Here is a 224,789-nt window from a genome sequence, read left to right as displayed (position 1 = left end):
GGTCAGTTGGGGTATGAGATCAGACATGATTCTATTGCTCCAAATGGTTCCGGCCCCGGTAGAGAGACCCGGAGCCGGAAACCTGGGCGTATTTTATAAGGGCCTGTCGTCGCCGCCTTGCCGGCCGCACAGCGCTTTTGGCGCATCGCTACGCGGATTTCGGCAAGACGGAGACGGCAGGCCCTACACGCCGGCAACACGCCGGCGGGATCGCGAGTTTACAGCTGGGTCTTCTTTCCGTCCTTGTCCCATTTATAGACAGCGAACTCGAAGTCCTTCAGATCGCCCTTGGCATCGTATTCGACCTTGCCGATGCCGGTATTGAAGGTGGTCTTGTGCATGTAGTCGGCAACCTTGGCGGGATCTTCGCCAACGGCGTTGATGCTGTCGGCCAGGATCTGGACCGCGGCGTAGGCCGGCATCTGGAAGGCGCCGTCCGGATCGCGCTTGGCGTCCTTGAAGGCCTTGACGATGCTTTCGTTGCCCGGCAGCTTGGTGAAGTCGGCGGGCAGCGTCACGAGCAGGCCTTCGATGGCCGGGCCGGCGATTGCCACCAGGTCCTGGTTGGCCGTGCCTTCCGGACCCATGAACTGGACCTTCAGACCCTGTTCACGCGACTGGCGCAGCAGCAGGCCGAGCTCGGGGTGGTAGCCGCCGAAATACACCAGATCGACGCCAGCCGACTTGAGCTTGGTGATGATGGCCGAGTAGTCGCTGTCGCCGACGTTGATGCCTTCGAACATCGCGACGTTGACGTTCTGCTTGGCCAGCGCGTCCTTGACCTGGGTGGCCACGCCCGAACCATAGGTCTGCTTGTCGTGCAGCACGGCGACCTTCTGGGGCTTGAGCGTCTTGGCGATGTAGTTGGCGGCGTACGGGCCTTGCTGGTCGTCGCGGCCGATCGTGCGGAAGAAGAAATGCGGCTTGATGGTGTCGGTGACCAGGGGCGACGTGGCGCCCGGGGTGATGCCGACGATGCCCTCTTCCTCGTAGACCTTCACGGCGGCAACCGTGACGCCCGAGCACGCATGGGCCACGGCGAATTTGGCGCCGGAGTTGACCACGCGGTTGGCGGCAGGCACGGCCTGCTTGGGTTCGCAGCCGTCGTCGATCAGGATGGGTTCGAGCTTCTTGCCCTTGACGCCGCCCTTGGCATTGATGGTTTCGATGGCGGTCAGCGCGCCGGCCTGGATCTGGTCGCCGTATTGCGTGTTGGGACCGGTCATGGGCTGGGGAATGCCGATCTTGATCGTGTCGGCGGCGTGCGCGGCGCCAGCCAAGGCAAGTGCCCCAAGCGCCATGGCTACCGGGGTAAGGCGATTCAGAAACTTCATGCGGAGTTCTCCAGCGAGGTTTTGAGCGGCTCTGTCCAACACGGTTTATCGGGAGAGTACCCCTTTGTCCGCATTGCCCGTCGCCGGCTTCTTGGGCAAAAACACGGTGTGGGCGGTATTCTGAAAGCAAGCCGTCATACTGTCACTGCGTGTAATCCCCAATATTTCAAGCGCGGCATTTAATCGTGACGCATAGCCCGCGTAAAGGCGTGAAATCAATGGAGAAATCGCAATTCCGACCCCAAAGTTGGCTGGCGTTTCGCTGGGATTTATGCTTGCCGGGTTTTATGAAAAATCATTAATACGGCGTTTAATCGCATATTTAAATACAGTCCTTACGCAGGACTTACTACAACCGCATCAATTAATACTCGCGGCCATTAATAAAAAGCCGCGCGTCCTGCGCTGCAGGCAGCCAGGAAGGCGCGGCTTCAAGAACAAAAACGGGGGAATCAGGCGTTCGCGGGCCTTGCCAGATTCCACATCAATGCCCGGAACGGCGCCAGCATGCTGATATTGACGACCAGCTTGATGGCCAGGTCGCCCAACATCCACGTTACCCAGGGCGCGCCGGTGGCCGCGAACGCCACGCTGAAGAACACGGCCGTATCCAGGATGGCGCCCAGCACGCCCGACGCCAGCGGCGCGCGCCACCAACGCTGGTCGCGCAGGCGGTCGAACACCTGAATGTCGACGAGCTGCGCACATATATAGGCCAATCCCGACGCCAGCGCGATGCGGGGAGACGCCACCCACACCGACACCGCGAGCGCGGCGGCAAAGCCGAACCACACCACACGCCGGGCCGCGGCCGGACCAAAGCGGCGGTTCAGGACGTCGGTGACCAGGAAAGCTACCGGGTAGGACAGCCCGCCCCACGTGAGCCAATCGTTAAGCGGCACCTGCACCAGGATGTTGGAGCCGACCACCACGGCCAGCATGCACAGCACCGAGATGCCGAACTGCAGGCGGGTCATGGCGGGAAAGCGCGCGGCGACCGTGGTCATCGCGCGCACTCCGGCGCGCACCGCGGCTGACGGCGACCGCCCGCCGAACGGCCTTTCACGGCCCCTTCTTGACCACATTGACGTGTCCTGGCCACAACACCTGGCATGTTCCGAGTCGCGGCCGCGAACACGCCACGCGCGATGCGTGCGGACCCGCTGGCAAAGGCGCGCGCGATGCGCGTCCCGCATGGCCGCGGTGCCCGCGCATCCTGGTTAATGTCAATGACATGAACGCCCCTGGCGGCGCATACTCTGCGGGCCTGCCGCGAGGCCCGCGCGGCCGTCCCGCAGCTATCGCCAATGAACGCAATCGAAAGTTCGTTTTCCATAGGCGGCGATTGTAAACGGTCGGCTCCCTGCACAAGGAATCGCAAAATGTTCGTTCGCGCCTAAAACGCGCAATTTGACAGGCGTCTGTAGGGATGTGAAAGTCACGGTTTTGTCACAAACAATTCATAAGGTGTCGTGTTTCATGCGGCCGGACAACCCGTTCGCAACACGCCCAACTGGAGAACCCTTTATGCGATCCCATCGTATTGCACTGACTTTTGCCGCCATCATGACGGCTTTCGCCGGCGCTTCCGCGCAAGCAGCCACCGAGATCCAGTTCTGGCATTCGATGGAAGGCGCTCTGGGCGACCGCGTCAATGGCCTGGTCGACGAATTCAACAAGAAGAACCCCGACTACCAGGTCAAGGCCATCTACAAGGGCAACTACGGTGAATCCATGAACGCCGGCATCGCCGCGTTCCGCGCCGGCAACGCCCCGGACATCCTGCAGGTCTTTGAAGTGGGCACCGCCACCATGATGTACGCCAAGGGCGCCATCAAGCCGGTGCAGCAGATGTCCGAAGAAGCCGGCAACCCGATCGATCCGAAGGAATTCATCGGCGCCGTGGCTGGCTATTACTCGTCGGCCGACGGCAAGCTGGTGTCGATGCCGTTCAACAGCTCGACCGTCGTCTTCTACTACAACAAGGACGCCTTCAAGAAGGCTGGCCTGGACGCCGACAATCCCCCCAAGACCTGGGAAGAACTGGCCGCAGCCGGCCAGAAGCTGAAGGCCGCGGGCCAGGAATGCGGCTACACCACGTCGTGGCCGTCCTGGACCCAGCTCGAGACCTTCTCGGCCTGGCATAACGTGCCGTACGCCACCAAGGACAACGGCTTCGGCGGCCTGGATGCGCGCATCGCCATCAACACCCCGCTGCACGTGCGCCACCTCGAGAACCTCGCCAAGCTCGGCAAGGAAGGCATCTTCATGTACGGCGGCCGCGGCGACGAGCCCAACTCGCTGTTCATCAGCGGCAAGTGCGCCATGATCACCGGTTCGTCCGGCCTGCGCGCCAACATCGCCAAGAACGCCAAGTTCGAGTTCGGCACCTCCACGCTGCCCTACTACGCCGACGTGAAAGGCGCGCCGCAGAACACCATCATCGGCGGCGCCTCGCTGTGGGTCTTCGCCAACAAGAAGCCCGAAACCTACAAGGGCGTGACCGCGTTCTTCAAGTTCCTGGCCAGCCCCGAAATCGCCGCCCGCTGGCACCAGCAGACCGGCTACGTGCCCGTCACCAAGGCCGCGTACGAGCTGACCAAGAAGGAAGGCTTCTACGACAAGAACCCGGGCACCGAAGTGGGCGTCAAGCAATTGAACGTCGAAACCACCGCCCAATCGCGCGGTCTGCGTCTGGGCTTCCTGCCCCAGATCCGCGAGATCGAGGACGCTGAAATCGAACGCATCGTCTCGGGCAAGGTTGCCCCCAAGGACGGCGCCGAGAACATCGTCAAGCGCGGCAACGAGCTGCTGGAAAAGTTCGAGAAGAGTGTAAAGTAACGCCCTTTCGCGCGGCTTGACCGCCGCCTTGTCAATCGGCATTTTCCATGCCGTGACAAGGACCCTGTTGCGACAAGGACAAACGAGGCTTAAAGCCCTGGTTTTTAAGGGGCTTTAAGCCTATCGTGTTTTTATGAGTGCCGGTGCTTTCGGGCTCCGGGCGCCACGCGCGGCACGCGCGCTGGCGGTTTCAGGCGGCGGTTATTTCAACCGCCGCTTTTCTGTACCTTGGGTTCCCCCTATGGAAAAACGCGTTGTATTCGGGCACAAGACCTTGCCCTATCTGCTGCTCCTGCCGCAGCTGATCATTACCGTGGTGTTCTTCTTCCTGCCCGCCGGACAAGCCATGTGGCAGTCCATGCGCCTTGAAGATCCCTTCGGTCTGTCCTCGCAATTCGTCGGCCTGGACAACTTCATGGACCTGTTCTCGCAACAGGCCTACCTGGATTCGTTCCGCGTCACCGCCGTATTCTCGGTGCTGGTGGCCGGCGTGGGCCTTGGCGTGTCGCTGGTGCTGGCCGTGATGGCCGATCGCGTGATTCGCGGCGCCGGGCTCTACAAGACCCTGCTCATCTGGCCGTATGCCGTGGCGCCCGCCGTCGTCGGCGTGCTGTGGCTGTTCCTGTTTTCGCCTTCCGTCGGCATCCTGGCCGTGGCCCTGCGCAAGTCGGGCGTGGACTGGAACCCGCGCCTTGACGGCAACCAGGCCATGGTCCTGGTGATCGTCGCCGCGGTCTGGAAGCAGGTGTCGTACAACTTCCTGTTCTTCCTGGCCGGCCTGCAATCGATCCCGCGCTCGCTGATTGAAGCCGCCGCCATCGACGGCGCCAGCCCCGCGCGCCGCTTCTGGACCATCGTCTTCCCGCTGCTGTCGCCCACCACGTTCTTCCTGCTGGTGGTCAACATCATCTATGCATTCTTCGACACCTTCGCCGTGATCGACACGACGACGCAGGGCGGGCCCGGCACGTCGACCTCGATCCTGGTCTACAAGGTGTACAGCGACGGCTTCCGCGGCCTGGACCTCGGTTCGTCCGCCGCCCAGTCCGTCGTCCTGATGTTCATTGTGGTTGCCTTGACGGTCGTGCAGTTCCGCTACGTCGACCGCAAAGTGCAGTACTGATTTTGTTCGAGGCTGATAACAATGGTTGAACGCCGTCCCTGGCTGGATATTCTGGCCCACGTCATTCTGCTCTGCGGCGTGGCGATGGTGGCATTTCCGCTCTACGTCACTTTCGTCGCGTCCACCCAGACCGCGCAGGAAGTCGCTCAAGCGCCGATGTCCCTGATTCCCGGTCCGCACTTCGTGGACAACTACATGAAGGCCCTCTTCGGCGGCTCGTCGGGCGGTTCGTCCGGCGCGCCCGTCGGCCGCATGATGTACGTGAGCCTGATCATGGCGCTGGCAATCTCGATCGGCAAGATCGCGATCTCGCTGCTGTCTGCATTCGCGGTCGTGTACTTCCGCTTCCCCGGCCGCATGTTCTTTTTCTGGATGATCTTCGTCACGCTCATGCTGCCGGTCGAAGTCCGCATCGCGCCCACCTACAAGGTCGTGGCCGATCTGGGCTTGCTCAACAGCTATGCGGGCCTGACCTTGCCGCTCATCGCGTCGGCCACGGCCACGTTCCTGTTCCGCCAGTTCTTCCTGACGGTTCCGGACGAGCTCATCGAGGCTGCCCGCATCGACGGCGCGGGGCCCGTGCGGTTCTTCCGCGACGTGCTGCTGCCCCTGTCCAAGACGAGCATCGCCGCACTGTTCGTGATCCAGTTCATCTACGGCTGGAACCAATATCTGTGGCCGCTGCTGGTTACCACGCAGGAAGACATGTATCCCGTCGTCATCGGCATCAAGCGGATGATCAGCGGCGGCGACAGCGTGACCGAATGGAACATCACCATGGCCACCGCCATGCTCGCGATGATCCCGCCGGCGCTGGTCGTCATCCTGATGCAGAAATGGTTCGTCAAGGGTCTGGTCGACACTGAGAAGTAACGCCGCCCCACCCGCGCCCACCCGAACACGACTCTGAACACGAATAACTCATGGCTACTCTCAGCTTCCGCAACGTCAAGAAAACCTACGCCGGCAACGTGCCGGTCATCCATGGCATCGACATGGATGTCAAGGATGGCGAATTCATCGTCATCGTCGGCCCCTCGGGCTGCGGCAAGTCCACGCTGATGCGCATGGTCGCCGGCCTGGAAACCGTGACCAGCGGCGATATCGTCATTGACGACAAGGTCGTCAACACGCTGGAACCCGCCGAGCGCGACATCGCGATGGTGTTCCAGAACTACGCGCTCTACCCGCACATGACCGTGTTCGAGAACATGGCCTACGGTTTGAAGATCCGCAAGTTCTCCAAGGACGAAATCAAGAAGCGCGTCGACGCCGCCGCGCAGATCCTGGAACTGGGACACCTCTTGGACCGCCGTCCGCGCGCCCTCTCGGGCGGCCAGCGCCAGCGCGTGGCCATGGGCCGCGCCATCGTGCGCGAACCCAAGGTGTTCCTGTTCGACGAGCCGCTGTCCAACCTGGACGCCAAGCTGCGCGTGGCGATGCGCCTTGAAATCATGAAGCTGCACCGCCGCCTGGGCACCACCAGCCTGTACGTGACGCACGATCAGGTCGAGGCCATGACGCTGGCGCACCGCATGATCGTCATGTACCAGGGCGTGCCCGAGCAGATCGGCACCCCGATGGAAGTCTTCGAAAAGCCCGCGTCGACGTTCGTGGCCGGCTTCATCGGCTCGCCGCCCATGAACCTCATGGAAGTCCAGGTGTCCGGCGACGGCACCGTGCAGACCGCCGACGGCAACCAGCTCGAGATCTCGCCGTTGCAGGTGCCTTCGCAGGTTCGCGGCCGCAAGGTCATCATGGGCATGCGCCCCGAGCACATGCTGTTGAACACGCAGGGCATTCCCGCCGAAGTCGAAATGGTCGAGACGCTGGGTTCGGAACAGCTTGTTCACTGCCGCTGCGGCAAGAGCACGCTGGTCGTGCGCTGCACGACGCGCCAGCTGTCCGAGTCGTCCGCCAAGGTCGGCATGCAGGTCAACGTGGGCCCCGACGGCCGCCATCCGCTGCACTGGTTCGAGGCCGACACCGGCCGCCGCGTCCAGGGCCTGTAAGCGGCGGGGCCTCTGCCCCCTGCCCCTGAGGCGCAATAACAAACCGGGCCGCAAGCAGATCGCTTGCGGCCCGGTTTTTTTTGCGGCGTCTGATGCGTGTGACCTGATGCCCCACACGCGGTACGTACCGTTCGCGTGACAGCGGGCCGGTAGCGGCCCGCCGCACTGCGCTTTACTTGTAGACGGTCTTGGAGCCGTCCTTGTGCCACGTGAAGACGTCGAACTCGAAGTTCGTCAGGTCACCCTGCTTGTTCCACGACACCTTGCCGATCGGCGTATCGAAGGAATTGGCATGCAGGTACTTGGCGACCTTGGTCGGATCGTCGGAACCCGCGCCCTTGATGCCGTCCGCGATGACCTGCGTGGCGGCGTAGGCCGTCATCTGGAAAGCGCCGCTGGGATTGCGCTTTTTCGCCTGGAACGCCTTGACGATGTCGGCGTTGGCGGCGTTCTGCGTGAAGTCGGCCGGCAGCGTCAGCAGCATGCCTTCGACGGCGTCGCCCGCGATGGCGTTGATGTCCGGGTTGCCCGTGCCTTCCGGACCCATCCATTTGGCCTTCACGCCCTGCTCGGCCGCCTGGCGCAGCAGCAGGCCCATTTCGGGGTGGTAGCCGCCGTAATAGACGAAGTCCACGCCCTGGCTCTTGAGCTTGGTGATGACGGCCGAGTAGTCGCTGTCGCCGGCGTTGATGCCTTCAAACACGGCGACGGTCACGCCGCCCTTTTCCAGGTCGTTCTTGACCGCGGTGGCGATGCCCTGGCCATACGACTGCTTGTCGTGCAGCACGGCGACCTTCTTGGGCTTGATCTTGTCCAGGATGAACTTGGCGGCGGCGGGGCCCTGCTGGTCGTCGCGGCCGATGGTGCGGAAGATGAACTCGTAGTTCTTGCCGTCGGTCAGGGCCGGCGACGTGGCCGACGGGGTGACCATGACCACGCCTTCGTTGTTGTAGATGTCGGCAGCGGCGATGGTGGCGCCCGAGCACACGTGGCCCACGACGAAACCGATCTTGCTGTTGACGACGCGGTTGGCGGCGTTGGGACCCTGCTTGGGTTCGCAACCGTCGTCGATCACCACGGTTTCCAGCTTCTTGCCATTGACGCCGCCGGCGGCGTTGATGCGCTCGACCGCGGTATCGACCCCTTCACGGACCATATCGCCATACTGCGTGACCGCACCGGTGGTGGGGCCGACGACGCCGATCTTGATGGTCTGCGCGTGCGCGGCCGCGCCAAACGTCAAACCAGCGGCGACGCCCAGCGCTGCGATGACCGGGGTCAGACGGAATACTGGCTTCATGAGTGGACTCCTCGAATGACTTGTAATCGTTGATCCATCAACGGGCTGACGGCCGGATAACGTAGATGTCATGCCCGTTGGCGGGTGCATTTGCACGGCAAGCATACACTGAAATATCGCGGCTTTTGGCCGGGTTTGCGCAGGGTTTTCCGCGGTTTTGTGATGCACTGCGGCATGCTGCGGGGCACCTCGGCTTATTCCAAACGCCGTATATGCAAAAGACCATTAATTCGTTTGAGTTACTAACGCGCGGCGGCATCATGTGCCGCATGAGACTCCAACCGATAATCGTCCCGGGCTGGAAAAACTCCGGCCCCGATCACTGGCAATCCCGGTGGCAGGCCCTGTTGCCAAACGCCCGGCGGATCGAGCAGCACGACTGGGAAAACCCCTGCGCGGCCGATTGGATATCCCGTCTGACGGCCGAGGTGGACGAAGCCCGCAGTCCGGTCCTGCTCGTGGCCCACAGCCTGGGCTGCCTGATCAGCGCTTCGCTGCCGGTGCCGCTGCGCGCCAAGGTCGCCGGCGCGCTGCTGGTCGCGCCCGCCGACGTCGAACGCCCGGACACCCCGGCGTGCCTGCGCGGCTTCGCGCCCATCGCACGCCAGCCGCTCTCGTTTCAAAGCGTGGTCGTGGCCAGCGACAACGACCCCTATTGCACGCTGGAACGCGCGCATGCGTTCGCCGCGGACTGGGGCAGCCGCATCGTCGTGCTGGCTGGCGCGGGCCATATCAATGCCGAAAGCGGACTCGCCGACTGGCCGCAGGGCTTGAAGCTGCTCGGGGCGCTTCGACGCCGGGCATCCTGGCGGATTCCCCCGCCGCCCAAGCGCATTCCGCCCGTGCCGCTGTACGACTTCTGACGCAAACCGCGCAAGCAAAAAAATGGCCGCCCGATCAGGACGGCCAATATATTGGCGCGTATCGCGACGGCCGCCTCCCCGTGACGGGAAAACGGCCATCGGATTACTGCAGCAGGCTGCGCAGCATCCACGCATTCTTTTCGTGCACGTCCAGACGCTGCGTCAGCAGGTCGGCCGTGGGCTGGTCGTTGGCGGCGTCGGCCTTTTCAAAGGCGGCGCGCGCGGTCTTGGCGACCGATTCGTTGCCGTCGACCAGCAGGCGCACCATTTCCAGCGCGTCCGGCACCGAGTCCGGCTCGGCGATCGAGGAAAGCTTGGCGTATTCGCGGTACGTGCCCGGCGCGTAGTGGCCCAGCGCGCGGATGCGCTCGGCGATGCTGTCCAGCGCATTCCATTCTTCGGTGTACTGCGTCATGAACATCAGGTGCAGCGTGTTGAACATGGGCCCCGTGACGTTCCAGTGGAAGTTGTGCGTCATCAGGTACAGCGTGTACGAATCGGCCAGCAACTTGGACAGTTCACCGGCAACCGCGGCGCGGTCCTTGTCCGAAATACCGATGTTGATGCGCGGAACGCTCGAGGTCTTCTTGGTGGACTTGGCCATTGCTAGCTCCTATGGAAAAAGGCGGAAATAAGAATACCACTGCAAACACGACAGAACGGGTGTTGAGACAAAGCCGTTCTCAATATGGCCTGCGACCGATTGACGCGGCGCAAAGACGCGCCGCGCACCGGCGGCCGCGGCCGCTCAATCCTGCACCGCAGCCGCTTCGCCGGCCAGCATCTTCACGCCCGGCAGATCGCATTCATAGACGGCTTGCGCCAGCGCCTCGATCGCCGCCAGACGCGGGAAGCTGCGCCGCCAGGCGAGCACCACGCGGCGCTCGGGCACATGACCTTCGAACGGCAGGTAGCGCAACAGGCTGTTGGAGGGCGGGTTCTCGGGCACGGCGGTCACGGGCAGCACGGTGACGCCGATCCCGGCCGCGACCATGTGGCGAATGGTTTCGAGCGAAGAGCCTTCGAAGGTACGCTGGATGCCGTCGCTGGCCGCCGAGAAGCGCGACAGTTCGGGACAGACTTCAAGCACCTGATCGCGGAAGCAATGGCCGCTGCCCAAAAGCAGCATGGTCTGCTGCTTCAGATCCTGGGCATCGATGGCCTTGCGCTTGGCCAGTTCATGATCGTTGGGCACCGCCACGACGAAGGGCTCGTCGTAGAGCGGCTGCATGACCAGGCCGGCTTCGGGCAACGGCAAGGCCATGATGGCGCAATCGATTTCGCCCTGGCGCAGCAGTTCCACCAGCCGCACCGTGAAGTTTTCCTGCAGCAGCAGCGGCATCTGCGGCGTGCGGCCGATCTGCACGGGCACCAGCTTGGGCAGCAGGTACGGACCGATGGTGTGGATGACGCCAACGCGCAGCGGGCCGGCCAGCGGGTCGTGGCCTTGCCGGGCGATCTCCTTGATGCTGGCGCTTTCTTCCAGCACCTTCTGCGCCTGCGCGACGATGCGCTGGCCGATGGGCGTCACCCCGACCTCGGAGCCGCCGCGCTCGAACAGGGTCACGCCCAATTCGTCTTCCAGCTTGCGGATGGCCACGGACAGCGTCGGCTGGCTGACGAAACAGGCCTCGGCCGCGCGGCCAAAGTGCCGCTCGCGGGCGACGGCGACGATGTACTTCAGTTCGGTGAGAGTCATGGTGGACTACGCCCCCGGGGTTATGCGCCGGCTCCGAGGCCGGCGGTAGAGGATTCAAGGTGAATGTCGGGCCGCATGTCAGGTCCGCAGGAAGTCTTCGCGGCCGCGCATCCAGCGGGCCAGGTGGGCCTGGACGGCGTCTGGATGCTCGGCGCGCAGCCACACGGCGGCATCGCGCGCGTCTTCGGCAATCGCCGCGTCGGTTTCCAGATCCGCAAAGCGCAGGAGCGCCATGCCGGACTGGCGCGTTCCCAGAAATTCGCCGGGACCGCGCTGCTCAAGGTCGCGCCGCGCGATCTCAAAGCCGTCGGAGGTCTCGAACATGGCGCGCAGGCGTTCTCGCGCAACCTGGGACAGCGGCGTCTGGTAGAGCAATACGCAAACGGACTCGGCCGTGCCGCGCCCCACCCGCCCGCGCAGCTGATGCAGCTGGGCAAGGCCGAATCGCTCGGCGTGTTCGATCACCATCAACGACGCATTGGGCACGTCGACCCCGACTTCGATGACGGTTGTGGCGACCAGCAGATCGATCTCGCCGTCGCGGAAAGCCTGCATCACCGACGCCTTCTCGGCTTGCGGCAGGCGGCCGTGCACCAGTCCGATCCGCAGGTCCGGCAGATCGGCGCGCATGCCCTCGTAGGTGTCGACGGCGGTCTGCAGTTCAAGGGCCTCGCTTTCCTCGACCAGCGGACAGACCCAATAGGCCTGCTGGCCGCCGCGCGCCGCCTGCGCGATATGGGCAATGACCTCTTCCCGGCGCGCGTCGGAGACCAGCTTGGTTACCACGGGACTGCGTCCGGGCGGCAGCTCGTCGATCACGGACACGTCCAGATCCGCGAAGAACGTCATGGCAAGCGTGCGCGGAATGGGCGTGGCGCTCATGTTGAGCTGATGCGGCACGATGCGGCCGCGCACGGTCTCGCCCTTGCGCGTGAGGGCAAGGCGCTGGCCGACGCCGAAGCGATGCTGTTCGTCCACGATGGACAGGCCCAACCGGTGGAATTCGACATGGTCCTGGATCAGCGCCTGCGTGCCGACGACAAGCTGCACGCTGCCGTCAGCTGCCGCAGCGGCGGCTTCCCGGCGGGCCTTGGCCGAAAGGCTGCCGCTCAGCCACGCGACATTCACGCCCAGCGGCTGCAGCCAGGACACCAGTTTGCGAAAGTGCTGCTCGGCCAGGATTTCCGTGGGCGCCATCAGCGCCACCTGCGCGCCGCCTGCAATGGCCTGCGCGGCCGCGATGGCGGCCACGACGGTCTTGCCGCTACCCACGTCGCCCTGCAATAGGCGATGCATGGGATACGGCTTGGCAAGGTCCGCCGAGATCTCCTGCACGACACGCTGCTGCGCGCCAGTCAGCTTGAACGGCAGCGTTTCGTACAACCGGGCGACCAGACCCCCTGCCCCGTTCTGCGCCGGCAGTGACTCGGCTTCCTTGATGCGGCGCGCCGCACGGGCGGCGGCAAGCGACAGCTGCTGCGCCAGCAGTTCGTCGAACTTGATCCGCCGCCACGCCGGGTGCACGCGATCCAGCAAGGCCTGTTCGGATTCGCCCTGCGCAGGCGTGTGCAGCGCACGGATGGCGGGCTCGAAGGGCGGCAGGTCGTAGCGGGCGCGCGCCTCGTCCGGAAGGGTGTCGGACAGGTCCGCGGTATTGAGCGCCTGCGCGATGGCGCGCCGCAAGGCCGGCTGCGGCAATCCTTCAGTGGTGGGGTAGACGGGCGTCAGGGCGGTCGGAAGGGGCGAATCGGCGTTGGTCAGCCGCGGATGCACCATCTCGCGTCCGAACAACCCGCCGCGCACTTCGCCACGGGCGCGCAGCCGCTTGCCGACAGTGACTTGTTTCTGTTGGCTGGGATAGAAATTCAGCCAGCGCAATTGCAGTTCGCCGCTGTCGTCCGCCAAGGTGGCGGTCAGTTGGCGCCGCGGCCGGTACAGGACCTCGGATTTGGTGATCTCGCCTTCAACCTGGCCGGCAAAGCCCGGGCGAAGCGAACTGATCGGGATGACGCGCGTTTCGTCTTCGTAGCGCAGCGGCAGGTGCAGCACGAAATCCTCGGGCAGCACCAAGCCCAGGTTACGAAGCTTGCGCTCCGTATCCGTCATCGCCTTGCCGGCGCCGTTCTTGTCGGCGCCGGTACGTTTGGAGGCCACGGCTGCGGCCGGCATGTAGGAACGAACCCCTGGTATGAAACGTCCGGGCGCGCCTTACAGGACCATGATCGCTTCGACTTCGAACTGGGCGCCCTTGGGCAGGCTGGCCACGCCGATCGTCGAACGCGCCGGGAACGGCTGCGGGATGATCTCGGCCATGATGGCGTTGGCCGCCGTGAACTTGCCCAGGTCGGTCAGGAACAGCGTGAGCTTGACCACGTTGTCCAGCGTGCCGCCTGCAGCCTTGATGACTTCCTGCATGTTGGCAAATGCCTGACGCACCTGCGCGTCGAAGTTTTCAGAGACCAGGTCGCCGGTGCCGGGCTCCAGGCCAATCTGGCCCGATAGGTAGACAGTCTTGGTGCCGCTGACGGCAACCGCTTGCGAGTAAGGGCCAACGGCGGCAGGCGCGCTGTCGGTATGAATGATTTGCTTGCTCATGGGCGGAATCCTTCTGGTGACGGATAGAAGCTACAACTATCGAAGTTTAATCAGCAATAGACGTTTGCGAAAGTGGCGTATTGCCGTAAAGATGGCCTAGGTCTGATCCGGCGCACCCGCCGGATGACCGGCGCCGCCGATATCGCCCCGATGCGCGATCAGCAGATCGGCCAGCGCCTGCGCCGCCACCGACAGGCTGCGGCCCTTGCGGCGCACCAGGTAAAGCGGCCGCGTCAACGCGCGGCCCGCCAGCGGCACGATACGCAGATCGGCGCTGCGGAAATGAAAAAGCGTCATGGCGGGTACGACCGATACGCCAAGTCCTGCGCGCACCAGGCCCGTGACGGTCGCCAGGTGTTCAACCTCGAAAACCGGCAACGGCGCCTCGGCGCCCAATGCTTCGTCCAGATGTTTGCGCACACTGCTGCCGCGCGCAAGCTGGATGATGGGATGGCGCAGCACGTCGCGCAGCCGCACGCGCGACTGGCCAGCCAGGGGATGGTCCGCGCGGCACACCAGAAAGTAGCGGTCCGTGTGCAGGAATTCGCTGTCCAGATCCGTCATGTCCGGCCGCCGCGAGGCCACGGCAAAATCGGCCACGCCGCTTTGCACCATGTCCAGGCACGGATCGAGCAAGGCATCGCGCAGATCCAGCACGATGCCCGGGTGATCCTGCTGGAACCGCGCTAGCAGATCGGGCAGCCAACCCGCCGCCAGCGACGGCAGCGCGGCCAGCGTTACCCTGCCCCGGCGCCGGTCCGCCAGGTCGCGCAGGTCGCCCATTGCCAGGTCCATGTCCGCCAGCAGGCGGCGCGCGGTCGCATCCAGCACACGGCCTTCGGCAGTCAGCTCCACGTGCCGCGTGTTGCGATCAAAGAGCCGCACGCCGGCGGCGTCTTCCAGCGACCGGATCAGCGCACTGAACGCGGGCTGCGTCAGGTGGCAGCGCTGCGCGGCGCGCGTGAAGTGCCGTTCATCGGCCAGGGCCACGAAGGCGCGCAATTGGCGGGACGATAGATTCATGGGTTTCTTGTATTAATCGATCCGATTTTTCTATTTTACGGATGATCGTGCCTTGCCTATAGTCGTCCCAACCCTGAACGCGCCTGGACTGCTCATGTCTCAAACTCCCTTGCTCATCGGCTGCGCCTCCGGATTTTCCGGCGACCGCAGCGATGGCGCCGCGGCCGTGGTCCGCACCCTGGCCGCCCAAGGCGGCGGCACGTTGATCTTCGAGACGCTGGCCGAACGCACCTTGGCATTGGCGCAGCTGGCTCGCAACGACGACCCGAACCGCGGCTATGAACCGCTGCTGGACGAGCTGGTGGGGCCGATCCTGGCCGATTGCCTGCGCCACGGCATCAACATCGTCAGCAATTTCGGCGCGGCCAATCCGCCCGCCGCCGCGCGGCGTATCGCCGAACTGGCGTGCGAACAGGGCCTGCCCGTGCCGCGTATCGCCGTCGTGCACGGCGACGCGCTCAATGGCGCCGAACACCGCGATTTGTTGGCGCAGCGCCTGGGTGCGGCGCTGGACGGCCTGGACATCGTCAGCGCCACCGCATACCTGGGCGCCACCGAAATCGCCGAGGCGCTGGCCGCCGGCGCGCAGATCGTGGTCGCCGGCCGCGTGGCGGACCCTTCGCTGACGCTCGGCCCGGCGCTGGCGCATTTCGGCTGGGATCCGGCCGACTGGCCGCGTCTGGGCCGCGCCACCATGGCGGGCCACATGCTGGAATGCGGACTGCAGGTCACCGGCGGCTACTTCTGCGTCCCGGGGCTGAAAGAGGTTCCCGACGTACACGCGGCCGGTTTCCCGATCGCCGAGATCCAGGCCGACGGCGAGTTCGTGATCGGCAAGGCCGACGGCACGGGCGGCGCGGTCGATGCGCGCACGGTGAAGGAACAACTGCTTTATGAAGTGCACGATCCGGCGCGCTACCTGACGCCCGACGTGGTGGCTGACCTGAGCCAGGCGCGCGTGGTCGAGCTGGGCGGCAATCGGGTCGCGGTTCACGGCATCACCGGCCACGCGCGGCCGCCGGAACTGAAGGTGAACGTCTGCTATCGCGGCGGCTGGCTGGCCGAAGCGGAAATCTCGTATGCAGGCGTGCAGGCCGAGGCGCGCGCCCGCTTGGCAGCCGACATCGTCCAGAAGCGCCTGGGCGCGGATTTCAAGCTGCGGGCGGACCTGATTGGCGCCATCAGCATCCTGGGCGACGACGCCGGGGAAATGCGCCGCGCGCTTGCCGATAGCCATGCCCGCGACGTGCGGCTGCGGCTGGCCACTGAAAACGCCGACCGCGCACAAGCCGAACGCGTGCTACGCGAAGTGACCGCGCTTTATACCTGCGGACCGGCGGGCGGCGGCGGCGTGCGCACCGCCCTGCGCCCGCGCCTGAACATGATGTCCTGCACCATTCCCCGCGAAGCCGTAAAGAGCGGCTGGACCTTCCTGGAGGAGATCGCGCCATGAACCAGCCCCTGCTCGCCGTGCCGCTGTACCGGCTGGCTCACAGCCGCTCCGGGGACAAGGGCGATATCTCGAACCTGAGCCTCATCGCCTGGGACCCCGAATGCTTTGACGTGCTGACCGCGCAAGTGACCGAATCGCGCGTGGCGCAATGGTTCGCTTACCGCCACCCGAAACGCGTGACGCGGTATGCGCTGCCGATGCTCAATGCCATGAACTTCGTGCTGGAGGGTGTGCTGGATGGCGGCGTCAACGACGCGCTGAACCTGGACACCCATGGCAAGAGCCTGTCTTTCAGATTGCTGGACATGACGGTGGAGGTCAGCCCCGAGCTGGCGAGCCGGCTGCCAGACATACCCGGCGACCGTCCCGCGGCCGCCTGATTTCAGTTCCGATAAAAAAACACCACAGGAGACATACATGCGCATCACTACCAAGGGCCGGCTGGCCCTGCTGCTGGCCGCCGCCCTGCCCTTCTCGGCCATGGCGCAATTTCCCGCCAAGCCCATCACTTTCATCGTGCCGTTCGCGGCCGGCAGCGCGACCGACCAGATCGGCCGGGCCATCGGCCAGGGCGTCACCGAGCAGACCGGACAGGCGGTCGTGATCGAGAACAAGCCCGGCGCCAGCGCCATGATCGGCGCGGCCGCCGGCGCCCGCGCCACGCCCGATGGCTATACCGTGCTCATCACCACCAACACCACGCACGCGGCCAACGAGCACCTGTACAAGTCGCTGACCTACGATCCCGTCAAGGATTTCGCGCCCCTCACACTGCTGGGCAAGGGTGGGCAGATCATGGTGGTCAACCCCAGTTCGTCCGCCAAGACGGTGGGCGACTTCCTGGCGCAGGCCAAGCAGTCGCCGGGCAAGCTGAGCTTTGGCAGCGGCAGCTCCAGCAGCCGCATCGCCGGCGAGCTGTTGCAGCAGATGGCCAATGTGCAACTGCTGCACGTGCCGTACAAGAGCAATCCGCTCGCGGTTACCGACCTGCTGGGCGGCCAGATCGACATGATGATCACCGACACGGCCACGGGTCTGCCGCAGGTCAAGTCCGGCAAGCTTCGTGCGCTGGGCGTCACGGGCAAGGCCCGCTCGCCGCTGGCCCCCGACGTGCCCACCATCGCGGAAGCCGGCGTGCCCGGCTACGAAATGGGCTACTGGTTCGCCGCCTACGCGCCGGCCGGCACCCCGCCCGACGTGGTCAAGCGCCTGAACGAACTGCTGGTCAATGCCACCAAGGCCAAGGCCGCGCAACAGTTCTATGCGCAGACCGGCACGGACGCCGCCAGCTCGTCGCCCGAGGAACTGGCCACGTTCCAGCAAGCCGAGTCCAAGAAGTGGGGCGAGATCATCAAGAAGGCAGGCATTCAGCCCGAATGATTCACGCCAGGCGTGGCGTTGCCGCTTCACGCCAAAACAAACAACCCATCGCGATGTGCGATGGGTTGTTCGTTGAAGCCGTGAACGGAAGCCGTCTGGCTTATTTGTCCACGAAGGCGCGTTCGACGACGTAGTCGCCCGGCTGGCCCACGCCCGGCGACACAGTGAAGCCGCGGCTGTCGAGCATGGCGCTGATGTCGGCCAGCATGTGCGGGCTGCCGCAGATCATGGCGCGATCGGTTTCGGGGTTGATCTGCGGAATGCCGATGTCGGCGCAGAGCTTGCCGTTTTCAAGCAGTTCGGTGATGCGGCCTTGATTGCGGAAAGGCTCGCGCGTGACGGTGGGGTAGTACACCAGCTTGTCGCGCACGATATCGCCGAAGAATTCGTTGTTCGGCAGTTCGTTCTCGATGTAGTCGGCGTAGGCCAGCTCGCTGACCCAGCGCACGCCGTGCACCAGAATGACCTTGTCGAAGCGTTCGTAGACGTCCGGGTCTTTGATGATGCTCATGAAGGGCGCCAGGCCGGTGCCGGTGCCGAACAGGAACAGATGCTTGCCGGGCTTGAGGTCGTCGACGACCAGCGTGCCGACGGGCTTGCGGCTGACGAGGATGGTGTCGCCCTCTTTCAGGTGCTGCAGGCGCGAGGTGAGCGGGCCGTTCTGCACCTTGATGCTGAGGAATTCGAGGTTTTCTTCGTAGTTGGCGCTGGCGATGCTGTAGGCCCGCAGCAGCGGCTTGCCTTCGACTTCGAGGCCGATCATCACGAAGTGGCCATTGTGGAACCGCAAGGCCGCGTCACGCGTCGTGGTGAAGGAAAACAGGGTGTCGTTCCAGTGGTGCACGCTAAGTACGCGCTCTGTGTTGAAAGCAGCCATGTCGTATTCAGTAAGGGCGGACGGTGGTCGGACGGGGCCCGGCTGCGCCGCGGAGGTCATTCCGAGCCGCAAAAAAAAGCCGCGGTCGGCATTAGGGTTGTCCCTATTCTACAAGGTCTCGTTGATAACTGCTCTCATTATTCCGTAATACCCTTATTCCAAGTTGACGGGGATCAACGTCTTGCAGGGACGGCTTACGAGCAGTTGAACGGCGCAATGCTTCCTGTTATTGTCGCTCTCTCTTTTGATAATCATTTTCGTTAGCAGACTGCTTTGCGTGGCGGCGCCCCCTGAGCGCGGCAGGCGCGCGGCAACAAATTCGTTTCGGCCCTAGCTGGAGTTCCCCCTCATGATCAATCGTCCCCAATTGAATTCGCTGCTGCGCGCGCTCGCGCTGGCTGGCGCCGCCGCCTTCACCGTGTCGGCCAACGCCGCCGAGGAAGTCAGCCTGTACACCACCCGGGAACCCAAGCTGATCCAGCCGCTGCTGGATGCCTTCACCAAGGAAAGCGGCATCAAGGTGAACACCGTCTTCGTCAAGGACGGCCTGCTCGAGCGCGTGAAGGCTGAAGGCGCCAAGTCGCCCGCCGACGTGCTGATGACCGTGGACATCGGCAACCTGCTCGACCTGGTGGACGGCGGCGTGACGCAAGCCGTCAAGTCGGACACCCTCAATTCGGTCATTCCCGCCAACCTGCGCGGCGCCGATGGCAAATGGTATGCCCTGTCGTTGCGCGACCGCGTGCTGTACGTCGAAAAGGACCTGAAGCTCGAAGCCTTCCGCTACGAAGACCTGGCCGACCCCAAGTGGAAGGGCAAGGTCTGCATCCGCTCGGGCCAGCACCCCTACAACACCGCGCTGGTCGCCTCCATGATCGCGCATGACGGCGCCGAAGCCACCGAAAAGTGGCTGCGCGGCGTCAAGGCCAACCTGGCCCGCAAGGCCGCCGGCGGCGACCGCGACGTGGCGCGCGACATCCTGGGCGGCATTTGCGACATCGGCCTGGCCAACGCCTACTACGTCGGCCACATGAAGAACGCCGAGCCCGGCACCGACGCCCGCAAGTGGGGCGACGCCATCAAGGTCATCCGCCCGACGTTCGCCAACGCCAAAAGCGGCGGCACGCACGTGAACGTCAGCGGCGCGGCGGTCGCGGCGCACGCCCCCAACAAGGCCAACGCCGTCAAGCTGCTGGACTTCCTGGTGTCCGAACCCGCCCAGGCCATGTACGCCCAAGCCAATTACGAGTACCCCGTCCGCAAGGGCGTGAAGCTGGACCCGGTGATCGCAAGCTTCGGTGAACTGAAGGTCGATCCCCTGCCCCTGACCGAGATCGCCAAGCATCGCAAGCAAGCCAGCGAATTGGTGGACAAGGTCGGCTTCGATAACTGATAAGCTGCCGCACCGCGCTGCCGGCGTGCAGCGCGTGACCACGGCAACGACACGCGCGGGCCCCTGAAGCGGGGCCGCGCGTAGGGCCTGTTCCCGCTTTTTGGGGGGAACAGGCCTTGACTTTGATGCAACCGACTTTGAAGCATGTATACAGAATCCTTGCCCAGGCCGCTGCGGCTGCGCTGGTCTGAACGCGGAACCGGCTGGCTGGTCGGCGCCGGCCTGATCGCGTTGGCGGTGCTTGCGCCGGTCTTGACGCTGGGCTGGTGGGCGCTGGGCGGCAGCCTTGGACACTGGCAGCACCTGGCCAGCTATGTGCTGCCGCAGGCAATGGCGAACACGGTGATGCTGCTGGCCGGCGTGGGTATCGTCGTGACGTTGCTGGGCACCGGGGCCGCGTGGCTGGTGACCGCTTACGAATTTCCGACGCGCCGGATGCTGACCTGGGCGCTGTTGCTGCCCCTGGCCGTGCCGACCTACATCATCGCGTTCGCCTATCTGGACCTGCTGCATCCCATCGGCCCCATCCAGTCGGCGATCCGAGCCCTGCTGGGCTACGACAGCCCGCGCGAGTTCCGCCTGCCCGATTTGCGTTCCATCTACGGCGCCATCTTCGTGCTGGGCTTCGTGCTGTATCCCTACGTCTACCTGAGCACCCGCGTCATGTTCATGACGCAGGCGGCCGGCCTGCTTGAAGCGGCCCGGACGTTGGGCGCGGGCCGTGTGGCGGTGTTCTGCCGCGTCGCCCTGCCCCTTGCCCGTCCCGCGATCGTGGTGGGCGTGAGCCTGGCGCTGCTCGAAACGCTGAACGATATCGGGGCCTCCGAATTTCTCGGGGTGCAAACGCTGACCGTCTCCGTCTACACCACCTGGGTGACCCGCTCGGACCTGGCCGGCGCGGCGCAGATTGCGCTGACCATGCTGGCGATCGTCATCGGGCTGATCCTGCTGGAACGCCATGGCCGCAAGCGGCAGCGCTATGCCAACACGCAGCGCATGCGTCCGATGCAGCCGCGCCGGCTGCGCGGCCCCGCTGCCGCGGTGGCGGCCGTGCTGGGCTGGATTCCGGTGCTGGTGGGCTTCGCCGCGCCGGCGCTGTATCTGGTCGTGGAAACCTACAAGCGCCTGCATCTGGTGGGCGGCGTCTCGGACCAGTTGTTCGGCGGCCTGACCAACACCCTCATCGTCGCGTCCAGCGCCACGGTCGTCACCCTGCTGTGCGGCCTGATCGTTGCGTGGGCGGGCCGCAGCCTGCGCGAAAGCGCCGGGTTCAACCCGGGCCGCGCGTGCGCCCGCGTCGCCAGCCTGGGCTACGCGGTGCCCGGCACCGTGCTGGCCATTGGTCTTCTCACCCCGTTCGTGTGGATCGACACCGCCGTCGCGCGCGTCTTCGGCGGCACGGGCCTGTTCCTGATGGGCTCGATGGGCGCGCTGGTCTGCGCCTACGCCATCCGCTTCCTGGCGATTTCGACCGGGGCGGTGGAAGCCGGGCTGGCGCGCATCCCGCCGTCGCTCGAGCAGGCCTCGCGCCTCCTGGGCGAAACGTCGGCAGGCACCCTGCGCCGCGTCCACCTGCCCCTGCTGCGGCCGGCGCTGGCGGCCAGCGCGCTGCTGGTGTTCGTGGATGCCATGAAGGAACTGCCCGCCACGCTGCTGCTGCGCCCCATGAATTTCGACACCCTCGCCACGTGGCTGTACGCGGAAGCCGCGCGCGGCACGTACGAAGAAGGCGCCGTGGCCGCGCTGGCCATCGTCCTGGCCGGCCTGCTGCCGGTCATCCTGCTGGCGCGCACCAATCTGAAAATGGGACATTGATCATCGTGCCCGATCTGTTAGAAATCGACCATATCTCCCTCGCCTACGAGACGCCTGCGGGCGTCAAGCCGATCGTGCAGGACTTGTCGCTGGGCCTGCCCGCCGGCCACATCGGCTGCCTGCTGGGCGAATCCGGCTGCGGCAAGACCACCGTGCTGCGCGCCATTGCCGGCTTCGAGCCGGTGCGAGCCGGCCGCATCCTGCTGGACGGCACGGTCATCTCATCGCCCACTGAACAGGTTGCGCCCGAGCTGCGCCGCGTGGGCATGATGTTCCAGGACTACGCGCTGTTTCCCCATCTGACCGTCGGCCTGAACGTGGCGTTCGGACTGCGCAAGCTGTCGCGGCAGGATCGCGCCCGCCGCGTCGAAGAAATGCTGGAACTCGTCGGCCTGGCGCATGCTGCCAGCAGCTATCCCCACGAGATCTCCGGCGGCCAGCAGCAACGCGTGGCATTGGCGCGCGCGCTGGCGCCGTCGCCCGACCTGCTGCTGCTGGACGAACCGTTCTCGAACCTGGACGTGGACACGCGCGAGCGCCTGGCCTTCGAGGTGCGCGAGATCCTGAAGACCACGGGCCACACCGCGATCCTGGTCACGCACAACCAGGCCGAAGCCTTCGCCATCGCCGACCGCATCGGGGTGATGGCCAAGGGCCGTATCGCGCAGTGGGACACGCCCTACAACCTGCACCATCACCCGGCCGACGCCTTCGTGCGCGACTTCATCCGCCGCGAGGCGCTTGAAGAGCAGCGCGAACAGGCGCTGGCGCGCGGCCGCTAGCCGGGTCCCCGGCGCCCCCGGCGCCAGCCGTGCCGGGACCGCGCCTGGCGGTTCAGTCCGCCGACAGCTTCACCTTCTGCGACAAGGCCTTGAAGGCCTCATGCTGGCTTTGCGTCAGACGCTCGACTTCCTGCGGGGTCGAGCCATAGGGCATGAAGCCGGCCTTCTCAAGCTTGTCCTTGACGTCCGGCATGGCGAGCGCCGCCTGGAAGGCTTCGCTCAACGCGCGCGTCACCTCGGGCGACATGCCGGCCGGCCCATACACCGCAAACCACGGATCCACCACCGCCCCTGAATAGCCCAGTTCGGCCAGCGTCGGCACGTTTGGCAGCGCCGGCGCACGCTTGCTGCCCGTCACCGCCAGCGCGCGGATCTTGCCCGCATTGATGTGCGGCAGCGACGCGGGCAGATTGTCGAACATCACGGGCAGGTGCCCGCCCAGCAGATCGTTCAAGGCCTGGGCGCTGCCCTTGTACGGCACGTGCTGCATGCCTGCCCCGGTCACTTGGTCGAACATCACCCCCGCAAGGTGCATGGACGTACCCGTGCCGGGCGTGCCGTACGACGTGTTGGGATTTGCCTTGGCGTAGGCCACCAGATCCTTGACGCTGTCCACCTTCACGGACGGCCCCACCTCCAGCACCACGGACGACGCGCCCAGCATGCTGATTCCCGTGAAATCCTTGGTCGGATCGAACGGCATCTTCGGGTACACGAAGGGATTGAGCGCATTCGTCGAGATCGCGCCAAAGCCGATGACGTAGCCGTCCGGCGCCGCCTTGGCCACGGCATCCATCCCGATGTTGCCGCCCGCCCCGGGACGGTTCTCGACGATGACAGGCTGCCCGAGTTTCTCGGCCACCTTCTGTCCCGCCGTGCGCGCGACCAGATCGGTGGTCCCGCCGGCGGTATACGGCACGATGAAGGTGATGGGCTTGGCCGGATAGCCGGCGGCGTGCGCCGGCATGGCGCATTGGATCAACGCCAGCGCGGCCAATCCGCGCAGCGCATGATGGGTATTGCAACGCATGATGTCTCCCTCCCGTTTGTTGTTGATGCACGGGTAGCGCATCTTATCGCCGGACGGCGCCGCCGCCCAGCGGCGACGCCCGCGCTTGTTCCGCCACGTATCAATTCATGTTCCGCCACGGGCGTTTATTGCCCGGCCGCCGGCTCCTATAGTTCGTCTCACTGTCTGAGCGCGCAGGCATCCCAAAAGCCAAACCGGAGTATTGAAATGTCGAACAAGACTGTAGTGATCACGGGCGCGTCCAGCGGAATCGGATTTGCCCTGGCGCAGGCATACCTGCGCCGCGGCGACAACGTGGTGGGCAACGCCCGCAGCCAGCAGGGATTGGATGCGGCCGCGGAGCGCCTGGCGCACGAAGGACTGGGCCTGCCCGACCGCTTCCTGGCTGTCGCCGGCGACATCGCGCTGGCCAGCACCGCCCGCGCCATCGTGCGCCAGGCCACCGAGCGGTTTGGCCGCATCGACGTGCTGGTCAACAACGCCGGGATCTTCATTCCCAAGCCGCTGGGCGAGTACACCGACGAAGACCTGGACCGCATCATCGACACCAACCTGAAGGGCTTCTTTCACATCACCCAGCAGGCGGCGGGGCATATGTCCGAAAACCGCGAGGGCCACATCGTCAACATCACGGCCAGCATCGCCATGCAGCCCAGCAGCCGGGTCCCCGCTCTGCTGCCCGTGCTGATCAAGGGCGGCCTGAATCACGCCACACGGGCCTTGGCCATCGAATTGTCGGACAGGAACATCCGCGTCAACGCGGTGGCGCCCGGCATCATCGAGACGCCGATGCACGATCCGGCCACGTTCGGCTTCCTGAATTCGTTGCAGCCGGCCGGCCGCATGGGCAAGGTGGAGGACATTGTCGGGGCGGTGACCTACCTGACCGACTCGGCCTACACCACCGGCGCGATCCTTCCGGTCGATGGCGGCGCCGCCGCCGGCCACTGGTAGCAAACCCCAGCGGACGCCCGCCGCGCGGCGGGCGTCCCAATGCTAAGAGATCGCTATGACCATTGAAGCCAGACTGGCCGACCTAGGCCTGGCCCTTCCGCCCGCCCCTCAGCCACTGGGCCAGTACACCGCCGCCAGCCAGGCGGGCGACCTGCTGTTCATCTCGGGCCAATTGCCCCTGCGCGACGGGCGCGTGGTGTGGCAGGGCCGAGTGGGCGCGGAGCTTACCGTCGATCAGGGCCGGCAGGCCGCCGAACTTGCCGCGCTGAACGTGCTGGCGCAGATTCGCCAGCACACCGGCAGCTTCGACCGGCTGGACCACCTTGTCCGTGTCGAAGGCTATGTGGCCAGCGCGCCGGGCTTTCTGGATCAGCCCACCGTGCTGGATGGCGCATCCGGCCTGTTCGCGCGCGTGCTCGGCGATAAGGCCGGCCACGCGCGCACCGCCAATTCGGTTGCGCAGCAGCCGGGCAACGCGGCAGTGATCCTGGTGGTGATCGCGCAGTTGAAAGGCCGCTGACCTCGCTCAGTCCGCCAGCTTGTCGACCAGAAAATCGACAAACGCCCGCACCCGGCGCGATACGTGCCGGGCATGCGGGTACAGCAACACGAACGGCCGGGTGCTGCCGCCATGTTGCTGCAGCACTTCGATCAGCCTGCCCTCGCGCAGGTCGTCCTCGACCACGAAGCGATACGTCTGGAATAGCCCGGCGCCCGCCCGGGCCAACGTCACGCCGCCCAGCACATCCTCGCCCGTGCCATAGGCGCCGTCGGTCACGATGTCGACCGCTTCGCCGTCCACCTGAAACGTCCACGGAATGCGGCGGCCACTGCTGGGCCGGTCGAACTGGATGCAATCGTGCGCGGTCAGATCCTCCAGTGCTTGCGGCGTGCCGCGCCGGCGCAGGTACTCGGGCGCGCCGACCACCACCAGCTCCGCATCCTCCAGCTTGCGCGCGATCAGCGCCGAGTCGTCGGGCGCGCGCCCGCGCACCGACAGGTCATAGCCGTCATCGGCAAAATCGACATTGCGGTTGCTGATGTGGACGTGCACGTCCACGTTGGGATACTTGTCGCGAAACGCGGGCAGCAGCGGCAGGACGCGGTAATGCGCATAGGGCGTGGGCAAGCTGATGCGAAGGCGCCCCGCCGCGCCCTGCCCGCCCACCTGGCGTTCGGCGTCGACCAGTTGCGCAATGGCCGGGCGCACCTGCTCGAAGTAGGCGCGTCCTTCGTCGCTCAGGCGGATATGCCGGGTGCTGCGCACGAACAGCCGGATGCCCAGCCGCGCCTCCAGCCGCGAGACGCTGCGGCTGACGGCCGCCGGCGTCACACCCGCGGCGTTGGCGGCCGCGGTAAAACTGCTGAGTTCCGCCGCCAGGCAGAACATCTCGATGCTGCCCAGCTGCAGGTCGTCAAAGTGGCGCGTCATTCGGGCTCCTGCCGTGACATCCGGCCGGGGAAACCATCGAGCCGCCCTTGCCGGTCAGCGCCCCAACACATCGATGATGCGCTGGGCGATGTACTGGCCGTGAGTTTCCAGCGCGAAGTGGCCCGTGTCCAGCAGTTCAACCACGGCATCCGGATTGTCGCGCCGATAGGCCTCGGCGCCCGGCGGAATGAAGAACGGATCGTTGCGCCCCCAGATTGCCAGCGTTGGCACCTGGGCCTGACGGAAGAACGCCTGGAACGCGGGGTATTGCGTCAGGTTGTTCGCGTAGTCCAGAAACAGATCGAGCTGGATGTCCTTGTTGCCCGGCCGTTCAAGCAGGGCCGCGTCCAGCGTATACCCTTCGGGCGCGACGCTGTCCGGATCCGCCACGCCGTGCACGTACTGCCACTTGGTGCCTTCGAAGTTCAGGATGGCGTCGTGAATGGTCTGGCGGTTGGCGGGCGACGGGTCGTTCCAGTAGGCGCGGATGGGCGCCCACGCGTCGCCCAGGCCGTCGAGATACGCGTTCCCGTTCTGCGACACGAGGCCGGTCACGCGCTCGGGGTGCGCCACCGCAAGCCGCAATCCGGTCGGCGCGCCGTAGTCAAAGAAATACATCGCGTAGCGGGTCAGCCCCAGTTCGTCCACAAACGCTTCCAGCGATTTGGCCAGGTTGTCGAAGGTGTAGCGGTAGCCGCGCTCGGCCGGGACTTCGGTGAAGCCAAAGCCGGGCAGATCGGGCGCGATGACGCGAAAGTGCGCGGCCAGTTGCGGGATGACATTGCGGAACTGATGCGACGACGTGGGAAAGCCATGCAGCAGCAGGAGCACGGGCGCTTGCGGGTCGCCGGCTTCGCGATAGAAAAAGCGCAGGCCGTCGGCTTGCGCATGGCGGTAGTGGACGGTGTGGTCGGGCTGGGCGTTCATGAGGATCTCCGGTATTCGGGCAAGGAATGACGATGGGGTTTCGAAGCTTCACGGCACAGTCTACGCATTTTGCGTAACCTGTCAACATCGGCTTTAATGGTTACACAAGGATGATTTGGCGCGGCGATGAAAAAGCCCGGCATGAGCCGGGCTGGAAACCATCGATCGTTGTCATTTCGCCTTGGCGCTGGCGTCCGCCGCCTCGCGCTGCCGGAACGCCGCCACCTTGTGCCGGTTGCCGCACAACGCCATGCTGCACCAGCGCCGCTTGTGCGAGCGCGTTCGGTCGTAGAACCAGAGCGAGCACGCATCGCTTTCGCATTTGCGTACCAGGCCGAAGTCGCCATGCGCCAGCAGATCGGCGGCCGCCTCTGCCACCGGCAGCAGCCATTGCGCCGCCGTCTGCGAGGGATAACGGCGCGACACCACCAGGCTGCCATCGTCTGCCGGCGCAAGCTCGAGGCGACTGCCGCCCGCCGCCAGCGCGCGATTCAGCGCGGAAAGCGCCAGCGGTGCGTGCGCCTTGCGCTGGGCGACCAGCTCTCGCACGGTTTCGCGCAGGCCGCGCGCGCTTTCCAGCAAACCGGACGGCGCGGCGCCCTGCGCGGCGGCGACACCCGCTAGCGACAGCCAGCCCGCCACGTCCGCATCCGACTGCCATCGGTCGACGGGGCCGGCGCTGCTCTGCTCGACAGTGTTGATCATGTCCAGGGCGACGTGGTCGCCCAGTTGTCGGAATTCGGGTGCGTGGCTGGTGTTCATGGTGATCTCCGGCGACAGTGTAACCCTTAAAAATAAACGATAAAAGTTACACGATCATGGGGCGGCATTGCGCCGCCCTTCACGCATTGTCATCCCGCCCCGCTCAGTTGCGCGGTTCCGGCAGCGGAATGTATTCGGTCTCGTCGCCGGGCACGATCTGATCGAAGCGCGTGCGTTGCCAATCCTGCTTGGCCTGTTCGATCCGGTCCTTGCTGCTGGACACAAAGTTCCACCACACGAAGCGCGGACCGTCGAGCGGCTCGCCGCCAAGCAGCGCGAAGCGCGCGGCGGTCTTGGCCCGGATCTGCACCGGCTTGCCCGGGGCAAACACCACCAGGCGACCGCTCTCGTATTCCTGGCCGTCGATTTCCACCGTGCCACTGGCCAGATAGGCCGCGCGTTCTTCGTGCTCGGCCGGCAGCACCGTCGTGGCGCCCGGTTGCAGTTGCAGGTCGCCGTAGAAGAGAGGCGACAACGTCTTGACCGACGAGGTCTTGCCGAACATCGAACCGGCGACGACCTGGGCACGCACGCCCTCGCCTTCGACCACCGGCTGCGCATCCAGGCCGTAATGCACGAAACCCGGATCGGTTTCTTCGTGCGCCTTGGGCAGGCCAACCCAGATCTGCAGCCCCGAGAGCCGCTGCGGCGCTAGGCGGCTTTCCGGCGAGGAGCGTTCGGAGTGGACGATCCCGCGGCCGGCGGTCATCCAGTTCACTTCACCGGGCAGGATGGTTTGCGTGTTGCCTGCCCCGTCGCGGTGGACCATGGAGCCTTCGTACAGGTAGGTGACGGTGGACAGCCCGATATGCGGATGCGGCCGCACGTCGATGCCGGCGCCGATGTCGAAGTCCGCCGGACCCATCTGGTCCAGGAAGACGAACGGACCGACGCTGCGGCGCTGCATGGAAGGGATGGCGCGGCGGACGGAGAATCCGCCCAGGTCGCTGGTGCGCGGCACCACGACGGTTTCGATCTGGCTTTCGCCGGCTTGGGACAGGGTCGACATGGTGCAATGCTCCGCAATGGATTGGCCTGGGGCCATCTTAATGGCCTCGGTGCAGGTAATGGGGGTAATCGGGTAAGCCGGGCGGATTCCAGGATCCGCCCGCCGGATGGCGTCAGGCCAGGTCGAACACCAGCACTTCGGCGTCCTTGCCGCCCGACAGCTCGACGCTGCCGGTGTCGGTGATCGCCACGGCGTCACCGGCATTGAGCGCGGCGCCGTTGACGGTCACGCTGCCGCGGGCAACATGGACCCAGGCGCGGCGGCCGGCGGCCAGCGGCAGCGAGGCTGACTCGTCGCCATCGAACAGGCCAGCGTAAAGACGCGCGTCCTGATGGATCTTCATCGATCCATCGATGCCGTCGCCCGACACCAGGGCCTGGAGACGGCCACGCTTTTGCGCATCGCTGAAGGCGCGCTCTTCGTATTCCGGCGCAATGCCAGTCACGTTGGGCTCGATCCAGATCTGCAGCATGTGCGTTTCGGCATCGGGGCGGGGATTGAACTCCGAGTGCATCACGCCGCGGCCGGCGCTCATGCGCTGGACGTTGCCGGGCTGGATTTCCGAGCCGCTGCCCATGCTGTCCTTGTGAGCGATCGCGCCATCCAGCACATACGTGATGATCTCCATGTCCCGGTGACCGTGCGTGCCGAAGCCGCGGCCCGCGGCGATGCGGTCGTCATTGATCACGCGCAGCGCGCCAAAGCCCATGTGAGCCGGATCGTAGTAGTTGGCAAAGGAGAAGGTATGGAACGAATCGAGCCATCCGTGGTTGGCGTGACCCCGTTCAGCAGCGCGGCGGATCGTAAGCATGGTGAACTCCTGTTTCAATAATATGAATGGTTAGGGCTGCGTCTTGGCTGGGCTTTCTGCCTTGCCGTTTGTCTGCAATCCCGGCATGAGTGATATTCTGCGCGCCCCGACCGCCGGTTTTGGCGCTATATTTTGATGACTTCATTCAAATTTTTTGAATCCCCACTTTTCGCCCCCTTCCATGCAGCCCATCACGCCCGAACTCCTCGTCCTCGTTGACGCCATCGCGCGCCACGGCAGCTTCGCCAAGGCCGCGCGCGAACTAGGCAAGGTGCCCTCCGCCGTCACGTATTCCATCCGCAAGCTCGAAGACGGCCTGGACGTGCTGCTGTTTGACCGATCGGGGCATCGGGCGCTCTTGACGCCAGCGGGCGAGGCGCTGCTCAAGGACGGCCGGCATCTGCTGCAGTCGCTGGACGAACTGGCCAGCCGGGTCAAGCGCATCGCGACCGGGTGGGAGGTGCAGCTGCGCATTGCGGTCAGCGCGGTGCTGCCGTGGCGGCCCATCTATGACCTGATCGATGAATTCCATGCGGTGGGCAGCGCCACGACGCTGCGTTTCTCCACCGAAGTCCTGAGCGGCAACTGGGATGCGCTGACCTCAGGGCGCGCGGACCTGGTGATCGGTGCGGGCGCGGCGGGCGAGCCGACGGGCCCTTATCGCTCGCAGGCGATCGGCGTGATGCAATTCGGGTTCTGTGTGGCGGCGAACCATCCGCTGGCCGCCCTGCCCCAGCCGCTTAGCCGCGCCGAGATCACGCGCTACTGCGCGGTCGTTATTGCCGACACCTCACGCAACCTGCCCGTGCAGTCGCGCGGCATTCTGTCGGATCAGCCGACGCTGGTGATGCCGTCGATGCAGGCCAAGATCGAGGCGCAGGTGCGCGGCCTGGGCTGCGGCTATCTGCCGCTAACGCTGGCCGCGCCCTACCTGGCGCAGGGTCTGCTGGTGGTGTGTGAGACCGATGAGGGCATGTCCCTGACGGAACACGTAGCCTACGCCTGGCGGGCGGAGCCGCCGGGCGAGGCCATGAAGTGGTGGCTGCAGAAGCTGAAGTCCCCGCGTCTGTGCGAGAGCCTGCTCGGGCTATAGACCGGTCCACCGGACCGGCCCATTGCACGGCTATTCGTCTTCGATGCCCAGCTCGCGCAGCTTGCGCGTGATGGTATTGCGGCCGATCCCCAGACGGGAGGCGGCTTCCACCCGGCGCCCGCGGCTGGCGTCCAGCGCGCTTTGCAAGAGGATTTTCTCGAACTGGCGGGTCAGCGTCGCCATGACGGCCGGTTCGCCGCGCTCCAGCCGGTACTGCGCGTCGCGCAGCAGCGAATCCTGCCAATTGCGCGGCGCGGCGTCGCCTGCGGCTTGCTCGGCGTACGCGCCGGCTTGCACCACGGTGCCCACTCCCGCGACGGGCGGGGCGGCCCGCAAGGGCGCCGCCGCGCCCGGCTGCGGCTGGTGTTCCATGGCCCGGATCTCGGGCGGCAGGTCCACGCGGTCCACCGTCTGGCCGGGCGCCATCACCGTCAGCCAATGGCAGAAGTTTTCAAGCTGGCGCACGTTGCCGGGAAAGTCGAACTTGGTCAGCACGGCCAGCGCCTCGGGCGTCAGCCGCTTGACGGGCACGCCAAGCGTGCGCGCGCTGGCGGTCAGGAAGTGCTGGGCCAGCGCGGGAATGTCCTCGACACGCTCGCGCAGCGGCGGCAGCCGCAGCCGGATCACGTTCAAGCGGTGAAACAGGTCTTCGCGAAACAACCCCTGCTCGACCCGCTGCTCCAGCGGCTGGTGCGTGGCGGCCACGATGCGCACATCCACGCGCACGGGTTGCGCGCCGCCCACACGATAGAAGCTGCCCTCGGCCAGCACGCGCAACAGGCGCGTCTGCAGTTCGATCGGCATGTCGCCGATTTCGTCCAGGAACAAGGTGCCGCCGTGCGCCTCTTCGAAGCGTCCGCGGCGCAGATTGTTGGCGCCGGTGAAGGCGCCGCGCTCGTGGCCGAAGAGTTCGGCTTCCAGCAGGTCGCGCGGGATGGCCGCGGCGTTCAGCGCCACGAACGGTCCGCTGGCACGCACGCCGTGGCCGTGCAGCGCGCGGGCCACCAGCTCTTTGCCGGTGCCGGACTCGCCGGTGATCAGGACGGTGACCTTGGACTGGGCCAGCCGGCCGATCGCGCGAAAGACTTCCTGCATGGCGGTGGACGACGATTGCGTCATCATCCAGCGCTCGTTGTTCTGCGACGCCTCGCCCTGCCCCTCCGGGCTTTCGGGCTGCGCCGATTCCTGCATGGCGCGCTGGATCAGCGCGACCGCCTCGTTCACGTCGAACGGCTTGGCCAGGTAATCGAACGCGCCGCCCTGAAACGCGGACACGGTGCTGTCCAGGTCGGCGAACGCCGTCATCACGATGACCGGCAGGCCGGGATGGCGCTCTTTCAGTTGGCGCAACAGCTCCAGGCCGTTGCCGCCGGGCATCCGGATGTCGGACACCAGCGCCACGGGCGTTTCACGCGAAAGCGCCTCCAGCACGTCGGCCGATTGGGAAAAACTGCGGGTGGGGACGCCAGCGCGGGCCAGGGCCTTTTCGAGGACCCAGCGGATGGCCTGGTCGTCGTCGACGATCCATACGGGTTTCATCAGTTTGCGGGCTCCATCGGGAGGACCAGGCGAAACTCGGTGCGCCCCGGTCGGGATTCAAATTCGATGATGCCGCCGTGCTGTTGCACGAAGTCCTGCGCCAGGCTCAGGCCCAGGCCGGTGCCGCCCGCCCTGGCCGTGACCAGCGGGTGGAAGATGCGGTCGCGGATGTGTTCCGGCACGCCAGGACCGTTGTCGATGATTGACAGCACCAGCGCCAGGCGGTGCTGACGGTGCGCCAGCATGACCTGCCGCGCGACACGCGTGCGCAGCGTCACCACGCCGGGTTCGGTCTGCGGACCTTGCGGACGCGCCACCAGCTCCTGCGCGGCATTGCGTGCAACGTTGAGCACGGCCTGCATCAGGCGGGCGGCGTCGCCCTTCAGGTCCGGCACCGAGGCGTCGTAGTCGCGCTGGATCGTGACGTCGTTGCGGAACTCGGCCTGGATCAGCGCGCAGACGCGCTCGCAGATTTCATGGATATTCACCGGCCGCGCATTGAGCGGCACACGTTGCGGACCGCTCAGGCGGTCCACCAGCGCCTGCAGGCGGTCGGCTTCCGAAATGATGACCTGGGTGTACTCGGCCAGGGCCGCGCTGGGCAGCTCGGCCTCCAGCAACTGTGCGGCGCCGCGCAGTCCGCCCAGGGGATTCTTGACTTCATGCGCCAGATTGCGCAGCAGTTCGCGGTGGGCTTCGATCTCGTCCACCAGCCGGTGGTTGCGGTCGGCCAGCACGCGTTGCTCGATTTCGCGCGTTTCGATCAGTACCGGCCAGCGCTGGCCGGTCAGTCCCACGGTGGTCACCGAGACTTCCACGGATTCGGTGGCGCGGCGCAACGAGGCCAGTTGCCTCACGTCGGCGTACCTGCCGCCCGCGGCGCGGTCGATCGATGACTGGATATTCTCAGGGTTGTCGTACAGGGTGGCGGCTGAGTGCCCGCCTAGTTGCTTGCGCGAACGGCCGAAAAGGTCCTCGGCGGCTGCGTTGGCGTATTCGATGTGGCCGCGCTCGTTGACCAGGAAAACTGACGTGGCTAGCAGATCGAGAGCTTCAACATTCATTTTCAACGTACCCGAATGGACAGGGGAAAGCGGAACGCGTCCGCGACGGGCGAGCCGGCCCGACGCCCTGCCCGCCGGCGCGGCGCCGGGCGGGCAATTCATCGGGCGGCTACCTGGTGGTGCGCGTGGTGTGGGCCCTGGTTTCTGCCTACATCATCGCGCTCCCCCCAGCCACGGCCTCAAGACATCAGAGGCTGTAGTACATGTCGAATTCGACCGGGTGCGTCGTCATGCGCAGACGCGTCACATCGGCCATCTTCAGGTCGATGTAGGCGTTGAGCATGTCGTTGCTGAACACGCCGCCACGGGTCAGGAACTCGCGATCCTTGTCCAGGGCTTCCAGCGCTTCTTCCAGCGAGGCGCAGACGGTCGGGATCTTCGCGTCTTCTTCCGGCGGCAGGTCGTACAGGTTCTTGTCGGCCGGATCGCCGGGGTGAATCTTGTTCTGGACGCCGTCCAGGCCGGCCATCATCAGGGCCGAGAAAGCCAGGTACGGGTTGGCCAGGGGATCCGGGAAGCGCGTTTCGATGCGGCGGCCCTTCGGGTTGCCAACGTACGGAATGCGGATCGAAGCCGAGCGGTTGCGGGCCGAGTAAGCCAGCTTCACGGGCGCTTCGAAGTGCGGGACCAGACGCTTGTACGAGTTCGTGCCGGGGTTGGTGATGGCGTTCAGGGCACGGGCGTGCTTGATGATGCCGCCGATGTAGTACAGGGCGAATTCAGACAGGCCGGCGTAGCCGTTGCCCGCGAACAGGTTCTGGCCGTCCTTCCAGATGGACTGGTGGACGTGCATGCCGGAGCCGTTGTCGCCAACGATGGGCTTGGGCATGAACGTGGCGGTCTTGCCGTAGGCGTGGGCCACGTTGTGCACGATGTACTTGACGATCTGCGTCCAGTCGGCGCGCTGGACCAGCGTGCTGAACTTGGTGCCGATTTCGAGCTGGCCGGGGGCCGCCACTTCGTGGTGGTGCACTTCGACCGGCACGCCCATCTGTTCCATCAGCAGGCACATTTCCGAACGCATGTCCTGGAACGAATCGACCGGCGGAACGGGGAAGTAGCCGCCCTTCACGCCCGGACGGTGGCCGGTGTTGCCGCCTTCGAATTCCAGGCCCGTGGACCACGGCGCTTCTTCGGACTTGATCTTGACGAACGTGCCCGACATGTCGGTGTTCCAGGTCACGCCGTCGAACACGAAGAATTCGGGTTCCGGACCGAAGTAGGCGGTGTCGCCCAGACCGGAGGACTTCAGGTAGGCTTCGGCGCGCTTGGCCAGCGAGCGCGGGTCACGGTCATAGCCCTTCAGGTCCGACGGTTCGACCACGTCGCACGACAGGATCAGGGTCGGCTCTTCGCGGAACGGATCCAGGTTGGCGGTGGAGCAGTCGGGGATGAGGAGCATGTCGGAGGCTTCGATGCCCTTCCAGCCCGGAATCGACGAACCGTCGAAAGCCTGCCCGCTTTCCAGCTTGTCTTCATCGATAGCAGTGGTGGGCACGGAAACGTGGTGCTCACGGCCAACCGTATCGGTAAAGCGGAAATCCACGAATTTCACTTCGTTATCGGCGATCTGTTTCAGGACGTCTTTCGGGCTTGCCATGTCATCTCCATTAGATAAAAGGGTCGAGGGCTTTGCCCGTCGACTGGCATAAAAGAGGGAAGCAATAAGCGTGCCAGGTTTAACCCCGGTATTCCCGGGGGGAGGCAGGTCGGTCTTGGGGAAATGTAGCACCACTATGGTGCAAAAGGTGGGGCACGATCGCCCCATCTTGGTGCTTGCACCTTACAGGAACATTTCCTGCAGGTCATTGAGGAAGCGCCAGCCCAGCGGGGTTGCCCGCAGGCGGGTGGGATCGGCGTCCAGCAAGCCCCCTTTCGAGGCTGCCTCCAATTGGTGCGCAATGACGGCCAGCGACAAACCGGTGCGTTCGTTGAACGCCGTCGCCGCCACGCCGTCTTTCAGGCGCAACGCATTGAGCATGAACTCGAACGGCAGCTCGTCCGGACCGACGTGGCGGCTTTCGGCCAGGTGGCTGCCATCGCGCGCCATCGCGGCCTGCATCCAGGAATCGGGGTTTTTCAGGCGCGCCTCGCGCACGATGCGGTCATGGAACGACAGCTTGCCGTGCGCGCCCGGACCGATGCCCAGGTAGTCGCCGAATTCCCAGTAATTCATGTTGTGGCGGCTCCGGGCGCCGGGCTTGGCGTAGGCCGAGACCTCGTAGCGCGCCAGCCCCGCCGCGGCCAGCTCGGCCTCCACCGCGTCCTGCATGGCGGCGCTGGTGTCATCGTCGGGCAGGTCCTCGGGCGGAAACTTTGCGAAGACCGTGTTCGGTTCCATCGTCAGGTGGTACAGCGACAGATGCTCGGTGCCGAACGATATGGCCTCGCGCAGATCGGCCGTACAGGCCTCAAGCGTCTGGCCGGGCAAGGCAAACATCACGTCCAGGTTGACGCGGGGCGCCGCCCGCTGCGCCATGTCGATCGCCGCGCGGGCCTGCGCGGCATCGTGGATGCGGCCCAGCTTTTTCAACTGGGCGTCGTCAAAGCTCTGAATGCCCAACGAAAAGCGCGTGACCCCGCTGGCCGCGTAGTCCCTGAAACGGCCGGCCTCGGCCGTGCCCGGATTGGCCTCCATCGTGATCTCGGCGTCGGGCCACAGGTTCAGGTACGCCCGCAACATCGCCAGCAGCTCGTCCAGGCCGGCGGCCGACAGCAGACTGGGCGTGCCGCCGCCGATGAAGACGGATATCACCTGCCGGCCCCAGATGGACGGCAGCGACTGTTCCAGGTCGCTGCGCAGCGCGTCCAGATAGGCGCGCTCGGGAATTTCGCCTGGCGCGGCATGCGAGTTGAAATCGCAGTAAGGGCATTTGCGCACGCACCAGGGCACGTGGACGTAGACGGAAAGGGGCGGCAGGCTGGTCAGCGTGGCGCCAGCAGGCACGACGAGGCGCGACTTAGGCGCGCCCATGTCGTTGCGGATGGGAATGGTGATGGACATGCGGAAAATTCCTGGCGCCTTGCCGGCGCCGTGTTCAAGCGTTGCCCAGCTTGCTGAGCAGCTCGCGCAGCGCCCGGGCGCGGTGGCTGACCCGGTTCTTTTCGTCGGGATCCAGCGACGCGGCGGTCAGCGCCATGTCGGGCAGGTAGAAGTGCGGATCGTAGCCGAAACCGTTGGCGCCTTCGGGCACATCGATGATCTCGCCATGCCACAGGCCCTCGCCGATGAGCGGGCGGGGATCGTTCTCGGAACGCACCAGCGCCAGGACCGCCACATACCAGGCGCTGCGGTCCTCGACCGATGCCAGGTTGCGCACCAGCAACGCATTGTTGGCCGCATCGGACTTTTCGCCGCCGTGCATCTTGGCATAGCGGGCCGAATAGACACCGGGTGCGCCATCCAGCGAGGCCACGCACAGGCCCGAGTCGTCCGCCAGCGCGGGCAGCCCGGTCAAGCGGCTGGCGTGGCGCGCCTTGGCCAGCGCGTTTTCGACGAAGGTGACGTGCGGCTCTTCGGCTTCCGGCACGCCCAGTTCGCCCTGAGGCACCAGCTCAATGCCCAGCGGCGCGAACAAGGCGGAGAACTCGCGCAGCTTGCCGGCATTGTTGGACGCCAGGACGACGCGGCGCAGGGAGTCGGGAATCTTGGGGGATGTCATAGGGCGGATTGTATAGGGGCGCGCCTGCGGCGGGCGCGCATTCCACGATGATGGCGCGGGTACCACGCCCGGGTGAATTGCTTGTTGACACTTTTGTAACAGCGCCCGAAGATTGCACGTCAACGATTCGGCGCAACAACGCAGACATATTTTGTTGTCAATATGACCCATCTTGTCACTGATCGTTTCTCAATGCCCCAGCGATGAACTCCATTCACGCTTTGCCACGGCCTGCGGCGGCCCGTGCTCCCCATCACCATCCCGGCGGAGCGCCCGCCCAGGCCAGCCTGGCCGGCATCCTGCGCGAAAGATTGTTGCGTCCGCGCTTCCAGCCGGTGATCGACCTGTCCCACAGCCGGATCTATGGGCACGAAAGCCTGATCCGCGGTCCCGCCGACACGCCCCTGCACTATCCCGATGCCCTGTTCGCCGAGGCGCGCCGTCAAGGCTTGCACCCGCAGCTTGAACTGGCCAGTTTTCGCGCGGGCGCGCGGGGGTTCGAACAGAACGACGCCGCCGGCAAGCTGTTCCTGAACCTGTCCGGCTCTGCCCTGCTCCATTACTGGACCCTCTGGGGCTACGACATGCCCGCCCGGCTGCTCAAGGATTGCGCCCTGGAGCCCGCCAGCATCGTTGTCGAACTTACCGAACAGGATCCCCTGTCTGACCGCATGGCGGACCTGCACAACGCCTTTGCGTGCCTACGCGAAGCCGGCATGCGCATCGCGCTGGACGATTACGGGGTCGGCAATTCCAACCTGCAGCTCTGGGCGGAAACCCAGCCCGAGCTGGTCAAGATCGACCGTTACTTCTTTGACGGCATCGGCCACGACGAGCGCAAGCAGAACATGGTGCGGGCCATCCTGAAGGTGGCCCAGCATCTGGGCACGTCGGTCATCGCCGAAGGCATCGAAACCGCCGAAGACCTGGCCGTCGTCCGTGAGCTGGATATCCGCTACGCGCAGGGCTGGTTCCTGGGCATGCCCGAGGAAATCCTGCTGACCGAACTGACGCCGCCGCTACGGGACTCGCTGCGTTCCCGCACGTCGGCGCCCGTGTCGCAACGCGCCGCCGGCGGCACCGCCGTCAGCCTGCGCGTCGAAGCGCCGGCCGCGCTGCTGACCAAGCACACCAACGATGACGTGCATCGTCTTTTCATCGAGCACAAGAATCTGCACGCCGTGGCAGTGATCGACGCCGACAACCGGCCGGTCGGCATCATCAACCGGCGCGACTTCTCGGAACACTACGCCCAGCGCTACACGCGCGAGCTCTTCGGCCGCGACGCCTGCTCGACCTTCATGAACGCCGAGCCGGTGCTGGTGGATGTCAACGTGTCCATCGACCAGCTGAGCCACGTGCTGATTTCCGAAGACCAGCGCTACCTGATGGACGGGCTCATCATCACGCGCGACGGCCGCTACGACGGCCTGGCCACCGGCGAAACGCTGGTGCGCTCGGTGACCGAGATGCGGATCGAGGCGGCGCGCTACGCCAATCCGCTGACGTCCCTGCCCGGCAACATCCCCATCAGCCGGCACATCGCCACGCTGCTCGAAGACGCCGCCGACTTCACCATCTGCTACGGCGACCTGAACAACTTCAAGCCCTTCAACGACGTGTACGGCTATTGGCGCGGCGATGACATGATCATGCTGACCGCCGACGTCATCAAGCGGCACTGCGATCCGCAGCGCGATTTCGTGGGACACGTGGGCGGCGACGACTTCGTGGTGCTGCTGCGCAGCCCCGACTGGATGGCGCGCATCGAGCGCATCATTGCCGAATTCAACGAGGAAGCGGTGGCCCTGTATGACGAACAGGGCCGCCGCAACGGCGGCATCGAGGCCGAAGACCGTTACGGCGTGCCGCGCTTCTTTCCGTTCGTGACGCTGGGCGTGGGCGCCCTGACCGTCACGCCCTCGTTATGCGAGCGCATCCGCCCTGAGGACATCGCCTCGGCGGCCGCCCATGTCAAGCACAAGGTCAAACACGGGAATCTGTCGCTCGTGGCCGAGCGCTACACCGGCGCCGCCCTGCCGCAACTCACCGGCTGAGGCCTCGCGCGCCGCGGCCTGCGCACCCTGCGCGATCTGGAATTTGGCCACGGCCCGGCGCAGTCCTTGCGCCTGGGATTCCAGCGCCGCCGCGGCAGCCGCCGTCTGCTCGACCATTGCGGCGGTTTCCTGCGTGGCACGTTCGATATCGGCCACCGCATGGTTGACCGACGCAATGCCCTCGGCCTGCTCGGCGGTGGCATTGGAAATCTCGGTCACGATCTGCGTCACGCGATCGACCGAGGCCACCATGTCGCGCATGGTGTCGCCCGCCAGATTCACATGACGCACGCCGGCATCCACGCGCGCGGCCGAATCCTCGATCAGGCCCTTGATCTCGCGCGCGGCCTGGGCGCTGCGTTGCGCCAGCGACCGCACTTCGCCCGCCACCACGGCAAACCCCTTGCCCTGCTCGCCCGCGCGGGCCGCTTCCACGGCTGCGTTGAGCGCAAGGATGTTCGTCTGGAACGCAATGCTGTCGACCACGCCCACGATCTCGCCGATGCGCCGCGCGCTATCGGCGATGCCCTGCATGCTGCGCACCACTTCATCGACGGCCTGGCCTCCGCGCTGCGCCAGCTGCGTGGCGCTCGCCGCCTGGCGGCTTGCCAGGTCCGCGTTGCCGGCGGTCATCTGAACGGTATGGGCCAGCTGGGTCATGTTGGCCGCCGCTTCCTGCAGCGAGCCAGCCTGGCGCGCCGCGCGGTCCGACATATCGGCGCCGCCCGCCGCAATCTCGCCCGAGCCGGTGTGGATCTCTTCCACACCCAGACGGACCGAGGCCACGGCGGCCGACAGCCCGGTCTGCATGCGGCGCATCGCCGAATACAGGACGCCGATTTCGTTGTCGCCGCGTTGCGTGATCACGCCCGTCAAGTCGCCGTCCGCAATGCGGTCAAAGTGCGCCCCGGCCTCGTTCAGCGGCCGCACGATGCTGCGGCGGAATCCCAGCCGGATCAGCACTGCCAGCACCAGGACGAAACCCAGCACGGCCGCCGCCACCACGGTCACCCGTTCAAGCGTGCGGCTTGCGCCGGCCACCGCCTCCTGCCCCTGTTCGCGGGCGTAAGCCTGGTAAGCCTCGGCCTGCTTCACATACGCAGCCCCGCTGGCCGGCAGCGCCTTGTCCGTCAGGCGGTTGACCTCGATGCCGTTCCACCCCTGGATCGCGGTGCGCATCGGCGCGAGCGTCTGGTCGGCAAAGGCGGCATACGCCGTCAGGACCTGGGCAAACAGCGGCGCGCCCTGGGCGCTGTCGTCCGGGTTGGCGCGCAGGCGCGCCAGACTGGCAGCCGCCTGCTTGAGCAGTCCATCGGCCTGAGCCAGCGACGCGTTGCGCGCGTCTTCCAGCCCGCCTTCCATCGCCGTCTTGGCGTCGGTCAGCGCCGCGCGCGCCTGGAACAGACGGCTGGTCATGTCGGCCAGATCGCTCGCCCTTTCGATGCTGCCCCGCCCCAGGGCCTCGATATCCGCGCGGTTGTCGCGCAGGACCGTGATGCCCGCTGCCGCGGCAAGCGCGAACAGCACAACGAACAAGGCAAGAATGGCCGACAGCGCCGTCGTTACCCTCAGATTTTTTCGCATATCCATCCGTGTGTTGCGTGGCCGCCCGTGCGGCAGTGCAACGGATTATGGACACCCAGTTTGGCAATTTCTTGACACAACCTCGGATGGGACGTGTCGCACTGCCGTCATGAACCGGCGCTTTTGCGATCAGGAACCCTGTATTAATGATTTGTGAATTGGCACATGCTCGGCCTTGCGGCACATTCGATCCTGTCCCGAACCATTCCTTCAATCAGAAAAGCCAGTCACATGCTCCAAGCCTCCCACGCCTACCAGGACATCCGCGAAGCCGTCCGCGACCTCTGCGCGCAGTTTCCCTCCGAGTATTTCCGCAAGGTCGACGAAGAACGCGGCTACCCCGAGGACTTCGTGCGCGCCCTCACCGAAGCCGGCTGGCTGGCCGCCCTGATCCCCCAGGAATACGGCGGCTCGGGCCTGGGCCTGACCGAAGCCTCGGTCATCATGGAAGAGATCAACCGAAGCGGCGGCAACTCCGGCGCGTGCCACGGCCAGATGTACAACATGGGCACGCTTCTGCGCCACGGATCCGAGGCCCAGAAACGCGAATACCTGCCCCGCATCGCCGCCGGCGAACTGCGCCTCCAATCGATGGGCGTCACCGAGCCCACCACCGGCACCGACACCACCAAGATCAAGACCACCGCCGTCAAGCGCGGCGACCGCTATGTCATCAATGGCCAAAAGGTCTGGATCTCGCGCGTGCAGCACTCGGACCTGATGATCCTCCTGGCGCGCACCACGCCGCTCGATCAGGTCACGCGCAAGTCCGAAGGCATGTCGATCTTCCTCGTTGACCTGCACCATGCGGTCAAGCACGGCATGTCGATCCGCCCGATCCCCAACATGGTCAACCACGAGACGAACGAACTCTTCTTCGACAACCTGGAAATCCCGGAAGAAAACCTGATCGGCGAAGAAGGCAAGGGCTTCAAGTACATCCTGGACGGCCTGAACGCCGAACGCACCCTGATCGCCGCCGAATGCATCGGCGACGGCTACTGGTTCATCGACAAGGTCACCGCGTACGCCAAGGAACGCATGGTCTTCGGCCGCCCGATCGGCCAGAACCAGGGCGTGCAGTTCCCCATTGCGCGCGCGCACATCAACGTCGAGGCAGCCAGCCTGATGCGCTATGAAGCCTGCCGGCTGTTCGACGCCCACGAACCCTGCGGCGCCCAGGCCAACATGGCCAAGCTGCTGGCCGCCGACGCGTCCTGGGAAGCGGCCAACGCCTGCCTGCAGTTCCACGGCGGCTTCGGCTTTGCCACTGAATACGACGTCGAGCGCAAGTTCCGCGAGACGCGCCTCTATCAGGTGGCCCCCATTTCGACCAACCTGATCCTGTCGTACGTCGCCGAACACATCCTGGGCCTGCCCCGCTCCTTCTGACATGCCAACTTCCGACATGACCGCAGACAAAGACACCCCGCACCTGAGCGCCGAACTCGCCGCCTTTGCCGCCAACCTGCGCTACGAAGACATCCCTGCCCCGGTCCTGCGCCGCGCCGAAGACCTGCTCCTCGATTGCCTGGCGTCCATCCTTGCCGGCGCGTCGGCCCGCGCGGTACAGGCGATCGACCGCTATGCCGCCGCAATGGGTCCGGCCGATGGCCCCAGCGAAGTCCTGATCACCCGCCGCCGCACCACGCCGCTTTTTGCCGCCATGGTCAACGCGGCGGCCGCGCATGTGGTCGAACAGGACGACGTGCACAATGGCTCGGTCTTTCACCCAGCCGCCGTGGTGTTCCCTCCCGCCCTGGCCGTTGCGCAGGCGCTGGGGTCGTCGGGGCGCGATCTGCTTACCGCCGCCGTCGCCGGCTATGAGGTCGGCATTCGCGTGGGCGAGTTCCTCGGGCGCTCGCACTACAAGATCTTCCACACCACGGGCACGGCGGGCACCCTGGCTGCCGCCGTCACCACGGGGCGGCTGCTGGGCCTGTCCCCCGAACAGATGCTCCACGCATTGGGCTCGGCGGGCACGCAAGCCGCAGGCCTGTGGGAATTCCTGCGCGACGCCGCCGACTCCAAGCAGTTGCATACCGCCAAGGCCGCCGCCGACGGCATCACCGCGGCCTACCTGGCGCGCGAAGGCTTCACGGGCGCCCGCCACATCCTGGAAGGCCCGCAAGGCATGGCGGCCGGCATGTCCACGGACGCCGATCCCAGCCGCCTGTGCGACCGTCTGGGACAGCGCTGGGCGCTTGCCGAGACCTCATTCAAGTTCCATGCCTCGTGCCGGCACACGCATCCGGCGGCGGACGCGCTGCAACAGGCGCTGCGCGACAACGACCTCACCGAGGCCGACGTCGAGCGCGTCGTGGCGCATGTTCACCAGGGCGCCATCGACGTCCTTGGCCCCGTCGTCAATCCGCAGACGGTGCACCAATCCAAGTTCTCGATGGGCACGGTGCTGGCGCTGATCGCGCGCCAGGGCCGCGCGGGTCTCGCGGAGTTCGACGCAGGCCTCGACGACCCCGGCGTGGCCGCCTTCCGCGGCAAAGTCGAAATGGCCCTCGACCCGGAAGTCGACGACGCCTATCCGCAACGTTGGATCGGCAAAGTCACGGTCTACACCCGCGACGGCCGCGTGCTGCATGGCCGCGTGGACGAACCCAAGGGCGATCCCGGCAACACGCTAAGCCGCCCCGAAATCGAGGACAAGACGCTCAGCCTGGGCCGCTACGCCGACGCGGCGACAGAGCAGGAACTGCGCGGCCTGATCGCGACGATCTGGGGGCTGGAGAAGCTGGGCAAGGTTGAGACGCTGCTGCCGCGGTAATTCGGGCGTCTCTGCAAGGTGTCTGACACCCTGCGGGCACAACCGTCAATTGCCGGCTGTCTCACCAGTGTGTCAGACACCGTGTCGTGATTGTGGGCGACGCTGCAAGGTGTCTGACACCCTGCGGGCACAACCGTCAATTGCCGACTGTCTCACAAGGGTGTCAGACACCGTGTTCGCACGAAACACCGTGCTCGCACGGCGCCCACTTCGCGTGGCTTACGCTAGCGCGGCGCGTTGCGCCTTCACCAGATTGGCGATGCCGTTTTCCGCCAGCACCAGCATCGTGTCCAGCTCCCCGCGCGTGAACGTGGCGCCTTCGCCAGTGCCCTGCACTTCCACGAAGGCGCCGCTGCCCGTCATGATGACATTCACATCAGCGTCGCAAGCCGAGTCTTCCAGGTAGTCCAGGTCCAGCACCACCTGCCCGCGCACCAGGCCCACGGACACCGCGGCCACCGCGTCGCGGATCGGGCTGGCGGCCAGGTCGCCGCGCTTCATCAGCAGCGCCACCGCGTCGGCAGCCGCCACCCAGGCCCCGGTAATGCTGGCGCAGCGCGTGCCACCGTCGGCCTGCAGCACATCGCAGTCCAGATGCAGGGTACGTTCGCCCAGCGCCTTCATGTCGAACACGGCGCGCAGGCTGCGTCCGATAAGGCGCTGGATTTCCTGCGTGCGGCCGCTTTGCTTGCCGCGCGCGGCCTCGCGGTCGCCGCGCGTGTGCGTGGCCCGCGGCAACATGCCGTATTCAGCCGTTACCCAGCCTTCGCCCTTGCCCTTCAGAAAAGGCGGTACCTTGTCCAGGACGCTTGCCGTACACAGCACGTGGGTGTCGCCCGCCTTCACCAGCACGGAGCCTTCGGCGTAACGCGTGAACCCGCGCTCCAGGCTGAACGGACGCAGTTGGTCGGCGGCGCGGCCCGACGGCCGGGCGATGGTGGGGATGGTGGTCACAACGGGCTCCAGACTTGGCTTCGATTCGCGGCATTGTACGGGCAGGCGCGCCGGGACAATCGCGCTTGGAGTATCCTGCCGCGATGTATCCGGTTGAAAACACAGACCCGCAGCCCAGACCCTGGGCGCCGCGGGCCCCGGCGCAACCGGCTCCCACCTCAGGAATTACCAGGACTCGCACACCATGATCCGCAGCATGACCGCCTTCGGCAACGCCCGAGCAGACTTAGAACAAGGCACTCTCGCCATAGAACTGCGCAGCGTCAACAGCCGTTTTCTCGACCTGTATTTCCGCCTGCCCGACGAGCTGCGCCACGTGGAAACGCCGCTGCGCGAACTGCTGACGGCCAATCTGGCACGCGGCAAGGTCGAAATCCGCGTGTCCTTCACCCGTGCGGCCAATACCGATCTGTCCAAGCTGGATCCCGCCTGGCTCGACAGCCTGGCCGAACAGCTGCAGGCCGCGCGCCGCATCATCCCGGACATCGCCTCCCCGCGCCTCGCCGAACTCTTCAACTGGCCCGGCCAGCGCGGCAACGATGCGCTGGATCCGCAGATCTGGGGCGCCGCCTGCCTGCAGGCCGCCCAGCAAGCGCTGACCCAGCTCCAGGAAGGCCGCGAGCGCGAAGGGGAGCGCCTGGCCGGCATGATGCGCGAATGCGCCGACGGCGTCGCGCGCGTGGTGGACATCGTGCAGGCGCATCTGCCGCAACTGCTGGCCGACCACCGCGACCGGCAGGCCGCCAAGCTGCGTGAAAGCGTGGAATCCGCGTTCCCCGGCGGATTCACGCATATTTCCGGCGCCGAACTGTCCGAGCGCCTGTCCCAGGAGGCCAACCTCTTTGCCCTGCGCATCGACGTAGCCGAGGAACTGTCACGCCTGCGTTCTCACCTGGAAGAACTGCGTCATCTGCTCTCGGACGGCGGCGGCAAGGCGGCGGCCGGCAAGAAGAGCGCCGGCAGCGCGGGTAAGCGGCTGGACTTCCTGTTCCAGGAAATGAACCGCGAAGCCAACACGCTGGGCTCCAAGGCAGGCAGCATGGAAGTCACCCGCGCCGCCATGGACCTGAAGCTGCTGATCGAGCAGATGCGCGAGCAGGCGCAGAATATCGAGTAAGGGGCGCCACGCCCCCCGCTTTACCGGCTCTCGCCGATCGCCGGTTCGCCCCGCAGCGCCGAATCCAGGTATTGGCTGCGGGCGCGAGCGTCCGGAAAGCGCATGTCGCGGTAGCTGACGAACCGCGAACCGCGCGTCAGCCGGTAGCCCGCCCAGATCAGCAGGAAGAGCGGAATGCCGATGTAGGTGGCGACCACGCCGCCCCAATCGATCTTGTCCTGCAGGAATGCCTGGTAGTTCTGGCCCAGCGTGATGATCAGGCACAGCACGAACGCGAAAATCGGTCCGAAGGGAAAGAACGGGGACACATAAGGCAGATCCGCGAGGCTGTTGCCCTGCTTCACGTAGCCGCGGCGGAAACGGTAGTGGCTGATGGCGATGCCCAGCCACGCGATGAATCCCGTCATCCCCGAGGTATTGAGCAGCCAGATATAGACGGCGTTGGGGCTGAAGATGAACGTGAAAAAGCACAGCGCCGCCACGACGGTGGTGGCCAGCAGCGCCCACAGCGGCACGCCGCCGCGCGAGATGCGGCCAAAGATGCGCGGCGCCTTGCCTTCCCGGGCCAGGCTGTAGAGCATGCGCGTGGCCGCGTACATGCCGGAATTGCCCGCGGACAGCACCGACGTCAGCACCACGGCGTTCATGACGGACGCGGCGCCCAACAGGCCGGCGCGCTCGAAAATCAGCGCGAACGGGCTGACGCTGATGTCCTCGACGTCGTTGCGCAGCAGGTGCGGATCGGTATAGGGAATCAAGAGGCCGATGACCAGGATGGCCGCCACGTAGAACAGCAAAATGCGCCAGAACACCTGACGCACCGCGCGCGGCAGATTGCGCGCCGGATCCTTCGATTCGCCCGCGGCGATGCCGATCAGTTCGGTGCCCTGGAAGGAAAATCCCACCACCATGGCCACGCCGATCAGCGCGGCGAAGCCGCCGGCGAACGGCGCGTCGCCCACCGTCCAATTGGCCAAGCCGCCCGTCTCGCCGCCACGGATGATGCCCAGCAGCATCATCACGCCCATCGTGACAAAGGCCAGCACGGCAATCACCTTGATGAGCGCGAACCAGAATTCCGCTTCGCCAAAGCCGCGGGCGGACATGGCGTTCAGACCGAATGTGATCGCCAGGAACAACGCGCTCCAGTAAAAACCGGGCACGTCGGGAAACCAGTACGCCATGACGAGCTGCGCCGCCACCAGGTCGACCGCGACGGTCACCGCCCAGTTGTACCAATAGTTCCACCCCAGCGCGAAGCCGAAACCATCCTCGACATAGCGCGCGCCGTAGGTTGAAAACGAGCCCGACACGGGCATGGCGGCCGCCAGTTCGCCCAGGCTGGTCATCAGGAAATACACCATGATGCCGATCAGCACGTAGCCCAGCAGCGCGCCGCCCGGGCCGGCCTTGGCGATGGTCGCGCCGGATGCCACGAACAGGCCGGTGCCGATCGACCCGCCCACCGCGATCATGGTCAGGTGGCGCGCGGACAGCGTGCGCCGCAATTCGGACGGCCTGCCCGCGTGCGCTTTGCGCGTGCCGCCGGAGCGGCGGTCATCGTGTTCCGATGGAGCCAAAATGCGTTCCTTCACGTCTGGATGACGCTCGCGCAACGCCGCGCGAACGCCCTGGGATTACCGAGCAACGCGCGAGAATAGCGCAATCGGCCCCGACATGAAAAATCGCAGGCTGCGGGGGACGGATCAGCCGTTCAGCCTTCCGGCAGCGGCCCCTTTATTGAAACGCTGTTTCCATGAACGTGCGCAGCTTGCGCGAATGCAGCCGCTCGGGCGGCATGTCGCGCAGGCGCTCCAGCGCCCGGATGCCAATCTCCAGATGCTGGTTGACCTGACGCCGGTAGAAAGCGCTGGCCATGCCCGGCAATTTCAGTTCGCCGTGCAGCGGCTTGTCGGACACGCACAGCAAGGTGCCGTAAGGCACCCGAAAACGAAAGCCGTTGGCCGCGATGGTGGCCGATTCCATGTCCAGCGCAATCGCGCGCGACTGCGCAAAGCGTTCCACGAGATCGACGTGGTCGCGCAACTCCCAGTTGCGGTTGTCGATTGTGGCGACGGTGCCCGTGCGCATGATGCGCTTCAAGTCCCACCCGGACAGCCCGGCCACTTCTTCGACCGCCTGCTCCAGCGCCACCTGCACCTCCGCCAGCGCCGGGACCGGCACCCAGGTGGGCAGATCGTCGTCCAGGACATGGTCTTCCCGGACGTAGCCGTGCGCCAGGACATAGTCGCCCAGCCGCTGGGAATCCCGCAGGCCCGCGCAATGGCCCAGCATCAGCCAGGCGTGCGGGCGCAGCACGGCGATGTGGTCGGTGATTGTCTTGGCGTTGGACGGCCCCACGCCGATATTGACGAGCGTGATGCCGGAATGATCGCCGCGCACCAGGTGATAGGCGGGCATCTGCGGCAGGCGCACCGGCTGGACTTCATCGCCAGGACCGCTTTCGCCGCGCCGCGTGATGCGGTTGCCGGGCTCGACCAGCATTTCATAGTCTTCGTTGCCGCTGGCCATCAGGGCGCGGGCCCGGGCGCAGAACTCATCCACGTAGAACTGGTAATTGGTGAACAGCACGAAATTCTGGAAATGCGTCGGCGCGGTCGAGGTGTAGTGCTGCAGCCGGTGCAGCGAATAGTCCACGCGCTGCGCCGTGAAAGGCGCGAGCGGCTTGGGCTCGCCGTCCTTGCCGCGCCACGAGCCATTGACGATGGCATCATCCGTGACCGCCAGGTCCGGCACGTCGAACAGGTCGCGCAGCGGACGCTTGAGCGCCTCGAGGTGCTCGCCCTCCACGTAGGCGCCCTCGGGAAAGGCGAAATGCAGCGGAATCGGCGAATCGGACTCGCCCACTTCGACCGCGACCCGATGATTCTGCAGCAACTGGCCAACCTGCTCGATCAGGTAGTCGCGGAACAGCGCCGGCTGGGTGACAGTGGTTTGGTAGTAGCCCGGTTCGGCCACGTGGCCATACGAAAGCCGGGTGTCGATGGGGTCGTAGGTTTCCACCACGATGCGGATGGCCGGATAGTAGGCGCGGAATCGCGCGCTGCCGTTGCCAGTGCCTTTCAGGACCTCGCGGAACGCGGTACGCAGGAACGCGGTGTTGCGCGCATAGATTTCAACCAGCCGGTCGACGGCGGACACGGCGTCCTGGAAGGGTTCGAAGGGCAAGGCCTCGGGCCGGTTCATGGAGGACAAAGGGTGCACTGCGTTCATCATTGAGCTTTACTCCGCCTTCTTTTTTGTCTTGCCTGCAACCTCGGCCGCGCGCGGCAGCAACGCCGCCGGGCCGATGCGGTCGATTATGCCCGAGGCGATGGACATTGAAATGTCATGCGGCGTTATTGGCGGCCGTATGGTTGCCGCCCAGCCGCGCACGCGCCAGAACTGCCAATGCTGTTACGTCGCGCGGTGGGCGTGCGGTAACAGCGGGCGGTGGATTATGCTGCATTGCACTACAAATGTAATGAAACATTATTACACTATAATCATGAGGCGTTTCTTGCGTTCCGCCTGTAAACCGCTCCCCTTTCCGCCGGCTTGCCTATCAAGGCAAAGCCATGCCGCCCACTCCGATTTTTTGAAGTGACGTAATGACGCCGCCCACGCGAAAGTTTCGCTTTACCCAATTCCGCACGCCCGCATTTCTGTCAGCGCCCCTGTTGGCCCTGACGCTGTCCTGGATTCCCGGCGCCGCCCACGCCTCGCTGGCCGCCGAACAAGCCCGCCCCACCCTCAGCGGCCTGCGCCTGGCGCAAGAGCCCACGGTCCTGACGCTTCGCGAACGCGTTGTGCAGGCCGGCCTGGAGGCGATCGGCACGCCCTACAGCTGGGGCGGCGACGACGCCGACGGCTTCGATTGCAGCGGCCTCGTCCTGTATGTCTTCCGTGAAATCGCCGGCCTGGAACTGCCCCGCACCGCGCGCGCCCAGCGCAGCGAAGGCAAGACCGTCTCGGCCAAGAAGGAATTGCGCCCCGGCGACCTGGTGTTCTTTGCCACCCGCGGACGCGGCGTGACGTCCCACGTCGGCATCTATATTGGGCAGAACAAGTTCGTCCACGCGCCGCGCCGCGGCACGAAAGTCCGGGTGGACGACATGAAGACCGCCTACTGGTCCAAGCGCTACCTGGGCGCCCGCGCCTACCTGGATACCCCGCCCAAGCAATTGCTGGCCCAAGCGTCGCGCTAAGCGCGGGGCCGTTGGACGGCGTCTGACCGGCGCCGGGGGAGATCAAAAAAAACGCCGGCATGCGCATGCCGGCGTTCTCGTGGCTGGCCTTCCTGGCCAGGCGTGCCACCCAGCCGGTTCAGCCCCGGCCCACGAAGGGCATGTTGGTGGCCATGAGCGTCATGAACTGCACGTTGGCATCCAGCGGCAGACGGGCCATCGCGGCGACCGCCTGCGCCACGTGAGCGACGTCCATGCGCGGCTCCACCTTGGTGCTGCCGTCCGCCTGCAGGATGCCCGCGGCCATGCGCTCGGTCATTTCAGTGGCGGCGTTGCCGATGTCGATCTGGCCGCACGCGATGTTGTACGGGCGGCAATCCAGGGAAATCGACTTGGTCAGCCCCGTCACCGCATGCTTGGTGGCGGTATAGGCGATGGAGAACGGCCGGGGCGCATGCGAGGAAATCGAGCCGTTATTGATGATGCGGCCGCCGCGCGGATGCTGCGCCTTCATGATGCGGATGGCCGCCTGCGCGCACAGGAACATGCCGGTCAGGTTGGTGTCCACGACCTCGCGCCACACGGCAACCGGCAATTCCTCGATCGGCACGGCCGGAGCGCCCCGCCCCGCGTTATTGAACAGCACATCCAGACGGCCGTATTCGCGCTGGGCGGTGTCGAAGAGATCGCGGACCGCCTGCTCGTCGGACACGTCCGTGGGCACGACCAGCGCCCGCAACCCGTCCTCGCCCGCCGCCGTTCGGGTGGCTTCCAGCGGCTCGCGCCGGCGGCCAGCCAGCACGACCCGGTAACCCTGCGCCAGGAATTCCAGCGCGACTGCGCGGCCTATGCCGGTACCGGCGCCCGTGACCAGGGCGACGCGGGGCGGATCGATCTCGTTCGTGTTCATCGGATTCTCCGTCTTATGAATGCGCGAAATCCTACCCGAATCGCTTTACGGATGCTGCAAGCGAAGGTTCCAAGCGCAACACACTTTCAACATTCCGGCGCGCGCGGCCACCCGCGCGATTTGCTATTCTTCGAGTCTCAGCATCACACGCCGGTCACATTCATTCATGCACGCCACTCCCGGAAACGTCTTCATGGTCGTCGCGCCCAGCGGCGCCGGCAAGTCCAGCCTCGTGAAGGCCCTGCTTGCCCAAGACCCCTCCATCCTGCTTTCCATCTCCTGCACCACGCGCGCCCCCCGCCCCGGCGAGGAAGACGGCCGCGAATACCGGTTTGTGTCGCTGGACGATTTCAAGCGCATGCGTGAAGGCCAGAACCTGCTGGAATGGGCCGAGGTCCACGGCAATTTCTACGGCACCCCGCGCGACCGCATCGACGAGGCCACCGCCCAGGGACGCGACGTGCTCCTGGAAATCGACTGGCAAGGCGCGCGCCAGGTAAAGCAGCGTTTTCCCCGCGCGATCGGCATTTTCGTGCTGCCGCCGTCCATCGACGAGCTCGAAAGCCGCCTGAAGGCGCGCGGCCAGGATGAGCCGCACGTGATTGCCCGCCGGCTCATGGCGGCAGGCGGCGAAATCGCCCACGCGCCTGAATGCGAATATGTTATTATTAATCAAGAATTTAGCGTAGCCCTGTCGGAGCTGACCCAAATCGTCAGCGCCGCACGGCTGCGCTTTTCGTCTCAGGCCGCCCGCCACGCCGAGTTGTTTGCGCAACTTGGCATCCCGGCCGAACACTGAGCCGAACGCATTCTCTCCATCATCCATCAGCACCAGGTGTCCTAATGGCTCGCATCACTGTCGAAGACTGTCTGAATCAAATCCCCAATCGTTTCAAGCTCACGCTGGCCGCGACGTACCGCGCCCGTGAATTGGCGCAAGGCCACGCCCCGCGCCTGGACAGCAAAGACAAGCCCACGGTCACTGCCTTGCGCGAAATCGCTGGCGGCCTCACCGGCGTTGAAATGCTGCGTAAAGTTCCCACCTGATACGCGCCGGGGGGCTGCAAGCATGGCTTTTCCCGGGCTGAAGTACGCTTCATCTGGTCTGCTTGCCGCACTGCGTGCCGGCTCCCGTCTCGGGCGCCGCACGGGCAAGAAAGACAAGAATTCCCCTACACCACCGTCCGTCGCCGCGCAAGAAGCGGCGGACGCGACCGGATCTCCGGTCGCTTCGCTGGCGCCGCTGACCGAAATCATCGGCAGCTATCTCGACAAGAACGATGTTGAGCGCGTGCGCGAAGCCTATCGCTTCGCGGACCAGGCGCATCTTGGGCAATTCCGCGCCAGCGGTTCGCCCTACATCTCTCATCCCATCGCCGTCACCGAAATCTGCGCAGGCTGGAAGCTCGACGTCAACGCGCTGTCTGCCGCCCTGCTGCACGACGTGATGGAAGACCAGGGCATCGCCAAGCACGAACTGGCCGAGAAATTCGGGCCGGAAGTCGCAGAGCTGGTCGATGGCCTGTCCAAGCTTGATCGCCTGGATTTCGCCACCAAGGCCGAGCAACAGGCAGAGAGCTTCCGGAAAATGCTGTTGGCGATGGCGCGCGACGTGCGCGTCATCCTCATCAAGCTGGCCGACCGCCTGCACAACATGCGCACGCTGGACGCGGTCAATCCCGAAAAGCGCCGCCGCATCGCGCGCGAAACGCTGGACATCTATGCGCCCATCGCGCATCGGCTTGGCCTGAATCTGCTGTTCCGCGAGCTGCAGGACCTGTGCTTTGCCGCGATGTACCCGAATCGCTACCAGGTGCTGTACAAGGCGGTCCTGGCGGCGCGCGGCAACCGGCGCGAGGTCATCACCAAGATCGCCGATTCCGTGCGCGCCGCCCTGCCGGCCGCCGGGATCGAAGCCGAGGTCAGCGGCCGCGAGAAGACCCTGTTTGGCATCTACCGCAAGATGGTCGACCAGAAGAAGTCTTTCTCGGACGTGCTGGACATCTACGGGTTCCGCATCGTGGTCCATACGCTGCCCGAGTGCTATCTGGCGCTGGGCACCCTGCATCAGCTGTTCCGCCCGGTGCCCGGCAAGTTCAAGGACTACATCGCCATCCCCAAGGTGAACGGCTACCAGTCCCTGCACACGACGCTGGTCGGCCCCTACGGCACCCCGGTCGAATTCCAGTTCCGCACGCGCGACATGCACCATGTCGCCGAGGAAGGCGTGGCATCCCACTGGCTGTACAAGGGCGCGGACCTGACGCTCAATGACCTGCAAAAGCGCACGCACCAGTGGCTGCAGTCGCTGCTGGACATCCAGAGCCAGACCGGCGATTCCGGCGAATTCCTCGAGCACGTCAAGGTCGATCTGTTCCCGGACGCCGTGTACGTGTTCACGCCCCGCGGCAAGATCATTTCCCTGCCCCGGGGCGCCACGCCCGTCGACTTTGCCTACGCCATCCACACCGACATCGGCAACCAGGCGGTCGCGGCCAAGGTCAACGGCGAATTCGTGCCGCTGCGCACCGAACTGAGCAGCGGCGACACCGTCGAGATCGTCACGTCGCCAGCCTCGCGTCCCAATGCGCAATGGCTGAACTATGTGCGCACGGGCCGCGCGCGCTCGGAAATCCGCCACTACCTGCGCACGGTCAAGTACGAAGAGTCCGTGGCCTTCGGCGAACGGTTGCTGGCCCAGGCCATGCAGGAACTGCACATGCCGCTGCCCGCCACCGACGACCCCGGCTGGCAAAAGCTGGCGCGCAGCACCGGCGCCAGCTCGCGCGAGGAAATCCTGGCCGACATCGGCCTGGGCAAGCGGCTGGCCGCGGTGGTTGCCCGCCGCTTCGCGCCGGAACACCAGCTTGTCGCCACCACGGCGGCCGCGGTGGACGAACTGACCTCGGCACGCAGCGCTCCCATCCTGATCCAGGGCAACGAAGGCCAGGCGGTGCAACTTGCGCCTTGCTGCGGCCCGCTGCCGGGCGACCCGATCGTGGCCGGCATGCGCATGGGTCATGGGCTGGTGGTGCACACGGCCGATTGCCCCGTCGCGTTGCGCCAGCGCCTGCGCGAACCCGAGCGCTGGATCAACGTGGGTTGGGATGCGCAAACGGCCAAGCATCTGGCCACGCGCCTGGACATCGTCACCCGCAACGAACGCGGCGTGCTGGGCCGGCTGGCGGCGGAAGTCACCGCGGCCGATGCCAACATCGTGCATGTCACGATGCACGACGACGCCGTCGCCACCGTGTCGCTGCACTTGACCATCCAGGTCGACAGCCGCAAGCACCTGGCGCAGGTCATCCGAGCCATCCGGCACGTGCCGCAAGTGCAGAAGATCGTCCGCGTGAAGGGTTGACGCGTGACCCCAAGAAAAAAGGCGTCCGGCCACAAACCGGACGCCTTTTTCTTTTCAGGTCACGTGCTGCAGGAAGTCTTTCAGACGCTGGCTGGGCGGATTGCTCAGCAATTCTTCCGGCGGTCCGTCGTGCGCGATCTTGCCTGCGTCGATGAAGATCAGCCGGCTGCCGACCTTGCGCGCGAATTCCATCTCGTGCGTGACGACCACCATCGTCATGCCCTCCTCGGCCAGATCGCGCATGACCTTGAGCACCTCGTGGCGCAGCTCGGGGTCCAGCGCGGACGTGGGCTCATCGAACAGCATCAGCTTGGGCATGATGGCCAGCGCGCGGGCGATGGCCACGCGCTGCTGCTGCCCGCCTGAGAGTTCGGCCGGATAGTGCTTCATGCGTTCGGCCAGGCCCACCTTGGCCAACAGGCTCTCGGCCAGCTCGCGCGCCTCGGCGCGGCTCTGGCCGCGGGTATGGATGGGTCCGAACATGACGTTTTCCAGCGCCGTCATCTGCGGGAACAGATTGAACTGCTGGAATACCATGCCGGCTTCGCGCCGGATCTCGCGCACCGTCGCCGCATCGCCCTTCACACTGAGACCATCCACCAGCAGATCGCCGTCGTTGATCGTCTCCAGCACGTTGATGCAGCGCAGGAAAGTGGACTTGCCCGACCCGGAGGGCCCGACCACCACCACGACCTCTCCGGCATCGATGTTGAGCGAGATGTCGTTCAGCACCGTCGAGTCGCCAAAGCGCTTGGTGACGTTATGAAATTCAACCATGCTCATATGATGCGCATCCTCTTTTCGACCAGATGCAGGGTCAACGCCATCAAGCCCGTGAGGATCAGGTAGATGATCGCCACCGCGGACCAAATTTCGACCGCCCGGAAATTGCTGGCCATGATTTCCTGCCCTTGCCGGGTCAGCTCCGCCACGCCGATCACGATGAACAGCGAAGAATCCTTCAGGCTGATGATGCACTGGTTGCCCAGCGGCGGAATCATGCGCCGGAAGGCGACCGGCCCGATGATGTGCAGCAGGATCTTGTAAAAGGGCAGGCCCATTGCCTGCCCTGCTTCCTTCAGTCCCTTGTGGACCGACAGCAGCGATCCGCGCACGATTTCCGAGATGTACGCCCCCGAGTTGATGATGAGGGTGGCGATCGCCGCGAATTCGGCGTCCACCCGGATGTCCGCCAACAGCGGCAGCGCAAAGTAGATGAACATGACCTGCACCACGATCGGCGTGCCGCGGATGACCGCGACGTACACCTGCGTGATGCCCGAGAGCACCGCGTTTCCGTAGGCCCGCGTCACGCCCGAAAGCGCGCCGAGCAGGAAACCGCCCGCCAGGCCCCAGAAGGTGATCTTGATGGTCATGAGCGTACCCGTCAGCAGATTGGGTAACGCGTCCTCGATGACAGCCCAGTCAAACTCCACGATCTTCCCCCAATGGCGCGCGCGGGCGCGCCCACATCATGGCGGACGCGCCCGCGGCAAGGGTGGCGGCTGTCGCCGCGCCCTTGCCGCGGTTCAGGCGGCGCGTCCGTAGAAAATGCCGCTTGCCGCGCCGGTCAGGGCTTCTTGCCGAACCACTTGGTGTAGATCTTGTCGTACTCGCCGTTGGCCTTCAGCGTGGCGAGCGCCTTGTTGACCTCGGGCACCAGTTCGCTGCCCTTGGGGAACGCAATGCCGTAGAAGTCGCCGCTCTTGACCGAGCCGACCACCTTCACGCGGCCCTTGCCCGCGGTATTGGCGTAATACTGGACGTTGGGCGTATCGTGCACGGCGGCGTCCACGCGGCCGGTTGCCAGTTCGAGATAGGCGTTGTCGATGTTCGGGAACAGCTTGAGCTTGGCATCGGGCACCTGCGCCTTCAGGAAGTCCACCGTCGCCGTGCCGGTCTTGACCGCAACGGTCTTGCCGGACAGGGACTTGGCGTCGTTGATGTCGGTATTCTTTTCGCCGACCAGGATGGCCAGACCGCTTTCGTAGTAGGGATCCGAGAAGTCGATGACCTTCTTGCGATCGTCGCGTATCGTGATACCGGCCAGCGCGGCGTCGATGTTCTTCGTTTGCAGGCCGGGAATGATGCCGGCGAAGTCCATCGGCTGCAGCTTGTACTTGAGGTTGAGTTCCTTCGCGATGGCCGCCCACAGGTCCACGTCGAACCCGACGTAAGTGTTGCCCTGCTTGAATTCGAACGGCACGAAAGCGGTATCGGTGGCCACCACCAATTCCTTGCCCTGGGCCTGGACGGCGGAAGTGGCGCCGAACAGGGTCAGGGACAGGCCCACCATTGCGGCGGCGACTTTACGTTTGATCATGAAACTCTCCTCTTGGGGAGCGCAGGGCACCCCGGGCTTGTTGTAAGGGCATGATTCCTGGGTCGCGCCGGGATCGCCAGCGCAACTTACCGACGATCTTAACGCAACAATCCACGCCCCGGCGGGTGGCGGACCCCTTACAATCCGCGAGACATCCGGAGGTTTTCGATGGCCTACAAGTATGTGCGCATCGCTGGAAACCGCCGCCAGGTCGGCCTGGCGCTGGGCAAGCTGGCCCGCCCCATCATGGGGACCTATCTGGACCAGAGCGGCACCTGGAGCGCCCTGCGCCCGTGGCGCGGCCACCCGTTCGTCGATGACCTGGCCCAACAGGCGCAGGCCGCCATGCCGCAGATCTGGGAAGAACTTGAAGGCCTGGCCGAAGGCTTGCGCATGCCGGTCAGCGACGTGCTGCTATGGCATTGCCGGGGCGATCTGCTGCACAGCACCACGGATGGCTGCACGTCGGTCGCCATGCGGGCGGCAGACGGATCGCGCTGGATCGGCCACAACGAGGACGGCGATCCCTTTCTGTATGGCCGCTGCCACCTGGTGGATGTCGCGCTGGACGATGCGCCCGGCTATCTGAGCTTCTATTACCCGGGCTCTCTGCCCGGCCACACCTTTGCCGCCAACCGCGCGGGCCTGGTGCAAACCATCAACAACCTGCGTACCCGGCAGCGGCATGCGGGCGTGCCGCGCATGTTCCTGGCGCGAGCCGTCCTGGACTGCACGACGCTGGACGAGGCCGTGACGCTATTGCGCGAGCAGCCCCACGCGGGCGGATTTCATCATCTGTTGGGCGCGGCGGGAGATGCGCGCGTGCTCAGCGCCGAGGTGACGCCGGGATCGGTGTCCATCCAGGAAGTCGGCCGGCGCTACGGCCATGCCAATCACATGGTGCACGCCGCCACGCGTGGCCAGGCGCAGCTCGTGACCGACTCGTCGCGGGCGCGGCAGAACCGGATCGAAGGCCTGGTGGATGGGTGGTTGCCGGAATCGACCCACGCCGACATGCTTGCCGCCCTGCTCGATACCCAGGGCCATTTGCCGATCCTGCGCACGGCAAAGGACGACCCCGACGACGAGAACACGCTGGCCACTGCGATGTTCGAAATCACCGATGAGGCCGTCGTCCTGCGTGTTTACGACCGCAAGGCGCGCGCGGATATCGCGCTGGACGTGATGTCCGATCCCGAATGAACGGGACCGGACATCGCGGCGGGCATTACTGCGCGCCGTAGCCGCCACCCCCCGGCGTTTCCACGACGAACACATCGCCCGGCCGCAGCTGCGCGCTGTCCTGGGGACCGAGTTCTTCGATGGTGCCATCCGCGCGTTCAACCGTATTGCGTCCCATGGCGCCCGGCTGGCCGCCGGCCAGGCCGAACGGCGCATAACGCCGGTTGTTCGACAGGATGGCCGCGGTCATGTCTTCCAGGAAGCGAATGCGGCGCACGCCGCCGTCGCCGCCCGGATACCGGCCCGCGCCGCCCGAGCCCTTGCGGATCTCGTAGGACTCCAGACGCACCGGGAATCGGAACTCCAGCACTTCCGGATCGGTCAGGCGCGAGTTGGTCATGTGCGCCTGCACCACCGACGTGCCGGCAAAGCCCTCGTCGTGCGGACCGGCCGCGTCGATACGGACCGGACCGGCGCCAGTGCCGCCCGAAATGGTCTCGTAGTACTGATGACGCGCATTGCCAAACGTGAAGTTGTTCATCGTGCCCTGGCTGGCGGCCAGCACCCCCAACGCCCCGTACAGCGCGTTGACGATGCACATGGAGGTCTCCACGTTGCCCGCGACCACCGAAGCGGGCGGGTTCGGGCGCAGCATCGACCCTTCGGGCAGGATGATGGTCAGCGGCACGAGGCAGCCGTCGTTCAGCGGGATATCGTCATTGACCATCGTGCGGAACACATACAGCACCGCGGCCACGGCAATCGCACCGGGCGCGTTGAAGTTGTTGTCCAGCTGCGGCGACGTGCCCGTGAAATCCACCACGGCGCTGCGCGCCTCGGTATCCACACGCACCGCCACGCGGATGACCGCGCCGTTGTCCAGCGGGTACTCGTAGCTGCCGTCCTTGAGCACCGAGATCACGCGACGCACCGCCTCTTCGGCGTTGTCCTGCACGTGGCCCATGTAGGCGCGCACAACCTCCAGGCCGAAGTGATCACACATGCGCAACAGCTCTTGCACGCCCTTTTCGTTGGCGGCGATCTGCGCGTGCATGTCGGCGATGTTCTGGTCCGGATTGCGCGCCGGCCAGCGGCCCGACCCCAGGATCTCGCGCGCGGCTTCTTCGCGGAACTCGCCGTTCTTGACGAGCTGGAAGTTCGTGAACAGCACGCCTTCGTCTTCGACCGTCTTGGAGTCCGGCGGCATGGAGCCCGGCGTGGTCCCGCCGATATCGGCATGGTGGCCGCGCGATCCCACGTAGAACAGGATCTCGCGCCCCGCCTTGTCAAACACCGGCGTGATCACCGTGACATCAGGCAGGTGCGTGCCGCCGTGGTACGGGTCGTTCACCACGTAAGCGTCGCCCGGCTGCATCTTGCCGGCGTTGGCGTTCATGACCGTGCGCACCGATTCGCCCATGGAACCCAGATGCACGGGCATGTGCGGCGCGTTGGCGATCAAGCGCGCCTGCGCGTCGAAGATGGCGCAGGAGAAGTCCAGCCGCTCCTTGATGTTGACCGAGTACGCCGTGTTCTGCAGGCGGTAGCCCATCTGTTCGGCGATCGACATGAACAGGTTGTTGAACACTTCAAGCATGACGGGGTCGGCCTGCGTGCCGACCTTGCGCTGCTCGGGACGCGCCTCGACGCGGCGGATCACGAAGTGATCCTGCGACGTCAGCTCGGCCTGCCAGCCCGGTTCCACGATCGTGGTCTGGTTGGGCTCGGAAATGATGGCCGGTCCCGCGACCACGTCGCCGCCAGCCATGTCTTCACGCACGTATAGCGGCGTATCGCGCCAGGCGCCCGCGCTGTACATGCTGACCACGCGGCGGGCCGCCAGCGCGCCTTCGCGGGTACGCGACGTGGCCGCTTCGCCCACGCGCTCGCCGCCACCCGTGGCCTCGACCGAAATGGTCTCGACCACCAGCTCGCGGTTGGGCATCAGGAACGAATAGCGCTGGCGATAGGCCGCCTCGAAATCGCTGCGCGCCTGCGCCAGATCCGAGAAGGCCACTTCCAGCGCGGTGTCGGTGCCGCGATACTTCAGGTGCAGGCGGCGCTGCACGGAGATGTCCGCCTCGGCCACATGCTGGCGGCGCAGTTCGCCGACCGCCTGGTCTGCCAGTACATCCAGTTCCGCTTTCAGTTCGCCCATCAGGGACGCGTCCAGCACCTTTTCGACGGTCTTCTGGCGCATGTCCGTCTGATCCGCCAGGCCCATGCCATAGGCCGACAGCACGCCGCCCAGCGGGTGCGCAAAGACGGTCGTCATGCCCAGCGCATCCGCGACCAGGCAGGCATGCTGCCCGCCCGCGCCGCCAAACACGGTCAGCGCGTATTCGGTCACATCGTGGCCGCGCTGCACCGAGATGCGCTTGATGGCTTCGGCCATGTTGCCCACCGCGATCTGCAGAAAGCCCTCGGCCAGCTGCTCCGGCGACATCTCGCGGCCGGTGGCGGCAAGCACGTCGGCGGCCATGGCGGAAAAGCGTTCGACCACGGCGTCGCGGTCCAGGGGCTCGTTTGCCTCGGGGCCAAACACGTTCGGGAAGAATTCGGGTTGAATCTTGCCCAGCAGCACGTTGCAGTCCGTGACGGCCAGCGGGCCGCCGCGGCGATAGCACGCCGGGCCCGGATTGGCGCCCGCGGAATCGGGCCCGACGCGCAGTCGCGCGCCGTCAAAATGCAGGATGGAGCCGCCACCGGCCGCGACGGTGTGAATGCTCATCATGGGCGCGCGCATGCGCACGCCGGCCACCTGGGTTTCGAATTCGCGTTCGAACTCGCCCGCATAGTGCGACACATCGGTGGACGTGCCGCCCATGTCAAAGCCGATCACCTTCGGAAAGCCTGCGATTTCGCTGGTCCGAACCATGCCGACGATGCCGCCGGCCGGCCCGGACAGGATCGCGTCCTTGCCGCGGAAACGGTGGGCATCGGTCAGGCCGCCGCTGGACTGCATGAACATGAGACGGATGCCGGGCAGTTCGCCGGCCACCTGGTCCACGTAGCGCTTCAGGATGGGCGACAGATACGCGTCCACCACGGTCGTGTCGCCGCGCGAGACGAACTTGATCAACGGGCTGACCTCGTGCGACACGGACACCTGTGTGAATCCGATCTCGGCGGCGATGCGCGCGGCCTGCTGTTCGTGGCCGGTGGCGTGCCACGCGTGCATGAACACAATGGCCACCGCGCGGATCCCGCTGTCGAACGCAGCCTGCATGTCACGGCGAAGGCCGGCTTCGTCCAGCGGACGAATCACTTCGCCGTCGGCCGCCACGCGCTCGTCCGCCTCGACGACGGATTCGTACAGCATCTCGGGCAGCAGCACGTTGCGGTCAAAGAGCCGCGGGCGATTCTGGTAGGCGATGCGCAAGGCATCGCGGAATCCACGCGTGGTGACCAGCAAGGTGCGCTCGCCCTTGCGCTCGAGCAGCGCATTGGTGGCCACCGTGGTGCCCATCTTCACGCACTCGACCTGATCGGCGGGCACGGGCTGTCCGGGCGCGATGCCCAGGAGCTTGCGGATGCCGGCAACGGCCGCATCGCGGTATTGCTCGGGGTTTTCCGACAGCATCTTCGCCGTGGTGGTCGTGCCATCGGGGAGTCGCGCCACGATGTCGGTGAAGGTGCCCCCACGGTCAATCCAGAATTGCCACTTCATAGGTATCCTCGAAAACAAGAGACCGCCGCAGCGCGTTCGGCCGCGGTCGGGTTGCGGATGAATCGGGGCCCTGCCCCGGATGTTGGATTCAGAGAGAGGTCGCGGCCCTGGCCGCCTGGTCATACAGGCCGGACAGCGCGCGCAGCGTGTGCGCCAGTTGCCGGCTGAATTCAAGACCGCCCCCGCCCGGGCCGTCCAGGCCGGCGGTCAGGCATTGCTCGCGGATTTCGCCATAGCGCTTGAGGATCGCCGCGCCCTCGGGGGTGACGCTGTAGAAGACTTCCTTGCTGCTGCGCTCGCCGCGCACCACGCCAAGACGTTCCAGCTTCTTGAGCGCATAGCTGACGATATGGGTGTCTTCGACATTGAGCGTGAAGCAGATATCGGCCAGCTTCTTCGGCCGCTCACGATGATAGACATGGTGGAACACCATCACGTCGGTGGGCGTCAGGTCGGGCAGACCCGCCGCCGCCATGCATCGCACCGTCCAGCGGTCGAAGGCGTGGCTGGCGATCATGAGCCCGAATTCCACTTCGGAAAGATCGGGCGCGCTGCCGCCGGCAAGATGTGCCGACGACGCTATCAAGGTGGGGCTCATAAGGGCGCAAGCGAAGATTAAGTGGATGAAATACTAATAATTTATCTATATTTCATCAATAAAAAATGGCAGCGGACGGCAAAAAATCCCTCGTTTCGAGGGAATACCCCTAGCGATTAAGGTCGCGGTGAAGCCGTCAGGGCGCGTTCCACCCCATGGGCAGATTGGCCCGGATCATCCAGCCGGCAATCGAAATGCGCGCCGCGATCTCGGGCATGGCGTCGCCCGGCCCGAACCAGCGGGCGTCTGCAATTTCGTCTTCCTGGACCCGGATGTCGCCAGACACGTAGTCCGCAGTGAACGCGACCATCAGCGAATGCGGAAACGGCCAGGGCTGGCTGCCGAAGTACTGCAGGTTGCCGACTTTCAGCCCGACCTCTTCGAAGACCTCGCGATGGACAGTCTGCTCGATGCTTTCGCCGGGTTCGACGAAGCCGGCCAGCGCGGTGTAGCGGGCAGTCGGCGCGTTGGCGTGACGCGCCAGCAGGATGCTGTCGCCTTTGCGGATCAGCACCATCATCGCCGGCGAGATGCGCGGGTATGCGGACAGGCCGCACGCGGGGCATCGCAAACAGAATTCGTGCGCGACACGCTCGGCAGGCGTGCCGCAAGCGCCGCAGAACCGGTGGGTCCGCGCCCATTCGGCGATTTGATAGGCGCGGCCGGCCAGCGCCATGCCTTCGTCGTCGAACACGCCGAACAGCGAGCGCAGCTTCTTGAAGGCGTAACCCTCGGGCGCGTCAAGGCCGGGGTCGACACAGACCGTGCGATACGGCGATCCCGCCTGCATCCAGACCGGCTGCAAGGCCGAGGCGCCAAGCCCGATGCGTTCACACAATGCCGAATCCGGCAACACGCTGGACGACACCTCGACCAGCAATTCATCACGGCGGAAAACGAAATTCACACGACCCTCTTCGGCGCGTCATCGATCCCGCAATCTTAGAAGAAAAACGCGCTGACAGCCGGTCTGCACACCGCATCAGCCGCGGACTTGGCGGCGTCATTGAACCTTCAACCAATGAACAACATTCCCTTCCTAGGAATTACCCGTAAAACGCCGATTTCCCGCGCTTTGTTACCGCACAGCAACATAGAATGGCACGGCGCTCGGGCGGCGCGATGCCGCGCCGCGCATGCTTTTTTTCGCAATGCCTATCGGGTCAGACCCGACTTCACCATTCGCAAAGAAGGACCACCATGTACAAGAAAATCTCGCTGCTCACCGGCAGCATCGTCCTGGCATTCAGCGCGGGCGCACAGGCCCAGACCAAGTGGGACCTCCCCAGCGCCTACCCGGCGAGCAACTTCCACGTCGAGAACCTGACGACCTTCATCAAGGACGTCGACTCGCTGTCCCAAGGCAAGCTCAAGATCACGCTGCACAACAATGCCTCGCTGTACAAGGCGCCCGAAATCAAGCGCGCGGTGCAAGGCAACCAGGCGCAGATCGGCGAAATCCTGCTGACCAACTTCGCCAACGAAGACCCGATCTACGAACTGGACGGCCTGCCCTTCCTGGCCACCGGCTACGACGCATCGTTCAAGCTGTACCAAGCCCAGAAGCCGTTCCTGGAAAAGAAGCTGGCTTCGCAAGGCATGACCTTGTTGTACGCCGTGGCGTGGCCGCCCCAAGGCATCTTCGCCAACAAGGACATCAAGCAGATCAGCGACATGAAGGGCCTGAAGTGGCGCGCCTACAGCCCGGTCACGGCCAAGATCGCCGAACTCGTCGGCGCCCAGCCCGTCACCGTGCAGCAGGCCGAACTGGCGCAGGCCTTGGCCACCGGCGTGATCGATTCGTACATGTCGTCGGCGTCCACCGGCTACGACACCAAGACGTACGAGTACATCAAGAAGTTCTACGACACGCAGGCCTGGTTGCCCAAGAACGCCATCATCGTCAACAAGAAGGCGTTTGACGCGCTGGACCCCGCCACGCAGGAAGCGCTCAAGAAGGCTGCCGCGCAAGCCGAAGAGCGCGGCTGGAAGCTGTCGCAGGAAAAGAACAAGTGGTATCAGGCCGAACTGGCCAAGAACGGCATGGAAACCATCCAGCCCACGGTTGAGCTCAAGGAAGGCCTGAGCGTGATCGGCAAGCGCATGCTGGACGACTGGCTCAAGAAGGCTGGCGCCGACGGCCAGGCCATGATCGACGCCTACAAGAAGCAGTGATATCGCCATGCGCCGTTTTCTGGATAACCTGTACGGCGCGGCCGGCCTTCTGGCCGGCCTGTGCACGATAGGTGTACTCGTCTCGGTGCTGGCGGCGATCATCGCCCGCCAGCTCAGCTTCAACATTCCCGGCACTGACGCCTACGCCGGCTACTTCATGGCCGCCGCGGGCTTTCTTGCGCTGGCCAGCACGTTCAAGCACGGCGAGCACATCCGTGTGACGCTGCTGCTCAATTCGCTGAATCCCGCTGGCAGCCGGCGGCTGGACATCTTCGCCCTGGCCGTGGGTTGCCTGTTGGCCGCCGCCTTTGCCTTCTTCAGCGTCAAGCTCACCTACGACTCCTGGCTGTTCAACGATATTTCCACGTCGAACGACGCCACGCCGCTCTGGATCCCGCAAACGACCATGGCCGTGGGCACGATCCTGTTCTTCATCGCACTCGTCGACGAACTGGTCCGCCGTTCGCGCGGCGCCGCCGCCGCAACCTCGCAGCAAACCCATGAATGAACTTCTCGTCATCACCTTATTGGTCGTTTCGATCTTCGTCCTGCTTGGGTGCGGGGTCTGGGTCGGCCTGACCCTGGCGGGCACCGCCTGGATCGGCATGGAGATCTTCTCCAGCCGCCCGGCGGGCGACGCCATGGCCGTCACGATCTGGGGCGCCTCGTCCAGTTGGACGCTGACCGCCCTGCCGCTCTTTTTGTGGATGGGTGAAATCCTGTTCCGAACACGGCTGTCCGAAGACCTGTTCAAGGGGCTCGCCCCCTGGCTGAACCGGGTGCCGGGGCGCCTGTTGCACACGAACGTAATCGGCTGCGCGATCTTTGCCGCCGTGTCAGGCTCGTCGGCCGCCACGTGCGCAACGGTGGGCAAGATGACCATCCCCGAGCTGACGCGCCGCGGCTACCCCGAGGAAAAGATTCTCGGCACGCTGTCGGGCGCGGGCACGCTTGGCCTGCTCATCCCGCCTTCGATCATCATGATCGTGTACGGCGTGGCGGCGGACGTGTCCATCGCCAAGCTGTTCATCGCCGGCATCCTTCCGGGCATCCTGCTTGCGCTGCTGTTCAGCGGCTATATCGCCTGGTGGGCCATCCGCAATCCCGGCCAGGTGCCGGCGGCGGATCCCGGCCTGACGTTCATGGAGAAGCTGTCGCGCTCGCGCCATCTGATTCCGGTGCTGCTGCTGATCGGCGCGGTCCTGGGATCGATCTACACCGGTATCGCCACCGCCACGGAAGCGGCGGCGGTGGGTGTGGTGGGCGCGCTGATCCTGTCGGCGTTGCAGGGGTCATTGAACGGGTCCACCTTCAAGCAGTCGCTGCTTGGCGCCACGCGCCTGTACTGCATGATCGCGTTGATCCTGGCAGGCGCCCAGTTCCTCACGCTGGCGATGGGCTACATCGGCCTGCCGCGCGCGCTGGCGGAATGGATTGGCGGCCTGGGCCTGTCGCAGTTCGGCCTCGTCATGGCGTTGATGGTGTTCTTTGTCGTACTCGGCTGCTTCCTCGATGGCATTTCGATCGTCGTGCTGACCATGGGGGTGTTGCTGCCGACCGTGCAGGCCGCAAACATCGACCTGATCTGGTTCGGGATTTTCGTCGTGTTCGTCGTGGAAATGGCCCAGATCACGCCGCCGGTGGGGTTCAACCTGTTCGTGCTGTCCGGCATGAGCGGGCGTGAACTGCCCTACATCGCGCGCGCCTCGCTGCCGATGTTCTTCCTGATGATCCTGGCCGTGCTGCTGCTTTATGTGGCCCCCGGCATCGCCACCTGGTTGCCGCTGCACATGACGCTGTAACGTCGCGCCAACGCCACAGAAACCCCGTTCCGCGAACGGGGTTTTTCTTTTCCGTCCGTCCGTTATTCAGGCGGTGCGCGCTTGCCGGACTGTAAACCCGGGAAAACGCCGAATCTTTTCGATATTCCGCGCACGGCAACTTACTTAGAATCCCCAGGCGTTCCTGTGCGGCACCGGCAGGACGCACCACTGCAAAGCTGGCTGCTGCTCCGGACCCGCGCCCATTCACGGCGGCGGTGCAGTGGCCAGGCGTCCGGCAAATCGCCGGGCGCGGCAAGCCTCGCCACAAGCGCGGCGCAACCATAAATCAGCTACACCTGGAGGAGTCCAACATGAAACGCATCACCCTCTCGCTGGCGGCAGCCGGCCTGGGCCTGGCCGCCGGCGCGGCCAACGCTGAAACCAGCGTCACCCTGTACGGCATCGCCGACGTCAGCATCCGCTACCTGAGCACCAGTTCCGGCGCCGTTGGGCAAGACGGCAGCCGCATCAGCATGGAAAACGGCGCCATCTCCAACAGCCGTTGGGGCCTGCGCGGTTCGGAAGACCTGGGCAATGGCAACCGCGCCTTCTTCCGCCTGGAGAACGGCATCAATCTGCAGAACGGCAATGGTTCCGATCCGTCCAAGGCGTTCAGCCGCCTGGCGTACGTTGGCCTGGACGGCGGCAGCATCGGCACGCTGACGCTGGGCTTGCAGAACACGCCCATGTTCGACCTGCTGGCCGACTACTTCGACCCGCTGACCGTCGGCAACTACGAGCAAAACGCCTGGCTGCCCGCCGCCATGTCGCGCGTGCGCACCAACAACATGACCAAGTACGCCAACACGTTCGGCAACCTGTCCGTCGTGGCGTCGTGGGCCAACGGCGAAGACTGGGACGACCGCAAGGCCGGCCAGCAGTACGGCGCCAGCCTGCGCTACACGATCGGCCAGCTCGGCCTGGGCGCGGCCTGGCAGCAAACCTACGCCGCCACCGATTCCGACGAGCGCCAGCGCGCATGGAACCTGAACGCGTCCTACCAATTCGAATCGGCCAAGGTCTTCGCGGGCTACTTCAACGGCCGCGACGAAACCGGCTGGGTCAATGGCGTCATGGGCGGCACCACCACCGCCAGCCTGGACCGCAAGGACAACGGCTACTTCGCCGGCGTGACCTGGCAAGCCACCCCGCGCTGGGCCATCACGGGCGCGGCCTACTACGACCGCAGCGAGAACGTGGTCGTGGAAGGCGACAAGGGCAAACGCTACGCGCTGGTCGCCGTGGCCGAATACGCGCTGTCCAAGCGGTCCCAACTGTACGGCACCGTCGACTGGAACAAGGTCAGCGACGCCGCCAGCGGCGAAATCGCAGGCAAGAGCAACCAGCTTGGCGCAGCGGTGGGGTTCAGGCACATCTTTTAACCTCCGACGTGTCTGACACCCATGTAACGCCGTCTTCCAAGGGTGTCAGACACTCCCCTCCCCCTTGATTGCCGCCTGGACCACGGCGACAATCCCACGCGTGCCTTGCCGTTTTCCGTGGAATGTCCCCGGCCCCGCGCGTTCATCGCCATCCCCCCGCGGCGCCGCTTCCTCACCATGAACCGGGCCCGCCGTATGAGTCTTCTCGATGCCTGCGCGCTTGTCCCGCTTGACCGCCTGCGGCGGACGGCATGGACGGCCATGGCGGTGACGGTCAGCGTGCTGCTGGCGGCCTGTTCATCGCCGGTGCAGCTGATGCCCACGCCGGTCAAATTCACGACCGGCCAGGTCGATCCCTTCGCGCACAAGGCCGCGGCCGACACCACCGCCATTCCCCTGCTGTACGCCACCAACCGCGCCGTCTTTCTCGAATCGCGCCAACCCTTTTATTCGATCTTTCCGAGCGACACGCTGCGCCTGGGCGTGGCCAAGGTGCAGATCGGCGACGGCACATTGGACTGGGATCAGTTGCGCCAATTGTCCACCTCGGACAGCCAGCGCGGCCGGCCCGTGCTCAGCCTGGAGCGCATGGAAGAGCTGGTTGCGCTAGGCCCGCAAACTGACGCGGAAAGCTCGCCCGAAGCGCAGGCTTATTTCGCGCTCATCAACGACGCCCTGGCGGTCAGCCGGCACCGCGACCTGATCATCTACGTGCATGGCTTCAACAACGCCGTATGGCGCGGCACCGCGCAGGCCGCGCAGTTCCATCACTTCACGGGACGGCAGGCCGTGGTGCTGGTGTTTCTGTGGCCGTCGGCGGCCAGCCTGCTCGCCTATGCCACGGACGTGCGCGCGGCGCGCGAATCCGTGCCCGCATTCGCGCGTCTGATCGAGCTGCTTGCGCGCAACACGAACGCCGAGCACATCAACGTGCTTGCCTTCAGCGCCGGTGCGCGCATTGCCAGTGAAGGACTCGCGACGCTGGCCCAGCCGAAGCACGGCGAGACACGCGAGGCGCTGCGGGCACGCTTGCGGCTGGGGCAGATCTATTTCGCGGCCCCGGACGAAGACACGTACCGCTTCGTCACCGACCTGCGCCAATACATCGACCTGACCGAACGCGTCAGCCTGGGCGCCAACCTGGACGACCGCGCCCTGCGCTTTGCGGCGCGCCACCAGCGCGCGTCCCGCGCGGGCCGGCCCAGCGCCGACGACCTGACCAATGAGCAGGTCGCCTTCATCAACGCCGCCTCGCAGCAGTTGAACTTCGACATGATCTGGGTGGATCCCCGGGCCATTCCGGACCTGAACCGCCGCGCGCACAGTTTCTGGTTCGGCAACGCCTGGGTCAGCAGCGACGTGCTGATGCAGTTCCTGTGGCACAAGGCCCCGGCCGAACGCGGCCTGCAAGAGGGCTATACGCAGGAAGGAATGCGATTCTGGACGTTTCCGCCCGATTATGACCAGCGCGTCAAAGCCTTGATGCTCACGCGCTGAGGGGGGACGGCCGGTAGCGGAGGGCCGGTGGCGGACGACCGGAGGCGGAGGGCCGGTAGCGGAGGGCCGGTCGCAGACCCCCGCGACCGGCTCGGATCAGAACACCGCCATGCGGCTGTTGATCAGGTCGGTGACCAGCATGTGCCCGGGCGCATGCGTGATGCAGAACTCGGGGCGCACCGCCGCCACCACCGACTGCGGCGTCACGCCGCAGGCCCAGAAGACCGGCATCTCGCCCGGCCGGATCTCGACGGGATCGCCGTAATCGGGGCTGCCGATATCCGCGATGCCGATCAGCGCGGGGTCGCCGATGTGCACGGGCGCGCCATGCACCGACGGGAACCGCGACGTGACCTGAATGGCACGGATGGCGTCGGCGGCTTTCAAGGGCCGCATCGACACCACCAGCGGACCGCCGAATACGCCCGCGGGCTGCGTCGCGATGTTGGTGCGGTACATGGGCACATTGCTGCCCTGTTCGATGTGGCGCACGGGCAAGCCGTTGTCCAGCATCGCCTCCTCGAACGAAAACGAGCAGCCGATGAGGAACGACACGAGATCGTCGCGCCACAGGTCGCGCACGTCCGTCGGCTCGGCCACCAGCTCGCCGTCTTTCCAGACCCGGTATCGCGGAATATCGGTGCGGATGTCGATGTCCGCGCCCAGCTCCGGCAACGCCGGGTCGCCGGGCTCGGACATGGCCAGCAAGGGGCACGGCTTGGGGTTGCGCTGGCAAAAATGCAGGAAGTCCGCCGCCAGGGCGCGCGGCAGGATCGCCAGGTTGGCCTGCACGTGTCCCGGCGCCAGATTCGCCGTGGGGCCCGTCAGGCGTCCGCTGCGGGCGTCCAGCCGCGCCTGGCGGGCAAGCGCCAGGCTGGTTCTAACGTTATCTACGTCAGGCATGCATTCTCTCGTTGCGAAAAGATTGCCGGTCAGCGGCCGGCGAACAGGTCTTCCACGGACAAGCCGATGCCCAGCACACGGCGGTCCGCGCCATTGCTGGCCGCGATCATCAGGCCCACGGGCGCGGTGCCCGCTGCGTGGCAAGGCAGGGACAGCGCGCAGCCATCCAGGAAGTTGATGAGGGTGGGATTGCGCAGGATGAGGCCATTGGCGGCGTAGTAGGCCTCGTCCGATGCCTGCAGGTCCGCCACCGGCGGCGCCACGATGGGCGTGGTGGGCATGATGAGCGCGTCGTAGCCGGCGATGCGGTGGTCCACCGCCGCGACCCAGGCCTCGCGCGCATCGAGCAGCGCGATGTAATCGGCCGCCGACATGTCCTGCCCCCGCATGATGCGCGACACCACGCGCGGATCGTAACGCTTGCCCGCACGCGCGATCAGGTCCTGGTGCCAGGCCCAGGCCTCGGCAGCCGTGAAGCCGCCCTTGCTGTTGATGGAAGCCAGCGCGGCGAACTCCGGAATCTCGATCCGGTCGACCAAGGCCCCGGCCGCTTCCAGGCGTTGCACGGCCGCCGCAAAGGTGTCCGACACGTGCTTGTCCATGGCATCCAGCGCCAACGTCGTCGGGATGGCCAGGCGCAGGCCGCGCACCGGCAACGCCTGCGGCAACGGCCCCGCCTCGCCCGACAAAATGGCGTCCAGCTCAGCGCAGCAACGGACGCTGGCGGCGATGGGACCGATGGAGTCCAGGTTTGCCGACAACGGCAGCACGCCTTGCATGGACACGCGCCACGCGCTGGGCTTGAACCCGGTCAGGCCGCACAGCGCGGCGGGAATGCGCACGGAACCGCCCGTGTCCGATCCAATCCCGGCAACGGCCATGCCGTCGGCAACCGACACGGCCGCCCCGGACGACGAGCCGCCAGGAATGCGGCCGGTGGCGCGGTCATACGGATTGAGCGGCGTGCCGTAGTGCGGATTGATGCCCAGGCCCGAGTACGCGAACTCGGTCATGTTGGTGCGGCCGATGATGACGGCGCCGGCTGCGATCAGGCGCTGCACGACCTCGGCGCTCTCTTCGGCGGCGGGCTCGCCTTCGCGCGCCACGGAACCGGCCATCGTGGTTTCGCCCTGGACGTCGAACAGGTCCTTGATGCTGATGGGCAGCCCCTCGATTGCGGACCGCACGATGCCGGCCGCGCGCAGCGTGTCGGACGCGCGCGCCTGCGCCAGCGCGGACTCCGCATAAAGCTTGGTGAACGCGCGGGCGCCCTCGCCCGCCGGATCCTGCGCGCGCGCCAGTGCGGCTTCGGTCAACGCGACGGAGGTGCTGCGGCCCTCTCGCAGGGCCGTGGTCAGATCATTCAAGGTCGAAACCATCATTGTCCTAATGCCGCCTGGCGGCGTAAGTGTTCGGGCGGGCGCCTTCGCAGGGAATGCGCCCGGGTTCAATGCCCGGCAAGCTGGCGATCAGGCCACCACGGGCAGCGACTCGACATGATAGCGGTGGCGCAGCGTGCGGTTCAGGCGCGGATCGTGCAGCTCCATCGTGAAGTCGGCGGCCGGGCGGATGCCGCCAATGGCGGCCACGGTGCCGCAGGTCATCCCCGCGCCTGCCGGCAGGACGGCGCCGCCGCCCGTGTAGCCGGCAATCAGATCCTGGGGCGTGCGCAGCGTGGACAGCGGGCCTTCCTGGTACAGCACCTGCTCGCCGTTTTCCACGATGTAGGCACGGATGATGAGTTCGTCCCAGTGCCCTGCCACGTCCGCCAGCCGCCACGCTTGCGCGCCCACAGGCTTGACGCAGACCTGCTTGGACATCGCCACGCTGACGGTCTCCAGCTTGCGGTCGGTGTGGTCGGACGCGATGCTGACGTACATCTCGCCATCGACGGCGAACACGAAGGTCTCGACTTCGCCCGACGATTCCTCGCCAAGCGCCTGCACGTTCGATGCCTGCGTGAGCTGGTTTTCCGCGATGCGGTAGTACAGCGGGACGCTGCTGGGCCGCGGCACGCCGATGGCGGCCAGCTCTTCGATGTGATGCTCGATGGCGGCCATGTCGCGCCCGGCCCAACCGGCCACGATCACGCTGTTGAAGGTCACTTCCACCTGGCGGGGATTGGCGTCGTCGATCTGGAATACGGCTTTCATATCAGTCCTGCGAATAAGGGGATGGGGAATGGCGCGGCCGCGGGGCCGCGCCGGTATCAAGGGCGCATCAACCGAAGGCGCGCGGCAGCCACAGGGCGATGTCCGGCCAGAAGGCCAGCAGCGCCAGCATCACGAACATGGCGGCCACGAACGGCAAGCTGCCGACAATGACCGCGCTCATGGCGCCGCTCTTGCGCAGGCTTTGCACCACGAACAGGTTCAACCCGACGGGCGGCGTGATGAGCGCGGCCTCAACCAGGATGATGATCACGATGCCGAGCCAGATCGGGTCGTAACCCAGCGCGATCATGATGGGCGCCACGATGGGGATGGTCGTGATCATCATGGACAGCGTTTCCATGAAGCAGCCCAGCACCAGGTAGAAGATCACCACGATCAGCAGCATCCAGCCGGGCGACAGGCCCAGTCCGGTGATGGACTTGGTCAGCGCGTCGGTCAAACCGGTGGCGGACATGATGAAGTTCAGGAAGCTGGCGGCGATGACGATCAGCATGATCATCGCGGTGGACCGCATCGTGCCTTCCAGCACCTCGCGCAGCATCGACCACGTCAGGCGGCGGAACCACGCCGCCAGGATGAAGGCGCCCAGCACGCCCAGCGCGGCCGCCTCGGTTGGCGTCGCCAGGCCGGCGTAGATCGATCCGACCACCAGGAAGAAGATGCCGAGCGGCGGGGCCAGGTGCACCAGGCTGGCGATGCGTTCGCCCCAAGTCGCGCGGATTTTCTTGCCGCCCCACGAGGGCTTGGCCACGCAGGCGATCACGACCGTCAGCATGAAGAGCGCCGCCATGGCGAAGCCCGGAATGATGCCGGCCAGGTACAGCTTGGGCACCGACGAATTGGTCAGCACGCCATAGATCACCAGGTTGATCGACGGCGGGATCAGGATGCCCAGGGTGCCGCCCGCGGCAAGGCTGCCCAGGAACAGCGGCTCGTTGTAGCCATACTTTCGGATCTGCGGAATGGCGACGGTGCCCACGGTGGCGGCCGTTGCCACGCTGGAGCCGGAGGTCGCCGAGAACAGCGTCGAGGCGCCAATGTTGGCGTGCATCAAGCCGCCCGGCAGCCACGACAGCCACAGGCTCATCGCGCTGTACATGCGTTCGGCAAAGCCCGCGCGCAGCAGCACCTCGCCCAGCATGATGAAAAGCGGAATCGCGACCAGCAGGAACTCGTTGTTCGAACTCCACGAAATCTCGCCGATGGCCCGCGTCAGCGGCAGCATCGAAAACATCGGGTCCAGGATCAGGCCCAGCACCCCCAGGGCTGCGCCCACGGGGATCGACAGGCCGATCAGGACCAGCAGCAGTGTCAAGGCGGTGGCAATCATGCGGCTTCTCCCTTCACCATGCGCTCGCCAGCGGCGGCTTCTTCGTCAGCCTCTTCCTGCGCCGAACGCACGCCGCAGATCTGCTTGACCAGTTCGATGTCGCCCGTGACCAGCGCGGCCGACGCGCGCGCCAGCATCAGCGCGACCGTGATGCACATCCACCCCAGGCCCAGCAACCACAGGCCTTGCGGAATCCAAAGCGGCGTGGCGAGCGGCGTGTTGGCTGCCGACTTCTGGGTCCACGAGGTCACCACCACGTCGTAGGCGTAATACGTGAGGAACACCATGAAGACGGCCAGCGCCACCATGGAGATCCAGTCCAGCACCGCCGACAGGCGTACCGGCAAAAATTGGTAAAGCACGTCGACGCGCACGTTCGCGCGTTGCAGCGTGGCAAAGGCCAGCGCCCACGATGTGCTGATGGCAAAGGCGTAGCTGGACAACTCGTCCGCGCCCCCGGTCGTGAAGCCCAGGAATTTGCGGGCCAGCACGTCGAAGGAGATCAGCAGCACGCTAGCCACCGTCAGGGCGCCGCCGGCCCAGACGGCCGCGCGGGAAAAGGTCTCGGCGCGCCGCAACAGGCCGCCGAGCAGGCGGAAGTGTTCGGTTTGTGTCATGAAAGGAACCTCTGGTGGCTCGACCCGGTGTCGCGGGCGGCCACCGCCGACCCGAATGCCGGGTCACGGTTGCCGCGCGCCGCACAGGCCGGAATTGGCGCCGGCCCCAAAGGCCGGCGCCTTCTGGCGCTTACTTGCTGGCGGTCAGGTTCAGCGTCTTGCCGACGGTGGCGTTCCAGTCCTTGACGCACTGCGCCGAGCAGCGGGCGGCCCACTTGGGCAGGACGGCCTCTTGCGCCACCTTCTTGAGCAGCGCCTTGTCGGCCTCGGACGGCTGCACCAGGACCATCTTGCCCTTGACCGGGAACGGGCATGCAGCCGCGCCGGTGTTGCAGTCATAGCCTTCCTGCGTCTGGCGGGCGGCGGCATCCCAGATGTTGTCGACCAGCGTCGTGATCTGGGCTTGCAGGAACGTGCGCACCTTCGGATCCAGCTTGTCCCAGGCCTTCTGGTTGACGGCGTGGATCTGCTGATTCCAGTTGATCGGCAGCGCGACCAGGTGGGTGGACACTTCGTACCACTTGGCCGAATAACCCGACAGCGAACCCGTGATGGCGCAATCGACAACCTTGTTCTGCAGCGCGGGAACGACTTCGCCGAAAGCCATCGTCACGCTCGAGCCGCCCAGCGCCTCGACGAACTCGGCCGTGGTGCGGCTGCTGGTGCGAACCTTCTTGCCCTTGATGTCCGCCAGGCCCTTGATCTCGGCATTGCAGAACAGCACTTGCGCCGGATAGGTGGAGATGCCCAGCAGCTTGACGTTGTTGCCTTCGCCGTAAAGCTTGGCGTAAACGGGTTCGAAAGCCTGGGTGACGGCGCGAGCGGTCTTGACGTCGGGCGCCAGGCCAGCCAGGTCGATGGCCTCGTTGATCGGATTGTCGCTGGCAAAGTAAGACAGCGTGGCGGTGCCGAATTCGATCACGCCCTGCGACATCAGGCGCAGCAGCTCGGGCCCCTTCAAGCCCATTTCATTGAAGCCCTTGATCTCCGCCGTGACCTGCCCCTTGGACTGCTCGGGAATGGTCTTGGTCCAGAACGGCTTTTCGTAGTCGTTGTAGGCGGTGAGGTTCGACAGGCCACCCACGATCTTCAGATGGGTCTTGGGCAGGTCCTGGGCCTGGACGGCGCCGGCCAGCAAGCTGGCGGCGACGGCGGCAAAAACAAGAGACTTCTTCATGGAAAAACTCCTGGCTGGCGGGATCGTCTGTCGCGCGCGGGATCCCGTTGTCCTGGTCGCGCGCCGGTAGGAATCGGTGGTCAAGGATGGGTATATCCAGGCCCTACGTCGTTATGAGCGCCATTGCATCGCCAGGGGCGGCAAGCGTCCAATCGTATGTTCCGATGTGGGGGTATAAATTTTTCTTGGGTCTCGCGGCGCCAAGCAACGCCATTCGCCGCAAACGACGTATTGGCGCGGCCTTGCGGCCATCGACGGGGTGCGAAACAGGGCCTGGCGGGCACGCCCCAGAGCAGCCCGCAACGCCGCTGGCTCGGGAAAACACCTACGGCTGTTTTGCCCGCTCAGGCCTGCGCGGCGACCTTTTGCGCCATCTGCGCAATGACGCGCACGGCATGACTGTCGGGGCCCTGCACCCATGTGGCGGTAAAGCTCAGCTCAGGCAGCGGGTCGGCCTGCACCTGCAGAATCCGCAATTCGCCGCGGGCCAGCTCCTTGCCCAGGAACACGGGCGCGATGACGCTGGTGCCGATCGCGTCCTGCGTCATGCGGACCACCATGGACATTGAAGCGCTGCCGTACATGCGCGGCGAGGTCACGCCGGCCCGGGTCAGCATGTCGCGCACCACGCGGTAAGGCGAACTGTTGGAGGGATACGTGATGATCGGCAGCTTGCCGATCGTGGCCAGCGTCAAGGGCTCCGGCCCCAGATCCAGCAGCGGGCTGGCCACCCACGCCAGCGGGTACGTGCAGAGCGGCAGGTTCTCCACGCGCGCCTCCAGCACCGGCCCCATCAAGAAGGCCAGATCGATCTGGCGCGACATCAGGTGCGAACGCAGCACGTGCGTCGTGTCCACTTCGATCTCCAGCACCAGTGCCGGATAGGTCGCATGGATCAGTTCGATGAGCGCGGGCAGCCAGGTCTGCACAATGGTTTCGGCGACACCGATGCGCACGGTGCCGGACATGACGTTCTGCTCGCGCGCAGCCTCGAACATGTCGCGCCGCACCTGCAGCATGCGTTCGGCATGCGACAGGAGTTCGTGCCCCTTGGCGGTCAGCTTGACCCCGCGCGCGTCGCGCTCGAACAGCTTGACGCCCAGATCCGCCTCGAGCGAAGCAATGCGCTGCGAGACGGCGGGCTGCGTGGTGTTGAGCTTGTCCGATGCGGCCCGAAAGCTGCCCAGTGTGGCGACCCAAAAAAAAGTTTCGACGTTGCGTAGTTCTATCATTGGCCTTTTCCCCCGGCGGGATGAGCGTATCATGTCAGCCGCTCATCGCCCCAAAGGCGCCATGCCCTGTGTACGCTGAAAGGAGTACCCGCCATGTCCCCGGCCGATAACGGTCGCCCGCGCTCCGGCGCGTCCACCGCACGCGGCCCGATGATCGGCGTGCTGCTGCTCGTGCTGTCGATGTGGACCCTGTCGTGCCTGGACGCGAGCGGAAAATGGGTCATGAACGCGGGCGTGCCCTTGCTGGTGCTGTCGTGGGTCCGCTATGCCATCCACCTGGTGCTCGTCCTGGCGTTGGTGCTTCCCGCGCGCGGTATGCGGGTGTTGCGCAGCACCAAGCCGCGAGAACAGCTCATCCGCGGCGGCTCGATGTTCCTGGCCACGCTGATGTTTTTCACGACGCTCAGCTACATCCCCCAGGCCGAAGCCACCTCGATCAATTTCCTGGCGCCCCTGCTCGTGCTGTCGCTGGCGCCCTGGATCCTGAAGGAACCGGCGCGCATGTCGCGCTTCGTCGCCGCAGGCATCGCCTTCGTCGGCGTCCTGATCGTCATCCGCCCCGGCGGCGGCCTGCACCCGGTGGGCACGATCTTCGGCCTGCTGACCGCCTGTTGCTTTACCGCGCAATTCATCGCCACGCGCCGCGTGGCCGGCGACGATCCGTTCACCTCGCTGATCTGGAGCGGCGCCGTCGGCACGATCTGCCTGACGCTCGCCCTGCCCTTCATCCTTCCGCCCGCACTGCCCGTGCTCCAGGCCTTGTCGGCGTTCGACTGGATGGTGCTGATCTCGACCGGCATTACAGGCTGCGTGGGCCACCTGTTCCAGATTGCCGCTTACCGCCGCGCCCCGGCCTCCACGCTGGCGCCATTCATCTACCTGCAGATCATCAGCGCCACGTCGGTCGGCTGGCTGGTGTGGGGGCATTTTCCCGACCCGCTCACCTGGCTGGGCATTGCGATCATCTGCGCCAGCGGCGTGGGCATCGGCATGATCGAATGGCGGCGCAGCCGCGCGCTGGGCGCCGCGCTGGCCCAGGCGGCCGCCGGCACGACGGCCCGGCGCTGAGCGGCGGCGCTGTCCCCGTCACCGGCCGGCCGCCTCCCGTACAATGCGCTTCGCCTGATGCCCGATCCGGCATCTGCCCCTGGCGTATCCCCAACAAGAGGCTCCCATGATCATCAAGCCCCGCGTGCGCGGTTTCATCTGCGTCACCACCCATCCTGCCGGCTGCGAAGCCAACGTGAAGCAACAGATCGACTACGTGAAGGCGCAAGGACCGGTGCCCGGGGGACCGAAGCGCGTGCTGGTCCTGGGCGCGTCGACGGGATACGGCCTGGCCGCGCGCATCAGCGCGGCCTTCGCCTGTGGCGCGCAGACGCTGGGCGTATTCTTTGAGCGACCGGGCGACGCCGGCAAGGCGGGCACGCCGGGCTGGTACAACAGCGCCGCGTTCCACAAGTTCGCCCAAGCCGAGGGGCTGTACGCCAAGAGCATCAACGGTGACGCGTTTTCCGATGAGATCAAGCAGCGCACCATCGACGCCATCAAGGCGGACATGGGCCAGGTCGACCAGGTCATCTACAGCCTGGCCGCGCCGCGCCGCACGCACCCGAAGACGGGGCAGGTCCACACCTCCACCCTCAAGCCCATCGGCAAGTCCGTGACCTTGCGCGGCCTGGACACCGACAAGGAACTCATCAAGGACGGCGTGCTGGAGCCGGCCTCGCAAGACGAGATTGACGCCACCGTCGCCGTGATGGGCGGGGAAGACTGGCAGATGTGGATCGATGCGCTGCTGCAAGCCGGTGTGCTGGCCGAAGGCGCCACCACCACCGCCTTCACCTATCTGGGCGAAAAGATCACGCACGACGTCTATTGGAACGGGTCCATCGGCGCGGCCAAGAAAGACCTGGACCAGCGCGTGCTGGACATCCGCGCCAAGCTGGCCGCGCGCGGCGGCGATGCCCGCGTGTCGGTGCTCAAGGCCGTGGTGACGCAGGCCAGTTCGGCGATCCCGATGATGCCGCTGTACCTGTCGCTGCTCTTTAAGGTCATGAAGGAAGACGGCACGCACGAAGGCTGCATCGAACAGGTGTACGGACTGTATCGCGACAGCCTGTGCGGCCCTTCCCCCATCCTGGACGACGAGGGCCGGTTACGCGCCGACTACAAGGAACTGGATCCCAAGGTGCAGGCGCGGGTGCAGGCGCTATGGGATCAGGTCGACACGGCCAGCCTGTATACGCTGACCGATTTTGCCGGCTACAAGCGCGACTTCCTGCGTCTGTTCGGCTTTGAAATCGACGGCGTCGATTACGACGCAGACGTCGATCCGGTGGTGCCGATCCGCGAACTGGCCTAGCGCCTCAATCAGCCGGCACCATGCGGCCGGCCGCCAGCACCAGTTGCCGCCCGCAGCGCGCCGCCAGTTGCGGGTCATGCGTGACCAGCACGAGCGTCGTGCCTTGTTCGCGGTGCAGGTCGAACATCAGGTCGATGACCGTCACGCCAGTGGCGGCATCCAGGCTGCCGGTGGGTTCGTCGGCAAACAGCAGGTCTGGCTGCACCACGAAGGCCCGGGCCAGCGACACCCGTTGCTGCTCGCCGCCCGAGAGCGTGCGCGGATAGTGGTGCAGGCGCGCGCCCAGCCCGACGCGCTCCAGCATGGCCTGCGCGGCCTCCCGCGCCGATTGGCCCGCCAGTTCAAGCGGCAGCATCACGTTTTCCAGCGCGGTCAGATTGGGCAGCAGCTGGAACGACTGGAACACGAAGCCCACATGATTGGCCCGCAGGCGCGCGCGGCCGTCCTCGTCCAAGGCAAACAGATCCTGCCCCGCAAGGTGTACGCTGCCCGAAGTGGGAACATCCAGGCCGGCCAGCAGTCCCAGCAGAGTCGACTTGCCCGAACCGGAACTGCCGGTGATGGCCACGGCACTGCCCGCGGCGACCGTAAAATCGATTCCTTCCAGGATAGAAAGCGACCCGCCGGCATCGGCCACCCGCTTGCCCAGCCCTCTCACCACGATTGAGTTATTGCTATCCATGCGCCTATTTTCCCGTCTGCTTCTCGTGACTGCCTTTGCGACCGCCGCGGCGGCGCCCGCCCACGCTCAGACCGCCGCCGCGGCCCAGGGTTCCTCGCCGCGCACCGTACTGGTGGTGGGCGACAGCCTGTCGGCCGAGTATGGCATCAAGCGCGGCACCGGCTGGGTGCCCCTGCTGTCTGAAAGGGTTTCCGAACAATACCCGAAGTTCAAGGTCGTCAATGCCAGCATCAGCGGCGACACGACCAGCGGCGGCGTGGCCCGCCTGCCCGCGCTGCTGCGCCAGCACGCCCCCGCCGTCGTCGTGCTGGAGCTGGGCGCCAATGACGCGCTGCGCGGCCTGCCCCTGAACATGACCGAACAGAACCTGCGAACGATGGCGCAGGCGGCCCGCAAGGCCGATGCCGACGTGCTGATCGTCGGGATGCAGATCCCGCCGAACTATGGCCGGGATTACGCGCAACGCTTTGCCGCGGTGTTCAGCAAGGTCGCCAAAGACGAAAACGCCCGGCTCGTGCCCTTCCTGATGGAAGGTATCGCAACGAACCGGGCGATGTTCCAGGCTGACGGCATCCATCCGAACGAGGATGCCCAGCCTCAATTGCTCGACAACGTGTGGCCGACGCTGCGGCCCCTGTTGAACTGAGCGTTGCCTGCGGCGATCAGCCCGCGGCCTGGGCCTGATCGCCACGAATGACGTCGGCGGCGGCCGGCAGCACATTCACCTTGTACTGCTCGCGCAGCATGCGGATCATGGCTTCGTTTTCGGCCTGGCCCCAGGCGCCCGACAACTGCTGCGCCAGGCGCTCCTTGTCGGCGGCTTCGGTCTGACCCGCTTCCACCTTTTCCAGGCGCACCAGCGTGTAGTCCACGCCGGACTGCACGCCCGTGAAGGCCGGCAGCGCGGCCGACGGCAGGCGCATCACGGCGTCCAGCACCGGGCGCGACAGATCCTGCGGATTCTGGCGCGACACCGTGACGGCGGGACCAAAGCCTTCCGGCGCCGCGGCAGGATTTGCCTTGTTGGCGGCCAGCGCAGCCTCGCCTGCCTTCTTGGCGGCTTCGGCCGAGCGCTCGTCCAGCAGCTTGGCGCGGATGACGTCGCTGACCTTGTCCAGCGGCGGCACGTGTGCCGGCTCGACAGCGGCGACGCGCACGGCCAGCATCGTGTCGGGGGCAAGTTCGATCACGCCGGAGTTCTGCTTTTCACGCAGCACGTCGGGCGAGAACAACACCTGGCGCACGCGCGGGTTGTCCAGCAGCGCGGCGTCCGGGCTGTCGGCAGCGGAACCCGGACCGGCCTTCGCGGCGGGCAACAGGCCTTCGCGGGTCACGCCGGAGGCGGTGCGCAGCTTAAGGCCCACGGCGTCGGCAGCCGGTTGCAGGCTGTCGCGCTGGTCGTAGACCTGCTTGTTCAGCTGGCTGGCCATCTCCGAGAAGCGTTGCGCGGCGATCTGCTTGCGGACTTCGGCGGTGATCTGGTCCTTGACCTCGGCCAGCGGCTTGATGGCGGCCGGGCTGATTTCCGTGACCTTCAGGATGTGCAGGCCAAACGGGCTTTCGACCACACCGGACACCTGATTGGCGGCAAGGCCGAAGATGGCCTTGTCCAGCGGGCCCGCCTGCGAACCCGGCGCGATCCAGCCCAGGTCGCCGCCCTTGGCGGCCGAGCCCGAATCCTGCGAATTCTTGGCGGCCAGTTCAGCGAACTTGCTGGGGTCGGCAGCGGCTTGCTTGGCAATGTCCTCGGCCTTGGCACGTGCCGCCTTGCGGGCATCTTCGGAGCCGCCGGACGGCAGTTCGATGAAGATGTGGCTGGCGCGGCGGCGCTCGGGCTGGCCAAAGCGGTTCTTGTTCTGTTCGTAGTAAGCAGCCAGGTCTTCGTCCTTGACCTGCACGCCTTGCGTGGCGGCCGCTTCGTCCAGCACCAGGTATTGGACCTGCACCTGTTCCGGCACCTGCAGCTGCTGCTTGTTGGCGTCGTACCAGGCCTGGATGTCGGCCGGGGTGACGGTGACCTGCGAACGGAAGTCGGCTGCCGAGAAATTGCGCAACTGCACCGTGCGCGTCTGCGTCAGCGCCGATTCCAGCGCGGCCACCACTTCGGCCGGCGCGCGGGCCGATTGGCCCACGGGCTCGAGCACCCGGGCGATGGCCAGGTCACGGCGCAGGCCGGCTTCGAACGAGGTCGGCGACATGCCCTGCGCGGCCAGCACCTGGCGATAGCGCTCGGGCGAGAAACGGCCGTTGTCCTGGACTTCCGGGATGGCGGCGATCGTGTTGCGCAGCGTCTCGTCGGACACCGAGAAACGGTTGTCGGCGGCCACATTGGCAAGCAGGCGCTGGTTGATGAGCTGGTTCAGCAGGCCTTCACGCAACGCGGGCGTGTCGATCACGGCCGGGTCGAACTGCGTGCCCAGGCGCTGGCGGAACTGGTCGAGCTGGTTGCGGTGTGCCTGGTCGAACTCGGCGCGGGAAATCGGCTGGCCAGCCACCGTCGCGAGCTCGGGCTCCCGGTTCATGAAGCTGTCATAGCCTTGAATCCCGACCAGGAAGAAGGAAGGCACGATCAAGATCAGCAGGATGAACTGCATCCAGCGCCGATGGCTGCGAATAAATTCGAACATGGAATCCCTGTTGCCGCGCTCCGGGATGGATGCCCGGGGCCGCACGAAAACGCATAAAAAAAGGCGAAGTGGATTCGCCCCTATTCCCATACCGGTTATTACCGGGATCAGCGGGCAGATTTTACCATTTCTCATTCATTACGGAGGCCCGCGGTTCTCCCGCCCCGCGACGGCCGTGGCGGCGGCTGTTCCGTCCCCGCCCGTCTCGCCCCCGTCAACCCGGGAAACCCCCATTACCCGCCCCGCCCGGCGCTCGTATCGTGGGCTGGGGCTGTCCCGCCAGTCGGGCCCCAATTGCCAGGCCGGCGCAAGGCCGGTCTCCCACCCGCGCGCTAAAAGGTCACTCACGATGCCGTTCATGCCTTCCCGCCTGCCTTTTCTGAAATCCTGCGTCGCCCTGGCGTTCCTGGGCTGCGCCCATGCCGCGCAGGCCGCTCCGGTCGCCGAGGTGCTGGACGCGGCCAAGGGCCAGCAGCAGGCGGTCCTCGACACGATGCGCGATCTGGTGAACATCGAGTCGGGCAGCAAGGACGTCGAGGGCGTCGAACGCATCGCCGAACTGATCCGTGACCGGCTCCAGGCGCTGGGCGGCACCGTGGAGATCATCGCGCCGACGGATGTCTTCCGGCTGGACGACACGCCTGACAAGGTCGGTCCGATGGTCCACGCCCAGTTCAAGGGCAGCGGCAGCAAGAAGATCATGCTGATCGCCCATATGGATACCGTGTACCGCAACGGCATGCTGAAGGATCAGCCCTTCCGGATCGATGGCGACAAGGCCTACGGCCTGGGCATCGCCGACGACAAGCACGGCGTGGCGGCCATCCTCCACACCATCGCCCTGCTCAAGACATTGAAGTTTTCCGACTACGGCACCCTGACCGTGCTGATCAACGGGGACGAGGAGATCAGCTCGCCGGGGGCTCGCAGCACCATCACCCGTCTGGGCGCCGATCAGGACGCCGTCTTTTCGTTCGAGGGCGGCGGCATGGAGCCGCGCCTGACGCTCGCCACCAGCGGCATCGGGGCGGCGTACCTGACGGTGCAAGGCAAGACCTCGCATGCGGGCGCGCGGCCAGAGGGCGGCGTCAATGCGCTCTATGAGCTGTCCCATCAGCTGCTGCAGCTGGACGACCTGTCCAAGCCCGACGAGGGGCTGAAACTGAACTGGACGGTCGCCCAGGCTGGCACCAACCGCAACGTCATTCCCGGCCTGGCTACCGCGCAGGGCGACGCCCGCGCCCTGCGCGTGTCGGATTTCGACGCGCTGGCGCGCACGCTGGAGGAACGGGTGCAGAAAAAGCTGCTGCCCGAGTCCAAGGTCAGCGTCAAATTCGAGGTCCGCCGGCCGCCGCTGGAAGCGACGGCCGCGTCGCGCGCGCTTGCCCAGCACGGCGTGAAGATCTACCAGGAACTGGACCTGCCGCTCAAGGTGGTGGACCGGGCCAGCGGTGGCGGCACGGACGCCGCCTTTGCGGCGCTCAAGGCGCGCGGCCCCGTCATCGAGGGGATGGGGCTGAGCGGCTTCGGCGCGCATTCGAATGACGCCGAGTATGTCCTGATCGGCAGCATCGTGCCGCGCCTGTATCTGGCCACGCGCATGATCATGGACGTCTCCGAGGACAAGGCGCCGCTGAAGTAGGTGCGGGCCAAGACAAGGTATCCTTGCAACCTGTCCCAAAAGAACCCCGAAGCAGCACCGAAATGACCGCAACCCTTCCCTCCTGGCCCTACTCCCGTTACATCGCGCACCGCGGCGGCGGCCGCCTGGCCCCGGAGAACACGCTGGCCGCCATGCGCGTCGGCGCCGAAAACGGCTTCACCATGTTCGAATACGACGTGAAGCTCAGCCGCGACAACGTGCCGGTGCTGATGCACGACGACGACGTCGACCGCACCTCCAACGGCACCGGCCCCGCGGCCGCCAAGACGTTCGCCGAGCTGGCCCAGCTGGACTTCGGCAGCTGGCATTCGCCCGCCTACGCGGGCGAACCGCTGCCCACCTTTGCCGCCGTCGCGCGCTACACGCTGGCCAACGGCATTGCCAGCAACGTCGAGATCAAGCCCTGCCCGGGCCGCGAGGCCGAGACCGGCCGCGCCGTCGCCCTGGCGGCCCGCCAATGGTGGCAAGGCGCCGATACGGCGCCGCTGCTGTCCTCGTTTGCCGAGGAAGCCTTGCAAGCCGCCCTTGAGGCCGCGCCCGAACTGCCGCGCGCGCTGCTGGTGGAAAAGGTGCCGGCCGACTGGCGTGAACGGCTTGCCAAGTACCAGTGCGTCGCCCTGAACATCAACCAGAAGGACGCCACCCGCGAACTGATCGACGCCGTGCACGCCGCCGGCTACCGCATCGCGGCCTGGACCGTCAATGACCCCGAGCGCGCGCGCCTGCTGCTCGACTGGGGCATCGACGGCATTTTCACCGACGAGCTGGCCGCCATCCGGCCCGCCGCCTGAGGCAGACAGCCCCGTGTTCAGCTACCGCCACGCCTTTCACGCCGGCAACCACGCCGACGTGCTCAAGCACGCAATCCTGGTCCACACCCTGGACTACTTCAACAAGAAAGACGCTCCGTATCGGGTCGTCGACACCCACGCCGGCGCCGGCCTTTACAGTCTGGACAGCGACTGGGCCGCCAAGACGTCCGAGTTTGCGGACGGCATCGGCCGCCTGTGGGAAGCCAAGGACCTGCCGCCGCTGCTGGCCGATTACGTTGCGCGCATCCGCGACTACAACACCAACGGCCGGCTGCGCCGTTACCCGGGCTCGCCCTGGCTGGCGCTGGACGCGCTCCGTCCGTCCGACCGCCTGCGCCTGTTCGAGATGCACCCCACCGAAATCGACACGCTGGTCGGCAACCTGGAACACCAGGGCCGCGCCGCGCAGCGCCAGACCACCATCTATGGCGACGATGGCTTCGAAGGCGTCAAGGCGCTGCTGCCGCCGCCCACGCGGCGCGGCCTGGTGCTGATCGATCCCTCGTATGAAGACAAGCACGATTACCGCCGCACGCTCGTCACGGTCAAAGAGTGCATCAAGCGCTTTGCCACCGGCACGTATGCCATCTGGTATCCGCTGGTGCAACGGCGAGAAGCCAGCGAAATGGCGCGCCACTTCGAGAACCTGAAGGTCAAGAGCTGGCTGCACGCCACGCTGACGGTCAAGAAGGCAACCATCGACGGCTATGGACTGCACGGCAGCGGCATGTTCCTCATCAATCCGCCCTGGACGCTGCACGATGCGCTGAAACAGGCCATGCCGTACCTGGCCCGCGAACTGGCGCAGGACGAGCGGGCTGGCTTCACGTTGCAATACCGCGAGAACCCGTTCCCCGTTCCGAAGAAGCAATCGGACGACTGACGGGCCGCCCGCTTGCGGCGGTGCGATCGCGCAGACGGCAAAAGGGCCGCGCCTTCATGGCGCGGCCCTTTTTACTTGCGGGCTTGCGGCGGCTCAGACCGTTTCGACGTCGGCATCGCGCAAGGCTTCCTGCGCCAGCGCCAGCTTCGAGGCCGCATCGCGCAGCGCGGTGCGAAGGCCTTCCTCGATCACGGGATGGTAGAACGGCATTTCCAGCATGCGCGCCACCGTGAGCTCTTGCTGCACGGCCCACGCCAGCAGGTGACCGATGTGTTCCGCGCTGGGGCCGATCATTTCGGCGCCCAGGAAGCGGCCCGTTTCGATGTCGGCATACACGTGCAGCATGCCGCGGTTCTTGAGCATTACGCGCGAACGGCCCTGGTCGCTGAAATCGACCGCGCCGATGACGAACGTGCCCGGCACCAGCTTCGCATGGCCCGCGCCAACCAGCGCGATCTGCGGATCCGAGAACACCACGCCCAGCGGCGCACGCCGCAGGCCCTGGCGCACATCGGGAAAGCGCGCCGCGTTTTCGCCGGCGATGCGGCCCTCGTCGGCGGCCTCATGCAGCAACGGCGCGTCGGCGTTGGCGTCGCCCGCGATGAAGATCGGCGAGCTGCCAGCCTGCATCGTCAACCGGTCGAACTGCGGCACATCCTGCGCATTCAGCGCCAGCGACGTGTTCTCAAGTCCCAGGCCATCGACGTTGGGGCGGCGGCCCGTGGCGACCAGCGCGTAGTCGAAGCGCTCGGTGCGCTCACTGTTGTCCAGCGCGACATAACGCACTTCGACTTCGTCGCCGACGCGGGTCGTTTCCAGGACGCGGGCGTCCGTGTCCAGGTAGAACTCGCGCTGGAAGATCTTGCGCGCGGTCTGGCGCACCTGCGGATCGCTGATGCCGCCCAGGCTGCCGCTCATGCCGAAGACACGAACTTCCACCCCAAGACGGGCGAGCGCCTGCCCCAGTTCCAGCCCGATCACGCCGGGCCCGAAAACCGCGACGCGGTTCGGCAGATCGTCCCACGCAAACACGTCATCGTTGACCACGAGCCGGTCGCCCAGTGCGCGAAACGGCGGCGGCACCGACGGGCGCGAGCCGGTGGCGATCACCACGCGCGAGGCCTGGATTTCGGTATGGTCGTCCACATGCAGCACCGTGTCGGACACGAACTTCGCGTAGCCGCGTACCTTGTCCTCGGCGGGAATGTTCTCGACGCCATCGACCACGAAGCCCACGAAACGGTCACGTTCGCGCTTGACGCGGTCCATGACCTCGGCGCCGTGAACCGTGATCTCTCCGCCGACATGCACACCGAAACCTTCCGTGTGCGCCGCCGCATGCGCGGCCTCGGCGGCGGCGATCAAGAGCTTGGACGGCATGCAGCCCACGCGGGCGCAGGTCGTGCCGTATGGGCCGCCTTCGATGAGCAGCGCGCGCTTGCCCGCTGCCTTGGCCGCGCGATAGGCAGCCAGGCCTGCGGTGCCGGCGCCGATGACGGCAATGTCGGTGTGCAGCGTGTTCATGATTGGGAACCCCCTGTGATGCAAGTTTTTCAGTGTCGAGCAAAGCGCGGCGACGTGCGCCGCGCTTTGCGCCGGGAGGGGGGGACGCCCCCTGCCCGGCCCCATCGCCAGGTGATCAGGCGAAGTGCGCCTTCAGGTCTTCCAGGCCGCCGATGAGGGCGCCGTTGATGAACACCTGGGGCGCCGTGCCCTTGCCCGACACCGCGCCGATCACACGCCCGCGGACCTTGTTTTCGAGGGGGATCTCGATCGGGGCGTAGCCCTTGCTGTCCAGCAGCGCCTTGGCTTCCACGCAGAACGGGCAGCCCGGCTTGGAGAACACGACCACCTGGTCCGGCTTCTTGGCCGACGGCGCGACGTGAGCCAGCATGGTGTCGGCGTCCGAGACTTCAAACGGGTCGCCTTCCTTTTCCGGCTCGATGAACATCTTTTCGACGACACCGTCCTTGACCAGCATGGAATAGCGCCAGCTGCGCTTGCCAAAGCCCAGGTCGCTCTTGTCGACCAGCATGCCCATGCCTTCGGTGAAGGCGCCGTTGCCGTCGGGCAGCAGCGTGATGTTGGCCGATTCCTGATCCTTGGCCCATTCGTTCATGACGAAGGTGTCGTTGACCGACACGCAGACGATGCTGTCCACGCCCGAGGCAAAGAACGCGGGGGCCAGTTCGTTGTACCGCGGCAGGTGGGTGGACGAGCAGGTCGGCGTGAACGCGCCGGGAAGCGAGAAGACCACGACCGTCTTGTTCTTGAACAGGTCGTCGGTCGTGACCTTCTTCCACGTGTTGTCCTCACGAACGGGGAACGTCACATTGGGAACACGTTGGCCTTCGCGGTTTTGCAGCATTCGAATTTCTCCTTGGTGGCTAAATAAATTGGCGGTTTCGATCCGCCATGAGAAGAATCATAAATCTGAGCTATCAAACAATCCAATTTAATTAATTCAATTGATTGATAGTTATAGACAATGATTGAATCTCTAAAGAAATACGAAAGCTATCACAACGCCACGATGGGCCGCATCAGAGTCGGGCGGGCTCGTACCCGGCGTCGCGAATGGCCGCCTCGACCTTGTCGGCCTGGTCGGTTCCCGTGATCGTTACGCGATGCGCAGGCAGATCGACGGCGACAACGGCGCCGGGGACGGCTTGGTTGACGGCGCTGGTGATCGTCTTGACGCAATGGCCGCAGGTCATGTCAGGCACTTGGAAAGCGATGGTCATGGTTTTTCTCCGGAAGGTTCAAAGGTGGCGCACGGCCACCATGACGGGCAGGTTAAACGTTCCCATTATGGCAAGGTCAAGCGTAGAATGGCGCTTGACCTTCCCATGATGGGAAGGATGAAACTGAGTGCTCCCATTCAGACAGAGACAGCCATGCGCGCAGCAAACCTACCCCCCATTTCCGAATTGGAACTTGCCATTGAAGGCATGACCTGCGCATCTTGCGTCAAGCGCGTGGAAAAAGCCCTGACGAATGTCCCCGGGGTTGCGCAGGCGCAAGTCAACCTCGCAACCGAGCGCGCGCGGGTCTCATTCGACCCTGCTGCTGCCCAGCCGCAGGCGCTGGTCGCCGCCGTGGAGAAGATGGGATACGAGGCCCATCCCATCGCCGCCCAGGACGACCACGCCGAGCGGCAGTCGCAGGCCCGCGACGCCGAGGCGCACCGGCTGCAGCAGGCGTTCTTCGTGGCGCTCGCGCTGACGCTGCCGGTGTTCGCGCTGGAGATGGGATCGCACCTGATTCCCGCCATGCATCATTGGGTGCTCGGCACGATCGGCCAGCAGAACAGCTGGCTGCTTCAATTCGTGCTGACGACCGCCGTGCTGGTGTGGCCAGGCAGGCAGTTTTTCACCAAGGGGCTGGTCGCCCTGTGGCGCCGCGCGCCTGAAATGAATTCGCTGGTGGCGCTGGGCGCCGGCGCCGCGTGGAGCTATTCGGTCGTCGCCACGTTTGCGCCCGGCCTGCTGCCGCAGGCCTCCCGCAACGTGTACTTCGAGGCGGCCGCCGTCATTGTCACGCTCATCCTTCTGGGCCGCATGCTCGAAGCGCGCGCCAAGGGCAAGACCGGCGCGGCCATCAAGCGGCTGATCGGCCTGCAGCCGCGCACCGCGCGGGTGCTGCGCGACGGCCAGGCGCAGGATATTGCGATCGAACGCGTGCGCACCGGCGACATCGTGATGGTGCGGCCCGGCGAGAAGATTCCGCTGGACGGCGACATCGTCGAAGGCAATTCCTACGTCGACGAGTCCATGTTGACGGGCGAGCCGGTGCCGGTCGAAAAGCACCCCGGGATGCAGGCAACGGGCGGCACGCTGAACACCTCGGGCAGTTTCACCTTGCGCGTCACGCACACGGGTGCGGACACCATGCTGGCCCGGATCATCCGCATGGTCGAAGCAGCCCAGGGCGCGCGCCTGCCGATCCAGGCGATGGTGGACCAGGTGACCGCCTGGTTCGTCCCGGCGGTCATGGCGGCCGCCCTGCTCACCTTCCTGGTCTGGTTCTTCCTGGGACCGGAGCCCGCCCTCTCGCACGCGCTGGTCAATGCGGTCGCCGTGCTGATCATCGCCTGCCCGTGCGCCATGGGTCTGGCGACGCCCACTTCCATCATGGTGGGCACGGGACGCGCGGCCGAGATGGGCGTCCTGTTCCGCCAGGGCGACGCCTTGCAGACGTTGCGCGACGTCGATGTGGTGGCCTTCGACAAGACCGGCACCCTCACGCTGGGCAAGCCCACGCTGACCGAACTGGAACCCGCGCCGGGCCATGACGCCCAGCAGGTCTTGCAATGGGTGGCATCGGTGCAGGCGCGCTCCGAGCATCCGATCGCGCTGGCCATCGTGGCGGCCGCCGCCGAACGCAAGCTGGAACTGCTTCCCGCCGAAGGCTTTGCGGCGATCACTGGCGCGGGCGTGGAGGCGGCCGTGGCGGACCGCAAGGTGCTGGCGGGCGCGGCGCGCCTGATGGCCGAACGCGGCATCGATGTCAGCGCGTTCGGCGCACGTGCCACGGATTGGGGCAACGAAGGCAAGACGCCGATTTACGTCGCCATCGACGGTCAGGCCGCCGCCATGATGGCCGTGACGGATCCGGTCAAGCCATCGGCGGTGTCCGCGATTGCCGCGCTGCACGCGCAAGGCCTGAAGACCGCCATGATTACCGGCGACAACCGCCACACCGCACAGGCGGTTGCGCGCCAGCTTGGCATCGACGAAGTTCGCGCCGAGGTCCTGCCCGACGGCAAGGTGCAGGCGATTGCGGCGCTGCGCGAGGGCGGGCGCAAGGTGGCGTTCGTGGGCGATGGCATCAACGATGCGCCGGCGCTGGCCGCGGCCGATACCGGCATTGCGATCGGCACGGGCACCGATGTGGCGATCGAGGCGGCGTCCGTGGTGCTGATGGCCGATGACCTGCACGGCGTGCCGAACGCCATCGCGCTCAGCCGCGCGACGCTGGCCAACATCCGGCAGAACCTGTTCTGGGCATTTGCCTACAACGCGGCTCTGATCCCGCTGGCCGCGGGCGCCCTGTACCCGGCTTTCGGGCTGTCGCTCTCGCCCATCTTTGCGGCGGGCGCGATGGCGCTATCCAGCGTATTCGTCCTGGGCAATGCGCTGCGTCTGAAGGCCTTCCGCCCCCGCTGGAGGCAAGCATGAACATCGGACAAGCCGCCAAGCAGTCCGGCATTTCGGCCAAGATGATCCGGTACTACGAGAGCATCGGCCTTATCGGGCCCGCGGTGCGCACGGACTCGGGCTATCGCGTCTACACCGACCAGGACCTGCACACGCTGCGCTTCGTGCGCCGCGCGCGCGACCTGGGGTTTTCGGTGGAGCAGATGAACGAGTTGCTGGCGCTCTGGAAGGATCGCAGCCGGGCAAGCGCGGATGTGAAGCGCATTGCGCTGGAGCACGTCGATGAGCTGGAGCGCAAGGCCGAGTCCCTGCGGGAGATGGCGGCCACGCTCAAGCATCTGGCGCAACACTGCCACGGGGACGAGCGGCCCGATTGCCCCATCCTGGAGAACCTGGGCTGCTCGCACTGATGCCAGGCGGCGGGGCGTTGCCCGCCACCGCGCCTTATTCGCCCGGCTGCGCCTCGGCGGCGACGCGCGCCTCGTAGGCCTCGGTGGCGGCCTGTTTTGCCGCCGCCTTCTCGGCCGCCGCGGCTAGCCTGGCTTGCTCGGCGGCCGCCGCTTCGGCGGCCGCGGTGGCCACACGCTCACGGGCGCGCGCTTTCGCTTCCAGCACGCCCTGCGCGTCAAGCGTCTCGAACACGGCGATGGATTCCACATGGCCGGTGTGCGGGAACATGTTGATCACGCCCGCGCTCTTGAGCACGTAGCCGCCTTCGTGAACCAGGATGGCCGCGTCCCGCGCCAGCGTAGCCGGGTTACAGGACACGTAGACAATGCGGCGCGGACGTTCTTCGTACGACAGGTCGGACAGCGCCTGCGACACCGCGTGCGCGCCTTCGCGCGGCGGATCGATCAGCATGCGGTCGAAGTAGCCCAGACTCCGCAGCCAGGTGGCGTCGACTTCGAAGAGATTCAGGGTGGCAAAGCTGGTGCGATCGCCCAGGCCGTGGCGCGATGCCGCGTCGAACGCGCGATCGGTCAGCGCCTTGCTGCCTTCAACGCCGACGGCCTCGCGGCCTTGCGTGGCCAGCGGCAACGTGAAGTTGCCCAGGCCACAGAACAGGTCGGCCACGCGGTCGGTGGGCTGAACTTCCAGCAGCTTGAGCGCCCGCGACACCATCGCCCGGTTGATGGCGTGGTTCACCTGCGTGAAGTCGGTCGGACGGTAAGGCATGCGCAGGCCGAATTCCGGCATGGTGTAGGACAGCGTGTCGTTGTGCTCGCGCTCCAGCGGGTGCACCGTGTCCGGGCCCTTGGCCTGCAACCACCATTGCACGTCGTGCTTGGCCGCAAAGGCCCGCAGGATCGCGATGTCGCCGTCGGTGAGCGGCAGCAGATGCCGCAGCACCAGCGCCGTCACGCCCTCGCCGAGCGCCACTTCGATCTGCGGCATGCGGTCCGGCGCAGACATCGAGGCGATCATTTCGCGCAGCGGGATCAGCAGATCGCTGACGTGGCGGGGCAGCACATGGCATTCGCGCATGTCGGCCACGTAGCTGCTCTTGCGTTCGTGAAAGCCCACGAGCACCCCGCCCTTCTTGGGCACCACGCGCACGGACAGACGCGCGCGGTAGCGGTAACCCCAGGTCGGGCCCTGCAGCGGCGCCAGGATGAGCGCCGGACGAAGCTTGCCGACATGCCAGAAGGTGTCTTCCAGCGCGCGCTGCTTGATGGCCACCTGCGTGGTGGGTTCCAGATGCTGCATGGCACAGCCGCCACAGACGCCGAAATGCGGGCAGCGGGGCACCACGCGTTGCGACGAGGGATGCAGTACCTCGTCCACCCGAGCCGTCTCGTAGGAGGGCTTGCGGCGCAGCGTGACCGCGGTGACCCGTTCGCCCGGCAAGGCGCCTTCCACGAAAATGACCTTCCCGTCGCGGCGGGCGATCCCCCTGGCTTCCAGGTCCAGGGATTCGATATTCAAAACGTCAGACATCTCACGCAGTCCAGAATTGCACGCAACCCGTGATTGTAGAAGGACTTCGCGTATTCCCGGAAATCGGGTTTGACGGGGCCGGAGCGGCCGGGGCCAACCCGCCCTGCCCGGCGTCTCGCCGCACATCGCACGCGCAAAAAAAGGGGCTGTTCCGGAATGCCGCCTGGCCAGGCGGCGTTCCGGAGCAACCCCAAAAGGCCAGCGCTTTTGACGGCGCCGCCACGGATATCAGAATGCGCGCGCCACCGAGAAGACGGCGCCGATGCGGCCGGACGGATGGCCGTACTTGGTGGGCAGCCAGTTGTCCTTGGTGGCGCCGACGGCGGCCAGGCCGAGGATCCAGCCCTTCAGGTCCTTGGTCACGCCCAGCTTGTAGTCGACATAATGGCCGATCGAGTCGCCGTCCATGTTGGTCTGGTTCTTGAGCTTCTGGTAGCCCAGGTGGCCCAGCAGTCCCCAGCCGTCGCCCAGGTCGAACGTGGCCGTGCCGTCCAGGTACCAGGTTCCCTTGCTGTCCGGCGTGCTGAAAAAGTCGCTGGGCGTGTACGAATACTTGAGGCTGTAGTTGCCGTAGGACGCGCCCAGGTACAGGTCGGTGTTGTTGTAGTTGCCGCCCTTGGGCGAGGTGGAGCCGGGATAGTAGTAATGCAGCACGCCCGCATCCAAGGTGAACCCGCCGCCGACGTCGCCCTTCCAGCCGCCGTAGAAATCCATTTCCAGATTGCCGTCGGTGAACACGAAGTTGGAGACGTTGGAGTTCCAGTTGCCCAGGTAGAAGCCCGAGCTGTGGTTCAGGTCAAAGCCCAACTGCACGGCGGGACGGAAGTCGGTCTGCGAATAGCCGCGGAAGCGGTAATCGCTGACTATCGTGGCGTTACCGCTGAGCGAAAAGCCGCCACCCAGGTCGGTGGGTTCGGCTTGCGCCACACCTGCAAAACAAGCGGCAAGCGCGAGGGGCAAGGCTAGCAACGTCTTATTCATGGTGCGAAGGTCCTGATCGGATAGTCGGGAGAGCGGACGGCGCGCGGCGCATCCGGCTGGCCGGCCTGTGCAGGTAAAACCGGCTCAAATCCCTTCAAGCAATGTCCGTGCCAGGTTTCGGCTCCATTGCGCAACCCGCCGCAGCGTCCGTCGGGCGCTGGCAATGCACCATGCTGGTGCCCTGTTATGGGGCGCAGCCAGGGCCAATGCGTCAAAACGGGGAAATCCGGCCCGGCCTGGCCCGCCTGGAAAAAAACACCCCGGCACGCGCGAAGCGTGCCGGGGTTGCGTTCAAGTGGAGCGTTGCCCCACGTTGCGGCCAGTGTGATGGCCTGGGACTTTCCGCCTCAGTTGGCCTGGGGCGCGGCAGGCGGCGGGGGCGGCGGCATGCCGGGACGGCCGTCGGCGCCACGCATGCCGGGGCGGCCGTCCGCGCCGCGCATGCCGGGATGGCCCTTGCCGTCCGCGCGGCCTTCCATCTTGGCGTGGCGTTCGGCCATGCGCGCTTCGCGCTCCTTGACGATCTTGGTCACCTGGGCGCGCTGCGTGTCGTTCAGGCTATCCCAGACGGCCAGCCATTGGTCGCGAACCTGCTTGGCCTGGGGCTCGAACGCGTCGCGGCGCTTTTCCGACTGGTCGATGAGGGCGCGAGGATCGAGCTTGCCGCTGTCCAGCTGCGCCTTGAGCAAGTCGTGGCGCTTGCCGCCGGCGGCGCGCATGGCTTCGTGCAGGCTGCGCTGGCTGTCCTGGGCGGTCTTGAAAAGGGCCTCCTGCTTGGCGTCGAGTTTCAGCTCGGCAACCTGTGCCTTGGACACGGGGCCGAGTCCGGGGATGAGCAGGCCGTCGCGCATGCCCTTGTGGAAACCACCGCCGCGATGGCCTTCGTGCATGGCGGCCGGGCCGCCATCAGCGGGCGGAGGCGGCGCGGCCATGGCGGAGCCAGCCGCGAAACCGCTGGACGCGGCGACGATTGCAAGGACGGCCAGATTGGAGCGGATAGCGAATCGGGACATGTAGGTCTCCTGGAAGTGAAGAAAGCGAGGCCATTGTGCGATCCCGCTGGTTTCATCCAGGTTTCGTTTGCGGCCGTCTTGTTTCAGTCGATTGCTTGCCCCGCAGACGCGAGAACGAGGCCCCTCGAAGGCCCCGTCCGCATGCTGTCCCATCCACACGATGGGTCGGCATCAGTGAGCGGCTGGCGCGGGTCAGCCCGCGTCCCAGGCCGCCATGTATTCCTTCCAGTGCGGGGCGTCGCTGGCGCCAAGCGTGTCGCGCACTAGCGCGATTTCCGCCTCGTAGGCCGTGCGGTCCAGTTCGCCGCGCAGGAAACGGAAGCGGCAGTAGACCAGCCACGTATTGACGACGTCGGTTTCGCAATACGCCCGCACTTCGTCGGCGCGGCCCGTGCTCCAGGCCTCCCACACCTTGCTGCCATCCATGCCCAGCTTGCCGGGAAAGCCGCACAGCTTGGCCAGTTCGTCGAGCGGCGCGTTGGCGCGGCCGTTGTACTTGGCCAGCACGTCCATCAGGTCGACGTGCCGCGTGTGGTAGCGGGAGATGTAGTTGTTGAACTTGAAGTCGCGGTCTTCTTCGCCCATGTCCCAGTAGCGCGGCGCAGGCACGCCCTGGATCAGGCTGCGGTAGTGCAACACGGGCAGGTCGAAGCCCGAGCCGTTCCAGCTGACCAGGCGAGGCGTGTAGCGTTCGATGGTCTTGAAAAAACCCGCCAGCAGCGCCGCCTCGGGATCGTCCGGCTGGCCCAGCGTCTTGACGCGAAACCCCTGGTCGTCGCGGAACACGCAGCCCACCACCGCCACCTTGTGCAGGTGCAAGGGCAGGAAGTCATGACCCACGGCCTCACGCCGGGCCGTCAGCGCGCGCTCGACCACTTCCTGGTCGGGCACGTCGGCGCCCCAGCCGTTGAGCTTGCGCAGCCCGTCGGCATCGGGGATGGTTTCGAGGTCGAATACCAGGGTGGGCGTCATTTGGGCGGCAGGTATTGCATCGGGTCCACCGGCGTACCCTGGCGGCGGATCTCGAAGTGCAGGCGCGGCGAGGTGGTGTCGCTTTGGCCCAGCTCGGCGATCTTGGCGCCGCGCTTGACCGTCTGGCCGGTCTTCACGAGCAGCGAGCGGTTGTGCGCGTACGCCGTGATGAAGCCGTTCTGGTGTTCGACGATGATGAGGTTGCCCAGGCCGCGCACGCCGTTGCCGCTGTACTTGACCAGCCCATCGGCCGCGGCGGTGATCGGGTCGCCCAGCGCGCCGGCGATATCGATGCCCTTGCTGCTGCTGTTAAAGCCCTGCACGATCTGGCCGTTGGCCGGCCAGGCCCAGTTGATGACGCCCGCATCGGCCGCGCGCGGCGCCGGCTTGGTGTCCACGGGCGCCGGAGGCGCGGTGGGGGTGGCGTCGGGCGCGGGCGTGGTGGCCGCGGGGGTTTCGGGCTGGTCCAGCGGACGCGGCTGCGGGCGGGCGCCGGAGATCGGCGCGGTTTGCGCGCCACCGGTGGCGCCGCCGGACATGCGCAGCACCTGCCCCACCGAAATCTGGTTGGGATCGCTGATGTTGTTCCAGCGCTTGATGTTTTCGATGTCGACGTTGTTGGCGCGGGCGATCTTGTAGAGCGTGTCGCCCGGCTTGACCACATAGCTGCCGGACGTCGCCGTCGGCGCGGGTTGCCCGCCGGTCATGTCGACCACGGGGGCACGAGTACCTTTGGATGCGCAGCCGGCCAGGATGGCGAGGCTGAGGACCCCCACTGCAAAGAGCGGGCGGCGCAGGCGCGTCATGGACGCGCCCAAATTCATATCGGTCAGTTGCAACTGCCCGTTGAGCATACGTTTCTCCTGTTGCTCAAGATTGTATTCCGGACCGTAGCGGCACAAAGCGCACGGCCTCTAGTTCGGTTCGTTTCCAGCTTGCCGCGCCCGTGCGTTCGATCAGAACCAGGCGCTGGTTCGAGCCCCCTTCGGGAGCGATGAGACGGCCTCCCGGAGCAAGCTGCGTCAGCAGCGCTTGCGGGATGGCCAGACCTGCGGCAGCCACAACGATAGCATCGAACGGCGCCACGCCGGGCAGCCCCAAGGTGCCGTCGCCATAGATGAGGCGGATCCTTGTGGTGAGCCGCAAGGCGCGTAAATGCTCGCGCGCCAGCTCGTACAAACCGCGGATGCGTTCGATGGTGTGGACGTCGCGCACGAACTGCGCGAGCACTGCGGCCTGATACCCGCAACCGGCTCCGACCTCGAGCACACGGGTTGGCGCGCGGTCTTCGCAAGCAGCCGCGATCATACGCGCGACGACCCACGGCTGGGAAATGGTTTGCGAGTGGCCGATGGGCAAGGCCGCGTCTTCGTAGGCGCGGCTGGCAAGCGCCTCGTCAACGAACAGGTGGCGCGGCACGGCGGCCATGGCGTTCAGGACGCGCTCGTCCGTGATGCCTTGGGTGCGCAGACGCTGGACCATGGCCTGGCGCAACCGTTCGGAGTTCAGACCCAGATTGCTGCCCGCCTGCGGCAGCGGCGCCTGCGCTTGCCGGGGCAGCGTGGCGGCGGAAATTCGCGTGTTGCTGTTGGCCGGCGTGTAGCCCGGACCGAGCCGGCCGGCGTCATGGCGGGCCGGGCTGGCGCGGCTGGCCGCGCCGGGGGTGAGGTCCGGCTGGCTTATCCGTTTGCGCATAGCGGCTCCGCCCAGGTGCGGATCTCGTCAAGCTGGCTGTGCTGCGTCAGGTCCAGGCGCAAGGGCGTGACCGACACGATGCCCTGCTCGACGGCATGGAAGTCCGTGCCGGGCGTGGCGTCCGCGGCCAGGCCGACCGGCCCGATCCAATAGACCGTGTCGCCGTAGGGCGTGGTCGTGCGCACGACGGGCTGCGACGGATGCCGCTTGCCCAGCCGCGTGACCGCAAAGCCGTGCATGTCTTCGAAGCGGCGGTTGGGGATGTTGACGTTGAGCAGCACCGGCGCCGCGAGGGGCTGGGCCAGATGGCGCTCAACCACCAGGCGGGCTGCGCGCGCGGCCGATTCGATGTGCTCCCAGCCTTTTTCCGCCAGCGAGAACGCGATGGCGGGAATGCCGAACAGATAGCCTTCGCTGGCTGCGGCGACGGTGCCCGAATAGAGGGTGTCGTCGCCCATGTTGGCGCCGTTGTTGATGCCCGACACGACGAGGTCGGGACGCGCGTCCATGAGACCCGTCAGCGCGACGTGGACGCAGTCGGACGGCGTGCCGTTGACCGCGATGAAGCCGTTGGAGGCGGTGCGCACCGACAGCGGCCGGTTCAGGGTGAGCGAGTTGGAGGCGCCGCTGTGATTGGTCTCGGGGGCGACGACGGTCAAATCGCCCAGCCCTTCCAGCGCCGCCACCAGCGCCTCTAGGCCGGGGGCCGAATAGCCATCATCGTTCGAAACCAGAATTCGCATTGTGCATCCGAAAGAAAATAAAACGCGGGTGACGCTGCGGATTGTACCCGCGGTAGAATCCGCAGCCATTACTACAACAACGGACTCCCTTTCCATGGCGATAACCGAACCTTCCCTGCCGTTTACCATTGCGCTCGTCGTGCTGGCCTACCTGATCGGCTCGGTGCCGTTCGCCGTGGTCGTCAGCAAGCTGATGGGCCTTCAGGACCCGCGCAGCTACGGGTCCAAGAACCCCGGCGCCACCAATGTGCTGCGCACCGGCAACAAGACCGCCGCCGCGCTGACGCTGCTGGGGGACGCCGCCAAGGGATGGTTTGCGATCTGGCTGGCTGAAAAGCTGGCGCCGGGCATCGGTCCCGTCGCCCTGGCCTGCGTGGCGCTGGCGGCCTTCATCGGCCACCTGTACCCCGTGTTCCTGGGGTTCAAGGGCGGCAAGGGCGTGGCCACCGCGCTGGGCGTGCTGGTGGCGATCCAGCCCTGGCTGGCCGTGGCTACCGCCGCGACCTGGCTGATCGTCGCCATTTTCTTCCGGTATTCGTCGCTGGCGTCGCTGGTCGCCGCGTTTTTTGCCCCGGTGTACTACGTGTTCGGGTCGGGCCTGGCCTGGCAGGCGCAGCCCGCGCTGGGCGTGGCCCTGGCGGTCATCGGCATCCTGCTCTTCTACCGCCATCGCGCCAACATCGCCCGCCTGATCCAGGGGACCGAAAGCCGCATTGGCAGCAAGAAGAAATAATTCCCCGAACGGGTATTGATAGAACGGGCGGCCTTGGCCGCCCGTTTCATTTCAGGCGATATCGGCCAGATCCCAGCGGGGCTTGACCGTGAAGCTGTGCGCGCTGGCGTCCAGCGTCGCCAATCCCGCCTTGACCCGCTCGGCCGCCGCGAAGGCGATCATCGCGCCGTTGTCGGTGCACAGCTCCAGGGGCGGAAAGTACGCGCGCGCCTTGAGCGGCTTGAGCGCGGCATCCAGCTTGGCGCGCAGGAGCTGGTTGGCCCCCACGCCGCCGGCCACCACCAGCCGCCGCAGGCCGGTCTGCTTCAAGGCGCGGATGGACTTGGCCGCCAGCACTTCCACGATGGCCGCCTGCGTGGCGGCCGCCAGGTCCGCGCGGGTCTGATCGTCCAGGCCGCCGTTCTGTTCGGCCGCCTTGACCCGGGTCAGGACGGCCGTTTTCAGACCGCTGAAACTGAAATCCAGGTCGCCGCTGTGCAGCATGGGCCGCGGCAGGTCAAAGCGCGACGCATCGCCGCTGGCGGCCAGCCGGGACAGCGCCGGCCCGCCCGGATACCCCAGGCCCATCAGCTTGGCGGATTTGTCGAAGGCCTCGCCAGCAGCGTCGTCCAGCGTTTCGCCCAGGAGTTCGTAGCGGCCCACCCCGTCCACCCGCATGAGCTGGGTATGCCCGCCAGACACCAGCAAGGCGATGAAGGGAAACTCGGGCCGGGGATCGGCCAGCATCGGCGACAGCAGATGGCCTTCGAGGTGATGGATGCCGATGGCCGGCAGGCCGCGGGACCAGGCGAACGCCTGCGCCACGCTCGCGCCGACCAGCAAGGCGCCAGCCAGGCCGGGGCCGGCCGTATAGGCCACCGCCCCGACATCGGACATCTGGATGCCCGCCTCTTCCAGCACCTGGCGGGTCAGCGGAATGACGCGCCGGATGTGGTCGCGCGAGGCAAGTTCCGGCACCACGCCCCCGTATTCCTGGTGCATGGCGATCTGGGTGTGCAGCGCGTGCGCGAGCAGGCCGCGTTCCGTACAGACGGCTGCGACGCCGGTTTCGTCGCAGGAGCTTTCAAAGCCGAGAATGATCATGGCGGCAGAGTTTACAACTGATGCGAAAATACGCCTGTTCTTGAATGGGACGGGGCATGCGCCTCCGCCCGACACAACCTGAAAATCCTGCAAAAACCCTGGGGACTCGAATGCTGGAGAAGCTATTCAAGCTGCGTGAGCACGGCACGACCGCAAGAACGGAAGTCGTTGCCGGCCTGACGACATTCCTGACGATGTCGTACATCATCTTCGTCAATCCGGACATCCTGTCCTCGACCGGCATGGACCGCGACGCCGTGTTCGTGGCCACGTGCCTGGCCGCCGCGCTGGGGTCGCTGGTGATGGCATTCATTGCCAACTGGCCGATCGGCATGGCGCCCGGCATGGGCCTGAACGCGTTTTTCGCCTTCACCGTGGTCAAGACCATGGGATACACCTGGGAGCAGGCGCTGGGCGCCGTGTTCATCTCGGGTGTCATCTTCCTTTTCCTGACGATATCCGGCATCCGGGTCTGGCTGGTCAAGGGCATCCCGCATTCGCTACGCAGCGCCATTGCCGCCGGCATCGGGTTGTTCCTGGCCATTATCGCGCTATCGAGCGCCGGGATCGTGGTCGCGCATCCAGCCACCAAGGTCACGCTGGGCAACCTCACGACGCACGGTCCGCTCTTTGCCATCCTGGGCTTTTTCGTGATCGCATCCCTGGACGCGCTGCGCGTGCGCGGCGCCATCCTGATCGGCATCATCGTCGTCACCGTGCTGTCGATGCTGCTGGGCTACAACGAGTTCAAGGGCATTTTCTCGGCGCCGCCCAGCCTGTCGCCCACGCTTTTCAAGCTCGACATCATGGGCGCCCTGCACTCCGGGTTCGTGCACGTGATCCTGGTGTTCGTGCTGGTCGAGGTGTTCGATGCGACCGGCACGCTGGTGGGCGTGGCCAAGCGCGCGGGCCTGGTGCCCGAAGACCGGCCCAACCGCCTGGGCCGTGCGCTGTTCGCGGACAGCACGGCCATCGTTGCCGGCTCGATGCTGGGCACCAGCAGCACCACGGCCTATGTCGAGAGCGCGTCCGGCGTGCAGGCCGGCGGCCGCACCGGCATGACCGCGCTGATCGTGGGCCTGCTGTTCCTGGCCGCGCTGTTCATCTCGCCGCTGGCGGGCGCCGTGCCGGCCTACGCCACCGCCCCCGCCCTGCTCTACGTCGCCGGGCTGATGATGCGCGAGCTCATCGACATCGACTGGAACGACGTCTGCGAGGCCACGCCGGCCGCGCTGACCGCGCTGGTCATGCCGTTCACGTATTCCATCGCCAACGGCATCGCCTTCGGTTTCATCAGCTACGTGGTGCTCAAGACCGCCACGGGTAAGATGCGCGACGTGCACCCGGCCACGTGGCTCGTGGCCGTGCTGTTCGTGATCCGCTACGCGTTCTTCCCGGAATAAGCGCAGTGGCTTGGCAAGGTGTCAGACACCCTGGCGGCGCCTTGCCAACCTGGCGGTCACGTCTGGCAGGGTGTCAGACACCTTGGGCAGGTGTCTGACACCTCATTGAGCAGTCCACACCGCCAATTCGTAGCCGTCCAGGTCTGTGAAATGGAAGCGGCTGCCGCCCGGAAAAGTGAATTCGTCGCGGCTGATGCGCCCGCCCGCGGTCAGAATGCGCTGCTGGATCGCGGCCAGATCGTCGCCGTACAGGATGACAAGCGGACCGCCGGGGCGCACCGCTTCGCCGGTCGTGAAGCCGCCCGTCAGACGGCCATCGGAAAACTCGGTGTAGGTGGGACCGTAATCCGTGAAGGTCCAGCCGAAGACGTCGCCATAAAAGCGCTTGCTGCGGGCAATGTCCGCGACGTTGAACTCGATGTTGTCGATCTGGTTGTGCTTGCCTCCTGCGCCCATCCGAGCCTCCTGTGTCCGTGTGGCATGCGACCCAAAACGCGGCCGAAAAGCCGCGTTTTTTCTTTGGCTATTGTAGGGATCGAAAAATTCAATCAACCCGGCCAAGGGCATGGTTGCTGGCAGGCGCCGTTGAATTCGCCGATACACTCCCCATGTAGATCAGCATATGGAGTTCATTTTGCGCCCTTCCCCCTTCCCCGCGCTGCACGCCTGTATTGACCCGGTAAAGGCGCCCGCATGAGCGCCCTGGCGAACGTCCCCTTTTCCGTGCTGGACCTGGCCCCGATTGTGCAGGGCCGCGATGCCGCGGACGCCTTCCGCAATACGGTCGCGCTGGCGCAGCATGTCGAGCAGCTGGGCTACAACCGCTTCTGGCTTGCCGAGCACCACAACATCAACGGCGTGGCCAGCAGCGCCACGGCCGTCCTGATCGGACACGTGGCCGGCCACACCCGCACGCTGCGCGTCGGTTCGGGCGGCGTCATGCTGCCCAACCACGCGCCGCTGATCATTGCCGAACAATTCGGCACGCTTGAAACCCTGTACCCCGGACGCATCGACCTGGGCCTGGGTCGTGCACCGGGCAGCGATGGCGCCACGCAGCAGGCGCTGCGCCGCAGCCCGCGCAGCGGCCTGGAGTTTCCCGCGCTGGTCGAGGAACTGCGCGCATACCTCGCGCCTTCGCGGCCCGGCCAGCCCGTGCGTGCGATTCCCGGCGAAGGCCTGGACATCCCGATCTGGTTGCTCGGGTCGAGCGACTTCAGCGCGCGCATGGCGGCCGAATTGGGCCTGCCCTTCTCGTTCGCGGGCCATTTCTCGCCGGAAGGCATGGCCGCGATGCGCTTGTACCGTCACTTGTTCAAGCCTTCCGAGACGCTGTCGCGCCCTTACGCCATGATCGGCGTGCCGGTCATTGCCGCGGAATCCGACGAAGCTGCCCGCTTCCAGTCCACCACGCAGCAATTGAAGTTCCTGTCGCTGGTGCGCGGCCATCGTCTGCAGTTGCAGCCGCCCGTCGAAACCATGGACGGCTTGTGGAACGAATGGGAGCGTGAAGCGGTCAATCAAAGATTGGGCGCTGCGATCGTGGGCGGCCCGGACACCGTCAAGCGCAAACTCGAAGCGCTGGTCGCGGAAACGCAAGCCGACGAGGTCATGATCGTGTCCGACTTCTACGACATCGCAGACCGCCTGCGCTCGTTCGAGATCGTGGCGTCGTTGAAAAACGGCGCGGGCGTCTCGACTCAATCCGCGGCCTGAGGGCCGCAACCGCGCTTTGCACAGCGCCAACCATTGCGACGCAGCCTTCACCGGTTCTACTATTGCCTATCAAGCACCTGGCAACTACGCGTCGCCGCAATACGCCGGGACGGAAACCCGGCGTTTTCAGCCACTGCTTTTCGCCGCCCCGCGGCAAGGATTCCACATGAGTATTGTTGAACTCACCAAAGACAGCTTCCAGGAAGCCATCACGCCCGACGGCACCCTGATCGTCGATTTCTGGGCGCCCTGGTGCGGCCCGTGCCGCGGCTTTGCCCCGGTCTTCGAACAGGCAGCCACCGAGCATCCGGACGTCACGTTCGCCAAGGTGAACACCGATGTGGAGCAGGAACTGGCCGGCGCGCTGGGCATCCGCTCGATTCCCACGCTGATGGTCTTCCGCGAAAAGGTTCTGCTGTTCTCGCAACCGGGTGCCTTGTCCGGCGGCCAGCTCAATGAGCTGCTCGCAAAGATCAAGGAAGTGGACATGGAAAAGGTCCATCAGGAAATCGCCGCGGCGCAAGACAGCCAGGACGCGTAAACACCAAGGGGCCCTCACCGGGCCCCTTCCTTTTGCACTAGGTCAGTGCAGCCCCACCGTTGCGCAAGCCGTGGCGCATCCCGGCCTGCGCCCACGCGCGCGGCCGGGCTAGGACACCACTTCCCACCCCGACCGGCCGCGCGTGATGTTTGCCGCGGTGACTTCCAGGTCCGGCACGGCCGCGCGCGGCACCGTGAACGTGAGCACGACGCCGTCGGCGTTGTAGTCTTCCTGCCCGATGGCGGCGCCTGCCTGCGCCAGCCGCGATTTCAGCAGCGCCATTTCCGCAAAGCCGCAGGCGCAGCGCACGGTCGCAAGATCGACGATCTCGGTGCGCTCTCCCAACCGCAGGCAATTGGCCGCGCATCCGCCGTAAGCCCGCACCAGTCCGCCCGCACCGAGCTTGATCCCGCCATACCAGCGGACCACCAGCACCGCGACACGATCCATGTCCTGGCCTTCGATGGCCTGCAGGATCGGCCGGCCGGCCGTGCCGCCGGGCTCGCCATCGTCATTGAAGCGGTATTCCTGTCCGATGCGGTACGCCCAGCAGTTGTGCGTGGCCTCGGGATCGCTATGCTCGGCAAAGAAGCGCATGGCGTCATCGATCGTGGCGACCGGCGCGGCATACGCGGCAAAGCGGCTTTTCTTGATGTCTTCCTGGTAGGTGCAGGGAGCGGTCAACGTGTGCGTCATGCCCGGCATTGTAAGTGCGCAGATCGCGTGGCCGCATGCCCGGGCGGGGTGGCCGAGCGCAGTGGCCACGAGGCCGCATCAGCCGTGGCAGTCGGGCACTTCCTGGTCCAGATAGACGTCGAAGGCGACGTCGCGCGCCCATTTCGTGGTCATGGCCTTCCACGCGCCGGCGCGGTCCCAGGCGCGCATCTCCTGGCCAAGCCAGGCGCGCGAGGCTTCGTCCCGCGCAGGCACAAGCCACACGCGCTCGTGGCGGGCGCCATCCGCGGCAAGCGTCGAGGAGAATTTCTTCCATTCCGGAAAGCGCATGAGGGGCTCCCACACGGCGTCGTCGACCAGGCCGATGTCGCACTCGCCTTCGCGCACGGCAACGAGCGCGTCCGACGGCACGCGATAGGTCTTGACCGTCGCGCCCCAGCTTTGCGCCAGGGCTTGGGCCTGCGTGGCCGCCTCGGCCATGCACACGCTGCGGCCCTGCACGTCGGCGGGCTTGCGCAGCCGCGTGTCGCTGCGGATCACCGCCTTGGGCCGTGCGGCATAGCCGGTGGCTTGCACCGCGACGGTCTGCGGCTGTCCGTCGGCATTGTCGGCCAGCACCAGATCCACGTCGCCGGCGGCGAGCGCGCGGGCGGCGTCGCGCGCCGGCACCTGCACCAGGCGCACGGGCAGTTTCAGGCTTGCGCCCAGCCTTTCGGTGATGGCCGCATCCAGGCCTTCCGGCGTGCGGATCTTGGCGCCCGCGGCGGGTGGCGGAGCCAGGTACGGCACGCCCACGACCAGTTCGCCGCGCGTGCTGGCCGCCGCGAAGACATTGGACTGCACCGCGGGCTGAGCTTGCGCCAAGCCCGCGGCCAGCAGGCCGGCGGCAAGGACGAATGGGCGGATGCAGGACAACATGACGGGCTTTGCGACCTTACACGTACTGGTAACGCAGCAGGCGATGCTTGAGGTTTTCAAGCACGAACTGGTCGATCAGGGCGGCCAGCACGGCGATGACGAGGATATTGGTCATGACCCCGGTCATGTCGGCGATTTCGCCCGAATACGCCAGCGACCGTCCCAGCCCCTTGCCGAAGCCGATCAGCATTTCAGCCGAGATCAGCGCCCGCCAGGCATTGCCGAACGCCAGTTGCGCGCCGGTGATGAGCTCGGGCATGACCGCGGGCAGATACACCCGCTTGATCAGCCCCCAGCGGGTCGCGCCCATGACGCGCGCTGCCGACACGTGCACGCGCTGCACGGATTCGGTCGCGTTCATCACGCTGAGCGCGGCCGGGAAAAACGCCGCCAGCGCCACGACCACGATGATGGGCGTATTGCCAAAGCCCATCACGATGAGAAACAGCGGCACCCACGCGATGGACGGAATCGACTGCAGGATGACGATGGCGCTGCGCAGGACTTCGCGAAAGAAGAACAGCACGGCTGCCACGAGGCCGAAGCCGACACCGGCGGCCAGGGCCAGCCCGTAACCCGCGCCCAGGCGTCCCAGTGTGCCCAGGAGGCTTTGGTGGAACGACTGCTTGCCCAGGTCTTCGAACAGACGTTCGACCACGGCGGGCACGCCGGGCATCAGGAAGTCGGGCAGCGCGAAGGCCGCCAATTGCCAGATGGCCAGAATGAACAGGACGCCCAAAACGCCCGCAAGATGCTTGCGGGCGCCGGTCACTCGGGTAGACGCGCTCAAAGCTTGCGAGCCTCTTGCCAGGACAGGTCGACGATGCTGGAGACGTCGTACGGCTTGCCGTCGCGCGTCTTGAGCGATCCCTGGGCTTGCAGGATGTCAGCGATTTCCTGCATGCGCGCCGTGTCTTTCTCGGTCAGCTTGGGCGTGAACACCTGCGTGCTGATGGCTTCGGAAATGACCGTTTCGCGCGGCAGCTCGCCACGGTTCAGCGTCTTGAGCGTGGGCTCGGCAATGAAGTAGGACGCGATCAGCTTGGACGCCTGCGCGGGTTCCTTTTGCAGCAGCGTGATGGCCTGGTTCTGCGCGTCCAGCGCCTTCCAGACGTCGTCCTTGCGCTTGGCCAGCGTTTCGCCCGACGTGATCACGACCATGCACGGGAACGGCCACGCCTCGCCCACTTCATAGATCTGCTTGACCGGCGCGATCAGCTGCGCAATGCGGTCGTAGGGTTCGAACAGGAAGGCGGCGTCCACGCGCTTGCCCACCAGCGACTGCACAGCCACGGCCGGGCTCACGCCCATGACGTTGACGTCGTCGGCCGTCAGGTTGCCCGACTTGAGCACGACGCCCTTGAGCACCACGTCAGCGGTGCTGCCTTCGGCCTGCGAGGCCAGCGTCTTGCCCTTCAGGCCGGCGATGTCCTTGATGCCCGAATCGTCGCGCACGATCAGCGAGTGATAGCCCTGCTGCGCGCCGCCCACCACCTTCAGGTCCGCGCCCTTGGACGCCCACGCAACCGCGTTGGTAAAGCCCAGCACGCCGATGTCGAGCTGGCCGCCGACGATGGCCTTGATGAGGTCGGTGCCCGATTTGAATTCGATGAGTTCGGAATCCAGGCCGGCCTTTTTGTAATAGCCGCCCTCTTGCGCGACGATGGCCTGCGCGTCATCCATCACGCGCAGGTAACCCACGCGGAACTTCTCGGCGGCCATCGCGGGGGCAGCCGCCAGCAGCGCCGCGGCCAGCGGCAGGGACAACCATTGCTTCAGTTTCATCAGGAGCTCCAGGAAATTCAGGAAGCGGCCGCGCCCGGGCGTGGCCGCAGGGTATTGGTATGAAGGATCAAGCCGCCAGCGCGATGTCCGAGTGCGCGTCCGCGCCACCGACCCCGATGCCCAAGAGGCGCAGGATCTCGCGCTTTTCAGCGGCCAGGTCGGACAGGTCGTGCGTCTTGGCGCGATGTGCCAGGTTGAATTCGCGCAGCACCCGCGCCGGGCGCGGGCTGAAGACGACGATGCGGTCGGCCAGGAACAAGGCCTCGTCGACGTCGTGGGTCACCAGCAGCACGGTGGGCTTTTCCTGCGCGATGAGCTGGCGCAGCACGTCCTGCAGGGCCAGGCGGGTCAGCGCGTCCAGCGCGCCGAAGGGTTCATCCATCAGCATGGTCTGCGGCTGCGCGATGAACGCGCGGGCCAGCGCGGCGCGCTGGCGCATGCCGCCGGACACCTGATGGGGATAGTAGTGTTCGAAGCCCGCCAGGCTGACGCGCGCCAGCCATTCGCGCGCCGCCTCGCGGGCGCGCTTCTTGGGCGTGTTCTGGAATTCCAGCGCCAGCGACACGTTGTCTTCCAGGGTCAGCCAGGGATAGAGGGCGTGTTCCTGGAACACCAGCGTGCGGCTGGGATGGGGACCGGCGACCTTGTTGCCGTCGGCCCGCACGCTGCCCTGCGTGGGCATTTCCAGCCCTGCCGCCAGATGCAGCAAGGTGGACTTGCCGCAGCCGGACGGGCCGACCAGCGCGACCAGCTCGCCGGTCTTGAATTCACTGGTGAAGCCGTCGACGACAGGCAAGTCGCCGAACTGCTTGTGGACGTTGTCGAAAATAAGGTTCATGGACGAATCGTCAGGGCGCGAGAAAACGAGCCTCAAATCTAACAATTCGTTATATGAATCCAAACGATCAATATCGAATGTCTTAACTTCTTCTAGTAATAAAGATCACGCTGACGAGGCCGTCGCCTGTCCACGCGTGGCGGCCCGCTGCAATCCGAACGCAATCAGCAAGCCCATCGTGACCGACAGGGAGGCCGCCAGGAAAATCGCCGGATAGCCGAATCCGCTGGAGATGTAGCCGGCGATGGGACCGGTCACGCCCAAGGCGAGATCCAGGAAGGCCGAATAGGCGCCCAGCGCGGCGCCGCGGCTGCCGGCCGGCACGCGCGCCACGGCTTCGACGCCGATGGCCGGAAACACCAGCGCAAAGCCGCTGCCGGTAAGCGCGGCGCCCAGCAGCGCCATGCCTGGGTTGGGCGCCAGCCACAGCAGCAACAGTCCGGCGGCCTCCACCACGAACGACACCTGCGCGACCCGGAAGCCGCCAAAACGGGTGATCGTGCCGGCAAACAGCAGCCGCACGCCGATGAATGCGCCGCCGAACGCGCTGAGCGCATTCGCGGCACCCTCCCAGGAGGCGCTGGCGTAATACAGCGCAACGAATGCCGCCAACGTGCCAAAACCCACCGACCCCAGGCCCAGCGCCATGCCGTGCGGAAACACCCGCAGCACCACGCTCTTGAAGGCCATCCGGTGGCCGCCCACGATGGCCACGGCAGGACGCACCATGGCCAGGCCCAGACCCGCCAACCCCAGCAGCAGCACCGCGCCGCCCAGCGCGCCCATGCTCCAGTGCTTTTCAAGCTGCACGCCCAGCGGCGCGCCGAGCGCCAGCGCACCATAGGTGGCGATGCCATTCCACGAAATGACGCGCGCCGTGTGCAGCGGCCCTACCCGCGCAATGGCCCAGGTGGCCGAACCGGTGCCCACCCAGCTCTCGCCGAAGCCCAGCGCCAGACGGCTCAGGATGATGGCCGCCAGACTCAGCCAGGCGGTGCGCTCGAAGGCATAAGCAAGCAGCAGGAAGACGCCACTGATCGCGCAGGCGACCATGCCGATGACGACGGTCTGCTTGGGGCCGACCATGTCGGCCATCCGGCCGGCGTGCGAGCGGCTGAGCAAGGTCGCCACGTACTGCACGCTGATCGCCAGGCCCGCCAGCACGGAGCCATAGCCCAGGTTGCCGTGCACGTAGCCCGGCAGCACGGCCAGCGGCAGGCCGATGGCCAGATAGCAGATGAAGGTGAAGAAGGCGATGGCTACGATGCGGGCCGTCAGGGTGAACGTGCCGATCTGCGCGCCATCGGGCGCGGCATGCTGAGAGGGAGACATTTGGGGACAAAGGCAGGCCTGGCCGGACAGGCGCCAGGATCGGGGCGGATGATAGCGCAGCGCGGTTTGCTGACGGCTGAATGCGCGCACCGCGGCTGGCGCGCTGGGCCGCAGGCCAGAAGGCAGGCGGGCTCAAATGCAGAAGCGGCGCACGAGTCCGTGCGCCGCTTCAGGCGAACCGTCCGGGAATCAGGCCTCGATGCCGCGCGAGGACAGGTAGTCTTCGTAGCCGCCGCGGTAGTCGACGATCTCGCCCGAAGGCAGGATCTCGATCACGCGCGTGGCCAGGCCCGACACGAATTCGCGGTCATGCGACACGAACACCAGCGTGCCTTCGTACTTTTCCAGCGCGAACTGCAGCGATTCGATCGATTCCATGTCCAGGTGGTTGGTCGGCTCGTCGAGCAGCATGACGTTGTGCCGGCCAAGCATCAGGCGACCGAAGGTCATGCGGTTCTTTTCGCCGCCCGACAGCACCTTGGGCGCCTTGGGCAGGTCATCCGCCGAGAACAGCAGGCGGCCCAGCACCGAACGGATCGACTGGTCGTCGTCGCCCGGCTGGCGGTGGTCGCCCATCCAGTCCAGCAGGTTGATGTCGGTCTGCAGGAACTGGTCGGAAACGTCCTGGGCCATGTAGCCGAGGTCGGCATTGTCCGACCATTTGACCGTGCCCGAATCGGGCTGCAGGTCCTGCGCCAGCAGGCGCAGCAGCGTGGTCTTGCCCACGCCGTTGGCGCCGATGATTGCGATCTTCTCGCCGGCGTCGACCATGGCCGAGAACTTGGTGATGACCGGCGCGTCGTAGGCCTTGGTCAGGTTTTCGACGGTGACGGCCAGGCGGTGCATGACCTTGTTCTGCTCGAAGCGGATGTACGGATTCTGGCGCGACGAGGGCTTGACCACGACCTGGTCGGCCTTGATGCGGTCGATCTGCTTCAGGCGCGACGTGGCCTGGCGCGACTTGGACTTGTTGGCGGCAAAGCGGCGCACGAAGTCCTGCAATTCAGCGACGCGTTCCTTGGCCTTGGCGTTGTTGGCGACCAGGCGTTCGCGGGCCTGGGTGGAGGCCAGCATGTAGTCGTCGTAGTTGCCGGCGTAGATGCGGATTTCACCGTAGTCCACGTCGGCCATGTGCGTGCACACCTGGTTCAGGAAGTGACGATCGTGGCTGATGATGATCATCGTGCTTTGGTAGCCGTTGAGCACGTTTTCCAGCCAGCGGATCGTGTTGATGTCCAGGTTGTTGGTGGGTTCGTCCAGCAGCAGGACGTCGGGGTTCGAGAACAGCGCCTGCGCCAGCAGCACGCGCAGCTTCCAGCCCGGCGCCACTTCGCGCATCGGCAGGTTGTGCTGGTCGACGGCGATTTCCAGGCCCAGCAGCAGTTCGCCTGCGCGGGCTTCGGCGGTGTAGCCGTCGTACTCGGCGAACTTGGCTTCCAGGTCGGCGGCGCGCATGTAGTCGTCTTCGGTCGCCTCCGGATTCGCGTAGATCGCGTCGCGCTCGGACATGGCCTGCCACATTTCGGTGTGGCCCATCATCACCACATCAAGCACCCGCACGTCTTCGAAGGCGAACTGGTCCTGGCGCAGCTTGCCCAGGCGCACGCCCGGTTCAAGCGCGACGTTGCCGCCGGAGGGTTCGAGATCGCCGCCGATGATCTTCATGAACGTAGACTTGCCGGACCCATTGGCCCCGATCAGCCCGTACCGGTTGCCTTCCCCGAACTTGACGCTGACGTTCTCGAAAAGGGGCTTGGGACCGAACTGGATGGTGAGATTGGCGGTGGATATCACGGTGTATGTACGTTTGAAGGCGCCCAAAGGCGCATGCGGGAAAACCTGCTAGTGTAGCAAACGTGATGCGGCCCCTATTTGAGACCTCGATTGCGACCGACGCCGGCCGCCGGAGCGCGCTTTAGTGATGGTGTTCGTCCAGCACCAGGTGCGCCAGGCCCTTCTCGGTGGCGATCCCGACCTTCTGGCCGATCGGCAGGGTGGCTTTGGTATCGACATGGCCGTACGGCAGGCCGGTAATCACCGGCACCTTGACCGTCCTGCGCAGCCAGGCCACGACCTCGTGCAGATCGTACCCCTTGTCGTGCGGGGCCAGCTTGTATTCCGTAAAACGTCCCAGCACGATCGCCTTCTGGCGCGCCAGGATGCCGGCCTGCCACAGCTGGATCAGCATGCGCTCGACGCGGTACGGATGCTCGGCCACGTCTTCAAGGAACAGGATGCCGCCGCGGATCTTCGGCATGTAGGGCGTGCCCAGCAGCGACGTCAGCATGGCCAGGTTGCCGCCCCACAGGATGCCGCGCGCGTCCACCGGGTCGGCGTCCTGTGTTTCGAAGCTGAGGATCTCAAGTTCGCCGCGCATCACCTCGCCGAACAGCGCCTCGGTCAGGTCGTCAACCTTCTTGCCGCCAAAGTCCCGGACCGCGGTGGCGCCGGTATAGCTGACCGCGCCGGTCTGCGCCAGCAGGCCCAGGTTGAACGCCGTGAAATCGCTCATGCCGACAAAACGCTTGCCGCTGTCGGCCATCGCCTTCCAGTCGATGGCGTGCAGCAGCCGGCCCAGGCCGTAGCCGCCGCGGGTCACCATGACGATCGGCAGCTTCTGCTTGACCGCGCGGGTCAGGCTGGCCAGACGCTGCGCATCCGTGCCCGCGAACCGCTGGTGTTCGGCCAGCGCCGTGCGGTCCAGCGCCGTCTTGAAGCCCTGCTGCTCCAGCCGTTCGCGCGCCAGCGTCACGGTGGCGGGATCGCGCACGGCGGAGGACGGGGAAATCAGGTAGATGCCGCGGGCGTCCGGCTGCGGGCCGTGATGGTGGTCGTGGTCGTGATCATGGCCGCATGCGTCGCCGCAGTCCGGGCCGTGGTCGTGCGGATGATCGTGGGCCGCGGGGACATCGGCCTTTGCGCGGCGCGCCTTGGTGGCGGGCTTGGCGGCAGGCTTGGCGGCTTTGGGGGTACTCATGCGATGGATTCCTTGGCGCGGCGTTCGCGGAAGAACCGGCGCAGCAGATCGCCGCAGGGTTCGGCCAGCACGCCGCCGGTGACTGAAGTGTGATGATTGAGCTTGGGCACGGACCCGACGTCCAGCACGCTGCCGCACGCGCCGGTCTTGGGATCGTAGGCGCCGAACACGACGCGGGCCAGGCGCGCGTGCAGCATGGCGCCGATGCACATGACGCAGGGCTCGAGCGTGACGTAGACGGTGATGCCGGGCAGCCGGTAGTTTTCAAGCTGGCGCGCGGCCCCGCGCAAGGCGACGATCTCGGCGTGCGCGGTCGGGTCGTGGTCGATGATGGTGCGGTTGTAGCCGCGCCCCAGGATGTCGCCCTGGGCGGAAACAACCAGCGCGCCCACTGGCACCTCGCCGATGTCGTACGCCGCCTGGGCCTGTTCCAGCGCCAGGGTCATGAATCGGGCGTCTTGCTCGGTCCAGGGCGGGACCACCGCGGGCGCGGCCAGCACGGCCGGGTCAGCCACGGTACACCCGCGATTTCAGCGCAATGCGGCCGGCCAGGCTGGTGACGGCCTCTTCGAGCCACTGATAGAGCTCGGCCTGCTCGTCGTAGCGGGCCTGGTTCAGGTTGGACACGCGCCCTTCCTCGATGAAGCCCCAGGCGCGGCTGCGCTTGTCGCGGTGCTTGGGGTCCCAGACCCCGAAAGCGAAGCCGCCCGCGCGGCGGATCAGCGAAAAGCACGGGATGTCCGTGTAGCCATCGCCCACGAAGACCATCTGGTCGAACGGGATGCGCAGCCGGTCCTCGGGAATCTTGCGGTTGACCTCGAACGGCTTGTTGCGGAAATCGCGGCCGATGATGCCCTTCTGGATGTGGAAAAGGTAGCGGGTCTTGTCGGTGAAACTGACGACGCGCCGCGGGAACGCAATGCCGCCATCGTCGCCATAGACGAATTCCGAGGCCCAGATCTCGGTGAACTCATGCGCGATGGGCGTGGCGCGCACCACGTCGCCGATGCCGCTGGAAATCAGGTAGAACTCAAGCTGCACCTGCGGATGCTCGGCGCGCACCGCCGCGCGCAGCCGCTGGAACAGCGTGGATACGCCGTCGTGCAGATCGAGGCGCGCGCCCCAGTCTTTCAGGCGCTGCTGCGTGATGAGCCCGTGCCGTCCCTGGCGGGACAGTTCGATCATCTTGTAGAGATAGGCGGGGACGGGATCCCAATCTTGCTGGAACAGCAAGGGATCGACCTCTTCCTTCCAGAACGAGGCCGTGTCCACGCCGATGCTGTCCAGGAAGCCGGACGTGCTGTCCGAAGCCAGCGTGTCGTCGAAGTCGAAAATCAGGGCGATGACGTCGGACATGAATATGCGTGAGAAAAGGCGACAGCCGCCATTTTGCCTGATTGCGGCAGCGGCTGCGCCCTCACGCCATGCCCGATATGACGCCGGCGACTTACTGGCGGATCGGTGCGCTCATGGTTCCCGTGCCCGGCGCGGGGGCCATGCCGGGGGCCGGCGCCATGCCCGGAGCGGGAGCCATGCCGGGTGCGGGTGCCATGCCAGGGGCCGGGGCCATCCCCGGTGCGGTGCCGGCGGGCACTTGAATCACGGTTTCGCGCAGCACGCCGCCGCCCTGGACGCTACCGCGCACATTGCTGGGCGAGGTCATCTGGGTGACGCAACTCTGGCGCTGGGCTTCCGGCAGGCGGCTGCAGCGGGCCAGCATGTTCTGCTGAAGTTGTTCAGGGCTGTCGTCCCGCAGATTCTGGCGGTTGCGCTCCTGGCGCGCCGCGCCAGCTTCGCGCAGGCAGGTATCCAGCGGTTGGCCGGTCGTGCCGCTCTTGCAAGCCGCGACGTCCTGCTGGTAGCGCGACTGCGACGAGTCGGCATTGCCGGATTGCGCGTGCGCGGCGCCGGCGGCAAGCATCAGTCCGGTCGTGCACAGCATGGCGGCGAGGCGCTTCGTAGGCAGGGAAACAGAAGTCATGGTCAGCTCCTTTAGAAGAGATTGAACCCGGGCGGCTCGGTCTTGCGCCGCGCCGCCCACTGACATCACTATCCCATGCCCTGGCCATGGGGGACATAACCAGCGACGTGAATTCGTAAGGTTACGTTTCAACGCCAATCGGGGTCGCGCCCCAAATTTAGCGCGCGTCTTTGTCCGCCTCGGCCTTGGTGAGGCGGTTGCGATAGGTCGCGGCGCGCATCAGCAGCATTGCCGTGACGGGCGAGGACACAATCAACAGCAACGTGATGATGACCTCGTGAAACACGGGCCGCGCCGACAGCGCCGAGAAGACGAGGATGGAAGACGCCAGCACGCAGGCGCAACCCATCGTGTTGCCCAGCGTGGGCGCATGAATACGCGACTGGAACGTGCGAAAGCGCAGCAGGCCGGCCGAGCCGGTCACCGCCAGCAGGCCCCCCAGCACCAGCAGGATGCAGGCCGGAATGCCGGCCCACAGCGGGATATCGACGTCCATCATGGCTCGATGACCTCGCCGCGCAGGAGAAAGCGCGCCATTGCGGTGGAGCCCACGAAACCGAACAGCGCGATCAGCAGCGCAATGTCGAAGTACACGGACGTGCCGGACCGGATGCCAAACACCAGCATCGTCAGCATGCCGTTGATGTACAGCGTGTCCAGGGCCAGGACGCGGTCCTGGGCGGTGGGGCCTCGCAACAGGCGGATGGTGGCAAACACCATGCCCAGCGCAAAGCAAAGCAAGGCAAAGGATGCCGCCCAATAAAGTACGGAATTCATTCGAACATCTCCATCAACGGGCGCTCGTAGCGCTGCTGCACCAGCTCGATCCACTCGTCTTCGTTCTGCAGGTCGAGCACGTGCAGTTTCAGGCTGTGGTCCTCGGTCAGGTCCACCCAGACGGTGCCGGGCGTATAGGTGACGATGCAGGCCAGCATCGCCAGACCATGCGGATCGCGCATGGTGAGCGGGATCAGGATGAACCCGGGTGAGAATTCATTGCGGCGCGGATTCAGGATCAGCCGCGCCACCGCGATGTTGGACTTGATGATGTCCAGCGTCACACGCAGGAAAAGCGGTATCACCTTCCAGAGGCGGCGCGGGCGCGCCCGCAGCGGTCGCAGGCGCGAGGCGGCCCACGTGAACCACAGCGCCAGCGCGATGCCCAGCGCGATCTGCCCCGCGGACATGCTTTCGTTGAGCACCAGCCACAGGACAAACAGCAGCGTGGGAAGGATCAGGAAGTAAAGACGGCGCATCAGCTTCCTCCCTTGACGCCGCGCACGGTCTGCGCGGACATGACGGCGTCGATGTAGGACGCGGGCTGGTCAAGCGAACGGGCCGCGTCGTCCAGGTAGGCGGACACTGGACCGGCGCCCGCGGCCAGGGCCACGCAAAGCAACACCAGCGCCGCGACCGGACCCGCCTCGATCACGCGAAGGCGCGGCGTGCTGCGGTCGTCGCTGGCCCAGAAAATACGGATGCCGGTGCGGCCCAGGCCGATCAGGCCAGCCAGACCCGACACCAGCACGGCCGCCACGAGAATCCAGGCGTCCATGGGCGGCGCCGATTCGGTGGCCGCCGAGACGGCCGCCGACAACAGCGAGAACTTCGCGACAAAGCCGGACAGCGGCGGCAAGCCGGTCACCAGCAAGGCGCACGAAATGAAGGCCAAGCCCAGGAACGCCATCGCGGCGGGGATCGCCACACCGACTACGTCGTCCGATCGGTTCACAGAGGTCGGATCATCCAGATCGAAGGCGTCGAGCGTAACCGCAAGCACGTTCGCGCCGAAGCTGCGGGTGCGTTCGATCAGTTCGGCCAAGAGGAAGAACGCGCCCGTCGTCAGCACCGAACTGATCAGGTAGAACAGCGCGGGACCGGTGAGCGTGACGCCCGGCATGCCCAGCGCGGTCAGCAGCGTGCCGGCCGACACGATGACGCAGTAGCCGACCATTTTTTCCAGTTGCTGGGTGGCCAGCAGCCCCAGGGCGCCGAACAGCAGCGTGGCCAGTCCGGCAGCAAACATCCAGTCCAGGCTGAAGGCGGCAGGCGCGCCCGTGGGCAACAGCAGCGAGCCGATGCGCAGCAAGGCGTAGATGCCGACCTTGGTCATGATGGAGAACATGGCCGCGATGGGTGCGCCAGCCGACCCATAGCCCTTGACCAGCCAGAAGTTGAGCGGCCAGGCCCCCGCCTTCACGAGGAACGCCACGCCCAGGATGGCGGCGCCCGCTTCGAACAGCATGCGCTCGGCGCCCGTCAGATTGCCCGCGCGCAAGGCCAGGTCGGCCATGTTGAGCGTGCCCGTCACGCCGTAAATCAGCGCAATGCTGATGAGCAGCAGGAACGAAGCCACGAGATTCACGGCGATGTACTGCAGGCCGGCGCTGACGCGCGCCACGCCGGACCCATGCAGCAGCAAGCCGTACGACGCGGCCAGCAGCACCTCGAAGAACACGAACAGGTTGAACAGGTCGCCAGTCAGGAAGGCGCCATTCAGGCCCATCAGCAGGAACTGGAAGAGCGAGTGGAAATGCACGCCCGCGCGGTCCCACCGCGCCAGCGCGTAGACCAGTGTGGCCAGCCCCAGCACCGCCGTCAGCGTCAGCATGACTGCGGCCAGGCGGTCGACCACCAGCACGATGCCGAACGGCGCCGGCCAATCGCCCACGAGGTAAACCCCTACCCCGTTTTCCCAGACGCCGGGTACGCCCCCGCCAGCCACGAACAACAGGGAAATCGCGGCCGCCAATTGGGCAAGCGTCGACACAAGCGCGATGCCGCCGCGCGCATAGCGGTTGGTGTCGGCGAGCAGCAGCATCGCCGCGCCCGCGACCAGCGGAATGATGATGGGCAGAACCGGAAGATGTTGAAGCCAGAAACTCAAGATTGGGACTCCCGTCCATCAACGTGGTCGGTACCCGTAAGGCCCCGTGAGGCGAGCAGCACAACCAGGAACAGCGCGGTGGTGGCAAAGCCGATGACGATGGCGGTCAGCACCAGCGCCTGCGGCAGCGGATCCGCATACCAGGAAGGATCATGCGCCATGGCGGGATCCACCACCGGCGGCTTGCCGGAGGTGAGCCGGCCCATGCCGAAGATGAAAAGGTTGACCGCATAGGAGACCAGAGACAGGCCCATGATGAACTGGAACGTCCGGGGCCGCAGCAGCAGCCACACGCCCGAGCCCGCCAGCACGCCGATCGCGGCTGCGTATATCAATTCCATCAGGCTTCTCCTGTTTGAGCGGCGGCCGCCTGGAGTTCGGCGGCGGCCTTGCGTTGCGCGCGCAGCGATTGGTGGGCAAGCGCCACCAGCACCAGCACGGTGGATCCCACGACCAGCATGTAGACACCCAGGTCGAACAGCAGCACGCTGGACACGTGGACATGGCCGATCAACGGCAGCGCGACGTCCCAGGCCAGCGCGGCGAGGAACGGCTTGTAGGCCAGCCACGCGCTCACGGCGGCGATGCCGGCGGACAGCAGCCCGATGCCGATCCAGTTCTGGGGATTCAGGCGGCTGCGGGATTCGACCCAGTACACCCCGCCCACCATGTACTGCAGGATGACGGAGGTGGCGAAGATGAGGCCGCCGACGAAGCCGCCACCCGGCTGGTTGTGGCCGCGCAAGAGGAAGTACACGGAAATCAGCGCGGCAACCGGCAGCAACAGGCGCACCAGCACGGCCGGCACCATCATCGAGCCGGCGGGCACCACCGACTTGATGTCGGGCGCATCGGGGATGCCGCCGTCCTGGTCCATCTGCTGGCGCGGAATGTCCGCGCTCTCGGCGGCCGGGCGGAACCGGCGCAGCAGCGCGTAGACGGTCAGCGCCACGATGCCCAGCACCGTGATTTCGCCAAACGTATCGAAACCGCGGAAGTCCACGAGGATCACGTTGACCACATTGGTGCCGCCGCCGTCGGGCAGCGCCCGGTCCACGAAGTAGGACGAAATGGGATTGGTCTGGGGCCGCGCCAGCACCGAATAGGCCAGTGCCGACATGCCCGAGCCGGCCGCCACCGCCAGCAGCAGGTCGCGCAGGCGGCGCCCGCGCGCCATCAGCGTGGCCTTCAGACTTTCTTCGTCGTCCTGCACGATGCGCCGCGGCAGCCAGCGCAGACCCAGGAGCAGCAACACCAGCGTCACGACTTCGACGGACAACTGGGTCAGAGCCAGATCGGGCGCCGAGAACCAGACAAAGGTCAGGCAGGTGATGAGCCCTGCCCCGCCGGCCAGCGCCAGCGAGGCCAGGCGGTGGTATTTGGCCTGGAACGCGGCGGCCAGCGCGCACGTGCCGCCCACGATCCACAGCAATGCGAAAACCGGGTCGACGGGCGTCAGGCGCACGGCGCCGTCCAGCCAGCCGCCCGCGCGCAGCGGCAGCCACGCAACGAACAGCGTGCCGACCACGATCAGCACCATCTGCACCTGCAGGCGCGTGGACGACACCCAGCGCAAGAGCCACGCGGCGGCAACGCTGGAACCGTCCAGCAGCGCCTCGAACGTGCGGCGGCCGTCCAGGCGGTAGATGAACGGCACGCGGCCCGGATTGGCGCGCTGATGGGCACGCAGGGCCAGGTACAGCAGCACGCCCGCTGTGGTGGCGACCAGGCTCATGGCGAGCGGCAGATTGAAGCCATGCCAGACGGCCAGGCTGTAATCGGGCATGTTTTCGCCCAGGATGCTTTGCGCAGCGGTGGCCAGGAACGGGCCCACGGTCAGGCTGGGGACGATGCCGACCAGCAGGCACATGAGGACCAGCAGCGCGCTGGGCAGCAGCATCCAGCGCGGCGGTTCGTGCGGTTCGCGCGGCAGGTCGGTGGCTGGCGGGCCGAAGAACACCTGCAGGATGAAGCGCAGCGAGTACGCCACGCTGAACGCGCCGGCAATCGTGGCCAAGAGCGGCAGGCCAAGCTGCACGTAGCGGTCGGCGCTGACGAAGGTGGTCTCGGCAAAAAACATTTCCTTGGACAGGAAGCCGTTCAGCAGCGGCACGCCCGCCATCGAGGCGGCGGCCACCATCGCCAGCGTGGCGGTGATGGGCATCGCCTTGTACAGACCGGACAGCCTGCCCAGGTCGCGGGTGCCGGTTTCGTGGTCGACCACGCCCGCCGCCATGAAGAGCGACGCCTTGAACGTGGCGTGGTTGATCATGTGGAAGATGGCCGCCACCAGCGCCAGGGTGCTGTTCAGGCCCAGCAGCAGCGTGATGAGGCCCAGGTGGCTGATCGTGGAATAGGCCAGCACCCCTTTCATGTCCTGCTGGAAAATGGCTGCGTAAGCGCCCAGCACCAGGGTGATGAGCCCAAGGCCGCCGATGATCCAGAACCATTCGTCCGTGCCCGACAGCACGGGCCAGAAGCGCGCCAGCAGGAAGACGCCCGCCTTGACCATTGTTGCCGAATGCAGGTAGGCCGACACCGGCGTGGGCGCGGCCATGGCGTTGGGCAGCCAGAAATGGAACGGGAACTGCGCGCTCTTGGTCAGCGCGCCCAGCGCCACCAGCACCAGCACGGCCGGATACCAGGGGTCGGCTCGGACCAGGTCGCCCGACGCCAGGACGCGGTCCATGTCGTAGCTGCCGACGATGTGGCCCAGGATCAGCACCCCGGCCAGCAGACAGAGCCCGCCCGCCCCGGTGACCGTCAGCGCCATGCGGGCGCCCCGGCGCGCGTCCAGGCGGTGGTGCCAGTAGGCGATCAGCATGAAGGACGCCAGGCTGGTCATTTCCCAGAACAGCACGAGCTGGATCAGGTTGCCCGAGAGCACCACGCCCAGCATGGCGGCCATGAAGGCTTGAAAGAAGGAAAAGAAACGCGGCACCGGGTCTTCGGGCGACATGTAGTAGCGCGCATACAACACCACCAGCGCGCCCATGCCGGAGACGATCAGCGCGAACAGCCAGGCGTAGCCGTCCATGCGCAGGGTGAATTGCAGTCCGAGGGCGGGCGCCCAAGGAATGTCGGCCCGTATGACGCCGCCGTGGGCGACGTCGGGATACAGGGACGCGATCAGAACCACGCAGACGAGGGCGATGAGGCCAGCCAGCCACGCCTCGGCGTTGCGGGCGTTGGAAGGCAGCAGCGCGGCGCACAGGCTGCCGGCGAACGGCAGAGCGAGGATCAGGATCAGCGACATGGCGTTCCGAAAATGTCCGGGCCCCCTCCCGCCAGCGCAAGGCAGCGAGAGACGAAACAGACCGGGGATTGAAAAACGGACGGAACCCTGGCCCGGTGCGCCGCTGCGCTACACGTTGCCCCGTGGGGACATCAACCAACGCCAATTGAACGGCGCAGACAGAAACAAACGCAATAGCTTTCTTGCAAGACCGGGCAAGAATCTCAGCCGAAAAATATCAGATTCTTGTAAGTTATGCAGAGATTTATGTGAGTAATCAGCTAATGACAGCATGATGACTGCGCAGCGTTTGCGCACTGAAAGCGTATCGAAAGGCGTTCAACTGGCTGTCAGACACACTTTTTCCTTTAACTTCCGCCATCTTCGCGGAAATGGAAAGCGTCTGAAAATTTTTGCCTTTCATCATGACAGGGACAATCCCAAGTTGACCGTGGGGACATACCTGTGTGGAATTGCGGCCACGAGGCGTTGGCTTGCCGGCACCCCCGGCAATGCGCGCTTCACCGAAGCCGGTCCAAGAAGCCGGCCGGCTCGGAACAACAATATGGAGAAGACTCTTGAACGTGTTGTCACATGCCAAAGCCGCCCTGGCCCTTGCCATCGCTGGCGTCTGCTTGACCTCCGCCGCTCAGGCCGCCGATCCCTACCCCAATAAACCCATCCGGCTGATCGTTCCGTTCGCAGCGGGCGGCACCACCGATATCGTGGCCCGCGTGGTGGCTGAAGGCCTGGGCCGTGAGCTCGGCCAGCCCGTGGTCGTTGAAAACCGGGGCGGCGGCGGCGGCTCCATCGGCGCCGACGCCGTGGTGCGCGCCGCGCCCGACGGCTACACGCTGGGCGTGGCCACGGTGAGCACCATGGCCACCAATCCGGCCACCAATCCCAAGAACCCGTACAACCCGCTCAAGGACTTTGCGCCGATCACCAATATGGTGAACGTGCCCAACGTCATGACGGTCAACCCCAGCGTGCCCGCCAAGACGCTGGCTGAATTCATCACCCTTCTGAAGAACAACCCCGGCAAGTACAGCTATGCCTCGTCGGGCGCGGGCGGCATCAGCCACCTGGACGGCGAACTCTTCAAGTCGCTGACCAAGACCGACATGGTCCACGTGCCTTACCGCGGATCGGGCCCGGCGCTGAACGACGTCATCGCCGGCCAGGTCAATGTGCAGTTCGACAACCTGCCCTCCTCGATGCCGCACATTCAGGCGGGCAAGCTGCGCGCGCTGGCCGTGGCGGCGCCCAAGCGCCTGCCCGCCCTGCCCGACGTGCCGACGTTCGCCGAAGGCGGCCTGCCCGACATGGACAACATGGCGTGGTACGGCCTGGTGGCGCCCGCCGGCACGCCGCAAGCGGTGATCGACCGCGTCCACGCCGCGGCGGTCAAGGCGCTGAAGGATCCGAAGATCGCCCAGCGCCTGGCCGACGGCGGCTCGCTGGTGGACGGCAACACGCCGGCCGAATACGCCGCGCAGATCAAGCGCGAACTTGAACTGCGCCAGCGCATCGCCAAGGACCGCAACATCGTCCTGACGAACTGATACCCCAGTTCGACATGAAGGGCGCCAACGCTGGTTGGCGCCCTTTTTCGCCTCCTGCGCCGCTTGACGGCAATTGCCCGGGTGGTAGCATCTGCCCCGTGCAATCCGACATATCCTCCCTTCCCTGCGTCACCTGCGCCCTCTGCGCCCTGCGCTCAACGCTGTTGAGTTCGCAGGAGGTCGCCGCGCGTTCCGCTTACGCGCGGTCCAAGCCCGGCTAATCGCCCGCCTTTCCCCTTTCTGATTTCCTTGCTCCGGCCCGTTGCCGGCTGCCTGCGCACATCCCCGCGCGCCGCAGCCTGAAACCGGCCGGCGGGCGCACTGCCGCGTGGCAGGCGCCCGTCCCCATTTCGCCTGCGCACGCCTTCACGAAAGCTGGCGCGGCGGCCACGCACTGTCTTCGATTCAGCGCCATGCAACTCACCAAGAAATTCGTCAAAGCCAAGAACCCCTGCGCGGGCGGCTACAAATGGTTCCTTCGCGACCACAACGGCCAGGGGGACTACCAGGCCGTGCTCGACGCGCTCGTCGCCGACGGCCGCGTCGGCGATGCCTGCTGGCTGCTGGATCAGTTCGGTCCGACCGACGCCGTGCTGCGTCTGGACACGCTGGACGCGAACGCCATCGTGTTCGCGGGGACGCTGGAAGTGCGAATGGGCATCAACGTGGACACGGTGGTGCGCGCCGGACGCAGCATTGTCACGGGCGGGGGGATCCGGGCGGGCGAATCGATCGTCGCGGGCGAGAACATCACGGCCGGCGGCAACATCGCCAGCGCCGGCAACCTGCGGGCGGGCGGCGACGTGGCGGCCGACTGGGGCATCGAGACGGCCACCCGCCTGGACTGCGGCGGCAACGTGCGTGCCAAGTGGGACATCTGCGCGGGCCAGGATCTGGCCGTGACCGGCCACCTGCATGCCGGCCAGGACATCAGCGCGCAAGGCGCCATCAAATGCGGGCAAGGCATCAAGGCGGGCGGCAGCGTCCGCGCGGAACAGGAAATCCATGCCGCCTGCGGAATACAGGCAGGCGGATCAATCCAGTGCGGCGATCACCTTGCCTGCGGGTGGGGCATGATCGCCGGCGAGGACATCCGCGCGGAAGGCGCCATCCGGGCGGGCGAAGGCGTGCACGCGGCGGGCATCATCGCGGCCGGCCCGGGACACGGCGTCTATGCCGGCCTCAGCGTGCGGCTGGACGCGTGGGACCTGTGCGCGCGGGTCGTGGCGCAGACGCGGCCTGCTCAGCTCGTGAGCGGTCATTGGGCGGGGCCGGACGGCGCGCTTGACGCGCCCGCGACGGACGCCACAGCGCCGTGGAGCGGCTGGATGGACGTCGGCGCGGCGAACGGCACGGTCCCGGGCGGCGGCCCGCGCGCCTGAAAGCCGTGCCAGCGTCTGCCGAGGGCGCTATCGCTGCTGCTGCCCCTGATCGTTCCCCGACGCCGGATGGCGCAGGACGAGCATCAGCCCCGTCAGGATCGCGGCCATGCCCGCCAGGCTGAGCGCCGGCAGGCGATTGCCCAGGATCACGTAGTCCAGCGCGGCCGTGCCCACCGGCACCAGGTAGAACAGGCTGGTGACGTTGACGAGATTGCCCGCCTGGATCATGCGGTAAAAAAGCAGCGTGGCGCCCACCGAGATCACAAGGCCCATCCAGATCAGCGGCACGATAAAGCCGACGCTCCAGTCGGCATGCAGCGGCTGGAATGGCGCAAACAGCAGGCACAGCACAAGGCTGACCGCGTACTGCAATGGCATCACCGCCATTGGCGCCTGCCGGACGCGCTTTTGCAGCAAGGCCCCGCCTGTCATGCTGGCCAGCGCGGCGCAGGCGTAGGCGATGCCAGCCACGGACAAGCGGGTCAGCGCGATGCTTTGATACACCACCAGCACCAGCCCGGCCAGCGCCAGGCAAAGCCCTGCCAGACGCGCCGGGGCATAGCGGCGCTCGGTCAGCGCCAGCGTCAGGATGGGTTGCGCGCCAAGCAACGTGGCCAGCACGCCCGGCGTCACGCCATGATCCAGCGCGAGCAGATAGCAGATGGAGTAACTGCCGATCAGCAGCGCGCCCGTCGCGGCCACCTGAATGCGCGTGCCGGGCAGGGGCAGCCATCGCCGGCGGGGTGCGCAGATCAGGAGCAGCGCCGCCAACGCAAGCAGGAAGCGGCACAACAGAAATCCAAAGGCGGAGGCGTGCGACAGCCCCCATTTTGCGAAGATCGCGCCGCCGCTCCACAGCAGCACGAACAAGGTGGTGGACGCGCGGGCAGTCCACGCGCTTCGGTTGATGGACATGAGAAATCACCTGTCTGAATGGCAACAGACTCCAGCCCGGCGCGCGATGACGCGCGCTCTCGGGCGCGCGCTGCTCAGACGGCAGACGTCATGCGGCTTGCGGCGCGGCGCGAGGGGTCAGGCGGGAGAAGGGAAAGCGGCAGGTCAGCCGACGACGGCCGACACGGGACGGCGCAAAGCCAACCCTGGCGGGCACACGCCCGACACCACACCGCTGGGCGGCGAGGCGGGCGGCGGCGCCGCGTTCTTGACAGGAGAGACCGTCGGCGGAGAACCGGCAGAGAAGAAAGCCGGCACGCGCGCGCAGGCAAGACCGGCGCGGACGGCGCGGGCAAGCATGGCGAGAGGCGTGTGATCTGGCATCGGGGCAGACTACCGGCCGCGGGCCGAAGCGTCAAGCGTCAAGCGTCAAGCGTTGGCGTTGGCGTTGGCGTCGGAATCAACGCCAACGCGCCCCGCCGCTATCCGATCCGGCGCTGCTCCACGCCCATGTCCCGCCATGCCTCGCCGTGGCAGGTGAACATGAGGATCTGGTGCCGCGTGGCGGCGTCAAAGAGCGCCCGTTTCATGAAGTCGCGACGCGCGTCATCGGTGTGCACCAGCGCATCGTCCAGCAGCAGCAGCGTGGGCCGGCCGGCCTCGCGCAGCAGATCCGCGTAGGCAAAGCGCGCCAGGATGCCAAGTTGCTCGCGCGTGCCGAAGCTGAGCGCCTCCAGCAGATCCTCGCCGTCGCCGCGGCGCAGCGCCGTGGGCAGCAGCGCATCGTCCAGTCGCAGCGCGGCATCGGGAAAGAGCAGCGCCAGATAGTGGTTGAGCCGCCGGGCGAGCGGCGCCTGCAGGCGCTGCGTGGCCGCTGCGCGTTTGTCGGCCAGCAGCTTTTGCAGCAGGTCCAGCGCGGCGGCGCGCCGCGCGAACTCGTCGCGGCGCCGTTGCAGGCGTTCGCAGGCCGCCTGCATTTCGGACAGGCGTTCGCCCAGCCCCTGCGCCCCGGCCTGATCCAGCTTGCCCTGCAGCTGCAGGATGTCGCCGTGGCGCTTGTGCTGCGCATCGCGTTCGATGGCGGCGGATTTCTCGAACCGCTGCACGTCCTGCTCGGCCAGTTCGGGCCGGTGTTCGGCCAGCGCGGCCCGGGCCTCGCGCACACGGGCGTCGAGCTGGTCGTGGGCGCTGCGCACTTCAGCGAGCCGGCCGGCGCGCGCCTGCCGTTGGGCCACGCGTTCAGCGGACTGCAATTCGGCGCCCCGGGCTGCCGCCTGCCCTTCCAGCAACTGGGCGCGGGCCGTGTCGGCGTCCAGCGCGCGCTGCGCATCGGCAACCGCCTTTTGTGCCTGGGCGGCCACCGCTTCGGCTTCGCGCAGGGCCTGGATGGCGTCCGGCAGGCCGTCGTCGTCTGCGTCCGCGACATCACCGGGCACATCGTCGCTCAGGTCCTGCGCGGGGGGCAGTTTGGACAGCCTTTCCTGCAACTGGGCAAGACGCGCCCGCGCTTCGTCGCGCTGCGTGCGCAGCGCATCCACGCCGCGCGGCGCATGAATGCCCAGGGTTTTGCGCATGCCGTCCAGCTCGCGCTGCAACGCGGTGTAGCGGGCGTGGCGTTGCTCGGCGTCAGTCAGGGTGTCGACGCCCGCCCGCTTGAGCAACGCGGCACATGCCGACTCCGCGCGCGCCAGGTCGCGCTGCAGGGCCGGCAGATCCTGCCCGCCGGGTTCGATCTGCAGGCGGCCCACGCCGGGCAGGTCGAGTTCAGCCGCGGCCGTCAGCAGGACCTCTCCCGAGCCGCTGACCGCCTTGCCATCGAGCAAGGCTTGCGCGCCGGCATCGAGTCGGTAGCGCAGGCGGGTGGCCACGGCCTGTTGCTGCAATTGCAGATTGCCCAGTTCGCGGCTGGCCTTGCGCAGGGCTTCGATTTCGGCGTCGGAGATCTCCAGGCGCACGGCCTCGGTCTTGAGCGCGGATCCTTGTTCGATGAGGTGGGTGACCGCGATCAGGGCGGTGTCCAGGCGTTCGATCTCGGGCGTGAGCTGCGCCAGCTGGCGGTCCAGATCCCGGCGGTCGGCTTGCGCCTGAAGCTGCGCCACGCGACGGCGCGCGGCCTCGAGGGCGGCCGCATGCGACTGCCGCTGCTGCTGGGCGCGCACCAGCGGCTCCTGCATTGCCTGCACATGCGCGTGCGCGGCGCGCGCATCGCGCAGCAGCAACTGGTAGTCGGCTTCGTCCTGCTGATCGCGCCGGACCTGATCCTGCAGCAGCGCAAGTGTCTGTGCTGCCTGCGCCTGCTCGCGTTGCAGCCCGTCGAAGGCTTCACGTTCCTTGGCCAGCGCGGCCAGCCGCGCGCGGGCCTGCACGGCCTTGGTCTCGAAATCCTTCCAGGGCTGCTCGGCCTGCGCGCGTTCATGATCCCGCCGCAACTCGGCCAGGCGGTCGACGTCGGCGTTCAGTTGCGCCATGGCCTGCGCGCACGCGTCGCGCTCGGACATGGCGCGGGCAAGCGCGTCTTCGGCTTCCTTGTAGCTGCCCTTGGGCCGGCCGTTGCGCGCGTCCAGCAACGCGGCGCGCTCAGCCGAGACGCGGTCGAACAGGCGATCGCCGTCGCTGGACGCCAGCTCGCCGGAGAGCTGCGTCAAGGCATCGCGCAGATGCGAGCCGGCGTAGCCCGCGGCTTCGTGCAGGTTCTGGCCGTCGCCCTGGCGTATCCAGAGCAGGCCCGGTACGCCGGCCAGGTCGGGTTTGCTTTGGCCGCGTCCGGGGAGCTCAAAGCCCAGCAAGACCGCCAGCGCGTTTTCGGCCTCTTCGCCGTCCAGCCGCTGCGCGCCGTCGTCGACGACGAGTTCGCAGCGGGCCTTGGACAGGAACTGCTTTTTCAGGACGTACGAGTGATCCGCGTGCGTGAAGGCCAGCTCCACGCTGGGGCGCGCGCCCGACTCGCCGTGCGGCGCCAGGTCGGCGACCTTGCTGGTGCTGTAGCGTTCAAGGAACGCGGCACGGATGGCGGCGGCAATCGTGCTCTTGCCGGCCTCGTTGGGACCGACAAAGAGGTTCAGGCCGTCTTGCAGATTGTCCAGCGACAACGGCTGGCGGAACTTGCGGAATTCTTCGAGGGCGATGCGGGAGATCTTCATTTGGCGGCTCCCGGCGCAGCGGTTTCACGCTGGAAGCGCAGCAGCAGGCGCAAAGCCTCGCTGGCCACGGCGGACTGGTCGTCTTCGGCATGCGTTGCCTGCGTTGCCTGCAGCGCCTGCAGTTGCGCGGCGACCTCGCCCACATAGCCGCTGGCGCGCAATTGCGCCAGGTCGGCCTCGTCGGGTTCGAGCCGCACGCCCGACAGATCCGGCAGTAAGGCCCGTACCTGCGCGGCGGCTTCTCCCACCGCCTTTTGCAGCGCATCCCAGGTTTCAAGGTTGACGTGGCCCTGCACATCCAGGCGCAACACATCATCGGCGCGCAGCGCTGCCATGCGCTCGGCCAGCGCCTGCGCGTCTGACGATAGGCTGAGCGTCTCTGTCCAGGCTGACCAGCGATACCGGCCCGTCGCGATGCGTTCAACCACGGGCGCCATGCCGGGCGCGCCGATCTGCACGTCAAGCACGTAGCCAGGCTCGTTGCCCCGGAAGCGGTCCTGTTCGGGCGTGCCGGCATACCAGGTGCGGGCGTCGATGGACAGGCAGCCGTGCCAATCGCCCAGCGCCAGGTAATCCAGACTGGCGCGGTCCGCGCGATCGGGCGCGATGGGGTTGGTGGCGTCGATCGTGTCGGGCAGGCGGCCGGCAACGCTGCCGTGCGCCAGGCCCACGCGGATGCGCCCGGCTGGCGTTTCCAGCGTGTCGAAGGCCTGCGTGACGTCGTCGTAGGTATGGCGCTGCGTGAGCGGGGCCGCAAGCACGGCGAGGTTGGCCTGCGGCAGATCCACCACGCCGGTGACAAGCGGGACATGCACGTGGGCGGGAATGCAGCCCAGCTGCATGGCGCGGCTCCAGACGCTGTCGGCCAGCGCGGCATCGTGGTTGCCGGCGATCATGACCCAGGGCCCGGTGTAGGCGGACATGGCGGCAAAAAGCCGGCGGATGGTGCGATCCGAAACGGCTTGCGTGTCGAAGACGTCTCCGGCGACCAGCACGGCGTCCACGCGGCGCTCGGCGGCCAGGGTGGCGATGCGGGCCACGGCCTCGAAGCGGGCCTCGGCCAGCATGGCGGCATCGTCGGTTTCAAACTGGCCGTACTGACGGCCGATCTGCCAGTCGGCAGTGTGAAGGAAATGGGTCATGCGGCGATTTTGGCATAAAGCGGCGGGCCTTCCGGGCCCTCGCCGTGCTCAATTCAGCACACACAAAAAGACGCGGGCCGCATCGAAGCGGCCCGTCGGGGGGTGCGCCGGCAGCGGCGCGGTGGACGGATCAGGCGCCCTTGCCGTTCAGCACCAGTTCCTGACGGGAAGCGGCGCGCCGGTCGTAGCGCGACAGGCCAAGCCCGTCGGTGCTGATCGCGGGACGCTGGCCCATGACGAGGTCGGCGACCAGCTTGCCGGAACCGCAAGCCATGGTCCAACCCAGGGTGCCGTGGCCCGTGTTCAGATAGAGGTTGCCGTAGCGCGTGGCGCCGACAACCGGCGTGCTGTCCGGCGTCATGGGACGCAGGCCCGTCCAGAATTCGGCCTGGGCGACGTGACCGCTACCCGGGAACAGGTCGTTGACGACCAGTTCCAGCGTCTTGCGGCGGGCGTCCTTCAGGCGCAGGTCAAAGCCCGACAGTTCCGCCATGCCGCCCACGCGGATCCGCTGGTCAAAGCGCGTGACGGCGACCTTGTAGGTTTCGTCCAGAACGGTGGACACCGGCGCGGCGGCCTCGTCCTTCATGGGGATGGTCAGCGAATAGCCCTTGACCGGATACACCGGCAGGTCCAGTCCCAGGGGTTCCAGGAAACCGCGGGTGTAGCTGCCGAAGGCCGCCACGTAGCGGTCGGCCGTCAGGACCTCGTTGCCCACGCGCACGCCGGTGATCTGGCCGCCGGCCGTGTTCAGCCCCGTGACGCTTTGGCCAAAGCGGAAATCCACGCCCAGTTCGGCCGCCATGTCGGCCAGCCGGCGGGTAAAGAGCTGGCAGTCGCCGGTTTCGTCGTTGGGCAGGCGCAGACCGCCGGAAAGCTTGTGGGCGGAATTGGCCAGCGCGGGTTCGGCGGTCACGAGGCGGTGACGGTCCAGGAGTTCGTAGGGGACACCCACCTCTTCGAGCACGGCGATGTCGCGGCGCGCGGCCTCCATCTGGGCATCGGTGCGAAACAGCTGCAGCGTGCCCCGGGCGCGTTCTTCATAGTGGATGCCGGTGGAAGCGCGCAGTTCGCGCAGGCAGTCGCGGCTGTACTCGGACAGGCGCAGCATGCGTTCCTTGTTGACGGCATAACGGTCGGCCGAGCAGTTGGCCAGCATGGCGGCCATCCATTTCAGCTGGTACAGGCTGCCGTCCAGGCGGATCGCCAAGGGCGCGTGCTTTTGAAACAGCCATTTGATCGCCTTGAGCGGAATGCCGGGCGCCGCCCACGGGGTGGAATAGCCGGGCGAGACCTGTCCGGCATTGGCGTAGCTGGTTTCCTGCGCAGCCGCGGGCTGGCGGTCCAGCACGGTCACTTTGGCGCCCTGCCGGGCCAGGTAATAGGCAGTGGTGGTGCCGATGACGCCGCTGCCAAGGACGATCACATGCATGATTCTTTCCGATAGTTGGTATTGTCTGGGAATTTCGGTAGTCTATGACCCCTTCGGCAGTGAAAAACACTGAAGATTTTGCTTTACCAGTGCTTTTTCTCGGGCCACCCCGTTTTTTTGATCCGCAAAAGTGAAATGCGCGACCTCGACCGAATCGACCTCAAAATCCTCGATATCCTGCAGCGCGAAGGCCGGATTTCGGTCACCGAATTGGCAGAGCGCGTCAGCCTGTCGGCCACCCCCTGCTCCGACCGCGTCAAGCGCATGGAGCGCGAGGGCGTCATCACGGGTTACCATGCGCGCGTCAATCCGGCGGCGCTGGGCAAGAACCTGCTCGTCTTCCTGGAAATCAAGCTGTCGGCCAAATCGGGCGACGTCTTCGACAAGGTCAAGAAAGAGTTGCTGTACGTCCCGGAAGTCATGGAGTGCCACCTGGTGTCGGGGGACTTCGACTATCTGGTCAAGGCCCGCCTGACCGAAATGAACGAGTACCGCCGTCTTTTGGGCGAAATCCTCAAGCGCCTGCCCGCCTCCGCCGAATCGCACAGCTACATCGTGATGGAGGAAATCAAGGAGACGCTCTTTCTGCCGGTGGACCGTTAGGGCCTGTTCACACTAAAAGATGGGATGCGCCCTGCCCCGGCCACCTGCGGCCGCGGGGTTGTTACCGAAAAAACCGTTGGCGGCTGCTATGCTGCGGCCCTCCCGGCGAACCAATGCGTTCGTCCGACCCTATTTTTGCTCTTGCCTATGACCCGTCTTTATAAATACTTCTTTCGCGGCCTGATCACCGTCCTGCCGCTGGCGCTGACGATCTACCTGCTGTATCTCTTTCTGGCCTGGACTGAAGGCGTGGCGCTGACCTTCCTGCGCCCCTTCATCGGCGGCTTCTACGTGCCGGGCATGGGTCTGGCGCTGGGGATCCTGGGCATCCTGGCCATCGGCTATCTCGTGTCCAAGCAGCGCGTGCAGCGCGTTTTGACGCTGGTCGAGATGCCGTTTACCAACCTGCCGGTGGTCAAGAGCATCTATTCGTCGCTCAAGAGCTTTGCCGACTACTTTTCGCCCAGTTCCAAGAACACCGCCCAGCAGGTCGTTGTCCTGCGCATCCCGGGCCAGCAACTGGAGTTGGTGGGTCTGGTGACCCGCCGCGGCACGGACGGCCTGCCCGAAGGGTTCACCCAGGGCGACCGCGTCGCGGTCTACCTGCCGATGGGTTACATGATCGGCGGCTACACCGTCTTTGTGCCGCAGGAATGGGTGCAGCCCATCCAGATGTCGGTCGAGGAAGCCATGCGCTCGTCGCTGATCGCCTGGATGGCGCGCGCCGAAACCGGCAACAACCGCCCCGTGCCTCCCGCCGGCCCGCAGGTGCCCGTTGAAGCGCCCGCGGAGGCCCCCGCCGCAGCCCCGGCCGCCGCTTCGCCAGCCAACCCCGCCGCCCCGGCCAATCCCGGCACCCCCGGCAACGGCCCGGCCTGACCCCGCCGTTTCGAAAGCTCATCATGTCCATCATCGAATTCACGCTCGCCGAAGGCAGCCCCTATATCGAGATCAATCAGCTGCTGAAGGCGACCGGCCTGTGCGACAGCGGCGGCGCCGGCAAGATGCTGGTGGCGGACGGCCAGGTCAGCGTCGGCGGCGTGGTCGAAACACGCAAGACGGCCAAGATCCGCGATGGCCAGATCGTGACCTGCGGCGGCGTGCGCATCGTTGTCCGTGCCTTTGCCGGCCCGCATGACGACGCCGGCGGCAGCGCCTGATTCCCTGTTGATCCCCATTCGCCGCGAGCCGTCATGAAACTCAAGATGTCCCAGAACTCCATTTTTGCCGTGCTGCTGCGCTCGCCGTGGTGGATGAGCGCCGGCGTGGCCGTGCTGCTCAGCGCCGGTGGCTTTGCCGCGCTGCCGCTGGAGTATGCCGCGATGGGCGTCTTTGCCGCGGTGCCGTTCGCCGTGATTTCCCTGATGGCGGCCTACAAGCAACTGCGCGCCCCGTCCGGCGCGCGCGTGCAGGCGGTCACCGAAGCGGTGGCCGCGATGTCGTGGGCCGACTTTTCACGGACCGTTGAAGCCGGGTTCCGGCGCGACGGCTGCGAGGTCGAGCGCCTGCAGACGCCCGGCGCCGATTTCGCGCTGGGCAAGGACGGCCACGTGGCGATCGTCAGCGCCAAACGCTGGAAGGCCGCCCGGAACGGCGTGGAGCCGCTGCGCGAACTGCAGGCCGTGCGCGAAAAGCGCGGCGCCCGCGAAGCCATCTACATCGCGCTGGGCGACGTATCCGACAACGCGCTGCAATACGCGAAGGCGCAGGGCGTCTCCCTGATGACGGCGCCGGAACTGTCCAAGCTGCTGCGCGACCTGAAAGTCTGAAAGTCTGAAAGCCGCCGGGCGCGGCCTACACCACCATGACCGACGTGGCCGCCACGACGCGCCACGCGCCCGACGCAGAATCGGGCGTCCAGGTCCGCATGAAACGGAACGTGCCGTTGGCCGGCACGCCGTTGTAGCTGCCCGAGATGCGGGCCAGCACCGACACCACCGCGCAATCGGTCCGCGGCAGGATGCACTGCTCGGACAGGTCCAACGCATGAATCTTGAGCAGTCCGCCGCGGTGGGCGTCCAGGTCGTCTTCGCGCGTGACCGTCCAGCCCATGTGATTGACGAACAGCAGATCCGGGTCCAGCAGCGCCTCGAGCGCGGCGATGTCCGAGGACAGCATGGCCTGGCGCAGCCGTTCCTCGGCGGCCTGAATTGCGGCGGTGATCGAAGCGTGCATGGCGTGGGTTCCGGGCTGATCTTGGGATGACAACACGCCCGCATTCTATTCGGTCATCAGGCGTTTTGCCTTGTTGCCATTGCCGTACGCGCGCCCCGCGCGCATGCGCTTTAATTCACCTGCCGCCTGTTTGCGGCGCAACCCCACCTGTGATTTCCGAGATGACTTATCGCCTCCTTGCCGACCTTGTGCTGGTCATCCATGGACTGTTCGTCGCGTTCGTGGTCTTTGGCGGCCTCTTGGCGTTGTGGAGACCGCGCATGGCGTTCTGGCATCTGCCGGCGCTGGCCTGGGGCGCGCTGGTGATCGGCATGGGCTGGATCTGCCCGCTGACGCCGCTGGAGGTGTCGCTGCGCGAGCGGGCCGGCCAGGAAGGCTACGCGGGCGGCTTCATCGAACACTACATCCTCGGCATCATCTACCCCGAAGGCATCACCCGCCCCACGCAAATGCTGCTGGCGGCGCTGCTCATCGTGGGCAACCTTGTCATCTACACCGTGTGGGCGCGGCGCCGGGCCGGCGCGCGCCGTGAGGCCGCGGCGGCTTGCAGATAAGGGACGCCGCGGCGCTTCCCGTGGGGCTACAGACTACGCGCGATCACCAGGCGCTGGATGTCGCTGGTGCCTTCGTAGATCTGGCAGACGCGCACGTCGCGATAGATGCGCTCGACGGGAAAATCCTTCAGGTAGCCATAGCCGCCCAGCGTCTGGATCGCCGCCGAGCAGACCTTCTCGGCCATCTCGGACGCAAACAGCTTGGCCATGGAGGCCTCGGTCAGCGCCGGCCGGCCCGCTTCGCGCAAGGTCGCGGCGTGCAGCACCATCTGGCGCGCGGCGTGTATCTGGGTCGCCATGTCCGCCAGCCGGAACGACACGGCCTGGTGTTCGATGATCGGTTTGCCGAAGGCCTGGCGGTCGCGGGCGTAGTCGCGCGCGCATTCGAAGGCGGCGCGCGCCATGCCGACCGATTGCGCCGCGATGCCGATGCGGCCGCCCTCCAGGTTGGACAGGGCGATCTTGTAGCCCTCGCCTTCCTCGCCCAGCCGCCAGGCGGCCGGAATGCGCATGTCCTCAAAGGCAATCTGGCAGGTGTCGGAGGCGTGCTGCCCGAGCTTGTCTTCCACCCGCAGCACTTTGTAGCCGGGCGTGCTGGTGGGCACGATGAACGCGGAGATGCCGCGCTTGCCCGCGTCCGGGTCGGTGACCGCGAACACGATGACGGTCTGCCCGTTGCGGCCCGACGTGATGAACTGCTTGGCGCCATTCAGGATGTAGTCGCCGCCGTCGCGCCGCGCGCGGGTATGCAGGCTGCTGGCGTCGGACCCGGCCTGCGGCTCGGTCAGCGCGAACGCGCCGATGTGTTCGCCGCGCGCCAGCGGACGCAGGAACTGCGCCTTCTGTTCGTCATTGCCGAACTTCAGAATGGGCATGCAGCCGACCGAGTTGTGCACGCTCATGATGGTGGAGCAGGCACCGCTGCCCGCGGCGATTTCCTCCAGCGCCACCGCGTACGCGAGGTAGCCGCTGTCGTTGCCATCCCACGCTTCCGGCACCAGCATGCCGAAAAAGCCCAGTTGCGCCATCTCGGCGATGGCATCGGCGGGATAGTGATGCTCGCGGTCCCACCGCTCGGCGTTGGGCGCCAGGCGCTCCTGGGCAAACCGGCGCGCCATCTCCTGGACGCTTTGCTGTTCGTCGGTCAAAAGCATGCTTGTCTCTCCTGCTGCGCCAACCGGCAGGCAAGCCGCGGCGCGCGATTCTTGTGGGGTGCACGCGCGGCGCATGACGGAACGCGCCGCGTGATGGCGAGAATACACCGGCGCAGGCTAGGCCCGGGGCGCATCCTGTTCCGCGCGCTGCTGCGCCGGTCCCATCGCGCGGCTCAGGTTGTAGGCCGTGTTCACCAGCCCGATGTGCGAGAAGCCCTGCGGAAAATTGCCCACCAGCCGGCGCCGCACCACGTCGTATTCCTCGGACAGCAGCCCCAGGTCGTTGCGCAGCGACAGCAGGAGGTCGAAAAGCCGCTGCGCATCGCCCAGCCGCCCTTGCATCACGTAAGCATCCGCCAGCCAGAAGCTGCAGGCCAGGAACACGCCCTCCTCGCCTTCCAGGCCATCGTCGGTATCCTGGACGGCGTATCGGCGCACCAGCCCGCCGTGCATGAGCTCGCGCTCGATCGCGTGCACGGTGCCGGTCACGCGCGGATCGTTGGGCGGCAGAAAGCCCACCTGCGGGATCAGCAGCAGGCTGGCGTCCAGCGCTCGCGAGCCGTAGCTCTGCACGAAGCAGCCGCGCGTGCGGTCAAAACCGTTTTCGCAGATGTCCTTGTGGATGCGTTCGCGAATCCGGCGCCAGACTTCCACCGGCCCCTTCAATCCCCAGCGCTCGCAGGCCTTGACCGCCCGGTCGAACGCCACCCAGCACATCACCCGCGAATGCGTGAAGGCGCGGCGTTCGCCCCGCACCTCCCAGATGCCGTGGTCCAGTTCGCGCCAGCGCTGCTCCAGCGGCTTGAGCAACACGTTCTGCAGGCGCCAGGCCTCGGCAAGCGGCGCCAGGTCGGCGACGCGGGCCGCATACAAGGTGTCGATGAGCTCGCCGTAGATGTCGAGTTGGCTCTGCCCGGCCGCACCGTTGCCCCGGCGCACGGGCCGGCTGCCCTCGTAGCCGGGCAGCCAGGGGATTTCCAGCTCCGGCAGCCAGCGATCGCCGGCGATGCCGTACATGATCTGCAACTGGTCGGGGTGCCCGGCCACTGCGCGCAGCAGCCATTGCCGCCATGCCTCGGCTTCCTCGCGATACCCGGCGTTGAGCAAGGCGTACAGCGTCAGCGCCGAGTCGCGCAGCCAGCAATGCCGGTAATCCCAATTGCGGCCGCCGCCCAGCTGTTCGGGCAGCGAGGTCGTCGGCGCGGCGATGATCCCGCCGGTGGGCTGGAATGTCAGCAGCTTCAGCGTGATCAGCGAGCGCACCACCGCGTCACGGGTGCCGTCGCCCGGTCCGTCCCAATGGCAGCGCTTGGACCACTCCTGCCACCACGAGACGGTGCGGTCCATGCTTTCGACCCGGTCGGGCACGAACCGGGGCGTGCGGTGCGAGCGGTGATACGACAGGGTGAACGGCACGACGCGCCCGGGATGCACCGCAAAGCGCGCCGTCGTCTTCATGTCGTGGCCTTCCAGCTCGATGGGCGTGTGCAGCTCGACGGCGTCCGGCCCGGCGATGGCGTTGAGTCCGTAGTCGCGCCGCCGCACCCACGGCACGCTCTGGCCGTAGTTAAAGCGCAGGATCAGCTCCATGTCCATCTGCACATGGCCGGACTCGCCGCGCACGATGCGCACGACATCCACCCGCTCGTCGTCGTCGCTGAGCGGCATGAAGTCTTGCACCAGCACCGATCCCGTGCGGGTTTCGAAACGGGTTTCCAGCACCGCCGTGTCGGGCACGTAGCGGCGCGACGTGGCGCGGACCTTGCCGTGCGGCGCAATGAGCCAGCGTCCATGGCTCTGGTCGCCCAGCAACGCGGCAAAGCACGCGGGCGAATCGAAGTGCGGCAGGCACAACCAGTCGATCGAGCCGTCCCGCGCGACCAGCGCCGCGGACAGCATGTTGCCGATGAGGCCGTAATCCTCGAGCGGTTTGGACATGCCGGTCCTCAACCCGCGCCGCGGAATTCGGGATACAGCGTCATGCCGCCATCCACGAAGAGCGTGGTGCCGGTGACGTAGTCCGACGCATCGCCCGCCAGCCAGACGGCGGCCTGCGCAATGTCCTCGGGCTCGCCGATCCGGCCATAAGGGATGAGCTCCAGCAGCTTGGCCAGCGCCTGCGGCGTGTCCCACGCGGGCTGGTTGATCGCGGTGCGAATGGCGCCGGGCGCAATGGAGTTGACCCGGATCCGGTCCGGCGCCAGTTCCTGGGCCAGCGATTTCATCAGCAGCGAAATGCCGCCCTTGGAGGCCGCGTAGTTCACCTGAAACGCCCACGGGATCACTTCGTGGACCGAACTGATGAACAGGATGTTGCCCACGGACAGCTTCTGGCGGGCAGGATCCGGGGACTGCGACTTGAAAGCCCGGGCCGCCGCGCGGGCGCAGAGGAAGTGCCCGGTCAGATTGACGTCGATCACCCGCTGCCAGTCCGCGAGCGTCATGTCGGCGATCGGCGACGGATGCTCAACGCCCGCGTTGTTGACCAGGATGTCCACCCGGCCGAAATGCTGCATCGCCTGCTCGAACAGATGGTCGACGTCGGCTTCGCGGCTGATGTCCGCGGCCGCCGCCACCGCCGTGCCGCCGCTGCGCTGAATCGATTCCACCACCGCCCCGCCGCGGGCCTGCGAATCGCCGCCAGCCCGGTGGTTCACCACCACCCGCGCACCCGCTTGCGCGAGGCCGATTGCCACGGCGCGTCCAATACCGGACGACGCGCCCGTCACCACGGCCACGCGGCCGTTCAGGTCAGTCGTGTGCTGCATGCCAGTCTCCTTGGCGGTCGGCATGGGCCGGCCGCCGGTGTAGAGGAATCCAGGGTAGTCCCGCGCAAGGGGCCGGCGCAACCCGGCCGCTTCGGAGCGGCGGACAGCAAGCGCCATTCCTCAGGCCGGAAACACAATAATGCAACACCATAAGTTGCGTAAGAAGCCGCCGGCTTCTATCATGCAACTTTCAAAGTATCGAAATCTCAATTCTCAGCCCCCTGAGTTCAGCCCGTTCCGGAGGATCCTTCATGCACTACGACGTCATCATCATCGGCGGCAGCTTTGCCGGCCTGTCCGCCGCCATGCAATTGGCGCGAGCGCGCCGGCAGGTGCTGCTTGTCGATGCCGCCCGGCCCCGCAACCGCTACGCCGCGCACGCGCACGGATTTCTGGGCCAAGACGGCGTGCCGCCGCAGGAGATCGTGGCCAATGCCCGCGCGCAGCTTGCGCGCTATCCGACGGTGTCGTTCCTGGACGGCGAGGCGATCCAGGCGCTGGCGCAGGACGGCGGCTTTGCCGTCGTCATGGCGGGCGGCGAACAGGTGCGCGGCGCGCGCCTGATCCTGGCGACCGGCATGCGCGACGAACTGCCGCCACTGCCCGGATTGCAGGCGCGCTGGGGCCAGACCGTGCTGCACTGCCCGTACTGCCACGGCTTCGAGGTGGCAGGCGAACCGCTGGGCGTGCTGGCCGCGCATCCGATGTCGGTTCACCAGGCGATGTTGCTGCCCGATTGGGGGCCGACCACCTACTTCACGCAGGGCCAGTTCGAACCGTCGCCCGAGGATGCCCGCCATCTTGCCGCGCGCGGCGTCCACGTGGAACGCACGCCCGTCGTGGCGCTGCTGGGCGACGCGCCAGCCCTGACGGGCGTGGTGCTGGCCGACGGCCGCGAGGTGCCGGTACGCGCGCTGTTTGTCGCCAGCCGCGTGCACATGGCCAGCCCGCTGGCCGCACAGCTGGGCTGCGAATTCGACGAGGGGCCGTTGGGACCCGTCATTCGCGTGGACGACATGAAGCAGACCACCGTGCCCGGCGTGTTCGCCGCGGGCGACGCGTCGACCCCGATGTCCAACGCCACGCTGGCCAGCGCCTCGGGCGTCATGTCGGGCGTGTGCGCGCACCGCTCGCTGGTCATGCCATGACGTCATGCAGACGGGGCCCTGGCCCGTGCATAATGGCGGGATTGCCGGCCCGCTCTCCGCCTGGAGCACGGGCCGCATGTTCATCCGACCATGCATCCAGGAGCAGCCGTGCTGGATCCCATCCTCGCCGAACTTTCCACTACCCTGCCCGCCGCCAAGTCGGTCGAGCAGTTGACCCGCCCGCTGCTGGACATGCTGGGCGCCGTAACCGGGCTTGAATCGACATACCTTACCTCGATCGACCTGAAGGCCGAGCTGCAACGCGTACGCTACGCGCGCAACGTGGGACACCTGCAGATCCCGGAAGGCCTGTCGGTGCCCTGGGACGACACGCTGTGCAAGCGCGCGCTGGACGAAGGCCGCATGAGCACCAGCAACGTCGCGCAGTGCTGGCCCGATTCGGACGCGGCCCGGCAACTGGGCATACAGACCTACGTCAGCACACCGGTGCGCGCCGACGATGGCGCCTTGTACGGAACGCTGTGCGCCGCCAGCGCCCGCCGCCACGAAATCAGTCCCGAGGCCGAAGCGGTGCTGAAACTGTTTTCCAGCGTGATCGCCAGTTTCATAGAGCGCGAAATGCTGGTTGAGCAACTGCATGCGGCCAACGTGCAGCTCCTGTCGTATGCGCTGACCGACATGCTGACGGGCCTGCCCAACCGGCGCGCGCTTTACGAAGCGCTGGACCGGCTGCTGGCGCGGGCCGTGCGCGAACACGGCAGCGTGCTGGTCGGCGTCATCGACCTGGACGGGTTCAAAAGCATCAACGACACGTACGGCCACCAGGCGGGCGACACCTTTCTGCAGGAAGTTTCGCGGCGCATGGCCGCGGCGCTGCGCGGATCGGACATGCTGGGACGCGTGGGCGGTGACGAATTCGTCCTGATCGGGCCCGGCCCCGCGCTCATTCGCAAGCGGCCGGATGCTGGCGGCGTGGCGCAACAGGCCGAAGCCGAAGAAGCGGCGCGCGCCATGGAAGAGCGCATCCTGGCTGCCACGATGGGGCGCTATCCGCTGGGCGAAACCACGGTGGCCTATGAGGGCGCCAGCGCCGGGGTGGTGGCGCTGGACCCGGCCGGACTGGACGCCGAAGCGGCCGTCCGGCTGGCCGATGCGCGGATGTATGAAATCAAGCAGGCGCGCCGCGCGGCGCGCACCATTCACTGATTGGCCGCGCGGCGCATCGGCGTTCGATGCGCCGGCGCGCAAACCCGCGTTGACGCGCGGGCGCGCGCCTATTGCAGTTGCGCCTTGAAGAACGTCGCCACGCGGGCGTTCAGGTCCTGGTGGAATGCGGTGCGATCAAAGCCTGCCTCATCGCGGCAGATGCCGGGCGATGCCTCGGCCTGTTCGGCGCCGCACGGCGCCAGAAACGCGAAATGTCCGGCGCCATCGGCCACCTGGTAGTCGGGCGCGGCGCCCAGGCCCTCGCGCACCGCCTGCACGCTGGCGGGGCTGACGCCATCGCCGCCCTGCGCTGAAGCCCAAAGCTGGATCGGCAGCGACACGCGCTTGAGCGCCTCTTGCGGAAAGACATTGAGCGGATCGGCAATGACCGCCGCCTTGATGCGCGCGTCCTGCGGATACGGTTGCTGCGGCACCCGGCCCGCCGCGATGTCGCGGCACATGGGCAGCGATGCCTGGCTGGCGCAGATTGCCAGCCCCGCCGCCAGATCCGGCGCCGCACCCGCCAGCACCAGGCCCGTATAACCGCCCCGTGAAAAACCAAAGAAGCCGATCTTGTCGGGATCCAGCCTTGCCTTGTCGGGCCACGTGCCGGTCATGTAGTCGATCAGACGACGCACTTCGCGCGGCCGGGTGGAAAAAATGGACAGATAGCCCTGGCGCGACTTGTCCTGCGCGTTGTCGCCCACGTGATTGATCGCCGCCACCACGAAACCGGCGTCGGCAAGTGCTGCCGCGGTGTCGTGGTGGCTGAGGTACGAACCCGCCGACCCGTGCGAGATGACGATGAGCGGGTAGCGGCCTTCGGGCAGCTTGCAGCCCTGTACGCCCTGGATGGTGACGCGGCCCACCTTGATCTCGCCGGCCGGTTCGGCGCAGGGCGTCCAAACCGCGCCTTGCAGGCCGGGACCGTTCTGGTCCATGGGCAGGTTCAGGCGTTGAGAACCGGCGGCGTGCGCCATGCCGGCGGACAGGGCCAGCGCAGCAGAAACCAGGGAGACGGCGAGCTTGGAAATGGGCATGCGGGACAGGATGAGGAGAGACGCGCGGCGCGCGGATGGCGAGATTGTGGCATGCGCGATTCCCCGGCGGCGCGAGGCCTGGGCGTGCAAAAAAAGAACGCCACAGGCAGCCTGTGGCGTTCATGCGTTGACGGCCAATGCGTTGACGGAAAGTCAGGCGCTTACCGCACCTTGCCGGCCTTCCACGCCGACAGCAGCTGGTCGTACGGAATCGTCTCGCCCTTCGGCTTTTCATTGGCCAGCTTCTTCCACGGCGCGTGCTGGTCGGACAGCCACTTGCTGGGATCGCTCTTGGGATTGAGCTTGGGCGCGCATTGGGCCATCCCGGCCCGTTCAAGCCGCGCCATCACCTGATCCATTTCGTTCGCCAGATTGTCCATGGCCGCCTGCGGGGTCTTTTCGCCCGTGACCGCGGTGGCGACGTTCTTCCACCACAGCTGCGCCAGCTTCGGATAATCCGGTACGTTGGTGCCAGTCGGCGTCCACGCCACGCGCGCCGGGCTGCGGTAGAACTCGATCAGGCCGCCGTAGTTGGCCGCGTTCTTGGTGAAGAATTCGCTGTTGATGTCGCTGTCGCGGATGAACGTCAGGCCCGTGATCGACTTTTTCAGCGACACCGACTTGGACGTGACGAACTGCGCATACAGCCAGGCAGCCGCCATCTTGTCGGGGTTGGTGGACTTGAAGAACGTCCACGACCCCACGTCCTGGTAGCCGTTCTGCATGCCGTCCTTCCAGTACGGACCATAGGGCGACGGCGCCATGCGCCACTTCGGCGTGCCGTCGTCGTTCACGACGGGCAGGCCCTTCTTGGTCATGTCGGCGGTAAAGGCCGTGTACCAGAAGATCTGCTGCGCGATCTGCCCCTGCGCCGGCACGGGTCCCGCCTCCGAGAAGGTCATGCCCATGGCCTGCTGCGGCGCGAACTTCTTCATCCAGTCGATGTACTTGGTCAGCGCGTACACGGCGGCCGGGCTGTTGGTGGCCCCGCCGCGCGAGACCGACGCGCCCACCGGCGTGCATTTGTCGTCGGCGACGCGGATGCCCCACTCGTCCACCGGCATGCCGTTGGGCAGCCCCTTGTCGGCCGCGCCCGCCATGGACAGCCACGCATCGGTGAAGCGCCAGCCCAGCGACGGGTCTTTCTTGCCGTAGTCCATGTGGCCGTAGACGCGCTTGCCGTCGATCTCCTTGACGTCGTTGGAGAAGAACGTGGCGATGTCTTCGTACGCGGACCAGTTGGTGGGCACGCCCAGCTCATAGCCGTACTTGGCCTTGAATTTTTCCTTCAGATCCGGGCGGGCGAACCAGTCGGCGCGGAACCAGTACACGTTGGCGAACTGCTGGTCCGGCAACTGGTACAGCTTGCCGTCGGGCGCCGTGGTGAACTTGGTGCCGATGAAATCCTTCAGGTCCAATCCGGGATTGGTCCATTCCTTGCCCGCCCCGGCCATGTAATCGGACAGCGGCAGGATGGCGCCATAGCGGTAGTGCGTGCCGATCAGGTCGGAATCGGAGATCCAGCCGTCGTAGATGGACTTGCCGGACTGCATGGACGTCTGCAGCTTTTCGACGACGTCACCTTCCTGGATAAGGTCGTGGTTGACCTTGATGCCGGTGATGTCGGCAAAGGCCTTGGCCAGCACCTTGGATTCGTACTCGTGCGTGGTGATGGTTTCGGACACCACGCTGACCTCATTGATGCCCTTGGCCTTGAGCTTGGCCGCGGCATCGATGAACCATTTCATTTCGGCCATCTGCTGTTCCTTGGACAGCGACGACGGCTGAAACTCCGAATCGACCCACTTCTTCGCCTCCGGCTCGCCGGCCCAAGCCCCTGACGTTCCGATCAGGGCGATAGCGGCCGCCATGGCGTGCATGCGCAATTTCATGACCTGTCTCCTCGATAAGTCTTCCCCTATCGTGCTGCGGACCGCTGGCCGGGGAAGACGCTGGCCGATAGTCCTTTACCTGACTGCCCGAAACCAACGAAGGGTCTGGCGCCCTTCTCTCACCCTTTTTTCATGATGAAGGCCAGCAGCAGCATGGACAGCACGAAGCTGATCCACACCGACGGCGGCTGATCCAGCGAAAACCATTCGACCGCTTTCTGGCCGAATCCCAGGAACGCCAGATTCAGCCACGCCGCGGCCATCAGGCCAATGAACAGCCGGTCGCCGCGCGTGGTGCGCAGGGGCAGAAAGCCCTTGCGCTCCTGCGTGGGCGACTTCAATTCCCAGATCGTCATGCCGACCAGCATCAGGACGATGCAGCTGAAGAACACGGCGACCGGGGTGGTCCAAACCATCCAGCTGAACATGGCTGCGCCCTCCTGTTGTCCAGATGCCTACACGCGGCCCATCGCGAAGCCCTTCGCGATGTAGTGCCGCACGAACCAGATGACGATGCCGCCCGGCACGATGGTGAGCACGCCCGCCGCGGCCAGCACGCCCCAATCCATTCCGGAGGCCGACACGGTGCGCGTCATGGTCGCGACGATCGGTTTGGCATTGACCGAGGTCAGCGTGCGCGCCAGCAGCAGTTCCACCCAACTGAACATGAAGCAGAAAAACGCCGCCACGCCGACGCCCGACTTGATGAGCGGCAGGAAGATCGTCAGGAAAAAGCGCGGGAACGAATAGCCGTCCACGTAGGCGGTCTCGTCGATCTCGCGCGGCACGCCCGACATGAAACCTTCCAGGATCCACACCGCCAACGGCACGTTGAAGACCAGGTGCGCCAACGCCACGGCCAGGTGCGTGTCCATCAAACCGAACGAGCTGTAGAGCTGAAAGAACGGCAAGAGGAACACGGCGGGCGGCGTCATGCGGTTGGTGAGCAGCCAGAAGAACACGTGCTTGTCGCCGATGAAGCGGTAGCGCGAGAACGCGTAGGCGGCCGGCAGCGCCACGCCCAGCGAGACGACCGTGTTGATGACGACGTAGATCAGCGAGTTGATGTAGCCCGAATACCAGGCCGGGTCCGTGAAGATGGTGCGGTAGTGCTCGAAGGTGAAGTCGCGCGGCCAGAGCGTCAGCGTGCTGACGATCTCGGTGTTGGACTTGAACGACATGTTCAGCATCCAGTACAGCGGCAGGATGGCGAACACCAGGTACAGCGTCAGGAAGGCGCCGCGCCACCAGGAGGATTTCTCACGCATTTGCCCGCTCCTCGTCGAAGCCGCCCGTGGTGCCCGCGCGCTGCATCCAGTTGTAGAGGATGAAGCACAGCAGCAGGATGATCAGGAAATAGATGATCGAAAACGCCGCCGCCGGGCCCAGGTCGAACTGGCCCACGGCCTTCTGCGTCAGGTATTGCGACAGGAAGGTGGTGGCGTTGCCCGGGCCGCCGCCGGTCAGCACGAAGGGCTCGGTGTAGATCATGAAGCTGTCCATGAAGCGCAGCAGCACCGCGATCATCAGCACGCCGCGCATCTTGGGCAGCTGGATATAGCGGAAGACGGCAAAGCGCGAGGCGCCGTCGATCCTCGCGGCCTGGTAGTACGCATCGGGGATGGCGCGCAGCCCCGCGTAGCACAGCAGCGCCACCAGCGGCGTCCAGTGCCACACGTCCATGACCAGCACGGTGACCCAGGCGTCGACGTCATTGCCCGTGTAGTTGTAGTCCACGCCCAGCCACGACAGCGTGGCGCCCAGCAGGCCGATGTCGGTGCGGCCGAACACCTGCCAGATCGTGCCGACGACATTCCACGGAATCAGCAGCGACAGCGCGATGATGACCAGCACGGCCGACGCGCGCCAGCCGCTGGCGGGCATCGACAGCGCCAGCAGGATGCCCAGCGGGATCTGGATCAGCAGCACCGCGAACGAGAACCCGATCTGCCGAAAGAGCGCACCGTGCAGTTCCTCGTCCTGCAGCACCGCGGCGAACCACTCGGTGCCGACAAACACGCGGCGCTCCGGCGAAATGATGTCCTGGACCGAATAATTGACGATGGTCATCAGCGGCAGAATGGCCGAGAACGCCACGCAAAGCACGACCGGCATGACCAGGAACCAGGCACGGTGATCGGTGGGTTTCATGGGATCAGCACCTCGTCGTGGTAGAAGCAGGTATGCGGGTTGAGCACGGACAGCCACACCGTGCCGCCCTTGCCTTCGGTGACGATGTTGCTGCCCAGCCGGGCGCGCACGGCCGTGCCCTCGAAGTCGGCGACCAGCAGCGTGTAGGTGCCCACGTCCTGCACGCGCTCCACGCGCATGGGCACCGCGCCGGGCGCCCCGGCCTCGGCCTGCCGCAGGTATTCGGGACGCACGCCCAGCTTGACCGGCCCCGCGTCCCGCAGCTTGGCGGCCACGGCCTCGGGCACGCCGTCCATGCGGCGCTGCCCCACCATCACCGCGCCATCGCGCCACTGCGCGGGCAGGAAGTTCATGCCGGGCGAGCCGATGAAATGGCCGACGAAGGTGTGCGCGGGCCGCTCGAAGAGATCGTCCGCGCTGCCCACCTGCACCGCGCGGCCCCGCGCCATCACCATCACCTGGTCGGCAAAGGTCAGCGCCTCGGTCTGGTCGTGGGTCACGTAGATCAGCGTCAGCTTGAATTCGTGGTGAATTTCCTTGAGCTTGCGCCGCAGCTCCCACTTGAGCTGCGGATCGATGACGGTGAGCGGTTCGTCGAACAGGATGGCCGACACGTCGCTGCGCACCAGCCCGCGGCCCAACGAAATCTTTTGCTTGGCGTCCGCCGTCAGGCCGCTGGCCCGGCGATCCAGGACGTTGGACATTTCCAGCATTTCGGCGATGCGGCCCACGCGCTCGCGGATGCGCTCGGGCGGCACGCCGCGGTTGCGCAGCGGAAACGCCAGGTTTTCGGCGACGGTCATGGTGTCGTACACCACAGGAAACTGGAACACCTGGGCGATGTTGCGCGCCTGCGGGGTCTTGTCGGTGACGTCCTGGCCGTCGAACAGAATGCGCCCGTGCGACGGCCGCAGCAGGCCCGACACGCAATTGAGCAGCGTGGTCTTGCCGCAGCCGGAGGGCCCCAGCAACGCGTAGGCGCCGCCGTCGCGGAAAGTAAATTGCAGCGGCAGCAGCGCGTAGTCGTCATCGGACTGGGGATGGGCGACGTAGGAATGGGACAGGTCCAGCTCGATCTGCGCCATCAGGCCACCTCCCCCGCGCCGGCCGGCTGGCGCGGTGCGGCCAGCAGCGCGCCGTCCGCGCCGAAGGCATAGGTCTGGGCAGGATCGAAGTACAGTTGCACCCGCTCGTCCAGCTTGTAGCGGTGCACGCCGGGCAGCTGGGCCACGACGTCGCCCGCGGCCGTCTCGGCGTGCACGAACGTGTCGGAACCTGAAATTTCAGCCAGCGTGACCCGGCCGGGCAGCGCCACGTGGCCGGGCCGCGCCTCCACGTCCAGCGCCCCGGCCCGCAGGCCGGCCGTGATGCCGGCCTCGGCGCCCGGCGGCAGCGCGCGCGCCACCGCCACGTCGCCCTGGAGCACGAAGCCGCCGTTGTCGCGGCGGGCGGCGAACAGGTTCATCGGCGGATCGCTGAAAGCGCGCGCCACACGGATCGAATTGGGCCGGTGAAAGACGTCGGCCGTGGGGCCGTACTGCAGCAGTTCGCCCGCGTCGAGCACGGCGGTGTGGCCGCCCAGCAACAGCGCCTCGCCGGGCTCGGTCGTGGCGTAGACCACGGTCGAACGCCCCTGCGCAAACAATTCCGACAGTTCGTCGCGCAATTCCTCGCGCAGCTTGTAATCCAGATTGACCAGCGGCTCGTCCAGCAGGATCAGCGGGGCGTCCTTGGCCAGCGCCCGGGCCAGCGCCACCCGCTGCTGCTGGCCGCCAGACAGCTCGGACGGGTAGCGGTCCAGCAGATGATCGATGTGCAGGCGCGCCGCCATCGCGTGGACTTTGTCGCGGGTATTGGCCTCGCCGCGCAGCTTGAGCGGCGAGGCGATGTTGTCGTAGACCGACATGGACGGATAGTTGATGAACTGCTGGTAGACCATGGCCACGTTGCGCTGGCGGACCGGCACGCCGGTGACATCGGCGCCGTCAACCCGCACGCGGCCTTCGGTGGGCCGGTCCAGCCCGGCCATGATGCGCATCAGTGAGGTCTTGCCGGCCAGGGTGGCCCCCAGCAGGACGGTCATGGCGCCGGGAACCGGGGCCAGGCTCATGGGATACAGGTGCGTCTGCGAGCCGGCCCGCAAAGCTATCCCGTCCAAGGTCAGCTGCATCTAGTCTCCTCAACCTACTTATACGTCCCTGTTTTCTACGGACTTCGGTATTCGGCACAGCGTCCCGCCCTTTACGGCGGCGCGATCACGCGCCGACGCAACAGGATGAGCATACTCTTTCAGATGGCTTTCGTTTTTTGTGCGTTTTACCGAAGAAGCGAACAAAAAACAATCTTGCGGTGCGTCATTATTTTTCGCTTTTGTTGTTTTATCATTCGAACATGACACTGAATCCACGACAGAGCGCGCTGATCGAAATGGTGCGGGCCCAGGGCTCCGCCTCGATCGAAGAGCTCGCCAAACGCTTCGACGTGACGCTGCAGACCGTGCGGCGGGACGTCAACATCCTTTCCGAAGCCGGCCTCTTGTCGCGCTTTCATGGCGGCGTGCGCATCGAAGCGTCCACCATCGAGAACATCGCGTACCGCAAGCGCCAAGGCCTGCATGCCGCGGGCAAGCAGCGAATCGCCGAGGCCGTGGCCCGCGCGGTGCCGGATGGCTGTTCGCTGATCCTGAACATCGGCACCACCACCGAAGCCATTGCGCGCGCGCTGCTGCGCCATCGCGGGCTGCGCGTCATCACGAACAACCTGCACGTGGCCGACATCCTGTCCGACAACCCGGATTGCGAAGTCATCGTGGCCGGCGGCGTGGTGCGTTCGCGCGACCGCGGCATCGTGGGCGAAGCCACCATGGATTTCATCCGCCAGTTCAAGGTCGACATCGGACTGATCGGCATTTCCGGCATCGAGGCCGACGGCACGCTGCGCGATTACGACTTTCGCGAAGTGCGCGTGGCCCGCACGATCATCGAGCAATCGCGTGAAGTCTGGCTGGCCGCCGACAGCAGCAAGTTCAAGCGCCAGGCCATGGTGGAACTGGCGCATATCTCGCAGATCGACCGGTTCTTCACGGACGCGCATCCCCAGGAACCGCTGGCACAAGTGTTGCTGGATTCGGGCGTGCGCTGTGACGTCGCCGCGGCGCTGAACCTGCCCAAACCGACCCCCTGACCCGTGCGCCGCAGCGGCCCCAACCTCCGCTTGCGCGCTGCCGGCACGAATATCGAAGCATTTACCTCGCGGCCACGCCGCCCCCAAAGAACATGAACCAACCCCTAGCCTCCGTCACCCCGCCCGAACGCAGCCGCCTACTCAACACGCTGGACAACACGCACTCCTGGGACGTCATCGTCATCGGCGGCGGCGCGACCGGCCTGGGCACGGCGGTGGATGCCGCCGCGCGCGGCTACCGGACGCTGCTGATCGAAGGCGCCGACTTTGCCAAGGGCACGTCCAGCAAGGCCACCAAGCTCGTCCACGGCGGCGTGCGCTACCTGGCGCAAGGCAATGTCAGCCTGGTGCGCGAAGCCCTGCACGAGCGCGGCCTGCTCAACCGCAACGCCCCGCATCTGGTCTGGCCCCTGGGTTTCGTGGTGCCGGCCTACACGATGATGGACCAGCCCTTCTACGGCATCGGCCTGAAGATGTACGACATGCTGGCGGGCAAGCTGAACCTGGCGCCCAGCCGCTGGCTGTCGCGCCGCGAGACGCTGGCCAACGCCCCCACCCTGGCCGAGACCGTCAACGGACGCAGCCTGAAGGGCGGCGTCCTGTACTACGACGGCCAGTTCGACGACGCGCGCCTGGCGATCAGCCTGATGCGCACGCTCTTTGACCTGGGCGGCACGGCGGTGAACTACGTGCGCGCCACCGGACTGACCATGACGAATGGCAAGGTGGACGGCGTCACGGCCACGGATGTGGTCGGCGGATCGACCTTCACGTTGCGCGCGCGCTGCGTCGTCAACGCCACCGGCGTGTGGGTCGATGCAGTGCGCCGCATGGAGGACAAGAACGCGCAGACGATGGTGGCGCCCAGCCAGGGCGTGCACCTGACGCTGCCGCACGACTTCCTGCCCGGCAAGCGCGCCGTCCTCATCCCGAAGACCGACGACGGCCGCGTGCTGTTCGTGGTGCCCTGGAACGGCCACACCATCGTCGGCACCACCGACACGCCGCGCCAGGACCTGCCGCTGGATCCCGACGCGGGCGCGCAAGACGTGGATTTCATCCTGAACACCGCGGCGCGGTATCTGAGCCGCAAGCCGACGCGCGACGATGTGACCAGCGTCTGGGCCGGCCTGCGCCCGCTGGTCAAGGCGACCGGCGAGGCCTCCACCAAGAAGCTGTCGCGCGAGCACACGATCCTGGTGTCCAAGGCCGGCCTGGTGACGGTGACGGGCGGCAAATGGACGACGTACCGGCGCATGGCGCAGGACGTGGTGGACACCGCGATCCAGCACCAGTTGCTGACGCAGGCCTCGTGCCGCACCGAGTCGCTGCCGCTGCACGGCGCCGGCGGCCTGGCGCCGTCGCAGGAACACGCCGGCACGCCTGACAGCTACTACGGCAACGATCTGGCGACGCTGCAAGCGTTGCCCGGCGCCGGGCGCATGCTGGTCAAGGCCAGCGGCCTGTCCGAGGCGCATGTGCGCTTTGCCGCCCGCTACGAACTGGCGCGCAGCGCGGAAGACGTGCTGGCGCGCCGCAACCGCGCGCTGTTCCTGGACGCCGAGGCCGCCATGCTGGCCGCGCCCGAGGTCGCGCGCATCCTGGCCGAGGAACTGGGCCACGACGCGGCCTGGCAGCAGCGCACGCTGCAGGATCTGGCCGCTGTCGCTGCGAACTACCGCTTGAAGTAAACCGCTACGGCACGCGTAGCGGGCTGCCCCCGATCATCGATTCGAAGACGCGCAGCAGGTCGGGATCGCATTTCGATCCCGCCTCCTGGTTCAGGATCCGCATGATCTGCGTGTGGGTGCGCGCCGGATGGTAAGGCCGCGCATCGCCCAGCGCGTCGTAGGAATCGGCCACCGAAATAATGCGCGCATGCAGCGGAATGGCGTGGCCCGACAGGCCATCCGGATAACCGGAGCCGTCGAAGTGTTCGTGGTGATGCCGCACCGCCAGCGCAATGGCTTCGCGCTGCGGCATCGCGGTTTGCAGGATGATGAAGGCGCCCGCCGCAGCGTGCGCCTTCATGATTTCCCAGTCTTCCTTTTCCAGCCGATGCGGGCTAAGCAGCACGCGGTCGGGCGTGCCGATCTTGCCCACGTCGTGCAGCCGCGCCGCCACGGACACGACGTCCAGTTCATCCTGCGGCAGCCCGCAGGCCCGGGCCAGCGCAACGCTTAGCGCCATCACCCTTTTGCAATGCCGGCCAGTGGCCGGGTCGCGCGCCTGCATGGCGGCGAAAAGCGCCGCTTCATAAGTTCCTGCTGGGAGATCGGGGACGTCGGGGGGCATTGGAAAGCACGCGCGCCGCAACGGCATGACGGCGCGCTCAGTTCAGAAAGGCGGGATTCTGACACAATCCGCCACAATGCCGGGCCGCATCGCGCTTGGCGTGCGGCCCGGCTCATGTCCTGCCCTGCGCGCCCGGCGGCGGTCAGTCCTTCAGGCGTTCCAGCAGCGCGCGCGCCACGCCCACCGACGAGCCGGGATTCTGCCCCGTGATGAGCAGGCCATCGCTGACCACGTGCGGCTGCCAGTCCGGCCCGCTGCTGTACAGCCCGCCCAGCTTTTTCAGTTCGTCCTCGACCAGAAACGGCACGACATCGGTCAACTGCACGGCCGCTTCTTCTGCGTTGGAAAAGCCCGTGACCTGCCTGCCCTGCACCAGCGGCTTGCCGTCGGCGGTCTTGGCGTGACGCAACACGCCGGGCGCATGGCACACGGCCGATACCGGCTTGCCGGCGGCCAGCATGGTTTCGATCAGCGCCACCGAATTGTTGTCTTCGGCCAGGTCCCACAGCGGGCCGTGGCCGCCGGGATAGAAGACCGCGTCGTAGTCCGAGGCCTGCACCTCGGACAGCCGGCGCGTGGATGCCAGCACGCGCTGCGCGTCGCTGTCTTGCTTGAAGCGGCGCGTGTCGTCCGTCTGCGCGTCGGGATCGTCGCTCTTGGGATCGAGCGGCGGCTGGCCGCCCAGCGGCGAGGCCAGCGTGAGCTTGGCGCCGGCGTCCAGGAACGCGTAATACGGCGCCGCAAACTCTTCAAGCCAGAAGCCCGTCTTGCGTCCCGTGTTGCCCAGCGTGTCGTGGGAAGTCAGCACGATCAGGATGTTCATGTAGCGCTCCATTCGTCAGGGCCGACCCGCACAATGCGTTTGCCGGCATTTTCGCCCTTGAGCAGCCCGATCAGCCCGCGCGGGGCGTTCTCCAGGCCGTCGACCACGTCTTCACGATACTTGATGCGGCCTTGCTTGATGAGGTCCAGCATGGCGTCGCGGAATTCACCGTAGCGGTGCGCGTACTCGTTGAAAATGATGAACCCCTGCATTTTCAGCCGCTTCGTCAGGATGGTGCGCATGAGCAGCGCGAGCCGGTCCGGGCCCTCGGGCTGGCTGGTCGCGTTATAGGCCGAGATCAGTCCGCAGACCGGCACGCGGGCTCGCGGGGTCAAGAGCGGCAGCACGGCATCGAAGACGGCGCCGCCGACGTTTTCGAAATACACGTCGATGCCTTGGGGCACGGCCGCGGCCAGGCGGCCTGCCAGGTCCGGCTGCCGATGGTCCAGGCATTCGTCAAAGCCCAGCTCCTGGACCACGTAGCGGCACTTGTCGGGTCCGCCGGCAATGCCCACGACCTTGCAGCCGTGGATCTTGGCGATCTGGCCCACCACCGCGCCCACCGCCCCGCTGGCAGCGGCCACGACGACGGTTTCGCCCGCCTTGGGCTGGCCGATGTCCAGCAGTCCCATGTAGCCGGTAAAGCCGGGCATGCCCAGCACGCCCAGCGACCAGGACGGGTTTTCGGGGTGGGCGCCCAGGCGCAGCAGGCCCGCGCCGTCGGACACGGCGTAGTCCTGCCACCCGGTCTGCGCCAGCACCCATTCGCCGACTGGAAACTGCGGATTATTCGAGGCCTGGACCCGCGTGACGGTGCCGCCGACCATCGGTTCGCCAATCTGCACGGGCTCGGCGTACGACGGAGCATCGCTCATGCGGCCGCGCATGTAGGGGTCGAGCGACAGGTAGACCGTGCGCAGCAGCACCTGGCCCGGGCCGGGTTGGGGGACTTCGCCCGTTTCCAGGCGGAAGTCGGTATCGGCGGGCACGCCGTGCGGCCGCGCGGCAAGCACGATACGGCGGTTGGTTGAAGCGGATTGGGGCATGGTGTGCGGCCTCCTTCATGGAGCCGGCCGGGCCTCGCGACACGCCCGGGCGGCGTGGTGGGGAACCGGACCATTACACCATCGCAAGCCGCCGGCAACTGCTGAAACCCTGATGATCGAGCCCCCTTTTAATTAATTAATTCTTTAATTAGAATCCAACGCATGGCTTCCGCATCCCCTTCTTCGCCCCCTCGCCGTCCCGGGCGGCCGCCGCGTCCGGAAAACGCCACCGCGCGCGCCAATCTGCTGGATCTGGCCACGCAGCTGTTCGCCGCGCAGGGCGTGGCCGCCACCACGATCGCCAACATCGCGCAGCGCGCGGGTGTCACGCCGGCGATGCTGCATTACTACTTCAAGAGCCGCGACCAATTGATCGACGCCGTGGTGCTGGAGCGGATCGTGCCCGTCATCGGCTATGTCTGGGCGCCCGTGCCGCTTGAGCCGGGTGGAGCCGCCGGAGGGCCGGCTGCTGATGGCCCACCTGCTGGCGGCACGCCCGCGCCCCCCCTGCCCGATCCGGCGTCGGCGGCGCGCGGCTTCATCACGGAAATCGTGGGCCGCGTGGTCCAGAGCGCGACCGAAAAGCCCTGGCTGCCCTCGCTGTGGATGCACGAAGTTGTCAACGAAGGCGGCCAGCTGCGCGATCGCGTGCTGCGCCATCTGCCGTCGGACCGGCTTCAGGCGTTTGCTGGCCTCATTGCCGAATGCCAGCGGCGCGGCGCCATCACGCCGGGGGTGGAACCGCGCCTGGTGTTCCTGTCCATTCTGGGCATGACGCTGCTGCCGCTGGCCACGTCGAATTTATGGCGCCGCATCTGGCAGAACGACCCGGTGGCGCAGACCATCGACAACGACGCGATCGCGCGCCACGCGATCGCCATGCTGACCGGCGGCCTCTTTGCGCCCACCACGCCGCCAACCTCCTCGTCTTCAGGACGCTGACCATGCGCACCCTCCGCCTTCTGCCCGCTTCCCTGGCCTTGCTGACGCTTTTCGGCTGCGGCAACCACGACCAGGCCTTCTACCAGGGCTACGTGGAGGGCGACTACGTCTATGTGGCCTCGTCCGAGCCGGGGCGCCTGGACACGCTGGCGGTGCGGCGCGGCCAGCAGGTCGACGCCAACCAGCCGCTCTACACACTGGACGCCACGCGCGAAGCCGCCGCGCGCGATCAGGCCCAGGCCGAGCTGTCGGCGGCGCGCGCCCAGCTGGAGGACATCGCCACCGGAAAGCGGCCCCCCGAAGTCGACGTCAGCCTGGCGCAATTGGCGCAGGCGCAGGCGGCCAGCCGGCGGTCCGCCGCGCAGCTTGCCCGCGACAATGCGCAGTTCCGCATCGGCGGCATCCCGCGTTCGCAGCTGGACGATAGCCGCGAGCAGGCGCAGTCGGACGCGGCGCGCGTGCGCGAACTGCAGGCGCAGGTCGAGGTGAACCGGCTGCCGGGGCGCGACGACGCGCGGCGCGCGCAGGCCTCGCAAGTGGAGGCGGCCGACGCCGCGCTGGCGCAAGCCGAATGGACGCTGGCCCAGAAGCAGCTGGCCGCGCCGTCCGCGGGCCGGGTGTTCGACACGATGTACCGGGTGGGCGAATGGGTGCCCGCCGGCAGCCCCGTCGTCAGCCTGCTGCCGCCCGGCAACATCAAGGTGCGCTTTTTTGTGCCGGAGACGGTCGTGGGGTCGCTGAAGATCGGGCAACAGGCCACGCTGCGCTGCGATGGCTGCGGCGATCCGATACCCGTGCGCATCGATTACGTATCGGATCAGGCCGAATACACCCCGCCCGTGATCTACAGCCGCGAAAGCCGCAGCAAGCTCGTGTACATGGTGGAAGCGCGCCCCGCTGCCGACGTGGCGGCGCGGCTGCATCCGGGCCAGCCGGTGGAGGCCACCCTGCCATGAGCGCCCCCGGCTCCGCCACCAACGTCATCGACGTTCACGGCCTGAACAAGCACTTCGGCAACAAGCACGTCGTGAATGACGTGACGCTGCAGGTGCGCGAGGGCGAAATCTTCGGCTTCCTGGGCCCCAACGGCAGCGGCAAGACAACCTGCATCCGCCTCATGTGCGGCCTGCTCACGCCGGATTCGGGCAGCGGCACCTGCCTGGGCTACGACATCCTGCGCGACAGCGCCCAGATCAAGCGCAACGTCGGCTACATGACGCAGAAGTTCTCGTACTGGGAAGACCTGACCATCCGCGAGAACCTGGATTTCGTGGCGCGCATGTACGGAATGGACCAGCGCAAGGAGGCCGTGGACCGCGCGCTGCAGGATCTGGGGCTGCAAAGCCGCGCGGGACAGTTGACGGGATCGTTGTCCGGCGGCTGGAAGCAGCGGCTGGCGCTGGCCGCCTGCCTGCTGCACCAGCCACGGCTGCTGCTGCTGGACGAGCCCACCGCCGGCGTGGACCCGACGGCGCGGCGCGATTTCTGGGAGCAGCTGCATGAACTGGCGGCGCGCGGCATCTCGGTGCTGGTCAGCACCCACTACATGGACGAGGCCGAACGCTGCCACAAGCTGGCCTACATTTCGTACGGCAAGCTGCTCACGCAGGGCACCGCCGACGAGGTCATCGCCGAACAGGACCTGACCACCTGGGCGATCCACGGCGCCAACCTGGTTCCGCTGGGCCAGCAGCTGCGCGGCGCGCCCGGGGTCGACCAGACGGTCGCGTTCGGGTCGGCGCTGCATGTCAGCGGCAAGGACGCGGCGCAGCTGGGAAGCACGCTGCGCGCGGCCATCGCGGGCCAGGACCTGCGGCTGGAACGCGTGGACACGAGCCTGGAAGACGTCTTCATCTACCTGATGAACCGGTCCACCGACAACTTTGCGAGCCAGCCATGACCGCGCGCCTGAACGGCTTTTCGTGGTCGCGCTGGTGGAGCATGGTGCTCAAGGAATTCCTGCAGCTGCGCCGCGACCGTATCACCTTCGGCATGATCGTCGGCCTGCCCATCATGCAGCTGGCGCTCTTCGGGTACGCCATCAATACCGACCCGCGCCAGATGCCCACCGCCATCATCGCCTCGGACCACAGCCCGTTCACGCGCAGCTTCATCGCGGCGATGCGTTCGTCGGACTACTTTCACATCGTCGAGGAACTGGACACCGAGGAAGCGGGCCGCGCCGCCCTGGCGCAGGGCCGCGTGCTGTTCGTCGTGACCATCCCGCCCGACTTCACCCGCAGCCTGTTGCGCGGCGAACGCCCCGCCCTGCTGATCGAGGCGGACGCTACCGACCCCATGGCCACCGGCATGGCGCTGGGCGCGGCCACCCAGCTCACCCAGGCCGTTGCGCAGAAGGACCTGACCGGGCCGCTGGCAAGCCTGGCGGGCGGCCAGCCGCCCTTCGACGTGCGCATCCACCAGCTCTACAACGAAGAACAGATCTCGCAATACAACACGGTGCCGGGGCTGATGGGCGTGATCCTGACCATGACGCTGGTGATGATGACCGGGCTGGCGATGACCCGCGAGCGAGAGCGCGGCACCATGGAAAACCTGCTGGCGATGCCGGTGCGGCCGATCGAGGTGATGACCGGCAAGATCGTGCCCTACATCGCCATTGGTCTCATCCAGGCCACCATCATTCTCGCGGCGGCGCATTTCGTGTTCCACGTGCCCGTCATGGGCAGCCTGCTGTCCGTCTACCTGGCCGCGCTGCTGTTCGTCGCGGCAAACCTGACGGTCGGCATCACGCTGTCGTCGCTGGCGCAGAACCAGCTTCAGGCCATGCAGCTGACCATGTTCTATTTCCTGCCGAACATGCTGCTGTCCGGCTTCATGTTTCCGTTCCAGGGCATGCCGATGTGGGCGCAGCACCTGGGCAACCTGCTGCCGCTGACGTACTTCAACCGGCTGATCCGCGGGATCCTGCTCAAGGGCAACGGCTGGTGGGACCTGTGGCCCAACATCTGGCCGCTGATGCTGTTCACCGTCATCGTGATGACCGCCGCCGTGAAGTTCTACCGCCGCACCCTGGATTGATCCCATGCTCCGCGCCCGCCACCTGCCCGCTTCCCGCCCCCTGGCCGTCTCGGCGCTCTGCGCCCTCGTGACCGCCTGCGCGGTCGGCCCCGACTTCGACAAGCCGGCCGCGCCCGCCGTGTCGTCCTATACGCCCGGACAGGACGCGCTGCCGCCGGGACAGCAACGCCTGCAGGCGGGCGCCGACATCCCCGGGCAGTGGTGGCGGTTGTTCCAGTCGGAGCCGCTGGACCGGCTGGTGCGCCAGGCGCTCGACGCCAGCCCCACGCTGGATGAGGCGCGCGCGCGGTTGCGGCAGGCGCAGGAAGACCTGGCCGCCGACACCGGCGGGCGCATGCTGCCCGCGGTGGACGGCAACCTGTCGGCAGCCCGCAAGAAGGTGGATCCGGCGGCCTATGGCGTGCCGGTCGCCGAGCCGCCCCCGCCCTTCACGCTCTACAACGCCTCCATCGACGTGTCCTACACCCTGGACGTGTTCGGCGCCAACCGCCGCGCGCTGGAAAGCCTGGCTGCGCAAATGGATTACCAGGCCCACGAACTGCAGGCGGCACGCATGTCTCTGGCGGCCAACGTCGTCACCGCCGCCATCCGCCAGGCGGACCTGGCCGAGCGGCTGGCGGCCACGCGCGATCTGCTGGCCGCGCAGGGGAACCAGCAGGACATCATGCAGAAACGGCTGGAGGCGGGCGGCATCGCCCTGGCCGACCTGCGCAACCAGGAGCTGCTGGTCGCGCAGACGCGCGCCACCCTGCCGCCGCTGGAATACCAGCTGGCGCAGGTGACCCATCAGCTTGCGACCTACCTGGGCATGCCGCCCGCCAGCCTGCAGTCGCCCCCGCTGCGCCTGGCGGACCTGACGCTGCCGCCGGATGTGCCCACGGGCGTGCCCTCGGCGCTGACGCGCCAGCGGCCCGACATCCTGGCCGCCGAAGCCCTGTGGCACAAGGCATCGGCCGACGTGGGCGTTGCCACGGCCAACCTGTATCCGCAGTTCACGCTGACCGCCAGCTTCGGTTCCCAGCGCACGGGCGCGAACGAACTGGCCAATGGCGTGAATGTCTGGAATCTTGGCCTGGGCCTTGTCCAGCCGCTCTTTCACGGCGGCGAGCTGCGCGCGCGCAAGCGCTCGGCCGAAGCCGCGTATGATGCGGCCGCGGCGGCCTACCGCCAGACCGTGCTGGATGGTTTGCGCCAGGTGGCCGATGCGCTGCGCGCGCTGCAGACGGACGGCGAGGCCTTCGCGGCCTATGACGACGCCTGGCGCCGCGCGGACGACGCCGGCCGCATCGCCGCGGGCCGCTACCAGGCCGGCGGCATCAGCCACCTGAGCCTGCTGGACAGCCAGCGGCAGGTGTTACAGACGCGGATTTCGCGCATCGAGGCCGACGCGGCGCGCTACACCGACACGGCCGCCTTGTTACAAGCGCTGGGCGGCGGATGGTGGAATGAGGCGGTTGCCGTCGTGCCGTGAGCCGCCAAAAGGCGATTCCCGCGCCCATGGCCGAGAATTCGGGTAGGAAAGTGTCGTTGAGCGCTTTTTGGAAAGCGGTGTAACCGTTGCATCATGCCTGTGCTCAAGCTGCATGATGTTTACACCGATTCATGAATGACCTATTAGACCTGATCGTCTTCGCTCCCGACGCCGGCCAGCGCGTGCGCCGCAGCGAGGAACTGGCCGAAATGGGGTTCTCGCCGCGTCCTTGCGAAGACTCCAACGGACTGTTCCGCCTGTTCCAGGCCCGCCGCACCCCGCTGCTCGTGATGCAAGCCGAATTTACCGATCTCTGCATGGCCGTCGCAGGTCTGCGCGCCATGGACACCACCGCCGGCATCGTCGCCATTTCCGCCTTCGACACCCCCGAGAACCGCATCCTGGGCCTGCACTGCGGCGCCGACGCCTGCTTTTCGCCCGACGTCGCCACGGGCGAGATCGCGGCCGCCCTGCAGGCGCTTGTGCGCCGCGTGCCCACCGCCGCCGGCCGCCGCGCCCCCGAGGCCGAGCCGCGCCCAGCCGTGGCCGCAGCCCCCGCCGAACCGACCGGCAAGTGGCAATTCCTGGACGCGGCCTGGACGCTCGTCAGCCCCCACGGCACGCGCCTGGCGCTGACCCAGGCCGAACGCGACTTCCTGCTCAAGCTGACCGGCTCGCCCGACAAGCGCATGCCGCGCGGCGACCCGCCGGGCATCGATCCGCATTCCGGCCGCGAATCCGTCCGCCGCACGGACGTCGTCGTCAGCCGCCTGCGGCGCAAGGCCCAGGACGTCGACGTGGAATTGCCCATCCGTACCGTGTGGGGCTGGGGCTACGCATTCACCGGGGAAATCTAGCGCGCCGCGGGCGTATGATTTCGCGTACAAGGCCGACCCCCGGCCGCTTCTGCCCCGAGTCCCATGGAAGTCTTCGAACGCCTGCAAGCCCTGCTCATCCAGAACCAGGCCCGTTACCGCCTGCTTGAACATGCCGCGGCCGGGCGTTCCGTCGAGGTCGCCGCCATTCGCGGCACCGAGGTCAGCCAGGGCGCGAAGGCGCTGGTCTGCCGCGTAAAGATCTCTTCCAACCTTCGCAAGAACGTGCTGGCCGTCTTTCCCGCGGACAAGCAGGCCGACCTGGACGCCATTGCGCGGGCGGCCGGCGGCAAGAAGGCCTCGCTCGCGTCGCAGGACCTGGCGCGCGAATTGACCGGCTGCGAGATCGGCGCGATTCCGCCCTTCAGTTTCAATCCGGACCTGACGCTACTGGTGGACCCCAGCCTGCGCGAACGCCACGCCGAAATCGTGTTCAACGCGGGACGCCTGGACGCGTCCATCCTGCTAAACACCGACGACTACTTCCGCCTGGCCGCGCCTGAAGAGGCGCCGCTCATCAAGGCCTGACAGCCGCCCATGAGGCCACCGTGTCCCGCCCATCCATAAGCCGCGTCGCGCACGCCTCGAACATGCGCTGGCTGATGAGCCTGGCGCACATGGAGCCGTCGCCGGTGAATCCGTGGGTGATGCTGCGCGCCGCGCTGGCCATCGGCCTGCCGACGGCGGTGGGCATGGCGCTGGACCAGGGCGCGGCGGCCGCGCTGGTGGCGCTGGGCGCGCTGCCCGCCATCACGGGCGACAACGGCGGCCCCTACCGCAACCGGGCGCTTTCGATCGGGTCCACGGTGTTCGGCGGCGCCTTGGGTTACCTGCTGGGCAACCTGATCGCCGGGCACGGCCTGTGGACCTCCGCGGCCATGATGGTGCTGGTGCTGGCGGCCAGCCTGGTCGGCACTTTCAACAACATCGCCGCCGTCGCCACGCTGCAATTTGCCACCTACGTCATCGTCGGCTCCAGCTTGACGTCCACGCTGCCCGCGTGGATGCCGCCGGTGCTGGTCGGCGCGGGCGGGCTGTTCGGCCTGGCGCTGACGCTGTCCGGGTGGGTGGTGAACCCCATCGCGCCGGAGCGGGCCGCGGTGGCGCAGGCCTACCGCAAGCTGGCGGCAATGTTCACGGCGATCGGCACCTCGCGGGTCATGGCCGCGCGCCGCGACATGGAAGCGGCCATGACCGCCGCCTATGACACCGTGCTGGCCGCGCGTGGCCGGTCGGCCGGCCCGACGCCGCGGCTGGCGCGCCTGGCCGCGCAGTTGCAGGCCTGCACGCCGCTCACCAATGCCGCGTTGACGCTGGCGCGCGCCGGCCGGGTACTGCCGCCCGAGTGCGCCCGCGTCATGAACCACGTGGCCGACCGGGTCGAAAACGATGCCGAACCGGACGCGCGCGACGACATCGCCGCCCTGCGCCGGGCCGGCATGCCGCAGCTGGCCGAGGCGCTGGAGCAGGTGCAACTGTTGCTGAACGGCGCCCGCGCCGCGCAGCCCGACGCCTTCGCGACGCTGCAACCCGCACCCGCGCGTACGCCTTGGCGCGTGCTGGTCCGCACGTACCGGCCCGGACCGACGACGGTGCGGTATCTCGTGCGTCTGGGGCTGTGCCTGCTTGCCGCCGAGGCTGTCGCCCTGGCGGCCGCGCTGCCGCGGTCCTACTGGGTGCCGCTCGTCGTCGTGGTGGTGTTCAAGCCCAACTTCGGCTCGGTGTTCGCGCGCGCGCTGCAAAGCTGCGCGGGCAGCGTGGTGGGCGTGGGCATCAGCGCCACCGTCCTCGCGCTGGACCGGGGCGGCCTTGCCAGCCTGTTGACGGTTGCCGCGCTGGCCGCGCTGCTGCCGTGGTCGATACGGCGCAACTATGGGTTGTTTTCGGCCATCATGCTGCCCATCCTCATGCTGCTGATCGGCGCGCTGCAGCCGGGGAGCTGGGCCATTGCGCTGGCCCGGCTGGTGGACGTGGGCGTCGCGGCGGCCATCGTATTGCTGGTGGGCTATCTGCCCTGGATCCGGATCGAACGCAGCAATCTGGACCATGCCGTGTCCTCGGCCACGTCCACGCTGGCGGCGTACCTGAACACGGTCTTTCAGGCCGATCCCGACAAACGGCACGACCTGCGCGCCCGCGCCTACTCGCGCCTGTCGGACCTGCGCATCGCCTTGCAGCGCGGGCTGTCCGAGCCCCGGCTGGTCAGCCGCCGCGCGCTGGCCTGGTGGCCGGTCGAAGTGGCGCTGGAACGCGTGGCCAACGCCATCTCGGACACGGCCTGGTCGCTGCCTGACGGCCAGGCCGCGCCGCCCGCCGCCGAGGTCGCCCAACTGGCCGCCGCCCTGGATCGCATTGCCGGCTCCGTCGAACAGGGCCTGCCCGTGCCTGGCGATGCGATCTCGACGCCTTCGCCCGCGCTGCGCGACGTCGCCGCGCAGATCGAAGCCTTGCGCGCCACGCTGGCCGGACCCGACTTCACCGCCGCGCCCGGCCGCCCTGCCAATCCCTCCCCCCTTCATCAGGTCTGAATCATGTGTCTTGCCGTACTGGCCCTGCACTTCTTGCCCGGCATCCCCGTCCTGATCGCCGCGAACCGCGACGAGTTTCACGCGCGTCCCACCCTGCCCGCCGCGCAATGGCCGGACGCCCCGAATATCTACGCCGGGCGCGACGGCCAGGCGGGCGGCACGTGGATGGGCGCGACGACCGAGGGGCGCTACGCGCTGGTCACCAACTTTCGCGAGCCCGGCCGGCATCTGGACGACGCGCCGTCGCGCGGCGCGCTGGTCGAGGACTTTCTGCGCGGCGCCATGACGCCGCAGGCGTATCTGGAAACGGTGCATGACGTGGACCAGGCCTATAACGGCTTCAACCTGATCGTGGGCGACGCCCGCCAGGCGTGGTACCTGAGCAACCGCGACGGCGGGCCGCGCGCGCTGGCGCCCGGCATCTATGCCCTGTCAAATCACCTGCTGGACACGCCTTGGCCCAAGCTGGCGCGAACCAAGGCCGCGTTCACCGCCGTGCTGCACCACCAGCCGCAGCCGGACCTGCCCGCGCTGTTCACCGCGCTCGCCGACCGCAGCCCGGCGGACGATGCAGACTTGCCCGCCACCGGCCTGCCGCCCGACCGCGAGCGACTGCTGAGCAGCCCCTTCATCGTCAGCGCGACGTACGGCACGCGCAGTTCCAGCGTGATGGCGCTGCATGGCAACGGCGCCGCCCAGCTCGAGGAACGGCGTTTTGCCCCGGATGGCGCTGTCAGCGGCGTCAGCCAGCTGACGTTTTCCTGGCACGAGGCCGGCGGCAGCGACCCGGCACGCGGCGCCTGATACAAACGGTTGATTTCCTAGGCGGACGGACGCGAACTCGCCTTGCGCGGTCAAGTCGAATCGTTGCAAGCTACCGCCGGGGGCAGCCACAACGCGCTGCCCCGCCGGTTTTCCTGCAGGAGAATTCCATGAACAAACGTTTTGAACGCTGCACGATGGCCGCCGCCATGGCCCTGGGCAGCATGGCCATTGCAGGCGTCCTGTCCACCGCCCAGGCGGGCATGCCGCCCGTGCAGCATCAGGGCACGGTGGAGTACGTCAGCGGCGGCATCGGCATCGACGAATCGGAAGCCATGAAGGCCGCGTCCAGCAGCTATCCGCTGGCGCTGACCTTTGCCGCCCAACGCGGCGGCAAGGCCGATTACGTGGCCGACGTGACCGTCGCCATTCGGGACGCCCAAGGCAAGGCCGTGCTGCAGACCACGTCGCAAGGCCCCTACATGCTGGTGAAGCTGCCTGCGGGCAGCTACAAGATATCGGCCACGTACGACGGCCAGGCGCAGGACCGTGAGGTCACGGTGCAAGGCACGGGCACCGCGCGCGCCATGTTCGAGTGGAAGTGATGCCGGGCGGCCGCGGCGCGTAACGCCGCGGCCAGTCTCATTGGGTCGTGCGCCGCAGGTTCAGACGCCCGCGAACAGGATCGCGATCACGAACCCCACGCCCGCCGTCCAGACCAGCGAGCGCAGCGCGCCCCAGTTCGCCAGGTACATCGCCAGGTATCCCAGCCGCGTGCCCAGCCAGCACGCCATCAGCGTGGCAACGTGCGCGGGCGAGGCCTGGTTGTACAGCGCGAACAACACCGCGGCGTAGAAAAACGGCAACGCTTCGAATGTGTTGACCTGCGCGGCATTTGCCCGCGCGCGCCACCCATCCTGCCGCGCCAGCCACGCGCGCGGATCGTTGTTGTCGAACTTCTTGCCGCCTGCCTTGGCGATGATCGTGCACACGAACGGCAGCAGCGCCGCGGCCAGCATCAACCACGCGATTGTCTTCATTCCTGACTCCATTGCTGGCGGCGCCATGTCCGCCTGACATGCGGGGCATGTGCCGCCGCTGCCGCATGGTCGCCTGAAATCACCGGCAAGGCAAAGCCGGCGCGGGCGCGCGCGTACACTCAGGCCTTCGCGATAGCCTCCCACCCGCCGATGCCGCACGTCATGCCGTGGTTTGCCCTGTTCCTGGCCGCCGCCCTCTTGTGGCCGCCTGGCACGCGCCGCTGGGCGCTAGCCCCCCTGGCGGTGGCGTGGGCCTGGGCATTGGCCGACGGCGTCGTGGATCCCGTGGCGCTGGCGTGGCCGGCACTGCTGCTTGCTGCGGCCGCGCTGGTGCGCGCCGGCGCAGGGCCGGCATCGCGCGCGGCCGGTCATGCGCTCTTCGTCGCCGTGGCCGTGCTGCTCTTTGCCCATCTGTTGCCCGGTTTTCACAACCTGCGCGTCATTGCGCCCGCGCCGCTCACGCCAGACGCGGTGCCGTTCGGCATGTACCTGAATATGGACAAGCCGCTCGTGGGGTTCTGGGTGGTGCTGGTGTTGGCCCCGCCGATGGCCGCGGCGCATGCGCGGCTGACCTTGCAGGCGGCGTTGCTGGCGTGCGCGGGCGCAGTGACGGCCTGTTTGGGCTTGGCGCTGGCGTTGGGGGTGGTGGGATGGGCGCCCAAGTGGCCCGCTTCCGGGTGGATCTGGCTGCTGAACAACGCCCTGCTCGTCACGCTGGCCGAAGAGGCGTTGTTTCGAGGATATGTGCAGGAGCGTCTGACGCAATGGTGGCGTCATCATCCGTGGGGCGCCTGGGCGGCGCTGGCCGTGGCGGCCGCGCTGTTCGGGCTGGCGCACTACGCCGGCGGGTGGCAGTGGATGCTGCTGGCGGCGTTGGCGGGGGTGGGATACGGCGTGGCCTACCGCTACGGCGGCCTGGCCGCCGCCGTACTGGCGCATCTGGGGCTGAACGCGGCGCACTTCGGATGGTTTACCTATCCGATGCGCGCCGCACTCTGAACGTCAGGCCGCCATTGCCGGGTAGTCGGTATAGCCTTCCGGGCCCGATGCGTAGAACGTGGCCGGGTTCGGCGTGTTGAGCGGCGCATTTTGCTGCAGACGCTCGGCCAGATCAGGCGTGGCGATGTACGGCACGCCAAACGCCACGGCGTCGGCACGGCCGGCGGCCACGGCGGCCTCGGCGGTTTCGCGCGTGTAGCCTTCGTTGGCGATGAACACGCCGCCGAATTCGGCCTTCATCATCGGCGCCAGGCTGTCCGGACCTTCGTGTTCGCGGGCACACAGGAAGGCGATGCCGCGCTCGCCCAGTTCACGCGCCACATAGCCGAACAGGCCGGGCAGATCCGAATCGCCCATGTCGTGGGCGTCCGCGCGCGGCGACAGATGCACGCCGACGCGGCCCGCGCCCCAGACCGCCACGCAAGCTTCGACCACTTCGAGCAGCAGTCGCGCGCGGTTTTCAATGGAGCCGCCGTACTGGTCCGTGCGATGGTTGGTGCTGTCCTGCAGGAACTGGTCCAGCAGGTAGCCGTTGGCGGCATGCACTTCGACGCCGTCGAAGCCCGCATCCATCGCCATCTGCGCGCCGTGGCGGTAAGCCTCGACCACGCCGGGGATCTCCGCGGTTTCCAGGGCGCGCGGCGTCACGTAGGCGCGCTTGGGACGGACATGGCTGACATGGCCCTTGGCCGCGATGGCGCTGGGAGCGACCGGCAGTTCGCCGTCCAGGAACATCGGGTCGGAAATGCGCCCCACGTGCCAGAGCTGCGCGACGATCACGCTGCCCTTGTCGTGCACCGCGGACGTCACCTTGCGCCAGCCCTTGACCTGTTCGGGCGACCACAGCCCCGGGGTATCCGCGTAGCCGACGCCCTGCGGCGTGACCGCGGTGGCTTCCGTGAGGATCATGCCGGCACCGGCGCGCTGGGTGTAGTACTCGACCATCAGGTCATTGGGCACGCGGCCGGCGCTGGCGCGCTGACGGGTCAGCGGCGCCATCACGACACGGTTGCGCAGCGTCAGGTCGCCGACTTTCAGCGGTTCAAACAACGGGTTCATGAAACATCCTTTCGTCCCGGCAATGGGGCGCTTGCGGGTATGGCAGACGGGCTACATATCCTGGTTCAACTGCCGCAGAAACGCGGCAATCACGGGTTCATTGCGACGAAAAAAGACCCACTGCCCCACCTTGGTCGCTGAAATCAGGCCGGCGCGCTGCAGCACGGCCAGATGCGACGACACCGTCGACTGGGACAGGCCGCAGCGATCATCGATATGGCCCGCGCACACCCCGTGTTCAAAGGTGTGGCCCGGGCGTTCCTCGAAATGGGCGTGCGGCGTCTTCAGCCAGGTCAGGATGTCGCGGCGGACCGGATTGGCGAGCGCCTTGAGAATGGCGTCTGCGTCGATCGCGGGTTGCGTGGCGTCCTGCTCGGTGCGTGAGGAAGTTGCGGTCATATTGGTATATCGCAATTTATCGAATCATATATCGGGTTTAAGCGATATATCGTCATGCCCCTATGGACTTCAAGGATTTTCGGCGTGCCGCCGTCGTTCGGGCTTCAGACTGTCGGCCCAGTCACGCGCGACGTCGCGCCGCGCTTTCCGGTTGACCAGGGCGGTGATGGCCATGGCGATGACCGCGCCCAGCGCCGCCAGCGCCATGTCCTTCTGCGCATCCCAGATATCGCCCTGCGTCCCCAGATACGCCGCGCCCAGGTCGCCGCCAAAGAACTCGGCAGCGCCCCACTCGATCAGTTCGTACAGGGCCGAGGTCGACAGCGTGACGTCCATCGGCAGGAAGTACGCCCAGAACCCGCGCACCTCGGCCACGCGCAGGAAGATCTCGCGGATCGGGTAGGCCAGCAGCAGGCCATACGAGAAATGCACGACGCGGTCGAAGTTGTTGCGCTCCCAGCCCAAGAGGCTGTTGAGCGTACGCCCGGTCAAGGCACGCCACCACTCGTCGTACGGGACCAGGGAATACGTATAGTGCGCCCCGATGGTATGCAGGCACAGAAACAGGAAGATCAATGTGTACGACACGCGCGAGAACACGAACGCGTGCCGCGTGGCAAAAAGCACGATGCCCAGGCCCAGCACCAGCGCATTTTCCAGCGCCCAGGCCGAGCGGTCGTGCGGATCGATGGCCAGCGCCGCCCAGATGACGGCAAACACCCCGGCAAGGGTGAGCAGGTAACGGCGGCGTGCGTCGACCATGGCGGCCTCTAATCGCCCTGCACCCGGCCGCGCAGCCGCTTGACCTCGCCGTGCAGCACCTTGCGCTGCACGCGCCGGCGCTGCGAGGCGCGCGTCGGCTTGGTGGCGCGGCGCGGCTTGTCCACCCGGATGGCCGACCGCACCATGCCCACCAGGCGCTCGATGGCCTCGGCGCGGTTCTTTTCCTGGCTGCGGAACGACTGCGATTTGATGACGATCACGCCTTCCTTGGAGATGCGGTGGTCGTTCAGCGCGCACACGGCATCCTGCACCTCGGGTGGCAGGCGGGAAGCGCGCACATCGAAGCGCAGGTGGACGGCGCTGGAGACCTTGTTGACGTTCTGCCCGCCGGCGCCCTGCGCGCGGATCATGGTGAAAGTCAGGTCGCGCTCGTCGATGAATAGCGAGTCTTGGACGTGAAACATAGGCGGCAAGTCTACAGGGCCGGCAGGCTTCGCGCAGCAGGCACGGAGAACGGCGCGCATGCGGATCCCGCGATTTTCCGGGCGCGGCGCACCCGCCTGCCAACGGCGGCGAACCCGCGTGGCGCAGGGTCTTTCGGCGGATATCGGCCGCGCCAAGTAAAATGATGCGCTTTTGCTCGAATCCGGGGCGGCCAGCCGCCCGCACTCCCCATGACTTACTCCGCCAAAGAAATCTTCAAGACCTTGCAAGGCGAAGGCGCCCATGCAGGCCGCGCGGCGGTATTTTGCCGGTTCGCGGGCTGTAATCTGTGGTCCGGCCGCGAAAGCGACCGCGCCAGCGCCGCCTGCACCTTCTGCGACACCGACTTCATCGGCACCGACGGCGACGGCGGCGGCAAATTCGCCACGGCGGATCTGCTGGCCGACGCCATCGCCGCGGCCTGGGGCCCCGGGGCCGACAACCGCTACGTGGTCTTCACGGGCGGCGAACCGCTGCTTCAACTGGACACGCCGCTGCTGGACGCCATCCACGCCCGCGGGTTCACCGTCGCCATCGAAACCAACGGCACCATCAAGCCGCCCGCCGGCGTGGACTGGATCTGCGTCAGCCCCAAGGGCACGGCCCCGGTCGTGGTCGAACGCGGCAACGAGCTCAAGCTGGTCTACCCGCAACTGAACGCCCTGCCCGACGCTTTCGCGCACCTGGATTTCGAACACTTTTTCCTGCAACCCATGGACGGTCCGGCGCGCGCAGCCAACACCGAGCAGGCCGTCCAGTACTGTATGCAGCATCCGCAATGGCGGCTCAGCCTGCAAACCCACAAATACATAGGCATTCCATGATTTACCCCCACGCCTCGCGGAGCGCACGATGATTTCCGTGACCCGCAGGCTCGAGTTCGACGCCGGCCACCGCATTCCCGACCACCGCAGCCAGTGCCGCAACCTGCACGGCCACCGCTATGTGCTGGAAATCACCCTGACGGGCGACGTGGTGCAGGCGCCCGGCGAGTCCGACAACGGCATGGTCATGGACTTCTCCGAGATCAAGCACATCGCCAAGACCCACATCGTGGACATCTGGGACCACGCGTTCCTGGTCTTCGAAGGCGACACCGCCGTGCGCGGCTTCCTGGACACGCTGCCCGGTCACAAGACCGTCGTGCTGGACCGCATCCCCACGGCCGAAAACCTGGCCACCATCGTGTTTGAAACGCTGGCGCCGCATTACCACGGCCACTACGGCGCTGAACTGCGCCTGACGCGCGTGCGTCTGTACGAAACGCCGAACTGCTGGGCCGACTGCAACGGTTGATCCCTGAGGGGGTGGACGGGTGCCACCCCCAGTTTTCCACTCACGGAAAACCGCCCCGTTATTTTCCCAATTGAGAAAATCTATCGAGAGAGTCGCCATTTTCAATCATTAGTAAGCTAATAGATAGGATACAATCGATTCCATGCTTACTCCTTCCGACTCCCAGCTCATGGCCACCACCGCCAACCTGATGGTGCTGTCGCGCGCCTATCGCGGCGCTGCCGACAAGGCGCTTGCCGACTACGGACTCTCCCAGGCAACCGCGTGGCCCGTCATCCTGGCCGGCCGACTTGGCGACGGGGTTCGCCAAGGCGCGCTGGCCGAAGCTTTGGGCGTTGAAGGCCCCTCACTCGTGCGCGTGCTGGACCAGCTGGTGGCCGCCGGCCTGATGGAACGCCGCGAAGATCCCCACGACCGCCGCGCACGCACCCTGCATCTGACCGACGCCGGCCATGCGCTGCGCGCGCAGGTCGAAGAGGTGCTGGTCGAACTGCGCCGCCGCGTCTTCCAGGGTGTCAGCGAATCGGATCTGCAGGCCTGCCTGCGCGTCTTCGACGCCTTGAAGGTGTCGCTGGGCCGCAGCGGCGCCGGCGCGCAAGAGGACGCGCGGCCATGAAACTGCCGAACGTCCGCGAAACCCTCTTCTCGCTCAAGAGCTACCTGAGCGCCATCATGGCGCTCTATCTGGCTTACAGCATTGGTTTGCCGCGTCCGTTCTGGGCGATGACCACCGCCTATGTCGTGGCCCAGCCGTGGTCCGGCGCGGTGCGTTCCAAGGCCCTGTATCGCCTGATCGGCACCTTCGCCGGGTCGGCGGCCACCGTCTACATGGTGCCGCGCCTGTCGAACTCGCCCGTCGTCATGACCGGCGCGATGGTGCTGTGGGTGGGCGCCTGCCTGTACATGTCGGTGCTGGACCGCACGCCGCGGTCCTATCTGTTCATGCTGGCCGGCTACACCGCCGCCATGATCGGCTTTCCCAGCGTCACCGACCCGTCCCTGGTCTTTGACACGGCCCTCGCCCGCGTCGAGGAGATCAGCCTGGGCATCGTGTGCGCCACGCTGATCCACAGCATCGTCCTGCCCCGCGGCCTGGCGCCCGCGCTGACGCTGCAACTGGACAAGGCCGTGCGCGACGCACGCAACTGGATGCACGACACGCTGAGCGGCAAGACTGCCGAACAGCGCGACAAGGACCGCCGCGTGCTGGCCAACGACATTACGCAATTGCGCCTCTTGTCCACCCACGTTCCCTTTGACACCAGCAATCTGCGCTGGACCGCGGGCGCCGTGCGTGCCATGCAGGACCAGATCGCGGCGTTGACGCCGGCCGTGTCCGCCGTCGAAGACCGCATGCGCGCCTTGCAGGCAGACGGCCAAACGCTGCCAGAACCGGTGCAGGCGCTGCTGGCCGATATTTCGGAATGGATCAATGCCGGCGCCCAGGCCTCGCACGAGACCGCCGTCCAACTGCGCGCCGCGGTCACCCGGCTGACGCCCGGGATCGACAGCCGCTCGACCTGGCGCGACGCGCTGCTGGCCAGCCTGATGACGCGCCTGCGCGAACTGATCGACACGTACGACGAATGCCTGGCCCTGCGCCGCGACATCCGCGCGGGGTTGCAGGGCGCGCCGGTGCGCACCCCGCGCACGGCCCGCGACCCCAATGCCGCGCTGCATCGCGACCACGGCATGGCGCTGCTGTCGGCGCTGGCCGCCGGCCTGGCCATTTCCGTGTGCTGCCTTTTCTGGATCGGCACGGCATGGAGCAACGGCGCCACCGCCGCGCTGATGGCCGCGATCTTCAGCTGCTTTTTCGCCTCGCAGGACAATCCCGTGCCCGGCATCATGCAGTTCCTGACCTACACGGTGTATTCGATTCCGCTGTCGGCGCTGTATCTGCTGGGCATCATGCCGGCCATTCATTCCTTCGAGATGCTGGCGCTGTCCATGCTGCCGACCGCGTTCGTGCTGGGCGTCTTCATTGCCCGCCCGGCCAGCACCGGCAAGGCCATGGCCATGCTGTTCGGATTCCTGGGCACGATGGCGCTGCAAGACACCCACACCGCCGACGTCGTGTCCTTCATCGACACGCAGGTCGCGCAGTGCATCGGCGTGGCCACCGCCGCGATCATCGCCGCCATCTTCCGCACGGTCAGCGCCGACTGGAGCGCGCGCCGCATCCAGGCCGCCAACTGGAAAGAGCTGGCGACGCTGGCCAGCGCGCCCCGCGCGCCGTTTCGCCACACCTATGCCGCCCGCATGCTGGACCGCATCGGCCTTTTGCAGCCGCGCCTGGCGCTGGCCAAGCGGCCCGACGACCTGGTGGCCGCCGATGCGCTGAAGGACTTGCGCGTGGGCCGCGACATCACCGAACTGCAGCGGGCGCGCCGCCATCTGCCGATGGCCGAATCCACGATCCAGCCGGTGCTCGACAGCCTGGCGCAGTTTTTCCGGCTGCGTTCGTCGGGGCGCACGCAAGACAAGACAACCGAGTTCCTGGCGCAGATCGATCGCGCGCTCTGCAGCGTGGCCGCCACGCCGCAGGGGCCCCACGCGCGCGACCGCGCCGTGGTGGCGCTGGTCGGCATCCGCCGCGCCTTCTTTCCCGACGCGCCCGACTTCCAACCCGCCCATCCCACGCTGGAGGGCCACGCATCATGATCGGCGAATTCAATCTCTACGGCATTTACTTCCCCTGGCTGCTCGTGCTGGGCGTCGTCACCCTGGGCGTGGCCTGGGCGGTGCGGCGCGTGCTGGCGCGCGCCGGGCTGTATCGCCTGGTGTGGCACCCCGCGCTCTTTGACCTGGCGCTCTTCGTGGTGCTGCTGTACGGCGTCTCCCTCATTTCCCCTTATTTTCTTCAGAGATAGGTATGAAACTCCCCAATGCCCTTCGCCCTGCTGCTATCGGCAAGTTCGCAGTGACGGCCGTTGTCGTCGCCGCCGCCGCTTACGCCGGCTGGCAGCTTTGGGATCACTATGAAGTCGAGCCCTGGACGCGCGATGGCCGCGTCAAGGCCTATGTGGTGCAGGTAGCGCCCGACGTGTCCGGCCTGGTGACAAGCGTGCCCGTGCACGACAACCAGGACGTGAAGGCCGGCGACCTGCTGTTCGAGATCGACCGCGCCCGCTTCCAGTTGGCGTACGACCAGGCCCAGGCCTCCGTGCGTTCGCAGCAGGTGGCGCACGACCAGGCGCTGCGCGACGCCAAGCGCAACCGCTCGCTCGGCCAGCTGGTTGCGGCCGAAGCGGTGGAACAGAGCCAGACCAAGGTGCAGCAGACCGAAGCCGCGCTCGCCCAGGCGCAGGTGCAACTGAACACTGCCCGCCTGAACCTCGCGCGTAGCCGTGTCGTGGCTGCCAGCGATGGCCGCATCACCAACCTGGACCTGCGCGCCGGTTCGTACGCCACGGCCGGCCACGGCGTGATGGCGCTGGTGGACGCCGGGTCGTTCTACGTCGAGGGCTACTTCGAGGAAACCAAGCTGCCCGGCATCCACGAAGGCGACCCCGTCACCGTGACGCTGATGGGCGAATCGCGCCACATTCGCGGCCATGTGGAAAGCATCGCCATGGGGATCGCGGACCGCGACCGCAGCACCGGCGCGAACCTGCTTCCCAACGTGAACCCGACCTTCAACTGGGTCCGCCTCGCGCAGCGCATTCCGGTGCGCGTGAAGATCGACGACGTGCCCGAGGGCGTGCGCCTGGTCGCCGGCCAGACCGCCACCGTCTCGGTCGACGACCGCCCGCCCCAGCCCGCGGCCGCCGCGCCTCACGCTTCCTGAGGAGCGGCCCGCACCGCCCTGCTTTCCGAAAACCCTTGAATTCCTTATCGACGCCAAGCCGTACCTGCCATGAAAACCAGATTTCTCCTTCCGCTGACGCTGGCCCTCGCGCTGGCCGGATGCGCTGCCGTGGGCCCCGACTACCAGGTGCCGCGCGAGGCCGTGTCCCAGCGGCCGAGCGCGCAATCCTCCTTCGTACAAGCGCAGGAAGACGTGTACCGGCAAGAGGCGGTCCCTGGCCACTGGTGGCGTCTGTACAACGACCCGGCGCTGGACGGCCTGGTGGAAAAGGCCCTGGCCGCAAACACCGACTTGCGCGTGGCCAGCGCCAACCTTGAACGCGCCCAGGCCGCGGTGCAGGAAACGAAGGCCCAGCAGCAGCCGACGATCGGCGTCAATGCCTCGCCCACGTTCGGCCACGTCTCCGGTTTGCAGGAGCTTCAGCCCGGCATCGATCCGCCCAACCGCTGGTCCTACTCCACCGGCGCCAGCGTGTCGTATCAACTGGACCTGTTCGGCCAGATCCGCCGCGCCGTGGAAGCCTCTACTGACGACGCGCAGGCCGCGCAGGCCGCGTACGACGCCACGCGCGTGACGGTCGCGGCCGAGACCGCGCGCGCCTACGCCAACCTGTGCGCGGCGGGCATGCAGCTGGCCTCGGCGCAGCATTCCGTGCAGGTGCAGCGCGAATCGGTCGACGCCGTCGGCCGACTGCAGCGCGCTGGCCGGGGCACCACGCTGGACGTCACGCGGGCGCGCAGCCAGCTTGAACAATTGCAGGCCAACCTGCCGCCGTTCCAGGCCCAGCAGCGCACGGCGCTGTATCGCCTGGCGGCGCTGACCGGCCAGACGCCCGGCGAGATCTCGCCCACGCTGCTGCAATGCGCCAGCGCCCCCAAGCTGACCGAAACCATCCCGGTGGGCGATGGCGCGCAGCTGCTGCGCCGCCGTCCCGACATCCGCCAGGCGGAACGCACCCTGGCCGCCTCCACGGCCCGCATCGGGGTCGCCACGGCCGACCTTTATCCCAAGATCACGCTGGGCCTGTCCGCCGCATCGGGTGGTCCGGCCGCCATGTTTGGCGACCGGGGCACTTTCAGCTGGAGCGTGGGTCCGCTGATCTCCTGGACGGTGCCCAACACGGGCGCCGCGCAAGCGCGCATCGCCGAGGCCCAAGCCAATACCAAGGCCGCCGCCGCCCGCTTTGACGCGACCGTGCTCAATGCCTTGCGCGAAACCGAAAGCGCGCTGGTCGTCTACGCCCGCCAACTGGACCGCGACACCGCCCTGCGCGCGGCCCGCGACCAGAGCGCGGAAGCGGCTTCGCAGGCGCGGCGCCTGTTCCAGTACGGCAAGACGGACTACCTGACCGTGCTGGACGCCGAGCGCACGCTGGCCAGCAATGAAAGCGCGCTGGCGGCCTCGCAGGCGGAGCTCTCCAGCGACCAGATCGCGGTGTTTCTGGCGCTGGGCGGAGGCTGGGAGCAGTAAGCCGGCCGCAAAATCAATTCCATATTATGGGGATCGCATTGATTCCATAAAACCCGCGCCCCTAGAATCGTCCCGAACGCGATAACAACATCAAACGATTCGACAGCGCAGCCCCGACCCGACGGAGCCACCGCTGTAGGACGGGGACAATTCATAATATGGAACATCCGGAAAATATCCGGGACGCGCGGGTGCTGGACAGCATCACCAAGCTGACGCGGGAGGACGCCGGGCGCGTCGTGATCGCCGGGTCGCATGGCGGCAGCTATGCCGCCTATTGCGCGGCACGGGGCGAGGTGCGCGCCGTCGTGCTGAACGACGCCGGCGTGGGCTGGCAGCGCGCCGGCATTGCGGGTCTGGACGACCTGCAACGTTGGGGCGTGCCCGCCGCCACCGCCAGCTACCGCAGCTGCCGCATCGGCGATGGCGCAGACATGGCGCGCCACGGCGTCATCAGCTTTGTGAATGCGCTTGCCCAGGAACTGGGCTGCGAGCCAGGCATGACCGTCTCCGAAGCCGCTGCGCGGCTCGCGCACGCCCAGCCAAACGCCGGCCGCCCCACCGCCATCAAGGAATCCCGCATCGTCATCAAGGCCGGCCCGGACGGCGCCCCGCTCGTGGTGGGCGCCGACTCCGTGTCGCTCGTGGATGCGCAGGACGACGGCCTCATCGCCGTCACCGCCTCTCACGGAGAACGGCTGGCCGGCCTGCAGTCCGATGGTGTCCGGGCGTCCCCGCGCCTGGTTACCTTCAACGACGCGGGCATGGGCAAGGACAGCGCCGGCATAGGACGCCTGCCCCTGCTGCAGCAGCGCGGCATCGCCGCATTGACCGTCTCGGCGCACACCGCGCGCATCGGCGACGCCCGTTCCTGCTACGAGGAAGGGACCATCTCCTCGGCCAACGCCCGCGCCCGCGACCTGGGCTGCCGCGTCGGCACACCGCTCAAAACCTTTATCGACGCCCTGCTCGCCGGGCGCGACACCCACTAGGAGCCTTACCCGCATGTCGGAAAAACTGGAAATCACCGGAGGCGAAGCCCTCGCCCGCATGTTTGCCGCGCACGAGGTCGGCCTGATGTTCGGCATGGGCGGCTTCCAGCTCCTGCCCTTCTATGACGCCGCGCGCCGCCTGAACCTGAATCACAACCTGATCAACGACGAGCGCTGCGCGGTGTTCGCGGCCGACGCCTACACCAAGGTCAGCGGCCGCCCGGGCGTGTGCGACGCGACCCTGGGTCCTGGCGCGACCAACCTGGTGACCGGACTGGCCGAAGCCTACAACGCCGGCACGGCGCTGGTCGCGCTGGTCGGCGACTCGCACCGGATGCACTCGTGGAAGAACATGACGCAGGAGGCCCGGCAGCTGGAGGTGCTGCGCCCAGTCGTGAAAGACGTGCTGCGCGTGGAGATGATCGAGCGCATTCCCGAGCTGGTGCGGCGCGCGTTTGCCGTGGCCACCAGCGGCCGTCCGGGGCCCGTGGTGCTGGACGTGCCCGAAGACATCGCGCACGCGGTCCATGCGTTCGATGCCGACGACTTTTATTCCAGCCCCAACTACCGGCGCTCGCCCGCCCTGCGCTGCCGTCCGTCGGCTGACGACGTGGCCCAAGCGGCAAGCATGCTCGCGGGGGCCTCCCGCCCGCTGATGCTGTGCGGCGGCGGCGTGCACATCAGCGATGCCGCCGATACCGTCCAGGCCTTCGCACGCAAATTCGGCATTCCCGTCGCCCACACCATGAGCGGCAAGGGCGCGATCGCCTGCAGCGATCCGCTGAACGCGGGGCTTTTCGGCCGCTACAGCCGCATTGCCAACGACCTGATCGCCAAATCCGACTGCCTCTTTGTCGTCGGCTGCAAGCTGGGCGAAGTGGCAACCCGCCGCTACGACCTGCTGGCTGCGGGCGCGCCGATCATCCATCTGGATATCGTGGCCGAGGAATTCGACCGCACCACCACTCCCGCCCTGCGCCTGTGGGGCGACGTGCGTGCCACGCTGGAGGACCTGGACGCGCGCCTGGCCGCCCACGGCGCGCCTGCCCGCCAGGACTACGTGGACGAGGTGGGCCAGGCCATGCACGCGTGGCGCGAATCGGTCAACGCAAAGCTGACTTCCGGCGACCGCCCCGTCGGCATGGCGCGGCTGATGCACGAGATCAATGCCTCGCTGCCCGAAGACGGCATCCTGGTGGCCGACGGCGGCTTTGCCGCGCATTGGGGCGGGTTGCTGTTCGACACCAAGCGCGCCGGCCGCGGGTTTGTGCCCGACCGCGGCTTTGCGTCCATTGGCTACGGCATCCCGGGCGCGATCGGCGCGGCCGCGGCGGCCCCCGGCCGCCAGGTAGTCAGCCTGACCGGCGACGGCGGCTGCAATATGTCGCTGGGCGAACTGGAAACCGCGGTGCGCATGAAGCTCGCCTTCACGCTCGTGGTGGTCAATAACGCCGCGTCGGGTTACATCAAGGCGTTGCAGCACCTGATGTATGGCGCGGGCAGCTACCAGTCGTCGGATCTGGTGGACACGAACTACGCCAACGTGGCGCGTGCGCTGGGCTGCAATGGCATCCGCGTCGAGGATCCCGCGGAGTTGCCCGCCGCGCTGGCGCAGGCCTACGCCTGCAAGGACCGTCCCACCATTCTTGACGTGGTGGTCACGCGCGACCCCGCGCACATGCTGCCGGGCGTGGACAGCCGGGCGGCCAAGATCAAGCCGGGCGACCGCATCGCCTGAGGGCGGCGCGCATCGCCCGGTTCGACACACAAAACAATATCAAGCAAGGAGACAAACCTCATGAAGCGCAGAACCTGGATCAAGCTCGCGGCCGCCGCGGCAACCCTGTCGCTGGCGGGCGCCGCCGCGGCGCAGGCCACCTACCCCGACCGTCCCATCCGCCTGATCGTGCCCTTCCCGCCGGGCGGCACCTCGGACGTGGTCGGACGCATCTTTGCCGAAGCGCTGGCCAAGCAGATCGGCCAGCCGGTCGTGGTGGAGAACCGCGGCGGCGCGGGCGGCACCGTGGGCAGCCGCGCCGTGGCCTCGGCCGCCCCGGACGGCTACACGCTGCTGCTGGGCACGTCCAGCACCAACGGCACCAACCCTGCCGTGTACAAGAACCTGCCCTACGACGCGGTGAAGGACTTCACGCCGGTCACGCAGATCATCCGCGTGCCTGGCGTGATCGTCGTGAACAAGAACTTCCCGGCCAAGGACTATGCGTCGTTCACCGCCCTGATCAAGGGCGCCCCGGGCAAGTATTCGTACGCCTCGTCCGGCAACGGCGGCGCCACCCACATGGCGATGGAGTATTACAAGTCGCTGTCGGGCCTGGACATGATGCACGTGCCGTATCGCGGCACGGGTCCCGCGCTCAATGACGTCATCGCCGGCCAGGTGCCCATCCTGTGGGATACGGCCGCGTCATCGATGGCGCACATCCAGTCGGGCAACCTGCGCCCGATCGTGGTGGCCGCCAAGTCCCGCCTGCCGCAGTTGCCGGACGTGCCCACGTTCGCGGAAGTGGGTCTGCCGGACTACGACGCGGAAATGTGGAATGGCCTGCTGGCGCCCGCGGGCCTGCCCAAGGACGTGCTGGCCAAGCTGAACGACGCATCCCGCAAGGCGCTGGCGGACAAGGACGTGCAGGCCAAGTACGCGGGCGTGGGCGCGTATGTGGTCGCCGACAAGCCCGAGGCATTTGCCGCGATGATCCAGGGCGACGTGGCCAAGTGGAAGAAGGTCGCCGACTTTGCGCACATCTCGGCGGAATGACATGGGTCAGCGGCTGAAAGACAAGGTGGCGCTGGTGTTTGGCGCGGGCTCGTCCGGGCCGGGATGGGGCAACGGCAAGGCCGCGGCGGCCCTATACGCACGCGAAGGCGCGTGGGTATTCGCCGTGGACCTGCGGCCGGAGGCCGCCCGCGAAACCTGCGGCATCATCGAAGCCGAAGGCGGGCGCTGCCAGGCATTGACCGCCGACGTGACCGATTCCGGGCAGATCCAGGCGGCGGTCGCCGCCGTGCTGGCGGCCGCCGGGCGCATCGACGTGCTGCACAACAACGTGGGCATCACGGAAATGGGCGATCCCATCGAGGCCACCGAGGAGAGCTGGCATCGCGTGCTGGACACCAACCTGACCGGCGTGTTCCTGACCTGCAAGCATGTGCTGCCCGCCATGCTGGCGCAGGGCGCGGGCAGCATCGTCAACATCTCGTCGCTGGCCTCGATCCAGGTGAATTCCTATCCGTACACCTCTTACTACGCCGCCAAGGCCGGGTTGAACCACCTGACGCGGTCATTGGCCGTGCGTTACGCGCCGGACAATATCCGCGTGAATGCGGTGCTGCCCGGCGTCATCGACACCCCGTTGATCTACAAACAGATCGCGGGCCAGTTCGATGACGTCGAGGAAATGCGGCGGCGGCGCAATGCCGCCAGCCCCATGGGGCGGATGGGCGACGCCTGGGACGTGGCCCATGCCGCGCTGTTTCTGGCAAGCGACGAGGCCAAGTACATCACCGGCGTGTGCCTGCCGGTCGATGGCGGCAAGGCCTGCGCGGGACGCTAGCGCAAAGCCGGCGGGACCGGACTGGCCGGGACGCGATCAGACGCGCGGGGCCAGGTCCGCCGACAATTCCGCCGCCGCGCGCTGCAGCGCAGCCACCACGTCGGCCAGGCGCGCGCCGGACAGGCGCGACCGGATGGCTGCCACGCTCAGCGCCGCCACCACGTGCTGCTCGCGGTCGAGCACCGGCACCCCCACGCCCAGCATGTCCGGAATGATGCGGCCCGGGTTCAACGCATAGCCGTTCCGGCGCGCGGCGGCGATGTCCTCGCGCAGCATGTCGGTCGATGGCAGGTCGGGCGCCGCGCTGGCGTCGTAGCGCGCCAGCACGCGTTCGATATCGTCATTGGGCAGGAACGCCAGCAAGGCCAGGCTGCCCGCGCCAACGCCCAACGGGCGGCGGTGGCCGACTTCCAGCGTCAGGATCTTGATGGGAAAGTCGCCCGTCTTGCGGTCCACGCAGACCGCTTCGTGCCCGGAGCGCACCGACAGGAAGCTGGTGTCGCCCGTGGACTGCGCCAGCCTCAGCACGGCCGATTCGGCGATGGCCTTGATGCCGTGCCGGCTTTCGGCCGCCAGCCCCAGGATGTAGGACTCGCGGCCAAGGCTGTAGGTCTTCAGGCGCGGATTGAGCGACAGGAAGCCTTCCTGCAGCAGCGCCGTGAGCATGCGATGCGCGGTGGGCGGCGTCAGGCCGACATCGCGCACCACGTCCGTCAGGCCCACGCCACGCGCCGGGGCCGCCCCGACGTACTTGAGGATGCGCAACACGCGGAAAATGCTTTGCGCGCCGCCGACGGCGTCGCTCGCGCGGGGCGCCATCAATGCACCGTCGCCCCGTCCGGCGGCGTCTGGTTCAGCCCCAGCGCCGCTTCCCAACTGCGCAGCGGCACGCAGGTCTGCAGGCGCACGATGGCGCGCTGGATCAGGGCGGGATGCAGTTCGTGGCCGACGTGGGTGGCGATGTCGATGGTGGAATCGCCGTGCAGTTCGGCCAGGCGGGCCTGGGCTGCCTGGGCCTGCGACACGCTCATGACCGGATCGTCGGCGCCGTGCAGCAGATGGATGGTGGTGTACTGCGGGGCGCTTTTGGGCAGTTGCGCGTAGCGGCCCGAAAACGCGATCACGCGTCCGGCCATGCCGTCGTGGGCCTGCACCAGCTCCAGCGCCATGATGGCGCCCTGCGAAAAGCCGGCCAGCGCGGTGTCGGACTGCAGCAGGCCGAAACGGGCCTGCGCATCGTGCACGTAGGCTTCCAGGCGCGGCAGGGCCTGGGCCACGCGGTCGACGCGGTTGTCGTCGGTAACGCCGCGCACCGAGAACCACTGCCGGCCGGCGCCGCCGCCATCGAAGGGCTCGAAGCCTTCGGGGATCAGCACCGCCGCGCTCGGAAAGGCCGCGCGTACCGCCTGGGCCAGGGGCTCCAGGTTGGCGGGCGATCCGCCCACGCCGTGCAGCAGGATGAAGAGCTGGCGCACGTCGACGCCCGGATCGGGAAGGAATTCGATAGAACTGGAAGACGCCATGAAACTGCTCCGTGCTGGGCTGGGACCGTGGAATGCGCCCCGATTGCGGGATTGTAAAATGCGCCGCGCCTGGCCGTCCCGGGCCACTTTTCGATACGTCCTGCTGGCGCAAAGCCCGGTACAATACTGTATATTTATCCAGGTATTGAACACCGGGCGCTTTTGCCATGCAGTCCCCCGAACGTATCCATCCCGCGTTGTGGCGCGCCACGCAGTTGGCCAAAGGCGCCGCACGCACCCTGCCAACCGGGCATGCGGCGCTATCGGCCGAACTGCCGGATAACGGCTGGCCGCTGGGATCGCTCGTCGAACTGCTGACGCCCCATCCCGGCATCGGAGAAATCCGCCTGCTGCGTCCCGCGCTGGCCCAACTGGAAACCCGTCGGCCCATTGCCCTGGTGCAGCCTCCCCATGTTCCGCACATCGCCAGCTGGATGAGCTGGCGGCTGGATCCCCGGCAACTGCTGTGGGTGGCGCCGGAAAAACCGGTGGATGCGCTGTGGGCCAGCGAACAGATCCTGAAGAACGCCAGTTGCGGCGCGCTGATCTGCTGGCTGCCCCACGTGCGCCCGGAATCCCTGCGCCGCCTGCACCTGGCGGCCCAGGCCAGCGACCTGCTGTTCATCGCCGTGCGCCCGTCCCGCGCCGCCCAAAGCGCCACGCCCGCCGCCTTGCGGCTAGCGCTGGCGCCCGCGCCGGGCGGCCTGTCCGTACACATACTGAAGCGCCGGGGGCCTGTCTGCGACACCCCGCTGTACGTGGGCCTGGAGCCCGGCGCCCTTACCCCCTCTTCTCCCCGCCATGCGCCTCTGGATCGCCGCATACCTGCGCTGCCTGCCGCTGGACGCCATACGCCCGCACTGGCCGCATGAACAGCAGGCGTTCGCCGTTCTGGACCAGGAACGTGTGGCCGCCCTGACGCCCGCCGCCCGCCAGGCCGGCGTGACGCCCGGCATGCGCCGCGCGGGCGCGGCGGCCATCGCGCCTGGCGTGGAACTGCTGCCCCGCCAGCCGCAGGCTGAAGCCGACGCCTTGCAGGGCGCGGCGCTGGCCCTCTTGCAGTACACCCCCGAAATCGCGCTGGCCGACGGCGACACCGTGCTGCTGAATGTGGGCGCCAGCCTGATGTTCTTTCGCGGACCGCGGGCGCTGAGCCGGCGGGTGGCCGCCACGCTGCGCGCGCTGGATCTGCGGGTGTCGCTGGGCATGGCGCCCACGGCCACGGGCGCCTGGCTGCTGGCGCGGCGCGCCGGCCGGGGCGTGCCCCGCCGCACGCTCAAGCTGCCCACCCTGGCGCGGCGGCTCGATGCCCTGCCCCTGTCGCTGCTGCCCCAGGCGCAAGGCCGCCGCAACTGGCTGGACGACATCGGCTGCCACACGCTGGCGCACCTGCGCGCCCTGCCCCGCGCGGGCCTGCAGCGGCGCAGCGCGCCCGATCTGCTGCAAGCGCTGGACGCCGCCTACGGCCAGACGCCCGAACTCTACCGCTGGCTCGAACCGCCCAACCAGTTTTCGCGGCGGATCGAGCTCATGGACTATGTGGAACACACCGACGCCGTGCTGGCGGTGGCGGGACGCCTGGCCGAGCAGCTGGGCGGCTGGCTGACCGCCCGGCAACTGGCCGTGCGGCGCGTGGTGCTCAGCATGGATCACGAACGCGGCCGCCACGCCCGCCCGCCGACCGAACTGGAGGTCGCGCTGGCCCAGCCCATCTGGCAGGCCTCGCAGCTTCTGCATCTGCTGCGCGAAAAACTGAACCACTTCACGCTGGAAGCCCCCGTCATCGCGGTGGCGCTGCACGCGCCCGACACCGTCGAGCAACCCGCCGCCAGCACCACCCTGTTCCCCGAGCCGGGCGGCACCGCCGCCGACCACGCGCGGCTCCTGGACCTGCTGGTGGCGCGGCTGGGCCGCGACCGGGTGCGTCATGCCCGGCCCACCCCCGACCACCGTCCCGAGGCCGCCAACGCATGGACCGACGCGCTGGCCGCGCCAGAACGTCCCGCCCCCCTGCCGCCGCTGCTCGACCGGCCGTTCTGGCTGCTGGAAACCCCGCAGCCCCTGAAGCTGTCCGGCCATCGCCCCCACTACGGCGGCCAGGCGCTGCGGCTGATGCGCGGCCCCGAGCGCATCGAAAGCGGGTGGTGGGACCCGGCCCTGACCGTGCGCGATTACTTCGTCGCCGAAGACGCGGCCGGCGCGCGCTACTGGATCTACCGCGAACGCGACGCCGAGGACGCGCGCTGGTTCCTGCACGGACTGTACGCCTGACATGCGCATGGACGACGACGCCCCCGATCCGCTGGGCCCGGCTGAGACCCTGGCCCAGTTGCCCGGCTATGCCGAGCTGCAATGCCAGTCCAATTTTTCCTTCCTGCAAGGCGCCTCGCACCCCGAGGAACTGACCGCCCGCGCGGCCGAACTGGGCTACGCCGCGCTCGCCCTGACCGACGAATGCTCGCTGGCCGGCGTGGTGCGCGCCCATACCGAGGCCAAGACCCTCAAGCTGCCGCTCATCATCGGCGCCACGTTCCAGCTGCGCGCCGCGCCCGACGCCGCGCCGCTGGGCCTGACCCTGCTGGCGCAGACCCGCGAGGGCTACGGCAACCTGTCCGAATTCATCACGCTGGGCCGCACCCGGGCGCCCAAGGGCGAATACCGGCTGGCGCCGCAAGACATTGCCGATCCGCCCGCCGGGTACGCGCACCTGCGCAACCTGCCGGAATGCCTGGCCATCCTGACGCCCGCCTACGGCACCGACGCCGACCGCATGGCCGACCAGGCGCGCTGGCTGGCGCGCGTCTTTCCGGGGCGGGCGTGGGTGGGGCTGACCTTGCTGCACCAGTCGCGCGACGACCTGCACCGCGCCGCCGTCGAGCACGCGGCCCAGGCCTCGCAACTGCCGATCGTGGCGGTCGGCCAGGTGCAGATGCATGTCCGTTCGCGCAAGCCGCTGCACGACACGCTGACCGGCATCCGCACCCGCCAGCAGGTGTCGCAATGCGGCTACGCGCTGTCCGGCAATGCCGAACAACACCTGCGCAGCCGCATGCGCCTGGCCAGTCTGTACCCGCCCGACGCGCTGGCGCAGACCCTGGCCGTGGCCCGCCGCTGCACGTTTTCACTGGACGAACTGCATTACGAATACCCCGACGAGATCGTGCCGCCCGGCCACACGCCGACCAGCTACCTGCGCCAGGAAGCGCTGGCCGGCGCCGCCCGGCGTTTTCCGCGGGGCGTTCCCGACGGCATCATGGCGCAGATCGACAAGGAACTGGAACTCATCTCGGACCTCAACTACGAGGCCTATTTCCTGACCGTCTACGACATCGTGCAGTTCGCCCGCAACGCCGGCATCCTGTGCCAGGGCCGGGGCTCGGCTGCCAACTCCGCCGTGTGCTATTGCCTGGGCATCACCGCCGTGGACCCGCAGCGCGGCAACAACCTGTTCGAACGCTTCATCAGCAAGGAACGCAACGAACCGCCCGACATCGACGTCGACTTCGAACACCAGCGCCGCGAAGAAGTCATCCAGTACATCTACGACAAATACGGCCGCGAACGGGCGGCCCTGACCGCGGTGGTCATCTCGTACCGGCCGCGCAGCGTGCTGCGCGACACGGGGCGTGCGCTGGGCGTGGACCCGGGCGTCATCGACGCCGTGGCCCGCGCCCACCAGTGGTGGGACGGCAAGAAGGAAATGCTGCGCACGCTGGGCGCGTGCGGCCTGGACCCCGAATCCCAGGTGGCCCGCCAGTGGGCGTCGCTGGCGCAGACCATGATGGGTTTTCCACGCCATCTGTCGCAGCATCCGGGCGGTTTTGTCATTTCACGCGGCAAGCTCTCGCGCCTGGTGCCCATTGAAAACGCCGCCATGCAAGACCGCAGCGTCGTGCAATGGGACAAGGACGACCTGGATGCCCTGAAGCTGCTGAAGGTGGACGTGCTGGCGCTGGGCATGCTGTCGGCATTGCGCCGCACACTCGAACTGGCCAGCCAGCGCCGCGGCCAGCCGCTGGCCTTGCAGGACATCCCGGAAGGCGACGTGCCCACCTACGACATGATCTGCGATGCCGACACCATCGGCGTCTTCCAGATCGAATCGCGCGCGCAGATGACCATGCTGCCGCGCCTGCGGCCGCGCGAATACTACGACCTGGTGGTGCAGGTGGCCATCGTGCGCCCGGGCCCGATCCAGGGCGGCATGGTCCATCCCTACCTGCGGCGCCGCCAGGGCAAGGAAGACGAAACCTACCCCAGCGAAAAAGTGCGCGGCGTGCTCAGCCGCACCATGGGCGTGCCCATCTTCCAGGAACAGGTCATGCAGATCGCCGTGGTGGCCGCCGGTTTCTCGCCGGGCGAAGCCGACCAGCTGCGCCGGTCGATGGCGGCCTGGCGGCGCAAGGGCGGCGTGGACAAGTTCCGCGTCAAGCTGGTGGGCGGGCTGCTGGCGCACGGCTACACGCTGGACTTCGCCGAAGCCTTGTTCCGTCAGGTGGAAGGGTTTGGCGAATATGGTTTCCCGGAAAGCCATGCGGCCAGTTTCGCGCTGCTGGCATATGCCAGTTCCTGGCTCAAGCGCCACGAACCCGAGGCCTTCCTGGCCGCCCTGCTCAATTCCCAGCCCATGGGGTTCTATGCACCCGCGCAGCTGGTGCAGGACGCGCGCCGCCACGGCGTGTGCGTGCTGCCCGCAGATGTCACCGTGAGCGGCTGGGATTCCGTGCTGGAAACACTGCCCGGCGGCCATCCCGGCGCCCGGCGGCGCGCGCATCACCACGCGCCGCCCGCCGCCGAGCCCCGTCCCGCCGTGCGGCTGGGCCTCAGCCTGCTGCAGGGCATGCGCGAGGACACTGCCCGCCGCATCGAAGCGGCGCGGGCCGAGGCCCCCTTTGCCAACACCGCCGACTTGGCCCGCCGCGCCGGGCTCAACCGCCACGACCTGAATGCGCTGGCCGCGGGCGACGCGCTGCGCACCCTGGCCGGCCACCGGCGCCAGGCCAGCTGGGAGGCCGCCGCCAGCGTGCAAAGCCGCGACCTGCTGCGCGACGCCGAGATCGTGGACGCCCAGGCCCCGCAACTGTCCGCCCCATCCGAAAGCCAGACCGTGGCCGCCGACTACCGCAGCGTGGGCCTGACGCTGCACAGCCATCCCGTGTCGCTGCTGCGCCCGCAACTGGCCGCCCGCAATTTCCAGCCCGCCTCGGTGCTGAACGGCTATCCCAACAAACGCGTCGCCCGGGCCTGCGGCATCGTCACCGTGCGCCAGCGCCCCCAGACCTCCAAGGGCGTCATCTTCGTGACCCTCGAAGACGAGACCGGCCCGGTCAACGTGGTGGTCCGCCCCGACCTCATCGAACGCCAGCGCCGCGAACTGCTGGGCGCCACCCTGCTGGGGGTCTTTGGCGCCTGGCAAAGCGTGGACGGCGTGCGCCACCTGATCGCGCAGCGGCTGGTGGATATGTCCGACCTGCTTGGCGGACTGGCGGCGCAAAGCCGCGATTTCCACTAAAGCTGCGCGGCCAGCCGCCTGCCGCTGTTGCCCGGTTGCACAGGGGCCGCCGCGCCTTGACCACAGCACATCGCCGCTGGTCTATCATGGGTTTTTGTCCGCTCGTTGTAAGGAGTCCTACATGATCCGCAAGCTGATCCCCTTCCTGCTGGTTGCCAGCCTGGCTGCGTGCGCCAATACTGGCGGTTCGCGCACATCCAGCGCGCCGGCATCCAGCTCCTCGAGCGCGTCCTCTTCCTCGAGCACCGGCGCTGGCGCTTCCTACGGTTCATCCTCGTCCATGCCCGGCAGCACCAGCGGCAAGACTTGCGACGCCGGTGCGCTGCAATCGCAGATCGGCCAGAAAGCCACGCCCTCCGTCATGGAAGACATGCGCACTCGCAGCGGCAGCACCACCGCGCGCATGCTGCGCCCGGGCCAGGTGGTCACCATGGAATACAACAACACCCGCCTGAACCTCATCGTGGACGACAAGGACGTGATGACGGCAATCCGCTGCGGTTGACGGCGCCAGCCGGCCCGCTTCCGGCCGCCTCAGCGGCAGGACCGGGCGCCGCAACAAGACAAGCGCAAGGCCAGCGGCCGCCCCGGTCGCTGGCCTTGCCAATCAATCTCCGGTCAGATCCCGATCGGCCAACCCGCCCTTTCCACTCGCGCTTTTTACTCGCCTTTTTCACCCGCCCCGAGCGGCCGCGCCGCCGGCGGCACATGCGGCAGGAACGCCCCCGCCACCTCGAAGGCGCATTCCTCGCGCGCAATGTCGATCACCCGCGACACGACCGGGTTGACGATGTTCTTTTTGTGCACCGCGTAGTAGTTGATGGTCGGCAGGTCCGGCTGCACATTCAGTTGGCACAGCGCCCCGCGCGCCACCAGCGGCGCAAAGTAGGCGCCCGGCAGATAGCTGATCCCCAACCCCAGCATCGTCAGCTGGGCCATCATGCCCAGACTGTTGCACGTCAGCACCCGCTTGACCGGCATCCCCTGCTCGGCGAACCACGCGTCATACAGATGCGATAACGCCGAATTGGTGGGCTGCGAAATGACGGGGTACGGCGCCAGGTCCTGCGGCGTCAGCGCGGCGGCGACATCGATGTCCAGCGCCGGGCTGGCCATCCACACATTGGTGACCGCGCCCAGATGCGTGCAATCGTACTGGTAACCCCAGAACGGACCCGGCATGATCGCCAGGTCCAGTTCGTCCTGCTCCAGCCGCTCATACAGGGTGATGCCGCCGTCGATCTCGGGCATCAGCTGCACGCGCGGGTAGCGCTGGCTGATCTGCTTGATCAGCCCGGCCAGCCAGGTCATGCCGACCAGTTCCGTCACGCCCAGCCGCACCACGCCTTCAAAGCTGGCCGGATCGGCCATGTTCTGGACGATCCGGCTGTTCAGCTCCAGCATCTGGCTTGCCAGCTCAAAGAGCTTGCGGCCCTGCGGGGTCATCAGGAGTTTCTTGGCCCGCCGCTCGAACAGGGGCGCGCCCGCAAAGGCCTCGAGTTCGCCCACCCGCTTGGCCACGGCCGATTGGGTGGTGTGCAGCTTGCGCGACGACGCGCTGAAGCTGCCCAGTTCGGAACTCCAATAAAAGGCCTCCAGCTGTTTGAGGGTGTACATCGCCGCGGTCGAAGAAAAGCGCATGGAAACCCCCAACATTACCACCGAGGCCGCTCGGCCCGGATCATCCCCGCGGATGCAGGATGTCCGCCAGGAAGCGCTGCGCGCGCGGATGCGCAGGCGCGCTGAAAAAGCGCTCGGGCGTGTCCATCTCCAGGATCTCGCCCGCGTCCATGAACACCACGCGGTCGCAGACGTCGCGCGCAAAGCCCATTTCGTGCGTCACGCACACCATCGTCATGCCGTCCTTGGCCAGCCCCTTCATCACCTGCAGCACCTCGCCCACCATCTCCGGGTCGAGCGCGCTGGTCGGCTCATCGAACAGCATGACCGGCGGCTGCAGGGCCAGCGCGCGCGCAATCGCCACCCGCTGCTGCTGACCACCCGACAGCGATCCGGGATAGGCGTCGATCTTGTGCGCCAGCCCCACGCGATCGAGCAGGCTGCGCGCCAGCTCCACGGCCTGCTTGCGAGGCTGCTTGCGGATGTTCACCGGCGCGAAGATCACGTTCTCCAGCACGCTCATGTGCGGAAACAGGTTGAACTGCTGAAACACGAAGCCGATCTTCTGGCGCAGGGCGTTCAGGTTCGCGCCCTTCTGGTAGATGTCCTGGCCATCGATCAGGATGCGGCCCTTCTCGATGGGCTCCAGCCGGTTGATCGTGCGGATCATGGTCGACTTGCCCGACCCCGACGGGCCGCAGACCACCAGCACTTCGCCGCGCGCCACCGACAGGTCCACGTCCTTGAGCACATGATGCTCGCCGTACCACTTGTTCACTTTTTCGAGATTGATCATGTTTTGTTCCTTTAAGCCATGGCCCGCGAACGGCGGATGCGCAGGTCCAGCCAGCTCAAGCCGCGGCTCAGGCTGAAGCACACCAAGAAGTAGATGATGGCCAGAATGCCGAACACCTGCAGCGGCTGCGTCAGCACGAGGTTGTTGACCTGGTTGGCGGCAAAAGTCAGTTCATTGACGCTGATGACATAGCCCAGCGACGTTTCCTTGATGGTGGACACGAACTGGCTGGTCATGCTGGGCAGCACGTTGAACAGCGCCTGCGGCAGCACCACCTTGCGCATCGTCGTCCAGTAGCCCACGCCCAGCGAGCGCGAGGCTTCGATCTGCCCGCGCGGCACCGCCTCGATGCCGGACCGGATCACCTCGGACAGGTAGGCGCTTTCATAGACCACCAGCGCAAAGATCAGCGTCCAGAAGCCGCTGACCACCTGCCCGGTGATCTTGGGCACGACGAAGTAAGCCCAGAAGATCAGCATGAGCAGCGGCATGCCGCGCACCACATTGACCAGGGCCTTGCTGGCCGTGCGCAGCCAGCCATAGGGACTGACACGCGCCAGCGCGATCAACAGCGCCAGCGGCAAGGACATCGCCAGGCCGAGCGCGGCCAGGATCAGGGTGAGCGCCAGTCCGCCCAGCGGACCGTTGGGGTATTGGCCCACGAGCAGCGTGGGCCAGTATTGCATCAGCAGATCAAGCACCGTGGCCTCCGCGGTTCAGACGATAACGGGCGTAGATGCGCGATCCGAAAGCCATGATCAGGAACGATCCCAGCAGGTACATGATCGTCGCCGCGCCGAAGGTGGCGAAGGTGCGGTAGGTCTCGTTTTCGATTTCCCGCGCCTGGTAGGTCAGCTCCATCACGCCGATCGCCATGGCCACGCTGGTGTTCTTGAACAGCAGCAGCGCGCGCCCGACCAGCGGCGGAATGGAGATGCGCAGCGCCTGCGGCACGATCACGAAGCGCATGCATTGCAGATAGCTGGCGCCCAGCGCGCGGGCGGCCTCGAACTGCGTGCCCGGAATGGCGCGCAGGCCGCTGCGGATGTCTTCGGCGATATAGGCGGCCGACCCCAGCGCCAGCGCGATCGCCGCCAGCGACATTTCGGCGTTGTGCGCGTACAGCCACATGCGGAACCCTTCGGGCAGCAATTCGGGCATGCCGAAATACCAGAACAGCACCTGCACCAGCAGGGGCACGTTGCGGTGGTATTCCACATAGGCGTCGACCAGCCAGCGGCACGGCGCCAGATTGGTGGCGCGCACCACCACCAGCGTCACCGCGATGGTGAACGCCATGACCCATGCAACCAGAAACAGCTGCACGGTGACCGCCATGCCGCTGAGCAGCAGCTGGTATTGGGAAGCGTCTAGAAAGCTCATAAACCTGTCAATCTCCTGCGATCGGGCGCGCGGCGCCAAGCATCACGGCTTCGCGCGCGCCGCCTTGCGGGACGCGCCGAAGCCGTGACGGGAGTGGCGAAGGAAACGCCCGGGTCCGTGCCTCAGCCGGCAATCGGGCCGATCTTGAAGCTGCGTTCCAGCTTGTACGGCGTCTCGGGGCCAAACCACTTGTCGAACAGCTTGGCCGCCGCGCCGGAGGCTTCGGCCTCGTCCAGCGCCTGGTTCACCGTTTCCAGGAAACGCGGTTCGGACTTGCGCACGCCCAGGCCCCAGGGCTCATCGAACACCGCCTTCGGGATGACGCTGACCGGCGCGGTCGGCGGGCTTTGCAGCACCAGGCGCACCAGCACCAGCTCGGAGGCAAACTGCGCGTCGACCTTCTTCTGCTGCAGGGCGAGGTACGTGGCCGAGCTGTCGCCGTAGCCAATCACCTGCGACTTGTCCAGAATGCGCTTGATTTCGCGCTCGGAGCTGGACCCCTTGGTCGCGCCGATGCGGCGGCCGTTCAGGGCCTCGATCGAATCCAGGCCCGAATCCTTGCGCACCATCAGCTTTTGCGGGCTGACGTAGTACGAGTGGCTGAAGGCGATCTGCTGGGCGCGGTCGGGCGAATAGCCCAGGTTGGCCGCCAGGATGTCCACGCGCCCTTCGTTCAGCTCGGGCACGCGCGCCGCCACCGACAGCAGCTTGTAGTTGACCTTGACGCCCAGCTTGTCGGCGACCAGCTTGCAAACGTCCACGTCATAGCCCACCAGTTGGCGTGTCGCGGCGTCCTGGAAGCTGAAGGGTTGCGACGTGCCCAACGTGCCGCAGACCAGCTCGCCGCGCGCCTTGATGTCGTCAAGCTGGTCGGCGTGGGCGATTCCGCCCGCGGCCAGCGTAGCCAGGCCCAGGCAGGCGGCAAAGAAAGTGTGACGCTTCATGGTTCATTCCCCTTGATTGGTTGTTTGGTGAACAGACTGAATAGGACGTTGAATCGATGGCGTGGAGTCGATGGCGTTGAATCGATCACGCCGGACCGCCGAGGTCCGGCGGGTATCGGGCATCAGGCCAGCTTGGCGCACGCCTCGCGGATCGCCGAGCAACCCTGCCGGATATCGTCCAGCGAGGCCGCGAACGACAGCCGGAACGTGCCCGGCGCGCCGTAGGCGTGACCGTCGATGACCGCCACGCCCGCTTCGCGCAGCAGGTAATGTGTCAGGTCGGTATCGCTGGCGATCACGTCGCCGGCCGGCGTCTTCTTGCCCAAGAGGCCCGAGCAGTCCGGAAAGACATAGAACGCGCCCTGCGGCACCACGATGTCCAGGCCCGGCGTGCCCGACAATTCGGCGATCGCCAGGTCGCGGCGTTCGCGAAACACCTTGGCAAACTCCACGACGCAGTCCTGCGGGCCCGTCAACGCTTGCAGCGCGGCCGCCTGGCTGACCGACGAGGCGCCCGACGTGCTTTGCGATTGCAGGATCGCCATTGCCTTGATGAGCTCATCGGGACCGGCGCCGTAGCCGATGCGCCAGCCCGTCATGGCGTAGGCCTTGGACACGCCGTTGACCACGAGGGTGCGTTCGGCCAGTTCCGGCGCCACCTGCAGCGGATGCACGGTGGGCTCGCCGGTGAAGTTCAGGCGCGCGTAGATGTCGTCGGTCATCAGCCAGACGTGCGGATGACGCGCAAGGACCTCGGTCAGGCCGCGCAGTTCTTCCGCGGTGTAGACCGATCCGGTCGGGTTGCTGGGCGCGTTCATCATCAGCCACTTGGTGCGCGGCGTGATGGCGCGTTCCAGGGCGTCGGGCGTGACCTTGTAGTCGCTGGCGGGCGACGTTTCCACCGTCACCGGCACGCCGCCGTTGACCAGGACCATGTCCGGATAGGACACCCAGAACGGCGCGGGAATCAGCACTTCGTCGCCATCGTTCAGCGTGGCGGCCAGGCCGTTGAAGATCACCTGCTTGGCGCCGGTGCTGACAATGACGCGCGAAGCCGGGTACGTCACGCCGGTCGCTTCCAGCAGGTGCGCGGCCGCGGCCTTGCGCAGGGCGAGCGTGCCCTGCGCCGGCGGATACTTGGTTTCGCCGCGGTTCATGGCGGCCGTCGCGGCCTGCCGGATGTGCTCGGGCGTCGAGAAATCGGGTTCGCCGATGGTCAGGTCGATGATGCGGCGGCCCTGTTCGCGCAGTTCGGCGATGATGGCGCGCGCGGCGACGCTGGGCGACAGCTTGATGCGCTTGATGCGGTCGGCGACGATGCTCATTTGGCCGCTCCCATCTTTTCGGCCAGGGTCTTTTCCAGCCACGGCTTGGTGTACGTGCCGGCGCGCAGCTTTTCCTTGGCCACGGCTTCGTCGTCTTCCTTCTTGAGCGCCAGCGCAAGCACGGCGCTGGCGTGTTCGGCCGGAATCACCACCACGCCATCGGCGTCGCCCACGACCACGTCGCCGGGGTTGACCACCTGGCCGCCCACCGACACGGGCACGTTGATCTCGCCCGGACCGTCCTTGTACGGCCCCTTGTGCGACACGTCGCGGGCAAAGCAACCGAATTCGCTCTGCGCGAACACGTCCGCGTCGCGCACGGCGCCGTCGATCACGAATCCTTCGATCCCGCGCGACTGCGCGTCCATCATCATCAGTTCGCCCACCAGCGCGTTGCTGGTGTCGCCCGCGCCGTCCACGACGATCACGTCGCCCGCCCCGCCCAGCGAAATCGCCTTGTGGATCATCAGGTTGTCGCCCGGACGGGTCTTGACGGTCAGCGCCACGCCGACCGTGCGGCGTGCGCCATTATGCAGCGGACGCAGGCCCGACACGCCGTACAGACGATTCATGCAGTCGCTGATCTGGGCCGAGCCGATGGTGGCAAAGCCGGCCAGCACGTCGGCGGCGACGGCCGGCGCGGTACGGGAAAGAATGCGATATCCGATGGGATTCATAAGGAAAGTCAGTGTGAATGCAAGGAGCGTTGAAGCGAACCTGCATTACAAAGCCGCGCAAGCCTTTCCTCAAAACGATATAAATTCCCAGCGATCCACGAATATTTTTCGTGGATTAAGCGGTTTAAGGGTTATCCCTTATTCCTGCATCCGCGCTCAGTCATCGCCGGCGCCCGACGCGCTGCGCGCCTCGGACAACGCCACCGTCAGGTGCATGACCTTCTTCTTGAGCTGGTCACGCTCGTCCGTCAGCTTGGCCAGCAACTGGCGCAGGCGAGCGATCTCGGCCGGCATGTCGGCGATGTTCTCGATGGGCTCCTCGGGCGGCGCCTCGCGGGGTGGCGGGGCCTTGGCCTGGCGCACTTCCCGGGCGGCCTGCTGCAATTCCTTGCGGCCGCCGGCAACCGCGGCAGCCTGCCGTTCCGCCGGCAGCGACGCCACGGCCGCCGCGGCGTTGATGGAGATGGCGCCTTCCTTGACCGCGCGCACCAATTCCGGCGCCGCGGACTTCTGGATCTTTTCGATCTGGCCCAGGGTGTTGCTGCTGATGCGGGCGGCGCGCGCCAGCGCCTGCCGGCTGGGCACGGCCGGCTTCCAGTCGGGATTGGCGTGGCCGCGCATCGGCGCGGCGCCGGCCCCGGGCGCGTCCTCGTCCCAAGGTGGGGAGTCGTCGGACGGCGATCCGTCGGACGGCGCGCCTTCCGAAGCTGCGCCTTCTGTCGCCCCCTCGCCAGTCGCCGCCCCGGCCTCCGGCCCGGTGCGCGCCAGCAGGATCTCCTTCTTGCGCAGCGCCAGCACCCCCCGCTGAAAGTCCGACACGCTGCGCCGGCCCAGGTGGTTCTCGATCATCCACAGATGCACGTCCTCGATGGACTTGAAGTGCGGATGCTGGATGGTTTTGAAGGGAATGTCGTGCTTGACGCAGATGGCGTAGCGGTTGTGGCCGTCGACCAGCAGATCGCCCCACAGCACAAGGGCGTCGCGGCACCCTTCGGCCAGCAGGCTGCGCTCCAGCGCGGCGTGTTCGTCCTCGGTCAGCGGGTCTATATAGGCGCGCAGGCCTTCGTCTACTCTGATTTCCATGGTGTCCAAATAAAGTCGGGCCGCGCGCTACGCCAGTCCCTGTCCGCGCAGCACGTCCTGAATCGCCGCCAGCCGCGAGACCGGATCGGTCAGCGCCAGCAGGGTCGCCTTGTCGTCCGGCGGCAGCGGCAAGAGTTCGCACCAGCGGTTCGCCACCCAGCCGCAGTCGTCCAGCCGGAACGGCGGCGCAAGCGGCATGCGTTCGGCGGGCACGCCGTCCCGCTGCCACTGCGCCACCAGCCGGCCCAGCGCATCGGCGCTGGCCTGCATGGTTGCCGGCACGGGCGTGGGCGGATCGTCGGGGATGGGCTCGGCCTCGCCCATCCAAAGGCCGTATTTTGCCACCTCGCTGGACCGCAGCCGAAAGCGTTCCCCGCCGCGGCACCGGATTTCCAGCAAGGCCGGCATGGGCGCCTCCCAGCGTTCAACCCGGGCCATCGTGCCGACCGGCGACAGCGTCTCCTCGCCTTCCGGGGAACGGACCTCGCTACCGGCCAGCAGGCCCACGATGCCGAACTCGGTGTTCTCGGCGATGCTGCGGCGGATCATGTCCAGGTAGCGCACCTCGAAGATGCGCAGTTGCACCACGCCGTCGGGAAACAGCGCGTTGGACAATGGAAACAAGGGAATCAGCGACATGGCCGCCTCCTGTTCATGTCACGTGGAACGCTTCGTCCACCGGCACCTGCAGCGCCGTCGCCAGCGCGTTGGTCTGCGACGCCATCGCGATCACCGCCAGCAATTCCGCATGCTGGCCGTCGGTCATGCCCTTGGCGCGGGCCGAGGCCGTGTGGGAATGAACGCAATACGCGCACCCATTGGCCGTGGACACCGCGATGTAGATCAGCTCGCGCACCAGCGGCGAGAGCTCGCCCTCGGCCATCATTACCGTCTTGAGCTGCTCCCAGACGATGCGCATCCGCGGCGGATCGTTGGCCAGCGCCCGCCAGAAATTGTTGACGAAGTCCGATTTGCGCGTGGCGCGGATGTCTTCCAACACCGCCCAGGCCTCGGGACTTCTACGGATCTCGTCATCGCTCAGCAGCCTTACCGTGCTCATTGCACCGCTCCATCGTGAAAAAATCGTGACGCTGCCGCCCTTTCGCGGCAGCCCTGTTCCGATCCGTCGGGGGCCGGGGCCGCCAATCAGGTGTTGCGGCCATCGTAGGGAATGCGGGTCAGCGCATTCAAGTCCACATTTTCCAGGCAGCGCACGTTGACGGCCGCGGTCTCCTTGCCTTCGGCGCCCACGCCGAAACCGAACGGCGCGCAGCCGCAATTGGCGCAGAAATGGTGCGAAATCACGTGCTTGTTGAAGGTGTACGTGGACAGCGTCTGCGTCGAGGACGTGATGCGCAGCGCGGCGCGCGGCACGAACCACAGCAGATAGCCCTTGCGGCTGCAGTGCGAGCAATTGCATTCCAGCACCTGGGACACATCGCCATCGACTTCATAGGCGATCTGTCCGCAGTGGCAGCTTCCTTGTTGCATGGATTGTCTCCCGGCCGTTATCGGATCAGACTCCCATCATAGGCCTGTGCCGCCCGCCTTGCCCATGCGGACCCGCCGCACTTCACCCCGCCCGGAGCCATCATGCCCCAGTTATCCGCCTACCTCAGTTTCGACGGCAATTGCGCCGAAGCCATGCGCTTTTACGAACGCGTGCTGGGAGGCCGCCTTGACGCGCTGGTCCGTTATGCCGATGCGCCCGCCGATGCCGTCATGCCCATCCTGTCCGAGGAGGACGCCGGGCGCGTCATGTACGCCCGCCTTACGCTGGATGAGCAAACCTTGCTGGGCAGCGACGCCACCGCCGGACACCCCTACCCCGGCAACCGGGGGGTGGCGCTGGCACTGGTGTATCCCACCGTGTCGGACGCGCACCGGGTGTTCGACCTTCTGGCCGAAGGCGGCAGCGTCACGATGCCGCTTCAAAAGACGTTCTGGGCAGAAGCCTACGGCGCGCTGGTCGACCGGTATGGCACGCGCTGGATGGTGAGCGGGGGCCGCATGACCCCCTGATGGCCCGGACGGCTGTGCCCGTCGCCGGGTTCAACCGCCCGGCCGGTGCGCCGCCAGCACCTCGTGCAGCGACTGCGCCGCGCGCTGCAGCACCGGCACGGCGCGCAGCAGATCGTCCAGCATCACACGCGCCGTGGGCGCATGGCAAGCCACCGCCGCGACCACGCGGTCTTCGCCGTCGCGCACCGGGACCGCCACCGCGCTCATGCCGCGCACGAATTCCTCGTTGTCGATGCCGATGCCGCGCACGGCCAGCCGCTCCAGCTCGGCCTCAAGCCGCGCCGGGTCGGTCAGCGTGCGCGGCGTGTTGCGCGTGAGCGGCAGGCGGGCCAGCACGCGGCTGCGCTCCAGGCGGTTCATCGAGGCCAGGAACAGCTTGCCGCTTGCCGTGCAGTGCATGGGCACGTGGCTGCCCACCGCAAAAAAGAGCCGCAACGGCTCATTGGTCTCGACGCGCTCCATGTAGACGACGCGGTCGCCGTCAGGCGCGGTCAGGTTGCAGGTTTCGCCCAGCGTGCCCACCAGTTGGGTCAGCACCGCGCGGCACGCGCGGGTGAAGGCGCAGGCGCGCAGCGTGGCGAGCGCCAGCGAGGTGGCCTGCGGCCCCGGGACGAATCCGTTTTCGGTGGGCGTAGCGGCCACGAAGCCGGCGCGCTGCATGGCCGCCAAGAGGCGCATCAACGTGGTCTTGGGCATGTCGAGCCGCTGCGCAAGCTGCGCCAGCGTGGGCGGATGCTGCGCCCGCGCCAGATGATCCAGCACCAGCAACGCCCGCAACGAACGGGCGGCCTCCTGCTGTCCGTCCGCGTCGTCGGACCGGCCATCTGCCGGCTCCTGCGATGCTGCACTGCGATTTTGAAACCGAAGCCGCATGTTCTGTTCCATTTCTCCGCCCCAGCGCGTGTTGTGCTTTGTTCTGTGCGCGCGCTTCCTAGAATCGCCTCAGATGCCGGCCTGGTCCGCATTGCGGAGTCTGCACCGGCCGGTCATGCCGAACAAATATAAGGGAGACCGCGCGGAAATGTCCGATACCGTCGATTACATCGTGGTGGGCGCCGGCTCGGCCGGATGCGTGATGGCCAACCGGTTGAGCGCGGACGGCGCGCATTCGGTCTGCCTGCTGGAGGCCGGTCCGAAGGACACCTATCCCTGGATCCATATTCCCATCGGCTACGGCAAGACGATGTTCCACAAGGTGGTGAACTGGGGCTACTACACCGACCCGGATCCCAACATGCTGGACCGGCGCATCTACTGGCCGCGCGGCCGCACGCTGGGCGGCTCCAGTTCCATCAATGGCCTGATCTACATCCGCGGCCAGCGCGACGACTACGACGCCTGGGCCGAAGCCGGCAACCCGGGCTGGGGCTGGGACGACTGCCTGCCCTGGTTCCGCAAGCTGGAAAACAACGATCTGGGCCCAGGCCCTACCCGCGGCACCGAGGGCCCGCTGAACGCCACTTCCATCAAGACGCCGCATCCGCTGGTGGAAGCGCTGATCGACGCCGCCGGCAAGCTGGGCATGCCGCGCGTCCGTGACTTCAATTCGGGCGACCAGGAAGGCGTGGGCTATTACCAGCTCACCACCCGCAACGGGCGGCGCTGCTCCACGGCCGTGGCCTACCTGCGGCCCGCGCAGGACCGCCCCAACCTGCGCATCGAAACCGATGCGCACGCGATGGCCGTGCTGTTCGAAGGCAGCCGCGCCTGCGGCGTGCGCTACCGCCGCGATGGCCAGGTCCGAACGCTGCGCGCCCGGCGCGAGGTGGTGCTTTGCGCAGGCGCCCTGCAATCGCCGCAACTGCTTCAGCTGTCCGGCATCGGCCCGGCCAGCCTGCTGCGCGAGTTCGGCATCGGCATCGTGCGCGACCTGCCCGGCGTGGGCGAAAACCTGCAGGACCATCTGCAGATCCGCCTGATCTACGAGACCACGCGCCCGATCACCACCAACGACCAGTTGCGCACGCTGCACGGCCGCCTGCGCATGGGGCTGCAATGGCTGCTGCTGCGCAGCGGTCCGCTGGCCGTGGGCATCAACCAGGGGGGCCTGTTCTGCCGGGTTGACCCGGCCAGCCGCACGCCCGACACCCAATTCCATTTCGCCACGCTGTCGGCCGACATGGCGGGCGGCAAGGTGCATCCCTTCTCGGGTTGCACCTATTCGGTGTGCCAGCTGCGGCCCAGCTCGCGCGGCCGCGTACAGCTGCGCAGCACGGACCCGTTCGAGGCGCCGTCCATGCTGCCGAATTACCTGTCGACGGAGCTGGACCGCCGCATGGCCGTGGCCGCCGTCCGGTACGCGCGCCGGGTCGCCGTGACCGAGCCGCTGGCCGGCCTGATGAAACGCGAATTCCGCCCCGGCCCGGACGTGCAGACGGACGACGAGATCCTGCACTTCTGCCGCGAGTACGGCGCCACCATCTTCCACCCTTCGGGCACCGCGAAGATGGGCCCGCGCAGCGACCCCATGGCGGTGGTCGACGAGCGCCTGCGCGTGCACGGCGTGTCGGCGCTGCGCGTGGTGGATTGCTCGATCATGCCCACGCTGGTCTCGGGCAACACCAACGCGCCGGTCGTGATGCTGGCCGAGCGCGCGGCGGATTTCATGCTGCAGGACGTGCGGCAGGCGCGCGCGCAGACCGTGCGCACGCCCGCGCGGATGGAGATGACGGACCCCGGTTAGGAAACGCATATCGCAGACAGACCCGGCCGCGGCAGCGCAGATTGTCCGGCCGACCCACCAAAGGAGACTGGACATGGCCAAGCAAAACGAAGCGGCGGTGCGCAAAGTCGTCACCGCCTCGCTGATCGGCGCCACCATCGAGTGGTACGACTTTTTCCTGTATGGCGTCGTCGCCGGCATCGTATTCAACAAGCTGTACTTTCCCACCGGCGATCCGCTGGTCTCGACCATGCTCGCCTACACGACGTTCGCCGTCGGCTTCGTGACCCGGCCGCTGGGCGGACTGATCTTCGGCCACTTCGGCGACCGCATCGGCCGAAAAAGCATGCTGGTGATGACGCTGATGATCATGGGCATCGCCACCTTCCTGATCGGCCTGGTGCCCACGTACGAGATGATCGGCATCTGGGCGCCCATCCTGCTGCTGCTCTTGCGTGTGTTCCAGGGCATCGGGCTGGGCGGCGAATGGGGCGGCGCGGTGCTCATGGCCTATGAATATGCCCCGCCCGACAAGAAAGGCTTCTACGCGTCGCTGCCGCAGATCGGGCTGGCGATCGGGCTGTGCCTGGCCTCGGGCACGGTGGCGCTGCTGTCCGTGCTGCTGACCGACGAGCAGTTCATGGCGTGGGGCTGGCGCGTCGCCTTCCTGGCGTCCGCCGCGATGGTGGCCGTGGGCATGTACATCCGGCTCAACATCAAGGAGACGCCGGAGTTCACGGCGGTCAAGGCGCAGAACGCCGAAAGCCGTATCCCGTTCATGGACATGATGCGCCGCTATCCGGGCAACGTCGTCAAGGGGATGGGCGCGCGCTATATCGACGGTGTGTTCTTCAACGTCTTTGGCGTGTTCTCGATCTCGTTCCTGACGCAATCGGTGCAGATCACCCGGACCGAGGCGCTGATCGGGGTGATGGCGGCGGCGCTGTTGATGTGCTTCTTCATCCCGTTCTTCGGCCGGCTGTCCGACCGCATCGGCCGCACCCGCGTGTACTTCTGGGGTTCGCTCATCACCGCCGCAGCGTCCTTCCCTGGCTTCTGGATGATGATCAACAGCGGCGGCAACGTGATGCTGATCTGGCTGGCCATCATCATTCCGTTCGGGATCCTGTACGCCGCCGTGTACGGTCCGGAGGCTGCGCTGTTCTGCGAACTTTTCGACGCCAAGGTGCGCTACACCGGCATCTCGTTCGTCTACCAGTTCTCGGGCATCTTCGCGTCCGGCATCACGCCGATCATCGCCACCGCACTGCTCAAGACGGGCGGCGGGCAGCCGTGGCTGATCTGCCTGTACGTGATGTTTGCGGGGGTCGTGTCGGCCTTCTGCGCGTGGCTGATCGGGCGCGGCAGGCAGCCTGCCGAAGTGGACGACGCAAGCCAGCCGTCCATGCAGCGGGCTGGGCTGCGCAAGGCGTAGGCGGCGGGCGGCCCGTGCGCAGCGGATCCGCACGGGTCACAACCGGGGGACCGTCCGGCGCCCCCTTTCGCCGCTCAATCCCGTGCCGCCTGCGGCGGCTGCTGGGCCGGCCACCCGCCGCCCAGCGCCTTGAACAAGGTCGCCAGCGCCGCCTGGCGCTGCGCGCTGACGTCGATGTAGGCAATCTGGTCCGTGTAGGCGCTGCGCTGGGCATCCAGATAGCGCAGATGGCTGTCCACGCCGCCGCGGTAGCGCGCCTCGGACAGCTGCAGGGCCACCTGGCTGGACTGCGCCAGCGCAAGCCGGGACGCCTCTTCACGCCGCAGCGTCTCGGTGGCCACCAGCGCGTCCGACACCTCGCGGAACGCCGTCTGGATCGTGCGTTCGTACTGGGCCACGGCGATGTCCTTGCGCACGGTGGCCAGATCCAGGTTGGCCACATTGCGCCCGCCGGCAAAGATCGGCAGCGTGATCTGCGGAGTGAACGACCAGGCGCGCTGGCCGGATTCGAACAGGCCCGACAGGTCCGCGCTGGAACTGCCGAACAGGCCGGTCAGCGAAATGCTGGGAAAGAACGCGGCCCGCGCCGCGCCGATGCTGGCGTTGCGCGCCTGCAGCGCATGCTCGGCGGCCAGGATGTCCGGCCGGTTTTCCAGCAGCGCGGATGGCGCGCCCGCCGCGATCTCCTGCACCAGCATCGGGGCATCGGCCGTGCGCGCCGGCAGATACGGCGACAGGTCGCTGATGCCCACCAGCAGACCGAGCGCGTTGCCGGCCTGGCGGACCTCGCGATCCGTGCGCTGCAGTTCGGCGCGTGACTGCTCGGTCAGGCCCAGCGCTTCCTGATAGTCGAGCGCGGTGGCCGCGCCCGCCTGCCGGCGCTTGGCGGTCAGCGCCAGCGACGCCTCGCGGCTGGCCAACGTCTGGCGCGTCACATCCAGGCGCCGCTGCGCGCTATCGCGCGCCACATACGCCTGGATCACCTCGGCCACCAGGCTGATCTGCGCGCTGCGCGCGGTGGCCTCGGTCGCCAGATACTCCTGCAAGGCGGCATCCGACAGGCTGCGCACACGGCCGAACAGATCCAGTTCGAAGGCGGTCAGGCCCAGGCCGGCCTGATAGCTGCTTTGGACCGACGAGGCGCCCGTGCTGCTCAGGTCTGCCGGCACACGCTGGCGCGTGCCCGTGCCCTGCGCGTCGATGCCGGGCAGCCGGTCCGCGCGGGTGATCTGGTACTGCGCCCGGGCCGCCTCGATGTCGAGCAGCGTCTGGCGCAGGTCGCGGTTGTTGGCCAGCGCCAATTCCACCAGCTTGCGCAAGGCGTCGTCGGTGATGAAGGACTGCCAGTCCAGCGTCGCCGCCGCCGACTCGCCGGGGCCGGACGCCGCCAGGCTCCAGTGGTCGCCCACGGGAGACGCCGGACGTTCATAGACAGGCGCGAGCGAGCAACCCGCCAGCGCCGCCGTCAGCAGCAAGGCGGACAGCCGCAAGGGAAACAAGGTCTGCATCATGGCGTTACTCCTGCACGGTGCGCGGCGCGGCGTTGGCAGCGGGCGCGGCCTTGCCCCGCTTGCGCTGCACCAGCGACAGCACCCACACGAAGAAGATGGGAACGAAGATCACGCCCAGCAGCGTGGCGGTCAGCATGCCGCCGATCACACCCACGCCCAGCGCGCGCTGGCTGGCCGCGCCCGCGCCGGAGGCCAACGCCAGCGGCACCACGCCCAGGATGAACGCCAGCGACGTCATCACGATGGGACGGAAGCGCAGCTTGGCGGCCTGGATGGCGGCGTCGGCAAGGCTGTGACCCTGTTCGCGCAGGCTCTTGGCAAACTCCACGATCAGGATGGCGTTCTTGGCCGCCAGGCCGATGATGGTGATGAGACCGACCTTGAAGTACACGTCGTTCGGCATGCCCAGCACCGTCACCGCCAGCACCGACCCCAGCGCGCCAATCGGCACGATCAGCATCACGGACGCCGGAATCGACCAGCTTTCATACAGGGCGACCATCAGCAGGAACACCACCAGGAAGGCCAGCGCGAACAGCATCGGCGCCTGCGACCCCGCGAACTTCTCCTGATACGACAGGCCGGTCCATTCGTAGCCGACGCCCTCCGGTAAGCCGGCCACGATGCGCTCGATCTCGGCCATGGCCTGGCCGGTACTGCTGCCGGGCATGGCGTCGCCCGCAATCTTGAACGCCGGATAGCCGTTGTAGCGGGAGATCTGCACGGGGCCGTTCTCCCAGTCCGTCTTCACGAACGCGCTGAGCGGCACCATGCCGCCGGTCTTGTTCGGCACGTTCAGCTTCAGGATGCTCTCGGGCGTCATGCGGTCGCGCACGTCGGCCTGCACCACCACGCGCTGCAGGCGGCCGGCGTTGGCAAAGTCGTTGACGGTGGCCGACCCATACGCCGACGAGATCGCCGTGCTGATTACGTCAAAACCCACGCCCAGCGCCTCGGCCTTTTCGCGGTCGATGTCCAGCCGCAGCTGCGGCGCGTCGGCCAGGCCTTCCATCATGGCGTAGGCGATCACGGGCGAACTGTTGGCCTGCGCCAGCAGCTGGTCGCGCGCTTCGGTCAGCGCCGCGCGGCCCACGCCGCCGCGGTCCTGCAGCCGCAGCGCGAAGCCGCCCGAGTTGCCCAATCCGTCGATGGGCGGCGGGTTGACGGCCATGACCGCGCCGTCGTCGATCACCGCGAAACGCGCGTTCACGCTGTCGGCCACGTCGGCGGCCGATTGGCCCTTGCCCCGCTCGGACCAGTCCTTGAGCGTCGGGAACGCGATGCCCGCGTTCTGACCCGTGCCCGAGAAGCTGAAACCCATGACGGTGAAGGCATCGCCCATGGCGTCCAGCGACAGCAGGTGCTGCTCGACGTCGGCCACCACCTTGTCGGTGCGCACATGCGTCGCACCGGGCGGCAGTTGCACGTCGACGATGACGTAGCCCTGGTCTTCCGGCGGCACGAAGGATTCCGGCACGCGCATGTACAGCACGGCCAGCACGGCCACGATGGCCAAGTAAATCACCATGTAGCGGCCGGTGCGGCGCACCAGGCGGGAATTGAGCGCCTCGAAGCGGCCCGTCAGGCGATTGAACGCGCGGTTGAACCCGCCGAAAAAACCCTTCTTTTCGTCGTGGTGGCCCTTCGGAATGGGCTTGAGGAACGTGGCGCACAGGGCCGGCGTGAAGGTCAGCGCCAAAAAGCCCGAGAACAGGATCGACACCGCCAGCGACAGCGAAAACTGCTGGTAGATGACGCCCACCGAACCGCTCATGAACGCCAGCGGCAAAAACACCGCCGACAGCACCAGCGTGATGCCGACGATGGCGCCGGACACCTGTTCCATCGCCTTGACCGTGGCTTCGCGCGGCGACAGGCCTTCCTCGGCCATGATGCGCTCGACGTTTTCAACCACCACGATGGCGTCGTCGACCAGGATGCCGATGGCCAGCACCATGCCGAACATGGTCATCATGTTGACGGAGAAGCCCAGCACCGACATCACCGCGAACGTGCCCAGCAGGCACACCGGCACGACGATGGTCGGAATCAGCGTGTAGCGGAAGTTCTGCAGGAACAGGTACATCACCAGGAAGACCAGCACCATGGCTTCCAGCAGCGTGTGCACCACCTTTGTGATGGCCACGCTGACGAACTTGGAGGTGTCGAACGGCACCGAGTACGCAATGTCTTCGGGGAACGAGGCCGACAGTTCCTTCAGGCGGGCATTCACGGCCTTGACGGTGTCGATGGCGTTGGCGCCCGGCGCAAGCTGCACCGCCGCGCCGACCGCCTTCTTGCCGTTCAGGCGCGTTTCGAAGTCGTAGCTCTGGCGGCCGACTTCCAGGCGCGCCACGTCGGCCAGGCGCACGGACGAACCATCCGGATTGGCGCGCAGGACGATGCGCCCGAATTCCTCGGGGTTGTCCAGCGTGCCCTTCACGGCCAGCGTCGCGGTCAGCTCCTGCTCGGGCGCGCCGGGACGGCTGCCGAAGCTGCCGGCCGGCACCTGCACGTTCTGCGCGGTAATGGCCGCGTTGACGTCCGCCACGGACAGGCCAAGACCCAGCAGCTTCTGCGGGTCGATCCAGACGCGCATCGCGGCTTCGGCGCCGAAGAACTGCACCTTGCCCACGCCATTGACGCGGCGGATCTCGTTGTTGATGTGGCGCGCGGCGTAGTCGGACAGCCCGACCACATCCTTGTGCGCGTCGTCGCCCTTGTAGGTCAGGGCGTAGATCATCAGGAAGTTCGAACTGGCCTGCTCAACCTGCAGACCTTGCTGCGTCACGGCCGTGGGCAGGCGCGCTTCGGCCTTCTTGATCCGGTTCTGCACGTCGACCTGCGCCAGGTCGGGATCGGTGCCCGGCTGAAACGTGACGGTGATTTCCGCGCTGCCGCTGGAACTGCTGGACGACTCGTAGTACAGCATGTTCTTCGCGCCGTTCAGCTCTTCCTCGATGACGCTGGTCACCGAATCGACCAGCACGGTCGCGGAGGCGCCCGGATAGGTGGCGGCAATGGTCACCTGCGGCGGCGCGACCACCGGAAACTGCGACACCGGCAGCGACGGAATCGCCAGCAGCCCCGCGAGCGAGATGAAGATGGCCACCACCCAGGCGAAATTGGGGCGGCCAATGAAAAACTTGGACATGGTCTAACCTCGGATTTGCGCGCGATGCATGGGGGCCGCTTATTGCTTGGCGGCAGCCGCGGCATCGCCGGCGGCGGCCACCTTGGGCTCGTTCACGGGCGTCACGCTGACTTTCTGGCCGGGCACGGCGGCGCTGACGCCGCCCACGATCACCCGGTCGCCAGCGGCCAGGCCCTCGGTGATGTGCCAATCGCCGCCGCGCATGGTGCCGGTCTGCACGGCGCGGGTCTGGACAACGTCATCCGCCCCCACCACCAGCACCTGCGGCTTGCCATCGGTGCTGCGGGTGACGACGCGCTGCGGGACCAGGATCGCTTCCGGATCCACGCCCTGATGCGTGCGCACCCGCACATACATGCCCGGCAACAGCAGCACGTCCGGATTGGCGAATTCACCACGCAGGGCCACCTGGCCGGTGCTGCGGTCCACGGCGATGTCCGAGAACAAGAGGCGCCCTTCGCGCTGCTTGTCGGTGCCATCGATCGTGATGGAGATGCGCGCGCCCTCGCCTTCGCCCAGGCTGCCATCCTGCATGGCCGCGCGCATGCGCAACATGTCGGCGACCGGCTGGTTGAAGTCCACATAGACCGGATCGAGCTGCTGGATCGTCGCCATCACGGTGGCTTCGTTCTGGCCCACGAGCGCGCCTTCGGTCACCTGCGCACGCCCGATGCGGCCCGAGATGGGCGCCTTGACCGTGGCGTAGTCCAGGTTTAGCTGCGCGGTCTCGACGTCGGCCTGGGCCGACCGGCGGGCGGCCAGCGCGCTCTTGAGCGTGGTGTTGGCCGTATCGAAGTCCTGCTGGCTGACGGCTTCGATCTTGACCAGCGGCGTGTAGCGCTTGACGACGGCCTGGGCATCGGCCACGGCGGCCTGGGCCTTGGCCAGCTCGCCCTGTGCGCGCGACAAGGCGGCCTTGAACGGCGCGGGGTCGATGCGGAACAGCACGTCGCCCGCCCTGACGTCGGCGCCTTCGACAAAATCGCGGCTCAGCACGATGCCGGCCACGCGGGCCCGGACTTCGGCCACGCGCATGGGCTCGACGCGTCCGGGCAGTTCGCTCGTCAACGTGTAGCGCTGCGGCTCAACGGCCAGCGCCTGCACGGGACGCGGCCCAGCCGCCTGGGGCTCACCGCCGTCAGAGCCGCCGCAACCGGCCAACAGGATTGCCGTCGTCAACACCGCCAGGGGCAACTGCCATGCTTTATTCCACTTCATTCACTACCCCCGCGTCGCGCGTCTTGAATCCAAAGAGACGCCGATGCTACCTTAAAGACCGTTTTGAATCAATATTGATTCATTTGTCTCTTTTTGGCTTGATTTTGCGGACCAACAAGTCCTTACTTGAAAAATTCGCCAAAGTTTGTACAAAGTGAATCGGCCATGATCCAATACCGGCCCAGGGATATCCAAAATGGGGAGGAGGCAATGTCTGAAGAGGCAGGCCACGAGCGGCTGCTTGTCGCATTGGCGCTTGCGATGGTGGACCAGCCACGCGCCACGCTGCAGGAACTGGCCAAGGCGGTGGGCGTGAGCAAGGCGACCTTGTACCGGTTCTGTAAGACGCGAGACCAGCTGGTGCTGCGCCTGATGACGCATTGCGCGCAGGTCATGAAGCAGGCGCTGGCGGACTCGCACCTGGACACCGCCCCGCCCCGCGCGGCGCTGCGCAACCTGATCGAACAACACCTGGCGCACAAGGAACTGACGGCGTTCCTGATCTACAACTGGAAGCCCGACACCGAGCTTGAGCCCGACATCATGAACAGCTGGTCGGGCTACCAGGAAACGCTGGACGCCTTCTTTCTGCGGGGACAGCGCGAAGGCGCCTTCCGCGTGGACATGACCGCCGCCGCGCTGAGCGAACTATTGATCGCGATCATCACCAGCATGGTGGATGCCGAGCGCCGCGGCCGGATTGCCCGCATGGGCATCGCGCAGGTGGCCGAGCAGATGATGCTGCACGGCATCTCGGCCGAGCCGGCCACAGGCCGCTGAACGGGGCGTCCGGATCGTTGCACCCGTGCGCGCACGGGTGCAACGGGCACGATCCCCCTTCCGCGCCCGCTCAGGCCGCCGTCACCGGGCGGCCGTAAAACGGATAGTTCGGATCGTTGTAGCCATGCGCGGAGGCGTGACCGGGCACCACCCACTCGTTCACGACCGTTTCGTCTTCAGGCGTGATCGTCACGTCCAGCGCCGCGTAGTAATCGTCCATTTGCGCCAGCGTGCGCGGACCGGCGATGACGGCGGTGATGACAGGATTGGCCAGCACCCACGCGGTCGCAAAGTGGCCCGGCTGAACCCCGCGCGCGGCGCTGTGCTGCACAAGCTTCTGCGCGATCTGCAGGGATTCTTCGCGGAATTCCGTGGCCAGGATGCGGCGGTCGCCCCGCCCGGCACGGGTATCCGGCGCCGGCGCCTGGCCCGGCAGGTACTTGCCCGTCAGCACGCCGCGCGCGATCGGGCTGTACGGCACGACGCCCAGGCCGTAATGCTTGCACGCCGGCAGGATCTCGACCTCGGGGCCGCGGTTCAGCATGTTGTAGTACGGCTGACACACCACCGGTTGCGGCACGCCCAGCTTTTCACAAAGGCGCATCACCTCGGCGATGCGCCATCCGCGGAAATTCGACAGGCCGAAGCTGCGCAGCTTGCCCGCGCGGATCAGGTCGCCCAGCGCCCACAGCGCCTCTTCCAGGTTTTCTTCGTGGTAATCGCGGTGCAGGTACAGGATGTCCATGAAATCCGTATCCATGCGCGACAGGCTCTGCTCCACCCCGCGGATCAGCCACTGGCGCGAGTAATGCGCCAGGTTCGGTCCCTTGCCGACCGGATTGCCGATCTTGCTGGCCAGCACCCAGTCGTGGCGTTGCCCCTTGAGCAGCTTGCCCACCACTTCTTCCGACCGGCCTTCGTTGTAGACGTCCGCGGTGTCGATGAAATTGACCCCATGATCGCGCGCCGACGCAACGATGCGCGCGGCCTCGTCATCGGGCGTCTGCTCTCCGAACATCATGGTGCCCAGGCAGAGCGGCGATACCCGGAGATTGCTGGTTCCCAGTCGGCGGTAGTTCATGGCGTGGTTCCTTGATCGGATGAAAAGATGCGGCGTGGCCACGCGGCAACGCGCGGCTGAACGCGATATCTTGCCCGAAAAAACCTGACATGCCGCAAAACCCCGGCTGGGATGAGGGTGTCAGGCGCCGGCCTCGTTGCGCAGGTGTCAGTCGCCCGCATCCACCGCCGCCAGAATTTTCCCGAACAGCGCGTCGGCATGGGCCGAATTCAGCCAGCGCACGATCACGACCATCTTGCGCTCTGGCTCCACCCACGTGAACGAGCTGCCCGCCCCTACCCCGAAGAAGCTGGAGGACGGCACGCTGGGAAAGACCTTGCCTTCGTGGTTCAGCCAGATCAAATAGCCGTAGTACGGCGCGATGTCGCAGGGCGTTCGCATGGCCTGCAACCATTCGCGCGACAGGATCTGGCGGCCGTTCGCCTGGCCGTCGTTCAACAGCATCTGGCCGATCAGCGCCTGGTCGTTGGCGCTGATGGACATGCCGCCGCCCCAGTGGGAACCGCCGGGCACCGACGGCATGCGCTGGCCGTCGATCTCGACCCAGGCGTTGTCGTAGCCGACCCACTGCCAGTTCTCGCTGCAGCCGATGGGCCGCGTGACGGCCTCGCGGAAGACTTCCGGCAGTGGTTTGCGGAACAGATGCAGCAGCGCATAAGACAGCTGATTGATGCGGACGTCGTTGTATTCCCAATACGTGCCGGGTTCCTGCAACGGACGCGCATCGCCCTTCTTGCCATCCGGCGGCACGCCAAAGGTGACGGCGCGATAGCGGTCCGCCTGATCCGACACGCCAAAGCGTTCGCCTTCCCATTCGCTGGTCTGCTGCAACAGGTGGCGCCACGTGATGGATGCGTTGCGGCCTTCGTCAAAGCCGATGCCCGGCACGCGCTTGCCCACGGGCTCGTCCACATCCGGCAGCAGGCCGCGGTCATGCGCAACGCCCGCCAAAATGGCCAGGTACAGCTTGGCGACGCTGAACGTCAGGTCGGCCCGGTCAGGCTCGCCCCACGAGGCCACTGTCTTGCCGTCCACCACCACCACGCCGGACACCGGCCCGCGATCGTGGATGGGACCCAGCAGACGGTTCCACGGCGGCGGGTCGTTCAGGTGCACGCCAAAATTGCCTTTGACGCTGCGATCCCAGGTCGATTCGTGATCGTTGGCGAACTGGATCGCCTGCTGCATGAGCGTATTCATCGGTTTCCTCGTTGTTGTGTGTTCATCCCGCCACGCGTTCGGGCGCGCGGGTCAGGTATTCCATGGCGGCTTGCAATCCGCCCGAGCGGTGCGGGACGCCAGCCGCGGCCAGCCCCATCTCCACGCCAGCCAGCGTGCCGCATAGCGTCAGGTCGTTGAAGTGGCCCAGATGGCCGATGCGGAAGATACGGTCGGAAAGTTTGCCCAGCCCCTGCCCCAACGACATATCGAAGCGGTCCAGAATGACCTTGCGCAGCGCGTCGGCGCTGTGGCCGTCGGGCATCAGCACCGCGGTCAACGCCGGGCTGTGCGCGGCCGCGTCCAGGCTCAGCAGCTCCAACCCCCACCCGGCCACCGCCAGCCGGGTGGCGCGGGCGTGGCGCTCGTGGCGCGCAAACACCTGCGGCAGGCCTTCGGCCGCCAGCATGGCCAGCGCTTCATGAAGGCCATACAGCAGGTTGGTCGACGGGGTGTACGGGAAATAGCCCTTTGCGTTGGGGCCCAGCATTTCGCGCCAATCCCAATAGGAGCGCGGCAGGCGCGCGGTCTCGGCCGCGGCCAGCGCGCGCGGCCCCACCGCGTTGAACGACAGGCCCGGCGGCAGCATCAGGCCCTTCTGCGATCCGGACACCGTGACGTCCACGCCCCATTCGTCGTGGCGGTAGTCGATGGAGCCCAGCGAGGAAATCGTGTCGACCATCAGCAGCGCCGGGTGCCCGGCCTGATCGATGGCGGCGCGCACCGCGGCGATGTCGCTGGTGACGCCGGTTGAGGTCTCGTTGTGCACCACGCACACCGCCTTGATGCGGTGCTGGGCATCGTCGGCCAGCCGCGCGCCGATGACGCCGGCATCGACGGGGCGACGCCAGTCGCCTTCGATGCAATCAACATCCAGTCCCAGCCGCCCGGCAAGCTTGCGCCACAGGCTGGCGAAGTGGCCGGTCTCGACCATCAGCACGCGGTCGCCCGGCGACAGCGTGTTGACCAGCGCCGCCTCCCACGCCCCGGTGCCCGAGGCCGGAAAGATCACGACAGGCGATTCGGTCTGGAAAACCTGCTTGATGCCCGTCAGCACCGCTTTGCCAAGCTCGCCGAATTCCGGTCCCCGATGATCGATGGTGGCCTGGTCGATGGCGCGCAGGACGCGGTCGGGGACGTTGGTCGGTCCGGGAATCTGCAGGAAATGCCGGCCGGACGGGTGGGAGTTCAGCGTGAGCATGCGGGGCCCCAATGTTGACGGTTTGTATACCAGCACAGCCTGCGCGCATCGTGATGCGACGCGCGCCAGCCTGGCGGACTTGCGGCTTGCGCCACTCTATCCCATTGTTTTTACGTCGATAACCTAGGGTATACACCCATCAAAACCACAGCAAAGACAGGTTTATAGTCTGCGAAAACAAGGGGAATTTTTGTATACCAATGAGCAGCGATCCTAGCTTCTTGCCGGATCACGCCGGGGCCGTGGCCTCGCCCGATCTTGCGCCCGCCCCAGTCCCAGCGGCCGTTCGCGCCGCCGGCGACGGGCGCACGCTGGCGGGATCGGCGGCCGGATCGCTGCGCGAACGCATCATCCAGGGCGAATTCCCGCCCGGCACCCGCTTGAACGAACGCGCGCTGTGCGACCTGCTGGGCGTGTCGCGCACCCCGCTGCGCGAGGCGTTCCGCCTGCTGGCCGCCGAAGGCCTGGTGCAGATCGAACCGAACCGCGGCGCCCAGGTGGTGGCGCTGTCCGAAGCGAACATCCGCGAAGCCTTCGAAGTGATCGGCGGGCTGGAAGCGATGTCGTGCCGGTTTGCCTGCGAGCGCGCGACCGACGTCGAGATCGCGGAGATCCGCGCGCTGACCTACGAAATGATGGCCAGCCATGCGCGGCATGACCTGCCGACGTACTTTCGCGTCAACCGCGAGATCCACGAACGCATCAGCCTGGCCGCGCACAACAGCCTGCTCAAGCAGCTTTACGACGCGCAGAACGCGCGGATCCAGAACCTGCGCTTCGTCTCGAACGAGAATCGGCAGAAATGGGATCTGGCGATGCGTGAACACATAGAAATGGCGGAGGCCCTTGCCGCGCGCGACGCGGACCGGCTGGCAGCCATCATGCGGCAGCACCTGCAGCGCAAATGCGAGGCGGCGCTCAAGAGCCGGAGCGAGACGATAGATACGCAACACATGTAGTGTCATCAAGAGGAGCCTTCACCATGGCTGATAGTCGCTTCACACCTTGCTGCATCACGCTTTCTCGCTTCACCCCCGCCGCGCCCGCGCTGTCCTTGCGCCGCGTCACGCCATTGAAGGCACTGGCCGCCGCGCTGGTGGCCTGCGCCGCACTGGCATCCCAGCCCGCGCTTGCCGGCAAGAAGGACGACACCTTGCGCATGGCCTACGACCAGGCCCCGGAAAGTGTCGATCCCTACTTCAACAACGTGCGCATCGGCGTCATCATCGCGGCCAACGTGTGGGACACCCTGCTCTACCGCGACCCGGTCACCAACGAGTACAAGGGCCAGCTCGCCAAGAGCTGGAAACAGATCGATGACAAGACCATGGAATTCGAGCTGCGCGAGGGCGTCAAATTCCACAACGGCGAGGAGTTCGACGCCGACTCGGTGGTCTACACGCTGAACTTCGTGGCCGACCCGAAGAACAAGGCGGTCACGCAGCAGAACGTGTCCTGGATCGACAAGGTCGAGAAGATCGACAAATACAAGGTCCGCCTGACCACCAAGGAGCCCTTCCCCGGCGCCAAGGAATACCTGTCCACCACGGCCGCCATCCACCCCGCCAAGTACTACCAGGAAGTCGGCCCCAAGGGCATGAACGCCAAGCCCGTGGGCTCCGGTCCGTACAAGGTCGTGGACTATCAGCCCGGCAAGTCCATCACGCTGGAACGCAACGCCGACTACTTCAAGGATTCACCCAAGGCGCAGCCCAAGATCGGCAAGGTGGTCATCCGCTTCATCCCCGACCGCCAGACGCAGATGGCCGAGGTGATCTCCGGCGGCGAAGACCTGATCATGAGCGTGCCCAAGGACCAGGCCGAGCAGCTGGGCGGCATGCCGAACCTGCAGATGGTGACCGGCAACACCATGCGCATCGTGTTCATGCAGATGAACATCCTGGAAGGCACGCCCGCGCCGCAACTGAAGGACGAGCGCGTGCGCCGCGCCATCATCCACGCAATCGACCGCGAGTCGATGCTCAAGAACATCGTGGGCGAAGGCGGCGGGCTCATCAACACCATCTGCACCCCGTCGCAGGTGGGCTGCACGCAGGAAGGCGCCCCGACCTACAAGTACGACCCCGCGCAGGCCAAGAAGCTGCTGGCCGAGGCGGGCTATCCCAACGGCTTTGACATCGACATCGTTGCGTACCGCGAACGCAACCAGACCGAAGCCATCATCAACTACCTGCAGGCCGTCGGCATCCGCGCCAAGCTGAATTTCCTGCAATACGCCGCGATGCGCGACATGATCCGCGCCAACAAGGCCTCGCTCACGCACCAGACCTGGGGCTCGAACCTGGTGAACGACGTGTCGGCCTCCACGCCGGTTTACTTCGCCTTCGGCAGCGACGACATCACGCGCGACCCGAAGGTGCGCGACCTCTTGAAAAAGGGCGATACCACCATCGACAGCGAGCAGCGCAAGGCGGCCTACAAGGAGGCGCTGGACATCATCGCGGAAAAGGCCTACGCGGTGCCGCTCTGGACACTGCCCGCCTACTACGTCGCCACCAAGGACGTGAACTTCAAGCCCTACTCGGATGAGCTGGTGCGCTTCTGGGACATGAGCTGGAAGTAAGGCGCGCCCCGCGCCGGGCCGGCCCCGCGGCCCGCCCGGCGCTGCTGAACAGAGAGGAAGTCCTATGCTTTATTTCACGCTGAGGCGCCTGGGCCTGGCGGCGCTGGTGGCGCTGACCGTGTCCATTCTGGCGTTCCTGCTGCTGCACCTGTCGGGCGACCCGGCGCTGGCGCTGGCCGGCGAAGGCGCGCGCCAGGCCGACATCGACATGATCCGCAAGACCTACGGGCTGGACCGCCCGATCATCGTCCAGTACGCCGACTGGCTCTGGCACATCCTGCAGGGCGACTTCGGCACCTCGGTGTACTTCAAGACCGAAGCAGGGCCGCTCATCCTGTCCAAGCTGGCGACCACGCTGAAGCTGGGCATGGCCGCGCTGGCCTTCGCGCTGTTCATCTCGATTCCGCTGGGCGTGCTGGCCGCGCTGTACAAGGGGAGCCTGATCGACCGCGTCTGTCTGGCGATTGCCGTGCTGGGACAGGCGCTGCCGAACTTCTTCTTCGCGCTGATCCTGATCATGCTGTTCTCGATCTCCCTGCGCATCCTGCCGGTGTCGGGCAGCGGCACGTGGCAGCACTTCGTCATGCCCGCGATCGCGCTGGGGTATTACGTGGCGCCTGCGTTCATGCGGTTGATCCGCGCAGGCATGATCGAGGTGCTGGGCGCCGATTACATCCGCACCGCGCGCGCCAAGGGGCTGCCGGCCGGCAAGGTGATCTTCAAGCACGCGCTGCGCAACGCGATCGTGCCGGTGGTGGCCCTGGCCGCCGTGCAGCTGGGCTACCTGCTGGGCGGCTCGGTGGTCATCGAGACCATCTTCGCGCTGGACGGGCTGGGTTACCTGGCCTACCAAAGCATCACATACAAGGACTATCCGGTCATGCAGCTGATCGTGCTGCTGCTGTCGGTGCTGTATGTGCTGCTGACGCTTGCCGCCGACGTGGCCAACGCGTGGCTCGATCCGCGCATCCGGGTGTCCTGACATGAATACGCCTACGATCACCCCCGCCACGTCCGCGGCGCCGCCGCTGGAACTGTCCGCGGCCACGCTGCGCTGGCGCCGCCTGCGGCGCAACAAGGCGCTTTTGGCCGGCGGCGGCATTCTGCTCGTCATCGTGCTGATCGCCCTGCTGGCCCCGTGGATCTCGCCGCACGATCCCTATTTCCAGGATCTGGCCTACCGTACCGCGCCGCCCGTCTGGTACGAGAAAGGCACCTGGCTGCACCCGCTGGGCACCGACCAGCTGGGACGCGACTACATGTCGCGCCTGTTCTACGGGGCGCGCATTTCGCTCCTGATCGGCATCAGCGTCGCGCTCATCTCCGGCCTCATCGGCACGGCGATGGGCATGGCGGCCGGCTACTTCGGCGGCAAGGTCGACATGGCCGTGTCGTTTCTCATCACCACGCGGCTGTCCATGCCGGTCATCCTGGTGGCGCTGGCCACCGTGGCCATCGTCGGCGGTTCGCTGTGGGTGGTGATCCTGGTGCTGGGTTTGCTCAAGTGGGACCGCTACGCGGTGGTGATGCGCAGCGCCACGCAGCAGGTGCGCTCACTGGAATACGTGGCCGCGGCGCAGGCGGCCGGCGCCAGCACCTGGCGCATCGTCTGGGGCGAGGTCCTGCCCAACGTCGTGCCGCAACTGATCGTGATCGCCACGCTGGAAGCCGCCAGCGCGATCCTGCTGGAAGCCTCGCTGTCGTTCCTGGGCCTGGGCGTTCAACCGCCGCTGCCGTCCTGGGGATTGATGATCTCCGAGGCCAAGGCCTACATGTTCTTCTCGTTCTGGCTGATCGCCATTCCCGGATCGGCGCTGGCGCTGCTGATCTTCGCGATCAACCTGGCCGGCGACGGACTGCATCAACTCCTGACGCCTGAAGAGAGGGCCTGAGCATGAATGGCACCGATATCGTCCTGGACGTGCAGGGCCTGACCGTCGACATCGCCACGCCACGCGGCCCGCTGCACGCGGTGCGCGACGTGTCCTTCCAGGTCCGGCGCGGCGAAACGCTGTGCCTGGTCGGGGAATCGGGCTGCGGCAAGTCGATGACCTCGCTGGCCATCATGGGCCTTTTGCCCAAGGCCGCCCGGCGCAGCACGCGCCGGCTGGCCGTGCTGGGCGAGGACCTGTCCAAGGCGCGCGGCCGGCGCGTCAATGCCCTGCGCGGCAGCAAGATGGCGATGATCTTCCAAGAGCCCATGACGGCGCTCAATCCCGCCTACGCCATCGGCGAACAGCTCACCGAACACTACATCCACCACTGCAAGGCGAGCAGCCAGCAGGCGCGCGACCGCGCCGTGGAACTGCTGGAGAAGGTCGGCATCGCGTCGGCCGGCCAGCGTCTGGGCCAGTATCCGCACCAGTTGTCCGGCGGGCTGCGCCAGCGGGTGATGATCGCGATGGCGCTCATGTGCGGTCCCGAGCTGCTGATTGCCGACGAACCCAGCACCGCGCTGGACGTCACGATTCAAGCCCAGATCCTGCGGCTGCTGGCGGACCTGCAGGCCGAACTGGGCATTGCCATGGTGCTGATCACGCACGACCTGGGCGTGGTGGCGCGCATCGCCCGCCAAGTGGCGGTGATGTATGCCGGCCAGATCGTGGAAGAAGGCCCCGTGGCCGACATTTTCGCCACCCCGCACCATCCCTACACGCAAGGGTTGCTTGGCTGTATCCCCGTGCCCGGCCGCACGGCCCCGGGCGAGGCGCTCGGCACCATCCCGGGCGTCGTGCCGTCGCTGGTGGGCGAGCTGCGCGGCTGCGCCTTCGCCGATCGCTGCCGTTATGCGCAACCGCAGTGCCGGCAGGCCGTTCCCATCCATGGCCAGGCCGCTGGCCAGCAATGGCGCTGCATTCTCAGCGCCGAAGGAGTCCCCGCATGAGCGCGCTGCTGCAAGCCGATGCCGTCAGCCGCCAATTCACGGTGCGCGCCGGCATGTTCCGCCCGCGGGCCACGCTGCACGCGGTCAATGGCGTGGACCTGGCCGTCGACCGGGGCGCGGTGCTGGGCATCGTCGGCGAGTCGGGCTGCGGCAAGTCCACGCTGGCACGCATGCTGCTGGGTCTGACGCCGCCAACCGAGGGCAGCATCCGCCTTGAAGGCCAGGACATCCGAAAGATGGACCGGCGCGCCCTCGCCCGCCGCGTGCAACCCATCTTCCAGGACCCGTATTCGTCCTTGAACCCGCGCCGCTCCATCGCGTCCATCGTGTCGCTGCCACTGGAGGTGCACGGCATCCCCAACCCGAAGATGCACAAGGCCATCGACATGCTGGAACGCGTGGGCCTGCCGCCGCGGCTGGCCCACAACACGCCCGGGCAGCTGTCGGGCGGCCAGCGCCAGCGCGTGGCCATTGCGCGCGCGCTGGTGATGCAGCCCGAGATCGTGATCTGCGACGAGCCGACCTCCGCGCTGGACGTGTCGGTGCAGGCGCAGATCATGAACCTGCTGATGGACCTGCGGCGCGACTTCAACCTGACCTATGTCTTCATCAGCCACAACCTGGCGGTGGTTGAACACATCGCCACCCACGTGGCCGTGATGTACCTGGGACGCGTGGTCGAATCCGCGCCCACCGCCCGGCTCTTTCACGACCCGCGCCATCCCTATACGCAGGCGCTGCTGGCGTCGGTGCTTACCCCCGAGCCGGGGCTGGGCATTCCCGACATGGGCCTGGGCCTGTCGTTTCCCGACCCGCTGCACCCGCCGTCCGGCTGCCCCTTCCATCCGCGTTGCCAGCACGCCATGCCGCAATGCAAGACCGAACGGCCCGCGCTGACGCTGCGCGATGGGGCGCTCGTTGCCTGCCACCTCTATCCGACCCATTCCTCGACGTCCACCGGAGCTTCCCAGCCATGACCCGCGCACAAGCCATCGCCCAGGCCGAGCAGTGCTTTGATTCCGGCGCCTTCCGCACGCTTCTGGCGCGCCGGCTGGCGCTGCCCACGGAAAGCCAGAACCCCGAGCGCGCCGCCGTGCTGGCGGACTACCTGGAAGCGGAAATCCGGCCGGCGTTCGAAGCGCTGGGCTTTACCTGCCGCACCCTCACGCATCCGAAGGCGCTGGCCCCTTTCCTGTACGCCGAGCGCATCGAGGACCCGGACCTGCCCACCGTGCTGGGCTACGGCCACGGCGACGTGATCCGCGGATTGGAACGGGAATGGAAGGAAGGCCTGTCGCCCTGGGCGCTGACCGAGGCCGAAGGCCGCTGGTATGGCCGCGGCATCGCCGACAACAAGGGTCAGCACAGCATCAACATGGAGGCGCTGCGCCTGGTCCTGGAAACGCGCGGCAAGCTGGGCTTCAACGCCAAATACCTGATCGAGATGGGCGAGGAAACGGGTTCGATGGGCCTGCGCGAACTGTGCACCGAGCATCGCGACCTCATGGCGGCCGACCTGCTGATCGCCTCCGACGGCCCGCGCCTGAGCGCCAACCGCCCCACCATCTTCCTCGGTGCGCGCGGCAGCCTGAACTTCGACCTCACCATCGAGGCGCGGGCCGGCGGCCATCATTCCGGCAACTGGGGCGGACTGATCTCCAACCCCGGCCTGCAACTGGCGCATGCGATCGCCAGCATCGCAACGCCCAACGGCCAGATCCGCATCCCTGAATGGGTGCCCAAGGAACTGCCGCCGGCCGTGCGCCGCGCGCTGGCCGACTGCGAAGTCGATGGCGGCGCGGACGGGCCTGAGATCGAACCCGACTGGGGCGAGCCGGGCCTGTCGCCCGCCGAACGCGTCTTCGGCTGGTGTTCGTTCGAGGTGCTGGCCTACAAGACCGGCAACCCGGACACGCCCGTCAACGCCATCCCGCCGCGCGCGTGGGCGCGCTGCCAGCTGCGCTTCGTGGTGGGCGTGGACCCGGACGACCTCATTCCGGCCCTGCGCCGTCATCTGGACAGCCACGGCTTTCCGATGGTTCAGATATCCCTGACGCGCGAAACCATGTTCCGCGCGACCCGCATCGACCCGGATGACGCCTGGGTGCGCTGGGCGGTTGCGTCGCTGGAACGCACTTCCGGCCAGAAGACCGCACTGCTGCCCAACCTGGGCGGCTCGCTGCCCAACGACATCTTCACCGACGTGCTGGGCCTCAAGACGATCTGGGTGCCCCACTCTTACCCAGGCTGCTCGCAGCACGCGCCAAACGAGCACCTGCCGCCCGAACTGCTGCGGCAGGGGCTCAGCCTGATGACGGGGCTGTACTGGGACCTGGGCGCGGGCGACACGCCCGAGATCAGAAATCCCAGATAACCGGCACCCAGCGGAACGCATCGCCTTCCTTCGCCACCCGGCCCACCGAGGGGAACGGCAGATGCGCCGCCACGAGCAGGCCCTTGTTCTGGGCCAGTTCGTTGAACAGGGCAAGGCGAACCCGGGCCGACTCCACCGGATCGTGCTCGAAGCCGTTGTGCCATTCGGGATGATCGAACGCCACCGGGAATACGGCGTCGCCCGCAAACGTCAGGCGGTCGCCGTCCGAGATCAGATCGACGACACAGTGGCCGGGCGTGTGGCCGCCGGTCAGGCGCACGATCACGCCCGGGGCCACTTCCTTGCGATCCTCGAAGACCTGGATCTGGTCGCGGTACGTTTCATAGAAGCTGGTCGCGGTCGAGCGCAGCACGGCGGGCACCGGCTTGGGCATGACCGTCTGCGTAAAGTCCGGTGACGTCCAGAACGCCACTTCGGTGGCGTTGACATGGATGCGCACATCCTTGCGCAGGCGCTCCTTCACGCCGGGGACCAGCAGGCCGCCCACGTGATCCATGTGCATGTGCGTGATGATCACGTCCGTCACGGATTCGAGCGCAATGCCCGCCGATTGCAGCCGTTGCGGAAACTGCCCCGCGCGCGGAAAGCCCGGGAACTGGCCGCCCAGCCCCGCATCGATCAGAATGGTCTGCTCGCCGCTGCGCGCCACCATCACGTTCAGCGGCCAGTCGAATGCGTCCGGCGGCATGTACATGTGGTCGAGCCAGTCGGCCAGATCAGCCGGATCGGCATTCGTGGCCATCGTCGAGGTGGGCAGCGGCAGCACCCCGTCGCTGACCACCAGCGCGTCGATGTCGCCGATCTGCACGGCATAGCGGGAAGGAACCAGATCGATGGCGGTCTGGGTGATGGGGTCCAAAGTGTCTGCGGAAAACATGGCGTCATCTCCTGGATGGCAGTCAGGCAGCGGCGCAGCGGGCAAGCGGCGCGCGCCAGGCGGGGTGGTACGAGTCGATCGACAGTGAAGGCATCGTAGGACCACCACCGCAGCCGCGGTAGACACGGCGCGGGAAGCACGATGTTGTGCGATGCGCACCAATGCGGATGGCGCATTGGCCCGCCACGCAAACCTGCTTAATTCAACTCGGCGCCAATCTCCGAGTCCCGGTACGCCACGGCGGTCATCGCCGTCAGCACAAAGATCACGCCAACGCACCCCACCGCGGCCAGCACACCCTGCAGGGCCTGAACGCCCACGTAGTCGTACAGCATCGGACGCAAGTCGTTGCTGGCGTGCGCGCCCAGGACCAGTAACGTGAGGAATGCCAGCATCAGGGGCCACCGCGGATAGCGCATCGCGCCACGCACCGCGCCAAACCCATACGTGCCCGTGACCGCAGCGCGGGGCAGGCTCAGGCCGTACACGGCCAATCCGTACAGCACGGGCAGCCACACCAATGCCAGCAATGCCAACAGCATGCCGTAGAACAATTCATCGTTGCCGCCGCCGATCAGCATGTAGAGGACATACGGAAGATCGCCCATGGCGCGCGCGATCGCCATGCCGCCAACAGCCAGTCCGCCCAGCAACACGAAGTGCCGGGCCTCCGGGCTGCCGCCCCGCGCGGCGGCCGTGTGCGCGGTCTCGCCCAGCAATACCACCCGATGCCACGCGTACGTCGTGCGCGCGAAGGCGATCAGGCAGACGAGCGCCAGCGCAAGGATCAGCCAATCTTGACGCCGATACAAGGGAGACACGACCAGCGCGAACGGCAGCGTCAGCACGAACACCGCCAACGACCAGGGGGCCGCGGCCAGCATCGTGCGGCCCTGTTGCCGGATGACGCTGGCGGTCGCCGCGACGAGGCGGCCTGCTCCGAGTTTGCTGGACACGAGACTCCCTTGCTCTGACATGGTGGGTCTCGTTTATACCGCACGCGGCGTGGTCAAACCGGGACAGGCGGCGCCCATCTCGGTTACCCTCGCGGACCATTCCTTTACGCCCTATCTCCATGAAGAAGATTCCCCTTGCATTCGCCGCCGCTGCGGCCGCCCTGCTGCCTGCGCTGGCCAGCGCCGCCTACACGCCCACCGAGATTGAGCGCGCCGTTCTGGAATATGGCATCCGCGAAGAGCATGATGCGCTGCTTGCCGCCGATTGGCGCCTGCTGGGCCGGGTGATGGATTACTCGCGTGTGGACGCCCAGAAGAACTCGGACATCTACGCCAAAGGTCCGAACGACAAAGTGCCGGCCGTGATCGACGATTCCTTCGTGATCAAGACAACCATCGACGCTGCCGCCGCGAAAGCCGGCGTCGTCACCTTCGCCGGCACGCGCGGGGCAACCGTCCGCGCCATGCTGCCGGCCGGCGCCAAGCCCGCCGACGCCCTGCTGCTCAATTGCACCAAGCTGGCGTGGGCCGATGGCGTTGCCACGTTCTCGCAATGCCAGGACTGGGCGCCGATCGCCGAGAAGACCGTCGCCACGTTTCGCGCCGACATCGCCGCATTCCTTCAAGGCAAGCCTGTCAAGAAATACGTGGCAAAGTTCGTCGTCGACTACTTCGTCGTCGCGGGCGACATGCCGGACAAATCCGGCTGCCCTGACGACCGCAAGGCCTGCGACCAGGCGATCCGCAAGACCGACATGACGAGCGCCGGCTACCAGGCCGTCAACGGGCGCTTGCAGGCCGCAGGCGTGCAGACCGGACGGTAGGCCCCCAAACCCGGAACGATTGCAAAGCCAGGCTGGCGCGAATTCACGCTTCCAACGGAACGGGAACCTGATCCGGTTCCAACGCGCGCATCAGCCTGGTCCATTCCTGCGGCGTCAGGTGCGGCTGGATGGCCTGCAGCACGGCCTCGAAGACCGGCGCCGGAACGGCCATCTGCAGGCCGCCCAGCAACGCGGCCCGCTCGTCGGGCGTCATGGCCGGAATCATCCACCGCAGCACGCACAGATTCTCGGCCGGCGGCAGCGAGGCCACGATGGCGCCCTCCAGCGCACGCAGTTCGTCGTCGCTGTAGCAGGACCACAGCGCCTGATTATGCTGGGACTCCTCCACGTGCATGTGCACGAAATTTTCCCCTACGAACAACGCCAGCCCGCGGTACAGCCGCAGCGCGGCGTCCGTTCGAGCGGCGGCATGCCGTGCGGCGCCCAGGCAGGCCACCGCCTCGCGCAACGCCGTGATCGCGGCCAGGTGCTCGGCATGCTCGCCAGCGACGCGTGCGCTGGAACCCGGACGCCGTGCTTCCATGGCGGGATGAACGAAGTCGTTCTCGTGACCCAGATGGCTGGCGCACAAGTCCGCCAGCGCAAGCACGCGTTCACAGACCGCCCGCGTGGCGGCGGCGTCATGCACGTCGATCCGGCCAACGGCCAAGAGCGTATCCATCATCATGGCGCGCAGCGCCTTGTGGATGCCAACATAGATGTCCACGCGCGGCGCATCGGCGCCGGACGGCGGAAAGGACGGGGAAGCAATCAGGCAGTTCATGGAGTAGACCTTTTGTGCGGTGAAAAAGCGGGATTCGCGCGTTGAGCAGTGGTGCGAATGCCGGCCGCGGCGCCGGTCCAATCCCGAGTGCCAGCCAGCGAAGACAGTCTAGGAAAAGCTCGGGCCGCGCGTTGCTAAAAGTCTGTTAAGCAGCCTATGATTTCCGGCACGCCGACGTCCAACCGTCTTGAGGCCTCGCGCCGTGCCCAGACTGCCCGCCGAATGGAGCCTTAGCCTGTCCGCCCTGCCTTCGCTGCGGCTGGGCAGTTGCGATCTGGACGGCAATCCGCATGTCGGCCGCGCCCTGGCCGTTGACGCGCTGCCCGACGGCCGTCTGCTCGTGCTGATTGCCGAATGCGCCGCGCCCCGGGTGGTGGCCGCGGTGCGAGAAACCGCCCAGGTCGCCCTGCTGGCCACCTCTCCGCGCAGCAACCGCACCCTGCACGTCAAAGGGCATGACGCGCGCGTCGCGCCTGCGCAGCGATCCCACGACGCCCTGCTGATGCTGCGGCGCGACACGCTGGCCCGCGAACTGGCCGACGTCGACGGCTTTGCCGGCGCGCCCTTCCTGGACCACTGGTACGGCATTGCGGCACACGCGATGACGGCCATCACCTTCAGCGTGGCGGGTGCGTGGAACCAGACGCCCGGGCCCGACGCCGGCCAGGCCATCGCGCTGGAGCCTGACGCATGAGCGCCCTGACACTGCTTGGGGTGCGCCGCATTCTGGACGGCGGCATTCCGCCCACGCTTTGCAGCGTGTCTGCCGACGGCATTCCCCACGTCAATCTGCTGTCGCACGTCGAGTACGTGGACACGAACCACGTCGCGCTGACGTTCCAGTTTTTCAACCAAAGCCGCAAGAACATTCTTGCCACGCGGCGAGCCAGCCTGATGGTCGAGGATCCCCGCTCCGGCGGCGGCTTGGGCCTGCAATTGCGCTATGTGCGCACCGAAACCGAAGGGCCGGTCTTCGAGCGGCTGCGGGCCAAACTGGCGGGCATCGCCGCGCACTCGGGCATGGAGGACGTATTCCGGCTGCGCGGCGCGGATATCTATGCGGTGCTGGACATCGCGCCCCTGCACCCGGGCGCGCCGCTAGCCACGCTGCAGCCGCGCTGCGATCTGGCGGCGGGTGCGCGCGCCGTTTCGGCCCGCCTGGCCGAATGCGGCGAGCTTGCCCAACTGCCGCAGGTCGCTTTGGACGGACTGCGCCAGGATCTGGCTGTCCGGCACGCCATCCTGTGGCTGCTGGATGGGGATCGCCAGACGCTGTATGCGCTTGCCAGCATGGGCTACCCGCAGCAGGGAACCGGCGCCGAACTGCCGCTGGCCGAAGCGGGCCTGGTTGGCGTGGCCGTGCGCGAAGGCGTGGCGCTACGGATCGGCCATATGGCGCGCATGTACCGCTATGGCCGCACGCTGCACCAGATCGCCGTGGACAAGCACTGGACGGGCGGCCAGCCGATCGCCCTGCCGGGCCTGGCCACGCCATGCAGCCAACTGGCCGTTCCGCTGCGCGCGCGCGGGCGGACCGTGGGCGCGCTGCTGGTCGAAAGCGAAAGCGATCAGTTCTTTGGCTATGACGACGAGGACGCGCTGGCGGTGCTGGGCGCGCAGCTTGCGCAGACGCTGGTGGCGTTGCAACGCGCGGAACTGGACGCGGCGCCGCCCATGCCGACGCAGCACCGCGCCGTTCCGCCCGGGCACGCATTCGCGAAGGGAGACCCGGGCGCAGGCAGGAATACGGCGCCTGCCCTGCATCTGCGCTACTTTCCCCGCGATGGCACGATCTTCATCGACGACCAGTACCTCATCAAGGGCGTGGCAGGCGCCATCCTCTGGAAGATCGCCAACGACGCCCAGCGCACGGGGCGCTGGGACTTTTCGACGCGGCAATTGCGGCTGGCGGGCAGCTCGCTCGGCCTGCCCGACATCCAGGACAACCTGGGCGTGCGCCTGCTGCTGTTGCAACGCCGCCTGGCCGACTGGGGCGGCCCCCTGCAGATCGGCAAGGTGCGGCGCGGCTGCTATACGCTGACGGCGGCACGCGCGCTGCGGCTGGAATCCGCCGACGACGCGGCGGCGTGATACACGGGCAACGGCACCCGCCAGAGGTGTCGTTGCCCGTGCCGCGATCGCCGTTCGGTGGCCTCAGCTGCGCGCCGGCTCCGTGCGCGCGGGATCGGCTTCGGCCTCTTCGCGGGCCTCCAGCTCGTTGCCCAGCACCTCTGCCGAATCGGCGTTGGCCGCTTCCGGCTTCAAGCGGCGGCGCGTATGGCCCGCGGCGCGCGCGTCCCCGCCCTCGTCGGGCCGTTCGGCCTGCAGGTGCACGTTGGCGGGCGGCGCAAAGCCGCGCTTGTCCTGCCCGAAGTACACCACCGTGTGCGGGTACGGCAGCTCGATGCCGGCGGCGTCGAAGTGCTTCTTGAGCAGCCGGTTGTAGCCGCGCTGCACCGCCCACTGCATACCGGGGGTGGTCTTGATGAGGATGCGGATGGTCACGCCCTTGTCGTTCACCGCCGTGACCCCCGCCACCGTCATTTCTTCCAGGATCTCCGGTCCAAGCACCGAATCCGTCATCAGTTCGGCGAAGGCCGCGCGCAGATGCTCGATCGCGTCGTCCACGCTTTCGCGGTGCGCAATGGTGTATTCGCCCAGGTGATACGAGAAGTCACGCATGTGGTTGGCCACCACGTCCACCGACGAGAACGGCACCAGATGGTAGCCGCCGTCCAGCGTGCGGATGCCGACCGAACGGATGGTCATCTTCTCGACCGTGCCGAAAACGCCTGCCACCTGCACCACGTCGTTCTCGTTCATCCCGTTCTCAAGCTGGATGAAAACCCCGGTGATGATGTCCTGTACCAGCTTCTGCGCGCCAAAACCGATGGCCAGGCCCACCACGCCGGCGCCCGCGATCAGCGGACCGACGTCGATGCCGATCTGCGAGAGCAGCACCATCAGCGTCATCGTCACGATGACGATCAGCGCGGCGTTGCGGAACAGCGCCAGCAGCGTGCGCTCGCGCGCGCTGGGCATGCCCCGCTCTTCGCTCTGGCTCAGGCGGTGCTCGATGATGCTGGCGATCACCGTCCACGCCAGCATGGCAATCAGGAGGACGATGACGATGTTCAGCACCACCTTGATCGCGGCGGCGCCGGCGTCCGACGCCAGCCAGCGCGACAGGTCAAAGGCCCGCCACGCGTCCAGGATCAGCAGCACGATGATGATGCGGATGATCCAGCCCACCACCTTCAGCGCGGCCGGCACGTAGGCGTTGACGCGCGCTTCCAGCAGCGGCAGCCGCCGGCGCAGGTCGTCCGACAGGCGGATCGGCTTGGACAGCATGGCATTGAGCAGCAGGATCAGCAGGCTGCCCACGCCGATGACCAGCAGCGTCTGCGCCGTGGCGCGGGCCATGAAGGGCAACGCGTCCGTCGGGTCGACCTGGCTGACTACCAGCAGGATGGTGAAGTAGACGATGCCCAGCACGTGCCAGATGCGCGACAGCAGGCGCAGGCGCGATCCCATGAAGGTGGCGGCGCCAGCCGCGCGGCGGTCCAGGCGTTCACGAACGGCGTGCCGGTTCTGCCAGATGACGCGCACGGCGTAGATGTACACCGCCAGCATGATCAGCATGGTCGTCAGCCGTCCCAATGCGGGCGACAGCGCCGCCGCCATCACGGGACCGACCACCAGCGTGCCGTAACCGGCCGCCGCCACGATGCGCACGAGCCACGCGTTCCAGTACTTGGCCAGTTCGTCAGACATCGGCAACAGGCGCAGATGCGGATGGCGCACGGCGAACACCGTGCGGATCAGCACCTTGACGATCTCCACCGCCACAAATGCCTGCAGAAACAGCGAGGCCAGCCCGTCCAGCGTGCCGCGCCCCGGCGTGGTCCAAAGCGCCGCCGCGCCGCCCGCCATGGCGGCCAGCAGGACGACGGCCACGTCGATGGCCAGCGCGCCGATGATCGCGCCCGCGCGGCGCGCCAGCACCTTCATGGACGCCGGCTTGCCGCGCGCGGGCGGCGTGCCGGTTTCGCAACCGTGCTCGGCAACCCAATGGTCGATCCGCGTATAGATGCGCATGGCGATCATGCGCAGCAGGATGAAGGCGATGATGGTGGCGATGGCGGCCATCGCCAGCGGCAGCAAGGCGCTACGCGCCTGGCCGCTGTCCATGCGCAGGTTCTGGCCCGACGCCAGCGCGCGCAGGTCGTCGGCACCCTGCCCCATGTCGGCCGCAATGCTGGTCAGGAAACGCTGGACGCCGTCGGCCATGCGCTCTTGCAGGCTGGGTTCGGACGGCGTGGCGGCAACGGGCTTGGCGGGCGCCGCGCGCGATGGCGCGTTGCCGGCCGGCGCCTGTTTGTCTCCTGCCGCCTGCGACCGAAGCTGGTCGATCAGGGCCTGGCGGGCTTCGGGGTTGTCCAGCAGGTCGGCCAGCGCAGCGGGCGTCAACGTCGAAGGCGTGGCTGCCGGCTCCTGCGCCGACGCAGCCGGCAGCAGCGGGAACGCGGCCACCGCCGGGGCCTGCCACAGGAACGACAAGCAACTGAGCATCGCCGCCAGCAGCCAGGCCGCCAGCCATGGCCTTTCCCGTCTGCGCCGCCAGGAGACGGCGGCATGATGGCGGGTCGGAAGGGAGTGCGATGCTGTCGTTGCGGATCGAACCACTAATAAATCTCCTCTGCGATCAGGGCATGGATGCCAGGGCAAAAAAAAGCGCCGGCGACCGGAGTCGCGGCTTGGTCACTGGCACATGATAAAGCCCATGGGTCTGTCCCCTTTGGGAGCGGCGTGCCGATCGGGACCGGGACCCGTGCGCCGGGGCCCTATCCCGACGGCCGCGCGGGGGCCGGACGGGCGGCCTTATCGCCGCAGGCAATAAACAAGCGGCGATTAATTCGTTGGTGCGGACGCGCCCATTGATTAGAGTCCAACGCCGCCCTACCCGCGCCGCAATCCGGGCGGCGCGCCCAACCACGAGTCCGCTTCATGCCCCCCCGATTCCAAGCTGCACGCCGCAACACCCTGCTCGCCCTTGCCCTGGCCGCCATCGGCATGGCCACCGCGCACGCCGACCAACGCGTCATCCGCATCGTTGTGCCCTACGGCACCGGCGCGGTCCAGGACACCATCGCCCGCGCGATCGGCGACGAACTGGGCAAAGCGCTGGACGCCTCGATCGTGATTGAAAACCGCGCAGGCGCCGGCGGCACCGTAGGGACCGCTCAGGTCGCCCGCGCCAAACCCGATGGCAACACCCTGGTCCTGGCCGCCGCCAGCCACAACATCGCCGGGTATCTATATAAGAATCTCAGCTACGACCCCGGCAAGGACTTCACCGGCGTCGCCTACATCGGCAACACCGGCTACATCATCCTTGCGTCCGCGTCGCTGAACGCCAGGAACACGGCCGAATTCATCCAGGCCGTCAAGGCCAAGCCCGGCGCCTACGACTACGCGTCCGCAGGCAACGGCAGTGCCTCGCACCTGGGCATGGCGTCGTTCCTGACCGCCGCCGGCGCGCAGATGCAGCACATCCCCATGAAGTCCACGGGCGACGCCGTGACCGAACTGCTGGCCGGCCGCGTCCAGGCGGTCACCGCCGCCACCATCGGCGTCACCGCCTACCGCAACGACCCGCGCGTCACGTTCCTGGCCTACACCGGCAAAACCCGCTCACGCTTTGCCCCCGACCTGCCCACCGTGGCCGAAAGCGGCCTGCCCGGCTACGCCTTCGACTCCTGGCTCGGCCTGCTGGCCCCGGCCGGCATCTCCACCGCCGACCGCGACCAGATCAACACCGCCGTGAACAAGGTGCTGGCCGACCCCAAGGTGCAGGCCCGCCTGGCCTCGCTG

The 224,789-nt window shown here is 66.7% G+C and carries 208 protein-coding genes and 1 pseudogene (2 of these 209 cut by a window edge); 92 read left to right on the top strand and 117 right to left on the bottom strand.

The annotated features are described in order from the left end of the window. The 3 genes from livH to QEP15_RS12180 all read right to left on the bottom strand — a co-directional run. Positions 1-27, bottom strand: the start of a protein-coding gene (gene livH, locus QEP15_RS12190; RefSeq protein WP_056317577.1) for a high-affinity branched-chain amino acid ABC transporter permease LivH. It extends 900 nt beyond the left edge of the window; the window shows 27 of its 927 coding nt (coding positions 1-27); the start codon lies at positions 25-27; the stop codon falls past the left edge of the window. Positions 28-218: 191 nt separating this feature from the next. After that, positions 219-1,334, bottom strand: a complete 1,116-nt coding sequence (locus tag QEP15_RS12185) for a high-affinity branched-chain amino acid ABC transporter substrate-binding protein (RefSeq protein ID WP_056317574.1) — start codon at positions 1,332-1,334, stop codon at positions 219-221. 452 nt (positions 1,335-1,786) lie between these two features. After that, the gene (locus QEP15_RS12180) at positions 1,787-2,341 is read right to left on the bottom strand and encodes a queuosine precursor transporter (protein ID WP_175155433.1); all 555 of its coding nucleotides are present in this window, start codon (positions 2,339-2,341) and stop codon (positions 1,787-1,789) included. 520 nt (positions 2,342-2,861) lie between these two features. Between QEP15_RS12180 and ugpB the strand changes: the two genes are divergently transcribed. The 4 genes from ugpB to QEP15_RS12160 all read left to right on the top strand — a co-directional run bounded on the left by ugpB (position 2,862) and on the right by QEP15_RS12160 (position 7,310). Then, the gene (gene ugpB, locus QEP15_RS12175; protein ID WP_128829267.1) at positions 2,862-4,175 is read left to right on the top strand and encodes a sn-glycerol-3-phosphate ABC transporter substrate-binding protein UgpB; all 1,314 of its coding nucleotides are present in this window, start codon (positions 2,862-2,864) and stop codon (positions 4,173-4,175) included. Positions 4,176-4,416: 241 nt separating this feature from the next. Further along, on the top strand, positions 4,417-5,298 hold the full coding sequence (gene ugpA, locus QEP15_RS12170) for a sn-glycerol-3-phosphate ABC transporter permease UgpA (protein ID WP_152384377.1): 882 nt from the start codon (positions 4,417-4,419) through the stop codon (positions 5,296-5,298). 21 nt (positions 5,299-5,319) lie between these two features. Further along, on the top strand, positions 5,320-6,171 hold the full coding sequence (gene ugpE, locus QEP15_RS12165) for a sn-glycerol-3-phosphate ABC transporter permease UgpE (protein WP_056317563.1): 852 nt from the start codon (positions 5,320-5,322) through the stop codon (positions 6,169-6,171). 50 nt (positions 6,172-6,221) lie between these two features. Beyond that, complete coding sequence (locus QEP15_RS12160) at positions 6,222-7,310, top strand: sn-glycerol-3-phosphate import ATP-binding protein UgpC (RefSeq protein WP_062841130.1); 1,089 nt, start codon at positions 6,222-6,224, stop codon at positions 7,308-7,310. 172 nt (positions 7,311-7,482) lie between these two features. Here QEP15_RS12160 and QEP15_RS12155 read toward each other — a convergent pair whose 3' ends face one another. Next, the gene (locus tag QEP15_RS12155; RefSeq protein ID WP_056317555.1) at positions 7,483-8,610 is read right to left on the bottom strand and encodes a branched-chain amino acid ABC transporter substrate-binding protein; all 1,128 of its coding nucleotides are present in this window, start codon (positions 8,608-8,610) and stop codon (positions 7,483-7,485) included. A gap of 269 nt (positions 8,611-8,879) precedes the next feature. On the opposite strand from QEP15_RS12155, the gene QEP15_RS12150 reads away from it, so the two are divergent. Next, positions 8,880-9,473: an RBBP9/YdeN family alpha/beta hydrolase gene (locus tag QEP15_RS12150; RefSeq protein WP_056317550.1), complete on the top strand. Its 594-nt coding sequence runs from the start codon at positions 8,880-8,882 to the stop codon at positions 9,471-9,473. A gap of 103 nt (positions 9,474-9,576) precedes the next feature. Here the strand turns inward: QEP15_RS12150 and QEP15_RS12145 are convergent, their stop codons facing one another. The 5 genes from QEP15_RS12145 to QEP15_RS12125 all read right to left on the bottom strand — a co-directional run bounded on the left by QEP15_RS12145 (position 9,577) and on the right by QEP15_RS12125 (position 14,790). Further along, complete coding sequence (locus QEP15_RS12145; protein WP_063954941.1) at positions 9,577-10,077, bottom strand: Dps family protein; 501 nt, start codon at positions 10,075-10,077, stop codon at positions 9,577-9,579. A gap of 144 nt (positions 10,078-10,221) precedes the next feature. After that, positions 10,222-11,172: a LysR substrate-binding domain-containing protein gene (locus QEP15_RS12140; RefSeq protein WP_056317544.1), complete on the bottom strand. Its 951-nt coding sequence runs from the start codon at positions 11,170-11,172 to the stop codon at positions 10,222-10,224. Positions 11,173-11,250: 78 nt separating this feature from the next. After that, positions 11,251-13,341 carry an ATP-dependent DNA helicase RecG gene (recG, locus tag QEP15_RS12135; RefSeq protein ID WP_128830054.1) on the bottom strand — a complete coding sequence of 697 codons (2,091 nt, stop codon included), beginning with the start codon at positions 13,339-13,341 and terminating at the stop codon, positions 11,251-11,253. A 39-nt stretch (positions 13,342-13,380) separates the two neighbouring features. Further along, a complete protein-coding gene (locus QEP15_RS12130; protein ID WP_056317538.1) occupies positions 13,381-13,767 on the bottom strand; it encodes a Rid family detoxifying hydrolase in 387 nt (128 codons plus the stop codon). 96 nt (positions 13,768-13,863) lie between these two features. After that, positions 13,864-14,790, bottom strand: coding sequence for a LysR family transcriptional regulator (locus tag QEP15_RS12125; RefSeq protein WP_280148813.1), 927 nt, complete (start codon positions 14,788-14,790; stop codon positions 13,864-13,866). Between the two features lie 94 nt (positions 14,791-14,884). On the opposite strand from QEP15_RS12125, the gene QEP15_RS12120 reads away from it, so the two are divergent. From QEP15_RS12120 to QEP15_RS12110, 3 genes are read left to right on the top strand one after another with little or no spacing between them, the layout of a single operon-like run. Further along, on the top strand, positions 14,885-16,243 hold the full coding sequence (locus QEP15_RS12120) for an acyclic terpene utilization AtuA family protein (protein ID WP_217618045.1): 1,359 nt from the start codon (positions 14,885-14,887) through the stop codon (positions 16,241-16,243). Then, positions 16,240-16,623 carry an AtuA-related protein gene (locus tag QEP15_RS12115; RefSeq protein WP_152384372.1) on the top strand — a complete coding sequence of 128 codons (384 nt, stop codon included), beginning with the start codon at positions 16,240-16,242 and terminating at the stop codon, positions 16,621-16,623. Before QEP15_RS12120 ends, QEP15_RS12115 begins: the two co-directional genes overlap by 4 nt. A 37-nt stretch (positions 16,624-16,660) precedes the next feature. Beyond that, positions 16,661-17,623, top strand: a complete 963-nt coding sequence (locus QEP15_RS12110; RefSeq protein WP_056317529.1) for a Bug family tripartite tricarboxylate transporter substrate binding protein — start codon at positions 16,661-16,663, stop codon at positions 17,621-17,623. Between the two features lie 100 nt (positions 17,624-17,723). Here QEP15_RS12110 and QEP15_RS12105 read toward each other — a convergent pair whose 3' ends face one another. Beyond that, positions 17,724-18,500, bottom strand: coding sequence for a ferredoxin--NADP reductase (locus QEP15_RS12105; protein ID WP_056317527.1), 777 nt, complete (start codon positions 18,498-18,500; stop codon positions 17,724-17,726). Between the two features lie 349 nt (positions 18,501-18,849). On the opposite strand from QEP15_RS12105, the gene QEP15_RS12100 reads away from it, so the two are divergent. From QEP15_RS12100 to QEP15_RS12090, 3 genes are all read left to right on the top strand, one after another. Continuing rightward, positions 18,850-19,893 (top strand): Fe(3+) ABC transporter substrate-binding protein, encoded by a 1,044-nt coding sequence (locus QEP15_RS12100; RefSeq protein ID WP_062841138.1) that lies wholly within the window; start codon positions 18,850-18,852, stop codon positions 19,891-19,893. Positions 19,894-20,037: 144 nt separating this feature from the next. Next, positions 20,038-21,708: an ABC transporter permease gene (locus QEP15_RS12095; protein WP_152384371.1), complete on the top strand. Its 1,671-nt coding sequence runs from the start codon at positions 20,038-20,040 to the stop codon at positions 21,706-21,708. Positions 21,709-21,713: 5 nt separating this feature from the next. After that, positions 21,714-22,490: an ABC transporter ATP-binding protein gene (locus QEP15_RS12090; protein ID WP_056317520.1), complete on the top strand. Its 777-nt coding sequence runs from the start codon at positions 21,714-21,716 to the stop codon at positions 22,488-22,490. Between the two features lie 52 nt (positions 22,491-22,542). On the opposite strand, the gene QEP15_RS12085 is transcribed toward QEP15_RS12090, so the two are convergent. Continuing rightward, positions 22,543-23,520 (bottom strand): Bug family tripartite tricarboxylate transporter substrate binding protein, encoded by a 978-nt coding sequence (locus QEP15_RS12085; RefSeq protein WP_062841199.1) that lies wholly within the window; start codon positions 23,518-23,520, stop codon positions 22,543-22,545. 207 nt (positions 23,521-23,727) lie between these two features. Here QEP15_RS12085 and QEP15_RS12080 point away from each other — a divergent pair, with 207 nt between their 5' ends. Continuing rightward, a complete protein-coding gene (locus QEP15_RS12080; protein WP_217618048.1) occupies positions 23,728-24,474 on the top strand; it encodes an SDR family NAD(P)-dependent oxidoreductase in 747 nt (248 codons plus the stop codon). A gap of 55 nt (positions 24,475-24,529) precedes the next feature. Beyond that, positions 24,530-24,994 carry a RidA family protein gene (locus tag QEP15_RS12075; RefSeq protein WP_217618049.1) on the top strand — a complete coding sequence of 155 codons (465 nt, stop codon included), beginning with the start codon at positions 24,530-24,532 and terminating at the stop codon, positions 24,992-24,994. Between the two features lie 6 nt (positions 24,995-25,000). Here QEP15_RS12075 and QEP15_RS12070 read toward each other — a convergent pair whose 3' ends face one another. From QEP15_RS12070 to QEP15_RS12050, 5 genes are all read right to left on the bottom strand, one after another. After that, positions 25,001-25,906: a LysR family transcriptional regulator gene (locus QEP15_RS12070; protein ID WP_217618050.1), complete on the bottom strand. Its 906-nt coding sequence runs from the start codon at positions 25,904-25,906 to the stop codon at positions 25,001-25,003. 54 nt (positions 25,907-25,960) lie between these two features. Continuing rightward, positions 25,961-26,833 carry an alpha/beta fold hydrolase gene (locus QEP15_RS12065; RefSeq protein ID WP_175155426.1) on the bottom strand — a complete coding sequence of 291 codons (873 nt, stop codon included), beginning with the start codon at positions 26,831-26,833 and terminating at the stop codon, positions 25,961-25,963. A 171-nt stretch (positions 26,834-27,004) separates the two neighbouring features. Then, positions 27,005-27,595, bottom strand: a complete 591-nt coding sequence (locus QEP15_RS12060; RefSeq protein ID WP_280148812.1) for a CGNR zinc finger domain-containing protein — start codon at positions 27,593-27,595, stop codon at positions 27,005-27,007. Between the two features lie 103 nt (positions 27,596-27,698). Beyond that, positions 27,699-28,604 (bottom strand): pirin family protein, encoded by a 906-nt coding sequence (locus QEP15_RS12055; protein ID WP_063954930.1) that lies wholly within the window; start codon positions 28,602-28,604, stop codon positions 27,699-27,701. A gap of 112 nt (positions 28,605-28,716) precedes the next feature. After that, a complete protein-coding gene (locus QEP15_RS12050; RefSeq protein WP_062841145.1) occupies positions 28,717-29,415 on the bottom strand; it encodes a pirin family protein in 699 nt (232 codons plus the stop codon). Positions 29,416-29,596: 181 nt separating this feature from the next. Here QEP15_RS12050 and QEP15_RS12045 point away from each other — a divergent pair, with 181 nt between their 5' ends. Then, positions 29,597-30,508, top strand: coding sequence for a LysR family transcriptional regulator (locus tag QEP15_RS12045; RefSeq protein ID WP_152384368.1), 912 nt, complete (start codon positions 29,597-29,599; stop codon positions 30,506-30,508). 30 nt (positions 30,509-30,538) lie between these two features. Here the strand turns inward: QEP15_RS12045 and ntrC are convergent, their stop codons facing one another. The 5 genes from ntrC to rdgB form a co-directional block, all read right to left on the bottom strand. Beyond that, positions 30,539-32,047 (bottom strand): nitrogen regulation protein NR(I), encoded by a 1,509-nt coding sequence (ntrC, locus tag QEP15_RS12040; RefSeq protein WP_152384367.1) that lies wholly within the window; start codon positions 32,045-32,047, stop codon positions 30,539-30,541. Next, entirely contained in the window at positions 32,047-33,111 is a 1,065-nt protein-coding gene (glnL, locus tag QEP15_RS12035; protein ID WP_056317491.1) for a nitrogen regulation protein NR(II), read from the bottom strand. The genes ntrC and glnL overlap by 1 nt, the downstream gene beginning before the upstream one ends. A gap of 187 nt (positions 33,112-33,298) precedes the next feature. After that, positions 33,299-34,711: a type I glutamate--ammonia ligase gene (gene glnA / locus QEP15_RS12030; protein WP_056317488.1), complete on the bottom strand. Its 1,413-nt coding sequence runs from the start codon at positions 34,709-34,711 to the stop codon at positions 33,299-33,301. 183 nt (positions 34,712-34,894) lie between these two features. After that, positions 34,895-36,115, bottom strand: coding sequence for a radical SAM family heme chaperone HemW (gene hemW / locus QEP15_RS12025; protein WP_280148811.1), 1,221 nt, complete (start codon positions 36,113-36,115; stop codon positions 34,895-34,897). A 34-nt stretch (positions 36,116-36,149) separates the two neighbouring features. Next, a complete protein-coding gene (gene rdgB / locus QEP15_RS12020) occupies positions 36,150-36,773 on the bottom strand; it encodes an RdgB/HAM1 family non-canonical purine NTP pyrophosphatase (protein WP_056317482.1) in 624 nt (207 codons plus the stop codon). Between the two features lie 203 nt (positions 36,774-36,976). Between rdgB and QEP15_RS12015 the strand changes: the two genes are divergently transcribed. Then, positions 36,977-38,830, top strand: a complete 1,854-nt coding sequence (locus tag QEP15_RS12015) for an EAL domain-containing protein (protein ID WP_280148810.1) — start codon at positions 36,977-36,979, stop codon at positions 38,828-38,830. 198 nt (positions 38,831-39,028) lie between these two features. On the opposite strand, the pseudogene QEP15_RS12010 reads toward QEP15_RS12015, so the two are convergent. Next, positions 39,029-40,414, bottom strand: a pseudogene (locus QEP15_RS12010) (methyl-accepting chemotaxis protein); the annotation flags it as partial. Between the two features lie 231 nt (positions 40,415-40,645). Here QEP15_RS12010 and QEP15_RS12005 point away from each other — a divergent pair. Next, on the top strand, positions 40,646-41,806 hold the full coding sequence (locus tag QEP15_RS12005; protein WP_152384365.1) for an acyl-CoA dehydrogenase family protein: 1,161 nt from the start codon (positions 40,646-40,648) through the stop codon (positions 41,804-41,806). A gap of 16 nt (positions 41,807-41,822) precedes the next feature. Then, on the top strand, positions 41,823-43,196 hold the full coding sequence (locus tag QEP15_RS12000) for an MmgE/PrpD family protein (RefSeq protein ID WP_152384364.1): 1,374 nt from the start codon (positions 41,823-41,825) through the stop codon (positions 43,194-43,196). Between the two features lie 219 nt (positions 43,197-43,415). Here QEP15_RS12000 and rph read toward each other — a convergent pair whose 3' ends face one another. Next, a complete protein-coding gene (rph, locus tag QEP15_RS11995) occupies positions 43,416-44,150 on the bottom strand; it encodes a ribonuclease PH (RefSeq protein ID WP_056317474.1) in 735 nt (244 codons plus the stop codon). Positions 44,151-44,334: 184 nt separating this feature from the next. Here rph and QEP15_RS11990 point away from each other — a divergent pair, with 184 nt between their 5' ends. Continuing rightward, on the top strand, positions 44,335-45,267 hold the full coding sequence (locus QEP15_RS11990) for a YicC/YloC family endoribonuclease (protein WP_056317471.1): 933 nt from the start codon (positions 44,335-44,337) through the stop codon (positions 45,265-45,267). 20 nt (positions 45,268-45,287) lie between these two features. Here QEP15_RS11990 and QEP15_RS11985 read toward each other — a convergent pair whose 3' ends face one another. Next, positions 45,288-46,775 (bottom strand): amino acid permease, encoded by a 1,488-nt coding sequence (locus QEP15_RS11985; RefSeq protein WP_226849462.1) that lies wholly within the window; start codon positions 46,773-46,775, stop codon positions 45,288-45,290. A 229-nt stretch (positions 46,776-47,004) separates the two neighbouring features. Then, positions 47,005-48,504 (bottom strand): AMP nucleosidase, encoded by a 1,500-nt coding sequence (locus QEP15_RS11980; RefSeq protein WP_369818494.1) that lies wholly within the window; start codon positions 48,502-48,504, stop codon positions 47,005-47,007. Positions 48,505-48,878: 374 nt separating this feature from the next. Between QEP15_RS11980 and QEP15_RS11975 the strand changes: the two genes are divergently transcribed. Then, a complete protein-coding gene (locus QEP15_RS11975) occupies positions 48,879-49,475 on the top strand; it encodes a C40 family peptidase (RefSeq protein WP_056317465.1) in 597 nt (198 codons plus the stop codon). Between the two features lie 118 nt (positions 49,476-49,593). Here QEP15_RS11975 and QEP15_RS11970 read toward each other — a convergent pair whose 3' ends face one another. Further along, positions 49,594-50,364, bottom strand: a complete 771-nt coding sequence (locus tag QEP15_RS11970) for an SDR family oxidoreductase (protein WP_056317463.1) — start codon at positions 50,362-50,364, stop codon at positions 49,594-49,596. A 166-nt stretch (positions 50,365-50,530) separates the two neighbouring features. On the opposite strand from QEP15_RS11970, the gene gmk reads away from it, so the two are divergent. The 3 genes from gmk to QEP15_RS11955 are packed head-to-tail and all read left to right on the top strand — an operon-like array spanning position 50,531 to position 53,728. Continuing rightward, entirely contained in the window at positions 50,531-51,163 is a 633-nt protein-coding gene (gene gmk / locus QEP15_RS11965) for a guanylate kinase (protein WP_081101052.1), read from the top strand. A 44-nt stretch (positions 51,164-51,207) separates the two neighbouring features. Then, entirely contained in the window at positions 51,208-51,411 is a 204-nt protein-coding gene (rpoZ, locus tag QEP15_RS11960; protein ID WP_006219679.1) for a DNA-directed RNA polymerase subunit omega, read from the top strand. A gap of 22 nt (positions 51,412-51,433) precedes the next feature. Continuing rightward, positions 51,434-53,728 carry a RelA/SpoT family protein gene (locus QEP15_RS11955; protein WP_056317456.1) on the top strand — a complete coding sequence of 765 codons (2,295 nt, stop codon included), beginning with the start codon at positions 51,434-51,436 and terminating at the stop codon, positions 53,726-53,728. Between the two features lie 54 nt (positions 53,729-53,782). On the opposite strand, the gene glnQ is transcribed toward QEP15_RS11955, so the two are convergent. The 3 genes from glnQ to glnH all read right to left on the bottom strand — a co-directional run bounded on the left by glnQ (position 53,783) and on the right by glnH (position 56,051). After that, positions 53,783-54,511 carry a glutamine ABC transporter ATP-binding protein GlnQ gene (glnQ, locus tag QEP15_RS11950; protein WP_152384361.1) on the bottom strand — a complete coding sequence of 243 codons (729 nt, stop codon included), beginning with the start codon at positions 54,509-54,511 and terminating at the stop codon, positions 53,783-53,785. Further along, entirely contained in the window at positions 54,508-55,164 is a 657-nt protein-coding gene (glnP, locus tag QEP15_RS11945; protein WP_056317451.1) for a glutamine ABC transporter permease GlnP, read from the bottom strand. The genes glnQ and glnP overlap by 4 nt, the downstream gene beginning before the upstream one ends. A gap of 134 nt (positions 55,165-55,298) precedes the next feature. Further along, a complete protein-coding gene (gene glnH, locus QEP15_RS11940) occupies positions 55,299-56,051 on the bottom strand; it encodes a glutamine ABC transporter substrate-binding protein GlnH (protein ID WP_152384360.1) in 753 nt (250 codons plus the stop codon). 168 nt (positions 56,052-56,219) lie between these two features. Here glnH and QEP15_RS11935 point away from each other — a divergent pair, with 168 nt between their 5' ends. Then, the gene (locus tag QEP15_RS11935; protein ID WP_217618051.1) at positions 56,220-57,254 is read left to right on the top strand and encodes a C45 family autoproteolytic acyltransferase/hydrolase; all 1,035 of its coding nucleotides are present in this window, start codon (positions 56,220-56,222) and stop codon (positions 57,252-57,254) included. Positions 57,255-57,279: 25 nt separating this feature from the next. On the opposite strand, the gene QEP15_RS11930 is transcribed toward QEP15_RS11935, so the two are convergent. The 3 genes from QEP15_RS11930 to nudC form a co-directional block, all read right to left on the bottom strand. Beyond that, positions 57,280-60,903: a hydantoinase B/oxoprolinase family protein gene (locus QEP15_RS11930; protein ID WP_217618052.1), complete on the bottom strand. Its 3,624-nt coding sequence runs from the start codon at positions 60,901-60,903 to the stop codon at positions 57,280-57,282. A gap of 88 nt (positions 60,904-60,991) precedes the next feature. Beyond that, entirely contained in the window at positions 60,992-61,501 is a 510-nt protein-coding gene (locus tag QEP15_RS11925) for a winged helix DNA-binding protein (RefSeq protein ID WP_056317441.1), read from the bottom strand. 136 nt (positions 61,502-61,637) lie between these two features. Continuing rightward, a complete protein-coding gene (nudC, locus tag QEP15_RS11920) occupies positions 61,638-62,408 on the bottom strand; it encodes an NAD(+) diphosphatase (protein ID WP_280148809.1) in 771 nt (256 codons plus the stop codon). 293 nt (positions 62,409-62,701) lie between these two features. Between nudC and QEP15_RS11915 the strand changes: the two genes are divergently transcribed. The 5 genes from QEP15_RS11915 to QEP15_RS11895 all read left to right on the top strand — a co-directional run bounded on the left by QEP15_RS11915 (position 62,702) and on the right by QEP15_RS11895 (position 68,378). Beyond that, a complete protein-coding gene (locus QEP15_RS11915) occupies positions 62,702-63,676 on the top strand; it encodes a TRAP transporter substrate-binding protein (RefSeq protein ID WP_056317437.1) in 975 nt (324 codons plus the stop codon). A gap of 7 nt (positions 63,677-63,683) precedes the next feature. Next, the gene (locus QEP15_RS11910) at positions 63,684-64,184 is read left to right on the top strand and encodes a TRAP transporter small permease (protein WP_223575598.1); all 501 of its coding nucleotides are present in this window, start codon (positions 63,684-63,686) and stop codon (positions 64,182-64,184) included. Further along, a complete protein-coding gene (locus tag QEP15_RS11905) occupies positions 64,177-65,478 on the top strand; it encodes a TRAP transporter large permease (RefSeq protein ID WP_280148808.1) in 1,302 nt (433 codons plus the stop codon). The genes QEP15_RS11910 and QEP15_RS11905 overlap by 8 nt, the downstream gene beginning before the upstream one ends. A 332-nt stretch (positions 65,479-65,810) precedes the next feature. Next, positions 65,811-66,881, top strand: coding sequence for a porin (locus QEP15_RS11900; RefSeq protein ID WP_280148807.1), 1,071 nt, complete (start codon positions 65,811-65,813; stop codon positions 66,879-66,881). A gap of 195 nt (positions 66,882-67,076) precedes the next feature. After that, a complete protein-coding gene (locus QEP15_RS11895; RefSeq protein ID WP_253853693.1) occupies positions 67,077-68,378 on the top strand; it encodes an alpha/beta hydrolase in 1,302 nt (433 codons plus the stop codon). 96 nt (positions 68,379-68,474) lie between these two features. Here the strand turns inward: QEP15_RS11895 and QEP15_RS11890 are convergent, their stop codons facing one another. The 7 genes from QEP15_RS11890 to QEP15_RS11860 all read right to left on the bottom strand — a co-directional run bounded on the left by QEP15_RS11890 (position 68,475) and on the right by QEP15_RS11860 (position 75,811). After that, positions 68,475-69,281, bottom strand: coding sequence for a putative hydro-lyase (locus QEP15_RS11890; protein WP_056317425.1), 807 nt, complete (start codon positions 69,279-69,281; stop codon positions 68,475-68,477). 29 nt (positions 69,282-69,310) lie between these two features. After that, positions 69,311-70,660 (bottom strand): amidase, encoded by a 1,350-nt coding sequence (locus tag QEP15_RS11885; protein WP_280148904.1) that lies wholly within the window; start codon positions 70,658-70,660, stop codon positions 69,311-69,313. A gap of 90 nt (positions 70,661-70,750) precedes the next feature. Next, positions 70,751-71,434, bottom strand: coding sequence for a DUF2848 domain-containing protein (locus QEP15_RS11880; RefSeq protein ID WP_280148806.1), 684 nt, complete (start codon positions 71,432-71,434; stop codon positions 70,751-70,753). Between the two features lie 67 nt (positions 71,435-71,501). Continuing rightward, on the bottom strand, positions 71,502-72,785 hold the full coding sequence (locus QEP15_RS11875; protein WP_152384353.1) for a TRAP transporter large permease: 1,284 nt from the start codon (positions 72,783-72,785) through the stop codon (positions 71,502-71,504). Continuing rightward, positions 72,782-73,402 (bottom strand): TRAP transporter small permease subunit, encoded by a 621-nt coding sequence (locus QEP15_RS11870; protein ID WP_280148805.1) that lies wholly within the window; start codon positions 73,400-73,402, stop codon positions 72,782-72,784. The genes QEP15_RS11875 and QEP15_RS11870 overlap by 4 nt, the downstream gene beginning before the upstream one ends. 130 nt (positions 73,403-73,532) lie before the next feature. Then, positions 73,533-74,579, bottom strand: a complete 1,047-nt coding sequence (locus QEP15_RS11865) for a TRAP transporter substrate-binding protein (protein WP_062841164.1) — start codon at positions 74,577-74,579, stop codon at positions 73,533-73,535. A gap of 344 nt (positions 74,580-74,923) precedes the next feature. Beyond that, positions 74,924-75,811 carry a LysR family transcriptional regulator gene (locus QEP15_RS11860; RefSeq protein WP_056317412.1) on the bottom strand — a complete coding sequence of 296 codons (888 nt, stop codon included), beginning with the start codon at positions 75,809-75,811 and terminating at the stop codon, positions 74,924-74,926. Positions 75,812-75,904: 93 nt separating this feature from the next. Between QEP15_RS11860 and QEP15_RS11855 the strand changes: the two genes are divergently transcribed. Together QEP15_RS11855 and fabV are read left to right on the top strand one after the other, a co-directional pair. Then, a complete protein-coding gene (locus tag QEP15_RS11855) occupies positions 75,905-76,879 on the top strand; it encodes a DMT family transporter (protein ID WP_152384352.1) in 975 nt (324 codons plus the stop codon). Between the two features lie 106 nt (positions 76,880-76,985). Then, entirely contained in the window at positions 76,986-78,176 is a 1,191-nt protein-coding gene (gene fabV, locus QEP15_RS11850; RefSeq protein WP_062841166.1) for an enoyl-ACP reductase FabV, read from the top strand. A 4-nt stretch (positions 78,177-78,180) separates the two neighbouring features. Here the strand turns inward: fabV and QEP15_RS11845 are convergent, their stop codons facing one another. Continuing rightward, entirely contained in the window at positions 78,181-78,858 is a 678-nt protein-coding gene (locus tag QEP15_RS11845) for an ABC transporter ATP-binding protein (protein ID WP_152384351.1), read from the bottom strand. Between QEP15_RS11845 and QEP15_RS11840 the strand changes: the two genes are divergently transcribed. Continuing rightward, positions 78,857-79,504, top strand: coding sequence for an arylesterase (locus QEP15_RS11840; protein ID WP_056317400.1), 648 nt, complete (start codon positions 78,857-78,859; stop codon positions 79,502-79,504). The two genes, QEP15_RS11845 and QEP15_RS11840, sit on opposite strands and share 2 nt — an antisense overlap. A 16-nt stretch (positions 79,505-79,520) precedes the next feature. On the opposite strand, the gene QEP15_RS11835 is transcribed toward QEP15_RS11840, so the two are convergent. After that, complete coding sequence (locus QEP15_RS11835; protein WP_056317398.1) at positions 79,521-81,485, bottom strand: SurA N-terminal domain-containing protein; 1,965 nt, start codon at positions 81,483-81,485, stop codon at positions 79,521-79,523. Between the two features lie 349 nt (positions 81,486-81,834). On the opposite strand from QEP15_RS11835, the gene QEP15_RS11830 reads away from it, so the two are divergent. From QEP15_RS11830 to QEP15_RS11820, 3 genes are all read left to right on the top strand, one after another. After that, a complete protein-coding gene (locus QEP15_RS11830; RefSeq protein WP_152384350.1) occupies positions 81,835-83,127 on the top strand; it encodes a M20/M25/M40 family metallo-hydrolase in 1,293 nt (430 codons plus the stop codon). Between the two features lie 62 nt (positions 83,128-83,189). Then, positions 83,190-83,939, top strand: a complete 750-nt coding sequence (gene ugpQ / locus QEP15_RS11825; RefSeq protein ID WP_175155415.1) for a glycerophosphodiester phosphodiesterase — start codon at positions 83,190-83,192, stop codon at positions 83,937-83,939. A gap of 13 nt (positions 83,940-83,952) precedes the next feature. After that, on the top strand, positions 83,953-84,843 hold the full coding sequence (locus QEP15_RS11820; protein WP_280148804.1) for a 23S rRNA (adenine(2030)-N(6))-methyltransferase RlmJ: 891 nt from the start codon (positions 83,953-83,955) through the stop codon (positions 84,841-84,843). A gap of 93 nt (positions 84,844-84,936) precedes the next feature. Here the strand turns inward: QEP15_RS11820 and QEP15_RS11815 are convergent, their stop codons facing one another. The 3 genes from QEP15_RS11815 to QEP15_RS11805 form a co-directional block, all read right to left on the bottom strand. Further along, positions 84,937-86,367, bottom strand: a complete 1,431-nt coding sequence (locus QEP15_RS11815) for a dihydrolipoyl dehydrogenase (RefSeq protein WP_253853707.1) — start codon at positions 86,365-86,367, stop codon at positions 84,937-84,939. A gap of 115 nt (positions 86,368-86,482) precedes the next feature. After that, positions 86,483-87,211 carry a glutathione peroxidase gene (locus QEP15_RS11810; protein WP_056317387.1) on the bottom strand — a complete coding sequence of 243 codons (729 nt, stop codon included), beginning with the start codon at positions 87,209-87,211 and terminating at the stop codon, positions 86,483-86,485. Positions 87,212-87,386: 175 nt separating this feature from the next. Continuing rightward, complete coding sequence (locus tag QEP15_RS11805) at positions 87,387-87,587, bottom strand: heavy-metal-associated domain-containing protein (protein WP_152384346.1); 201 nt, start codon at positions 87,585-87,587, stop codon at positions 87,387-87,389. A gap of 153 nt (positions 87,588-87,740) precedes the next feature. On the opposite strand from QEP15_RS11805, the gene QEP15_RS11800 reads away from it, so the two are divergent. Both QEP15_RS11800 and cueR read left to right on the top strand, forming a co-directional pair. Next, entirely contained in the window at positions 87,741-90,023 is a 2,283-nt protein-coding gene (locus QEP15_RS11800) for a heavy metal translocating P-type ATPase (protein ID WP_152384345.1), read from the top strand. Further along, a complete protein-coding gene (gene cueR, locus QEP15_RS11795; protein ID WP_280148803.1) occupies positions 90,020-90,412 on the top strand; it encodes a Cu(I)-responsive transcriptional regulator in 393 nt (130 codons plus the stop codon). Before QEP15_RS11800 ends, cueR begins: the two co-directional genes overlap by 4 nt. 34 nt (positions 90,413-90,446) lie before the next feature. Here cueR and rlmD read toward each other — a convergent pair whose 3' ends face one another. The 7 genes from rlmD to surE form a co-directional block, all read right to left on the bottom strand. Continuing rightward, positions 90,447-91,940 (bottom strand): 23S rRNA (uracil(1939)-C(5))-methyltransferase RlmD, encoded by a 1,494-nt coding sequence (gene rlmD, locus QEP15_RS11790; protein WP_280148802.1) that lies wholly within the window; start codon positions 91,938-91,940, stop codon positions 90,447-90,449. A gap of 228 nt (positions 91,941-92,168) precedes the next feature. Beyond that, a complete protein-coding gene (locus QEP15_RS11785) occupies positions 92,169-92,921 on the bottom strand; it encodes a TorF family putative porin (protein WP_152384343.1) in 753 nt (250 codons plus the stop codon). Positions 92,922-93,268: 347 nt separating this feature from the next. Then, on the bottom strand, positions 93,269-93,934 hold the full coding sequence (locus QEP15_RS11780; RefSeq protein ID WP_280148801.1) for a hypothetical protein: 666 nt from the start codon (positions 93,932-93,934) through the stop codon (positions 93,269-93,271). A 192-nt stretch (positions 93,935-94,126) separates the two neighbouring features. Then, positions 94,127-94,906: a 3'-5' exonuclease gene (locus QEP15_RS11775; RefSeq protein WP_056317371.1), complete on the bottom strand. Its 780-nt coding sequence runs from the start codon at positions 94,904-94,906 to the stop codon at positions 94,127-94,129. Further along, a complete protein-coding gene (locus tag QEP15_RS11770) occupies positions 94,903-95,760 on the bottom strand; it encodes a peptidoglycan DD-metalloendopeptidase family protein (protein ID WP_142055435.1) in 858 nt (285 codons plus the stop codon). Before QEP15_RS11770 ends, QEP15_RS11775 begins: the two co-directional genes overlap by 4 nt. Before the next feature lie 16 nt (positions 95,761-95,776). After that, positions 95,777-96,601 (bottom strand): protein-L-isoaspartate(D-aspartate) O-methyltransferase, encoded by an 825-nt coding sequence (locus QEP15_RS11765; RefSeq protein ID WP_175235283.1) that lies wholly within the window; start codon positions 96,599-96,601, stop codon positions 95,777-95,779. After that, positions 96,586-97,344, bottom strand: a complete 759-nt coding sequence (gene surE / locus QEP15_RS11760; RefSeq protein WP_062841180.1) for a 5'/3'-nucleotidase SurE — start codon at positions 97,342-97,344, stop codon at positions 96,586-96,588. Before surE ends, QEP15_RS11765 begins: the two co-directional genes overlap by 16 nt. A gap of 94 nt (positions 97,345-97,438) precedes the next feature. Between surE and plsY the strand changes: the two genes are divergently transcribed. Further along, the gene (plsY, locus tag QEP15_RS11755) at positions 97,439-98,077 is read left to right on the top strand and encodes a glycerol-3-phosphate 1-O-acyltransferase PlsY (protein WP_280148800.1); all 639 of its coding nucleotides are present in this window, start codon (positions 97,439-97,441) and stop codon (positions 98,075-98,077) included. Between the two features lie 51 nt (positions 98,078-98,128). Here the strand turns inward: plsY and tsaD are convergent, their stop codons facing one another. Continuing rightward, positions 98,129-99,160, bottom strand: coding sequence for a tRNA (adenosine(37)-N6)-threonylcarbamoyltransferase complex transferase subunit TsaD (tsaD, locus tag QEP15_RS11750; protein ID WP_056317357.1), 1,032 nt, complete (start codon positions 99,158-99,160; stop codon positions 98,129-98,131). Between the two features lie 110 nt (positions 99,161-99,270). Between tsaD and QEP15_RS11745 the strand changes: the two genes are divergently transcribed. Next, the gene (locus tag QEP15_RS11745; protein WP_175155407.1) at positions 99,271-100,563 is read left to right on the top strand and encodes an NCS2 family permease; all 1,293 of its coding nucleotides are present in this window, start codon (positions 99,271-99,273) and stop codon (positions 100,561-100,563) included. A gap of 102 nt (positions 100,564-100,665) precedes the next feature. Here QEP15_RS11745 and QEP15_RS11740 read toward each other — a convergent pair whose 3' ends face one another. Further along, positions 100,666-101,019 carry a VOC family protein gene (locus tag QEP15_RS11740; RefSeq protein ID WP_280148799.1) on the bottom strand — a complete coding sequence of 118 codons (354 nt, stop codon included), beginning with the start codon at positions 101,017-101,019 and terminating at the stop codon, positions 100,666-100,668. 237 nt (positions 101,020-101,256) lie between these two features. On the opposite strand from QEP15_RS11740, the gene QEP15_RS11735 reads away from it, so the two are divergent. Continuing rightward, on the top strand, positions 101,257-102,279 hold the full coding sequence (locus QEP15_RS11735) for an LLM class flavin-dependent oxidoreductase (RefSeq protein WP_142055441.1): 1,023 nt from the start codon (positions 101,257-101,259) through the stop codon (positions 102,277-102,279). 166 nt (positions 102,280-102,445) lie between these two features. Continuing rightward, positions 102,446-102,820 (top strand): thioredoxin family protein, encoded by a 375-nt coding sequence (locus QEP15_RS11730; protein ID WP_006388150.1) that lies wholly within the window; start codon positions 102,446-102,448, stop codon positions 102,818-102,820. Positions 102,821-102,928: 108 nt separating this feature from the next. Here the strand turns inward: QEP15_RS11730 and QEP15_RS11725 are convergent, their stop codons facing one another. The 17 genes from QEP15_RS11725 to QEP15_RS11645 form a co-directional block, all read right to left on the bottom strand. After that, on the bottom strand, positions 102,929-103,516 hold the full coding sequence (locus tag QEP15_RS11725; protein ID WP_056318721.1) for an IMPACT family protein: 588 nt from the start codon (positions 103,514-103,516) through the stop codon (positions 102,929-102,931). A gap of 78 nt (positions 103,517-103,594) precedes the next feature. Next, a complete protein-coding gene (locus tag QEP15_RS11720; RefSeq protein ID WP_152384336.1) occupies positions 103,595-104,413 on the bottom strand; it encodes a transporter substrate-binding domain-containing protein in 819 nt (272 codons plus the stop codon). 16 nt (positions 104,414-104,429) lie between these two features. After that, entirely contained in the window at positions 104,430-105,203 is a 774-nt protein-coding gene (locus QEP15_RS11715) for an ABC transporter permease (protein ID WP_056317341.1), read from the bottom strand. Continuing rightward, positions 105,200-106,198: an ABC transporter substrate-binding protein gene (locus tag QEP15_RS11710; protein ID WP_056317339.1), complete on the bottom strand. Its 999-nt coding sequence runs from the start codon at positions 106,196-106,198 to the stop codon at positions 105,200-105,202. The genes QEP15_RS11715 and QEP15_RS11710 overlap by 4 nt, the downstream gene beginning before the upstream one ends. A gap of 67 nt (positions 106,199-106,265) precedes the next feature. Next, positions 106,266-107,036, bottom strand: a complete 771-nt coding sequence (locus QEP15_RS11705) for an ABC transporter ATP-binding protein (protein ID WP_180099374.1) — start codon at positions 107,034-107,036, stop codon at positions 106,266-106,268. A gap of 105 nt (positions 107,037-107,141) precedes the next feature. Further along, positions 107,142-108,368 (bottom strand): MFS transporter, encoded by a 1,227-nt coding sequence (locus tag QEP15_RS11700; RefSeq protein WP_280148798.1) that lies wholly within the window; start codon positions 108,366-108,368, stop codon positions 107,142-107,144. 189 nt (positions 108,369-108,557) lie between these two features. After that, positions 108,558-110,162, bottom strand: coding sequence for an ABC-F family ATPase (locus QEP15_RS11695; RefSeq protein ID WP_056318719.1), 1,605 nt, complete (start codon positions 110,160-110,162; stop codon positions 108,558-108,560). Positions 110,163-110,283: 121 nt separating this feature from the next. After that, a complete protein-coding gene (locus QEP15_RS11690) occupies positions 110,284-111,345 on the bottom strand; it encodes an LD-carboxypeptidase (protein WP_175155403.1) in 1,062 nt (353 codons plus the stop codon). Beyond that, entirely contained in the window at positions 111,342-111,791 is a 450-nt protein-coding gene (tadA, locus tag QEP15_RS11685; RefSeq protein WP_062841205.1) for a tRNA adenosine(34) deaminase TadA, read from the bottom strand. The genes QEP15_RS11690 and tadA overlap by 4 nt, the downstream gene beginning before the upstream one ends. Positions 111,792-111,852: 61 nt before the next feature. Next, on the bottom strand, positions 111,853-112,701 hold the full coding sequence (locus QEP15_RS11680; RefSeq protein ID WP_056317330.1) for an HAD family hydrolase: 849 nt from the start codon (positions 112,699-112,701) through the stop codon (positions 111,853-111,855). A 91-nt stretch (positions 112,702-112,792) separates the two neighbouring features. Further along, a complete protein-coding gene (locus QEP15_RS11675) occupies positions 112,793-113,326 on the bottom strand; it encodes a hypothetical protein (RefSeq protein ID WP_152384333.1) in 534 nt (177 codons plus the stop codon). Between the two features lie 157 nt (positions 113,327-113,483). Then, on the bottom strand, positions 113,484-113,825 hold the full coding sequence (gene mnhG / locus QEP15_RS11670) for a monovalent cation/H(+) antiporter subunit G (protein WP_056317327.1): 342 nt from the start codon (positions 113,823-113,825) through the stop codon (positions 113,484-113,486). Then, positions 113,822-114,103, bottom strand: coding sequence for a K+/H+ antiporter subunit F (locus QEP15_RS11665; protein WP_056317324.1), 282 nt, complete (start codon positions 114,101-114,103; stop codon positions 113,822-113,824). Before QEP15_RS11665 ends, mnhG begins: the two co-directional genes overlap by 4 nt. Then, complete coding sequence (locus tag QEP15_RS11660) at positions 114,100-114,582, bottom strand: Na+/H+ antiporter subunit E (protein ID WP_179689030.1); 483 nt, start codon at positions 114,580-114,582, stop codon at positions 114,100-114,102. Before QEP15_RS11660 ends, QEP15_RS11665 begins: the two co-directional genes overlap by 4 nt. Then, entirely contained in the window at positions 114,582-116,213 is a 1,632-nt protein-coding gene (locus QEP15_RS11655) for a monovalent cation/H+ antiporter subunit D (protein ID WP_175155402.1), read from the bottom strand. Before QEP15_RS11655 ends, QEP15_RS11660 begins: the two co-directional genes overlap by 1 nt. Continuing rightward, positions 116,210-116,554, bottom strand: a complete 345-nt coding sequence (locus tag QEP15_RS11650) for a Na+/H+ antiporter subunit C (protein ID WP_056317316.1) — start codon at positions 116,552-116,554, stop codon at positions 116,210-116,212. The genes QEP15_RS11655 and QEP15_RS11650 overlap by 4 nt, the downstream gene beginning before the upstream one ends. Continuing rightward, positions 116,554-119,469 carry a monovalent cation/H+ antiporter subunit A gene (locus QEP15_RS11645; RefSeq protein ID WP_152384330.1) on the bottom strand — a complete coding sequence of 972 codons (2,916 nt, stop codon included), beginning with the start codon at positions 119,467-119,469 and terminating at the stop codon, positions 116,554-116,556. Before QEP15_RS11645 ends, QEP15_RS11650 begins: the two co-directional genes overlap by 1 nt. A gap of 557 nt (positions 119,470-120,026) precedes the next feature. On the opposite strand from QEP15_RS11645, the gene QEP15_RS11640 reads away from it, so the two are divergent. Then, positions 120,027-121,013, top strand: coding sequence for a Bug family tripartite tricarboxylate transporter substrate binding protein (locus tag QEP15_RS11640; protein WP_056317310.1), 987 nt, complete (start codon positions 120,027-120,029; stop codon positions 121,011-121,013). Between the two features lie 413 nt (positions 121,014-121,426). After that, positions 121,427-122,395 carry a hypothetical protein gene (locus tag QEP15_RS11635; RefSeq protein ID WP_152384329.1) on the top strand — a complete coding sequence of 323 codons (969 nt, stop codon included), beginning with the start codon at positions 121,427-121,429 and terminating at the stop codon, positions 122,393-122,395. A 27-nt stretch (positions 122,396-122,422) separates the two neighbouring features. Here the strand turns inward: QEP15_RS11635 and QEP15_RS11630 are convergent, their stop codons facing one another. The 4 genes from QEP15_RS11630 to QEP15_RS11615 all read right to left on the bottom strand — a co-directional run bounded on the left by QEP15_RS11630 (position 122,423) and on the right by QEP15_RS11615 (position 129,003). Next, a complete protein-coding gene (locus QEP15_RS11630; RefSeq protein WP_175155400.1) occupies positions 122,423-123,310 on the bottom strand; it encodes a DMT family transporter in 888 nt (295 codons plus the stop codon). Positions 123,311-123,771: 461 nt separating this feature from the next. Then, a complete protein-coding gene (locus tag QEP15_RS11625; protein WP_280148797.1) occupies positions 123,772-126,429 on the bottom strand; it encodes an AAA family ATPase in 2,658 nt (885 codons plus the stop codon). Next, positions 126,426-127,571 carry a metallophosphoesterase family protein gene (locus QEP15_RS11620; RefSeq protein WP_152384326.1) on the bottom strand — a complete coding sequence of 382 codons (1,146 nt, stop codon included), beginning with the start codon at positions 127,569-127,571 and terminating at the stop codon, positions 126,426-126,428. The genes QEP15_RS11625 and QEP15_RS11620 overlap by 4 nt, the downstream gene beginning before the upstream one ends. A gap of 130 nt (positions 127,572-127,701) precedes the next feature. Beyond that, positions 127,702-129,003 carry a D-amino acid dehydrogenase gene (locus QEP15_RS11615; protein WP_152384325.1) on the bottom strand — a complete coding sequence of 434 codons (1,302 nt, stop codon included), beginning with the start codon at positions 129,001-129,003 and terminating at the stop codon, positions 127,702-127,704. A 135-nt stretch (positions 129,004-129,138) separates the two neighbouring features. Here QEP15_RS11615 and QEP15_RS11610 point away from each other — a divergent pair, with 135 nt between their 5' ends. The 4 genes from QEP15_RS11610 to QEP15_RS11595 all read left to right on the top strand — a co-directional run bounded on the left by QEP15_RS11610 (position 129,139) and on the right by QEP15_RS11595 (position 131,375). Then, positions 129,139-129,606 (top strand): winged helix-turn-helix transcriptional regulator, encoded by a 468-nt coding sequence (locus QEP15_RS11610; RefSeq protein WP_056317296.1) that lies wholly within the window; start codon positions 129,139-129,141, stop codon positions 129,604-129,606. A gap of 147 nt (positions 129,607-129,753) precedes the next feature. Beyond that, on the top strand, positions 129,754-130,485 hold the full coding sequence (locus QEP15_RS11605) for a DUF502 domain-containing protein (RefSeq protein WP_152384324.1): 732 nt from the start codon (positions 129,754-129,756) through the stop codon (positions 130,483-130,485). A gap of 23 nt (positions 130,486-130,508) precedes the next feature. Next, complete coding sequence (locus tag QEP15_RS11600) at positions 130,509-130,766, top strand: RNA-binding S4 domain-containing protein (protein ID WP_063953978.1); 258 nt, start codon at positions 130,509-130,511, stop codon at positions 130,764-130,766. A gap of 33 nt (positions 130,767-130,799) precedes the next feature. After that, on the top strand, positions 130,800-131,375 hold the full coding sequence (locus QEP15_RS11595) for a restriction endonuclease (protein ID WP_152384323.1): 576 nt from the start codon (positions 130,800-130,802) through the stop codon (positions 131,373-131,375). 25 nt (positions 131,376-131,400) lie between these two features. Here QEP15_RS11595 and QEP15_RS11590 read toward each other — a convergent pair whose 3' ends face one another. Beyond that, positions 131,401-131,781 carry a nuclear transport factor 2 family protein gene (locus tag QEP15_RS11590; protein ID WP_152384322.1) on the bottom strand — a complete coding sequence of 127 codons (381 nt, stop codon included), beginning with the start codon at positions 131,779-131,781 and terminating at the stop codon, positions 131,401-131,403. 161 nt (positions 131,782-131,942) lie between these two features. On the opposite strand from QEP15_RS11590, the gene QEP15_RS11585 reads away from it, so the two are divergent. Then, on the top strand, positions 131,943-132,335 hold the full coding sequence (locus QEP15_RS11585) for a DUF2784 domain-containing protein (RefSeq protein WP_152384321.1): 393 nt from the start codon (positions 131,943-131,945) through the stop codon (positions 132,333-132,335). 26 nt (positions 132,336-132,361) lie between these two features. On the opposite strand, the gene QEP15_RS11580 is transcribed toward QEP15_RS11585, so the two are convergent. The 3 genes from QEP15_RS11580 to QEP15_RS11570 form a co-directional block, all read right to left on the bottom strand. Then, the gene (locus QEP15_RS11580; RefSeq protein ID WP_180099364.1) at positions 132,362-133,489 is read right to left on the bottom strand and encodes an acyl-CoA dehydrogenase family protein; all 1,128 of its coding nucleotides are present in this window, start codon (positions 133,487-133,489) and stop codon (positions 132,362-132,364) included. Positions 133,490-133,606: 117 nt separating this feature from the next. Next, a complete protein-coding gene (locus tag QEP15_RS11575) occupies positions 133,607-135,427 on the bottom strand; it encodes a glycoside hydrolase family 15 protein (RefSeq protein WP_217618459.1) in 1,821 nt (606 codons plus the stop codon). A gap of 8 nt (positions 135,428-135,435) precedes the next feature. Next, positions 135,436-136,257 carry a glucose 1-dehydrogenase gene (locus tag QEP15_RS11570; RefSeq protein ID WP_280148796.1) on the bottom strand — a complete coding sequence of 274 codons (822 nt, stop codon included), beginning with the start codon at positions 136,255-136,257 and terminating at the stop codon, positions 135,436-135,438. Between the two features lie 251 nt (positions 136,258-136,508). On the opposite strand from QEP15_RS11570, the gene QEP15_RS11565 reads away from it, so the two are divergent. Next, positions 136,509-137,405 (top strand): NAD(P)/FAD-dependent oxidoreductase, encoded by an 897-nt coding sequence (locus QEP15_RS11565; RefSeq protein ID WP_217618457.1) that lies wholly within the window; start codon positions 136,509-136,511, stop codon positions 137,403-137,405. Between the two features lie 111 nt (positions 137,406-137,516). Continuing rightward, entirely contained in the window at positions 137,517-138,572 is a 1,056-nt protein-coding gene (locus QEP15_RS11560) for a GGDEF domain-containing protein (protein ID WP_227741381.1), read from the top strand. Positions 138,573-138,640: 68 nt separating this feature from the next. On the opposite strand, the gene QEP15_RS11555 is transcribed toward QEP15_RS11560, so the two are convergent. The 7 genes from QEP15_RS11555 to QEP15_RS11525 all read right to left on the bottom strand — a co-directional run bounded on the left by QEP15_RS11555 (position 138,641) and on the right by QEP15_RS11525 (position 145,825). After that, a complete protein-coding gene (locus tag QEP15_RS11555; RefSeq protein WP_280148795.1) occupies positions 138,641-139,612 on the bottom strand; it encodes an alpha/beta hydrolase family protein in 972 nt (323 codons plus the stop codon). 161 nt (positions 139,613-139,773) lie between these two features. After that, on the bottom strand, positions 139,774-141,504 hold the full coding sequence (locus QEP15_RS11550) for an ABC transporter substrate-binding protein (protein ID WP_063953969.1): 1,731 nt from the start codon (positions 141,502-141,504) through the stop codon (positions 139,774-139,776). 119 nt (positions 141,505-141,623) lie between these two features. Next, a complete protein-coding gene (locus QEP15_RS11545) occupies positions 141,624-141,932 on the bottom strand; it encodes a DUF2160 domain-containing protein (RefSeq protein ID WP_056317261.1) in 309 nt (102 codons plus the stop codon). A 27-nt stretch (positions 141,933-141,959) separates the two neighbouring features. Continuing rightward, entirely contained in the window at positions 141,960-142,772 is an 813-nt protein-coding gene (locus QEP15_RS11540; protein ID WP_056317259.1) for a carbohydrate ABC transporter permease, read from the bottom strand. Then, entirely contained in the window at positions 142,765-143,655 is an 891-nt protein-coding gene (locus QEP15_RS11535) for a carbohydrate ABC transporter permease (RefSeq protein ID WP_056317256.1), read from the bottom strand. The genes QEP15_RS11540 and QEP15_RS11535 overlap by 8 nt, the downstream gene beginning before the upstream one ends. Continuing rightward, the gene (locus QEP15_RS11530; RefSeq protein WP_280148794.1) at positions 143,652-144,740 is read right to left on the bottom strand and encodes an ABC transporter ATP-binding protein; all 1,089 of its coding nucleotides are present in this window, start codon (positions 144,738-144,740) and stop codon (positions 143,652-143,654) included. Before QEP15_RS11530 ends, QEP15_RS11535 begins: the two co-directional genes overlap by 4 nt. After that, positions 144,740-145,825, bottom strand: a complete 1,086-nt coding sequence (locus tag QEP15_RS11525) for an ABC transporter ATP-binding protein (protein ID WP_175155388.1) — start codon at positions 145,823-145,825, stop codon at positions 144,740-144,742. Before QEP15_RS11525 ends, QEP15_RS11530 begins: the two co-directional genes overlap by 1 nt. Before the next feature lie 221 nt (positions 145,826-146,046). Between QEP15_RS11525 and QEP15_RS11520 the strand changes: the two genes are divergently transcribed. Continuing rightward, positions 146,047-146,838: a DeoR/GlpR family DNA-binding transcription regulator gene (locus QEP15_RS11520; protein WP_280148793.1), complete on the top strand. Its 792-nt coding sequence runs from the start codon at positions 146,047-146,049 to the stop codon at positions 146,836-146,838. A 92-nt stretch (positions 146,839-146,930) separates the two neighbouring features. Beyond that, positions 146,931-148,529, top strand: coding sequence for a glycerol-3-phosphate dehydrogenase/oxidase (locus QEP15_RS11515; protein WP_217618456.1), 1,599 nt, complete (start codon positions 146,931-146,933; stop codon positions 148,527-148,529). 4 nt (positions 148,530-148,533) lie between these two features. Here QEP15_RS11515 and QEP15_RS11510 read toward each other — a convergent pair whose 3' ends face one another. The 3 genes from QEP15_RS11510 to QEP15_RS11500 all read right to left on the bottom strand — a co-directional run bounded on the left by QEP15_RS11510 (position 148,534) and on the right by QEP15_RS11500 (position 151,002). Beyond that, positions 148,534-149,133 (bottom strand): HD-GYP domain-containing protein, encoded by a 600-nt coding sequence (locus tag QEP15_RS11510; RefSeq protein ID WP_217618455.1) that lies wholly within the window; start codon positions 149,131-149,133, stop codon positions 148,534-148,536. Between the two features lie 142 nt (positions 149,134-149,275). Continuing rightward, positions 149,276-149,956, bottom strand: coding sequence for a type 1 glutamine amidotransferase domain-containing protein (locus QEP15_RS11505; protein ID WP_056317241.1), 681 nt, complete (start codon positions 149,954-149,956; stop codon positions 149,276-149,278). Next, entirely contained in the window at positions 149,953-151,002 is a 1,050-nt protein-coding gene (locus QEP15_RS11500) for an NADP-dependent oxidoreductase (RefSeq protein ID WP_280148792.1), read from the bottom strand. The genes QEP15_RS11505 and QEP15_RS11500 overlap by 4 nt, the downstream gene beginning before the upstream one ends. A 162-nt stretch (positions 151,003-151,164) precedes the next feature. On the opposite strand from QEP15_RS11500, the gene QEP15_RS11495 reads away from it, so the two are divergent. The 10 genes from QEP15_RS11495 (at position 151,165) to QEP15_RS11450 (ending at position 161,227) form a co-directional block, all read left to right on the top strand. After that, complete coding sequence (locus QEP15_RS11495) at positions 151,165-151,944, top strand: TetR/AcrR family transcriptional regulator (RefSeq protein WP_280148791.1); 780 nt, start codon at positions 151,165-151,167, stop codon at positions 151,942-151,944. A gap of 2 nt (positions 151,945-151,946) precedes the next feature. Continuing rightward, entirely contained in the window at positions 151,947-152,900 is a 954-nt protein-coding gene (locus tag QEP15_RS11490) for an HlyD family secretion protein (RefSeq protein WP_217618454.1), read from the top strand. Further along, positions 152,897-153,844: an ABC transporter ATP-binding protein gene (locus tag QEP15_RS11485; protein ID WP_175155382.1), complete on the top strand. Its 948-nt coding sequence runs from the start codon at positions 152,897-152,899 to the stop codon at positions 153,842-153,844. Before QEP15_RS11490 ends, QEP15_RS11485 begins: the two co-directional genes overlap by 4 nt. Then, positions 153,841-154,986 (top strand): ABC transporter permease, encoded by a 1,146-nt coding sequence (locus tag QEP15_RS11480; protein WP_128829460.1) that lies wholly within the window; start codon positions 153,841-153,843, stop codon positions 154,984-154,986. Before QEP15_RS11485 ends, QEP15_RS11480 begins: the two co-directional genes overlap by 4 nt. 4 nt (positions 154,987-154,990) lie before the next feature. Continuing rightward, a complete protein-coding gene (locus QEP15_RS11475; protein WP_175155381.1) occupies positions 154,991-156,457 on the top strand; it encodes an efflux transporter outer membrane subunit in 1,467 nt (488 codons plus the stop codon). Between the two features lie 131 nt (positions 156,458-156,588). After that, entirely contained in the window at positions 156,589-157,314 is a 726-nt protein-coding gene (locus QEP15_RS11470) for a response regulator transcription factor (protein WP_062841504.1), read from the top strand. 63 nt (positions 157,315-157,377) lie between these two features. After that, positions 157,378-157,860, top strand: coding sequence for a YbaK/prolyl-tRNA synthetase associated domain-containing protein (locus tag QEP15_RS11465; RefSeq protein WP_056317222.1), 483 nt, complete (start codon positions 157,378-157,380; stop codon positions 157,858-157,860). 20 nt (positions 157,861-157,880) lie between these two features. After that, a complete protein-coding gene (locus QEP15_RS11460; protein ID WP_227741221.1) occupies positions 157,881-159,860 on the top strand; it encodes an FUSC family protein in 1,980 nt (659 codons plus the stop codon). A gap of 3 nt (positions 159,861-159,863) precedes the next feature. Continuing rightward, complete coding sequence (locus QEP15_RS11455; protein WP_217618450.1) at positions 159,864-160,664, top strand: NRDE family protein; 801 nt, start codon at positions 159,864-159,866, stop codon at positions 160,662-160,664. Between the two features lie 128 nt (positions 160,665-160,792). Beyond that, the gene (locus QEP15_RS11450; RefSeq protein ID WP_142055502.1) at positions 160,793-161,227 is read left to right on the top strand and encodes a carboxypeptidase-like regulatory domain-containing protein; all 435 of its coding nucleotides are present in this window, start codon (positions 160,793-160,795) and stop codon (positions 161,225-161,227) included. Between the two features lie 60 nt (positions 161,228-161,287). Here the strand turns inward: QEP15_RS11450 and QEP15_RS11445 are convergent, their stop codons facing one another. Continuing rightward, positions 161,288-161,662 carry an MAPEG family protein gene (locus tag QEP15_RS11445; RefSeq protein WP_280018977.1) on the bottom strand — a complete coding sequence of 125 codons (375 nt, stop codon included), beginning with the start codon at positions 161,660-161,662 and terminating at the stop codon, positions 161,288-161,290. A gap of 162 nt (positions 161,663-161,824) precedes the next feature. Here QEP15_RS11445 and QEP15_RS11440 point away from each other — a divergent pair, with 162 nt between their 5' ends. Further along, the gene (locus tag QEP15_RS11440) at positions 161,825-162,661 is read left to right on the top strand and encodes a CPBP family intramembrane glutamic endopeptidase (protein ID WP_280148790.1); all 837 of its coding nucleotides are present in this window, start codon (positions 161,825-161,827) and stop codon (positions 162,659-162,661) included. A 3-nt stretch (positions 162,662-162,664) separates the two neighbouring features. Here the strand turns inward: QEP15_RS11440 and QEP15_RS11435 are convergent, their stop codons facing one another. The 4 genes from QEP15_RS11435 to arfB all read right to left on the bottom strand — a co-directional run bounded on the left by QEP15_RS11435 (position 162,665) and on the right by arfB (position 165,306). Next, positions 162,665-163,720, bottom strand: a complete 1,056-nt coding sequence (locus QEP15_RS11435; RefSeq protein ID WP_280148789.1) for an alkene reductase — start codon at positions 163,718-163,720, stop codon at positions 162,665-162,667. Positions 163,721-163,771: 51 nt separating this feature from the next. Continuing rightward, positions 163,772-164,119, bottom strand: a complete 348-nt coding sequence (locus tag QEP15_RS11430) for an ArsR/SmtB family transcription factor (protein WP_056317201.1) — start codon at positions 164,117-164,119, stop codon at positions 163,772-163,774. A gap of 69 nt (positions 164,120-164,188) precedes the next feature. Continuing rightward, on the bottom strand, positions 164,189-164,881 hold the full coding sequence (locus tag QEP15_RS11425; RefSeq protein WP_280148788.1) for a DUF2238 domain-containing protein: 693 nt from the start codon (positions 164,879-164,881) through the stop codon (positions 164,189-164,191). A gap of 8 nt (positions 164,882-164,889) precedes the next feature. After that, positions 164,890-165,306: an alternative ribosome rescue aminoacyl-tRNA hydrolase ArfB gene (gene arfB / locus QEP15_RS11420; protein ID WP_152384299.1), complete on the bottom strand. Its 417-nt coding sequence runs from the start codon at positions 165,304-165,306 to the stop codon at positions 164,890-164,892. Between the two features lie 210 nt (positions 165,307-165,516). On the opposite strand from arfB, the gene queE reads away from it, so the two are divergent. The 11 genes from queE to QEP15_RS11365 all read left to right on the top strand — a co-directional run bounded on the left by queE (position 165,517) and on the right by QEP15_RS11365 (position 176,466). Beyond that, complete coding sequence (gene queE / locus QEP15_RS11415) at positions 165,517-166,149, top strand: 7-carboxy-7-deazaguanine synthase (RefSeq protein ID WP_056317195.1); 633 nt, start codon at positions 165,517-165,519, stop codon at positions 166,147-166,149. A gap of 28 nt (positions 166,150-166,177) precedes the next feature. Beyond that, the gene (gene queD, locus QEP15_RS11410; protein ID WP_279990980.1) at positions 166,178-166,621 is read left to right on the top strand and encodes a 6-carboxytetrahydropterin synthase QueD; all 444 of its coding nucleotides are present in this window, start codon (positions 166,178-166,180) and stop codon (positions 166,619-166,621) included. 142 nt (positions 166,622-166,763) lie between these two features. Continuing rightward, the gene (locus tag QEP15_RS11405) at positions 166,764-167,237 is read left to right on the top strand and encodes a MarR family winged helix-turn-helix transcriptional regulator (RefSeq protein ID WP_128829467.1); all 474 of its coding nucleotides are present in this window, start codon (positions 166,764-166,766) and stop codon (positions 167,235-167,237) included. Further along, positions 167,234-169,285: an FUSC family protein gene (locus QEP15_RS11400; RefSeq protein WP_280148787.1), complete on the top strand. Its 2,052-nt coding sequence runs from the start codon at positions 167,234-167,236 to the stop codon at positions 169,283-169,285. The genes QEP15_RS11405 and QEP15_RS11400 overlap by 4 nt, the downstream gene beginning before the upstream one ends. Next, positions 169,282-169,494, top strand: a complete 213-nt coding sequence (locus tag QEP15_RS11395) for a DUF1656 domain-containing protein (RefSeq protein ID WP_025140452.1) — start codon at positions 169,282-169,284, stop codon at positions 169,492-169,494. Before QEP15_RS11400 ends, QEP15_RS11395 begins: the two co-directional genes overlap by 4 nt. Before the next feature lie 2 nt (positions 169,495-169,496). Further along, positions 169,497-170,411, top strand: a complete 915-nt coding sequence (locus tag QEP15_RS11390) for an efflux RND transporter periplasmic adaptor subunit (RefSeq protein ID WP_152384297.1) — start codon at positions 169,497-169,499, stop codon at positions 170,409-170,411. A 69-nt stretch (positions 170,412-170,480) separates the two neighbouring features. After that, a complete protein-coding gene (locus QEP15_RS11385) occupies positions 170,481-171,902 on the top strand; it encodes an efflux transporter outer membrane subunit (protein ID WP_280148786.1) in 1,422 nt (473 codons plus the stop codon). Between the two features lie 158 nt (positions 171,903-172,060). Next, a complete protein-coding gene (locus tag QEP15_RS11380) occupies positions 172,061-172,894 on the top strand; it encodes a hypothetical protein (RefSeq protein WP_279990972.1) in 834 nt (277 codons plus the stop codon). Between the two features lie 13 nt (positions 172,895-172,907). Next, positions 172,908-174,632 (top strand): thiamine pyrophosphate-binding protein, encoded by a 1,725-nt coding sequence (locus QEP15_RS11375; protein WP_152384294.1) that lies wholly within the window; start codon positions 172,908-172,910, stop codon positions 174,630-174,632. 60 nt (positions 174,633-174,692) lie between these two features. Beyond that, on the top strand, positions 174,693-175,670 hold the full coding sequence (locus QEP15_RS11370; RefSeq protein ID WP_062841521.1) for a Bug family tripartite tricarboxylate transporter substrate binding protein: 978 nt from the start codon (positions 174,693-174,695) through the stop codon (positions 175,668-175,670). A 1-nt stretch (position 175,671) separates the two neighbouring features. Further along, positions 175,672-176,466, top strand: a complete 795-nt coding sequence (locus tag QEP15_RS11365) for an SDR family NAD(P)-dependent oxidoreductase (RefSeq protein ID WP_062841522.1) — start codon at positions 175,672-175,674, stop codon at positions 176,464-176,466. 36 nt (positions 176,467-176,502) lie between these two features. On the opposite strand, the gene QEP15_RS11360 is transcribed toward QEP15_RS11365, so the two are convergent. Next, positions 176,503-177,285: an IclR family transcriptional regulator gene (locus QEP15_RS11360; protein ID WP_056317168.1), complete on the bottom strand. Its 783-nt coding sequence runs from the start codon at positions 177,283-177,285 to the stop codon at positions 176,503-176,505. Beyond that, complete coding sequence (gene ypfH, locus QEP15_RS11355; RefSeq protein WP_217618440.1) at positions 177,285-177,989, bottom strand: esterase; 705 nt, start codon at positions 177,987-177,989, stop codon at positions 177,285-177,287. Before ypfH ends, QEP15_RS11360 begins: the two co-directional genes overlap by 1 nt. A 167-nt stretch (positions 177,990-178,156) precedes the next feature. Here ypfH and imuA point away from each other — a divergent pair, with 167 nt between their 5' ends. From imuA to QEP15_RS11335, 4 genes are all read left to right on the top strand, one after another. Continuing rightward, entirely contained in the window at positions 178,157-178,861 is a 705-nt protein-coding gene (gene imuA, locus QEP15_RS11350; RefSeq protein WP_056317163.1) for a translesion DNA synthesis-associated protein ImuA, read from the top strand. Next, complete coding sequence (locus tag QEP15_RS11345; RefSeq protein WP_217618439.1) at positions 178,791-180,260, top strand: Y-family DNA polymerase; 1,470 nt, start codon at positions 178,791-178,793, stop codon at positions 180,258-180,260. The genes imuA and QEP15_RS11345 overlap by 71 nt, the downstream gene beginning before the upstream one ends. 1 nt (position 180,261) lies before the next feature. Then, positions 180,262-183,501, top strand: a complete 3,240-nt coding sequence (locus QEP15_RS11340; protein ID WP_280148785.1) for an error-prone DNA polymerase — start codon at positions 180,262-180,264, stop codon at positions 183,499-183,501. 121 nt (positions 183,502-183,622) lie between these two features. Then, positions 183,623-184,006, top strand: coding sequence for an I78 family peptidase inhibitor (locus tag QEP15_RS11335; protein ID WP_108005591.1), 384 nt, complete (start codon positions 183,623-183,625; stop codon positions 184,004-184,006). A gap of 155 nt (positions 184,007-184,161) precedes the next feature. Here the strand turns inward: QEP15_RS11335 and QEP15_RS11330 are convergent, their stop codons facing one another. The 11 genes from QEP15_RS11330 to QEP15_RS11280 all read right to left on the bottom strand — a co-directional run bounded on the left by QEP15_RS11330 (position 184,162) and on the right by QEP15_RS11280 (position 192,820). Further along, on the bottom strand, positions 184,162-185,157 hold the full coding sequence (locus tag QEP15_RS11330; RefSeq protein WP_373981879.1) for a LysR family transcriptional regulator: 996 nt from the start codon (positions 185,155-185,157) through the stop codon (positions 184,162-184,164). Between the two features lie 25 nt (positions 185,158-185,182). After that, positions 185,183-185,917, bottom strand: coding sequence for an amino acid ABC transporter ATP-binding protein (locus QEP15_RS11325; protein ID WP_062841528.1), 735 nt, complete (start codon positions 185,915-185,917; stop codon positions 185,183-185,185). Positions 185,918-185,928: 11 nt separating this feature from the next. Then, on the bottom strand, positions 185,929-186,618 hold the full coding sequence (locus QEP15_RS11320) for an amino acid ABC transporter permease (protein ID WP_056317143.1): 690 nt from the start codon (positions 186,616-186,618) through the stop codon (positions 185,929-185,931). Next, positions 186,611-187,300, bottom strand: a complete 690-nt coding sequence (locus tag QEP15_RS11315; protein WP_056317142.1) for an amino acid ABC transporter permease — start codon at positions 187,298-187,300, stop codon at positions 186,611-186,613. The genes QEP15_RS11320 and QEP15_RS11315 overlap by 8 nt, the downstream gene beginning before the upstream one ends. Before the next feature lie 122 nt (positions 187,301-187,422). After that, positions 187,423-188,244, bottom strand: coding sequence for an ABC transporter substrate-binding protein (locus QEP15_RS11310; RefSeq protein WP_175155374.1), 822 nt, complete (start codon positions 188,242-188,244; stop codon positions 187,423-187,425). A 122-nt stretch (positions 188,245-188,366) separates the two neighbouring features. Further along, positions 188,367-189,569: an aminotransferase class I/II-fold pyridoxal phosphate-dependent enzyme gene (locus QEP15_RS11305; RefSeq protein ID WP_056317138.1), complete on the bottom strand. Its 1,203-nt coding sequence runs from the start codon at positions 189,567-189,569 to the stop codon at positions 188,367-188,369. After that, positions 189,566-190,246, bottom strand: a complete 681-nt coding sequence (locus QEP15_RS11300; protein ID WP_152384291.1) for an RraA family protein — start codon at positions 190,244-190,246, stop codon at positions 189,566-189,568. Before QEP15_RS11300 ends, QEP15_RS11305 begins: the two co-directional genes overlap by 4 nt. Positions 190,247-190,402: 156 nt before the next feature. Continuing rightward, positions 190,403-191,329, bottom strand: coding sequence for a ParB N-terminal domain-containing protein (locus QEP15_RS11295; RefSeq protein WP_152384290.1), 927 nt, complete (start codon positions 191,327-191,329; stop codon positions 190,403-190,405). 27 nt (positions 191,330-191,356) lie between these two features. Further along, positions 191,357-191,968 carry an LON peptidase substrate-binding domain-containing protein gene (locus QEP15_RS11290; RefSeq protein ID WP_152384289.1) on the bottom strand — a complete coding sequence of 204 codons (612 nt, stop codon included), beginning with the start codon at positions 191,966-191,968 and terminating at the stop codon, positions 191,357-191,359. Between the two features lie 13 nt (positions 191,969-191,981). Then, the gene (locus QEP15_RS11285; RefSeq protein WP_175155373.1) at positions 191,982-192,389 is read right to left on the bottom strand and encodes a carboxymuconolactone decarboxylase family protein; all 408 of its coding nucleotides are present in this window, start codon (positions 192,387-192,389) and stop codon (positions 191,982-191,984) included. Positions 192,390-192,475: 86 nt separating this feature from the next. Further along, a complete protein-coding gene (locus QEP15_RS11280; RefSeq protein ID WP_056317126.1) occupies positions 192,476-192,820 on the bottom strand; it encodes a GFA family protein in 345 nt (114 codons plus the stop codon). A gap of 102 nt (positions 192,821-192,922) precedes the next feature. Here QEP15_RS11280 and QEP15_RS11275 point away from each other — a divergent pair, with 102 nt between their 5' ends. After that, positions 192,923-193,351 carry a VOC family protein gene (locus QEP15_RS11275; protein ID WP_152384287.1) on the top strand — a complete coding sequence of 143 codons (429 nt, stop codon included), beginning with the start codon at positions 192,923-192,925 and terminating at the stop codon, positions 193,349-193,351. A gap of 30 nt (positions 193,352-193,381) precedes the next feature. On the opposite strand, the gene QEP15_RS11270 is transcribed toward QEP15_RS11275, so the two are convergent. Further along, positions 193,382-194,236: an IclR family transcriptional regulator gene (locus tag QEP15_RS11270; RefSeq protein WP_280148784.1), complete on the bottom strand. Its 855-nt coding sequence runs from the start codon at positions 194,234-194,236 to the stop codon at positions 193,382-193,384. A 136-nt stretch (positions 194,237-194,372) separates the two neighbouring features. Here QEP15_RS11270 and QEP15_RS11265 point away from each other — a divergent pair, with 136 nt between their 5' ends. Together QEP15_RS11265 and QEP15_RS11260 are read left to right on the top strand one after the other, a co-directional pair. Continuing rightward, the gene (locus QEP15_RS11265; RefSeq protein WP_217618437.1) at positions 194,373-196,034 is read left to right on the top strand and encodes a GMC family oxidoreductase; all 1,662 of its coding nucleotides are present in this window, start codon (positions 194,373-194,375) and stop codon (positions 196,032-196,034) included. 73 nt (positions 196,035-196,107) lie between these two features. Further along, entirely contained in the window at positions 196,108-197,448 is a 1,341-nt protein-coding gene (locus QEP15_RS11260) for an MFS transporter (protein ID WP_280148783.1), read from the top strand. A 74-nt stretch (positions 197,449-197,522) separates the two neighbouring features. On the opposite strand, the gene QEP15_RS11255 is transcribed toward QEP15_RS11260, so the two are convergent. The 3 genes from QEP15_RS11255 to QEP15_RS11245 are packed head-to-tail and all read right to left on the bottom strand — an operon-like array spanning position 197,523 to position 203,331. Continuing rightward, positions 197,523-198,959 carry an efflux transporter outer membrane subunit gene (locus QEP15_RS11255; protein WP_280148782.1) on the bottom strand — a complete coding sequence of 479 codons (1,437 nt, stop codon included), beginning with the start codon at positions 198,957-198,959 and terminating at the stop codon, positions 197,523-197,525. A gap of 4 nt (positions 198,960-198,963) precedes the next feature. Continuing rightward, entirely contained in the window at positions 198,964-202,113 is a 3,150-nt protein-coding gene (locus QEP15_RS11250; RefSeq protein WP_280148781.1) for an efflux RND transporter permease subunit, read from the bottom strand. A 39-nt stretch (positions 202,114-202,152) separates the two neighbouring features. Continuing rightward, positions 202,153-203,331 (bottom strand): efflux RND transporter periplasmic adaptor subunit, encoded by a 1,179-nt coding sequence (locus QEP15_RS11245; protein WP_280148780.1) that lies wholly within the window; start codon positions 203,329-203,331, stop codon positions 202,153-202,155. Between the two features lie 210 nt (positions 203,332-203,541). Here QEP15_RS11245 and QEP15_RS11240 point away from each other — a divergent pair, with 210 nt between their 5' ends. Beyond that, positions 203,542-204,111, top strand: a complete 570-nt coding sequence (locus QEP15_RS11240) for a TetR/AcrR family transcriptional regulator (protein WP_280148779.1) — start codon at positions 203,542-203,544, stop codon at positions 204,109-204,111. 70 nt (positions 204,112-204,181) lie between these two features. On the opposite strand, the gene QEP15_RS11235 is transcribed toward QEP15_RS11240, so the two are convergent. The 3 genes from QEP15_RS11235 to QEP15_RS11225 form a co-directional block, all read right to left on the bottom strand. Further along, complete coding sequence (locus QEP15_RS11235; RefSeq protein ID WP_108696802.1) at positions 204,182-205,192, bottom strand: aldo/keto reductase; 1,011 nt, start codon at positions 205,190-205,192, stop codon at positions 204,182-204,184. A 147-nt stretch (positions 205,193-205,339) separates the two neighbouring features. Beyond that, positions 205,340-206,392 carry a serine hydrolase domain-containing protein gene (locus QEP15_RS11230; protein WP_062841539.1) on the bottom strand — a complete coding sequence of 351 codons (1,053 nt, stop codon included), beginning with the start codon at positions 206,390-206,392 and terminating at the stop codon, positions 205,340-205,342. A 22-nt stretch (positions 206,393-206,414) separates the two neighbouring features. Beyond that, positions 206,415-207,611: a pyridoxal-phosphate-dependent aminotransferase family protein gene (locus tag QEP15_RS11225; RefSeq protein ID WP_152384281.1), complete on the bottom strand. Its 1,197-nt coding sequence runs from the start codon at positions 207,609-207,611 to the stop codon at positions 206,415-206,417. Between the two features lie 200 nt (positions 207,612-207,811). On the opposite strand from QEP15_RS11225, the gene QEP15_RS11220 reads away from it, so the two are divergent. The 7 genes from QEP15_RS11220 (at position 207,812) to QEP15_RS11190 (ending at position 215,453) form a co-directional block, all read left to right on the top strand. Beyond that, positions 207,812-208,570, top strand: coding sequence for a GntR family transcriptional regulator (locus QEP15_RS11220; RefSeq protein ID WP_223575669.1), 759 nt, complete (start codon positions 207,812-207,814; stop codon positions 208,568-208,570). 23 nt (positions 208,571-208,593) lie between these two features. Beyond that, on the top strand, positions 208,594-210,195 hold the full coding sequence (locus tag QEP15_RS11215) for an ABC transporter substrate-binding protein (protein WP_254607106.1): 1,602 nt from the start codon (positions 208,594-208,596) through the stop codon (positions 210,193-210,195). A gap of 64 nt (positions 210,196-210,259) precedes the next feature. Next, positions 210,260-211,177, top strand: a complete 918-nt coding sequence (locus QEP15_RS11210; RefSeq protein WP_056317093.1) for an ABC transporter permease — start codon at positions 210,260-210,262, stop codon at positions 211,175-211,177. Position 211,178: 1 nt separating this feature from the next. After that, positions 211,179-212,087, top strand: a complete 909-nt coding sequence (locus QEP15_RS11205) for an ABC transporter permease (RefSeq protein ID WP_081101081.1) — start codon at positions 211,179-211,181, stop codon at positions 212,085-212,087. Positions 212,088-212,089: 2 nt separating this feature from the next. Continuing rightward, complete coding sequence (locus QEP15_RS11200) at positions 212,090-213,079, top strand: ABC transporter ATP-binding protein (protein ID WP_056317090.1); 990 nt, start codon at positions 212,090-212,092, stop codon at positions 213,077-213,079. Further along, the gene (locus tag QEP15_RS11195) at positions 213,076-214,056 is read left to right on the top strand and encodes an ABC transporter ATP-binding protein (RefSeq protein WP_142055550.1); all 981 of its coding nucleotides are present in this window, start codon (positions 213,076-213,078) and stop codon (positions 214,054-214,056) included. The genes QEP15_RS11200 and QEP15_RS11195 overlap by 4 nt, the downstream gene beginning before the upstream one ends. Continuing rightward, a complete protein-coding gene (locus QEP15_RS11190; protein WP_175235241.1) occupies positions 214,053-215,453 on the top strand; it encodes a M20 family metallopeptidase in 1,401 nt (466 codons plus the stop codon). Before QEP15_RS11195 ends, QEP15_RS11190 begins: the two co-directional genes overlap by 4 nt. On the opposite strand, the gene QEP15_RS11185 is transcribed toward QEP15_RS11190, so the two are convergent. Further along, positions 215,437-216,351: an MBL fold metallo-hydrolase gene (locus QEP15_RS11185; RefSeq protein ID WP_056317083.1), complete on the bottom strand. Its 915-nt coding sequence runs from the start codon at positions 216,349-216,351 to the stop codon at positions 215,437-215,439. The genes QEP15_RS11190 and QEP15_RS11185 overlap by 17 nt on opposite strands. Positions 216,352-216,548: 197 nt before the next feature. Continuing rightward, positions 216,549-217,328 (bottom strand): hypothetical protein, encoded by a 780-nt coding sequence (locus QEP15_RS11180; protein ID WP_227741218.1) that lies wholly within the window; start codon positions 217,326-217,328, stop codon positions 216,549-216,551. A 98-nt stretch (positions 217,329-217,426) separates the two neighbouring features. Here QEP15_RS11180 and QEP15_RS11175 point away from each other — a divergent pair, with 98 nt between their 5' ends. Then, complete coding sequence (locus tag QEP15_RS11175; protein ID WP_175155366.1) at positions 217,427-218,131, top strand: hypothetical protein; 705 nt, start codon at positions 217,427-217,429, stop codon at positions 218,129-218,131. Between the two features lie 43 nt (positions 218,132-218,174). Here the strand turns inward: QEP15_RS11175 and QEP15_RS11170 are convergent, their stop codons facing one another. Next, positions 218,175-218,915, bottom strand: a complete 741-nt coding sequence (locus QEP15_RS11170; protein WP_152384275.1) for a hemerythrin domain-containing protein — start codon at positions 218,913-218,915, stop codon at positions 218,175-218,177. A 202-nt stretch (positions 218,916-219,117) separates the two neighbouring features. On the opposite strand from QEP15_RS11170, the gene QEP15_RS11165 reads away from it, so the two are divergent. Next, a complete protein-coding gene (locus tag QEP15_RS11165) occupies positions 219,118-219,609 on the top strand; it encodes a hypothetical protein (RefSeq protein WP_152384274.1) in 492 nt (163 codons plus the stop codon). Next, a complete protein-coding gene (locus QEP15_RS11160; RefSeq protein ID WP_175155365.1) occupies positions 219,606-221,006 on the top strand; it encodes a GAF domain-containing protein in 1,401 nt (466 codons plus the stop codon). The genes QEP15_RS11165 and QEP15_RS11160 overlap by 4 nt, the downstream gene beginning before the upstream one ends. Before the next feature lie 63 nt (positions 221,007-221,069). Here QEP15_RS11160 and QEP15_RS11155 read toward each other — a convergent pair whose 3' ends face one another. Continuing rightward, complete coding sequence (locus tag QEP15_RS11155) at positions 221,070-223,487, bottom strand: mechanosensitive ion channel domain-containing protein (RefSeq protein WP_280148778.1); 2,418 nt, start codon at positions 223,485-223,487, stop codon at positions 221,070-221,072. A 435-nt stretch (positions 223,488-223,922) separates the two neighbouring features. On the opposite strand from QEP15_RS11155, the gene QEP15_RS11150 reads away from it, so the two are divergent. Continuing rightward, positions 223,923-224,789, top strand: the 5' portion of a protein-coding gene (locus tag QEP15_RS11150) for a tripartite tricarboxylate transporter substrate-binding protein (protein WP_280148777.1). Its footprint extends 108 nt past the window's final position; only the first 867 of its 975 coding nucleotides appear in the window; its start codon is at positions 223,923-223,925; its stop codon lies off the right edge, out of view.

The sequence above is a fragment of the Achromobacter mucicolens genome, from assembly GCF_029866465.1.
GTDB lineage: Bacteria > Pseudomonadota > Gammaproteobacteria > Burkholderiales > Burkholderiaceae_B > Achromobacter > Achromobacter mucicolens.
Note: the sequence above shows the minus strand (reverse complement) of the source record. Positions and strands in the feature narration are given on the sequence as shown.

What these genes read in the sequence shown, in the direction of transcription:
- QEP15_RS11290 (WP_152384289.1), bottom strand. Translation starts at nt 191,968, where the DNA reads ATGTCGCTGATTCCCTTGTTTCCATTGTCCAACGCGCTGTTTCCCGAC.
- QEP15_RS11475 (WP_175155381.1), top strand. Translation starts at nt 154,991, where the DNA reads ATGCTCCGCGCCCGCCACCTGCCCGCTTCCCGCCCCCTGGCCGTCTCG.
- QEP15_RS12110 (WP_056317529.1), top strand. Translation starts at nt 16,661, where the DNA reads ATGCGCATCACTACCAAGGGCCGGCTGGCCCTGCTGCTGGCCGCCGCC.
- QEP15_RS11220 (WP_223575669.1), top strand. Translation starts at nt 207,812, where the DNA reads ATGAGCAGCGATCCTAGCTTCTTGCCGGATCACGCCGGGGCCGTGGCC.
- QEP15_RS11160 (WP_175155365.1), top strand. Translation starts at nt 219,606, where the DNA reads ATGAGCGCCCTGACACTGCTTGGGGTGCGCCGCATTCTGGACGGCGGC.
- QEP15_RS12160 (WP_062841130.1), top strand. Translation starts at nt 6,222, where the DNA reads ATGGCTACTCTCAGCTTCCGCAACGTCAAGAAAACCTACGCCGGCAAC.
- QEP15_RS11480 (WP_128829460.1), top strand. Translation starts at nt 153,841, where the DNA reads ATGACCGCGCGCCTGAACGGCTTTTCGTGGTCGCGCTGGTGGAGCATG.
- QEP15_RS11400 (WP_280148787.1), top strand. Translation starts at nt 167,234, where the DNA reads ATGAAACTGCCGAACGTCCGCGAAACCCTCTTCTCGCTCAAGAGCTAC.
- QEP15_RS11720 (WP_152384336.1), bottom strand. Translation starts at nt 104,413, where the DNA reads ATGTTGTCCTGCATCCGCCCATTCGTCCTTGCCGCCGGCCTGCTGGCC.
- QEP15_RS11445 (WP_280018977.1), bottom strand. Translation starts at nt 161,662, where the DNA reads ATGAAGACAATCGCGTGGTTGATGCTGGCCGCGGCGCTGCTGCCGTTC.
- QEP15_RS11405 (WP_128829467.1), top strand. Translation starts at nt 166,764, where the DNA reads ATGCTTACTCCTTCCGACTCCCAGCTCATGGCCACCACCGCCAACCTG.
- QEP15_RS11805 (WP_152384346.1), bottom strand. Translation starts at nt 87,587, where the DNA reads ATGACCATCGCTTTCCAAGTGCCTGACATGACCTGCGGCCATTGCGTC.
- imuA (WP_056317163.1), top strand. Translation starts at nt 178,157, where the DNA reads ATGCAGTCCCCCGAACGTATCCATCCCGCGTTGTGGCGCGCCACGCAG.
- QEP15_RS11930 (WP_217618052.1), bottom strand. Translation starts at nt 60,903, where the DNA reads ATGAAGTGGCAATTCTGGATTGACCGTGGGGGCACCTTCACCGACATC.
- QEP15_RS11660 (WP_179689030.1), bottom strand. Translation starts at nt 114,582, where the DNA reads ATGCGCCGTCTTTACTTCCTGATCCTTCCCACGCTGCTGTTTGTCCTG.
- QEP15_RS11295 (WP_152384290.1), bottom strand. Translation starts at nt 191,329, where the DNA reads ATGGAAATCAGAGTAGACGAAGGCCTGCGCGCCTATATAGACCCGCTG.
- QEP15_RS11735 (WP_142055441.1), top strand. Translation starts at nt 101,257, where the DNA reads ATGAGCGCCCTGGCGAACGTCCCCTTTTCCGTGCTGGACCTGGCCCCG.
- QEP15_RS11765 (WP_175235283.1), bottom strand. Translation starts at nt 96,601, where the DNA reads ATGCGCAAACGGATAAGCCAGCCGGACCTCACCCCCGGCGCGGCCAGC.
- QEP15_RS11635 (WP_152384329.1), top strand. Translation starts at nt 121,427, where the DNA reads ATGCAACTCACCAAGAAATTCGTCAAAGCCAAGAACCCCTGCGCGGGC.
- QEP15_RS12075 (WP_217618049.1), top strand. Translation starts at nt 24,530, where the DNA reads ATGACCATTGAAGCCAGACTGGCCGACCTAGGCCTGGCCCTTCCGCCC.
- QEP15_RS12115 (WP_152384372.1), top strand. Translation starts at nt 16,240, where the DNA reads ATGAACCAGCCCCTGCTCGCCGTGCCGCTGTACCGGCTGGCTCACAGC.
- cueR (WP_280148803.1), top strand. Translation starts at nt 90,020, where the DNA reads ATGAACATCGGACAAGCCGCCAAGCAGTCCGGCATTTCGGCCAAGATG.
- QEP15_RS11870 (WP_280148805.1), bottom strand. Translation starts at nt 73,402, where the DNA reads ATGACACAAACCGAACACTTCCGCCTGCTCGGCGGCCTGTTGCGGCGC.
- plsY (WP_280148800.1), top strand. Translation starts at nt 97,439, where the DNA reads ATGGCGATAACCGAACCTTCCCTGCCGTTTACCATTGCGCTCGTCGTG.
- QEP15_RS11310 (WP_175155374.1), bottom strand. Translation starts at nt 188,244, where the DNA reads ATGAAGCGTCACACTTTCTTTGCCGCCTGCCTGGGCCTGGCTACGCTG.
- QEP15_RS11845 (WP_152384351.1), bottom strand. Translation starts at nt 78,858, where the DNA reads ATGGATAGCAATAACTCAATCGTGGTGAGAGGGCTGGGCAAGCGGGTG.
- arfB (WP_152384299.1), bottom strand. Translation starts at nt 165,306, where the DNA reads ATGTTTCACGTCCAAGACTCGCTATTCATCGACGAGCGCGACCTGACT.
- QEP15_RS11510 (WP_217618455.1), bottom strand. Translation starts at nt 149,133, where the DNA reads ATGCCCCCCGACGTCCCCGATCTCCCAGCAGGAACTTATGAAGCGGCG.
- QEP15_RS11630 (WP_175155400.1), bottom strand. Translation starts at nt 123,310, where the DNA reads ATGTCCATCAACCGAAGCGCGTGGACTGCCCGCGCGTCCACCACCTTG.
- QEP15_RS11600 (WP_063953978.1), top strand. Translation starts at nt 130,509, where the DNA reads ATGTCCATCATCGAATTCACGCTCGCCGAAGGCAGCCCCTATATCGAG.
- glnQ (WP_152384361.1), bottom strand. Translation starts at nt 54,511, where the DNA reads ATGAGCATGGTTGAATTTCATAACGTCACCAAGCGCTTTGGCGACTCG.
- QEP15_RS11855 (WP_152384352.1), top strand. Translation starts at nt 75,905, where the DNA reads ATGTCCCCGGCCGATAACGGTCGCCCGCGCTCCGGCGCGTCCACCGCA.
- QEP15_RS12120 (WP_217618045.1), top strand. Translation starts at nt 14,885, where the DNA reads ATGTCTCAAACTCCCTTGCTCATCGGCTGCGCCTCCGGATTTTCCGGC.
- glnL (WP_056317491.1), bottom strand. Translation starts at nt 33,111, where the DNA reads ATGAATGTTGAAGCTCTCGATCTGCTAGCCACGTCAGTTTTCCTGGTC.
- gmk (WP_081101052.1), top strand. Translation starts at nt 50,531, where the DNA reads ATGCACGCCACTCCCGGAAACGTCTTCATGGTCGTCGCGCCCAGCGGC.
- QEP15_RS11155 (WP_280148778.1), bottom strand. Translation starts at nt 223,487, where the DNA reads ATGCTCAGTTGCTTGTCGTTCCTGTGGCAGGCCCCGGCGGTGGCCGCG.
- QEP15_RS11380 (WP_279990972.1), top strand. Translation starts at nt 172,061, where the DNA reads ATGGAACATCCGGAAAATATCCGGGACGCGCGGGTGCTGGACAGCATC.
- QEP15_RS12015 (WP_280148810.1), top strand. Translation starts at nt 36,977, where the DNA reads ATGAACTCCATTCACGCTTTGCCACGGCCTGCGGCGGCCCGTGCTCCC.
- QEP15_RS11590 (WP_152384322.1), bottom strand. Translation starts at nt 131,781, where the DNA reads ATGCACGCTTCGATCACCGCCGCAATTCAGGCCGCCGAGGAACGGCTG.
- QEP15_RS11830 (WP_152384350.1), top strand. Translation starts at nt 81,835, where the DNA reads ATGCCGTTCATGCCTTCCCGCCTGCCTTTTCTGAAATCCTGCGTCGCC.
- QEP15_RS11395 (WP_025140452.1), top strand. Translation starts at nt 169,282, where the DNA reads ATGATCGGCGAATTCAATCTCTACGGCATTTACTTCCCCTGGCTGCTC.
- QEP15_RS11665 (WP_056317324.1), bottom strand. Translation starts at nt 114,103, where the DNA reads ATGAATTCCGTACTTTATTGGGCGGCATCCTTTGCCTTGCTTTGCTTT.
- QEP15_RS11545 (WP_056317261.1), bottom strand. Translation starts at nt 141,932, where the DNA reads ATGTTCAGCTGGATGGTTTGGACCACCCCGGTCGCCGTGTTCTTCAGC.
- QEP15_RS11280 (WP_056317126.1), bottom strand. Translation starts at nt 192,820, where the DNA reads ATGCAACAAGGAAGCTGCCACTGCGGACAGATCGCCTATGAAGTCGAT.
- QEP15_RS11970 (WP_056317463.1), bottom strand. Translation starts at nt 50,364, where the DNA reads ATGAACACGAACGAGATCGATCCGCCCCGCGTCGCCCTGGTCACGGGC.
- QEP15_RS12005 (WP_152384365.1), top strand. Translation starts at nt 40,646, where the DNA reads ATGCTCCAAGCCTCCCACGCCTACCAGGACATCCGCGAAGCCGTCCGC.
- QEP15_RS11705 (WP_180099374.1), bottom strand. Translation starts at nt 107,036, where the DNA reads ATGAACCTTATTTTCGACAACGTCCACAAGCAGTTCGGCGACTTGCCT.
- QEP15_RS12080 (WP_217618048.1), top strand. Translation starts at nt 23,728, where the DNA reads ATGTCGAACAAGACTGTAGTGATCACGGGCGCGTCCAGCGGAATCGGA.
- QEP15_RS11235 (WP_108696802.1), bottom strand. Translation starts at nt 205,192, where the DNA reads ATGAACTACCGCCGACTGGGAACCAGCAATCTCCGGGTATCGCCGCTC.
- QEP15_RS11305 (WP_056317138.1), bottom strand. Translation starts at nt 189,569, where the DNA reads ATGAGCATCGTCGCCGACCGCATCAAGCGCATCAAGCTGTCGCCCAGC.
- QEP15_RS11185 (WP_056317083.1), bottom strand. Translation starts at nt 216,351, where the DNA reads ATGTTTTCCGCAGACACTTTGGACCCCATCACCCAGACCGCCATCGAT.
- ugpA (WP_152384377.1), top strand. Translation starts at nt 4,417, where the DNA reads ATGGAAAAACGCGTTGTATTCGGGCACAAGACCTTGCCCTATCTGCTG.
- QEP15_RS11550 (WP_063953969.1), bottom strand. Translation starts at nt 141,504, where the DNA reads ATGAAATTGCGCATGCACGCCATGGCGGCCGCTATCGCCCTGATCGGA.
- QEP15_RS11565 (WP_217618457.1), top strand. Translation starts at nt 136,509, where the DNA reads ATGCACTACGACGTCATCATCATCGGCGGCAGCTTTGCCGGCCTGTCC.
- QEP15_RS12180 (WP_175155433.1), bottom strand. Translation starts at nt 2,341, where the DNA reads ATGACCACGGTCGCCGCGCGCTTTCCCGCCATGACCCGCCTGCAGTTC.
- QEP15_RS12130 (WP_056317538.1), bottom strand. Translation starts at nt 13,767, where the DNA reads ATGAGCAAGCAAATCATTCATACCGACAGCGCGCCTGCCGCCGTTGGC.
- QEP15_RS12070 (WP_217618050.1), bottom strand. Translation starts at nt 25,906, where the DNA reads ATGACGCGCCACTTTGACGACCTGCAGCTGGGCAGCATCGAGATGTTC.
- QEP15_RS11390 (WP_152384297.1), top strand. Translation starts at nt 169,497, where the DNA reads ATGAAACTCCCCAATGCCCTTCGCCCTGCTGCTATCGGCAAGTTCGCA.
- QEP15_RS11440 (WP_280148790.1), top strand. Translation starts at nt 161,825, where the DNA reads ATGCCGTGGTTTGCCCTGTTCCTGGCCGCCGCCCTCTTGTGGCCGCCT.
- QEP15_RS11645 (WP_152384330.1), bottom strand. Translation starts at nt 119,469, where the DNA reads ATGTCGCTGATCCTGATCCTCGCTCTGCCGTTCGCCGGCAGCCTGTGC.
- glnA (WP_056317488.1), bottom strand. Translation starts at nt 34,711, where the DNA reads ATGGCAAGCCCGAAAGACGTCCTGAAACAGATCGCCGATAACGAAGTG.
- QEP15_RS11265 (WP_217618437.1), top strand. Translation starts at nt 194,373, where the DNA reads ATGTCCGATACCGTCGATTACATCGTGGTGGGCGCCGGCTCGGCCGGA.
- QEP15_RS11700 (WP_280148798.1), bottom strand. Translation starts at nt 108,368, where the DNA reads ATGTCTCCCTCTCAGCATGCCGCGCCCGATGGCGCGCAGATCGGCACG.
- QEP15_RS11195 (WP_142055550.1), top strand. Translation starts at nt 213,076, where the DNA reads ATGAGCGCGCTGCTGCAAGCCGATGCCGTCAGCCGCCAATTCACGGTG.
- glnH (WP_152384360.1), bottom strand. Translation starts at nt 56,051, where the DNA reads ATGATCAAACGTAAAGTCGCCGCCGCAATGGTGGGCCTGTCCCTGACC.
- QEP15_RS12055 (WP_063954930.1), bottom strand. Translation starts at nt 28,604, where the DNA reads ATGTCGACCCTGTCCCAAGCCGGCGAAAGCCAGATCGAAACCGTCGTG.
- QEP15_RS11605 (WP_152384324.1), top strand. Translation starts at nt 129,754, where the DNA reads ATGACCCGTCTTTATAAATACTTCTTTCGCGGCCTGATCACCGTCCTG.
- QEP15_RS11365 (WP_062841522.1), top strand. Translation starts at nt 175,672, where the DNA reads ATGGGTCAGCGGCTGAAAGACAAGGTGGCGCTGGTGTTTGGCGCGGGC.
- QEP15_RS12145 (WP_063954941.1), bottom strand. Translation starts at nt 10,077, where the DNA reads ATGGCCAAGTCCACCAAGAAGACCTCGAGCGTTCCGCGCATCAACATC.
- QEP15_RS11500 (WP_280148792.1), bottom strand. Translation starts at nt 151,002, where the DNA reads ATGCCCCAATCCGCTTCAACCAACCGCCGTATCGTGCTTGCCGCGCGG.
- QEP15_RS11905 (WP_280148808.1), top strand. Translation starts at nt 64,177, where the DNA reads ATGAATGAACTTCTCGTCATCACCTTATTGGTCGTTTCGATCTTCGTC.
- fabV (WP_062841166.1), top strand. Translation starts at nt 76,986, where the DNA reads ATGATCATCAAGCCCCGCGTGCGCGGTTTCATCTGCGTCACCACCCAT.
- QEP15_RS12100 (WP_062841138.1), top strand. Translation starts at nt 18,850, where the DNA reads ATGATCAATCGTCCCCAATTGAATTCGCTGCTGCGCGCGCTCGCGCTG.
- QEP15_RS12155 (WP_056317555.1), bottom strand. Translation starts at nt 8,610, where the DNA reads ATGAAGCCAGTATTCCGTCTGACCCCGGTCATCGCAGCGCTGGGCGTC.
- QEP15_RS11470 (WP_062841504.1), top strand. Translation starts at nt 156,589, where the DNA reads ATGAATGACCTATTAGACCTGATCGTCTTCGCTCCCGACGCCGGCCAG.
- QEP15_RS11240 (WP_280148779.1), top strand. Translation starts at nt 203,542, where the DNA reads ATGTCTGAAGAGGCAGGCCACGAGCGGCTGCTTGTCGCATTGGCGCTT.
- QEP15_RS11895 (WP_253853693.1), top strand. Translation starts at nt 67,077, where the DNA reads ATGAGTCTTCTCGATGCCTGCGCGCTTGTCCCGCTTGACCGCCTGCGG.
- QEP15_RS12050 (WP_062841145.1), bottom strand. Translation starts at nt 29,415, where the DNA reads ATGCTTACGATCCGCCGCGCTGCTGAACGGGGTCACGCCAACCACGGA.
- QEP15_RS11270 (WP_280148784.1), bottom strand. Translation starts at nt 194,236, where the DNA reads ATGGAACAGAACATGCGGCTTCGGTTTCAAAATCGCAGTGCAGCATCG.
- QEP15_RS11285 (WP_175155373.1), bottom strand. Translation starts at nt 192,389, where the DNA reads ATGAGCACGGTAAGGCTGCTGAGCGATGACGAGATCCGTAGAAGTCCC.
- QEP15_RS11230 (WP_062841539.1), bottom strand. Translation starts at nt 206,392, where the DNA reads ATGAATACGCTCATGCAGCAGGCGATCCAGTTCGCCAACGATCACGAA.
- QEP15_RS11875 (WP_152384353.1), bottom strand. Translation starts at nt 72,785, where the DNA reads ATGATTGCCACCGCCTTGACACTGCTGCTGGTCCTGATCGGCCTGTCG.
- QEP15_RS11900 (WP_280148807.1), top strand. Translation starts at nt 65,811, where the DNA reads ATGAAACGCATCACCCTCTCGCTGGCGGCAGCCGGCCTGGGCCTGGCC.
- QEP15_RS11865 (WP_062841164.1), bottom strand. Translation starts at nt 74,579, where the DNA reads ATGAAGAAGTCTCTTGTTTTTGCCGCCGTCGCCGCCAGCTTGCTGGCC.
- QEP15_RS12150 (WP_056317550.1), top strand. Translation starts at nt 8,880, where the DNA reads ATGAGACTCCAACCGATAATCGTCCCGGGCTGGAAAAACTCCGGCCCC.
- queE (WP_056317195.1), top strand. Translation starts at nt 165,517, where the DNA reads ATGACTTACTCCGCCAAAGAAATCTTCAAGACCTTGCAAGGCGAAGGC.
- QEP15_RS11315 (WP_056317142.1), bottom strand. Translation starts at nt 187,300, where the DNA reads ATGAGCTTTCTAGACGCTTCCCAATACCAGCTGCTGCTCAGCGGCATG.
- QEP15_RS11585 (WP_152384321.1), top strand. Translation starts at nt 131,943, where the DNA reads ATGACTTATCGCCTCCTTGCCGACCTTGTGCTGGTCATCCATGGACTG.
- QEP15_RS11745 (WP_175155407.1), top strand. Translation starts at nt 99,271, where the DNA reads ATGCTGGAGAAGCTATTCAAGCTGCGTGAGCACGGCACGACCGCAAGA.
- QEP15_RS11785 (WP_152384343.1), bottom strand. Translation starts at nt 92,921, where the DNA reads ATGAATAAGACGTTGCTAGCCTTGCCCCTCGCGCTTGCCGCTTGTTTT.
- QEP15_RS11300 (WP_152384291.1), bottom strand. Translation starts at nt 190,246, where the DNA reads ATGAATCCCATCGGATATCGCATTCTTTCCCGTACCGCGCCGGCCGTC.
- QEP15_RS12060 (WP_280148812.1), bottom strand. Translation starts at nt 27,595, where the DNA reads ATGAACACCAGCCACGCACCCGAATTCCGACAACTGGGCGACCACGTC.
- QEP15_RS11190 (WP_175235241.1), top strand. Translation starts at nt 214,053, where the DNA reads ATGACCCGCGCACAAGCCATCGCCCAGGCCGAGCAGTGCTTTGATTCC.
- QEP15_RS11325 (WP_062841528.1), bottom strand. Translation starts at nt 185,917, where the DNA reads ATGATCAATCTCGAAAAAGTGAACAAGTGGTACGGCGAGCATCATGTG.
- QEP15_RS11515 (WP_217618456.1), top strand. Translation starts at nt 146,931, where the DNA reads ATGAACCAACCCCTAGCCTCCGTCACCCCGCCCGAACGCAGCCGCCTA.
- QEP15_RS11925 (WP_056317441.1), bottom strand. Translation starts at nt 61,501, where the DNA reads ATGAGCCCCACCTTGATAGCGTCGTCGGCACATCTTGCCGGCGGCAGC.
- QEP15_RS12085 (WP_062841199.1), bottom strand. Translation starts at nt 23,520, where the DNA reads ATGCGTTGCAATACCCATCATGCGCTGCGCGGATTGGCCGCGCTGGCG.
- QEP15_RS11465 (WP_056317222.1), top strand. Translation starts at nt 157,378, where the DNA reads ATGGAAGTCTTCGAACGCCTGCAAGCCCTGCTCATCCAGAACCAGGCC.
- QEP15_RS11540 (WP_056317259.1), bottom strand. Translation starts at nt 142,772, where the DNA reads ATGCGTGAGAAATCCTCCTGGTGGCGCGGCGCCTTCCTGACGCTGTAC.
- QEP15_RS11215 (WP_254607106.1), top strand. Translation starts at nt 208,594, where the DNA reads ATGGCTGATAGTCGCTTCACACCTTGCTGCATCACGCTTTCTCGCTTC.
- QEP15_RS11610 (WP_056317296.1), top strand. Translation starts at nt 129,139, where the DNA reads ATGCGCGACCTCGACCGAATCGACCTCAAAATCCTCGATATCCTGCAG.
- QEP15_RS11570 (WP_280148796.1), bottom strand. Translation starts at nt 136,257, where the DNA reads ATGCAGCACACGACTGACCTGAACGGCCGCGTGGCCGTGGTGACGGGC.
- QEP15_RS11275 (WP_152384287.1), top strand. Translation starts at nt 192,923, where the DNA reads ATGCCCCAGTTATCCGCCTACCTCAGTTTCGACGGCAATTGCGCCGAA.
- ntrC (WP_152384367.1), bottom strand. Translation starts at nt 32,047, where the DNA reads ATGAAACCCGTATGGATCGTCGACGACGACCAGGCCATCCGCTGGGTC.
- QEP15_RS11200 (WP_056317090.1), top strand. Translation starts at nt 212,090, where the DNA reads ATGAATGGCACCGATATCGTCCTGGACGTGCAGGGCCTGACCGTCGAC.
- QEP15_RS11650 (WP_056317316.1), bottom strand. Translation starts at nt 116,554, where the DNA reads ATGGAATTGATATACGCAGCCGCGATCGGCGTGCTGGCGGGCTCGGGC.
- QEP15_RS11170 (WP_152384275.1), bottom strand. Translation starts at nt 218,915, where the DNA reads ATGAACTGCCTGATTGCTTCCCCGTCCTTTCCGCCGTCCGGCGCCGAT.
- QEP15_RS11890 (WP_056317425.1), bottom strand. Translation starts at nt 69,281, where the DNA reads ATGCCTGACGTAGATAACGTTAGAACCAGCCTGGCGCTTGCCCGCCAG.
- QEP15_RS11505 (WP_056317241.1), bottom strand. Translation starts at nt 149,956, where the DNA reads ATGAACATCCTGATCGTGCTGACTTCCCACGACACGCTGGGCAACACG.
- recG (WP_128830054.1), bottom strand. Translation starts at nt 13,341, where the DNA reads ATGCCGGCCGCAGCCGTGGCCTCCAAACGTACCGGCGCCGACAAGAAC.
- QEP15_RS11335 (WP_108005591.1), top strand. Translation starts at nt 183,623, where the DNA reads ATGATCCGCAAGCTGATCCCCTTCCTGCTGGTTGCCAGCCTGGCTGCG.
- QEP15_RS11450 (WP_142055502.1), top strand. Translation starts at nt 160,793, where the DNA reads ATGAACAAACGTTTTGAACGCTGCACGATGGCCGCCGCCATGGCCCTG.
- QEP15_RS11675 (WP_152384333.1), bottom strand. Translation starts at nt 113,326, where the DNA reads ATGACTTCTGTTTCCCTGCCTACGAAGCGCCTCGCCGCCATGCTGTGC.
- QEP15_RS11250 (WP_280148781.1), bottom strand. Translation starts at nt 202,113, where the DNA reads ATGTCCAAGTTTTTCATTGGCCGCCCCAATTTCGCCTGGGTGGTGGCC.
- QEP15_RS11740 (WP_280148799.1), bottom strand. Translation starts at nt 101,019, where the DNA reads ATGGGCGCAGGAGGCAAGCACAACCAGATCGACAACATCGAGTTCAAC.
- QEP15_RS11425 (WP_280148788.1), bottom strand. Translation starts at nt 164,881, where the DNA reads ATGGTCGACGCACGCCGCCGTTACCTGCTCACCCTTGCCGGGGTGTTT.
- QEP15_RS11175 (WP_175155366.1), top strand. Translation starts at nt 217,427, where the DNA reads ATGAAGAAGATTCCCCTTGCATTCGCCGCCGCTGCGGCCGCCCTGCTG.
- ugpQ (WP_175155415.1), top strand. Translation starts at nt 83,190, where the DNA reads ATGACCGCAACCCTTCCCTCCTGGCCCTACTCCCGTTACATCGCGCAC.
- QEP15_RS11955 (WP_056317456.1), top strand. Translation starts at nt 51,434, where the DNA reads ATGGCTTTTCCCGGGCTGAAGTACGCTTCATCTGGTCTGCTTGCCGCA.
- QEP15_RS11780 (WP_280148801.1), bottom strand. Translation starts at nt 93,934, where the DNA reads ATGTCCCGATTCGCTATCCGCTCCAATCTGGCCGTCCTTGCAATCGTC.
- queD (WP_279990980.1), top strand. Translation starts at nt 166,178, where the DNA reads ATGATTTCCGTGACCCGCAGGCTCGAGTTCGACGCCGGCCACCGCATT.
- rpoZ (WP_006219679.1), top strand. Translation starts at nt 51,208, where the DNA reads ATGGCTCGCATCACTGTCGAAGACTGTCTGAATCAAATCCCCAATCGT.
- ugpB (WP_128829267.1), top strand. Translation starts at nt 2,862, where the DNA reads ATGCGATCCCATCGTATTGCACTGACTTTTGCCGCCATCATGACGGCT.
- QEP15_RS11525 (WP_175155388.1), bottom strand. Translation starts at nt 145,825, where the DNA reads ATGCAGCTGACCTTGGACGGGATAGCTTTGCGGGCCGGCTCGCAGACG.
- QEP15_RS12105 (WP_056317527.1), bottom strand. Translation starts at nt 18,500, where the DNA reads ATGGCTGCTTTCAACACAGAGCGCGTACTTAGCGTGCACCACTGGAAC.
- QEP15_RS11345 (WP_217618439.1), top strand. Translation starts at nt 178,791, where the DNA reads ATGCGCCTCTGGATCGCCGCATACCTGCGCTGCCTGCCGCTGGACGCC.
- QEP15_RS11485 (WP_175155382.1), top strand. Translation starts at nt 152,897, where the DNA reads ATGAGCGCCCCCGGCTCCGCCACCAACGTCATCGACGTTCACGGCCTG.
- QEP15_RS11625 (WP_280148797.1), bottom strand. Translation starts at nt 126,429, where the DNA reads ATGAAGATCTCCCGCATCGCCCTCGAAGAATTCCGCAAGTTCCGCCAG.
- QEP15_RS11880 (WP_280148806.1), bottom strand. Translation starts at nt 71,434, where the DNA reads ATGAAAGCCGTATTCCAGATCGACGACGCCAATCCCCGCCAGGTGGAA.
- QEP15_RS12095 (WP_152384371.1), top strand. Translation starts at nt 20,038, where the DNA reads ATGTATACAGAATCCTTGCCCAGGCCGCTGCGGCTGCGCTGGTCTGAA.
- QEP15_RS11775 (WP_056317371.1), bottom strand. Translation starts at nt 94,906, where the DNA reads ATGACGCCCACCCTGGTATTCGACCTCGAAACCATCCCCGATGCCGAC.
- QEP15_RS11225 (WP_152384281.1), bottom strand. Translation starts at nt 207,611, where the DNA reads ATGCTCACGCTGAACTCCCACCCGTCCGGCCGGCATTTCCTGCAGATT.
- QEP15_RS11770 (WP_142055435.1), bottom strand. Translation starts at nt 95,760, where the DNA reads ATGCTCAACGGGCAGTTGCAACTGACCGATATGAATTTGGGCGCGTCC.
- QEP15_RS11835 (WP_056317398.1), bottom strand. Translation starts at nt 81,485, where the DNA reads ATGTTCGAATTTATTCGCAGCCATCGGCGCTGGATGCAGTTCATCCTG.
- QEP15_RS12000 (WP_152384364.1), top strand. Translation starts at nt 41,823, where the DNA reads ATGACCGCAGACAAAGACACCCCGCACCTGAGCGCCGAACTCGCCGCC.
- QEP15_RS11725 (WP_056318721.1), bottom strand. Translation starts at nt 103,516, where the DNA reads ATGACGCACACGTTGACCGCTCCCTGCACCTACCAGGAAGACATCAAG.
- QEP15_RS11205 (WP_081101081.1), top strand. Translation starts at nt 211,179, where the DNA reads ATGAATACGCCTACGATCACCCCCGCCACGTCCGCGGCGCCGCCGCTG.
- ugpE (WP_056317563.1), top strand. Translation starts at nt 5,320, where the DNA reads ATGGTTGAACGCCGTCCCTGGCTGGATATTCTGGCCCACGTCATTCTG.
- QEP15_RS11370 (WP_062841521.1), top strand. Translation starts at nt 174,693, where the DNA reads ATGAAGCGCAGAACCTGGATCAAGCTCGCGGCCGCCGCGGCAACCCTG.
- QEP15_RS11885 (WP_280148904.1), bottom strand. Translation starts at nt 70,660, where the DNA reads ATGGTTTCGACCTTGAATGATCTGACCACGGCCCTGCGAGAGGGCCGC.
- QEP15_RS11800 (WP_152384345.1), top strand. Translation starts at nt 87,741, where the DNA reads ATGCGCGCAGCAAACCTACCCCCCATTTCCGAATTGGAACTTGCCATT.
- QEP15_RS11360 (WP_056317168.1), bottom strand. Translation starts at nt 177,285, where the DNA reads ATGGCGCCCCGCGCGAGCGACGCCGTCGGCGGCGCGCAAAGCATTTTC.
- QEP15_RS11990 (WP_056317471.1), top strand. Translation starts at nt 44,335, where the DNA reads ATGATCCGCAGCATGACCGCCTTCGGCAACGCCCGAGCAGACTTAGAA.
- QEP15_RS11975 (WP_056317465.1), top strand. Translation starts at nt 48,879, where the DNA reads ATGACGCCGCCCACGCGAAAGTTTCGCTTTACCCAATTCCGCACGCCC.
- QEP15_RS11490 (WP_217618454.1), top strand. Translation starts at nt 151,947, where the DNA reads ATGCGCACCCTCCGCCTTCTGCCCGCTTCCCTGGCCTTGCTGACGCTT.
- QEP15_RS11245 (WP_280148780.1), bottom strand. Translation starts at nt 203,331, where the DNA reads ATGAAGTGGAATAAAGCATGGCAGTTGCCCCTGGCGGTGTTGACGACG.
- QEP15_RS11435 (WP_280148789.1), bottom strand. Translation starts at nt 163,720, where the DNA reads ATGAACCCGTTGTTTGAACCGCTGAAAGTCGGCGACCTGACGCTGCGC.
- QEP15_RS11810 (WP_056317387.1), bottom strand. Translation starts at nt 87,211, where the DNA reads ATGCTGCAAAACCGCGAAGGCCAACGTGTTCCCAATGTGACGTTCCCC.
- QEP15_RS11340 (WP_280148785.1), top strand. Translation starts at nt 180,262, where the DNA reads ATGCGCATGGACGACGACGCCCCCGATCCGCTGGGCCCGGCTGAGACC.
- QEP15_RS11620 (WP_152384326.1), bottom strand. Translation starts at nt 127,571, where the DNA reads ATGACCCATTTCCTTCACACTGCCGACTGGCAGATCGGCCGTCAGTAC.
- QEP15_RS11535 (WP_056317256.1), bottom strand. Translation starts at nt 143,655, where the DNA reads ATGAAACCCACCGATCACCGTGCCTGGTTCCTGGTCATGCCGGTCGTG.
- QEP15_RS11385 (WP_280148786.1), top strand. Translation starts at nt 170,481, where the DNA reads ATGAAAACCAGATTTCTCCTTCCGCTGACGCTGGCCCTCGCGCTGGCC.
- QEP15_RS11455 (WP_217618450.1), top strand. Translation starts at nt 159,864, where the DNA reads ATGTGTCTTGCCGTACTGGCCCTGCACTTCTTGCCCGGCATCCCCGTC.
- QEP15_RS11860 (WP_056317412.1), bottom strand. Translation starts at nt 75,811, where the DNA reads ATGATAGAACTACGCAACGTCGAAACTTTTTTTTGGGTCGCCACACTG.
- QEP15_RS11260 (WP_280148783.1), top strand. Translation starts at nt 196,108, where the DNA reads ATGGCCAAGCAAAACGAAGCGGCGGTGCGCAAAGTCGTCACCGCCTCG.
- QEP15_RS12185 (WP_056317574.1), bottom strand. Translation starts at nt 1,334, where the DNA reads ATGAAGTTTCTGAATCGCCTTACCCCGGTAGCCATGGCGCTTGGGGCA.
- QEP15_RS11330 (WP_373981879.1), bottom strand. Translation starts at nt 185,157, where the DNA reads ATGTTGGGGGTTTCCATGCGCTTTTCTTCGACCGCGGCGATGTACACC.
- QEP15_RS11555 (WP_280148795.1), bottom strand. Translation starts at nt 139,612, where the DNA reads ATGCCCATTTCCAAGCTCGCCGTCTCCCTGGTTTCTGCTGCGCTGGCC.
- ypfH (WP_217618440.1), bottom strand. Translation starts at nt 177,989, where the DNA reads ATGGCGTCTTCCAGTTCTATCGAATTCCTTCCCGATCCGGGCGTCGAC.
- mnhG (WP_056317327.1), bottom strand. Translation starts at nt 113,825, where the DNA reads ATGATGGACGTCGATATCCCGCTGTGGGCCGGCATTCCGGCCTGCATC.
- QEP15_RS11375 (WP_152384294.1), top strand. Translation starts at nt 172,908, where the DNA reads ATGTCGGAAAAACTGGAAATCACCGGAGGCGAAGCCCTCGCCCGCATG.
- QEP15_RS11690 (WP_175155403.1), bottom strand. Translation starts at nt 111,345, where the DNA reads ATGAGTACCCCCAAAGCCGCCAAGCCTGCCGCCAAGCCCGCCACCAAG.
- QEP15_RS12065 (WP_175155426.1), bottom strand. Translation starts at nt 26,833, where the DNA reads ATGAACGCCCAGCCCGACCACACCGTCCACTACCGCCATGCGCAAGCC.
- hemW (WP_280148811.1), bottom strand. Translation starts at nt 36,115, where the DNA reads ATGTCCATCACCATTCCCATCCGCAACGACATGGGCGCGCCTAAGTCG.
- QEP15_RS11575 (WP_217618459.1), bottom strand. Translation starts at nt 135,427, where the DNA reads ATGTCCAAACCGCTCGAGGATTACGGCCTCATCGGCAACATGCTGTCC.
- QEP15_RS11915 (WP_056317437.1), top strand. Translation starts at nt 62,702, where the DNA reads ATGTACAAGAAAATCTCGCTGCTCACCGGCAGCATCGTCCTGGCATTC.
- rlmD (WP_280148802.1), bottom strand. Translation starts at nt 91,940, where the DNA reads ATGTCTGACGTTTTGAATATCGAATCCCTGGACCTGGAAGCCAGGGGG.
- tadA (WP_062841205.1), bottom strand. Translation starts at nt 111,791, where the DNA reads ATGACCCTGGCGCTGGAACAGGCCCAGGCGGCGTACGACATCGGCGAG.
- QEP15_RS11910 (WP_223575598.1), top strand. Translation starts at nt 63,684, where the DNA reads ATGCGCCGTTTTCTGGATAACCTGTACGGCGCGGCCGGCCTTCTGGCC.
- QEP15_RS11430 (WP_056317201.1), bottom strand. Translation starts at nt 164,119, where the DNA reads ATGACCGCAACTTCCTCACGCACCGAGCAGGACGCCACGCAACCCGCG.
- QEP15_RS11615 (WP_152384325.1), bottom strand. Translation starts at nt 129,003, where the DNA reads ATGCATGTGATCGTCCTTGGCAGCGGCGTCATCGGCACCACCACTGCC.
- QEP15_RS11180 (WP_227741218.1), bottom strand. Translation starts at nt 217,328, where the DNA reads ATGTCAGAGCAAGGGAGTCTCGTGTCCAGCAAACTCGGAGCAGGCCGC.
- rdgB (WP_056317482.1), bottom strand. Translation starts at nt 36,773, where the DNA reads ATGACATCCCCCAAGATTCCCGACTCCCTGCGCCGCGTCGTCCTGGCG.
- QEP15_RS11980 (WP_369818494.1), bottom strand. Translation starts at nt 48,504, where the DNA reads ATGATGAACGCAGTGCACCCTTTGTCCTCCATGAACCGGCCCGAGGCC.
- QEP15_RS11580 (WP_180099364.1), bottom strand. Translation starts at nt 133,489, where the DNA reads ATGCTTTTGACCGACGAACAGCAAAGCGTCCAGGAGATGGCGCGCCGG.
- QEP15_RS11520 (WP_280148793.1), top strand. Translation starts at nt 146,047, where the DNA reads ATGACACTGAATCCACGACAGAGCGCGCTGATCGAAATGGTGCGGGCC.
- QEP15_RS11935 (WP_217618051.1), top strand. Translation starts at nt 56,220, where the DNA reads ATGGCCTACAAGTATGTGCGCATCGCTGGAAACCGCCGCCAGGTCGGC.
- QEP15_RS11255 (WP_280148782.1), bottom strand. Translation starts at nt 198,959, where the DNA reads ATGATGCAGACCTTGTTTCCCTTGCGGCTGTCCGCCTTGCTGCTGACG.
- surE (WP_062841180.1), bottom strand. Translation starts at nt 97,344, where the DNA reads ATGCGAATTCTGGTTTCGAACGATGATGGCTATTCGGCCCCCGGCCTA.
- QEP15_RS11730 (WP_006388150.1), top strand. Translation starts at nt 102,446, where the DNA reads ATGAGTATTGTTGAACTCACCAAAGACAGCTTCCAGGAAGCCATCACG.
- QEP15_RS11210 (WP_056317093.1), top strand. Translation starts at nt 210,260, where the DNA reads ATGCTTTATTTCACGCTGAGGCGCCTGGGCCTGGCGGCGCTGGTGGCG.
- QEP15_RS11815 (WP_253853707.1), bottom strand. Translation starts at nt 86,367, where the DNA reads ATGAACACGCTGCACACCGACATTGCCGTCATCGGCGCCGGCACCGCA.
- QEP15_RS11680 (WP_056317330.1), bottom strand. Translation starts at nt 112,701, where the DNA reads ATGTCCGACGTCATCGCCCTGATTTTCGACTTCGACGACACGCTGGCT.
- QEP15_RS11595 (WP_152384323.1), top strand. Translation starts at nt 130,800, where the DNA reads ATGAAACTCAAGATGTCCCAGAACTCCATTTTTGCCGTGCTGCTGCGC.
- tsaD (WP_056317357.1), bottom strand. Translation starts at nt 99,160, where the DNA reads ATGATCATTCTCGGCTTTGAAAGCTCCTGCGACGAAACCGGCGTCGCA.
- QEP15_RS11530 (WP_280148794.1), bottom strand. Translation starts at nt 144,740, where the DNA reads ATGGCGCAGATCGAGCTGGACCTGTCCCATTCCTACGTCGCCCATCCC.
- QEP15_RS12045 (WP_152384368.1), top strand. Translation starts at nt 29,597, where the DNA reads ATGCAGCCCATCACGCCCGAACTCCTCGTCCTCGTTGACGCCATCGCG.
- QEP15_RS11495 (WP_280148791.1), top strand. Translation starts at nt 151,165, where the DNA reads ATGGCTTCCGCATCCCCTTCTTCGCCCCCTCGCCGTCCCGGGCGGCCG.
- QEP15_RS11840 (WP_056317400.1), top strand. Translation starts at nt 78,857, where the DNA reads ATGCGCCTATTTTCCCGTCTGCTTCTCGTGACTGCCTTTGCGACCGCC.
- QEP15_RS11710 (WP_056317339.1), bottom strand. Translation starts at nt 106,198, where the DNA reads ATGAAACTGAAGCAATGGTTGTCCCTGCCGCTGGCCGCGGCGCTGCTG.
- QEP15_RS12140 (WP_056317544.1), bottom strand. Translation starts at nt 11,172, where the DNA reads ATGACTCTCACCGAACTGAAGTACATCGTCGCCGTCGCCCGCGAGCGG.
- QEP15_RS12125 (WP_280148813.1), bottom strand. Translation starts at nt 14,790, where the DNA reads ATGAATCTATCGTCCCGCCAATTGCGCGCCTTCGTGGCCCTGGCCGAT.